This window comes from Acinetobacter populi (assembly GCF_002174125.1).
Lineage (GTDB): Bacteria > Pseudomonadota > Gammaproteobacteria > Pseudomonadales > Moraxellaceae > Acinetobacter > Acinetobacter populi.
Genome location: NZ_NEXX01000002.1, coordinates 57,672 through 288,357, shown reverse-complemented (window position 1 = coordinate 288,357; position 230,686 = coordinate 57,672). Strand labels below are relative to the sequence as shown.

Annotated in this window: 203 protein-coding genes, 2 tRNA genes and 12 pseudogenes (2 of these 217 only partly in view); 140 read left to right on the top strand and 77 right to left on the bottom strand. The window is 39.3% G+C overall.

The genetic code is table 11. The features are described from left to right. The 8 genes from prmB to rnhB form a co-directional block, all read left to right on the top strand. On the top strand, positions 1-908 hold the 3' portion of the coding sequence (prmB, locus tag CAP51_RS07525) for a 50S ribosomal protein L3 N(5)-glutamine methyltransferase (protein WP_087620136.1). It extends 100 nt beyond the left edge of the window; the window shows 908 of its 1,008 coding nt (coding positions 101-1,008); its start codon lies beyond the left edge, outside the window; it ends in the stop codon at positions 906-908. 51 nt (positions 909-959) lie between these two features. Further along, complete coding sequence (gene aroC / locus CAP51_RS07520; RefSeq protein WP_087620135.1) at positions 960-2,051, top strand: chorismate synthase; 1,092 nt, start codon at positions 960-962, stop codon at positions 2,049-2,051. A gap of 245 nt (positions 2,052-2,296) precedes the next feature. Beyond that, the gene (locus CAP51_RS07515) at positions 2,297-3,616 is read left to right on the top strand and encodes an NCS2 family permease (RefSeq protein ID WP_087620134.1); all 1,320 of its coding nucleotides are present in this window, start codon (positions 2,297-2,299) and stop codon (positions 3,614-3,616) included. Positions 3,617-3,765: 149 nt separating this feature from the next. Then, a complete protein-coding gene (locus tag CAP51_RS07510; protein ID WP_087620133.1) occupies positions 3,766-4,764 on the top strand; it encodes an adenosine deaminase in 999 nt (332 codons plus the stop codon). Between the two features lie 75 nt (positions 4,765-4,839). After that, on the top strand, positions 4,840-5,235 hold the full coding sequence (locus CAP51_RS07505) for a hypothetical protein (protein WP_087620132.1): 396 nt from the start codon (positions 4,840-4,842) through the stop codon (positions 5,233-5,235). Between the two features lie 129 nt (positions 5,236-5,364). Further along, positions 5,365-5,565 carry a type II toxin-antitoxin system VapB family antitoxin gene (locus tag CAP51_RS07500; protein ID WP_087620131.1) on the top strand — a complete coding sequence of 67 codons (201 nt, stop codon included), beginning with the start codon at positions 5,365-5,367 and terminating at the stop codon, positions 5,563-5,565. A 215-nt stretch (positions 5,566-5,780) separates the two neighbouring features. Beyond that, positions 5,781-5,969, top strand: a complete 189-nt coding sequence (locus CAP51_RS17415; protein ID WP_213062681.1) for a PIN domain-containing protein — start codon at positions 5,781-5,783, stop codon at positions 5,967-5,969. Positions 5,970-5,983: 14 nt separating this feature from the next. Beyond that, positions 5,984-6,574, top strand: a complete 591-nt coding sequence (gene rnhB, locus CAP51_RS07490) for a ribonuclease HII (RefSeq protein WP_087620130.1) — start codon at positions 5,984-5,986, stop codon at positions 6,572-6,574. Here rnhB and CAP51_RS07485 read toward each other — a convergent pair. The 3 genes from CAP51_RS07485 to CAP51_RS17690 form a co-directional block, all read right to left on the bottom strand. Further along, positions 6,555-8,390 (bottom strand): sensor histidine kinase, encoded by a 1,836-nt coding sequence (locus CAP51_RS07485; protein ID WP_245809099.1) that lies wholly within the window; start codon positions 8,388-8,390, stop codon positions 6,555-6,557. The genes rnhB and CAP51_RS07485 overlap by 20 nt on opposite strands. Before the next feature lie 20 nt (positions 8,391-8,410). Beyond that, the gene (locus tag CAP51_RS07480; RefSeq protein ID WP_087620129.1) at positions 8,411-9,097 is read right to left on the bottom strand and encodes a response regulator; all 687 of its coding nucleotides are present in this window, start codon (positions 9,095-9,097) and stop codon (positions 8,411-8,413) included. Positions 9,098-9,264: 167 nt separating this feature from the next. After that, the gene (locus CAP51_RS17690; protein WP_425426777.1) at positions 9,265-9,582 is read right to left on the bottom strand and encodes a nucleotidyl transferase AbiEii/AbiGii toxin family protein; all 318 of its coding nucleotides are present in this window, start codon (positions 9,580-9,582) and stop codon (positions 9,265-9,267) included. 424 nt (positions 9,583-10,006) lie between these two features. Here CAP51_RS17690 and CAP51_RS07470 point away from each other — a divergent pair, with 424 nt between their 5' ends. The 4 genes from CAP51_RS07470 to CAP51_RS07455 all read left to right on the top strand — a co-directional run bounded on the left by CAP51_RS07470 (position 10,007) and on the right by CAP51_RS07455 (position 18,227). Further along, a complete protein-coding gene (locus CAP51_RS07470) occupies positions 10,007-10,810 on the top strand; it encodes a hypothetical protein (protein WP_087620127.1) in 804 nt (267 codons plus the stop codon). Between the two features lie 34 nt (positions 10,811-10,844). Next, positions 10,845-11,870 (top strand): sensor histidine kinase, encoded by a 1,026-nt coding sequence (locus tag CAP51_RS07465; RefSeq protein WP_087620126.1) that lies wholly within the window; start codon positions 10,845-10,847, stop codon positions 11,868-11,870. 365 nt (positions 11,871-12,235) lie between these two features. Beyond that, the gene (locus CAP51_RS07460; RefSeq protein WP_087620125.1) at positions 12,236-12,586 is read left to right on the top strand and encodes a hypothetical protein; all 351 of its coding nucleotides are present in this window, start codon (positions 12,236-12,238) and stop codon (positions 12,584-12,586) included. Between the two features lie 607 nt (positions 12,587-13,193). Then, positions 13,194-18,227, top strand: a complete 5,034-nt coding sequence (locus CAP51_RS07455) for an ESPR-type extended signal peptide-containing protein (protein WP_087620124.1) — start codon at positions 13,194-13,196, stop codon at positions 18,225-18,227. A 70-nt stretch (positions 18,228-18,297) separates the two neighbouring features. On the opposite strand, the gene CAP51_RS07450 is transcribed toward CAP51_RS07455, so the two are convergent. Then, the gene (locus tag CAP51_RS07450) at positions 18,298-19,341 is read right to left on the bottom strand and encodes a type I glyceraldehyde-3-phosphate dehydrogenase (protein ID WP_087620123.1); all 1,044 of its coding nucleotides are present in this window, start codon (positions 19,339-19,341) and stop codon (positions 18,298-18,300) included. Positions 19,342-19,589: 248 nt separating this feature from the next. On the opposite strand from CAP51_RS07450, the gene alaS reads away from it, so the two are divergent. The 16 genes from alaS to CAP51_RS07370 all read left to right on the top strand — a co-directional run bounded on the left by alaS (position 19,590) and on the right by CAP51_RS07370 (position 32,969). Continuing rightward, positions 19,590-22,220, top strand: coding sequence for an alanine--tRNA ligase (gene alaS / locus CAP51_RS07445; protein WP_087620122.1), 2,631 nt, complete (start codon positions 19,590-19,592; stop codon positions 22,218-22,220). A gap of 63 nt (positions 22,221-22,283) precedes the next feature. Then, on the top strand, positions 22,284-23,564 hold the full coding sequence (locus CAP51_RS07440; protein ID WP_087620121.1) for an aspartate kinase: 1,281 nt from the start codon (positions 22,284-22,286) through the stop codon (positions 23,562-23,564). A 208-nt stretch (positions 23,565-23,772) separates the two neighbouring features. Beyond that, the gene (csrA, locus tag CAP51_RS07435) at positions 23,773-24,024 is read left to right on the top strand and encodes a carbon storage regulator CsrA (RefSeq protein ID WP_087620120.1); all 252 of its coding nucleotides are present in this window, start codon (positions 23,773-23,775) and stop codon (positions 24,022-24,024) included. Positions 24,025-24,307: 283 nt separating this feature from the next. Continuing rightward, the gene (locus CAP51_RS07430; protein WP_087620119.1) at positions 24,308-25,180 is read left to right on the top strand and encodes an urease accessory protein UreD; all 873 of its coding nucleotides are present in this window, start codon (positions 24,308-24,310) and stop codon (positions 25,178-25,180) included. 109 nt (positions 25,181-25,289) lie between these two features. After that, positions 25,290-25,592 (top strand): urease subunit gamma, encoded by a 303-nt coding sequence (ureA, locus tag CAP51_RS07425; RefSeq protein WP_087620118.1) that lies wholly within the window; start codon positions 25,290-25,292, stop codon positions 25,590-25,592. Between the two features lie 11 nt (positions 25,593-25,603). Beyond that, positions 25,604-25,912: an urease subunit beta gene (locus CAP51_RS07420; protein WP_087620117.1), complete on the top strand. Its 309-nt coding sequence runs from the start codon at positions 25,604-25,606 to the stop codon at positions 25,910-25,912. Positions 25,913-25,927: 15 nt separating this feature from the next. Further along, positions 25,928-26,344, top strand: coding sequence for a hypothetical protein (locus CAP51_RS07415; RefSeq protein ID WP_087620116.1), 417 nt, complete (start codon positions 25,928-25,930; stop codon positions 26,342-26,344). Positions 26,345-26,366: 22 nt separating this feature from the next. After that, positions 26,367-28,067 (top strand): urease subunit alpha, encoded by a 1,701-nt coding sequence (gene ureC / locus CAP51_RS07410; RefSeq protein WP_087620428.1) that lies wholly within the window; start codon positions 26,367-26,369, stop codon positions 28,065-28,067. Between the two features lie 14 nt (positions 28,068-28,081). After that, entirely contained in the window at positions 28,082-28,561 is a 480-nt protein-coding gene (gene ureE / locus CAP51_RS07405; protein WP_087620115.1) for an urease accessory protein UreE, read from the top strand. Further along, positions 28,551-29,213, top strand: a complete 663-nt coding sequence (locus tag CAP51_RS07400) for an urease accessory protein UreF (protein ID WP_087620114.1) — start codon at positions 28,551-28,553, stop codon at positions 29,211-29,213. Before ureE ends, CAP51_RS07400 begins: the two co-directional genes overlap by 11 nt. 14 nt (positions 29,214-29,227) lie before the next feature. Further along, a complete protein-coding gene (gene ureG / locus CAP51_RS07395) occupies positions 29,228-29,842 on the top strand; it encodes an urease accessory protein UreG (protein WP_087620113.1) in 615 nt (204 codons plus the stop codon). Between the two features lie 10 nt (positions 29,843-29,852). Next, a complete protein-coding gene (locus CAP51_RS07390; RefSeq protein WP_087620112.1) occupies positions 29,853-30,422 on the top strand; it encodes a HupE/UreJ family protein in 570 nt (189 codons plus the stop codon). Between the two features lie 127 nt (positions 30,423-30,549). Then, positions 30,550-31,008 carry a hypothetical protein gene (locus CAP51_RS07385; RefSeq protein WP_087620111.1) on the top strand — a complete coding sequence of 153 codons (459 nt, stop codon included), beginning with the start codon at positions 30,550-30,552 and terminating at the stop codon, positions 31,006-31,008. A gap of 155 nt (positions 31,009-31,163) precedes the next feature. Then, the gene (locus CAP51_RS07380) at positions 31,164-31,364 is read left to right on the top strand and encodes a hypothetical protein (protein WP_087620110.1); all 201 of its coding nucleotides are present in this window, start codon (positions 31,164-31,166) and stop codon (positions 31,362-31,364) included. Between the two features lie 348 nt (positions 31,365-31,712). Further along, complete coding sequence (locus tag CAP51_RS07375; RefSeq protein WP_087620109.1) at positions 31,713-32,150, top strand: BLUF domain-containing protein; 438 nt, start codon at positions 31,713-31,715, stop codon at positions 32,148-32,150. 294 nt (positions 32,151-32,444) lie between these two features. Further along, positions 32,445-32,969, top strand: a complete 525-nt coding sequence (locus tag CAP51_RS07370) for a hypothetical protein (RefSeq protein WP_425426776.1) — start codon at positions 32,445-32,447, stop codon at positions 32,967-32,969. Between the two features lie 31 nt (positions 32,970-33,000). On the opposite strand, the gene CAP51_RS07365 is transcribed toward CAP51_RS07370, so the two are convergent. The 8 genes from CAP51_RS07365 to tusD form a co-directional block, all read right to left on the bottom strand. Continuing rightward, a complete protein-coding gene (locus tag CAP51_RS07365) occupies positions 33,001-33,753 on the bottom strand; it encodes a DUF2071 domain-containing protein (protein WP_342744246.1) in 753 nt (250 codons plus the stop codon). Between the two features lie 235 nt (positions 33,754-33,988). Then, a complete protein-coding gene (gene accC, locus CAP51_RS07360) occupies positions 33,989-35,347 on the bottom strand; it encodes an acetyl-CoA carboxylase biotin carboxylase subunit (protein WP_087620106.1) in 1,359 nt (452 codons plus the stop codon). Positions 35,348-35,364: 17 nt separating this feature from the next. Continuing rightward, entirely contained in the window at positions 35,365-35,778 is a 414-nt protein-coding gene (locus CAP51_RS07355) for an acetyl-CoA carboxylase biotin carboxyl carrier protein (RefSeq protein WP_087620105.1), read from the bottom strand. A 24-nt stretch (positions 35,779-35,802) separates the two neighbouring features. Then, positions 35,803-36,252 carry a type II 3-dehydroquinate dehydratase gene (gene aroQ / locus CAP51_RS07350; protein WP_087620104.1) on the bottom strand — a complete coding sequence of 150 codons (450 nt, stop codon included), beginning with the start codon at positions 36,250-36,252 and terminating at the stop codon, positions 35,803-35,805. 271 nt (positions 36,253-36,523) lie between these two features. Continuing rightward, complete coding sequence (locus CAP51_RS07345) at positions 36,524-36,838, bottom strand: TusE/DsrC/DsvC family sulfur relay protein (protein ID WP_087620103.1); 315 nt, start codon at positions 36,836-36,838, stop codon at positions 36,524-36,526. Positions 36,839-36,858: 20 nt separating this feature from the next. Continuing rightward, positions 36,859-37,158 (bottom strand): DsrH/TusB family sulfur metabolism protein, encoded by a 300-nt coding sequence (locus tag CAP51_RS07340; protein ID WP_087620102.1) that lies wholly within the window; start codon positions 37,156-37,158, stop codon positions 36,859-36,861. An 8-nt stretch (positions 37,159-37,166) separates the two neighbouring features. Next, positions 37,167-37,520, bottom strand: a complete 354-nt coding sequence (locus tag CAP51_RS07335) for a hypothetical protein (RefSeq protein ID WP_087620427.1) — start codon at positions 37,518-37,520, stop codon at positions 37,167-37,169. Between the two features lie 45 nt (positions 37,521-37,565). Then, entirely contained in the window at positions 37,566-37,937 is a 372-nt protein-coding gene (gene tusD / locus CAP51_RS07330; protein ID WP_087620101.1) for a sulfurtransferase complex subunit TusD, read from the bottom strand. 69 nt (positions 37,938-38,006) lie between these two features. On the opposite strand from tusD, the gene CAP51_RS07325 reads away from it, so the two are divergent. Beyond that, on the top strand, positions 38,007-39,014 hold the full coding sequence (locus tag CAP51_RS07325) for an NAD-dependent epimerase/dehydratase family protein (protein ID WP_087620100.1): 1,008 nt from the start codon (positions 38,007-38,009) through the stop codon (positions 39,012-39,014). Positions 39,015-39,171: 157 nt separating this feature from the next. Next, positions 39,172-40,563, top strand: a complete 1,392-nt coding sequence (fumC, locus tag CAP51_RS07320; protein ID WP_087620099.1) for a class II fumarate hydratase — start codon at positions 39,172-39,174, stop codon at positions 40,561-40,563. Positions 40,564-40,671: 108 nt separating this feature from the next. Here fumC and ychF read toward each other — a convergent pair whose 3' ends face one another. Beyond that, positions 40,672-41,763: a redox-regulated ATPase YchF gene (gene ychF / locus CAP51_RS07315; protein ID WP_087620098.1), complete on the bottom strand. Its 1,092-nt coding sequence runs from the start codon at positions 41,761-41,763 to the stop codon at positions 40,672-40,674. A gap of 240 nt (positions 41,764-42,003) precedes the next feature. On the opposite strand from ychF, the gene CAP51_RS07310 reads away from it, so the two are divergent. Beyond that, positions 42,004-42,771 carry a glutathione S-transferase family protein gene (locus CAP51_RS07310; protein ID WP_087620097.1) on the top strand — a complete coding sequence of 256 codons (768 nt, stop codon included), beginning with the start codon at positions 42,004-42,006 and terminating at the stop codon, positions 42,769-42,771. Positions 42,772-43,054: 283 nt separating this feature from the next. On the opposite strand, the gene CAP51_RS07305 is transcribed toward CAP51_RS07310, so the two are convergent. The 3 genes from CAP51_RS07305 to CAP51_RS07295 all read right to left on the bottom strand — a co-directional run bounded on the left by CAP51_RS07305 (position 43,055) and on the right by CAP51_RS07295 (position 47,309). Then, positions 43,055-45,601 carry a TonB-dependent siderophore receptor gene (locus tag CAP51_RS07305; protein WP_087620096.1) on the bottom strand — a complete coding sequence of 849 codons (2,547 nt, stop codon included), beginning with the start codon at positions 45,599-45,601 and terminating at the stop codon, positions 43,055-43,057. A 229-nt stretch (positions 45,602-45,830) separates the two neighbouring features. Next, positions 45,831-46,793, bottom strand: coding sequence for a FecR family protein (locus CAP51_RS07300; protein WP_087620095.1), 963 nt, complete (start codon positions 46,791-46,793; stop codon positions 45,831-45,833). A 9-nt stretch (positions 46,794-46,802) separates the two neighbouring features. Next, positions 46,803-47,309, bottom strand: coding sequence for a sigma-70 family RNA polymerase sigma factor (locus CAP51_RS07295; RefSeq protein ID WP_087620094.1), 507 nt, complete (start codon positions 47,307-47,309; stop codon positions 46,803-46,805). 191 nt (positions 47,310-47,500) lie between these two features. Between CAP51_RS07295 and CAP51_RS07290 the strand changes: the two genes are divergently transcribed. From CAP51_RS07290 to CAP51_RS07250, 9 genes are all read left to right on the top strand, one after another. Further along, complete coding sequence (locus tag CAP51_RS07290) at positions 47,501-47,812, top strand: hypothetical protein (protein WP_087620093.1); 312 nt, start codon at positions 47,501-47,503, stop codon at positions 47,810-47,812. Further along, positions 47,809-49,494: a PepSY-associated TM helix domain-containing protein gene (locus CAP51_RS07285; RefSeq protein WP_087620092.1), complete on the top strand. Its 1,686-nt coding sequence runs from the start codon at positions 47,809-47,811 to the stop codon at positions 49,492-49,494. Before CAP51_RS07290 ends, CAP51_RS07285 begins: the two co-directional genes overlap by 4 nt. Next, on the top strand, positions 49,491-49,841 hold the full coding sequence (locus tag CAP51_RS07280) for a DUF3325 domain-containing protein (RefSeq protein ID WP_087620091.1): 351 nt from the start codon (positions 49,491-49,493) through the stop codon (positions 49,839-49,841). Before CAP51_RS07285 ends, CAP51_RS07280 begins: the two co-directional genes overlap by 4 nt. A 13-nt stretch (positions 49,842-49,854) precedes the next feature. After that, complete coding sequence (locus tag CAP51_RS07275; RefSeq protein WP_087620090.1) at positions 49,855-51,111, top strand: efflux RND transporter periplasmic adaptor subunit; 1,257 nt, start codon at positions 49,855-49,857, stop codon at positions 51,109-51,111. Next, positions 51,111-54,209 carry a multidrug efflux RND transporter permease subunit gene (locus CAP51_RS07270; protein ID WP_087620089.1) on the top strand — a complete coding sequence of 1,033 codons (3,099 nt, stop codon included), beginning with the start codon at positions 51,111-51,113 and terminating at the stop codon, positions 54,207-54,209. The genes CAP51_RS07275 and CAP51_RS07270 overlap by 1 nt, the downstream gene beginning before the upstream one ends. Next, positions 54,206-57,307, top strand: a complete 3,102-nt coding sequence (locus CAP51_RS07265) for an efflux RND transporter permease subunit (RefSeq protein ID WP_087620088.1) — start codon at positions 54,206-54,208, stop codon at positions 57,305-57,307. The genes CAP51_RS07270 and CAP51_RS07265 overlap by 4 nt, the downstream gene beginning before the upstream one ends. Positions 57,308-57,549: 242 nt before the next feature. Next, on the top strand, positions 57,550-58,071 hold the full coding sequence (locus CAP51_RS07260; RefSeq protein ID WP_087620087.1) for a sigma-70 family RNA polymerase sigma factor: 522 nt from the start codon (positions 57,550-57,552) through the stop codon (positions 58,069-58,071). A gap of 5 nt (positions 58,072-58,076) precedes the next feature. Next, the gene (locus tag CAP51_RS07255; RefSeq protein ID WP_087620086.1) at positions 58,077-59,030 is read left to right on the top strand and encodes a FecR family protein; all 954 of its coding nucleotides are present in this window, start codon (positions 58,077-58,079) and stop codon (positions 59,028-59,030) included. A gap of 247 nt (positions 59,031-59,277) precedes the next feature. After that, positions 59,278-61,704, top strand: coding sequence for a TonB-dependent siderophore receptor (locus tag CAP51_RS07250; RefSeq protein ID WP_087620085.1), 2,427 nt, complete (start codon positions 59,278-59,280; stop codon positions 61,702-61,704). A gap of 394 nt (positions 61,705-62,098) precedes the next feature. Here the strand turns inward: CAP51_RS07250 and CAP51_RS07245 are convergent, their stop codons facing one another. Further along, positions 62,099-62,407, bottom strand: coding sequence for a type II toxin-antitoxin system RelE/ParE family toxin (locus CAP51_RS07245; RefSeq protein WP_087620084.1), 309 nt, complete (start codon positions 62,405-62,407; stop codon positions 62,099-62,101). Further along, positions 62,404-62,679 carry a YlcI/YnfO family protein gene (locus tag CAP51_RS07240; protein WP_087620083.1) on the bottom strand — a complete coding sequence of 92 codons (276 nt, stop codon included), beginning with the start codon at positions 62,677-62,679 and terminating at the stop codon, positions 62,404-62,406. Before CAP51_RS07240 ends, CAP51_RS07245 begins: the two co-directional genes overlap by 4 nt. 257 nt (positions 62,680-62,936) lie before the next feature. Here CAP51_RS07240 and CAP51_RS07235 point away from each other — a divergent pair, with 257 nt between their 5' ends. Then, positions 62,937-63,389: a Fur family transcriptional regulator gene (locus tag CAP51_RS07235; protein WP_171294753.1), complete on the top strand. Its 453-nt coding sequence runs from the start codon at positions 62,937-62,939 to the stop codon at positions 63,387-63,389. Positions 63,390-63,451: 62 nt separating this feature from the next. Here CAP51_RS07235 and CAP51_RS07230 read toward each other — a convergent pair whose 3' ends face one another. The 4 genes and pseudogenes from CAP51_RS07230 to CAP51_RS07215 form a co-directional block, all read right to left on the bottom strand. After that, complete coding sequence (locus tag CAP51_RS07230; protein WP_087620081.1) at positions 63,452-64,201, bottom strand: YebC/PmpR family DNA-binding transcriptional regulator; 750 nt, start codon at positions 64,199-64,201, stop codon at positions 63,452-63,454. A gap of 134 nt (positions 64,202-64,335) precedes the next feature. After that, positions 64,336-64,731: pseudogene (locus tag CAP51_RS07225) on the bottom strand (A1S_2505 family phage non-structural protein); the annotation flags it as partial. A gap of 86 nt (positions 64,732-64,817) precedes the next feature. After that, a complete protein-coding gene (locus CAP51_RS07220; RefSeq protein WP_087620079.1) occupies positions 64,818-66,017 on the bottom strand; it encodes an acyltransferase family protein in 1,200 nt (399 codons plus the stop codon). A gap of 197 nt (positions 66,018-66,214) precedes the next feature. After that, a complete protein-coding gene (locus CAP51_RS07215; RefSeq protein WP_140404410.1) occupies positions 66,215-67,135 on the bottom strand; it encodes a hypothetical protein in 921 nt (306 codons plus the stop codon). A gap of 111 nt (positions 67,136-67,246) precedes the next feature. On the opposite strand from CAP51_RS07215, the gene uvrB reads away from it, so the two are divergent. The 3 genes from uvrB to CAP51_RS07200 all read left to right on the top strand — a co-directional run bounded on the left by uvrB (position 67,247) and on the right by CAP51_RS07200 (position 71,593). Beyond that, positions 67,247-69,268 (top strand): excinuclease ABC subunit UvrB, encoded by a 2,022-nt coding sequence (uvrB, locus tag CAP51_RS07210; protein WP_087620077.1) that lies wholly within the window; start codon positions 67,247-67,249, stop codon positions 69,266-69,268. A 118-nt stretch (positions 69,269-69,386) separates the two neighbouring features. Next, on the top strand, positions 69,387-69,968 hold the full coding sequence (locus tag CAP51_RS07205) for a lipocalin family protein (protein ID WP_087620076.1): 582 nt from the start codon (positions 69,387-69,389) through the stop codon (positions 69,966-69,968). Positions 69,969-70,138: 170 nt separating this feature from the next. After that, positions 70,139-71,593 (top strand): glyceraldehyde-3-phosphate dehydrogenase, encoded by a 1,455-nt coding sequence (locus CAP51_RS07200; RefSeq protein WP_087620075.1) that lies wholly within the window; start codon positions 70,139-70,141, stop codon positions 71,591-71,593. Positions 71,594-71,766: 173 nt separating this feature from the next. Here CAP51_RS07200 and crp read toward each other — a convergent pair whose 3' ends face one another. Next, positions 71,767-72,489: a cAMP-activated global transcriptional regulator CRP gene (gene crp / locus CAP51_RS07195; protein ID WP_087620074.1), complete on the bottom strand. Its 723-nt coding sequence runs from the start codon at positions 72,487-72,489 to the stop codon at positions 71,767-71,769. 126 nt (positions 72,490-72,615) lie between these two features. Between crp and CAP51_RS07190 the strand changes: the two genes are divergently transcribed. After that, a complete protein-coding gene (locus tag CAP51_RS07190; RefSeq protein WP_087620073.1) occupies positions 72,616-73,041 on the top strand; it encodes an OsmC family protein in 426 nt (141 codons plus the stop codon). Positions 73,042-73,653: 612 nt separating this feature from the next. Then, positions 73,654-75,891, top strand: coding sequence for an NADP-dependent isocitrate dehydrogenase (locus CAP51_RS07185; RefSeq protein WP_087620072.1), 2,238 nt, complete (start codon positions 73,654-73,656; stop codon positions 75,889-75,891). Between the two features lie 181 nt (positions 75,892-76,072). Here the strand turns inward: CAP51_RS07185 and CAP51_RS07180 are convergent, their stop codons facing one another. After that, positions 76,073-76,867, bottom strand: coding sequence for an rRNA large subunit pseudouridine synthase E (locus tag CAP51_RS07180; RefSeq protein ID WP_087620071.1), 795 nt, complete (start codon positions 76,865-76,867; stop codon positions 76,073-76,075). Between the two features lie 203 nt (positions 76,868-77,070). On the opposite strand from CAP51_RS07180, the gene icd reads away from it, so the two are divergent. Then, positions 77,071-78,327 (top strand): NADP-dependent isocitrate dehydrogenase, encoded by a 1,257-nt coding sequence (icd, locus tag CAP51_RS07175; RefSeq protein WP_087620426.1) that lies wholly within the window; start codon positions 77,071-77,073, stop codon positions 78,325-78,327. A gap of 132 nt (positions 78,328-78,459) precedes the next feature. Here icd and CAP51_RS07170 read toward each other — a convergent pair whose 3' ends face one another. Both CAP51_RS07170 and CAP51_RS07165 read right to left on the bottom strand, forming a co-directional pair. Continuing rightward, positions 78,460-78,846, bottom strand: coding sequence for a carboxymuconolactone decarboxylase family protein (locus CAP51_RS07170; protein WP_087620070.1), 387 nt, complete (start codon positions 78,844-78,846; stop codon positions 78,460-78,462). Further along, positions 78,833-80,056 carry an MFS transporter gene (locus CAP51_RS07165; RefSeq protein WP_213062680.1) on the bottom strand — a complete coding sequence of 408 codons (1,224 nt, stop codon included), beginning with the start codon at positions 80,054-80,056 and terminating at the stop codon, positions 78,833-78,835. Before CAP51_RS07165 ends, CAP51_RS07170 begins: the two co-directional genes overlap by 14 nt. A gap of 292 nt (positions 80,057-80,348) precedes the next feature. On the opposite strand from CAP51_RS07165, the gene CAP51_RS07160 reads away from it, so the two are divergent. Beyond that, positions 80,349-81,266, top strand: coding sequence for a LysR family transcriptional regulator (locus CAP51_RS07160; RefSeq protein WP_087620069.1), 918 nt, complete (start codon positions 80,349-80,351; stop codon positions 81,264-81,266). 284 nt (positions 81,267-81,550) lie between these two features. Continuing rightward, positions 81,551-82,204 carry an IS1595 family transposase gene (locus CAP51_RS07155; RefSeq protein ID WP_087620424.1) on the top strand — a complete coding sequence of 218 codons (654 nt, stop codon included), beginning with the start codon at positions 81,551-81,553 and terminating at the stop codon, positions 82,202-82,204. A 50-nt stretch (positions 82,205-82,254) separates the two neighbouring features. On the opposite strand, the gene CAP51_RS07150 is transcribed toward CAP51_RS07155, so the two are convergent. Beyond that, complete coding sequence (locus tag CAP51_RS07150) at positions 82,255-83,250, bottom strand: aldo/keto reductase (RefSeq protein ID WP_087620068.1); 996 nt, start codon at positions 83,248-83,250, stop codon at positions 82,255-82,257. Positions 83,251-83,443: 193 nt separating this feature from the next. On the opposite strand from CAP51_RS07150, the gene CAP51_RS07145 reads away from it, so the two are divergent. After that, positions 83,444-84,244 (top strand): TIGR01458 family HAD-type hydrolase, encoded by an 801-nt coding sequence (locus tag CAP51_RS07145; RefSeq protein WP_213062679.1) that lies wholly within the window; start codon positions 83,444-83,446, stop codon positions 84,242-84,244. A 26-nt stretch (positions 84,245-84,270) separates the two neighbouring features. Here CAP51_RS07145 and thiM read toward each other — a convergent pair whose 3' ends face one another. Next, a complete protein-coding gene (thiM, locus tag CAP51_RS07140; protein WP_087620067.1) occupies positions 84,271-85,113 on the bottom strand; it encodes a hydroxyethylthiazole kinase in 843 nt (280 codons plus the stop codon). A gap of 17 nt (positions 85,114-85,130) precedes the next feature. Next, positions 85,131-86,306: a hypothetical protein gene (locus CAP51_RS07135; protein WP_087620066.1), complete on the bottom strand. Its 1,176-nt coding sequence runs from the start codon at positions 86,304-86,306 to the stop codon at positions 85,131-85,133. A 200-nt stretch (positions 86,307-86,506) separates the two neighbouring features. Between CAP51_RS07135 and pepN the strand changes: the two genes are divergently transcribed. The 4 genes from pepN (at position 86,507) to CAP51_RS07110 (ending at position 91,101) form a co-directional block, all read left to right on the top strand. Beyond that, the gene (gene pepN, locus CAP51_RS07130) at positions 86,507-89,116 is read left to right on the top strand and encodes an aminopeptidase N (protein ID WP_087620065.1); all 2,610 of its coding nucleotides are present in this window, start codon (positions 86,507-86,509) and stop codon (positions 89,114-89,116) included. Between the two features lie 108 nt (positions 89,117-89,224). After that, the gene (locus CAP51_RS07125; RefSeq protein WP_087620064.1) at positions 89,225-89,605 is read left to right on the top strand and encodes a hypothetical protein; all 381 of its coding nucleotides are present in this window, start codon (positions 89,225-89,227) and stop codon (positions 89,603-89,605) included. Positions 89,606-90,258: 653 nt separating this feature from the next. Further along, positions 90,259-90,621: a hypothetical protein gene (locus tag CAP51_RS07115; protein WP_140404409.1), complete on the top strand. Its 363-nt coding sequence runs from the start codon at positions 90,259-90,261 to the stop codon at positions 90,619-90,621. Positions 90,622-90,744: 123 nt separating this feature from the next. Continuing rightward, complete coding sequence (locus CAP51_RS07110; protein WP_087620061.1) at positions 90,745-91,101, top strand: DUF1304 domain-containing protein; 357 nt, start codon at positions 90,745-90,747, stop codon at positions 91,099-91,101. Positions 91,102-91,326: 225 nt separating this feature from the next. On the opposite strand, the gene CAP51_RS07105 is transcribed toward CAP51_RS07110, so the two are convergent. From CAP51_RS07105 to CAP51_RS07095, 3 genes are all read right to left on the bottom strand, one after another. Further along, entirely contained in the window at positions 91,327-92,337 is a 1,011-nt protein-coding gene (locus CAP51_RS07105) for a formamidase (RefSeq protein ID WP_087620060.1), read from the bottom strand. A gap of 252 nt (positions 92,338-92,589) precedes the next feature. Next, positions 92,590-93,423: an EF-hand domain-containing protein gene (locus tag CAP51_RS07100; protein WP_245809098.1), complete on the bottom strand. Its 834-nt coding sequence runs from the start codon at positions 93,421-93,423 to the stop codon at positions 92,590-92,592. Positions 93,424-93,454: 31 nt separating this feature from the next. Further along, a complete protein-coding gene (locus tag CAP51_RS07095; RefSeq protein ID WP_087620059.1) occupies positions 93,455-95,728 on the bottom strand; it encodes a TonB-dependent hemoglobin/transferrin/lactoferrin family receptor in 2,274 nt (757 codons plus the stop codon). Between the two features lie 383 nt (positions 95,729-96,111). On the opposite strand from CAP51_RS07095, the gene CAP51_RS07090 reads away from it, so the two are divergent. From CAP51_RS07090 to CAP51_RS07075, 4 genes and pseudogenes are all read left to right on the top strand, one after another. Then, entirely contained in the window at positions 96,112-97,554 is a 1,443-nt protein-coding gene (locus CAP51_RS07090; protein WP_171294752.1) for a glycosyltransferase family 2 protein, read from the top strand. 83 nt (positions 97,555-97,637) lie between these two features. Continuing rightward, positions 97,638-98,168, top strand: a complete 531-nt coding sequence (locus tag CAP51_RS07085) for a YaeQ family protein (protein ID WP_087620057.1) — start codon at positions 97,638-97,640, stop codon at positions 98,166-98,168. 22 nt (positions 98,169-98,190) lie between these two features. Continuing rightward, positions 98,191-98,355, top strand: a pseudogene (locus CAP51_RS17650) (GTP pyrophosphokinase); the annotation flags it as partial. A gap of 111 nt (positions 98,356-98,466) precedes the next feature. Continuing rightward, positions 98,467-98,760, top strand: coding sequence for a cold shock domain-containing protein (locus CAP51_RS07075; RefSeq protein ID WP_087620421.1), 294 nt, complete (start codon positions 98,467-98,469; stop codon positions 98,758-98,760). Between the two features lie 157 nt (positions 98,761-98,917). Here CAP51_RS07075 and CAP51_RS07070 read toward each other — a convergent pair whose 3' ends face one another. After that, positions 98,918-99,991, bottom strand: coding sequence for a LacI family DNA-binding transcriptional regulator (locus tag CAP51_RS07070; RefSeq protein ID WP_245809097.1), 1,074 nt, complete (start codon positions 99,989-99,991; stop codon positions 98,918-98,920). Between the two features lie 157 nt (positions 99,992-100,148). On the opposite strand from CAP51_RS07070, the gene CAP51_RS07065 reads away from it, so the two are divergent. The 4 genes from CAP51_RS07065 to CAP51_RS07050 all read left to right on the top strand — a co-directional run bounded on the left by CAP51_RS07065 (position 100,149) and on the right by CAP51_RS07050 (position 104,752). Then, a complete protein-coding gene (locus tag CAP51_RS07065) occupies positions 100,149-101,036 on the top strand; it encodes a nitrilase family protein (RefSeq protein ID WP_087620055.1) in 888 nt (295 codons plus the stop codon). A 14-nt stretch (positions 101,037-101,050) separates the two neighbouring features. Next, on the top strand, positions 101,051-102,232 hold the full coding sequence (locus CAP51_RS07060) for a hypothetical protein (protein WP_245809096.1): 1,182 nt from the start codon (positions 101,051-101,053) through the stop codon (positions 102,230-102,232). A gap of 71 nt (positions 102,233-102,303) precedes the next feature. Next, entirely contained in the window at positions 102,304-103,674 is a 1,371-nt protein-coding gene (locus tag CAP51_RS07055) for an amidase (protein WP_087620054.1), read from the top strand. A 196-nt stretch (positions 103,675-103,870) separates the two neighbouring features. After that, positions 103,871-104,752 carry a hypothetical protein gene (locus CAP51_RS07050; protein ID WP_087620053.1) on the top strand — a complete coding sequence of 294 codons (882 nt, stop codon included), beginning with the start codon at positions 103,871-103,873 and terminating at the stop codon, positions 104,750-104,752. 2 nt (positions 104,753-104,754) lie between these two features. Here CAP51_RS07050 and CAP51_RS17335 read toward each other — a convergent pair whose 3' ends face one another. Next, entirely contained in the window at positions 104,755-104,913 is a 159-nt protein-coding gene (locus CAP51_RS17335; protein ID WP_171294751.1) for a hypothetical protein, read from the bottom strand. Positions 104,914-104,994: 81 nt separating this feature from the next. Continuing rightward, the gene (gene metH, locus CAP51_RS07045; RefSeq protein WP_087620052.1) at positions 104,995-108,693 is read right to left on the bottom strand and encodes a methionine synthase; all 3,699 of its coding nucleotides are present in this window, start codon (positions 108,691-108,693) and stop codon (positions 104,995-104,997) included. A gap of 364 nt (positions 108,694-109,057) precedes the next feature. On the opposite strand from metH, the gene CAP51_RS07040 reads away from it, so the two are divergent. The 3 genes from CAP51_RS07040 to CAP51_RS07030 are packed head-to-tail and all read left to right on the top strand — an operon-like array spanning position 109,058 to position 111,993. Then, on the top strand, positions 109,058-109,852 hold the full coding sequence (locus CAP51_RS07040) for a hypothetical protein (RefSeq protein ID WP_087620051.1): 795 nt from the start codon (positions 109,058-109,060) through the stop codon (positions 109,850-109,852). A gap of 25 nt (positions 109,853-109,877) precedes the next feature. After that, the gene (locus CAP51_RS07035; protein WP_087620050.1) at positions 109,878-111,017 is read left to right on the top strand and encodes a toxic anion resistance protein; all 1,140 of its coding nucleotides are present in this window, start codon (positions 109,878-109,880) and stop codon (positions 111,015-111,017) included. 37 nt (positions 111,018-111,054) lie between these two features. Continuing rightward, a complete protein-coding gene (locus tag CAP51_RS07030) occupies positions 111,055-111,993 on the top strand; it encodes a hypothetical protein (protein ID WP_087620049.1) in 939 nt (312 codons plus the stop codon). A 10-nt stretch (positions 111,994-112,003) separates the two neighbouring features. Here the strand turns inward: CAP51_RS07030 and CAP51_RS07025 are convergent, their stop codons facing one another. Both CAP51_RS07025 and lipA read right to left on the bottom strand, forming a co-directional pair. Then, positions 112,004-112,435 (bottom strand): hypothetical protein, encoded by a 432-nt coding sequence (locus CAP51_RS07025; protein WP_087620048.1) that lies wholly within the window; start codon positions 112,433-112,435, stop codon positions 112,004-112,006. Between the two features lie 180 nt (positions 112,436-112,615). Next, on the bottom strand, positions 112,616-113,632 hold the full coding sequence (lipA, locus tag CAP51_RS07020; RefSeq protein ID WP_087620047.1) for a lipoyl synthase: 1,017 nt from the start codon (positions 113,630-113,632) through the stop codon (positions 112,616-112,618). Between the two features lie 216 nt (positions 113,633-113,848). Here lipA and sthA point away from each other — a divergent pair, with 216 nt between their 5' ends. From sthA to pyrF, 11 genes are all read left to right on the top strand, one after another. Further along, complete coding sequence (sthA, locus tag CAP51_RS07015) at positions 113,849-115,267, top strand: Si-specific NAD(P)(+) transhydrogenase (RefSeq protein WP_087620046.1); 1,419 nt, start codon at positions 113,849-113,851, stop codon at positions 115,265-115,267. Between the two features lie 153 nt (positions 115,268-115,420). Beyond that, positions 115,421-116,017, top strand: a complete 597-nt coding sequence (locus tag CAP51_RS07010) for a 6-pyruvoyl trahydropterin synthase family protein (RefSeq protein ID WP_087620045.1) — start codon at positions 115,421-115,423, stop codon at positions 116,015-116,017. 24 nt (positions 116,018-116,041) lie between these two features. Further along, positions 116,042-116,752: a uracil-DNA glycosylase gene (gene ung, locus CAP51_RS07005; RefSeq protein WP_087620044.1), complete on the top strand. Its 711-nt coding sequence runs from the start codon at positions 116,042-116,044 to the stop codon at positions 116,750-116,752. Between the two features lie 6 nt (positions 116,753-116,758). After that, positions 116,759-117,880, top strand: a complete 1,122-nt coding sequence (locus tag CAP51_RS07000; protein ID WP_087620043.1) for an enoyl-CoA hydratase/isomerase family protein — start codon at positions 116,759-116,761, stop codon at positions 117,878-117,880. Further along, the gene (tadA, locus tag CAP51_RS06995; protein ID WP_087620042.1) at positions 117,880-118,413 is read left to right on the top strand and encodes a tRNA adenosine(34) deaminase TadA; all 534 of its coding nucleotides are present in this window, start codon (positions 117,880-117,882) and stop codon (positions 118,411-118,413) included. The genes CAP51_RS07000 and tadA overlap by 1 nt, the downstream gene beginning before the upstream one ends. 8 nt (positions 118,414-118,421) lie before the next feature. Further along, complete coding sequence (locus CAP51_RS06990; protein WP_087620041.1) at positions 118,422-118,859, top strand: SRPBCC family protein; 438 nt, start codon at positions 118,422-118,424, stop codon at positions 118,857-118,859. Positions 118,860-118,884: 25 nt separating this feature from the next. Next, the gene (cmk, locus tag CAP51_RS06985) at positions 118,885-119,568 is read left to right on the top strand and encodes a (d)CMP kinase (RefSeq protein ID WP_087620040.1); all 684 of its coding nucleotides are present in this window, start codon (positions 118,885-118,887) and stop codon (positions 119,566-119,568) included. A 117-nt stretch (positions 119,569-119,685) separates the two neighbouring features. Continuing rightward, positions 119,686-121,368: a 30S ribosomal protein S1 gene (gene rpsA, locus CAP51_RS06980; protein WP_087620039.1), complete on the top strand. Its 1,683-nt coding sequence runs from the start codon at positions 119,686-119,688 to the stop codon at positions 121,366-121,368. 148 nt (positions 121,369-121,516) lie between these two features. Continuing rightward, complete coding sequence (locus tag CAP51_RS06975; RefSeq protein ID WP_087620038.1) at positions 121,517-121,822, top strand: integration host factor subunit beta; 306 nt, start codon at positions 121,517-121,519, stop codon at positions 121,820-121,822. 27 nt (positions 121,823-121,849) lie between these two features. After that, the gene (locus tag CAP51_RS06970; protein WP_087620037.1) at positions 121,850-122,209 is read left to right on the top strand and encodes a lipopolysaccharide assembly protein LapA domain-containing protein; all 360 of its coding nucleotides are present in this window, start codon (positions 121,850-121,852) and stop codon (positions 122,207-122,209) included. Between the two features lie 30 nt (positions 122,210-122,239). Next, on the top strand, positions 122,240-122,923 hold the full coding sequence (gene pyrF / locus CAP51_RS06965; protein ID WP_087620036.1) for an orotidine-5'-phosphate decarboxylase: 684 nt from the start codon (positions 122,240-122,242) through the stop codon (positions 122,921-122,923). 106 nt (positions 122,924-123,029) lie between these two features. Here pyrF and CAP51_RS06960 read toward each other — a convergent pair whose 3' ends face one another. Both CAP51_RS06960 and CAP51_RS06955 read right to left on the bottom strand, forming a co-directional pair. Continuing rightward, on the bottom strand, positions 123,030-124,463 hold the full coding sequence (locus CAP51_RS06960) for an NAD-dependent succinate-semialdehyde dehydrogenase (protein ID WP_087620035.1): 1,434 nt from the start codon (positions 124,461-124,463) through the stop codon (positions 123,030-123,032). Between the two features lie 136 nt (positions 124,464-124,599). Continuing rightward, entirely contained in the window at positions 124,600-125,049 is a 450-nt protein-coding gene (locus tag CAP51_RS06955; RefSeq protein WP_087620034.1) for a hypothetical protein, read from the bottom strand. 455 nt (positions 125,050-125,504) lie between these two features. Here CAP51_RS06955 and def point away from each other — a divergent pair, with 455 nt between their 5' ends. Further along, on the top strand, positions 125,505-126,047 hold the full coding sequence (gene def / locus CAP51_RS06950) for a peptide deformylase (protein ID WP_087620419.1): 543 nt from the start codon (positions 125,505-125,507) through the stop codon (positions 126,045-126,047). 126 nt (positions 126,048-126,173) lie between these two features. After that, on the top strand, positions 126,174-128,429 hold the full coding sequence (dnaX, locus tag CAP51_RS06945) for a DNA polymerase III subunit gamma/tau (protein ID WP_087620033.1): 2,256 nt from the start codon (positions 126,174-126,176) through the stop codon (positions 128,427-128,429). Between the two features lie 3 nt (positions 128,430-128,432). Here the strand turns inward: dnaX and CAP51_RS06940 are convergent, their stop codons facing one another. Next, positions 128,433-128,870 (bottom strand): acyl-CoA thioesterase, encoded by a 438-nt coding sequence (locus tag CAP51_RS06940; RefSeq protein ID WP_087620032.1) that lies wholly within the window; start codon positions 128,868-128,870, stop codon positions 128,433-128,435. Beyond that, positions 128,867-130,021, bottom strand: coding sequence for an iron-containing alcohol dehydrogenase (locus CAP51_RS06935; protein WP_087620031.1), 1,155 nt, complete (start codon positions 130,019-130,021; stop codon positions 128,867-128,869). The genes CAP51_RS06940 and CAP51_RS06935 overlap by 4 nt, the downstream gene beginning before the upstream one ends. Before the next feature lie 122 nt (positions 130,022-130,143). Between CAP51_RS06935 and CAP51_RS06930 the strand changes: the two genes are divergently transcribed. The 7 genes from CAP51_RS06930 to rapA all read left to right on the top strand — a co-directional run bounded on the left by CAP51_RS06930 (position 130,144) and on the right by rapA (position 138,651). Then, complete coding sequence (locus tag CAP51_RS06930) at positions 130,144-130,659, top strand: low molecular weight protein-tyrosine-phosphatase (RefSeq protein ID WP_087620030.1); 516 nt, start codon at positions 130,144-130,146, stop codon at positions 130,657-130,659. A 100-nt stretch (positions 130,660-130,759) separates the two neighbouring features. Next, positions 130,760-131,800, top strand: coding sequence for a UDP-N-acetylmuramate dehydrogenase (gene murB, locus CAP51_RS06925; RefSeq protein ID WP_425426775.1), 1,041 nt, complete (start codon positions 130,760-130,762; stop codon positions 131,798-131,800). A 29-nt stretch (positions 131,801-131,829) separates the two neighbouring features. Beyond that, positions 131,830-132,933 carry a YdcF family protein gene (locus tag CAP51_RS06920; RefSeq protein WP_087620028.1) on the top strand — a complete coding sequence of 368 codons (1,104 nt, stop codon included), beginning with the start codon at positions 131,830-131,832 and terminating at the stop codon, positions 132,931-132,933. Positions 132,934-132,935: 2 nt separating this feature from the next. After that, positions 132,936-133,970: an alpha/beta hydrolase gene (locus CAP51_RS06915; protein WP_087620027.1), complete on the top strand. Its 1,035-nt coding sequence runs from the start codon at positions 132,936-132,938 to the stop codon at positions 133,968-133,970. Positions 133,971-134,059: 89 nt separating this feature from the next. After that, positions 134,060-134,833 carry a Rossmann-like and DUF2520 domain-containing protein gene (locus CAP51_RS06910; RefSeq protein ID WP_087620026.1) on the top strand — a complete coding sequence of 258 codons (774 nt, stop codon included), beginning with the start codon at positions 134,060-134,062 and terminating at the stop codon, positions 134,831-134,833. 200 nt (positions 134,834-135,033) lie between these two features. Then, a complete protein-coding gene (locus CAP51_RS06905) occupies positions 135,034-135,678 on the top strand; it encodes an RluA family pseudouridine synthase (RefSeq protein WP_087620418.1) in 645 nt (214 codons plus the stop codon). Between the two features lie 132 nt (positions 135,679-135,810). Beyond that, positions 135,811-138,651: an RNA polymerase-associated protein RapA gene (gene rapA, locus CAP51_RS06900; RefSeq protein WP_087620025.1), complete on the top strand. Its 2,841-nt coding sequence runs from the start codon at positions 135,811-135,813 to the stop codon at positions 138,649-138,651. A gap of 82 nt (positions 138,652-138,733) precedes the next feature. Here the strand turns inward: rapA and CAP51_RS06895 are convergent, their stop codons facing one another. The 4 genes from CAP51_RS06895 to CAP51_RS06880 all read right to left on the bottom strand — a co-directional run bounded on the left by CAP51_RS06895 (position 138,734) and on the right by CAP51_RS06880 (position 142,447). Then, positions 138,734-139,813, bottom strand: coding sequence for an OmpW/AlkL family protein (locus CAP51_RS06895; protein ID WP_087620024.1), 1,080 nt, complete (start codon positions 139,811-139,813; stop codon positions 138,734-138,736). A 256-nt stretch (positions 139,814-140,069) separates the two neighbouring features. Further along, a complete protein-coding gene (locus CAP51_RS06890) occupies positions 140,070-140,684 on the bottom strand; it encodes an HAD-IB family hydrolase (RefSeq protein ID WP_087620023.1) in 615 nt (204 codons plus the stop codon). 1 nt (position 140,685) lies between these two features. Then, a complete protein-coding gene (locus CAP51_RS06885; RefSeq protein WP_087620022.1) occupies positions 140,686-141,858 on the bottom strand; it encodes a DUF1615 family protein in 1,173 nt (390 codons plus the stop codon). Between the two features lie 409 nt (positions 141,859-142,267). Then, positions 142,268-142,447, bottom strand: a complete 180-nt coding sequence (locus CAP51_RS06880) for a hypothetical protein (RefSeq protein WP_087620021.1) — start codon at positions 142,445-142,447, stop codon at positions 142,268-142,270. Between the two features lie 498 nt (positions 142,448-142,945). Between CAP51_RS06880 and CAP51_RS17330 the strand changes: the two genes are divergently transcribed. The 3 genes from CAP51_RS17330 to ygiD all read left to right on the top strand — a co-directional run bounded on the left by CAP51_RS17330 (position 142,946) and on the right by ygiD (position 144,513). Continuing rightward, positions 142,946-143,107, top strand: coding sequence for a hypothetical protein (locus tag CAP51_RS17330; RefSeq protein ID WP_171294750.1), 162 nt, complete (start codon positions 142,946-142,948; stop codon positions 143,105-143,107). Positions 143,108-143,166: 59 nt separating this feature from the next. Beyond that, complete coding sequence (locus CAP51_RS06875; RefSeq protein WP_087620020.1) at positions 143,167-143,385, top strand: hypothetical protein; 219 nt, start codon at positions 143,167-143,169, stop codon at positions 143,383-143,385. A gap of 276 nt (positions 143,386-143,661) precedes the next feature. Further along, the gene (ygiD, locus tag CAP51_RS06870) at positions 143,662-144,513 is read left to right on the top strand and encodes a 4,5-DOPA-extradiol-dioxygenase (RefSeq protein ID WP_087620019.1); all 852 of its coding nucleotides are present in this window, start codon (positions 143,662-143,664) and stop codon (positions 144,511-144,513) included. A gap of 123 nt (positions 144,514-144,636) precedes the next feature. Here ygiD and CAP51_RS06865 read toward each other — a convergent pair whose 3' ends face one another. The 4 genes from CAP51_RS06865 to CAP51_RS06850 all read right to left on the bottom strand — a co-directional run bounded on the left by CAP51_RS06865 (position 144,637) and on the right by CAP51_RS06850 (position 147,419). Continuing rightward, a complete protein-coding gene (locus tag CAP51_RS06865) occupies positions 144,637-145,056 on the bottom strand; it encodes an HIT family protein (protein ID WP_087620018.1) in 420 nt (139 codons plus the stop codon). Positions 145,057-145,066: 10 nt separating this feature from the next. Beyond that, on the bottom strand, positions 145,067-145,339 hold the full coding sequence (locus CAP51_RS06860; protein WP_171294749.1) for a YARHG domain-containing protein: 273 nt from the start codon (positions 145,337-145,339) through the stop codon (positions 145,067-145,069). 81 nt (positions 145,340-145,420) lie between these two features. Continuing rightward, the gene (locus tag CAP51_RS06855) at positions 145,421-146,293 is read right to left on the bottom strand and encodes an NAD(P)-dependent oxidoreductase (protein ID WP_087620016.1); all 873 of its coding nucleotides are present in this window, start codon (positions 146,291-146,293) and stop codon (positions 145,421-145,423) included. 10 nt (positions 146,294-146,303) lie between these two features. After that, positions 146,304-147,419 carry an alpha/beta fold hydrolase gene (locus CAP51_RS06850; protein ID WP_245809094.1) on the bottom strand — a complete coding sequence of 372 codons (1,116 nt, stop codon included), beginning with the start codon at positions 147,417-147,419 and terminating at the stop codon, positions 146,304-146,306. A 135-nt stretch (positions 147,420-147,554) separates the two neighbouring features. Here CAP51_RS06850 and CAP51_RS06845 point away from each other — a divergent pair, with 135 nt between their 5' ends. The 9 genes from CAP51_RS06845 (at position 147,555) to trpB (ending at position 155,283) form a co-directional block, all read left to right on the top strand. Further along, positions 147,555-148,778, top strand: coding sequence for an O-succinylhomoserine sulfhydrylase (locus CAP51_RS06845; protein ID WP_087620015.1), 1,224 nt, complete (start codon positions 147,555-147,557; stop codon positions 148,776-148,778). Positions 148,779-148,837: 59 nt separating this feature from the next. Then, positions 148,838-149,167 (top strand): YbaB/EbfC family nucleoid-associated protein, encoded by a 330-nt coding sequence (locus CAP51_RS06840; RefSeq protein ID WP_087620014.1) that lies wholly within the window; start codon positions 148,838-148,840, stop codon positions 149,165-149,167. Positions 149,168-149,261: 94 nt separating this feature from the next. Continuing rightward, on the top strand, positions 149,262-149,864 hold the full coding sequence (gene recR / locus CAP51_RS06835) for a recombination mediator RecR (protein ID WP_087620013.1): 603 nt from the start codon (positions 149,262-149,264) through the stop codon (positions 149,862-149,864). Positions 149,865-149,903: 39 nt separating this feature from the next. After that, positions 149,904-151,022, top strand: coding sequence for a ribonuclease D (locus CAP51_RS06830; protein WP_087620012.1), 1,119 nt, complete (start codon positions 149,904-149,906; stop codon positions 151,020-151,022). Positions 151,023-151,204: 182 nt separating this feature from the next. Next, on the top strand, positions 151,205-151,507 hold the full coding sequence (locus CAP51_RS06825) for a YcgL domain-containing protein (protein ID WP_087620011.1): 303 nt from the start codon (positions 151,205-151,207) through the stop codon (positions 151,505-151,507). After that, positions 151,500-151,892 (top strand): hypothetical protein, encoded by a 393-nt coding sequence (locus tag CAP51_RS06820; protein WP_087620010.1) that lies wholly within the window; start codon positions 151,500-151,502, stop codon positions 151,890-151,892. Before CAP51_RS06825 ends, CAP51_RS06820 begins: the two co-directional genes overlap by 8 nt. A 66-nt stretch (positions 151,893-151,958) precedes the next feature. Beyond that, a complete protein-coding gene (locus CAP51_RS06815) occupies positions 151,959-152,810 on the top strand; it encodes an AAA family ATPase (RefSeq protein WP_087620009.1) in 852 nt (283 codons plus the stop codon). A gap of 13 nt (positions 152,811-152,823) precedes the next feature. Further along, positions 152,824-154,011, top strand: coding sequence for a vWA domain-containing protein (locus tag CAP51_RS06810; protein ID WP_087620008.1), 1,188 nt, complete (start codon positions 152,824-152,826; stop codon positions 154,009-154,011). 63 nt (positions 154,012-154,074) lie between these two features. Beyond that, positions 154,075-155,283 (top strand): tryptophan synthase subunit beta, encoded by a 1,209-nt coding sequence (gene trpB, locus CAP51_RS06805; RefSeq protein WP_087620007.1) that lies wholly within the window; start codon positions 154,075-154,077, stop codon positions 155,281-155,283. Between the two features lie 68 nt (positions 155,284-155,351). On the opposite strand, the gene CAP51_RS06800 is transcribed toward trpB, so the two are convergent. The 3 genes from CAP51_RS06800 to CAP51_RS06790 all read right to left on the bottom strand — a co-directional run bounded on the left by CAP51_RS06800 (position 155,352) and on the right by CAP51_RS06790 (position 157,251). Continuing rightward, positions 155,352-155,945: a nitroreductase family protein gene (locus CAP51_RS06800; protein WP_087620006.1), complete on the bottom strand. Its 594-nt coding sequence runs from the start codon at positions 155,943-155,945 to the stop codon at positions 155,352-155,354. 232 nt (positions 155,946-156,177) lie between these two features. Beyond that, positions 156,178-157,089 carry a LysR family transcriptional regulator gene (locus CAP51_RS06795; RefSeq protein WP_087620005.1) on the bottom strand — a complete coding sequence of 304 codons (912 nt, stop codon included), beginning with the start codon at positions 157,087-157,089 and terminating at the stop codon, positions 156,178-156,180. Positions 157,090-157,175: 86 nt separating this feature from the next. Then, positions 157,176-157,251 (bottom strand) — tRNA-Glu (locus CAP51_RS06790). Between the two features lie 372 nt (positions 157,252-157,623). Here CAP51_RS06790 and CAP51_RS06785 point away from each other — a divergent pair. Together CAP51_RS06785 and rhlB are read left to right on the top strand one after the other, a co-directional pair. Next, complete coding sequence (locus tag CAP51_RS06785; RefSeq protein WP_087620004.1) at positions 157,624-157,836, top strand: cold-shock protein; 213 nt, start codon at positions 157,624-157,626, stop codon at positions 157,834-157,836. Positions 157,837-157,965: 129 nt separating this feature from the next. Continuing rightward, positions 157,966-159,117 carry an ATP-dependent RNA helicase RhlB gene (rhlB, locus tag CAP51_RS06780; protein WP_087620003.1) on the top strand — a complete coding sequence of 384 codons (1,152 nt, stop codon included), beginning with the start codon at positions 157,966-157,968 and terminating at the stop codon, positions 159,115-159,117. Between the two features lie 20 nt (positions 159,118-159,137). On the opposite strand, the gene CAP51_RS06775 is transcribed toward rhlB, so the two are convergent. Continuing rightward, positions 159,138-159,509 carry a hypothetical protein gene (locus CAP51_RS06775; RefSeq protein ID WP_087620002.1) on the bottom strand — a complete coding sequence of 124 codons (372 nt, stop codon included), beginning with the start codon at positions 159,507-159,509 and terminating at the stop codon, positions 159,138-159,140. Positions 159,510-159,702: 193 nt separating this feature from the next. Here CAP51_RS06775 and CAP51_RS06770 point away from each other — a divergent pair, with 193 nt between their 5' ends. The 5 genes from CAP51_RS06770 to gspM all read left to right on the top strand — a co-directional run bounded on the left by CAP51_RS06770 (position 159,703) and on the right by gspM (position 163,648). After that, complete coding sequence (locus CAP51_RS06770; RefSeq protein WP_087620001.1) at positions 159,703-160,278, top strand: nitroreductase family protein; 576 nt, start codon at positions 159,703-159,705, stop codon at positions 160,276-160,278. A gap of 119 nt (positions 160,279-160,397) precedes the next feature. Next, positions 160,398-161,480 (top strand): NAD(P)H-dependent glycerol-3-phosphate dehydrogenase, encoded by a 1,083-nt coding sequence (locus CAP51_RS06765; RefSeq protein WP_087620000.1) that lies wholly within the window; start codon positions 160,398-160,400, stop codon positions 161,478-161,480. A 42-nt stretch (positions 161,481-161,522) separates the two neighbouring features. Continuing rightward, a complete protein-coding gene (sixA, locus tag CAP51_RS06760) occupies positions 161,523-161,984 on the top strand; it encodes a phosphohistidine phosphatase SixA (RefSeq protein ID WP_087619999.1) in 462 nt (153 codons plus the stop codon). Between the two features lie 15 nt (positions 161,985-161,999). Further along, a complete protein-coding gene (gspL, locus tag CAP51_RS06755) occupies positions 162,000-163,148 on the top strand; it encodes a type II secretion system protein GspL (protein WP_087619998.1) in 1,149 nt (382 codons plus the stop codon). A gap of 2 nt (positions 163,149-163,150) precedes the next feature. Beyond that, a complete protein-coding gene (gspM, locus tag CAP51_RS06750) occupies positions 163,151-163,648 on the top strand; it encodes a type II secretion system protein GspM (RefSeq protein WP_425426764.1) in 498 nt (165 codons plus the stop codon). 62 nt (positions 163,649-163,710) lie between these two features. Here the strand turns inward: gspM and CAP51_RS06745 are convergent, their stop codons facing one another. Together CAP51_RS06745 and CAP51_RS06740 are read right to left on the bottom strand one after the other, a co-directional pair. Beyond that, entirely contained in the window at positions 163,711-164,868 is a 1,158-nt protein-coding gene (locus CAP51_RS06745; protein ID WP_087619997.1) for an HlyD family secretion protein, read from the bottom strand. A gap of 19 nt (positions 164,869-164,887) precedes the next feature. Beyond that, entirely contained in the window at positions 164,888-166,546 is a 1,659-nt protein-coding gene (locus CAP51_RS06740; RefSeq protein WP_087619996.1) for an MFS transporter, read from the bottom strand. 215 nt (positions 166,547-166,761) lie between these two features. On the opposite strand from CAP51_RS06740, the gene CAP51_RS06735 reads away from it, so the two are divergent. The 5 genes from CAP51_RS06735 to CAP51_RS06715 all read left to right on the top strand — a co-directional run bounded on the left by CAP51_RS06735 (position 166,762) and on the right by CAP51_RS06715 (position 172,088). Beyond that, positions 166,762-167,772, top strand: a complete 1,011-nt coding sequence (locus CAP51_RS06735; RefSeq protein WP_087619995.1) for a quinone-dependent dihydroorotate dehydrogenase — start codon at positions 166,762-166,764, stop codon at positions 167,770-167,772. Between the two features lie 22 nt (positions 167,773-167,794). After that, entirely contained in the window at positions 167,795-168,379 is a 585-nt protein-coding gene (locus CAP51_RS06730) for a CvpA family protein (protein ID WP_087619994.1), read from the top strand. A 27-nt stretch (positions 168,380-168,406) separates the two neighbouring features. After that, a complete protein-coding gene (gene purF / locus CAP51_RS06725) occupies positions 168,407-169,951 on the top strand; it encodes an amidophosphoribosyltransferase (protein WP_087619993.1) in 1,545 nt (514 codons plus the stop codon). 93 nt (positions 169,952-170,044) lie between these two features. Continuing rightward, on the top strand, positions 170,045-171,925 hold the full coding sequence (locus CAP51_RS06720) for a M48 family metallopeptidase (RefSeq protein ID WP_087619992.1): 1,881 nt from the start codon (positions 170,045-170,047) through the stop codon (positions 171,923-171,925). Between the two features lie 89 nt (positions 171,926-172,014). After that, positions 172,015-172,088, top strand: a tRNA-Trp gene (locus CAP51_RS06715). A gap of 723 nt (positions 172,089-172,811) precedes the next feature. On the opposite strand, the pseudogene CAP51_RS17685 reads toward CAP51_RS06715, so the two are convergent. Beyond that, positions 172,812-173,118 (bottom strand): annotated as a pseudogene (locus tag CAP51_RS17685) (transposase); the annotation flags it as partial. A 250-nt stretch (positions 173,119-173,368) separates the two neighbouring features. On the opposite strand from CAP51_RS17685, the gene CAP51_RS06705 reads away from it, so the two are divergent. The 6 genes from CAP51_RS06705 to CAP51_RS06680 all read left to right on the top strand — a co-directional run bounded on the left by CAP51_RS06705 (position 173,369) and on the right by CAP51_RS06680 (position 179,674). Beyond that, positions 173,369-174,547 carry an inovirus-type Gp2 protein gene (locus CAP51_RS06705; RefSeq protein WP_087619991.1) on the top strand — a complete coding sequence of 393 codons (1,179 nt, stop codon included), beginning with the start codon at positions 173,369-173,371 and terminating at the stop codon, positions 174,545-174,547. 309 nt (positions 174,548-174,856) lie between these two features. Beyond that, positions 174,857-175,774: a YagK/YfjJ domain-containing protein gene (locus CAP51_RS06700; protein WP_171294747.1), complete on the top strand. Its 918-nt coding sequence runs from the start codon at positions 174,857-174,859 to the stop codon at positions 175,772-175,774. A 138-nt stretch (positions 175,775-175,912) separates the two neighbouring features. Beyond that, entirely contained in the window at positions 175,913-176,203 is a 291-nt protein-coding gene (locus CAP51_RS06695; protein WP_087619989.1) for a hypothetical protein, read from the top strand. A gap of 49 nt (positions 176,204-176,252) precedes the next feature. Beyond that, complete coding sequence (locus CAP51_RS06690; RefSeq protein WP_087619988.1) at positions 176,253-177,293, top strand: DUF932 domain-containing protein; 1,041 nt, start codon at positions 176,253-176,255, stop codon at positions 177,291-177,293. Between the two features lie 167 nt (positions 177,294-177,460). Next, positions 177,461-178,570, top strand: a complete 1,110-nt coding sequence (locus CAP51_RS06685; protein WP_087619987.1) for a YqaJ viral recombinase family nuclease — start codon at positions 177,461-177,463, stop codon at positions 178,568-178,570. Between the two features lie 189 nt (positions 178,571-178,759). After that, the gene (locus CAP51_RS06680; protein ID WP_087619986.1) at positions 178,760-179,674 is read left to right on the top strand and encodes a recombination directionality factor; all 915 of its coding nucleotides are present in this window, start codon (positions 178,760-178,762) and stop codon (positions 179,672-179,674) included. Positions 179,675-179,736: 62 nt separating this feature from the next. Here CAP51_RS06680 and CAP51_RS06675 read toward each other — a convergent pair whose 3' ends face one another. The 4 genes from CAP51_RS06675 to CAP51_RS06665 are packed head-to-tail and all read right to left on the bottom strand — an operon-like array spanning position 179,737 to position 181,046. Beyond that, positions 179,737-180,414: a hypothetical protein gene (locus CAP51_RS06675; RefSeq protein ID WP_087619985.1), complete on the bottom strand. Its 678-nt coding sequence runs from the start codon at positions 180,412-180,414 to the stop codon at positions 179,737-179,739. A 19-nt stretch (positions 180,415-180,433) separates the two neighbouring features. Then, the gene (locus CAP51_RS06670) at positions 180,434-180,661 is read right to left on the bottom strand and encodes a hypothetical protein (RefSeq protein ID WP_087619984.1); all 228 of its coding nucleotides are present in this window, start codon (positions 180,659-180,661) and stop codon (positions 180,434-180,436) included. Next, positions 180,662-180,793, bottom strand: coding sequence for a hypothetical protein (locus CAP51_RS17595; protein ID WP_281249254.1), 132 nt, complete (start codon positions 180,791-180,793; stop codon positions 180,662-180,664). A 4-nt stretch (positions 180,794-180,797) separates the two neighbouring features. Then, positions 180,798-181,046 carry a hypothetical protein gene (locus tag CAP51_RS06665; protein ID WP_087619983.1) on the bottom strand — a complete coding sequence of 83 codons (249 nt, stop codon included), beginning with the start codon at positions 181,044-181,046 and terminating at the stop codon, positions 180,798-180,800. 689 nt (positions 181,047-181,735) lie between these two features. Here CAP51_RS06665 and CAP51_RS06660 point away from each other — a divergent pair. The 7 genes and pseudogenes from CAP51_RS06660 to tnpC form a co-directional block, all read left to right on the top strand. After that, the gene (locus CAP51_RS06660) at positions 181,736-181,960 is read left to right on the top strand and encodes a helix-turn-helix transcriptional regulator (RefSeq protein WP_087619982.1); all 225 of its coding nucleotides are present in this window, start codon (positions 181,736-181,738) and stop codon (positions 181,958-181,960) included. A 126-nt stretch (positions 181,961-182,086) separates the two neighbouring features. Continuing rightward, positions 182,087-182,212 (top strand): annotated as a pseudogene (locus tag CAP51_RS06655) (type II toxin-antitoxin system HigB family toxin); the annotation flags it as partial. 2 nt (positions 182,213-182,214) lie between these two features. Further along, positions 182,215-182,447 (top strand): annotated as a pseudogene (locus CAP51_RS06650) (hypothetical protein). A gap of 585 nt (positions 182,448-183,032) precedes the next feature. Next, positions 183,033-186,323 (top strand): STY4851/ECs_5259 family protein, encoded by a 3,291-nt coding sequence (locus CAP51_RS06645; RefSeq protein ID WP_087619981.1) that lies wholly within the window; start codon positions 183,033-183,035, stop codon positions 186,321-186,323. A gap of 2 nt (positions 186,324-186,325) precedes the next feature. Beyond that, complete coding sequence (locus CAP51_RS06640; RefSeq protein ID WP_087619980.1) at positions 186,326-192,643, top strand: DEAD/DEAH box helicase; 6,318 nt, start codon at positions 186,326-186,328, stop codon at positions 192,641-192,643. Positions 192,644-192,761: 118 nt separating this feature from the next. After that, complete coding sequence (gene tnpB / locus CAP51_RS06635) at positions 192,762-193,097, top strand: IS66 family insertion sequence element accessory protein TnpB (protein ID WP_140404407.1); 336 nt, start codon at positions 192,762-192,764, stop codon at positions 193,095-193,097. A 162-nt stretch (positions 193,098-193,259) separates the two neighbouring features. Continuing rightward, positions 193,260-194,108: pseudogene (gene tnpC / locus CAP51_RS06630) on the top strand (IS66 family transposase); the annotation flags it as partial. Between the two features lie 55 nt (positions 194,109-194,163). On the opposite strand, the pseudogene CAP51_RS06625 reads toward tnpC, so the two are convergent. From CAP51_RS06625 to CAP51_RS06595, 7 genes and pseudogenes are all read right to left on the bottom strand, one after another. Beyond that, a pseudogene (locus CAP51_RS06625) lies at positions 194,164-194,900 on the bottom strand (transposase); the annotation flags it as partial. A 131-nt stretch (positions 194,901-195,031) separates the two neighbouring features. Next, positions 195,032-197,026, bottom strand: coding sequence for a UvrD-helicase domain-containing protein (locus CAP51_RS06620; protein WP_087619979.1), 1,995 nt, complete (start codon positions 197,024-197,026; stop codon positions 195,032-195,034). Next, positions 197,010-198,830, bottom strand: coding sequence for an ATP-dependent nuclease (locus CAP51_RS06615; protein ID WP_087619978.1), 1,821 nt, complete (start codon positions 198,828-198,830; stop codon positions 197,010-197,012). Before CAP51_RS06615 ends, CAP51_RS06620 begins: the two co-directional genes overlap by 17 nt. Before the next feature lie 280 nt (positions 198,831-199,110). Continuing rightward, positions 199,111-199,708: pseudogene (locus CAP51_RS06610) on the bottom strand (putative adenosine monophosphate-protein transferase Fic). 7 nt (positions 199,709-199,715) lie between these two features. Beyond that, the gene (locus CAP51_RS06605; RefSeq protein WP_087619977.1) at positions 199,716-199,877 is read right to left on the bottom strand and encodes a YhfG family protein; all 162 of its coding nucleotides are present in this window, start codon (positions 199,875-199,877) and stop codon (positions 199,716-199,718) included. Between the two features lie 60 nt (positions 199,878-199,937). Then, a pseudogene (locus tag CAP51_RS17450) lies at positions 199,938-200,275 on the bottom strand (tyrosine-type recombinase/integrase); the annotation flags it as partial. A gap of 73 nt (positions 200,276-200,348) precedes the next feature. Continuing rightward, positions 200,349-201,047, bottom strand: coding sequence for a DUF1826 domain-containing protein (locus CAP51_RS06595; RefSeq protein WP_087619976.1), 699 nt, complete (start codon positions 201,045-201,047; stop codon positions 200,349-200,351). A 271-nt stretch (positions 201,048-201,318) separates the two neighbouring features. Here CAP51_RS06595 and CAP51_RS06590 point away from each other — a divergent pair. After that, positions 201,319-201,498, top strand: a pseudogene (locus tag CAP51_RS06590) (hypothetical protein); the annotation flags it as partial. Between the two features lie 367 nt (positions 201,499-201,865). On the opposite strand, the pseudogene CAP51_RS06585 reads toward CAP51_RS06590, so the two are convergent. Then, positions 201,866-203,131, bottom strand: a pseudogene (locus CAP51_RS06585) (tyrosine-type recombinase/integrase). Positions 203,132-203,402: 271 nt separating this feature from the next. Continuing rightward, positions 203,403-203,819, bottom strand: coding sequence for a ferric iron uptake transcriptional regulator (gene fur / locus CAP51_RS06580; RefSeq protein ID WP_087619975.1), 417 nt, complete (start codon positions 203,817-203,819; stop codon positions 203,403-203,405). 305 nt (positions 203,820-204,124) lie between these two features. On the opposite strand from fur, the gene CAP51_RS06575 reads away from it, so the two are divergent. Both CAP51_RS06575 and zigA read left to right on the top strand, forming a co-directional pair. Next, on the top strand, positions 204,125-204,853 hold the full coding sequence (locus tag CAP51_RS06575; protein WP_087619974.1) for a D-Ala-D-Ala carboxypeptidase family metallohydrolase: 729 nt from the start codon (positions 204,125-204,127) through the stop codon (positions 204,851-204,853). 155 nt (positions 204,854-205,008) lie between these two features. After that, positions 205,009-206,220, top strand: coding sequence for a zinc metallochaperone GTPase ZigA (gene zigA, locus CAP51_RS06570; RefSeq protein ID WP_087619973.1), 1,212 nt, complete (start codon positions 205,009-205,011; stop codon positions 206,218-206,220). Between the two features lie 151 nt (positions 206,221-206,371). On the opposite strand, the gene CAP51_RS06565 is transcribed toward zigA, so the two are convergent. Next, positions 206,372-207,823 carry an NAD-dependent succinate-semialdehyde dehydrogenase gene (locus CAP51_RS06565; RefSeq protein ID WP_087619972.1) on the bottom strand — a complete coding sequence of 484 codons (1,452 nt, stop codon included), beginning with the start codon at positions 207,821-207,823 and terminating at the stop codon, positions 206,372-206,374. A gap of 191 nt (positions 207,824-208,014) precedes the next feature. Here CAP51_RS06565 and CAP51_RS06560 point away from each other — a divergent pair, with 191 nt between their 5' ends. The 5 genes from CAP51_RS06560 (at position 208,015) to CAP51_RS06540 (ending at position 213,292) form a co-directional block, all read left to right on the top strand. Next, positions 208,015-209,103 carry a glycerol dehydrogenase gene (locus CAP51_RS06560; RefSeq protein ID WP_087619971.1) on the top strand — a complete coding sequence of 363 codons (1,089 nt, stop codon included), beginning with the start codon at positions 208,015-208,017 and terminating at the stop codon, positions 209,101-209,103. Continuing rightward, positions 209,104-209,988, top strand: coding sequence for a transketolase (locus CAP51_RS06555; protein WP_213062678.1), 885 nt, complete (start codon positions 209,104-209,106; stop codon positions 209,986-209,988). Further along, a complete protein-coding gene (locus CAP51_RS06550; RefSeq protein WP_087619970.1) occupies positions 209,989-211,008 on the top strand; it encodes a transketolase family protein in 1,020 nt (339 codons plus the stop codon). Positions 211,009-211,047: 39 nt separating this feature from the next. Beyond that, the gene (locus tag CAP51_RS06545) at positions 211,048-212,472 is read left to right on the top strand and encodes an MFS transporter (RefSeq protein ID WP_213062677.1); all 1,425 of its coding nucleotides are present in this window, start codon (positions 211,048-211,050) and stop codon (positions 212,470-212,472) included. Positions 212,473-212,596: 124 nt separating this feature from the next. Then, positions 212,597-213,292: an SDR family NAD(P)-dependent oxidoreductase gene (locus CAP51_RS06540; RefSeq protein ID WP_087619968.1), complete on the top strand. Its 696-nt coding sequence runs from the start codon at positions 212,597-212,599 to the stop codon at positions 213,290-213,292. 90 nt (positions 213,293-213,382) lie between these two features. On the opposite strand, the gene CAP51_RS06535 is transcribed toward CAP51_RS06540, so the two are convergent. Continuing rightward, entirely contained in the window at positions 213,383-214,054 is a 672-nt protein-coding gene (locus tag CAP51_RS06535) for a GntR family transcriptional regulator (protein WP_087619967.1), read from the bottom strand. A gap of 253 nt (positions 214,055-214,307) precedes the next feature. Here CAP51_RS06535 and CAP51_RS06530 point away from each other — a divergent pair, with 253 nt between their 5' ends. The 7 genes from CAP51_RS06530 to dusB all read left to right on the top strand — a co-directional run bounded on the left by CAP51_RS06530 (position 214,308) and on the right by dusB (position 222,592). Then, a complete protein-coding gene (locus CAP51_RS06530) occupies positions 214,308-215,027 on the top strand; it encodes an IclR family transcriptional regulator (protein WP_087619966.1) in 720 nt (239 codons plus the stop codon). Between the two features lie 90 nt (positions 215,028-215,117). After that, positions 215,118-215,516 carry a GlcG/HbpS family heme-binding protein gene (locus tag CAP51_RS06525; RefSeq protein WP_087619965.1) on the top strand — a complete coding sequence of 133 codons (399 nt, stop codon included), beginning with the start codon at positions 215,118-215,120 and terminating at the stop codon, positions 215,514-215,516. Between the two features lie 104 nt (positions 215,517-215,620). After that, the gene (locus CAP51_RS06520) at positions 215,621-216,790 is read left to right on the top strand and encodes an MFS transporter (RefSeq protein WP_087619964.1); all 1,170 of its coding nucleotides are present in this window, start codon (positions 215,621-215,623) and stop codon (positions 216,788-216,790) included. Between the two features lie 158 nt (positions 216,791-216,948). After that, entirely contained in the window at positions 216,949-217,899 is a 951-nt protein-coding gene (locus CAP51_RS06515; RefSeq protein ID WP_087619963.1) for an isopenicillin N synthase family dioxygenase, read from the top strand. After that, positions 217,892-218,650, top strand: a complete 759-nt coding sequence (locus CAP51_RS06510; protein ID WP_087619962.1) for an alpha/beta fold hydrolase — start codon at positions 217,892-217,894, stop codon at positions 218,648-218,650. The genes CAP51_RS06515 and CAP51_RS06510 overlap by 8 nt, the downstream gene beginning before the upstream one ends. Before the next feature lie 317 nt (positions 218,651-218,967). Continuing rightward, the gene (locus CAP51_RS06505; protein WP_087619961.1) at positions 218,968-221,376 is read left to right on the top strand and encodes a glucose/quinate/shikimate family membrane-bound PQQ-dependent dehydrogenase; all 2,409 of its coding nucleotides are present in this window, start codon (positions 218,968-218,970) and stop codon (positions 221,374-221,376) included. A 190-nt stretch (positions 221,377-221,566) separates the two neighbouring features. Further along, positions 221,567-222,592: a tRNA dihydrouridine synthase DusB gene (dusB, locus tag CAP51_RS06500; protein WP_171294746.1), complete on the top strand. Its 1,026-nt coding sequence runs from the start codon at positions 221,567-221,569 to the stop codon at positions 222,590-222,592. A gap of 29 nt (positions 222,593-222,621) precedes the next feature. Here the strand turns inward: dusB and CAP51_RS06495 are convergent, their stop codons facing one another. Together CAP51_RS06495 and CAP51_RS06490 are read right to left on the bottom strand one after the other, a co-directional pair. Further along, positions 222,622-223,356, bottom strand: coding sequence for a hypothetical protein (locus CAP51_RS06495; RefSeq protein ID WP_087619960.1), 735 nt, complete (start codon positions 223,354-223,356; stop codon positions 222,622-222,624). A 110-nt stretch (positions 223,357-223,466) separates the two neighbouring features. Then, positions 223,467-223,907 carry a universal stress protein gene (locus CAP51_RS06490; protein ID WP_087619959.1) on the bottom strand — a complete coding sequence of 147 codons (441 nt, stop codon included), beginning with the start codon at positions 223,905-223,907 and terminating at the stop codon, positions 223,467-223,469. Between the two features lie 207 nt (positions 223,908-224,114). Between CAP51_RS06490 and lysS the strand changes: the two genes are divergently transcribed. Beyond that, positions 224,115-225,644 (top strand): lysine--tRNA ligase, encoded by a 1,530-nt coding sequence (gene lysS / locus CAP51_RS06485; RefSeq protein WP_087619958.1) that lies wholly within the window; start codon positions 224,115-224,117, stop codon positions 225,642-225,644. A gap of 95 nt (positions 225,645-225,739) precedes the next feature. Here the strand turns inward: lysS and CAP51_RS06480 are convergent, their stop codons facing one another. Then, positions 225,740-226,246: a DUF2059 domain-containing protein gene (locus CAP51_RS06480; RefSeq protein WP_245809092.1), complete on the bottom strand. Its 507-nt coding sequence runs from the start codon at positions 226,244-226,246 to the stop codon at positions 225,740-225,742. Between the two features lie 128 nt (positions 226,247-226,374). Between CAP51_RS06480 and CAP51_RS06475 the strand changes: the two genes are divergently transcribed. Further along, positions 226,375-227,091 (top strand): pseudouridine synthase, encoded by a 717-nt coding sequence (locus tag CAP51_RS06475; RefSeq protein ID WP_087619956.1) that lies wholly within the window; start codon positions 226,375-226,377, stop codon positions 227,089-227,091. On the opposite strand, the gene CAP51_RS06470 is transcribed toward CAP51_RS06475, so the two are convergent. From CAP51_RS06470 to CAP51_RS06460, 3 genes and pseudogenes are all read right to left on the bottom strand, one after another. After that, positions 227,092-227,532: a GNAT family N-acetyltransferase gene (locus tag CAP51_RS06470; protein ID WP_087619955.1), complete on the bottom strand. Its 441-nt coding sequence runs from the start codon at positions 227,530-227,532 to the stop codon at positions 227,092-227,094. 105 nt (positions 227,533-227,637) lie between these two features. Beyond that, a complete protein-coding gene (locus CAP51_RS06465; RefSeq protein ID WP_087619954.1) occupies positions 227,638-227,901 on the bottom strand; it encodes a type II toxin-antitoxin system RelB/DinJ family antitoxin in 264 nt (87 codons plus the stop codon). 223 nt (positions 227,902-228,124) lie between these two features. Next, positions 228,125-229,525 (bottom strand): annotated as a pseudogene (locus tag CAP51_RS06460) (acetyl-CoA C-acetyltransferase); the annotation flags it as partial. 691 nt (positions 229,526-230,216) lie between these two features. Here CAP51_RS06460 and CAP51_RS06455 point away from each other — a divergent pair. Continuing rightward, positions 230,217-230,686, top strand: partial view of a 3-oxoacyl-ACP reductase gene (locus CAP51_RS06455; RefSeq protein ID WP_087619952.1) — the start only. It continues 934 nt past the right edge of the window; the window shows 470 of its 1,404 coding nt (coding positions 1-470); it begins with the start codon at positions 230,217-230,219; its stop codon lies beyond the right edge, outside the window.

Sequence of the window (230,686 nt, the reverse complement as noted above, 5' to 3'; positions counted from 1 at the left end):
AATATGATGCACATTTGGGGCAGGGTACAGAAGATTTTTTTGCGGAGAGTTCGGCGCTAGTGATGCAAACACTTTCTCTGGACTGGTCAGCCGATCCTGAAATTCTAGATGCCAAATTACTGGCTTCAGAAAAACAAGAATTTCTACAGTTATTGGCGCGTCGAATTAATGAACGCATTCCAACCTCGTATTTATTAAATCTATCTTATTTTGATGGTAAGCCTTTTTATGTCGATGAGCGTGTATTGATTCCTCGTTCACCGATTGCAGAATTGATTCAGTCACGCTTTGCGCCCTATTTTCTCGATGAACTTGGGCAAATGCATCAAGATATTCATCAGTTACCACAGAATACCAGTCCGAAAATTCCGGAACGTATTTTAGACTTGTGTACAGGTTCGGGCTGTATTGCGATTGCGCTGGCATATGCCTATCCAGATGCCGCAGTAGATGCCACAGATATTTCCAAGGACGCATTGGAAGTGGCAGCCATAAATGTCGAACATCATAACAAACAATATCAGGTGGCTTTGCTAGAATCGGATTTGTTTGATCGTGTGCCAGCAGAACGTCAATATGATTTGATCGTATCCAATCCGCCTTATGTGGATGCCGAAGATATGGCAGATTTACCGGCAGAATTCCATCATGAGCCGGAACTGGCACTTGCCGCAGGACAGGACGGTCTGGATCTGGTGCGTAAAATGCTCGCGGTTGCCGCAGACTATCTCAGTGAAGATGGTTTACTGGTGATTGAAGTAGGCAATAGTGAATGGGCATTAAAACAGAATTTTAATAAAATTGATTTTCACTGGTTAACTTTCCAAAATGGCGGTTCGGGTATTTTTGCCTTAACTGCACAACAATGCCGTGAGTATCAGGCCATTTTTCAGCAAGCGATTGAATAGAAATCCCCCTAACCCCCTGTGAAAAAGTGGGAATATCAGGAGTAAAAATACATGGCAGGTAATAGTATTGGTCAATTATTCCGTGTCACTACCTGTGGTGAGTCACATGGCGCTGGCTTGATGGCAATTGTTGATGGTGTACCGCCAGATTTGGCACTGTCAGAAGCAGATTTACAGCATGATCTAGATCGCCGTAAACCCGGCACTTCAAAATTTGCCACACAACGCAAAGAACCAGATCAAGTCGAAATTATTTCAGGTGTATTTGAAGGCAAGACCACAGGAACACCGATTGGTTTGTTGATTCGTAATACCGACCAGAAATCCAAGGATTATGGCAATATTGCCCAGACTTTCCGTCCGGGCCATGCAGATTATACCTATACACAAAAATACGGTTTTCGTGATTACCGTGGTGGCGGACGTTCCAGTGCGCGTGAAACTGCCATGCGGGTCGCAGCAGGGGCGATTGCCAAAAAATATCTGGCAGAAAAATTTGGTATTCTGATTCGTGGTCATGTGACCCAAATCGGAACGGAATATGCCACCAAACTGGATTGGAGTGAAGTACCGAATAATCCGTTCTTTTGTGGTGATGTTGATGCAGTTGCACGGTTTGAGGCGTTGGTTACTGCACTGCGTGAACAGGGGACCAGTTGTGGTGCAAAATTAGAAATTTTGGCAGAAAATGTCCCTGTTGGTTGGGGTGAACCGGTTTTTGATCGTCTGGATGCCGATATTGCACATGCCATGATGAGCATTAATGCGGTCAAAGGTGTGGAAATTGGTGATGGTTTTGCCGTGGCAGGACAGTTTGGTCATCAATCCCGCGATGAATTAACACCTGAAGGTTTTAATGCCAATCATGCTGGTGGGATTCTTGGTGGAATTTCAAGTGGTCAGGATATTCGTGTGGCAATTGCACTCAAACCGACTGCAAGTATCACCACCGCAGGCAAAACCATTAATTTACAGGGTGAAGCAACCGATGTGATCACTAAAGGTCGGCATGATCCATGTGTGGGTGTTCGTGCAACGCCAATTGCCGAAGCAATGCTGGCAATTGTCTTAATGGATCACTTTTTACGGCACCGGGCACAAAATGCAGATGTTGTCGCACCATTTCAGGCAATTGCACCATAATTTAGCTGGATTTAAGTCCTGACAGTTGTCGGGACTTTTATTTTCCCAAGAATTCACGTTTTTCGTATCTATTATTGCATCAAACTTGAACATTTTTGCTCAGGATGGCATGCACATTGCTAACAAAATGCATGTCAGGATCAAATATTGGTTTAATTTGGTGCGATATTTGTCTATGCAACCTTAAAAAATCTGCGAGATATTGCTCTCATGTTGCAAGACAAGTGTCCATAAGAGGATTCATCATGCAAGACACACACTCATCACCGGGATTGCTGCAACGGGTATTTCATCTCGAACAAAATAATACCAATGTTCGTCGTGAAATTCTGGCAGGATTCACCACGTTTTTGGCGATGTGTTACATCATCATTGTTAACCCAAGTATTCTGTCTTTAACTGGCATGGATCAGGGTGCTGTATTCGTGGCAACCTGTATTGCCGCAGCGATTGGCTGTCTGGTGATGGGAATTGTTGCGAATTATCCGATTGCACTGGCACCGGGCATGGGATTAAATGCCTATTTTACCTTTTCTGTGTGTATGGGCATGGGCGTACCGTGGCAAACTGCCCTGGCGGCTGTGTTTGTTTCAGGACTGGTGTTTTTATTCGTAAGCCTGTTTAAATTCCGTGAGGCAATGATTAATGCCATTCCGATGTCATTAAAATTATCCATTGCAGGCGGGATCGGCTTTTTTCTGGCACTCATCGCCTTAAAATCGGCTGGTGTGGTGGTTGGAAATGAAGCAACGCTGGTGAAAATGGGCGTACTGTCTTCACCTTCGGTATTGTATGCTAGCCTCGGGTTTTTGTTGATTGTGGTGATGCATCATTATCAGATTCGTGGCGCAATTATCATCAGTATTTTGGCTGTCACCATTTTATCAACTGTACTGGGTCATAATGAATTTCAGGGTGTGGTGGGGAGTATTCCGTTAATTGCACCGACCTTGTTGCAGATGGATTTTCAGGGATTGTTTAATGCCTCAATGATTGGGGTGATTTTTGTTTTCTTTCTGGTTGATTTATTTGATAGCACTGGAACATTGGTCGGCGTGTCACAACGCGCAGGCTTGTTACAAGATGGCAAATTACCACGTTTAAAACGTGCACTGATGGCAGATTCAACAGCAATTATTGCCGGTGCAGCATTGGGTACCTCATCGACTACACCTTATATCGAATCGGCTTCCGGGGTTGCGGCAGGCGGTCGTACTGGTTTAACTGCGGTAGTGGTGGCAGTACTGTTTATTTTGGCACTATTTTTGTTTCCACTAGCACAAAGTGTTCCTGCTTTTGCCACTGCACCTGCCTTGTTGTATGTTGGTGTATTGATGATTCATGGCGTAACAGGCATTGACTGGGATGACATTACCGAAGCAGTTCCTGCCTTTTTAACCATGATTTTTATGCCATTTACCTATTCGATTGCCGATGGTATTGCAGTGGGATTTATTAGTTATGCGCTGATCAAGTTATTGACAGGTAAAGCAGCAACTGTACCGTATATGGTCTGGATCATTGCTGGGTTATGGGCATTTAAATTTGCAGTCTTTGGTGGTTAAGTTTGCTGGTTAAATTTTTGTACTGTGCTTTATTACAGCTTTTAACAGTTAACACTGATTTTATAAAATCAGTTTGGGGTAAATAACGCCCCACGGTGTAGTATGATGACATCACGTGCTACACCTTTTTTGTTTTGGAGGAGAGCATTATGCAACATCAGCAACTCATTGCCGCATTGCCGAAAACGGAATTGCATGTGCATATTGAGGGCACATTTGAACCCGAACTTATGTTCGCCATTGCCCAGCGTAATCAGGTGCAATTACCTTATGCATCGGTGGAAGAGCTAAAACAGGCATATAATTTTCACAATTTACAGTCCTTTCTGGATTTGTACTATGCCGGTGCCAATGTATTGCTCAAGGAACAGGATTTTTATGATTTGACCTGGGCCTATCTGGAAAAATGCCAGCAAGACCATGTAGTACATACCGAAATCTTTTTTGATCCACAAACCCATACCGATCGTGGTGTTGCCTTTGCTACCGTATTTAACGGCATTTATCGGGCATGTCAGGATGCAAAAGAAAAACTTGGCGTTAGTGCGTATTTAATCATGAGTTTTCTACGCCATTTAAGTGAAGAAGCGGCATTTGAAACGCTTGAACAAGCGCAGCCATTTAAAGATAAAATTATTGCTGTAGGGTTGGATTCCAGTGAAGTTGGTCATCCACCTAGTAAATTTGAACGGGTTTTTGCCGAAGCCAAAAAACAGGGTTATCTGATTGTGGCACATGCCGGAGAGGAAGGACCGCCTGATTATGTATGGCAAGCACTGGATTTATTGCATGTGAACCGTATCGATCATGGTGTGCGTTCGGAAGAAGATCCACAACTGGTACAACGATTGTTTGAAGAAAAAATGCCGCTCACGGTCTGTCCTTTAAGCAATCTAAAACTTTGTGTGGTCGATGATATGGCAAAGCATAATATCAAACGTTTATTGCACAAAGGGTTAAAGGTCACCGTCAATTCTGATGATCCGGCATATTTTGGCGGTTATATGAATGATAACTTTATTGCCATTACGCAGGCACTGGATTTATCTACACAGGATCTCAAGCAATTGGCGATCAATTCCTTCGAAGCCAGTTTTTTACCAGATGCACAAAAAATGGCTTGGATTAACAAAATTCAAGCGTTATAGCATATAAAAGCCTTGTATAGTGTCCAAGGTTTGCTTGATGCAACATTGTAAAATCGAAAATTAAATGGGTTGATTATGAAAAAATTTTTATTGGCCGCAGCATGTGCTGCGGTAGCATTAACCGGATGTGCTACACCGACGACTGGAACAACAACAGCAAATGGTAATGGTACCGTAGGTACAGCAGCAGCGATTGGTGGCAATGTCTTAAAAATGGCTGTGGATAATCAATGTCGTACCGAGTTGAATGCCAACAATGCGTTTCGTGCGATTGCGTTAACCATGACGGCTGAACAGCAAGATGCACTTGAAACTAAAGTTTGTGGTTGTGTCAGTGAAAAAGCATTACAAAACGTCTCTGCGGTAGAGTTAGCGCAGGCTGCTGTTGATGCTAACGCACGTACACAAATTGTTGCCAATACTGTGGCAAAAACTTTAACAGCTTGCTATTCAGAATTTGTTGGCAAATAACTTATCGTTCAATAATAGGCAATTGTGATCAAAGAAGCGGTCTATGGATCGCTTTTTTAAATTGATTTAATCTCTCTTCGAGAATTATGCTAATGTGTATATTACAAATATTTATACACAGGTGATCATATGCGAACCAATATTGTGATTGATGACAATTTGATGATGCAGGCTTTACAAGCGAGTGGTCTAAACACCAAGAAAGAAGTGGTTGAAGAAGGGTTAAAGTTAATTATTCAGCGACACAAACAACAAGCAATTCGTGAGTTACGTGGCAAATTGCAATGGGAAGGTCAGCTGGATGAAATGCGTGATGGTATACAGCAGTGATACTGGTGGATACAAGTGTATGGATCGATTACTTTAATGGAAAAAATCAGCACATACAGATTTGCTTGATCTGGCATTGACAGAAAGTAGTGTTGCGATTGCTGATTTGATTTTTCTTGAAATATTGTAGGGATTTAAAGCAGATAAAGATTATGAACAAGCAAAACAAGCCTTACAAATATTAGATCAATATCGTGTTTTTGAGGGTAATATGGTTGAGCGATGCACAGAAAATTATCGTTTTTTTGCGCAAGAAAGGCATAACGATTCGTAAAACAACCGATGTGATTATTGCGAGTTATTGTATTGAGCATCATTTACCATTGTTATTTGTAGATCGTGATTTTTTACCATTTGTGCAGCATTTGGGTTTAATTAATGTGATGAACTTTAAAAAGTTTTAACTTCGGGAAATAATATGAAGATTGCAGGTGTAGATGAAGCTGGACGTGGTCCATTAATTGGTTCGGTGGTGACTGCTGCGGTGATTTTAGACCCAAATAATCCGATTGAAGGATTAAATGATTCCAAGAAATTAAGCGCAAAAAAACGGGAAAAATTATTTCTGGAAATTCAGGAAAAAGCATTGGCATGGTCAATTGCCGAAGCTACCCATGAAGAAATTGATGCAATAAATATCCTGCAAGCTACAATGTTGGCTATGAAGCGGGCAGTGGAAGCTTTAAAGATTACACCCGATCTAGTGCGAATTGATGGTAATAAATGTCCAGATATTGCATTAAAGTGTGAAGCAGTAATTGGTGGTGATGCTCTACATGCCGAAATCAGTGCAGCCAGTATTCTGGCAAAAGTCACACGCGATCGTCAGATGCAGGCGCTGGATCAACTTTATCCAGATTATGGCTTTGCCAGACATAACGGTTATCCGACCAAAGCTCATCTGGACGCAATCCAGCGACATGGTGTCTTGATCCAGCATCGTCGCAGTTATAAACCGGTACGCTTAATACTGGAGCAGTTCGAAACGGTTAAGGTTGAATCGGCTTAAAATCTTTAATTACCTGAATGAAGGTTCGACCCGTTTGCGATTCGATGTGCATATTTGCCTGAATTTTTGCTAATCGAATCTGCATGCTTCGAATTCCAACACTGATTCCAGATTCAAGTACAGCGTCCACATCAAAACCAATGCCGTTATCTTCAATCTCTAAAACAAGCTGGGTGGGAAGCCTGTAATAGAGATGAACATTCACCTGTGTTGCCTGACTATGCTTAAGAATATTAGTTAATGCTTCTTCAATTACACGTAATAAAGTTAAACATTCCAATGCCGTAGGTTTACTTTGCCAGACTGTCGGAAATGACCATGAGGATTGAATATCCAATTCATCAAAAATCTGAGTAAAACGGTAACGTACTGGAGCGCCCCATATCATTGGTGTTTCGGGAACCTTGGCGCCCGCACTGGAACCGCTATCAATGATTTGTCTTAAATCATCACGTAATAGTTTTAACATGGATAAGAATTGTGGATTGGTGAGATTGTGCTTGCTTTGATCAACAATTGCCATGGAGCGTACCAACGAGCCGCCTAGTCCATCATGTAGATCATGGGAAAGGTCCATTCTTTCCTGCAATCTGGTATTTTCCAATGCCAATTTATGCTGAATATTTAACGAAGTGGTTAATTCTTCTTTGGCCTGTAAGACATTTTCTTTTAAAGTTTTATTGAAGCCTTCGATGCGTTTAACATTTTTGGACAGACGCATAGCCAGAATAATCGCAATAAGAAGTGTGGTTAACGGTGCTGTATAGGCAGCCAATGGAAAATCATGGATCACATGAAACATATATAAAATATCGTGAGTGAGCACTAGAAGATAGATAATAAATACGCTTGCTAGAAGATAGGCTTCCAATAGTGCGGATTTTTTGGCAATCCAGAGATAACTGATAAAATGAATAACCAATATCAATATTGCCACGATAAAGGTAATGAATAAAAAAGTATTGAGGATTGCAATATGATCAGGTAGAAAAATTGCTAACAAAGCAACACCCAATAATATTAAAATTAAACTTCGTTCCAGATATGGAAAACGTCGCTGTGCCAGTCGCCATGCATATAAACATGAAAATACTACATAGGCAAATATAGGGATAATACTGATTCGTGCCAGTTGTAAGGTGTCCAGTCCAAAAGGTGGTTCAAGAGCCAGAACATTGTAAATAATGAGAACCCATGCCAGTGAATTGAGGGCAAACCAGCCAAATACATATTCCTTAGGCTGAAATAACCAGACCAGAAAGGCAATTACGCCCAGTGTCAGGGAAAAAATCAGGTTAAAAAACATCAAGACGCGTTGTTCACGCCAGAAATTCTGATATCGTGGCATGACTTGACTCGCATCACCCAAAACGACCTGACCCAGACCTGAGGTCTGCGTAGCCACTGCCACAACCCGAATCCAGATGATATTTTCACCTTGTTTCAGTGCAGACGCAGGAATATTCCAGTAACGGGGCATATTCCAGCTACGTGATAAAGGTTCGACTAATGATTGATCCTGCCAGAGTAAATCATCATTAATATAAACTTGTCCTGCCATATTGATATAGCTAATCACCAGTGTTACCGGATTTTTCTGGGTGATCGGGCAATGATAATCCCATTGGATTTTATACCAGACACTCCCTGAATACAGTTTCCAGTGATCATCAATAAAATCGGGAAATTGTTTTATCGTATGCCAGCCCTGTAACGGGCGTTGTGTACCATCACCTATTGCTTGTGCAACAGCGATATGCTGAATATTTGTCGTACATGCGGATGGCTGGGCTGCGTAAGTTGTAGATGCGATCAAACATAAAATACACGATACAATTAAGGTAATATGCCTAAAGAGCGGGCAGTATTGATGGCTTTTGCGCGACTGGATACAGACAGCTTGCGATAAATATGTTTGATATGACATTCGACAGTATATCTTGAAAGGTGAATAAATTCGGCAATTTCCTTATTGCTCATACCCTTGGCGACCAGTTCTAAAATCTCATGTTCACGATGTGAAAGCAAACCTTTTTCCGCAATATTTTCAGTTGCAGGGGGGGCACTTGACGAGGGTAAAATTAGTCTGCTTAAGATTTGCTGGGCGATAAAGGGATCAATCGGTGCGCCACCACGTAAAATACTGCGGATAGACATGGACACTTCCAGATCATCACGTTCCTTGAGGACATATCCGGTTGCGCCTGCCTGAATCGCACCCAAAATGGCATCTTGTGTACTCCATGCCGAAATCACCAAAATTGGACAGGATGGATCCAAATGCCGTAATGCTTCAATCAATGTTTTACCATTGCCATCGGGCAAACCCAAATCCACCAGTGCAAAAGAAACTGGTTGCTGTTTTAATGTATCCAGCGCTGCTTGCAGGGTCTGGACAAAAATAAGCATATCCTGTTGATAACCCAGATTGAGTAACAAGTCCTTTAAGCGATGTTGTATAGCGGCATCATCTTCAACAATAAGTACCGGAATAGGTAAAGTAAGTTCCTGATTGGACACCATCTATTGCCTTGTGATCTGGGTGGTCTTTTATAGCATAGAAAATAGTGATTGATTATGCTATCCCTGAAACTGGGTATTTTGATCTAAATAAAATATTAGTTTTTATTGATATATTATGCGCTCTGCAAGTTGTTGGAAATATTGATTAGACCATACATCTAGCGATGTTATATCTTGAATAAATGGTCGCACATCCTATCCTGCTTTGCATGTTCAAAATCAACAGAGTCAATTTTTTTTTTGCGTAGCAATGTCAAAAAATCTTGCTGGCTTAAATCAGATTTAATCCAGTCACGACCTTTAATACGATTTTTCCATTGCCTAAATAGTAAGGTATGCATTTTACCCAGATATAAGTTTTCAATTGTAAAACATTTCACATAGAATGAAAAAGGTTGTAAGAGTAGCTTTTTCTCGGTGTTAAATAATAGTGGTGACTGAGTATCGACTTCAAATTTAATTTTTAGGGTTTTACGACCTGTAATTTTAATATCATAAATACTGGTATTCTTTTTTAGAAAAGCAGAAATGACAGCAGTTCGAGTTCTTTCATAAATTGTATGGATAATCGGGATAAATCCGAATGTCTATACATTATTGAATTGTGTTAAGATAAATTTGCTTAATTTTTCAGCTATTTTTAACATGCAGCTGTTCTAGTCGAATGAATTTATCATGCTAAATAGACCAAACAAGCTGGCGAAATGTTGAGATTGACATCCGCCCTAAAAGCTGGCGTTTACCCACAAGGGGTGTATTACATATGTCCTATTGGATGGCGAATATTTTATTCGATTTGTGAATAAAAATAAGCGTTATTCATTAGGAGCATTACCTTCATGGATATCCGAGAGTTTAAACTGTATGCTATTATCATTGAAAATAATAGACGATGTGATAGGGGCAAATATGTTTGAATATTTTGATGCGCCGCTTTTTATTGTAGATCATGATATAGCAAAAGTAGACATTCAAAAAACACCATTTTTTTATAATGATCAAGGTAAACCAGCTTATCTCAAAACTTTACCTGAATTTGCCATACCACTTCAACCAGCTATTCCTGATCCGCAAATCGCAATAGGTAAAGAATATGTGGTTGCTAAAGTGATAGAAACAGTAAGGAAAGAGTATGGGAAACAGACCCAACTTGATTTTGTAGGGGAACAGATAGAATATGATGCTTTCTGGGTAACTCGGGATATTGCCGCAGCATTTGGCATGACTTTAGTTAAACCGTATCAGGCGGTTAAAATACTGAGTCCGCAAACATCGACATTATATCAGATTCAATATGAATATGGGGTGTATGCAGGACATTGGTCACCTTATCAGGGTAAAGAAGGTAACCATGAATTATTGACGATGGTATGCACAGATTTAGAATGTCATGATTTTCCGCATATTTTTGCTTCTACTGATGCCGATATGCCTTTAGTCATCTCGGTCGCCAGATATTGGCCAAAGCAACATAAAATTCGTTTGGCAGATTTATGGTTAGCGCAAGGAAATGCTTTATATGTACCACCAAGTACAGTTTATGCTGGTTTAGACTGTGTGGATTTACATAATAATCGTAACTCTGCACGGGCATGCTGGGACAAACTATGCAAAAACAGTATACTTACCCATACCCTATTGGAACCTGATTCTAAAACATTTGACTGGTATTGGAATAAAAAACCAACTGTTCACCGCCGCCCTCATCTTTGATTTATCTATGCCTTTTTATAGCGGACTTTAATAAATGAACCAGAGTCTAAATACTGCATTTTATAAGACACTTTTGGAATCAACTAATGCTATTCCTTGGCAAATTGACTGGAAAACCTCACGTTATACATATGTCGGTCCACAAATTCAGGAGTTGCTTGGTTGGTCAGATGATACTTGGGCTACTGTAGATGATTGGGCAGAGCGTATGCATCCCGAAGATCGTGAACGAGTTGTGAAAAACTGTATTGAGCTATCAAAAAATGGAATTGACCACGAAGCAGATTATCGTGCTTTAAAAGCAGATGGTACTTATATTTGGGTGCGTGAAGTAGTACATGTTATTCGCTATAATGATGAAACACAATCGTTGATTGGTTTTATGTTTGACATTAGTGAGCGTAAAAAGAAAGAAGAGGAGTTGGCACTTTCACTTCAGGTTCGGCATCAACTTGAGTTGGAAAATACCAGACTTCAGCAAAGAATTGATCTGGCACATGAGTTACATGATGGTTTGGGTGGTTCTTTGGTACGTTCTATAGCATTGGTAGATCAAAGTAAGGAAAATCTAAGTAATTCGCAATTCTTATCTATGCTTAAATTGTTACGTGATGATTTAAGACAGATTATCGATACAGGTTCAAGTTCAGGGACAAAAATCCCTGAAACACCAATTATCTGGGGTGCAGCTATACGCTACCGATTCATGCAGATTTTTGATGAACTGGGTATTAAGTCTAGTTGGTGTTTTCCTCAGGAATGGCTTGTTCAGCCGACGACACTAGAATGTTTGACCTTATTACGGGTGATTGAAGAATCACTCACCAATATCATTAAACATAGTCATGCACAACAGGTTTCCATTAACTTATTTTTTAATGAGGAACGACAACTGATTTTAGAAATTGAAGACGATGGTATGGGGTTTGATGTCGATGCAGTCTTTCACTCAGGGATCAGTGTTGGTTTGCGTAGTATGAAAACCCGACTTGAAAGGATTAATGCAAAAATGTATATTTCATCACAAAATGGTAAGACGCTTATTAAAGTGGTAAAATGAGTCATAAAAATTCATATAATCTTAGCAATCTCAACTTTAATCTATAGCAAAATTCAAAATGTAAGCTACATTTGTGTCATGCTGGACTTGATCCAGCATCCAGAGTTAACGTATCCTAAATTAAACTCTAAAAGCTAAAGCCTAGACCTTAACAACTCTTGAACTTTACTCTGGATACGTTGAGAGATGTATCTCGCAAGGCAAGTATGACGAAGTGAATGTAGCCCAAAAATCAAATTTTGCTCTATAATTTAAATTTTGTCGTTATAGTGAAAAAATTATAAAAATACCCAATTTCAGGGATATTTTTAATAAAAATAATCATTTTATAATCAATTTCCATTAAATACTTTAAAGGAAATATTATGAGTGAAGATTTAACCCAAGGACCTAAAGGTTATTTTACCAGTGTTACCTTTGAGTCTCAACTTGCTCCATTAGATGGACAAAAGCATCGCTCTAGTCCAAACTATGATTTGACCCAGTTAGATCAAAATTACGACTGGATATTTTCTGCGCCTCCTGGCGTTATTTTCTCTATTAAAGAAGACGTAGTCGGTAAAGATCCTGTTGTGCAGGAACACATTGCCAATGGGACTAAAGCCACTGTAGAATTGAAAGGGAAAAAGAAAATCTATGTTGCAGATCCAATCAATGCAACAGAAAAATTTAAAATTAGCCTAAGTGTTATTCAAGGAGACAAGGAAGCTGATTGAAATTTCAACTAAATATAAGCCAATCACAACTTTATCAAAACCAAAGTTTACATATAAACTTTTAATAAATCTATTTTTTGTCCGCTACTGCAATAAAAAATGTAGCGGTGAAAGACCTACCTCACAAGGGCTTTGTCCATTTGTAAAGCGACACTTTTCACTTCGTTGCTTTCGGCAGCGAAGTGAGTTAATTAAAAAGGTTGAAATTTATACTTATTTTTTATGATGAAGCATTACTTGCGCAAAATTCAAAATACATTTATGTCATGCCGTGAGAGATGTATCTCGCAAGGCAGACATCCAGAGTTTACATATCTTACAATCAGATTCTAAAACCTAGGTATTAACAATTTCCGATTCCGAACTTTGCTTTAGATCATTATATGGCGCTTAATAATCGAATTTTGCTATAGATATTGTATGATTCCTTTAGGCTAATGCCCCTTAGGGATAAAAATCCTTGCATTGCACACTAGATAGATGAGTAACATCAACTATTAATCTAAAAAATTAAAAGTCAAAATACCCAATTTCAGTGATATGCAACGTACAAAAAAACACCTTTAATTAACCTATTTTCTATACAAAACATACATAGGTTAAACATATGAATCACATTTTTAAAAAAATCTGGAATAAATCGCTTGGATGCATGGTGGTGGTTTCAGAACATGCAAAAAGTGCAGGGAAAAAAGATAATACTACTGGTAAAGTTACAAGTACGGATCGCCAATCTATTCAGACAGTGTCGCTTAAAACATTAGGTTTGCAAACTCTGGTGCTCAGTATTGCCATTATCATGGGGGAAAATGTCAGGGCGGATAATATTGTTCAGGGTGTTAGTTGCAGTTCTTTTAATGTTAATAAAACCTTGGAAGAGGCGAATGGATCGTTTACTACAGCCGTTAATAGAAGTATCTCCGCTGAAGCTGGCTCACCTTTTCTTACTTTTGATGGTGCTGTGGCAATTGGGGGGGATTGTACAAATTTCACTTGGGCATTAGATCATGCTGTGGCAATTGGTGGTGCGGCAGCGGCGGTAAACGGGGTAGCGATGGGAACAGGTGCGTGGGCATATCGGATTGGTAATGTTGCGATTGGCAATCAAGCAGAGGCAATCGGAATCAATAGTATCGCCATTGGTGCAGGATCTATTGCAAATAGAGATAATAGTTTTTCAGTTGGAAATAGCACCACTCAGCGACAAATTACTAATGTAGCAGCAGCTACAAGTGGCACAGATGCTGTGAATTTAACGCAGGTACAAAGTCTGATTTTAGGCGGTGGTACAACAGGCGCTGTGTTATATGACGCTGTAAATAGTCAAAAAATTACTCTTGCAGGTACAGGTGGAACCACGATCAGCAATGTAAAAGCAGGCACAGCTGATACTGATGCAGTCAATAAACTGCAACTGGATACAGCGATTGCCAGTGTAGGTACCGTTGCCACAGATAATTATGCATACGATAACAATGATACAGCATTAGGTTCGGCATCAGGTTGGGAACACTCCACCGAAGATGATGGATTAACATTAACCAAAGTGGCAGGCATTACTGTAACTGCCACAGGTCTGGATATTGATGATATTACTTCATTTACTTTAACGGATGGGACAGAAATTACAGATGCTACGCAAGTTACAGACTTTATTAATGCTGCAAAGCAAGGCGGTAATATTGCGGTGGGTACATTAAGCAGTGCAGTAGGTGTTGCAAATGTGGCATTGGGTGAATCTAGCAGTGCTGTAGGTTATGAGAATACTGCATTAGATTTTGGTAGCAGTGCGCTGGGTTATAATAATATCGCATCGGGTGGTGATAGTAGTGCGGTGGGTTCTCTGAATACTGCTTCAGGTGATTATAGCAGTGCATTGGGTGCATGGAATACTGCATCAGGTTATGATAGCAGTGCTGTAGGTTCTGAGAATACCGCCTCGGGTTCTGAGAGCAGTGCGTTGGGTTCTGAAAATATCGCCTCGGGTGAGGCTAGCAGTGCTGTAGGTTATCAGAATACAGCATCAGGTGAATATAGCAGTGCGCTGGGTTTTTACAATACCGCATTGGGCGAGTATAGCAGTGCAAGTGGTACAAGCAACACCGCAAGTGGAAAAATGAGTAGTGCAAGTGGTGTAGGCGGCGCAGCATTAGGTAATGGCAGCTCAACCATGGGCGGTGCTTTAATAGATATGTCTACTTTTGATCCTACTCAGTCCATAACAACGATAAGTGGTCGAGAGATTGAAATTGATCAGCAAGCCGTGATGCTAACAAAAATAGATGGTTTGGATGTGGTTATAGATAATACAGATCCATCTAATCCTAGTATCACGATTGGTGGAAAACAACTGACGACAGAGGAATTACAGGCATTTATGCAAACTGTTCAGGTAGGCGGTGCAATTGCTGTCGGAGAACAGGCACTTGCCGCAGGGTCACGTTCAACTGCTTTTGGCGATAAGTCCACAGCAATCGGTGCAGAAAGTAAAGCCTATGCTGATAATAGTGTTGCTTTGGGTGCAGGTTCAATTGCTGATGAAGCCAATACCGTGTCCGTAGGTGCGACAGGTGTAGAAAAACGCATTACCAATGTGGCAACGCCTACCAAAGCAACTGATGCTGCCAATAAAGATTATGTAGATACAGGTTTGGCTGCCAAAGCTTCACAGTCGGATTTGGATTTACTGGATGGACGTGTCGATCAAGCCGAAACTGACATTAGTGCATTGGATACTCGGGTTAATCAAACCGAAACCGACATTAGTGCATTAGATGGACGTGTCGATCAAGCCGAAACCGACATTGGTGCATTAGATGGACGAGTTGGACAAACTGAAACTGACATTACTGCATTAGATGGACGAGTTGATCAAACTGAAACCGACATTACTGCATTAGATGGACGAGTTAATCAAACCGAAACCGACATTGGTGCATTAGATGGACGAGTTGGACAAACTGAAACTGACATTAGTGCATTAGATGGACGAGTTGATCAAACTGAAACCGACATTAGTGCATTAGATACTCGGGTTGGCACAGCAGAAAGCGACATCACGGCATTAGATGGACGAGTTGATCAAACTGAAACTGACATTACTGCATTAGATACTCGGGTTGATCAAACCGAAACTGACATTACTGCATTGGATACTCGGGTTGGCACAGCAGAAACCGACATTATTGCATTAGATGGACGAGTTGATCAAACCGAAACCGACATTGGTGCATTAGATACTCGGGTTGGCACAGCAGAAACCGACATTACTGCATTGGATGGACGAGTTAATCAAACTGAAAGTGATATTACAGCATTGGATACTCGGGTTGGCACAGCAGAAAGTGACATCACGGCATTAGATGGACGAGTTGATCAAACTGAAACTGACATTACTGCATTAGATGGACGAGTTGATCAAACCGAAACCGACGTTACTGCATTGGATGGACGAGTTAATCAAACTGAAAGCGATATTACAGCATTGGATACTCGGGTTGGCACAGCAGAAAGCGACATCACTGCATTGGATACTCGGGTTGGACAAACTGAAAGCGATATTACAGCATTAGATGGACGAGTTGATCAAACTGAAACTGACATTAGTGCATTAGATGGACGAGTCGATCAAACCGAAACTGACATTACTGCATTGGATACTCGGGTTAATCAAACCGAAACTGACATTACTGCATTAGATGGACGAGTTGATCAAACTGAAAGCGATATTACTGCATTGGATACTCGGGTTGGACAAACTGAAAGCGATATTACAGCATTGGATACTCGGGTTGGCACAGCAGAAAGCGATATCACCACATTGGATACTCGAGTTGGCACAGCAGAGACCAATATTGGCAATCTTCAAACCGATTTAACTTCTGCTCAGAATGATGTAACAGCCTTAGATAGCCGTATTGGTGTAGCAGAAACCACTATCACTTCAGCTGCAACGACATTTACCAGTGTATTGGGCGGAGGTGCTGCATTTAATAATGGGGTATTTACTGCCCCAACTTACACCATTCAAAGTTCAAACTATAGCGATGTTGGGAGTGCTTTTGCAGCGGTGGATAGCAAACTTACCGATCTGGACACCCGTTTAACCACAGTACAAAATAATGGCACAGGGGCAAATGGTAAAAGTGCCTATGAAGTTGCACAATCTAATGGCTATACTGGTTCGGAAACAGATTGGTTGGCTTCCCTAAAAGGTGATAAGGGTGATCAAGGCGAACAAGGTCTAACGGGTGCAACCGGAGAAAAAGGCGATCAGGGTATAGCAGGTGTTGATGGTAAAGATGGCTTAAACGGTCTGGATGGTAAAGACGGATTAGACGGTTTAAATGGCCTTGATGGTGCCAAAGGCGATAAAGGTGATATCGGATTAACAGGTGCAACCGGAGAAAAAGGCGATCAGGGCATAGCAGGTGTCGATGGTAAAGATGGTTTAAACGGTCTGGATGGCAAAGACGGATTAGACGGTTTAAATGGTCTTGATGGTGCCAAAGGCGATAAAGGTGATACCGGATTAACAGGTGCAACCGGAGAAAAAGGCGATCAGGGCATAGCAGGTGTTGATGGTAAAGATGGCTTAAACGGTCTGGATGGTAAAGATGGCTTAGATGGTTTAAATGGTCTTGATGGTGCCAAAGGTGATAAGGGAGATAAAGGTGATACCGGATTAACAGGTGCCACCGGATCGCAAGGGGAACAAGGTTTACAGGGAGAAAAAGGCGATCAGGGGGAACGTGGTTTAAGTGCTTTTGAAATTGCAGTTGAAAATGGCTTTAGCGGATCAGAACAGGATTGGTTATCTGCACAAACCAATCCATATATTGATATTAGTACATCAAGTGGTGATGCAGGTTCTTCTGCGCAAGCGACCGGAACAGGTTCTATTGCTATTGGTGAAGGTGCGCTAGCCAGTGGTGATCAATCTACTGCGATCGGTGAGGGTACACAGGTTTCAGGCGATCAATCCACTGCGGTCGGTAAAGGCAATCAAGTGTCAGGTGATCGTTCAGGGGCATTTGGTGATCCCAATACTGTAACTGGCAATGCTAGCTATGCAATCGGTAATGACAATACGGTTACTGGTGATGGAACTTTTGTGCTAGGGAATAATGTGGAGACCGAAGCAAAAAATGCAGTGGTACTCGGTAATAATTCCACCAATGATCGGGATAATACGGTTTCCGTTGGTTCGGCTAGCAACTTACGACAAATCACGCATGTTGCTGCGGGTACAGAAGATACCGATGCGGTGAATGTGGCCCAGCTTAATACTGCAAGTGCCACGACATTATCCAATGCCAATACTTATACAGACACCAAGTTTGCCAGTCTGGAAAGTAGTTTTAAAGATTATCGTCTGGAAACAGAGCAGCGCTTTAAACAGGTGGATGAGCGTTTTGACCGTCAGGGTGCGATGAGTGCTGCAATGATGAATATGGCAGTGAGTACGGCAGGTTTACGTGGTCAAAATCGTATAGGTGTTGGTGCCGGTTTTCAGGGGCAGGAACAGGCCGTAGCGGTGGGTTATCAACGTATGGTGAATGAAAATACCAGTTTAAGTTTAAGTGGCGCACTGACCAAAGAAGAAGGTTCGGCAGGTGTTGGTGTTGGCTTTAGCTGGTAAGCTGTGAAAATCTGTTTGAATCATTGGGCCGTTGCATATGCAGTGGCTTTTTAATGTAAGTATAAATCTGCTATAACCGATTTAAACAGCCGACTAGATCCAGCAAGCGATTGGCATAACCCCATTCGTTATCATACCAGGCAAAGACTTTAGCCTGTCTGCCAGCAGTCATGGTTTGCAGGCTATCAACAATAAGGGAATAAGGAGAATGATTAAAATCACTGGACACCAGGGGTTGATCTGTCATGGCCATAATGTTGGCATATTGTCCACGAATAGCCTCTGCAAAACTCTGGTTAATCTCTGCAATGTGATGTGCTTTGGGCATGACGATAGTCAAATCAATGGCAGCAACATTCAAGGTGGGCACACGAATGGAATATCCCTCAATTCTATCCTGCATATGTGGCATAACGCGTTTTAAGGCACCTAATGCGCTGGACGTGGTAGGAATAATATTATGTCCAGAAGCTCGGGCACGGCGTAAATCTCGATGAACATGGTCCAGCACAGCCTGATCGGTGGTGACAGCATGGATTTCGGTCATCATGGCACTTTCAATACCAAAGGCATCATCCAAAATTTTTACCATAGGGACCAGTGCCTGTGTGGTACAGGACACGCTGGAAATCACTTGATCGGTTAATTTTAAATCCTGATGATTAACGCCGTAAACAATTGCTGCATCCACGCTATCAAACGGTGCTGCACCGATAATAACCCGTTTTGCACCAGCAACGAGGTGTTGACTGGCGGCTTCACGCGAACGGAAGAATCCGCTACATTCTAGTGCAACATCTATATCCAGTTGTTGCCAAGGTAAATCCTGCGGCCTGGCCTGTTGAAATACTTGAATTTTAAGTTGTGAACCCAAAGCATTCACGACTAAAAAATTTTCCTGACCGTGCTGCGAATCCTGCTGCAAGATTTCAACCGTACCAGCAAAACGTCCGTGAGTGGTATCAAAGCGTAATAGATGAGCCAGTGTTTCAATATCGGCAATATCATTGATGGCAATAATCTGTTGTTGTAATTGTTGCCTAGGCGTTTCAAACCATGCACGTAATACGTTGCGTCCAATCCGACCAAATCCGTTAATCGCAACACGTTGCATGATTGACCTCAAAATTATTCAGCGATACATCAGTTGCGCATGTTAAAGCAAGTGTCATGAAAAGGAAAATATTTTGCCGAATAATTTAATTTGCTTAAATCTGTAAAAACATTGGTCTAAGGGTAAAACTTCGCTATAATTTGTCGCCTTAATCTTAAAGCCAATGATTCAAGCTGGTGCATTAGGTGTGCATTGAATCATACGCCACTAATATTTGTATGGAGTGACTTGTTGTGAGTACACGTTTTATGACGTCCGCTGAAATTCGTGAAGCCTTTTTGCATTTCTTTGAAACCAAAGGTCATACACGTGTCGCGTCGAGTTCACTCGTACCTGCCAATGATCCAACCTTATTGTTTACCAATGCCGGTATGAATCAGTTTAAAGACTGTTTTTTGGGGCTGGAAAAACGTGATTATACCCGTGCCACCACTTCACAAAAATGTGTGCGCGCAGGCGGTAAGCATAACGATCTGGATAATGTCGGTTATACCGCACGCCATCATACTTTCTTTGAAATGTTGGGTAACTTCTCATTTGGCGATTACTTCAAACGTGAAGCAATTACCTATGCCTGGGAATTTCTGACCTCTGAGCAATGGCTAGGTCTAGATAAAGATAAATTGTATGTCACGGTTTATCATACTGATGATGAAGCTTTTGATATCTGGAATAAGGAAGTCGGTCTGGCGGCAGAACGTATTATTCGTATTGGTGATAATAAAGGCGAAAAATACGCCTCAGATAATTTCTGGGCGATGGGTGATACCGGTCCTTGTGGTCCATGTTCGGAAATTTTTTATGATCACGGTGATCATATCTGGGGCGGTTTACCGGGCACGCCGGAAGAAGATGGCGACCGTTATATCGAAATCTGGAATAACGTCTTTATGCAGTTTAACCGTACTGCTGATGGTGTATTACACGCGTTGCCAGCACCTTCGGTTGATACCGGTATGGGACTTGAGCGTATTTCCGCGGTATTACAGCATGTCAATTCCAACTATGACATCGATTTGTTCCAATACTTGTTAAAAGCTGCTGCCGAGATTGTGGGTATCCAAGATGAAGGTCAGCCTTCGTTACGTGTTCTAGCCGATCATGCCCGTTCCTGTTGCTTCCTGATTGCCGATGGTGTTAATCCTTCTAATGAAGGTCGTGGCTATGTTTTGCGTCGTATTATTCGCCGTGCAGTACGCCATGGTAATAAACTCGGTGCAAGTGGTACATTCTTCTATAAAATGTTGCAACCATTGATTGAAGTCATGGGACAAGCTTATCCTGAACTTGCTGCCAATCAGGATCGTATTGAAGCGACATTAATTAAGGAAGAAGAACAATTTGCCAAAACCCTAGAGCAAGGTCTGAAACTGCTGGAAGGGGAATTGGCACAATTAAAAAGTAAAGTGATTCCGGGTGAAGTTGTCTTTAAACTCTATGATACTTACGGTTTCCCGACAGATTTAACCGCAGATATTGCCCGCGAACGTGATTTAAGTATTGATGAAGTCGGTTTTGAACGTGAAATGGCAGCCCAACGTCAACGTGCTCGTGATGCTGGCAAATTCAATGTAGATTATAACAGTATTGTTAAAGTTGAAGGTGCAACCCAGTTCGATGGCTATGATGCCACACAGGGTCAGGGACAAATTGTTGCCATTTACAAAGATGGCGAGCAAGTGGATGAAGTTTCAGAAGGTGATGAAGCCTTAATCATTTTAAGTCAGACGCCATTTTATGCCGAGAGTGGTGGTCAAATTGGTGATACCGGTCTATTCAAAAATGATACCGGGATTTTTGAGGTTCAGGATACCAAAAAATCAGGCAGTGCCTTTGTTCATCAAGGTGTTGTGACCATGGGTAATCTGAAAGTTACTCAACCGGTTAAAGCCATTGTCAAGGCTGATTTGCGTGCAGCAATTTCCCGCAACCATTCCGCCACACACTTACTGCATGCCGCATTGCGTCAAGTATTAGGTACGCATGTGCAGCAAAAAGGTTCACTGGTCGCTTCTGATCTATTACGTTTTGACTTTGCCAATGATCAGCCTGTGACATTTGAACAATTACAGGAAATCGAACGGCTGGTTAATCGTGAAGTGATTGCCAATAGTCCTGTACAAACTGAAATTCTGGATATTGAATCGGCTAAAGCCAAAGGTGCCATGATGCTGTTTGGTGAAAAATATGGCGAAACAGTACGTGTACTGACCATGGGCACAGTAAGCAATGAGATTCCATTCTCGATTGAGCTATGTGGTGGTATTCATGTCAAACGTACGGGTGATATCGGTTTATTTAAAATTATTTCCGAAGGTGGCGTTGCTGCTGGTATCCGTCGTATCGAAGCTGTGACCGGTACCAAAGCTGTTGATGTGATCCAGAAAGCAGATGCGACAATTAACAGTATTAATGCGATCTTAAAAGCACAAAAAGAACAAACGCTTGAAAAAGTTCAGGCAACAGCAGAACATGCAGCACAACTGCAAAAACAGCTTGAGCAACTGAATCAGAAATTGGCCAATTTCCAAGCCAGTGAATTACTTGGCCAAGTACAAGAGATTGCAGGTCGTCGTACCCTGATTGCACAAGTGCAGGCAGATGCAAAATCACTGCGTCATTTACATGACAGTGTCAAATCTAAACTGGATAATGCAGTGATTGTGCTGGCAGGTGTGGATGCCGATAAAGTGAGCTTAATTGCTTCGGTGGCGAAAGAGCATCAGGCTGTGGTGAAAGCAGGCGATATTATCAAACATTTGGCTGCTGAACTTGGTGGTAAAGGTGGTGGTAAACCTGATCTGGCACAAGGTGGTGCACCACTTAACGAGAAGTTAGACGCTGTAATGACAAGCCTGACACAATGGCTTGCAAAATAATCGACTTCATTTTTGTGTAACTGATGCAAAACAGATTTGCATGATGGCTAATATGGAACAACTATGGCATTAATCGTTCAGAAATACGGTGGAACTTCAATGGGTACACCCGAGCGCATTTTAAATGTGGCTCGTCGTGTCAAACGCTGGCATGATCACGGACATCAAGTGGTTGTGGTGGTGTCTGCAATGAGTGGTGAAACCAACCGCTTGCTTGCCCTTGCCAAGGCAATTACTGAAACCCCAGATCCACGCGAGCTTGATCAAATGGTTTCTACGGGCGAACAAGTAACGATTGCAATGCTGGCAATGGCGCTTAATTCGATTGGTGTTGAAGCAAAATCACTGACAGGCCGTCAGGTGGGTATTCATACCGATATGGCATTTACCAAGGCACGTATTGAAGCAATTGATACCGATGCCATGACGCAGGATTTAAATGCCGGTCGTGTGCTGGTTGTTGCAGGTTTCCAGGGTGTTGATGATCAGGGTAATACCACGACACTGGGCCGTGGTGGTTCTGATACCACTGGTGTTGCACTTGCTGCTGCGCTTAAAGCCGATGAATGCCAGATTTATACTGATGTCGATGGTGTTTATACCACAGACCCTCGTGTTGCACCAAAAGCCAAAAAAGTGGATCGTATTTCGTTTGAAGAAATGCTGGAAATGGCATCTCTGGGTTCAAAAGTACTTCAAATTCGTTCGGTTGAATTTGCAGGCAAATATCAGGTACCTTTACGGGTCTTATCCAGTTTTGATAATGACGATGATGGTGCATTTGACGAAACATTTAAACAAACAGTGGGTACACTGATCACGACTGAAGCGGAAGACACTATGGAACAACCAATTATCTCAGGTATTGCATTTAACCGTGACGAAGCCAAATTAACGATTCTGGGTGTACCTGATGAACCGGGTATTGCTTCAAAAATTTTGTCACCGATTGGTGCGGCAAATGTTGAAGTGGATATGATTATCCAGAATGTTGAAGAAGATGGTACTACCGATTTTACCTTCACTGTAAATCGTGGTGACATTGCCAAAGCCAAAAAAATTCTGGAAGAAACTGCAGCAAAAATCGGTGCCCGTGAAGTTGCAACCCGTGATGATATTGTCAAAGTATCTATCGTCGGTGTCGGTATGCGTTCACATGCAGGTGTGGCTAGCAAAATGTTTACTGCACTGGCAGATGAAGGCATTAATATCCTGATGATCTCAACTTCAGAAATCAAAATCTCTGTTTTGATCGAAGAAAATTATCTGGAACTTGCGGTTCGTTCATTACATACAGCCTTTGGTTTAGACCGTGAACATGGTGAAAGTAGCGCGCGTGCTTAAAAAATAGGCATTTGTGATACATAAATTTGCAATTTATTTGACCTTTGCCTGACAAGCAGCCACTATCTTTATATAGTGGCTCTGTTATATTTGTCAGACAGAACTGTTTACAAACACATTTAAGCGGTTGTGCAAAAGAAGTTTAATGATGTTTTGTAAATAATTTGCCGTTCAACAGCGAATGAAGCACATTTAGCAAGGAGGCAGTATGCTAATTTTGACTCGTCGTGTTGGTGAAACTCTTATGATCGGTGATCAGGTGAGCGTAACCGTATTAGGCGTTAAAGGTAATCAAGTCCGTATTGGTGTAAACGCACCAAAGGAAGTATCTGTTCATCGTGAAGAAATCTATCAACGGATTCAACACGAGCGTGCCATGCACGAACATTTACAACATCTTGATGATGATTATACGCCGAATTTTAATGACGACGATTACTCCCATTTTAACAATCGTTAAAATATGTTCATTCTTCCATCATAGACTTGGTTTATTTTGGATAAAAAACGAGCTATTTCTATAGCTCGTTTTTTATTGGTCAAAAATTACAGCATCATAAGATACGATGATCGTAATAAGCCTGTTATTTTTAAATTAATATATCTATTCTTAGATGACATACATTATCAAATCATACTCATTTGAACATTGATTGTGCGTTATATCTCTATCGCGATATTTTTAGGTGCAATAATTGCTTATCATGATGAATAGTGAAAAATGATCTAAAAATGAGAGTGGTATGAGCAATGGCTTGGCAATAAAGCAACAAGATGCACAACAATGGTTTGCACGGCTAGAGCTAGGTTTTATTTACCGTGATCAACGTACCATTATGGTGCATAGAAAACATCATGGTCCTATTCGGGTGCAAAAAATGTTATGGCCGGAGAAAACCGGCGTTTGTCATGCGATTTTGGTGCATCCACCTGCCGGAATTGCTGGCGGGGATCATCTAACTTTTGAGATACAAGCCAGTCAACATGCACATGCAGTGATTACTACGCCCGGTGCAGGGAAATGGTATCGCAGCAATGCCAAGGCAGCCCACCAGCATATTTATTTAACGGTAAAAGACGATGCCATTTTGGAATGGTTACCACAGGAAACCATGTTATTTGATGGTGCCAACGCGCATTCTGAAACTATCGTTCATCTGGAACAAAAAGCCAGTTTTATTGGCTGGGATATGCTGGTTATCGGGCGTCAGGCCAGAGCTGAAACCTTTGCACAAGGTGCTTATCATAATCATTTTAAATTGTTGAGAAATGATAAGTTGCTGGTTTCTGATGTATTAAATTTTACGGGTAATGACCGCTTTTTAAACTCGTGTCTGGGCATGAATGGCAACGCCGTGATGGGCAGTTTATGGGCTGTGGCACCGGAACAGTTTCGCGCCAGTATTGATCTAGAACAGCAGCTGGAGTTAGTTCGCGAATTGTTAATGCGTATGGATTTACCAGTACGCATCACCTTGCTGGATGATGTGTTATGTGCCAGATTTCTGGGTGATGATGCCAGACAATGCCATGATGCCTTTGCTGCAATTCGTGCCCGTTTAAGAAATTACTGGTATGGACTGGAGGAAGAGTTTCCCCGAATCTGGCGGACATAACGCAAAATCTTATATTTTCAAAACAGATAAAAAATATATGCTATGTTTGAGCATATATTTTGCTTAATCCTTTTTATAAACAAACGCTATTGCGATTTAGGAACGAGATATGGAACTCAATCCCACCGAAAAAGATAAAATGCTGATTTTTACTGCCGGACTGGTGGCAGAACGTCGTAAGGCACGGGGTTTAAAGTTGAATTATCCCGAAGCGATTGCTTTTATTTCGGCAGCCTTGCTGGAAGGTGCCCGAGATGGTATGACTGTGGCCGAATTAATGCACTACGGGACCACCTTATTGACCCGTGCAGATGTGATGGATGGTGTGGCAGAAATGATTGCCGAAGTGCAAGTCGAAGCAACTTTTCCGGATGGTTCAAAACTGGTGACTGTTCATCAGCCAATTGTTTAAAGGAGTAGATCATGATTCCTGGTGAAATTATCACGCCTGATACAGAGATTGAACTCAATGATGGTCGGGAAACCTTACGCTTAAGTGTTGCCAATACTGGCGATCGTCCGATTCAGGTCGGTTCACATTTTCATTTTTTTGAAGCCAATGATGCGTTAGCATTTGATCGTGATGCAGCCAAAGGTTTTCGGCTAAATATTGCCGCGGGTACTGCGGTACGGTTTGAACCGGGGCAGGTGAGAGATGTTGAACTGGTGGCCTTGGCAGGCAAACGAGAAGTCTACGGTTTTGCTGCACGAGTGATGGGTAAGCTGGATTAATTTTTTGGAATGAATATGCAGATTGTTTTAATCAACTATGATCAACAATATTTAGCATTTGATCCAATTACTTGCGATTCGGATTTATACACTCATTGTCGAGTTGAAAATAATCATACTTTTTCAATGGCGATAGATGTGTATTTATTTCCTGCAGAGATTGAACAGGTGATTACACAATTAAAACTGCTGAGACAATATTCTGATGATCAGATCAAGCTCAACGCATTAACTCAAGATGATTTAGAACTTGTATTTTATTCACGTATGGAGGCATTTATGATTGATGTTAAAATGAGGAAACAATCATTTATAAATAATCATATTGTTGTTACGGAATTTAAGACAACATTTTCTTTGCCGTTTGATCTTATTAGTTTAGTTATTGAAAAACTAAGAGAATTAGACTCATTCATTAGAAATTATAGTTAGGTGGTGTAATAAAGATATGACTATTAAAATATCACGTAAAGCTTATAGCGAAATGTTTGGTCCAACTGTTGGCGATCGGGTTCGTCTTGCCGATACCGAACTGTTTATTGAGGTGGAAAAAGACCTGACCACCTATGGCGAAGAAGTCAAATTTGGCGGTGGTAAGGTAATTCGTGATGGTATGGGACAATCACAACTCCTCGCAGATGAAGTGGCCGATACCGTGATTACCAATGCTTTAATTGTCGATTGGTGGGGCATTGTTAAAGCCGATGTAGGATTAAAAAATGGTCGAATCTGGAAAATTGGTAAAGCTGGTAACCCGGATATTCAACCTGATATTACCATTCCATTAGGTGCCGCGACGGAAGTAATCGCTGGAGAAGGGCAAATTCTGACTGCTGGCGGGATTGATACACATATACACTGGATTTGTCCACAGCAGGTTGAAACTGCTTTGATGTCGGGTGTAACCACCATGATTGGTGGTGGTACAGGACCGGCTGCTGGCACTTCTGCGACAACTGTAACACCGGGACCTTGGCATATTGGCACTATGTTACAAGCGATTGATGATTTACCGATGAATATTGGTTTACTTGGTAAAGGTAATTTAAGCTTGCCTGAACCAGTACGTGAACAAATCAAAGCTGGTGTGGTTGGTCTAAAATTGCATGAAGACTGGGGTTCAACGCCAGCAGCAATTGATAACTGTCTAAGTGTTGCCGAAGAGTTTGATGTACAGGTGGCGATTCATACTGATACTTTAAATGAAAGCGGCTTTTTGGAAGAAACACTGGCTGCTTTTAAAAATCGTACGATTCATACTTATCATACCGAAGGTGCAGGTGGTGGACATGCACCGGACATTTTAAAAGCCATTGGACAAGCCAATGTGTTGCCATCTTCAACCAATCCGACTCGTCCATATACCGTCAATACCATTGACGAGCATCTGGATATGCTGATGGTGTGTCACCATCTTGATCCAGCCATTGCCGAAGATGTGGCTTTTGCTGAAAGTCGTATCCGTCGGGAAACCATTGCTGCCGAAGATATTTTGCAGGATTTGGGTGCAATTGCCATGATGTCCTCGGACTCACAGGCAATGGGTCGAGTTGGTGAAGTGATTATTCGTACCTGGCAAACAGCACATAAAATGAAAATACAACGTGGTGCTTTAGAAGGTGATGCAGCACAACATGATAATCAGCGGGTGAAACGCTATATTGCCAAATATACCATCAATCCGGCGATTACCCATGGCTTAAGCCATGAAGTGGGTTCGGTTGAAGAAGGTAAACTTGCTGATCTGGTGCTATGGAAGCCAGCATTTTTTGGAGTGAAACCTTCAATGATCATTAAAGGCGGCATGATTGCAGCCGCACCGATGGGGGATATTAATGCCTCTATTCCAACACCACAGCCTGTCCATTATCGGCCAATGTTTGGCGCGTTCCCGCGCGGTGTACATCGCACCTGCTTTACCTTCTTATCACAATATGCCATTGATGATGGGGTGCCGGAGAAACTGGGGCTGAAAAAAATGATTAGTCCATGTAAAAATACCCGTAATATCAGCAAAAAAGATATGAAACATAATACCTATACGCCTGTGATGGATGTGCATCCGGAAACTTATGAAGTACGTGCTGATGGTCAGTTATTAACATGCGAGCCAGCGGAAGTGTTACCGATGGCACAACGATATTTCTTGTTTTAAACATGGTTAATCCTATGAAAATTTATACCCAACGACTTGAATCGGTGGAATCTGATCAGCAATTTAAAACGCTTGAATTAACTTTTGATACCCGGCAGAAATCCCGTTTTCGCGCGACATTAAATGATGGTACCGATATTGGTGCAGATTTACCCCGTACTGGTATTTTACGAGGTGGTTCTTTTATTGCAACGCAAGACGGGGAAGTATTACGTATTGATGCCAAAGCTGAAAAATTAATGCAAATCCGGGCCAAAACAGATTTTGAATTGTTAAAAGCTGCCTATCATCTAGGGAATCGTCATGTGCCGTTAATGCTGACGCCATTTGCTTTATATTTCGAACCAGACCATGTGCTGGCAGAAATGGTGAAGGGCTTGGGTCTGGAGGTTTATGAGGTTGAGCATCCGTTTGAACCGGAAAGCGGTGCTTATGCACAGCACAGCCATGATCATCGTTTAAGTCCGATTAAATCATTGCATCATGTCAATTAATGCAACACAGTTATTAAAACTGCTGGCTTTATCTTCAACAGCATTACCTGTGGGCGCCTATTGCTATTCACAAGGGGTTGAGACGGCTATCGAAATTGGTTTGCTACATGATGAAGCAAGCAGTATTGCCTATTTCGAGGAAGTATTGGAGATGTTGTTGCTGCGTTTTGAATTGCCGATTTTAAAACGTATGCTGCAAAGCCATGCTGATGATGCACAATTTTTATATTGGGCCAATATGTATAAGGCCAGCCGTGAAAGTAAAGAGTTATTAGCAGAGTCACAACAATTGGCATTTTCCTTGAATGCATGGATTAAAGATGTATTGAAAATGCCGGTCACGGTCAAAAAACAATTGGGGTTTGTACCTGTCTATGCCCAGTTATGTGGCCGTTTACAGCTCGATGTTGCAGATGTGTTGACTGCATATACCTTTACCGTACTGGAAAATCAGGTATTGGCTGCGGTAAAAACAGTTCCGCTTGGCCAAATGAGCGGACAAAGGATTCTATGGCATATGCATCAACGTGTCCCGGATGCCATTGAACGTGCGCTGCAACTTGAAGATCAACAGATGAGTAGTGCTTTACCACGTTATGCAATGCTGAGTATGCAGCATGAAACACAATATTCAAGATTATTTAGATCATAAAGAAGGAATGAGAGATGTCAGAACGTAGTCCGTTACGTGTAGGAATCGGTGGTCCGGTAGGGTCAGGTAAAACAGCCCTGACGCTAAATTTATGCCGTGCATTACGTGATAAATACAATATGGCAGTTGTGACCAATGATATTTATACCAAAGAAGATTCAAATTTTTTAACCCGTAATGAAGCGATGTCGCCTGAACGTATCGTGGGCGTGGAAACAGGTGGCTGTCCACACACAGCTATTCGTGAAGATGCATCTATCAATCTGGCAGCGATTGATGATTTATGTGAAAAATTTGATGGACTGGAATTAATTATCATTGAAAGCGGTGGTGATAATCTGGCAGCAACATTTAGTCCTGAGCTTTCTGATCTGACCTTATATGTGATTGATGTTGGTGGTGGCGAAAAAATTCCACGTAAGGGTGGCCCCGGCATTACCAAATCTGATTTGTTGATCATCAATAAAACTGATCTTGCGCCCATGGTCGGTGCGAATCTGGATGTGATGGATCAGGATGCAAAACGTATGCGTGGAGATAAACCTTTTATCTTCTCTAATATGAAAACTGAAGATGGTTTGCAGGACATTATTCAGTTTATTGAAAAACAAGGCTTACTCAAAGGTTAGGAGAAAGTATATGCATCATTTAAAAACAAAAATTTTGGCAGGTGTATTACTTACTCTGCCGACGCTGGCAATGGCACATCCCGGTCATGAAAGTGCGCATTCAGGTTTTATGGCTGGCTTTATTCACCCTTTTACCGGACTGGATCATTTAATGATGGCCATTGCATTGGGAGTATTGTTTTCAAAATTTGCCAAACAATGGAAAATTACTGGGGTGATTGCTTTTATCATGGCATTATCTTTTGGTTTTGTATTGGGCATGCAGGGGATTTTTGCTGCAACGTTTGAATATGGTATTGTGGCCTCTTTGATCGTACTTGCCGTGGCTTTATGTGTGCGTCATCAAGTCTTGTTGGCAATATCTGCCATCGGTTTAACCATGTTTCATGGTGCAGCGCATGGGTATGAGTTGGCGCATTCCGGCAATGCAGTTTATGTCGCCAGTGGTATGATTGTGGCAATGGCTTTGATTTATCTTGCTGGTCTGGGGTTGGGCGAAGTGATTCGTCGTTATGTACCTTATGGCGATAAAATGGTGGCAGCCTGTGCCGCGGCAGTTGCATTACTTGGATTGGCTTAGGGCTGAAACTTTAAAAAGTGCCAAGGCTTTGGCCATAAAAGTTAATTTTGTAAGGTAGTCTAGGCTACCTTTTTTATTTAAAGTACAATGTTTCTGAGAAATAAAAAAATATGGAATCAGTGATTTGATGCGTATCATCGTAGGATATGGTGTATTTTTATTTAGTGGTATGGTCTGGGCTGAAATGAGTCGCTTACCAGATTTTTTTGCGGTGTCTGAACAGCAGATGATTGCCGAAGAGAGCAATGGTTTTCCAGATGATCTAAGCCAACTTGAGTTGCAGAAAAAACAACGGTATGTGGGAGAGGATCAACCGCTTGAAGAACATAGCTTTCTACAAAATGATTTTTTCCAGAATGATCATTTTCGTATTTATAATAAAACCCAATATAATTTTGAACATGCCACGAGTAAATTTAGTCCAACACAAATGGAACAATTAACACTGTCTGATTTATCCATCTCGCTTGGTTATGGTATGGAGTTTCGTGTCAGTCATAATCAAAGTTGGGGTTATGAGTATTTATCTGCATTTCCCTATGATCGCGGGCAATCTATACGATTGTTTTGGCGCTATCGTTTTTAGCCATTGAATCATCGGGTATTGTAATGTTATGTAATCGAATAGATACGAGAATACAGCATTTTATCTAATATTGTTTATAGATATTAGCAAAGAAATGTTTTTTAATGGCGGCTGCGCAAAGAATTTTAAACTTTTGATGAGGACGTGGAGAATTTATGTCTGAAGAAAATGGCTTGGTATTGTTAAATCAACAATTGGTGCTGAGTAAGGCAGGATTTTCTGATCTGGTCTATGAAAAAGGGACTTTATTAAAAGTCATGATGATCTCGAATGATCATGTGGTGGTCAGAGATGATCAAGACCGTACCTTTATTTTAAATGATAAGGATCAAAATACACTATGGTCGTTCTTTTGAGTGCGTTTTGATTCTGTTTGAGATGACAATAAAAAAGCCCTTGCTAAAAGCAAAGGGCTTAGTCGTTCATTGATCTAGCAATAAACTATATAAGGCTCATCTCATACTGAGCTCAGTATATCCGAAAGCAATAAAAATACCTAGAAAGAAACTGATTAAAATGCTTGGGTAAGAAACGATAAGAGCTGCTACAATATTTTTTGATGGTTGAGGTGATTTTGTCTTAATACATCATTGTCGTTGCATACAGAATTACAACATGACGACAGATGCAATATGATTTTAGCTTTATTCTAATGCCTTAAATCATTAATTACTTGAAAGAAAATTTATATTAAGGGGGAGAAAATGAAACACCGATTACTCTATGTCAGTAAAGCACAGCAAGCTTGGCAAACACTGGATCCGGTGTTAATGGATATTATTAGTGAAGCCGTCGCATTCAATTCCGAGAATAATATTACAGGTGTGTTGTATTATGGCCATGGATTTTTTGTTCAATGTCTAGAAGGAGATAAACCCGTTGTAGAGCATTTATTTTATCAGAAGATCCTAAAAGATCCTCGTCATCATCATTGTGAGATATTGTATGCAGAGGATATTGATACTTTGTTATTTGATCAATGGAGTATGAAGTTTGCTCCGGTGAATAAAAATATTAAAGATTTTTTTGAAGATTATCATCTGGATGAATTTAATCCTTATCTTCTGACAGAAAACACCACATTGCCATTTATTCATGTGTTGGCACAAGAGCCACATTATGAAGTGGATTCTCGTCGTTAAATTTGATTTAGAAATTCTATTCATTTATTCCGTGTAGAGCGAGTAAAAACATAGCGCTATAAAAGTGATGCTGATTGGCTTGATACGAGCCTTTACCATGTGTTGTGTTGATTCCATGATAAAGTCAGTCCGACTGGATAGTTGCGTAATCATCTGAAATATAATCTATGCTGTACCGTACTTTATAGCTGCTCTAGGCTTGTCATTAAAAGGGATAATGAAGAGATTCGTCTGGATTGTTATATATCGTTAATGCATAGGTATTTTCTACGAAAGTGTGCTAATTTACTGGAAATACAGTTGTTATCTAAACGATCTATGAAAACATTTATTTTAACAATATCTTGCTTGCTCACCTCAACGATGCTTTTGGCACAAACATCCGCAGCACCGCAACAAGACAATGCAAATGCAGATGATTCGGCTGTTCTCACACCAAGTACAAATGAGAATACAATTCAGGTCATTACCCGTCCGGAAATTTTAGGGCAATGGGGCATGAAAATTCCGAATAATCGTCAATGTACCGAATATTATAATTTTCGGGGCAATAATGAAGTGGTGATTAAAAGTGATAAAGAGTGGTCAATTGGACAATATCAATATCAGGTTCCCAATAATCGCAGTGAACAATTGCCTGCTTTAATCATGCAAATTCAATATGATAATAATGAAAAAGATTGTTCAGGTTATCAGGAAGACCAAACCGGTGAAATTCAGCAATTTTTTGTGAAATGGATTAATCCGCAACAAATCGAATTTTGTGGTACCGATAAAGGTGAAAAGTGTTTTGCGACTTTAAATAAGCAATTGCCGTAATCTTGCTTGGTATTTAACGTATATGTTTAGATTAAAGTGGTTTTTCGGCTAAAACATTAAAATCAAGTTTTGAAATAACAAAAACTAAAGGCTGTTGATCCTCGGCAATATTCCACTGCTTTAATAGAGTAGGTGGAATCAATGTCTGGATTTTTGCAGGCTTGATATTTTTAGTATCAATGGGCATATGAATCTCGCCCTGAGAAAAATGATTGGCTTGATCAACCCATTCTGACCAAGCAAAGTTTTGCTCAACAAGAAAATTGATTGCACTGTCCCATGTTGGAAATAATGTCGTCCAATTGCTAGGTAGTTTTTTCTCATCCGTTATGTGTATTTCGCTTTCAAGATGATAGTTTTGATCCAGAAAAATTTTGGTGTGGATTTGAGTATTGGAATTTAAGTCTTCTTTGTTATGTTGAAAGATTTTGCAAAACTGTGCAGGCATGACATCACTAAACAAACGGCCAGCAATAATATAGAGCCATTGATCCATCAGCACCTGTTCAAAAATGACGGTTTGAGGATGTGTATTGCTATCTAAATAAAAACGCCAGTTACTTTGCTTTGGTGAGGGAAATAAACTTCTTAACCGATGAAAGAAAGCAAAGCCAAAATGTTGATGCTGATAGCTGAGAATGGTAAAAATTGTTTTTCCGTTTTTTTCCCATAATGGCACATGATCGGGGAAATGATTTTTAAGCTGATCAACATCTACCAGCCAAGATAAATATACAACATCATGTACTTCACTTTTGAGTTTTAAGAAAGGTAAAGATTTCATGATATAGCGACGAAGTGTCAATAATCGATGACAGGATAAAATTGCGGTGAGAATGCGAAAAAAATAATTTTGCAAAGATACTTTAAGGCGATGTTTATGCATTGTTTAGTTTTAATCAATAGATCATTATGGTTCTTATTATACTGCTATTCATTGTACATTCAGCACAAAATCAGCAAGAAAAAAAACACCCTCTAAGTCAAAAAACATCAACTTAAAGGGTGGATTAGAAGGATTATTTATCTTCTTTTACAAAAGGCTTGAGCAGATGTTTTTCCAGATAATGAATATCCATCGCCGTTTCACAGAATTTTTTATCCTGAAGAATGACATTTTTATGCAATGGGATATTGGTCTTGATACCTGTTAATACAAACTCATCCAATGCCTGACGTAATCGGGCAATGGCTGTTTCACGATTTTTGCCATGAACAATCAGTTTGGCAATCATGGAATCGTAAAACGGCGGAATGCTATAGCCTGCATAAAGATGGGAATCAACACGCACACCTGCACCGCCAGGTACAAAATATTGTTCGATTTTACCGGCAGATGGCATAAATGTTTGCGGATCTTCGGCATTGATACGACATTCAATCGCATGTCCACGAACTTCAATATCTTCCTGTTGCAGTTCTAGTCCCAGACCTGCGGCAACCCGGATTTGTTGTTCAATAATGTCAATGCCTGTCACCATTTCGGTTACTGGATGTTCGACCTGAACCCGGGTATTCATTTCGATAAAGAAAAATTCGCCATCTTCATACAAAAATTCAAATGTACCTGCACCGCGATATTGAATCAGTTTACAGGCATTGACACAGGCTTCCAGAATGTTGGCACGTGCTTCAGGCGGTAAATCAGGCGCAGGTGCTTCTTCCAGAACTTTCTGATGACGACGTTGTAATGAACAGTCACGGTCATACAAATGAATCGCATGGCCATTTCCATCACCCAAAACTTGTACTTCAACATGACGTGGCTTTTGTAAAAAGCGCTCCATATAAACGGTATCATCACCAAACCACATTTCTGCATCACGCTGAGCAGCCTGTACAGATTCCAGTAGGGTATCGACACGTTCAACAATACGCATACCACGACCGCCACCACCAGAGGCTGCCTTGACGATCAAGGGAAAACCGATTTCCTTTGCTTCTGCAAGTGCATTTTGTGGCGTTACTGCATGATCACAACCGGGTACAGTAGGGACACCTGCCTTTTTCATGGCGACAATGGCAGACACTTTATTTCCCATCAAGCGGATATGTTCTGGGCGTGGACCGATAAAGGTAAAGCCTGAATTCTCGACGATTTCTGCAAATTCTGCATTTTCTGACAAGAAGCCATAACCCGGATGAATGGCATCAGCTCCGGTGACTTCGGCTGCGGTAATAATCGCGGGAATATTCAGATAACTTTCGCTTGTGGTACTTGGACCAATACAGACTGCTTCATCAACAAAACGTAAATGCATCAGGTCTTTATCGGCATCGGAATAAACACCAACCGTTTGTATGCCCAAGGCTTTACATGCTCGGGTGATGCGCAGGGCAATCTCACCACGATTTGCAATTAAAATCTTTTTTAACATGGATGCATCCTCAGGGTTTAGGCACGGTAGCGGAATAAAGGCTGCCCAAACTGCACCACATCTCCATTTTTAACGAGTATTTCTTCGATTACACCACTTTGTGTTGCTTCAATCGGGTTCATGATTTTCATGGCTTCGATAATGCCTAGGCTTTCACCAGCAGAAATGGTTTGACCGACCTTAACAAATGGTGCTTCACCCGGACTTGGAGCAGCATAAAATACACCGACCATAGGGGCGGTTTCTATGGCACCACGGGAAGATTTAACCACAGGCGCTTCACTAGGTACGGTAGCAATCGGTGCAGCACCTGCAATTACCGGTGTACGCCGGGTAAGCGAGATGGACTGATCACCTTCTTTGACTTCTATTGCTTGTAGATCAGACTCAATCATAAGGTCAATGAGCTTTTTGATTTTACGGATATCCATAGTAGTCGAGTTCCTTAAGCAATATTAGGTTGACAGTTTTATGCGTTGCAAAGCGAAATCAAGAGCATATTCATAACCCGATGCGCCAAGTCCACAAATCACAGCTACGGCTTTATCTGATAGGTAGGAGTGATGACGAAATGCTTCACGTGCGTGAACATTGGACAAATGTACTTCAATAAAAGGAATATTAACGCCTAATAAGGCATCACGAATTCCAACAGAAGTATGCGTGAGGGCAGCAGGATTGATGATAATGAATTGAATGCCTTGCGTATAGGCTTGATGAATTTGGTCGATGATGGCACCTTCCCAATTGCTTTGGAAAGTTACAATCTCTACATTGGCAGCACTTGCTTTTGCTTTTAAAGTGTTATTGATATCTTCGAGTGTTGCATGTCCATAAACTTCGGGTTCACGTTGCCCCAGCAAATTTAAATTCGGTCCATGAACAACTAAAATGCTCGCTTGCATAACTGCGATTCCACACACAAGAGAAATGAAAAAATATCAAGATCACGACAAGTTTAAGCTAAAATGCCGAATGATCGTAGCAAGATACGCATTATTTTAACTTTAAACAATGCTTAAAACTATCAAAATTTATAAATTTTAATTTTGATTTTGTCATGAACTGGACAACTGAAATTATACTTTTTTAATCTTTTTTGCCATATTCATGACCTCAATTTTATTGATGATCATTTTCACCAAAATTGCTCAAATATTTTATTATCTCTATGTATTATAAGCAGTTTGGTGGCTTTGGTAGGCCGGCAAGACGGGTTAAATGACGTGCAACCAAACCAGTTTTAAATTTCTCCATGAGTAACTGATTGCTAATTTCTGCATTGACCGTTTTGATTAAATATTTGATCAAAGGGCGTGTTGCAGGTGCATAACCATATTCAGAATAAAAGTTTCGAAGAGCAAACAGGATCTCAAAATGCCATGGTTCCAGTTCCAGATCAAGGCCAAGGGCAATTTGTCTGGCAATGTCCGGTGTCCAGATTTGATAGTCGATCAAGTGACCATCTTGATCTAATTGTAACGCAACCATGAGAATAACCTTAAATGTTTCTATTTCCAGGTGATGACTTTTTCTGCATTTTGCACCATTTGGGCAAAATCAACATAATTGATGATATTAACAAGTGTTGATAGATGAGCAGGAATGAGATGAGCATCGGATTCCAATACATATAATACCTGTAATTTCTCCATAGGATGATTTTCTACAGGAAGACTTAATGCAAAAACACTATCCTCCATTAAAATTACTGCGTCCTGTGGTTGGATCAGATGTTCAAGTTCAACCAAACATTGTTCGATTCTGGCAAAGCTGGCTTGTACAATATAAAGTGTAGAAATGGACTGCATTGTTGACCTTACCAAGTAATCACATGATCAAATTGATGAATAAATGTTGCATCAAGCTGAACTGGCTGAACATGATGGTGGCTGGCTTGAACCAGTGGATGCTTTGTATCTTGATCAAGAATATAAAGGTTCTCGATGTCATAGAACTCAAAACTATCTACCATTTTGCTTGCAGGCTTTAAAAAATGCTTTAAAGACTCATCAATATAATGCGGAGTGAGTAGTAAACTGAGTGCGGCATCTTTAAATAAGATACTGATGGGAATGTTAAAACTGGCAAACAACATCAAAGCCGCAATGCTTTCATTGACATTGAGTTGGCTTTGATCACTCTGGGTTAAAATAATTAATACATTTTTCACACAAATTACCATTGAATTCGTCACATCTATATGTAGTTCATCATATTAAAATTGTAAAATATGACCTGAAGTCTGTATTGCCTCGGCAAGCGTTCCAAGGCCGATCAACTGAAAGCCTTGTGCAAGGTTGGCATGACTTAAATGATGTCTTGTTGCATTTTCTGTATCGCTAATACCGCGGTTAAGCGCTGCACTAACACATACGGGTAAGGGAATATTTAAACTTTGCCATTGACGGGTAAGATTGATTTCATCATCTGACCGCCAAAGATCCTGATTTGCAACATGAACAGCATCTTGATAAAAAAATACTGTAAATGATTGTGACGATTGTTGCATTGCTTGCGCCAGTTGAAAGGCATGAAATGCTAATCGTGATGTAGGCGGCGCAGTAATGATTAACAATGTTGGTAACATAAACAAACTCGATAAATAGGTCTTGTTAAGTTATACGATAATGGTTCATTTGAAGGTTGAGGAAAAAGCATGATTTTAGTGACAGGTGGTTTAGGTTATCTTGGTAGCCATATTGCACTTTATTTAATGTCTAAAGGGCATGAAGTGGTTTTGGTGGATAATTTGTCACAATCCTCAATGGAAACATTAGAACGGCTAGAGTATATCACGAAATTATATATTCCTTTTATTCGTTTGGATGTGCGTAATACGCCAGTTTTGCAAAAAGTCTTTGACCAATACCCAATTGAATATGTCATCCATACCGCCGGATTTAAAAATTTATCCGAATCAACCTTACGTCCCTTAGAATATTATAATAATAATCTAGGTTGTGTGATGAGTGTGCTGCGAACGCTACAACGTACCGGGGTAAAACGTCTGGTCAACCTATCCTCAATTGCAGTATATGGCGAGTCGGGTACTGCATGGCAGGAAGATTCGGCTTTTAATGTCGTGCATCAGAATCCTTATATTCGTGCCCAACAAAATATTGAACATATTCTACAGGATACTTATACGGCTGACTCTTTTTGGCAGATCATTAATCTTCGCCTAAGTAATGTGATTGGTGCATATACTGATGCACAACTAGGAGAATGGACACCGTTATTGCCAAAATCAGTATTGCCTAATTTGTTACAGGTTGCGGCACAGCAAAAAGACGTTTTTGATCTATTCCATGAAAATCTGGATACCCAAGATGGGAGCTCCGAACGCAGCTATATTCATATCATGGACGTGCTGGATGCTGTGTATAAATTGATGTTGTGGTCCAATACTCAGAAGAATTTTTTAAATTCTTATAATGTTGCCAGTGATCAATTGACCAGTTTAAAACAGTTGATTGAACAAGTTGAAGAAGTGACACAATCAACCATTACCACTGCCCCATATGAAGCACCAAGTGCGGAAATTGCCAGCTTGGGGGCAGATACTCAAAAGCTGAAAAAAGAAATTGACTGGTCGGCAAACTTAAGTGTTGAAGACGCAATACGGGATCAATGGAAATATTATCAAATGGTCTTAGCAAAATAATTCACACTCGCATTTTGTTTGCGTTTCTGCCAACATAGACAGGCAAATCAATGCTTCTTAATCCAAACAGAAACATTAATTTGCTTATAGCCAGCCAAACATGTTTTTTGCATGTTGCCAGCCAATCCAAATAACCCAAGACAATGGAGAGGACGAAATGTCAACACGTATTGAACATGACACTATGGGTGATGTCGAAGTACCAAGTGAAGCACTATGGGGGGCACAAACTCAACGTAGTTTACAAAACTTTAGAATTGGTCAAGAACGCTTGCCTCGTGCCATGATTCGAGCAATGGGTTTAGTGAAAAAATCTGCTGCCATTACCAATGCATCTTTAAATCAAATTCCACAGGAGATTGCCGATTCAATTGTAACTGCGGCGGATGAAGTGATTGCAGGACGATGGGATAGTCAATTCCCACTTGTCGTTTGGCAAACCGGTTCTGGTACGCAAAGTAACATGAATTGTAATGAAGTGATTGCCAATGTTGCCAATCAAAAATTAGGGCAACCCCTTGGTGCACAAAAACCGGTGCATCCAAATGATCATGTCAATCGCGCACAATCTACCAATGACTCCTTTCCAACAGCAATTCATGTTGCTGCCGCACTTCAAATCAATGAATTATTGATTCCGGCGATTACCCGACTTAAAAATACATTGGCAGAGAAATCCGAAGCGTTCAAGGATATTGTCAAAATTGGTCGTACCCATTTACAGGATGCCACACCACTGACTTTAGGTCAGGAGTTTAGTGGCTATGTCAGCCAGCTTGAGCATGGTTTAAAACGTCTGGATTATGCGCTTCGTGGTTTGTACGAATTGCCTTTAGGCGGTACAGCGGTTGGTACGGGGTTAAATGCACATCCCGAATATGCAGAGAAAGCCGCAGAAAAACTGGCTGAATTAACCGGTTTACCATTTATTACGGCGCCAAATAAATTTGAAGCTTTGGCAGGGCGTGATGCTGCGGTATTTGCTTCCGGTGCATTAAAAACTATTGCAGCAAGTTTAAACAAAATTGCCAATGATGTGCGTTGGTTGGCGAGTGGTCCACGTTGTGGTTTGGGTGAATTGCGTATTCCGGAAAATGAACCAGGTTCAAGCATCATGCCGGGTAAAGTTAATCCAACCCAAAGTGAAGCCATGACCATGGTAGTTGCACAAGTGTTGGGTAACGATACGACCATTAATATTGCCGGCGCATCGGGTAATTTTGAACTGAATGTGTTTATGCCAGTGATTGCATTTAACTTGTTGCAATCGATCCAGTTGTTGGGTGATGCGGCCAATAGCTTTAACGATCACTGTGCTGTGGGTATCGAGCCAAATCGTGAAAAAATTGATCATTTCTTGCATAATTCACTTATGCTAGTGACAGCTTTAAATCCTGTGATTGGCTATGAAAATGCAGCCAAAGTTGCAAAAACAGCATACAAGGAAAATAAATCCTTAAAGCAAGTTGCTGTTGAACTGGGGCTGGTAACTGCCGAGCAATTTGATGAAGTGGTACAACCGGCAAAAATGGTTTTTCCGAATCAATAAATGTTTTTATTTGCAGTAATAAAGAAAGCCATGCAATGAGTGCATGGCTTTCTTTTGATTAAGATCATGAATATGTAGTAGCTAAATGCAATGCAACATATCCAGCCTTTATACATTAAAACGGAAATGCATGACATCACCGTCCTGAACGATATAGGTTTTGCCTTCTAGTCGCCATTTACCCGCTTCTTTGGCACCATTTTCGCCATTGAACTGGATAAAGTCCTCATAGGCAATCACTTCGGCACGGATAAAGCCTTTTTCAAAATCGGTATGAATCACACCCGCAGCCTGTGGTGCAGTGGCGCCAACTTTGACTGTCCATGCACGAACTTCTTGTACACCCGCAGTAAAGTAAGTCTGTAAACCAAGTAATGCATAACCAGCACGAATCACCAGATTCAGTCCCGGTTCCTGCATACCCATAGCTTCCAGAAATTCAGCACGTTCATCTTCTTCCAGCAAAGAAATTTCTGCTTCAATCTGATTGCATAATGGTACAACCACAGCATTTTCACTGACTGCAAGCTGTTTTACCGCGTCCAGATGAGGATTGTTTTCAAAGCCATCTTCTGCCACATTGGCGATATACATGGTCGGTTTTAAAGTAAGTAAACCAAAACCACGAATCAGTTTTCTTTCATCATCAGAAAGATCGACAGCGCGGGCAGGGCGACCTTCATCTAGAAAAGGTAGTAATTTTTCCAGTACTGCTTTGGTGGCTACAGCTTCTTTATCACCACCTTTAGCCACTTTAGTCAGACGTGTGACCGCTTTGCTGACGGTTTCCAAATCTGCAAGGGCAAGTTCGGTGTTAATGGTTGCGATGTCATCCAGAGGATCAATTTTTCCGTTCACATGAATAACATTTTCATCTTCGAAACAACGCACAACATGGGCAATTGCATCGGTTTCACGAATATTCGCCAGAAACTGGTTTCCTAATCCTTCACCTTTTGATGCACCAGCAACCAGACCTGCAATATCTACAAATTCCATGGTGGTTGGTAAAATACGCTGCGGTTTGACAATTTCTGCTAATTTATCAAGGCGTGAATCTGGAACAGGGACAATCCCGGTATTCGGTTCAATTGTACAAAAAGGAAAGTTTTCTGCGGCAATGGCAGCTTTTGTTAATGCATTAAATAAAGTAGATTTACCCACGTTTGGTAAACCAACAATTCCACAGTTAAAACCCATGAAAAAACCTATAATAAGCGTTGTGTTGAAATGCTGCCAATCTTACCTTAAAAGTTGGCTAAAGTCAGGTTTAAATCTAAAGCAATCCAGATCGGTTGTGATTGGTTTTTCTGCGCTTTCTTACAAGAGTATAAACAATTAAGCGCAAATGCATAAAAAAAGTCATTACGATGACATGAAAAAACCATTAATATATTCAATCAATTGATCCAATATAAAATAATTCCACATGGAGAAACAATGCGCATTTTATATCAGTTTCCACTTTCTCTTTTTTGTGAAAAGGCACGCTGGCTACTTGATCATAAGGAACTTGATTATATTGCGCAAAATCTGGCACCGGGATTACACCGTATTATGATTCATTATCGTACAGGGCAATATCAATTACCTGTACTGAAAGATGGAAATAACTGGATTGCCGATTCAAGCCAGATTGCATTGTATCTAGATAGCAAATATCCTGAACTCACATTAATTCGTAAAGAACCGGATTTACGTGAAAGTATTCTAAGCATCGACAGCCTCACACAGGAATTAGGCATACATGTGCGTCGCTGGCTATTTCACTATATTCTACAAAATAATAATAAAGCAGCTTTGGATATTATCATTGGTGAAAAAGGGATGATGCGGGATTTTGAAAAAGTTTCTATCCCTGCGATGAAAATGGCAATTAAAAAATTTCACAATATCAATGATACCTCTGTGCAAGAGTCTAAATCGCGTTTGGATCAATTGACTGCCGATCTCAATCAGACACTCATTGAAAATGGTGGACGTTATCTGGTGGGGGAAAGACTGACCCTTGCCGATATTGCAGTGTGTAGCATGTTGGCACCTGTATTGATGATTGTAGGGACACCTTGGGAAATGACAAATCCGGATAACATTTCTGAGGAGGTATTATCTTTGCAACAAGCATTACTGGCTTTGCCTTTGGGACAATATGTCCAACGTATCTATGAAACCGAACGTAATGCAAGAGTGGATTGGCGCGGCGTATAATTCAAATTAAAAAGCCACTGGAGCGTGGCATGAAGATACGATCAGTAAGATCATATGATACAGCTTTATTGTTATAATGCGATTTAAAGCTTTTAGGCACTCTAAAATACTGCAAGAAAACTTATCGTTTCTATATACTAAGACGATTGAGATTGGGAAAAAGCTCATTATTTTGTGTAAATTTATGTAATTATTTTTAGACTGTTGAATTATATAATTTTTTTATTTTTTAAAATTTAGTGCATAAATAAAGCTAGACGAAATTGTCTAGCTTCATATTATATTACCAGTTATATGAAAAACCTATACGGACATTTCTCGGCTGTCCATAATAGCTATTGCCCGCAGTTGCATAATATTTTTCATCTAAAAGATTGCTAATATTAATATTGGTTGATAAATTTTCGCTAAATTTATAACGTGCCATTAAATCTATAAGTGTTACAGGTGATTGTGATAGTTTGACCTTGTTGGGTCCAGAGTTAAGTGTATACATTTCACTTTGCCAACGTATCCCACCACCAATCTGTAATGCTCCATTATTAAAATATGGTAGTACATAAGTCGTAAATAATCGTGCTGTATTTTGCGGTACAGTTGTGTTTAGTTTATTGTCGTCACGATCAACAGTGATATTACGTGAGAAACTTGTAGAAATTTGCCAGCCTTCTGCAAGTTTGCCTGTTATTTCTAATTCAATTCCTTTACTTTGTGTACCATCAAGTGCTTCATAAGCTTGTTGTCCATTAACCATCAAATTCGTACCATCGGCAGCTTTGACTGCAATAGCTTTATTATCTTGCTTAGTTTTATAAACAGCAGCACCGATATTTAGCATATTATTAAAAAATGCACCTTTGACGCCTGTTTCAAAACTATTCCCTGTCTCAGGATCAAGATAATCACCATTTATATCAATAGTGGTTTGAGGGGTGAAGATTGTTGTATAGCTACCATAAATTGACCAATAATCATTTAAATCAAAAACTAGGCCAGCATAAGGTGTAACTTCACCTGTTTCTTGGCGATGTGTTTTTGTTGTAACATCAGTTGCTGAGCTATATGATGTAGTATCTCGTTTCCAATCTTCTACACGTGCACCTGTAAGTAATGCTAATTGATCTGATAACTTAAATCTAAATGCTGCAAAAATAGAATTATTAATATTTTCCTCCTCACCCCAACCCAAGACTGCTAAGTCAGGTTGGGAGGGATTAGAGCCATCCCATTCAAAAATATTTGAAATCGTATTATCCCAAGTGCTATTGCTTAATGATGGCCAGTTTTGTAAAGATGGTTTTTTACCATTTTTACTTTTTGCGAGTGTTGTACCAACTACAAGTTGATGGTCTTGTCCAAATAATGAAAACTCACCATTTAATTGTGTTGAGAACATATCTTGAACGGGTCTATATGTCCAACGTGTTGCCCAAAGAACAGCACCTTTACCTGTTAAACGATCAGGTGTACCACCTAAATAACCAATGACTTCATCGGAATCTGTAATTATGCGTGATAGACTACTTTTTATTGACCATTGATCATTAAATTGATGTGTAATATCTGCAAAAAAACTAGTGTTATGACGTTCCGAAGATGCCCATTCTGCTGCTGCTGAATCTGAACGTGCCCAATTCGTGCGTGTACCATCACTATACCATGCAGGTAGACCACCACGAGAGCTACCATCTTGATTTATTTCCTGATGACTGACGGCAAAACTTGTTGTTGTTTGAGGTGAAACATCACCTTCAACTACAGCATAAAATACCTTTCGGTCTTCTTTTAAACGATCAATAAAGGAATTATTTTGCTGTGCAGACATGACTACACGTCCACGAATACTTCCATCCTCATTTAATGGAGATGATGCATCTGTATCCACGCGAAAATAATCCCAACTACCACCTGTAATATTGATATTTGCTTGCACATCTTGTGCAGGTTTTTTTCTGACCAAATTAATACTGGCACTAGGTGTGCCTGAACCTGTCATCAAACCAGAAGCCCCGCGCACAATTTCGACACGATCGAACATCGCAGTATCTTGGCTTTGGTAAATACTCGAATAACCATTGAGTAATTTTGTACCATCTAAGAGATAATTATTCACACTAAAGCCGCGAGAATAAACAGGTGATGAGTCAGAGCCAATATTACCTGATGCGCTGACACTTAAACCAGCTGCAATTGCTGCAACATCCATTAATTGTGTCAAACCTTGGTCTTTCATTTGTTGTTGTGTATAAACACTGACTAATTGCGGCGTTTCTTTTAAAGTTAGATTTAGACCTGTTGCAGCAGTAGTCGCACGTGTTGTATAAGAACCTGTACCATCTGTTGTTGGATTTTTTTCATCAGCTTTAATAATAATCACAGGTAATTGTTGTACATCACTATTATTTTGTTGCATACGATTCGAGGGCGTTGCAGTGAGAATAATCGGTTTTAATTGAAAGATTTCTGTTGTATTTGAGCTAGTTTGGTTATTTTTTATTTTCTGGATGCTAAATCCACCATTATCAAGTTTAATTGCTTGTAAGCCATGTGGTGCCAATAAACTTTGTAATCCTTGTTCAACAGTATAATTGCCATTTAAGCCTGTACTTTGTTGTTCCGTTAAATTATGAGGTTCATAGGCTAGGGTGAGTTTTGACTGGATTGCAAATTGTTGTAGTACATTGACCAATGTACCGCCAGCGATATTGTATTGCTGTATTGGGCTGGCATACACAGCAGGGCTAATGCCGATTGCTGAAATCAGTGGCGCACCAAGCAAAATTGCCTGTATGGCAAGCTGTAGATGTGTTTTAACAATACGCTGTTTCATAAATAAAACCTAAATAAGAATTGCTTCATTTATTAAGTCGTTTTAGTTGAAAAAAAGTGTCATGTTTTCTCAAAATATTTTATATATTTATTGATCATTTTTATATGGTATTGTTTTTAAATTAAATTTTTTTAAAAAGAGATAGAAATATCAAGTCAGTACCAGCACAAAGATATTGAGAAAAATAATAAATTAAAAAAAAATAATGATCAAAACATATTTTAAGTTTCTATTTGCTCACATAAAGCACATAATCACTATAATAATTTAATTTTAAATCATAGGTTTGAGCCAGTGTTTCAATACTTTGTTGAGTATTTCTTAGGGAAAATACACCTGAAACCTTGATACTTTTTGCAGCTTCATCAATAAAATATTGACCGTGTCGATAACGGTAAATTTCTGTCAAAACCTGATCCAAAGGCTTATTTTCAACGACCAGTATATGTTGTGTCCAATATGGTTGTGTTTGCTGTAATTTTTCCACTTTCTGAATATGATCTTGATCAAATTGTGCCATTTCTCCTTGTTGAAGAATTGTTCTATGTGTTTGTTGATCAGGTGCAATGGCAACGGCATGTTGAAAGACGTGGACCAGTGTAGAGCTACTTGGCTTATTCTGTTGCACGCTGAATCGGGTACCTAATGCTTGTATAGCACCTGATTGAGTTTCTACTATAAATGGTCGTTTATGCTTTGGCGGTTGTTTTGCCGTTTCGATATAGATTTCACCCTGAATGAGTTCAATTTCACGAACGGTGTCATTAAAATGAAGATTGACATAACTATTGCTGCCTAAGGTTAGGCTAGAACCATCTTCTAGAGTAATCGATTTCACTTCTCCAGTTTTGCTGGATAAATCGGCTTGCCAGAGTTGCCATGGTAAATATTGATAAGCAAGCCATGTTGCCACGACAGGTGATAAGATCCAGATAAATTTTTTCAGAATAGTGTGTTGTAGCGTTGTTTTTGAGTTTAATAGCTGATTTATATTCAAGGTATTAGGTAGGTTGGCAAAATTTTTATTAAATCGGGTCGCACGTTCAATTGCAATCCGATGGTCAGGATGTTGTTGTTGCCATTGTTGAAACTCTAACTGTTGTTGCTCAGTCATTTCTCCGGAATGCAATAAAACCAGCCAGTCGGCAGCTTTTTCAAGGATAGTGGGATCAATCGATTGTTTTGTTGTCATTGGGCTGGATTAGTCATATGGGTCAATTTGCATGCAGGCCAAAAAAGCCAGTTTCATATCTCTTTTCACGGTGGTTTCAGAGATATTGAGTCGCTCGGCAATTTGAGCGTAGTTTAAACCATCAAGTTGTGCGAGTAAAAAAGTTTGTGCAACCCGAATAGGCAGTTGTTCCAGAATGCAATGCACCTGATAAATACTTTCCCTGATACAGGCTTCATGTTCGGCAGAAGGGTAATAATCTTGCGGAAGATGATGTAACGTATCTAAATATAAACGTTCAATCTGTTGTTTACGCCAGTGATCAATAACGATATGTTTGGCGATGCCGAGTAACCAGGCTTTGGGTTCTTGGATTTGCTGATGCTGCTCACTTTTTAAAATACGATAAAACACCTCATGGCTTAAATCCTCGGCTTGTTGGTGATGATTTAGTTTGCGATTAAACCACCTGAGCAAAGTAGCATGATGTGCTTGATAAATCTGCTGAAACCAAACATGTTTTGATTGGATATTCATCATCCGTGCCTCTTGTTTTGATTTATTAAACAAGTAAATATGTAATAATGATAATCATTACTATATACTGTTTCGGATTATACAATACTTTACAATTCTTTATGAGCTTTTTTTCAATCTCATTCGTCTATGTAAATAGTAGTAGAACTGATGTTCTTAAATCCCACTGAGCAGATGATGAAGTTTTTGCTATGAAATTCAGATTATCACAGTTAAGTGAATTGCAGATTTATCGCTGTACGGTATTGGCACGATGTTTACTGGCAATTTTTGCAGGCTTTGCAATTGCCAATTTGACCGTTCCGCTCGTTGCGTTTTTCTCCTTCGGGCAGTTGGCTATGGCGACGTATAGCGGTTTATTACTCAGCTTCGTAATTTGGTTGCTGTATATCCTGTATGTATTTAGTGCCCGATCTTTATCCCGCATAGTCTGTTTTACGCTGCTTGTACTGATTGTACAAATATCGCTTGTGGCACTATTTAAATATTGGGGGAATGTATGAAGGAAGGCTTTCGCCAGAGTATGGCATGGTTACATACATGGACCGGGCTGGTGGTTGGCTGGGTATTATTTTTTGTGTTTTTAACCGGTACCGCAGGCTATGTCCAGTCCGAACTTACACGCTGGATGCAGCCGGAACGTCCTTTACAGGGACAAAATATTCCGAATATCGATGATCAGTTTCAAAAGGCTTTTCACTGGCTACAAAATAATCCGGAGGCACAGCAGGCAGAGCGCTGGGGGATTAGTTTTATTACAGCACAACGTGGGCGAGATCAGTTAAATGTCAATTGGTCGATGCCAGCGGCAGAAGGTGAAAGTTATGGCAAATACCAGCGTGAAAATCTGAACCCGATGAGTGGCGAGAAGTTTGAGCAGGAAGCAAAACCACGGGAAACTGGCGGCGGCGGGGCATTGTATGCTATGCATTATGCCTTGCATTATATTCCATACGACTGGGCAATCCGCATTGTGGGCATTTGTACCATGTTTATGTTTGTTGCCATTATTACTGGAATCATTACACACAAGAAAATTTTTAAAGACTTCTTTACTTTCCGGCGTGCAAAAGGTCAGCGTTCATGGTTAGATGGACATAATGTGTTAAGTGTAATTGCATTGCCATTTCATATTGTCATTACATATAGTGGTCTGATCTTTTTTATCAATGCTTATATGCCACTTGGTGTACCACTGGTCTATGGTTTTGGCGAGGACAATCAGAAACGTTATTATGCCGAGTTGTATCCACAATATTATTCTACAGATACAGCGACAAAAAGTCTGCTAATGAAAGATGCTGCCCCCAACTGGCAACAGGTCAATACGACTTTTAATCAGGTAAAAGAGCAATGGGGGCCAAACAACATTGGCAGTGTTAATTTTTATCCAGCAAAAGCCAGCGATCCGGCCAAAATAGAATTCTATAAATCGGATTATGATTTTATTGGTCGTAGCCGAGGGACACCATTACAGTTTGATTTGGCAAGTGGTCAGCAAATTGGCGATAAGGATAGTACAGCCGAAAAAGGTGCATTGAAATTTGGCAATGTCTTGTTGGGCTTGCATGTGGGCTGGTTTGCAACACCTTTTCTACGCTGGATGTATGTGATTACAGGATTGGTTGGTACAGCGATGATTGCAACAGGTCTGGTGCTGTGGACTGTTAAACGTCGTCCAAAACAAATTAAAAACGGTAAAATGTCATTTGGCCATGCTTTGGTTGAACGTTTAAATATTGCTTTAATTGCAGGTTTGCCTCTAGGGATTGCCATTTATTTCTGGGCCAATCGTTTATTACCCGTGGCAATGGAAAATCGTGCTGCATGGGAAATGCACAGCTTATTTCTATGTATTTTATTTGCATTGATTTATGCCATTGTCCGTGCGATTCCCAAAGCCTGGTTCGAGTTGTTGCTGTTAACCGCACTGGCTTATTTATTATTACCCGTTGTGAATGGCCTAACCACGGATCGTGGATTATGGGTGACATGGCAGTATCGGGACTGGACTTTGTTCAGTATTGATCTGGGTTTTATTTTACTTGGATTACTATTTGTCTGGATAAGTTATGCGGTCTGGCGTAAACGTAATGCCATTCTCAAAGCACCTGTGAAAAAAGCATCTAAAGCTGCCATACCGACAGATAAAACACCTGTGATCGATACGGGAGATAAATCATGACTTTACATGTGATTTATCTTCTAAGTACGTTGTCATGTATTTACGTTGGCATGATGAGTCTTAATCTTTCCACAGATAAAGTCTTTAAAGAAATATTCAGGCAAAAAATTACTTCTAAGCAAATCTATGTACTACGTATATTAGGCTGGTTATTTCTGATTTTGGCCATGATCAGCAGTATTGCAGCATGGGGAATGGCAATTGGGATTGCAGCATGGTTTGGGATTGCAACATTTATCGTGGGTTTATTAATTTATATCTATGCTTATCAACCGCAATGGGCATGGTATATCACCATAGCTTTAATCGTATTGGTGATTGGCTTACAAATTTTCCGTTTATTCTGATCTTGAGATTATTATGTCTGAACAAAATATGAATGCGAACAGTGAAACAAAACCTCGACCGAGAAATAAATGGATGATTTTCTTTTTTATTTTAATTTTATTTATCCTTTGTGCTGGGCTGATCTGGAAATTTGTGTTGGCACCTAGCCAGAAAAAAGAAAAAGAGTTTAGTCAATGGTCACAGCCTGTACCTGTTCGTGTTGTGCCTTTATCGCGTGGGGATTTGCAGCTTGAATTGAAAGCGGTGGGTACAGCAGTGCCAACACAGGCAGTAACGGTACAAAGTCGTGTTTCAGGGGTATTAGAGGCACTCTATTTTAAGGATGGTGATTCGGTACAAAAAGGGCAGCTTCTGGCACAAATTGATCCGGTACCATTACAGGTGGCATTGGATCAGGCATTGGGTAATCAGCAGCAACATCTGGCCCAACTACAACATGCACAGGCCGAATTGTTGCGGAACCAGACCATGCTGAAACAAGATGCGATTTCCAGACAGGAAGTGGATCAGCAGCAATCGTTGGTGAGTCAACTCAAAGGGCAATCCAAAGCTTATCAGGCACAAGTGGATTCTGCCCGATTACAATTGTCTTATAGCAAGATTTATGCGCCGATCTCTGGTCAGGTTGGGTTTAGACAAAAAGATATTGGCAATTTAATTCAGGCCAATGATGAAACTGGCTTGGTCACCATTACCCAGGCTACACCGATTTATGTGGAATTTGCGCTGGCTGAAAATTATCTGGATTTAATTCGTGACAGTGTACAAGCTCAACAAAAGTTACAGGTTGAAGCATGGGATCGTCAGGAACAAAAACAACTGGCACAAGGCACATTATTTGCGCTGGATAATCAAATTGATGCCAGTACTGGCACTTTAAAACTTAAAGCAATCTTTCCCAATCAGAATAAACAACTTTTTGCCAATCAGTTTGTCAATGTACGGATTCAGGCACAAACTATTGCCAATGCAGTGACTGTTCCGAGTGATGCAATTCAGCATGGTGCCAAAGGTAGCTATGTTTATATTGTTGATAAAGATAAAGAAGATGGGAAAGATAAGGCCTATATTAAAATGTTGCAACTGGGCATGAGTACAGGCGGTAAGACACAAGTCTTATCCGGGCTAAGTGGCAATGAAAAAGTCGTTTTAGAAGGCATAGACCGACTTTCTGAAGATCGGGAAGTCAGGATTTTAAATGAGCAAGCTGAACAAGCCGGACAAAATATTCTTCCTGTAGAACCTGTATCGCAAGGGCAGACAGGCTGATGAATATTTCCAGAATCTTTATTCTTCGGCCGATTGCCACCACATTATGTATGCTGGCATTGCTTTTTAGCGGTTTGTTATTGTGGCGATTATTACCCGTATCAGCATTGCCACAGGTCGATTATCCGATTATTCAGGTCTTTACTTTTCAGTCCGGTTCAAATCCCGACACAGTACAGCGTACCATTACTGCACCACTTGAAAAAGAAATGGGAAAAATTGCAGGGCTGAAACAAATGTCCTCTACCAGTTCTTTGGGCGCGTCGGTACTGACCTTACAGTTTGATCTGGCATCTGAACTTGGCGTGGTTGAACAGGAAGTGCAGGCGGCATTAAATACCGCAAGTAGTAATCTACCTGATGATTTACCGACTCCACCAATTTATCGCAAGGTTAATCCTGCCGATGTTCCGGTGATTACGTTGTCGGTGACATCACCAACATTGCCATTGTCTACCGTATATGACATGGTCGATACCCGAGTTGCACAAAAATTGTCGCAATTATCCGGTGTGGGTATGGTTAGTCTTGCCGGTGGACAACGACCAGCAATTCGGGTTCAGGTCAATCCCAATGCTTTAACTGCATTAAAACTGACCGCCGATGATGTGCGGCAGGCGATTGTAGCCGCTAATGTCAATCAGCCTAAAGGCAGCTTTGATGGTGAGTTTCGTACCACGATGCTGGATGCCAATGATCAGATTCGTTCTATCGCCGATTATCAAAATCTAATCGTGGCATGGCGAGATGGCGCTGCGATACGACTTCAAGATGTAGCAAAAATTAGTGAAGCCAGTGAAGATCGTTATATGGCAGCATGGGCCAATGCCCAAAATGCGATTTTGATTAATGTACAGCGTCAACCCAATGCCAATGTGATTGAGGTTGCTGATCAGATTAAAAGCATTTTGCCGGAACTGGCCAAAACCTTACCGGAAAATGTTCAGATCAATATTTTAACTGACCGTACTGAGAGTATTCGCAGTTCAATCAAGCATGTACAAAAAGAACTGGTGTTTGCAGTGAGTCTGGTGGTGTTGGTCACTTTCCTGTTTTTACGTAATTTATCGGCCACCTTGATTCCGAGTATTGCAGTCCCTTTATCTATTATCGGTACCTTTGTTGCCATGTACTTTCTGGGTTTTTCGGTGAATAACCTGACCTTGATGGCACTGACCATTGCCACGGGATTTGTCGTCGATGATGCCATTGTGATGCTGGAAAATATTGCGCGGCATTATGAAGGACATGATGGAAAAGCAGGGGAAACACGCTTAAATGCGGCTTTAAAAGGTGCCAAGGAAATTGGTTTTACCCTGATTTCCCTCACCATCTCCTTGATCGCAGTCCTTATTCCATTATTATTTATGGGTGATGTGGTGGGGCGTTTATTTCATGAATTTGCAATTACGCTGGCGGTGGCGATTGCGATTTCCTTGGTGGTGTCATTAACCCTGACCCCGATGATGTGTGCCTATATTTTAAAAAAGCCACGTGAAAAACAAGACGTGGCACAGACAAAAAATAAGTTTCTGGATAAAACCATCGAAGGCTATGCTCGGGCATTAAAATGGGTTTTAAAACATCAGCCCCTGACATTAATGGTCATGTTATCTACGATAATTTTGGCAGGGGCATTGTATTGGTGGATTCCCAAAGGATTCTTCCCGGTGCAGGACAGTGGCGTGATTCAGGTGGTGACAGAAGCACCGGATTCGATTTCTTTTCAGGCCATGAGTGATCGCCAACAGGCTTTGGCGGCACAGATTTTAAAAGATCGAGATGTGGCAAGTTTGTCCTCATTTATTGGTGTGGATGCCAATAATCCCAAGCTCAGTAATGGGCGAATATTGATTAACCTCAAAGTGCATGGCGAGCGTGATAATGTTCATCAAATCATTGATCGTTTAAGACAAGATCTGGCACAGGTACAGGGAATCAAGGCATGGATGCAACCCGTACAAGAATTGAGCATCGAGGATAAAATTAGCCGAACACAATATCAGGTAAGTTTATCGGCACCGGATATTGATACCTTGCAGCAATGGCAGAATAAGGTAGTTGATGGTTTGCGTATGCAACCTGAATTTGCCGATGTTACCAGTGATACTGCCGGACAGGGTTTACAGGCTTATATTGAAGTTAATCGTGATGCTGCGGCACGTTTGGGGGTAAATCTTCAGGACATCAGCGAAGCATTACAAAGTGCTTATGCTCAGCGGCAGATTGCTACCCTCTATACTCAGTCCAATCAATATCGGATCGTTCTGGAAGTCGATTCACAATATGCCACTGGCATTGAAAGTCTGGCACAAACCTATATCAAGAATGACCAAAATCAGCCGATTCTGTTATCTGCGATTGCTAGCATTGAACAAAAAACTGCCCCGACAATTATCCAGCAACAGGGGCAATTCCCGGCAACCACCATTTCATTTAATGTGAAAGATGGTGTGGCTTTGGGTAAGGCTATCGACGCCATCGAGCGAGTTCAACAACAACTAAATTTACCGCCGGAAGTTGCACTGGATTTACAGGGTGCTGCGGCAGCATTTGAAAGTTCACTGGATCATACTTTCTGGCTGGTGGTGGCTGCCATTGTGACCATGTATATTGTACTGGGCATGTTATATGAAAGCTTTATTCATCCGGTCACTATTCTTTCTACCTTGCCATCTGCTGCAATTGGGGCACTTCTGGCATTATTTCTGATGAATCAGCCACTCGACATGATTGCATTGATCGGGATTATTTTGTTAATTGGTCTGGTTAAAAAGAACGGCATCATGATGGTGGATTTTGCGTTGGCAGCACAGCGTGAACAGGGTCTACCTGCCGAACAGGCAATTTATCAGGCGGCATTGTTACGTTTTAGACCGATTCTCATGACCACCATGGCCGCATTAGTCGGGGCGATTCCATTGATGCTGGCATCGGGTTCTGGAGCCGAGTTACGGCAACCCCTTGGGCTGGTGATGGTCGGAGGGTTGATTGTCAGTCAATTTCTAACTTTATTTACCACGCCAGTGGTGTATTTATTCTTTGATCGTTTTGCCAGTCAAGCCAGACAGGAAGATGTACCGGAGGTGGTGCCTTGAATCTCAGTGCCACATTTATTCATCGTCCTGTTGCCAGTTTTTTATTTGCGATTGCCATTATTTTACTGGGTGTACTGGCTTATTTTAAAATGCCAGTTGCATCTTTGCCACAGGCAGATATTCCGACCATTGTGGTACGCGCAAATTTGCCGGGTGCCAGTCCGGAAAGTATGGCGGCAACGGTGGCGACGCCACTGGAACGTGCCATGGTTGGGGTAGCTGGAGTTAAAGCAATTGATTCATCAAGTAATCAGGGTGCAACACAGGTCATTTTACATTTTGCCCTTGATACCGACATTAATGAAGCTGCACGGGAAGTACAAGCAGCGATTAATACTGCAATCCCACAATTGCCCTCGGGTATGCCCAGTCCACCGCAATATTATAAAGTTAATCCCAGTCAGCAGCCGATATTTTATCTGGCGTTTAGCTCGGAGAATCTCTCTCCAAGTCGCTTATATGAGATCGCTACCAATAAAATCCTACCGCATCTGGCACAAATACAGGGTGTAGGCGAAGTTGAAATCAATGGTGCTTCCATGCCTGCGGTGCGTGTGGTGGTCAACTCCAAAGCATTAATGAATCAGGGTGTTTCATTAGAGCAAGTTCGTTTGGCGATTGCCAATAGTAACCGCATTCAACCTGTCGGGATTTTAGAACATGATGCGCTACGCTGGCAGGTGCAACTGGCTGCAAATTCACTTAATGCAGCGCAGTTTGCCAATATCATTGTGCATCGTAATGGCAATCAATTGGTGCGATTGAAGGATGTTGCCGAGGTCTCAGATTCGGTAGAAAACCGCTATGTCAGTGGTTTTCATAATGGCAAAACTGCGGTGATTATGATGATTAGTCGCCAACCGAATGCCAATACCGTAGCGACTATTGACCATATCAAGGCAAAACTGCCTTTTTTACAGGCCTTGATTCCGGCAGACAGCAAACTCACCATTGTAATGGACAGTTCTGATGTGATTCGTAGTGGTTTAAACGAAGCACGGGATACCTTACTTTTTTCAATTGTACTGGTTGTACTAATTATTTGTTTACTCTTGGGGCGTTTACGCAGTGCCATTATGCCGACAGTTGCCATGATCGTGACCTTAATTGGTGTATTCAGTGTGATTTATCTGGCAGGATTTTCGCTGAACAATCTTTCCATTATGGCTTTGATTGTGGCGATTGGTCTGGTAATCGATGATGCCATTGTGGTACTGGAAAATATTGAGCGTCATATAGAAGCAGGTGTAAATCCACTACAAGCGACTTTAAAAGGCACACAGGAAGTTGGTCTGACCCTGATTGCGATGAATCTGACCTTAATTGTGATTTTTGTTGCGATTTTATTTACTGGTGGTGTGATTGAACGGTTATTTAGAGAATTTTCTTTGACGTTGGTTTTTACCATTATTTTATCGGTAATTGTCGCATTAACGCTGATTCCCGGGTTATCGGTAAAAATCTTTAAGCCGCTGCATAGTGAAAAACCTTCGAAACTGTACCGGTTTAGCCAAAGTCTGGTTCAACAGTTATTACGTATCTATCACCAATCTCTTATTTGGTCGTTAAAACATGGTTATGTCATTATTGCATTGTGGCTAGGTGCAATTGGCACATCCTATTATTTATATACATCTTTACCGCAAATCATGATCCCCGAGCAGGATACCGGGCGATTATCGGCATTTATCCGTGGCGATGATGGTTTCTCTTATCAAGTGATGCAACCCAAAATCAAAGTATTTTCCGATCATATTCTTGCCGATCCAGCAGTAGAAAATGTGATAGGTACGTCCGGCACCATGGGAACTACCAATGCTGGTTTATTGATTAACCTTAAACCTAAAAATGAACGTGGAGGTCTGTCGTCGAAGCAGATATCAGAACGTTTAAAACGAGAAGCTCCGTGGCAATCAGGTGCAGTATTTTCTGCACGGGTTGATCAGGACTTACAGTTGGATAATCCTTTTTCCAGTGATAATGCCAATGAATATATGCTGTTATTACAGGCTGATAATGTATCGGATTTACGCAAATGGGCGCCGATTGTTGCCGCAGAAATGGAAAAACTGCCGGAACTGGAAGAGGTTGAAACCATCGGTGATGAAGGCGCACAGCATGTCACACTGGATATTGATCGGGAAGCAGCCAAGCGCTTGGGTGTAGAAATGCGGGATATTGCCAGTGTTCTCAATAATTCATTTTCACAGCGTCAGGTGAGTACCATTTTTCAGGAGCAGAATCAGTTTCATGTGGTGATGGAAGTGGACAAACGCTTTACCGAACATCCTGAATCTTTGGCGCAGGTACAGGTGTTGAACCAGCAGGGACAGCATGTGCCATTGACCAATTTTGCGACATGGCATTATGGTATTGCCAATGACCGTGTACAGCGTCGTAATCAATTTGCTGCAATGGGGATTGGTTATGTGGTTAAAACCGGATACAGCTATGAACAGGCTGATCAAGCAATTCGTGGCGTACTGGCACAGGTCATGTTGCCTCAGGATATTTTTGTCATGACCGATCGTGATGTGGAAGAAGAAAACCTACAATCTGGACTTTCTATGCCATGGATCGTATTTACCGTCGTAGTGTTGATGTATATTGTACTGGGAATCAGCTATGAAAATCTGGCGCATCCTTTGACCATATTGTCGACCATTCCCGCAGTTGCTGTTGGGGCATTGATGACTTTATGGCTGATTGGTATGCCATTTAGCTTAATTGCTATGCTGGGTATGTTCCTGCTCATTGGTATTGTGGTGAAAAATGCGATTTTATTAATTGATTTTGCCTTAAAGCAGCAAAAGTTGGGTGCAACACCATTTGATGCCATCGTTACCGCAGCTCAATTACGTTTTCGTCCGATTCTGATGACCAATTTTGCCGCACTGATTGGTGCAATTCCATTGGCAATGGGCATTGGGGAGGGCTCGGAAATCCGTCAACCCTTGGGTATTGCAATTGTTGGCGGATTGGCTTTAGGGCAATTTTTGACTTTGTTTACCACACCAGTGATTTTTCTCTATATTGAATTGCTGTCACGATGGATAAAAAGCAAGCTCAACAGATCACACGTGGTAAAACCGCTATAATTAAAATTCTTTACTTGATCCTCATGTATCTTGCATCTAGATACATGAGGATTTGTTAAATCAATAACATCATAAAAACAGTACAAAAACCGTAAAAGAGCTAAAGTTTGCACTGAAGACATTGCTGATATAGCGATGTATAGCGACAAGGTAAAAAGATTTATTCCAGGAAAACATCTATTAATTGATAATCATATTCATTACGTTTAAAATATTGATTCAAATATTATCTGCTTGAGATTATGTATCAGAATCTTGTCATACAAAAATATATTGCTGGCCTGTATCAGGAACATCGCCGCTGGTTATATGTATGGCTTTATCAAAAACTAGGATCGGCAGAACGTGCAGAAGATGTGCTACAGGATACTTTTACCAAATTACTTAGTCAGAAAAATATCTTACAACTTGAACAACCCAAAGCATTTTTAACCACAGTTGCCAAACGTATTCTAATTGATTATTCACGACATAATAAAATTGAACAGGCATATTTAGCTCATCTGGAACAGCAACAGTTTTGTAATGAAATTTCGCCGGAAAAAATCTTGATTGCGATACAGTTACTGGAGCAACTGGCAGCATTGTTAGAAAAATTGCCGGAGCGGACACAAAAGATTTTTATCTGGCATTATCTGGACGGCGAAAAATTAAATTATATTGCCGAAAAATTGGAGGTGCATCCAAAAACCGTTCATAATGAACTGGTAAAAGCCTTATTGCATTTTCAACAACGTATGCCTGCTTTAAATGATGAAACATAATTTTGATGAAATCAGAACAGGAAATAATTGCTGAGCAAGCCGCCGAATGGGTGGTGAAACTGAGCACCGACCAATGTGGTGCAGAAGATCTAGCTGCACTGGAACAATGGAAACAACAAAGTCCTGAACATCTGCACGCTTTTGAAAAACTTGATCGTCTTATTCGGGGTGTACAGTCATTACAACAGCATAATATTGATAGTCAGCATCCCATTATTCAAGATAAGGTATTGGGTAAAAAAAGCAAATTACCACCACATTTCTCAGCATTTATCCTGTTATTACTATTTTGTGGACTACTTTATGCCTTGCCATGGCAGTTTTGGACGGCAGATGTAAAAAATCAGGCCCAGGCATGGCAACAACAGATGTTGGACGATTCAAGTACAATTCAGGCCTCAGGTAAAACTGTTTATAATATTGAATATACAGCGCAGCAAAGAACCATTGCGCTACTACAGGGAAATATTTTGATTGATGTAGCAAAAGATGCCAATCGCCCTTTTGTGGTGAAAGTGGGACACAGCACCATTCAGGCATTGGGTACACGCTTTATCGTACAACATCGTGATAATTTAACCATTGTCAGTATGCTGGAATCGAAGACCAGAATTAATGCCAGTGAAGAAAGTCAAAGCTTTATTTTAAAAACAGGACAAACCCTGAATCTGAATCATGGGAAAATTATTGTAGAAGAAAATTCGCCCGACGTCTTATCACAGGCTTGGGAAAGTAAAAAACTGGTGGTCAATAATATGCCGCTGGATCAGGTTTTACAGATTCTGGCGAGTTATCAGAATAGTTATTATGTTTATTCCAAAGAAAATTTACAGCAGTTTAAGGTTACAGCAGTATTGCCGCTCGACCAACCCGAAGTGGCTTTGCAGTTATTAAGTGAGCATATTGGGCTGGAAATCTCAAAGTATTCGCAATATATAACAAGCATTAAGAAAAACTGACGATGATTTTTGTCAAAAACCGTGTATATATTTTAAGGCAGAAATAGGTGTTAAAATTATTCGATATCATTTTCACTGGCTAATTCAGCTTTTTCAATAACCATGCCCTTAATATTACTTTTCATAAAAATATAATATATAACAAATAGATAAAGTTTAATTTAAAAAATAATCTAAAAAACTTTTCCGTTTTTTGAATGTGGATCGTCTAAGTGTGTAGAGCAAATATAATGATGAGGAATTGAACATGCGCTCAATATTACTTACACGTTTTAAGCCCTTGGTTTTATCAATCCATTTTGCTGCTATAACGATGGGGGCAGGCATGACAACGATTGCTCATGCACAGATTACAGTCAATATTGCGGCAGGGGATTTAAATCGGGCATTAAGTCAATTTGCTTTACAACATAATGTCAATCTAATTCTGGATGGACACGCGTTGGCAGCTTATCAAACAGCAGGTTTACAAGGCAGTTATTCGATAGAAGACGGTTTTAATCAGTTATTGGCACAAACACCATTTCAGATCCAAAAAGTGACAAATGGTTATACCTTGGTTGCAAAAACTGTGGCAGCAAAACAACAAGTTCGGGATATGGGGCAGTTAAAGCCAATTGATGTGAATGCAAGTGGACAAGCAAATAGTAGGGCAGGTCTTAATGCTGTAAATCAGTTACCAGTGATTGCCGTGGTTGCAGAATCCGAACAGCACGGTTTGAAGAAAATTACACAATCAGGAGCATTAGGTAGTAAATCCATTCTGGATACACCATTTTCTGTCACTGTCGTAGAGAGTGATGATATTAGTAAGCGTGGGGCTAAAACATTAGGACAAATTTTTATTAATGATCCTGCTGTATATAGCCAGAGTGCTGCGATGGCAACAGACTGGTGGGGAACCGCAGTTCGTGGGCTTGGCGTCAGTAATTACTATATTGATGGTTTTCCGATGTCTTTACATTGGGGTGGGGATTTCCCGGCAGAAGCTGCGGAAAGTGTAACGGTCTTAAAAGGTTTAACCGGCTTTATGTATGGTTTTGGCTCACCGGGTGGTGCGATTAGTTACCAGCTTAAACGACCTAAAGCAACTCCGGAAACTAGCCTTGAGGTGAGTTATCGTAATCCAGCTATGGTGACGGCTTTAATTGATACCAGTGACTACATTGATGCAGTTGATTTAGGTTACCGTTTTGTAATTGGTGGTGATAAAGGTGAGGCTTATAATACTGCTGATCAGAACCGTTTGATCACCTCATTGGCATTAGATAAAAAGCTTACCGACAATATCAACTGGACAGCTAATTTTATCTATGAAAATAATAAAACAGAACATGAACCACCGATATTTAGCTTTGGATCACTCACTAATGGTTTTCCTAAAGTGACTTATGATTATGATCATCTAACCATTAATAACTCTTTTTATAAAACCAATACATTCAATGCTTTTACTGGGCTAGATTGGAAAATCAATGAAAATTGGGCACTCAAGTATCAACTAGGTTATACACGAAAAGAGCACCATTCTAATTTGGTATTTGATTATCTGCTTAATAATGCAGGCGACTATCGGGGAAACTTATATCAATTTGCAGGCCTGGATAAAAGTACTCTGAATCAATTAATGCTTATGGGACATTTGAATACAGGCGTGATTCAGCATGATCTTGTTGCAGGAATTGGATATACAGTAAGTACTTATCAAAGTGGAAAAGATAGTTATTGGGGAAATGTTTTTAATGGCAATCTTTATCAAGACCAAAGTTATATTATCACACGAAAACCTGATTATAGCTTTAAACCCAAAAGTTCAGAAACAGCTCAAACCTATGGCTATATCAGCGATACCATTAAATTTAATGAGCAATGGCAAACTATTTTAGGGTTACGCCATACCTATTATGACAGTGAAGCCTTAAATAGTGCTGTGGGCTACAATACCAAAGCCACCACACCTACCGTTGCACTACTCTATAAACCATTACCTGAAGCAACATTATATGCAAGTTATGTTGAAAGTCTGGAATCAGGTTCAGTTGTGGGTGCAACCTATGCCAATGCTGGTGAAGTTCTAGATGCTACGGTCAGTAAACAGTATGAGATTGGGGTGAAATATGATGCTCAACCATTTGGTTTAACTGCGGCTTTATTTAAAATGGAACGTGCCGCTACAATGGATAGTATTCGGAATGGTTTAACTTATTTAACTCAGGACGGTTTAACTAACTATACAGGTCTTGAGCTAAATGGTAATTACAAGCCAATTGATACATTAAAACTTGGTATGGGAATGATGTATCTGGATGCTAGTATTGATCAGGTATCAGAAGCGAATAAAGCAACAAAAGGTCATCAGCCGGCAGGTGTTGCCAAATGGTCGGGGGTTGCCAATGCCGAATATACGGTAGATAGCGTTGAAGGATTAAGCCTGCATGGTAATATCCGTTATAATGGTGAGTCATATACTAGTACTGCCAATATAGTCGAAGTTCCTGCTTATACATTGGTGAATGTGGGGGCTTCATATAAATTCAAATTGGGTGGTCATGATGCAATAGTGAATGGCAATATTAATAATCTTTTGAATAAAAAATATTGGGCATCAAGTGGTTCATGGGCAAGTATAGGTGAGGTAAGGAATGGCGTACTGGCTTTAAAAGTTACATGGTAATTTATATCAAGCAATAACTCACAGATATATAGTGATGGCGGCGTGCTTTTTGGCGAGCCAATCAATGTAATGGTCACTTTAAGAATGAATGGGTAAGCTTTAAAAGCAAGTCCCTTAATATAATCCTCCCTAACCCTCCTTTTAAAAAAGGAGGGAGGAGAAGTGTACTTCGCAAGGTATCTAATGCAGTTTTGGATTCGTAACGCTCTCTCTTTTACAAAGAGTAGTTAAGGGAGATTTAAAAATATATGATTAAACTCTTATTCGGTACAATCCATAATCTAAAAAGATGTCGGTGAAAGTTAGCTTTGAGAAAAGGATATTTAGTGGGATTCAGAAAAGTGAACAAATTAAAATAGGGAATTTATAGATTGAAAGCACATTTTTAAATCGACTAATGATAATCAGATTCTCGTTGATGGCGTACTGCCAAAATAGTCACGATCAGGTTTGCTTCAATTTCAAATAAAGCGACATAGCCAGATTCACCAAAAGGAATTAACAATTCCCGAAGATATGGATTATTTGATTCTGCTTTGCGGCAAGAAAAAGGGAATTTTTCCAGTAATTGAATGGCTTGCTGAATATTAGTTAAAGCTTGTTTAGCCAAATGAACATCAATGCTTTGTTGCAATAGAAAATCATATAAACGTAATAAATCATTTTCGGCATCGATAGTAAAGCGGACTTGATAAAGGTTCATTTTGTTGTGTGCTTTGCTTTATGTTGGTCAAGACGATTTTGTAGCTTTTCGAGTACATCAACAGCCTCGACATATTGACCTGTTTGTCGGGCATTATCACGAGAGGCTAGACCACGAGCTAAAAACTCGGTATTTGCTTTACGTAGTTCAACCTGTTGCCGTACTGCACTTTCAATAAATTGCGACAAGCTTTCATTGTCATATAATACACTTTCTGTGTCTTGGCGTAATTTGGGTTCTACTCTTAATGAAGGAAAAGATGCTGTTTTCATTGTTAAATATCCTTGTTAGGCTAGAAATGTATTGCATTTGCATCGCATTTTAACATGCCGATGAAAAAATATCCAATAGGAAAAATTTCTCTAATATTTTAATCAGTGCTGAGATATAGATTAAAAATTATAATATTTACAAAAAATAACACGAAAACATGAGCTTATTCTCAATCTCATTCGTCATATATAGTAGAGACACTACATTGTTTCTATCTAACTGAATTTAAGATTTAATTATGGGGTTAATGAGGATAATGCAAGATCGCCAGGAATTTAATGAAATTCGAGATACATTAAGACAAGCTAATATTAAAGTAACACATGCAAGGTTGGTGATTTATCGGATTCTTAAACATGCAAAACGTGAGCTGACAGCTTATGATATAGAGAATATTTCATTACAAATGAATGATCGCATTAATATCGGCACCATCTATTCTAGTCTGAAATTATTTCAAACAGCAGGTTTATTACAGCGCTATAAAGTGGATATGGAGCAATCTCTTTTTTCTTTAAAACAGTTTGATCATTATGCTCGTTTTATCTGTAATCACTGTGGTGCAATTGAAGCATTACAGGATCATGAAATAGATCAACATATCAAAACATTATGTCATAACAAGCAAGCAACTTATGTCTCTTTTTCTCTTATTATTCAGATAGAAAGCTGTGATAAATGTAATGATAAAAGCGATAAAAATACATAACAGTTGTTTGTCTTGCAGGATCAGGAAGATCATGCAAGACAAAGCAATTTATTGACAGGTACTTATTGGTCTAATTGTTCAAGCACTTCGTCACTGAATTCAACATTGGTATAGACATTTTGCACGTCATCCAGATCTTCAAGCATATCAATCATTTTCATAATTTGCTTGGCCTGATCAATGTCGGTAATTTCAGCTTTTGTGGATGGATTCATCACAACTTCGGCATTATCAGATTTTAATCCGGCTGCGCTCAATGCATCCTGAACCGCACCAAAGTTTTCTGGAGAGGTAATGACAATAATACCGTCTTCATCCACTTCAATATCATCTGCACCTGCTTCAAGGGCAATATCCATCACTTGATCTTCCAACGATAAATCTTCAAATGAAATTTCACCGCGTTTGGTAAAGAGATAGGCCACAGAACCAGAAGTACCCAGATTACCATTGGTTTTGCTAAAACAATGACGTACATCAGGGACAGTACGATTCAAGTTATCGGTCATGGTTTCAACCAATACAGCAACACCACCAACGCCATAACCTTCATAGGTTACTTCATTCAAATCGTCATTGTCTTCACCGCCGGCACCACGCTGAATGGCACGATTGATGGCATCACGTGTCATATTGACAGAAAGTGCTTTTTCGACAACTGCACGTAAACGTGGATTACTGCCGACATCACCGCCACCTAGTCTGGCTGCTGTTACGATTTCACGAATGTATTTGGTAAAGACTTTTGCACGACTGGCATCTTGTTTTGCTTTCCGATGCTTGGTGTTTGCCCATTTGGAATGACCTGCCATTTAAGAAATGCTCCAATAACTTTATATTGAAAAAAATAAGTAAAAATGTGGCGGAATCTTAGCACAGCAACACTTTTGTTGAAAATATTTGTGCTTAAAGAATTATATCTTTTTAGTGCTGTAATCCTTTAAGCCTCTATATAGGGTTTAAAACGTAGTGGCAAGATCACATTTTGAGAGATACCTTTAAATAATGGTGCAATATCTCCGACAGGAAAACCGGTACTGCCGCAACCGATTGCCGTAATAAAATAGGTAAGTTTAGGATGATTTTGGGTATAAACTTTAAAATCATCAATATAATGGGCAATTTGATGAATCGGCATGGCTTGTAAATGTTCATTTTGTGTAGGAATAGCAAAACTTTGGCCCGACCAGCCACGACCGACACCTTGCATTGCACCAAATTTTTCTTTGGCTGTTTTTGCCGCACCTTTCCAGTGATTGCCCGCCAGATTACTGCCAAAAACGAAGATCTGGTGTTCAGGTAATTGCTCGGTGATGGTTTCGTTGTGGAAGAGATAAGTCATAATATAGTGAGACATAGTGATATATTGTTGTTACTTTTGCATTAAATGTATGATGGGTCAAGTCAAAAGATTTAACCCATAAATATTTATTGTGTAATTTTATTTTTTAGATGAATAAGTTTATTGGAAAGTTTATATTGTAAAGGGGTAAAAACTTTCTCTTGCATCCATAGACTGATAAAAATTAAAATAATCACAAAAAATATTGCTGAAATTATATCTATATTTTTAATAGACTTTGCCATAATAAGAATATCTGATAAAGAGTTTGAATATATAAAACCTATAATTAATTTATATATTATAAGATAAATTTCAAGTAATGGTATATGTAACATATAAATTGAAAGAGATGCTTTACCTAAACGTGAGAATAAGGAATTAAGATTTTTATTTTTAAAAGAAAAAAAACAAAAACTGCTGATTAATGCCAATTGGAAAAATAGAAATAAACCATTATGTGAAATATAAAACCACTTTTCTGGAGAAAATTTAACTAAATAATATGTAATAAAGAAACCTATAAATCCTAATGAAATATAATTTTTCTCAAAAAAATATGTATATTTATTAATTAAAAAATATAAAACAATACCAGCGATAAATTCTGGAAGTCGAAGTAGCGGATTGCGGTGGATTAATCCGATTATATCTGAAGAATAATTCTGTGTAATAGTAAAGTACACTGGAACCATTAAATATATGAACCAAATTATAATAAGAAAGAAAAATAAATTTTTCATTTTAGATATTTTTTTAACTAAAAAAGAAAAAGTAAAGTAAAAGAAAAATAATGTGGAAACTGACCAAGAAGTTCCATTTAAAAAAATATATCGATAATCCCATGCTTGAACTAAAAATAAGCTTTCTCCAATATAAAATAGTAAGTTTTTAAAGTATAAATTTATTTTTTCATTAGAAACAACAGACGGAAGTGTTTGAATAGGTATTTCTATAGGGAATTCTTTTTTTGAAATTATTATAATCAAAAATAATGTAATCAATGCCATAAGTAATGTGAAAATATGAATAGGATAAAGAGCGCTAAATCTTTTAATCAAAAATATTGTATTAGAGAATCGATTAGATAAAATTTTTTCTGCATATACATAACTTAAAATATAACCAGAAATAATGAAAAACACACTGGTCGCATAGAAACCATTAAAAGTTAAATTATTTAGTAAGGAATTGGTAATTTGTGGTTGTATATGATATAGAACCATAAAAACAGCCATGGAAAAACGTAAGGCATCCAAGCCAATTATCTTTTGTTGAGCAACCATATCAGAAAATTAAAATATAAAAAGTGAATTATATCTTTATGTAATATTTTTGAAATATATTTCAGGTAAATATTATTTTATATTTGTGTATAATTTTAATAATAAATTTGTATTTAGCAATAAATAAAAATGATTATCATTTTTATTTATTGCTCTTAATGGAATAGGTTTATAGTTTTCCATTGTTTATATTTGTGTTATTTAAACTGCGCTAAGCTATCAAGTAGCTTTTTGCTCAATGCTATATTTATTGTTTCATTAACATGTAAGGCATCTTTTGCTAAACTAGAAGGTAATATGTGATTTTTTTGATTACTTAGATCATTGTTAGTTGGTTTTATTTTAGTATCGCTCCAGACTTGGTCACTTTCAATATATTTTTCTATATCATAAAAAGCGTTTTTGTATGTGTCAGACAGAGAAGAATTTACAGTATTTACTTTATTGATCAAGCTATCATTTGCTTGTGTTGTACTAAAGAATCCGACTACTAAGATTTTATTGGTGAGATTTTCACTAATCCAATTAATACATTTTTTCGATTCACTTATGATATATTCTGATGTGTTTATTTCAGGATTAGATTGGTAGAAGTTGTTCTTACCTAAATTTACAATGAAGATAGCATTATTTGATGTCGTTGGTATGCTGCTATGAACCGGATAATTTATATTTGTATCCACTAATATTGATGAAGGGGTATTAAATTGGAAATAATATCCATTCTTATCAGCTCCAACTTGACCTTTTATATTATTTACCTCGGCATCAAAGGTTTTTAGAGAGTAATCGAGAGGCCAGTCAGCTATGAAATAGTTTTTTGTGCTGGAGGATAAATTATTATTGCTAAATTTTACAGTGCCTGGAAAAGCACCTATTCTTAGGCACATAGTATATAATTGCTCTCCACCTTTAGCATAATTATGTATGTTGTAATTATAGGTTTTTGCAGTGCTTTCGAGTGCTGGGATCATGTTTTCAAGTGTACTACTCCCTAAAATGTATACATCTATATTATTATTGAGCACAATTGGCGAAGATTGTATCTCCCCACCTCCACCACACGCTTGTAGCATTAACAATGATGAATACAGGAGAAAATTTTTTAAATGTATCATTTTGTAGCCGTGTGTTTTTTAAATGTTAATTTTTATCATTTTAAGTTATTTGAGAAATGTAATGCAATACCTATTTAAATGTAAGAAGAATTATTGTGTGTAGAGAGTGTTATGAGTGAAGATAATCAACCATTTGTTTTAGTTACTGATTTTGCTCCGGCAGGTGATCAACCTCAAGCGATTGAAAAATTAGTTGCAGGCTTGGAACACGGACAAAAAAATCAGCTTTTACTTGGTGTAACGGGGTCGGGTAAAACCTATACCATGGCCAATGTGATTGCACAAACCCAGCGTCCAACGATTATCATGGCGCATAATAAAACGCTGGCTGCACAATTGTATGGCGAATTTAAAGCATTTTTCCCAAATAATGCTGTCGAATATTTTGTCAGTTATTATGATTATTATCAGCCAGAAGCTTATGTGCCTTCATCTGATACCTTTATTGAGAAAGATGCGGCGATCAATGATCATATTGATCAGATGCGTTTATCGGCAACACGGACATTACTGGAACGACGTGATGCCATTATCGTTGCTTCAGTATCTGCCATTTATGGTTTGGGTGATCCGGAAGCCTATATGCAAATGCTCTTGCATGTGGTGGAAGGTGATCGGATCAATCGCGATGAACTGATTCGTCGTTTGGTTGCGATGCAATATAGTCGCAATGAAATCGAGTTTACTCGAGGGACTTATCGTATTCGTGGCGAGATTCTTGATGTTTTTCCTGCCGAATCCGAACAAAATGCCATCCGTATTGAATTATTTGATGATGAAGTGGATTCGATTCGCTGGTTTGACCCATTGACAGGCAAGCTGGTACGCAAAGTGCCTCGTGTGACGATTTATCCGAAAAGCCATTATGTGACACCCCGGGAAAGTCTAGAAAAAGCAGTTGGTACGATTAAAACCGAATTAAAGCAACAATTGGCTTTTTTTAAAGAACATGACAAATTGGTTGAAGCACAACGTCTAGAGCAGCGTACTCGGTATGATCTGGAAATGATCCAGCAGCTTGGCTATTGTAATGGAATCGAAAACTATTCCCGCCATTTATCTGGTCGTCAGGCAGGTGAAGCGCCACCGACATTATTTGATTATGTGCCAGAAGATGGTTTGCTCATCATTGACGAATCACATGTGACCATTCCGCAAATTGGTGCCATGTACAAAGGAGACCGTTCTCGTAAGGAAAATCTGGTGAATTATGGTTTCCGTTTACCTAGTGCGCTAGATAATCGCCCCATGAAATTTGAAGAATGGGAACGGATTACGCCAGATACGATTTATGTGAGTGCGACCCCTGCACATTATGAACTGGAACATGCCGAGCAAATTGTAGAGCAGGTGGTACGGCCAACGGGCTTGATTGATCCCGAAATTGAAGTACGTCCGGTGTTGACACAAGTCGATGATGTCTTATCGGAAATTAACATTCGCAAGGATATTAATGAGCGGGTTTTGGTTACCACACTGACCAAGCGTATGGCAGAAGACTTAACCAGTTACTTAAAAGAATATGGGATTAAAGTCGCTTATTTACACTCCGATATTGATACTGTGGAGCGGGTCAAAATTATTCATGAATTGCGTACCGGTGTACATGATGTACTGGTCGGGATCAATCTGTTACGGGAAGGTTTGGATATGCCAGAAGTATCGTTGGTTGCTATTTTGGATGCTGATAAAGAAGGCTTTTTAAGATCAGAGCGATCATTGATTCAAACTATTGGGCGGGCAGCTCGAAATGTAAAAGGTAAAGCGATTCTTTATGCAGATCGAATTACTGATTCCATGCAAAAGGCGATTGATGAAACGGATCGTCGTCGGGCCAAGCAGATTGAGTTTAACGAAGCGCATGGTATTACCCCACGGAGTACCGTGCGTCAGATTAGCAAGGATATTGATACTGGAGAGGTCTATGAGGAAGATGAGGAAATCTCATTATCGGCAAAATCGCGTGTATTGAGTGACGATGAGCAGCATTTGATTGCCGATCCAAAATTATTCTCCCGACATATTAATAAACTGGAAAAAGAAATGTTAAAGGCATCTAAGGATCTACAATTTGAACAAGCCGCAAGATTACGTGATGAAATTCTTCGTTTAAAAGCGCAGCTTTTGGGATAAAAGAAAGTGTTTTGTCTGACAATTTAGATGATTTGTCTGCGCTATTTGTTGAACAGCATCACGATTTTACCTATAGTTGAAATATAGTAAAATAAAATACTCTGGAGCGCATGCAACAATGGAAATAATTCCTCATTCTTCCAATAAAAGACTACGCGTATTAAAAATTGTGGTAGGCGGTGCCGCATTGATTGGGTTAGGTGCAGGGAAATTGTTATGGGATCTTCGGCCAAGAAGTATGGCTGTCGCCAAGAAGGTTGATTTGGATCAATTTTTAGGTCACTGGTATGAAATTGCCAGAAAACCTGTTGTGACCGAACGATCTTCATTTAAAAATATCCGTTTGGAATATACCTTACAGTCAGAAAATCATCTCAATCTGGAATTACGCTATCAAACCAAAGAAGGTAGAATTGGCCAGTTTCATGCCGATATTAAAATTGTCAATGCACCCGATAATAGTAAGTTTCTTATTAAATATTTGCCCTCCATCTTTAGATATTTAAGAAAAGGCCACCACTGGATCATGCAGATTGATCCTGAAGGGCAGGTTGTGTTGATTGGTAATTCAAACCGTAAATCTTTATGGTTGCTTGCCCGGTCTCCACAACTTGATTCGAGTATTGTGGAAGAATATTTGAATATTGCCAAAACAGCCGGCTTTAAATTGAATGATTTGATTACGGTTAAACATGAGTAAGGTGCAATTTATGCATTGCTTTGTATACTTTTCTTTGTAATCTCAATACATACTAGACTTTTATTGCAAAATATTTGCATTTAGATTTCAAAAATGTTCATTTTCAATTAAAATATGCTCATTTTAAAACGAGCGTTTCACGCTAAACAAATCACTAGAGGATGTATTCCGTGAGTAAAGATACTATCATCGCCCTACACCAAGAACATCAAGGTCGTTGGAAAAACCGCGAAGAAATTGCAGAGCGAATGATCGCATTAATTGGTCAGTTATATCGTGAAAAAAATATTGTGACCACCATTTATGGACGTTCTTTAGTTAATCGTTCCGTGATTCAAATTTTAAAAGCACATCGTATTACCCGTATGATGGATGTCGAATTGTCTGTCGTAAATACCATACCTTTACTAGAAGCGTTGGCAAAAATCGACAATATTGGTTCTGCCGAAATTGATCTGGGTAAACTTGCTACAGAATATAAAGAACAGGGCGGTGATATTGACGCTTTTGTTGCTAAAGCAGTACAGCCGATTGAAGGAAACTCTCCAACATGTGAACCTAAAGACGTGGTGCTTTACGGTTTTGGTCGTATCGGCCGTATTCTGGCACGTTTGATTATTGGTCAGTCTGGTCTTGGTCGTGGTTTAAGCTTAAAAGCGATTGTTGTGCGTAGAACTGCTGATGGTGATTTGGCAAAACGTGCATCTTTATTGCGTCGTGATTCAATTCATGGTTCATTCTCGGGTACAATTTCTATTGATGAAGAAAATGAAGCCATTATTGCCAATGGTAATTTCATTAAAGTGATTTATGCATCAAATCCGAGTGAAATTGATTATACCGAATATGGTATTGAAAACGCTTTACTTATCGACAATACCGGTAAATGGCGTGATGCAGAAGGTTTAAGCCAGCATTTAAAATGTCCTGGAATTGCTCGTGTTGTATTAACTGCACCAGGTAAAGGCGAAATGAAGAATGTCGTGTATGGTGTTAACCAAGCAGACATTTTAGATGAAGATAAAATTATCTCTGCTGCAAGTTGTACGACCAATGCGATTACGCCTGTCTTAAAAGTATTGGACGAAAAATATCATGTCTTGAATGGTCATGTTGAAACTGTTCACTCTTTCACCAATGATCAAAACCTGATTGATAACTATCATAAGGCAGATCGTCGTGGTCGTGCAGCAACATTGAATATGGTCATTACCGAAACAGGTGCAGCTAAAGCAGTTGCCAAAGCTTTACCACAGCTTAAAGGTAAATTGACTGGTAACTCTGTGCGTGTACCAACACCAAACGTATCATTGGCAATCCTGAATTTAACATTGGAAAAAGAAGTTGATCGTGACGAAGTTAACGAATACATCCGTCAGATTTCCATTTTCTCAAGTTTACAGGGTCAAATCGGCTATACCAATTCAACTGAAGTGGTATCAAGCGACTTTATTGGTTCCCGTACCGCAGGTGTCTTTGATGCACAGGCAACGATTGCTTCAGGTACACATTTAACTGCCTATGTCTGGTATGACAATGAAGTCGGCTATAGCTGTCAAGTATTGCGTATTGCAGAGCAAATGTGCGGTGTAAGCTATCCAAAAATTCCTGGTGATAAAAAATAAGATTTAAAACAAGTCGGATGTCATTTTTATGATGTCCGATGAATTTAATCTTATAATTGATTCACAAGAATTTAAATCGATGAAAAAAAACCGATCATTTAGATGATCGGGGTTTTTTAGTGTAGATGTTTACTGATCTGGGATACGCATAGAGACTAAAGAGTTAATGGGGGTTATTCCTCATCTTCATCAAAATCGTCAGCAACAGGTTCATTGGATTCGGTCGGCTTTAATGAGCTATCATAAATCAGGATTGCTTTACCATCGGTCTCAATCATGCCTTGTTCTTCAAGGGTTTTTAAAACACGTCCTACCATCTCGCGGGAACATCCCACCAATCGACCAATTTCCTGACGGGTAATGCGGATTTGACGACCATTTGGCAACATCATGGCTTCGGGTTGTTCTGCCAGCTCAATCAGGCAACGGGCAATACGACCTGATACATCAATAAAGGCAAGATCAGTCACTTTACGCGTGGTATTTTTTAAACGGCGCGCCAGTTGTGCAAATACAGCATAACTTAAGTCCGGATACTGACGGCATAATTCGTGGAAGGTATCGTAATCAATTTCGGCAATTTCACATACTTCACGAGTACGTACTTCGGCAGTACGTTGCGGTTTGGCTTCAAACAAGCCCATTTCACCAAAAAAATCGCCTGCATTTAAATAGGCGACAATAATTTCACGTGTATCATCTTCTTCAATAATGATGGATACAGAACCTTTTAAAATCAAATAAAGTGAATGGGATTCCGTCCCCGCATGCACAATAGTTGTTTTTTTAGGGAAACGATTGATTTTTGCACGCTTAAGTAAGGCTTTTACAGAATCAGGTAATTGTCCTGGTGACAAAGCATCAGTACTTAATTTAGAAAAATCAGAAGAGAACATGACTAACCCCAAGTTTTTAAACAGAATAACCACTTACGATATACATATAAAGTCATATGTATACAGTGGTGATATGCTACTATACAATCCGATATAGAAATGTATATTTTTTTAGTAGGAGTTGCAATGCAAGCAAGTGTTCAATGGTTAGATAATGTCTCATTTAAAGCCACTTCCGAGAGTGGACATGAGGTAATTATGGACGGTTCGGCAGAGTATGGTGGACAAAACCGCGGTGCTCGCCCAATGGAATTGATACTTCTGGGGCTAGGTGGTTGCGCATCATTCGATATTGTAACAATTCTTAAAAAATCGCGCCAAGATATTACTGATGTAAAATGCGAACTCCAAGCCGAGCGTGCGGACACGATTCCAGCGGTCTTTACCAAAATTCATTTACATTTTATTGTCAGTGGACGAGCTGTTAAAGAAAAACAAGTTGCCAAAGCTGTTGAGCTATCTGCGGAAAAATATTGTTCAGCCAGTAAGATGCTACATGATGGTGGCGTGGAAATTACCCACGATTTTGAAATTATTGAAGTCGCAGAATAAAAAATACTCGTGTGATCGTCGATGCTTTGAAATTTATATAACACAAAGCATCTGTTTTCTTTCCATAAGGCTTGAATTGTATCTCCTTCTGATTTTGAGGAAGAGCGTAATTAAAAAAATAATGAAGATTAAATAACAATTTTATTTTAAGCTTCTATTATTAAGTTTATATTGTTTGACTTTTTGTAATTGATTTTATGTTTGTTTAATGAATATGTAATATCCTTCTTCCTCATCAAATATTGACCATCAATAGAGGTTTTGTCCTGTTGAGCATAGATTTTTAAGTTTCAATTGGGTTCGGTCAATCAAAGCAATCTATAGTAATAATATTATAAAGTTGAAGAGTTATAATAATAGCGATGATTGACATAGCAGATAATGCCATAGCATACAAATTCAAATTTCTAAGCAATTAGTCTAGATGTAGACAAAAGCCAAGCAGAATAGGCTATGGTATTTCCTGGCGAAATGTCACTATCACAAGATATATCGTTGACTGTAAGCCCATGAGAGTCGATACTCTCGGGGTTATGTTTTTAAGCAAATCGGTACACAGGATTGAGTACTTTGCTCGGTTCTAAAAATTTAATTTAAAGCAAGGGGCTATATATGGCTGGTGGAAAGTCAACAATCATTTACACACTGACTGATGAGGCGCCACTATTGGCGACCTATTCGCTACTGCCGATCATAGAGACCTTTACTAAGCCAGCTGACATTGATATCGTTAAAAAAGATATCTCCGTTGCCGCACGCGTGCTCTCAGAATTCACGGATTACCTAAGCGATGAGCAAAAGGTTCCGAATACTCTGGCAGAGCTAGGTCATCTTACGCAGGATCCAGACACAAACATTATCAAACTGCCAAATATCAGTGCATCTGTTGGGCAGTTGACATCATGTATCAAAGAACTCCAGTCTAAAGGTTACGCTATTCCGGACTATCCGGAAAACCCGACCACTGAGGAAGAAAAAGCAATTAAAGCCCGTTATGGCAAATGCCTGGGTTCTGCTGTAAACCCTGTACTGCGTGAAGGGAACTCTGACCGTCGTGCGCCTGCTGCGGTAAAAAATTACGCTAGAAAGCATCCACATTCGATGAGTGAATGGAAGCAATGGTCACAAACGCATGTTTCACATATGGAACATGGTGATTTTTATCACGGTGAAAAGTCAATGACACTTGACCGTGCACGCAATGTCAAGATGGAACTGATCACAACCGATGGTAAGAGCATTGTTCTTAAGCCAAAAGTTGCGCTTTTAGATGGCGAAATCATTGATTCGATGTTTATGAGTAAGAAAGCACTTTGCGAATTCTACGAGAAACAACTCGAAGATTGCCGTGAAGCAGGTATTTTATTTTCGTTGCACGTTAAAGCGACAATGATGAAAGTATCACACCCGATTGTATTCGGTCATTGTGTGAAGATCTATTATAAAGACGCATTTGAAAAACATGGCAAACTCTTTGAAGAGTTAGGCATCAATGTCAATAATGGTATGTCGGCACTGTATGAGAAAATCGAAACATTGCCAACATCGCTGCGTGAAGAAATTATCGAAGATTTACATGCTTGCCAGGAACACCGTCCTGCATTGGCGATGGTGGATTCTGCCAAAGGCATTACCAACTTCCATTCCCCAAATGACATTATTGTAGATGCATCAATGCCTGCAATGATTCGTGCTGGTGGTAAAATGTGGGGTGCAGATGGCAAACAGTATGACGCTAAAGCCGTAATGCCTGAATCAACTTTTGCACGTATCTATCAGGAAATGATCAATTTCTGTAAATGGAATGGCAACTTCGATCCGAAAACGATGGGTACTGTGCCAAACGTTGGTCTGATGGCACAAAAAGCTGAAGAATACGGCTCACACGACAAGACCTTTGAAATTCCTGAGGCTGGTGTTGCCAATATCACAGATATTGATACGGGTGAAGTATTGATGTCTCAAAATGTTGAGGCTGGTGATATCTGGCGTATGTGTCAGGTGAAAGATGCACCAATCCGTGACTGGGTAAAACTTGCCGTAACGCGTGCCCGTAATTCTGGTATGCCGGCTATTTTCTGGTTGGATCCGTATCGTCCACACGAAAACGAACTGATTAAAAAAGTACAAACTTACCTGAAAGATCACGATACCACTGGTCTGGATATTCAAATCATGTCACAGGTACGTGCAATGCGTTATACGCTTGAACGTGTGGCACGCGGTCTTGATACTATCTCTGTAACCGGTAACATCCTGCGTGACTACCTGACAGACTTGTTCCCGATTATGGAATTGGGTACTTCTGCAAAAATGCTGTCGATTGTGCCATTAATGGCTGGTGGCGGTATGTACGAAACAGGTGCGGGTGGTTCGGCACCGAAACATGTACAGCAATTGGTTGAAGAAAACCATCTGCGTTGGGATTCGCTGGGTGAGTTCCTTGCATTGGCTGTTTCTCTGGAAGAGCTGGGGATCAAGGAAAACAATGCGCGTGCGAAGCTGTTAGCCAAGACACTGGATCAGGCAACTGGTAAGTTGCTCGATAATGGTAAGTCTCCATCTCGTCGTACTGGTGAGATTGATAACCGTGGCAGTCATTTCTATCTGTCATTGTACTGGGCTGAAGCACTTGCTGCACAGGACGAAGATGCTGAGTTGAAAGCCAAGTTTGCACCGCTTGCTAAGGCACTGGCTGAAAATGAACAGAAAATTGTTGCTGAACTTGCCGATGTACAGGGTAAACCTGCTGATATTGGTGGTTACTATGCTGTTGATCAAAGCAAAGTAAACGCTGTGATGCGTCCAAGTGCGACTTTCAATACTGTTTTGGCAACTGTTGATGCGTAATCTAAGTTGAGTTCATATTTTTGTGATATGACTTAGAGCCGGTGCAAATGCACCGGTTTTTTTACTTGTAGATTTTGTCGTCAATTTACAATTTATACGGATAAATTAGGTCATAGAAAGATAAAAGAGATGGGGAAGAAAGCCCACTGTGATGAGCTTTCCTGTGTTTAATCTTCAGAAATTAACGTGCTCTACGGCCACGGCTTTTGGTATTGGGGCGAGTTGTGCCATTGGTTTTACGACGTGGCTTTTCACCTTCTTCCATTTGCCAGATACGTTTTGTACCAGACTTTTTCTTTTCGCTATCTTTTTTCTCGACGTTGTTCTTTTTCTGTGGCATGGGTTTGCCACCTGAACCACCCGGTTTTTTTACATATGAACGCGCTCGATAGGGCTGCTCGGCAGGAATATCTTTAAAGTCAGGATAGAGCAAGGGCTCAATTTCTACATGTTCACCCGGTTGTAAAGCCAATGAGACCAGATCAATGGAACCAATTTGGGTGCGGATAAGGCGTAAAGTTGGAAAACCGACAGCAGAGGTCATCCGACGAACTTGACGATTGCGACCTTCACAAATTGAAATTTCAACCCAAGAGGTTGGAATATTGGCACGATAGCGGACAGGTGGATTACGTTCCCATAACCATTCAGGTTCTGAAACTTTTTCTGCTTTGGCCGGCAATGTTATGCCATCTTTTAATTCAACCCCTTTGCGCAATTGCTCGAGTGCTTCTTCGGTAACATCGCCATCCACCTGAACTAAATAGGTTTTGTACTTTTTATTTGCAGGATTGGTAATAAACTGGTTTAGACCACCATGGTCGGTTAAAAACACCAGACCTTCAGAGTCTAGATCAAGACGACCCGCCAAACGTAAATCTGGATCTTGCACAAAGTCAGATATGGTCATGTGTGCTTCGTCTGGACGAAACTGGGAGAGGACTCCATAGGGTTTATTAAGGATGACAATTTTCATAAAACATGACTTCTTCTTTCAGCTAACCATAGAAAATATTGAGTTTTATTTATATGAGAAATGTTGTTATTCCTCATATAAATCTCAAAAAATGATTTAATTCAATTAAGCTATTATGCGTGATGAAAAGTCGAATGTATTGTTTATCGACAATTATTTTTTCATTTATGAGCTACATAATAGGGATAAGGAGAACTAGCATAATGAGTTATCAGAAAATCGTCGTGCCTGAGGATGGCAGCAAAATTACTGTGAATGCAGATTTATCATTGAATGTTCCAAATCATCCAATCATTCCTTTCATTGAGGGTGATGGTATTGGTGTGGATATTACGCCTGCAATGAAAACAGTTGTTGATGCTGCTGTGCAAAAAGCATACGGTGGTAAACGCTCAATCGAATGGATGGAAGTGTATTGTGGCGAAAAAGCAGACAAAATTTATGGCACCTATATGCCAGAAGAAACTTTTGAAGCATTGCGTGAATTTATTGTCTCAATTAAAGGGCCATTAACTACCCCTGTCGGCGGTGGGATTCGTTCTTTAAATGTCGCTTTACGTCAGGAATTAGATTTATATGTATGCGTGCGACCTGTACGCTGGTTTGAAGGTGTGCCATCTCCGGTACAACATCCGGAATTAACAGACATGGTGATTTTCCGTGAAAATTCGGAAGATATCTATGCAGGGATTGAATGGAAAGCAGATTCTCCCGAAGCGAAAAAAGTCATTAAGTTTCTAAAAGAAGAAATGGGTGTGACAAAAATCCGTTTCCCCGAAGATTGTGGAATCGGTATTAAACCTGTTTCTAAAGAGGGGACACAACGTCTGGTACGCAAGGCCATTCAGTTTGCGATTGATAATGATAAACCTTCTGTGACCTTGGTACATAAAGGAAATATCATGAAATATACCGAAGGTGCGTTCAAAGAGTGGGGCTATGAACTCGCTGTTGAGCGTTTCGGTGGTGAGCTGATTGATGGTGGTCCATGGGTAAAAATTAAAAACCCGAAAAATGGTAAAGACATTATTATTAAAGATGTCATCGCAGATGCATTCCTGCAACAAATTTTAATGCGTCCGGCAGATTACTCTGTAATTGCAACATTAAACCTAAACGGTGACTATATTTCTGATGCGCTGGCCGCAGAAGTTGGTGGTATCGGAATTGCACCAGGTGCAAATATTGGCGGTGCAATTGCAGTGTATGAAGCTACACATGGTACAGCTCCGAAATATGCTGGTCAGGACAAAGTCAACCCGGGTTCGATTATTCTTTCTGCGGAAATGATGCTGCGTGATATGGGCTGGATTGAAGCTGCCGATTTAATCATCAAGGGTGTTTCAGGTGCAATTGAAGCAAAAACCGTGACCTATGACTTTGAACGTTTGATGCCCGGGGCAACATTGCTGCGTTGTTCTGAATTCGGTGATGCGATTGTGAAGCATATGGATGATTAATTCATCGATTTACATGTTTTGATTCAAAAATTACAGTTTAAATTATTTAATTTATAACGCCCAAGATCCCGATATTATTATATTGGGATCTATTGAATTAAACGGGGATCAACTTCATACAGCAAAGCTAAACTAGCTAAGTTTTGTTTGCTGTAAAGCAGCTTTATAAGCTGTAATGCCATTCATACATGCTGGAACGCCAGCATAAATTGCCATTTGTATTACAATTTCTAGTAATTCCTTTGGCGTAACGCCTACATTTAATGCAGCTCTCATATGTAATTCAAGCTGGGGTTTTGTATTCCCAAGAGAAATTAAAGATGCAACTGTTAACATTTCTCTGGTTTTTAGATCCAGACCAGGACGTCCTATTACAGCACCAAAAGCATAATCAGTAATCAGTTTTGCAAGCCCCTCATCTAATTCACCTAAGCTTTTTGTAACTCTTTCTGCAAGTCCATCTTCTAACTTATCCATAATGTCTTGACCATGTTGTGTTAATTCATCAATTTGTTTCATAAGTTTTGTCCATACGAATATTTGGGTTATTTGCCGAGGCAGGAATAAGGTTTACCAATAAGATAGATAGCCCAATGATGATACTTGCACTAATATATAAAGTAGAAAGTGTATAATTTGAAACGATCCATGCCCCTAACGTTGCGCCTAGTCCAATTGCAATATTAAAAAAAGATACGTATAGAGAAGATGCGGGAAATACATCGTCTCCCGATAACTTTAAAACCCATGTTTGAAAACCTACAAATATCCCTGAAATAGCTAATCCCCAAATGGTTACCAAAGAGAAAATAGCAATTTGTGTAAAACTATTTTGATTCAGGCCAATAAAAATAAATACAACGCAAATTAATATTATGGAAAGTGAAACGGTTAATTTAAGATGTTTATCAATAACCACACCTGTAATAAAATTACCAAATAGTCCAGCTAAACCGAAAGCAAATAATATGAATGGTATGAGTTCTATATGAAGATTTGACTGTGTTTGTAGCCAAGGCTCTATGTAAGTAAATGCAGCAAAATGGGCTGTGATGGTCAAGAGAGTTGCAGCATAAATTTTCCATAATGTCCCAGATTTAAGAACTTTCTTTAAAGCATCAAATCCTATAGTACTGTTAGACGTAATTTGAGGAATTAAAATCAAAATACCAGTGAATGAAATGATGCTTAAACCAGACATAAACCAAAAAGCATCCCTCCATCCTAAAGTAATTCCTATATAATTTGAAAGAGGAACACCAAATACACTCGCCGCAGATACGCCCCCAAAGACTATTGATGTTGCTATTCCTATATATTTAGTTGGTACAATTGCCACAGCTGTAGCACCGATCATTGCCCAAAATGATCCATGTGCCAAAGCACCAATAACTCTGGCGATTAATAAAATAGTATAAGAATCAACCAAAGCAGTCATCATATTGGAGCAAAATAAAATTATGGTTAGAATGAGCAAAAGTCGTTTCTTTGCAACATTACCTAAGAATATTGATGCTAACAATGCACTGAATGCTCCAACCCAGGCATAAAGTGAGACTGTCATTCCAATTTCAGATTCTGAAACAAGTAGACCCTTCGCCATAGGTGTTAACAGTCCTACAGGAGCTAATTCTGTTGTTACGATAGTAAATGTCGATATGGCAAGAATAATTAAAGCCAGCCATGATTTAATCGTCATTACGGTTTGAGATATATTGGGGGATTTCATATAGATGACCTGTTATTTAAAAAGCGCTGCTAAAATCAATTAATTTAATTTCAGAGATATTTACTTTTAGATAGACACTGGAAATTAAAATATACTTAGATGACATAAAAAGCTCCGGTGGTTATTGATTATTTAAAAATAAATTTAACAGTAATTTTCAGAAGTGGAATTTTTAAATGTGTAATTCAATATTAGTATCACCAACTGTGCTATAGGAAGTTTTACAGAACATCATTTCTAATATATAGTTTTAGAGTAGATCAAATTTAAGTAAAATTGGTGAGAAAAAATAATGTTGTTTCCTCAAAAGAAAATAAGCAGAAATTTGCCAACAATCAAACAATTACAATGTTTTTTGGTCGTGTCGGAAGAACTCAATTTCAGGAAAGCGGCTGAACGATTAAATATGACTCAACCACCTTTGACAAGGCAGATAAAAGGTCTAGAAGATCTTCTAGGACAGGAATTATTCATCCGGAATACCCATGAGGTTTATTTAACAAATGCTGGGCACATATTAGTGCGGAAAGTTAAATATATTCTTAAAAAAATTGATCTATTAGTAGAAGATGTTTTTATTGATAAAAAACAAATACGTATTGGATATACTCGGACTTTGAATTTTGAAAATATTCCTGAAATATATGATAAAATAAAAGAACTTGATATTTCAGAGGATTTATTAAGCCAGAATTTTACATCGAATCAACTATTAGATAGTTTAATAAAAAATAATCTAGATATCGTTTTAATAGGGGAAAGAAATTTTTTAAAAGAGAGAGATATATTATTTAAATGGCTTTATCAAGAACCATTGTTAGTTGTATTACCAGCACATCATCCTGCAAGTATAAATGAAAAGATTTGTTTAGAAGATATTTCAGATTTACCTCTTTATTGGTTTTCTAGGAATGCTAATGCAGCCTTTTATGATAAATGTGAAGAATATTTTTATAAATTAACATTTGATTTAAAGAGGATAAAGGAACCAGATGATTCATTAGTCATGTTGGGAAGAATTTCAAGAGGAAAAGGTTTTGCATTGATGCCTCAATCTCTTTGTAATTTCTTCCAGGAAGGTCTTTGCTATCGAAGTTTAACCGATGATGCTTCTAAAATTCTAAATATTGATGTTTATGCAGCAATTAAAATTGATGAAAATAGAGAAAATATTCTTTCTACATTAGATTTTTTGATCAATAAAAAATAGTTTTATTTAAAATAATGGAATATACTTTATTTGGCTTTAATGTGATGAAAGATAATAAATTTATCTAAGTAAAAGTTCAGATATAATATAGCTAATTAAGACTGATGTATATAGTATAAATATTATTTAAAAATTATTCATAAGTAGTCATTTGTTTAACTAAAGTTTATTAATTTTACTTTAAAATAATTTGATTTAATGGTGCATTAGTTAAATCAAATTATAGTTTTGATGTAAAAAAAATTAGGGGCTGTACTAGATTAGCATTATGTTAATCTATGGAAATGAAACTAACTAATTGTAAATTAAGTAAGAAAGTACAGCTTAAATTACTTGAATTTTTTGTGCTAGAAGTAACAGCACGTGCAGCAGCAGATTTGCTGGAAATACATCCTAATTCTGCTGCTCTCTTTTATACCAAAATTCGTAAAATCATCTCTTATTATTTAGAGCAAGAGACTCTTGAAATACTTGATGGTGAGATTGAACTGGACGAAAGCTATTTTGGTGGTACACGCAAAGGGAAGCGAGGTAGAGGTGCAGCAGGTAAGGTTATCGTATTTGGACTACTAAAGCGAAATGGCAAGGTCTATACCGTTATTGTTCCAGATACCAAATCAAGCACCTTACTGCCTGTAATTTCAAAGAAAATTACGCCTGACAGTATTGTTTATACAGACCATTGGCATAGTTATAACGCCTTGGATGTTGCAGGTTTTTGTCATTACAGAATTAACCATTCAAATCAGTTTGCCAATGGGCATAATCACATCAATGGCATTGAGAACTTCTGGAATCAGGCGAAGAGAACACTTAGAAAATACAATGGAATTCCTAAAGATTCTTTTTACTTGTTTATTAAGGAATGTGAGTTTAGATTTAACTATGGGAGCCCAAAGCAGCAACTCAAAATTTTACGTCTTTGGACTGGAATTTAAATCTTATCTAGTACAGCCCCAAAAATTAATAATAGGTTTGTAATATCTAATTAAACATTAATTCCTTTCATTCCTTCAGAGTTATAACGATGACCTCTAACATTAAAATTAAATTTGCTATCATTTAAAATATTTAAATCATGTTTATCAAGTCGTAAGTCTGCTGCTTTACTATTTTCTATAAGATATTCTATGTTTTTAGTTCCCGGTATAGGAATGATTTTATGATATTTCGCCAAAAGCCAGGCAAGTGAAATTTGCCCAATTGTAGCCTCGTACTTTGTTGCTATAGGCGTTAAAATATTTAATATTTCGCGATTATGTTCCAAATTTTCTTGTAAAAATCTTTCATTATTTTTTCTAAAATCAGAAGGACTAAAATCACTATTATTAATATACTTTCCTGTTAAAAAACCACGACCTAAAGGTGAATAAGGGATAAAACTTATGTCAAGTTCCTCAACTGTGGGTAGGATTTCATCCTCAACATCTCTAGTCCATAATGAATACTCAGTTTGTAATGCTGTTACTGGAAAAATAGAATGTGCTTTACGCAATGTAGGAGCAGATACTTCACATAGTCCTACATAATGAATTTTTCCCTGTTTAACAAGGTTTGCTAAACAATCCATGCTTTCTTCAATTATATTATTATCAACTCTATGTAAATAAAATAAATCTATACGTTCAACTCCTAATCTTTGTAAAGATTCATTACAGCATTGGGTTATATATTCTGGATGATTATTTATTGAACGAGAGTAGTTTCCTTTTTGAATACGATCAATTCCACATTTAGTCGCTATGGTAAATTTTTGACGATCAGATTTATTTAAATTTGCTAAAAAATATCCTATAAGGCGCTCATTATGTCCATCTCCATATATATTAGCTGTATCAATGAATGTAATATCTAGATCAAGTAATTTATTTAATACTTCCAAAGATTTATTATCATCTACTTCTCCATAAAACTCACTAAGCCCCATTGCGCCAAAACCCATAGAACTCACTTGTAAGTTGTTTGATAATTGTCGTATATGCATGTTCTGCTCCTTTAGCTATTACATTATTTTTTCATAGATAATTTTTTTTGGAATTCTAACTTTTGTAATGCATAAAAAGTATCATTAATAATAGATTTGTAAAAATAATCACACATTTCGTTATAAATAAATACTTGTAAAAAAATCATTAAAATTACTAAGATAGGGTTTGTTGATCAATCGGGGTAAGACAATGATGCATTTACCTGTCCAATTAAAACTTTTTATCTTTGATATCGATGGCACCTTACATGTAGATGGTCAGGAAATTGCCGGTGCAAGGGCATTGATACAGACCTTACGTGATCAAAATTATGCCATTCGTTTTATGACCAATACCACGACCAAGAGTCAGGCTATGTTGGTTGAACAGCTTGAAAACGTGGGGATTCAGGTTGAGCAAAACGAGATTTTGAGTGCATCTGAAGCCAGCCGTACATATTTGCGTGATGAACAAACCAATCTAGGACGAAAAATTAAAATCTGGACCGTGGTTTCCGAAAATATTCAGGCAGATTTTTCCGAGTTTGAACAAGATCAACAACACCCTGATTTTGTTGTGATTGGTGATATTGGTAATGGCTGGAATATTGATTTACTTAACCGGATTTTTAATTGTTTAAATCAAGGGGCAAAGTTAATTGCGTTGCATAAAAATAAATTCTGGCAAACACGAGAAGGTTTGAAAGTCGATATTGGACTATTTGTGGCCGGTCTTGAATATGTATCAAATCAAACTGCTTTGATTATGGGTAAGCCAACAATCGCTTTTTTCCAGCAAGTATTGGCCTCGGCAGAGTGTTCCGCACATCAGGCAATTTTGATTGGTGATGATATCGATAGTGATGTGGGTGGTGCACAGCGACTGGAGATTTTTGCCGCTTTGGTAAAAACAGGGAAATATCGTGCAAGTTATCATGCCGAATCCAAAATTCAGCCTGATCTGGTATTGGAAAGTGTGGCCGAATTAGCGCAATATTTACCTGAGAAATAACGCATCTTACAAGTTATTGATCACAATCAGAATGAATTTAACTGGTTATGCTTTAGATCAATGTGCTTTAGATCAATATGGTTAAAATCTTCAGGTCTAAGTTGATCTAAGGCATCTAAAAAAGCCACCTGAAAAGAACCAATCCCGTGTGTTTGTTCAGCAGCATTTTGGGCCGCCAGCGCAAAATGACAATGTGCAGCGATGGCAGCCAAGGCACTGGATTGACTCACCGCATGATAGGCTGCACATACCGCACCCAGAGCGCAGCCCATGGCAGTCACTTTGGGCTGTAACACACTCCCGCCTGTAATGGCAATGATGCCAAATTCTTGGCTTAGGATATAATCCGTCGCTCCCGAAATCGCAATACAAGGACTGCTATTTAATAAGGATTGTGCATGTTGCAGTACCTGATCGGATTGTAATGTGCTGTCAACACCTTTGGCTGAACTTTGATTTCCTGCCAATGCTGCAATTTCCGAAGCATTACCACGAATAATATGTGGCTGAAAGGTGAGTAAATCATCAACTGTTTCACTACGCCAGTTTAAAATAGCGCCATATCCCACAGGATCAAGTATCCAAGGAGTGCCTGCGGTATTTGCACCTTTGACTGCTTTAAACATGGCTTGAGTTTGTTCAGTAGTTGGTGTGCCGGTATTAATGCTTAATGCACCTGCAATCTGTGCAAATTGTTCTGCTTCAAAGGGATTATCAATCATGGCAGGTGAGGCACCAATCGCAAGCAGCACATTGGCAGCAAAGTTACTGGCCACACTATTGGTAATACAATGTACCAGTGGCTGTTGATCTTGTAGTTTTTGCCATAAATCCTGTATCTGTTGAATGATATCGGTCTTGTTATACATTTATTTTGCCTCTTGCGTTATTTAATAAAATAATGATCCTGTTGTTTGCATCTTAAACAACTAAACGATACATATTCCTGTGTACTATATTCAATGACCAGTTCTTTACTGCCACAGTGAATACAATGTCGTTCGGTAAAGAAACGTAATCTTGGCAAAATATCCTGCCAGCATTTCCAGATCGGTTGTTTAAAAGCTTTATCTTCAAATTTTAATAAACGATCAATAAAAATATAACTCATTTGGCTGTACGGCATATCATGAGGGCGTGCCAGATTTGAGGTTTCCCAGTGCTCCTGTTCGCCACGTTCACGATATTGCATCAGGGTTTTGCGCAAGCGGTTGGTATTGACAAAATTTTGATTGGAAGCTTCCAGTAATTGTTTATCGTGTAAATAGTTAAGCGCTTTATCTGCTAGGAAGAAAATCTGTGTGACTGCCAGATCGTTTAATAATTGTTTGCAATAATCAATAAACTGCTGATTACCATAAAACTGGATTTGCCATTTCTGGCAACGATGCTGGCAAAAATTTAAAATCTCATGAGAGAGCAGAATCAATAGTGTTTCCTTAACTTCTTCACTGTCCTTATAAGGCACACCTTGAGTAAAATCCTGATAAAACCATGCACGTAATTGCTGGGTGATGCTGAGTAAACTTGGTTCGCGATAGCCATGTAGCCTGAGATTGGTAAAATATTTTTCACTGCCTTGTTGCTGTGAAAGCAAATAATAATGTTTGATAAAATGTTGCTTTAAGAATTTAAATAATTGATAACTCGGTGCAATCTGTAGCGGATAATAATGCTCAAAATTAATAAATTCATCATGTGGATGTTGTTCATCGACAATACCGTCAAGCAGACTAAGCAGAAATAACTTGTCGATCAGGCTTAAACTGTCTAGCAAAAATTCGACATTATCCTGTTGTTCACGTTTTTTTTGCCATTCTTCCTTGCGTTCACTAAAACGGGTTTGCTGAATCTGTTTTTTTCGGCTTTTTAAGCAGGCATCACAATGGCATTGCTGCGCTTGTTCACCATAAAAAATACAGTGTTCACAATGGCTGCATTGATGAAAATTAAGCGCCTGCTGATAAAATTCGCCTTCCACCCAATACATTGCTGCTTTACAGACCGGACAAAGCTGGCTAGCATCCAATTGTTTCTGATAAATTTGGGTTAGTTCGGGCATGGGGTTGATTTCATCCTTTTTCTCCCACTAGTGTAACTTAAAAGCGAAGATTTTGGATATTGTTGTCGTGAGATTGGCATAAGCCTTGTATGTTATTGCAAAGTATGTAAAAGCTTTCACAGCTTTTAATGCACATTCACCTTTAAAAGCTGTATCCTTGACCCTATCTTAATAGGGTTATCAAATAATAAGGAATGATGATGAATATTGCTGTCAATGCGCCAAGTGTACCCGAAACTGTATACTTAAAAGATTACACACCGCCTGCTTTTGCAGTGGACAGTATTGCACTGGATATTCGTGTGTTTGATGATCACACGATCGTCAGTAGTAAACTTGAAGTACAACGGCAGCATGCAGGTGATTTGATCCTGTTGGGGCGAGATCTGGAATTAAAATCGATTCGTGTCAATGGACAGCCTTTAAGTGAAGAGCAATACCAATTAGACAGTGAACAACTGCTCGTCAAAAATGCACCTGATCATGCGGTTATAGAAATAGAAGTCATCATTCATCCAGAAAGTAATACCCAGTTAGAAGGTTTATATCTGGCGGGCAAGGATTTATTTGTTACACAGAATGAGCCGGAAGGTTTCCGAAAAATCACTTTTTATCCTGATCGTCCAGATGTGTTATCGGTGTTTACAACACGGGTTGAAGCCGATAAAAAATTTCCGGTGCTACTAGCCAATGGTAACTTACTGGAAACTGGTGAAGCAGGTGAGGGACGTCATTATGCGTTGTGGCAGGATCCGACCAAAAAACCAAGTTATTTATTTGCCTGTGTGATTGGTGATCTGGAAGTTTTAAGAGATCGCTATACCACCATTGAAGGGCGAGAAGTGGCACTTGAGATTTATGCTGAAGCCAAAGATATTGAAAAATGTCAGATTGCCATGCAGGCCTTAAAAGATTCCATGAAATGGGACGAAGAGCATTATGGCCGTCCTTATGATCTTGATAATTATATGATCGTGGCCACCAGTGCCTTTAATATGGGGGCGATGGAAAATAAAGGTTTAAATATTTTTAATACCTCTTGTGTGCTTGCCGATCCGGAAGTGACCACAGATGCAGCCATCATGCGGGTACAGTCGGTAATTGCCCATGAATATTTCCATAACTGGACTGGAAACCGCATCACTTGTCGTGACTGGTTTCAACTTTGTTTGAAAGAAGGTTTAACCGTATTCCGTGATCAATCATTTTCAGAAGATTTACAATCGGCTGCGGTACAGCGTATTGACGATGTTGCGGTATTAAAATCACATCAATTCCCAGAAGATGCAGGTCCACTTTCGCATCCGGCACGACCAGATCATTTTGTGGAAATTAATAACTTTTATACTGCAACTGTCTATGAAAAAGGGGCAGAAATTTCCCGCATGATGGCAACTTTACTGGGTAAAGAAAAATTCCGTCAAGGGACTGATGAATATTTCCGTCGTCATGATGGGCAAGCGGTGACTGTAGAAGATTGGGTCGCGGCTTTAAGTGCGGGTTCAGGCGTGGATTTATCTGCATTTTTAACATGGTATAACCAGCCGGGTACACCTGTGCTGGATGTTCAGGCGGATTATGATGTTGCTGCACAAACCTATACCTTACAGTTAAAACAAAGTGTAAAGCCACATGCCAAATATCCTGATTTAAAAGCCGTGCCGATCCCTGTGGCATTGGCATTGTTTGATGCAGAGACTGGCGAACAATTGACATTAGAGTGTGAGGATCTGTTCCAGAATCAGGTTAAAGATGGTGTTTATCTGTTTGAACAGGACAGTGCAAGCATCACCTTTAAGCATGTGAGTCGTAAACCAGTATTGTCACTGCTACGTAATTTCTCTGCACCAGTTAATTTAAACTTTGCCTATAGTGATGAAGAACTTGCCTTTTTGTTACAACATGAAAGTAATGGTTTTAACCAGTGGCAGGCAACACAAACTTTGCTGGAACGGGTGTTATTGCAAGATCACCCGGTTGATATCTATCTTCACGCAATTCAAAAAACTGTAGTGGAATTGGTCAATACTGATCCTTTGCTGGCATCACGATTACTGGATGTTCCTAGTGAAAGCTATTTAGCCAGTCGTATTGATGTGGACTATCGTCCGGTAGCAATTGAAGAAAAACGTGAAGCTGTACTGAATGCTGTGGCAAAACATTTGGGCGATTTCTGGAAAAATAGTTATCAAACCCTTGATCCAGATGCCCAATCTGATTTTAGTCAGGCGATGGGTGTGCGTTCACTACGTAATATCGCCCTAAGCATGCTTGCACGGGTTGGGGATACACAGGTATTTGATCTGGCTGATGCACAATATCACAATACCCTGAATATGACTGAGCGTTTGGGTGCATTACGTGTATTGGTCTGGAATGATGCACCACAAGCACAACAGGTTTTACAGGATTTTTATGATCGCTTTAAAGATGAAGCCTTGGCCATTGACCAATGGTTTATGATTCAGGCAGCGCATCCCCATGCAGATCAAGCCTTGATTGAAGGTCTGACCTCTCATCCAGATTATGATTTGGGTACGCCAAACCGTATTCGTGCGGTGACAGGTGGCTTATCCTCTCGTCCTGTAAATTTATGGGGTGAAGTTGGGGTTAATCATTTTGTACATTTAACCAAACTGATGGATGGCAAAAATCCGATTGTGGGTTCCCGTATGATTCAGGCTTTGTCACGTTGGTACACCTTGGCAGAACCACAACGTACCGAAGTAAAAGCACGTCTTTTGGATTTACAGGCACAAGTGACATCTAAAAATGTTGTGGAAACCATTAACAGAATGCTAAGCGTATAATTGCAAAAAATTTTAAAGCCTGCATGAAAATGTGGGCTTTTTATTTGTTTTAGATTCCATATTTGAGTATTATTCTGATTTAATTGAAATTTTATAAGAAGTTCAAAAGTGAATTTGAATTACTACATCAAGAATACAATAACCTCATTTCTTGGCCTTTGCATTTTAGCAACGATTGTTAACTATGTTATTTTTGACCCTACACAACAGCAATTGGAGCATATTGGAACGATTATCGGTGTTATTGTAATATTTTTAGGAATAATGGGCATTGGTTATATAAATGCTAAAAGTGCGCCAGAGAATAAGGTTAAACAACATCTCTTTTTACATTTAGCCTTAATCATTTTTTTGTTTTCTACAGATTTAATTTTTGGACAGTCTGGTTTTATTGTCGATATTTTAAGAAATATGAGTTATTTTATCGCATTAGAATTAGGTTCATATCTTTATTTCAAAAGAAATCGCCAAAAATTATTGCTGAATTAATAGGGCAGTCTATTAAAGACATTAGAATATGAACTCTAAATAACAGAGCACAAATTCAGTTCTTTAATTTATATCACTTAAAATCTAGGTAATTACACCTATAATTGAAATGTTTTTTAAGTTTTTAGGATCGTATTTGATTTTAACCTTTTGACCTACACAATATCGATGAATTTCATTTTTGCTTAGAAAAATTTTAATATTATCCGTATTTACTTCCTGTGTAGCCGTGTGAAATTTCAGCTTTACATAGAACATTGCGCGATATTGAACTTTGATCAGTGAATCCAGGAAATAGGTAATTTCTGCTGTGGTAACGATACCTCTTCTATACAGGAAAAATTTATAAACCCATCCTTTTAGTGCCACTTTCCACCAAAAATAGGCAAGAAACAATGTAAACCATAGCGCAAATATGATGAATAAGAGTTTGGAAATTGTCATGGGATGCAGTTGTTATATATAACCAGTGATGAGTATATGATAATGATTTAAATCAACCCGTTAATATTTGCAATTGCGATTGGAAAAAGGTGAAGTGGTTTTTAACAGAACTTACTATTATAATTTTATCGGGCAAGAGTGATGACTCGGCTGCTTAAAAAACTCATATATAAATTCTCATGATTGTGTTCAATTGACAAGGAATGATGATGACTTATATTGTTTGTATAATGATTGTCCTCGCCATTATATATTTTGGCTGGTTGAAATCTTCTCGCAGACAGCAGAGAAAAGCCAGATTGCAAAGATTGCGACAACAATCTGTTCGGGATCGTGAGCATCAATCCGTGCAGGATGCCAAACGTCAATCTTTTCAGGATATTGTATCTTCAAGTCCCTATATCAATACATTTGAGCAAAGTGATTCTAATACTCGTCATTCAGGTGAGGGTGGCGCATTTGGTGGCAGTGGTGCTTCTAGTTCATGGGATAGTACATCATTTTCCGATTCTTCCGGTTCCGATGGTGGTGGAGATAGCGGAGGTGGTGATGGTGGTGGTTCAAGCGATTAAAATGCGGTCTATACTATGGCCACTTGCGTTATTATTGCATCTTGTTAAAGTAGTGACTTGTACAGAATAATGTTGCAAAAAATATATCTATTAATTTGAATGCACACATCAAAAGGACATAAAATGTTTGCAAAAATACTGATATTGATCATTGCCTTACTTCATATTTATATTCTGATTCTGGAAATGTTCCTATGGGATAAACCCGCTGGCCGAAAAGCTTTTGGTCATAGTGCTGAACAGGCGAAAGCAAGCAAAACATTGGCTCAAAATATGGGTTTATACAATGGCTTTTTGGCTGCTGGATTGTTCTGGTCATTAGTTGCTGGACCGATTCTTTCTTTTTCGGTGGCGAACTTCTTTTTAGCATGTGTATTTATCGCCGGTGTATATGGCGGTGTAACAGCAAATCGGAAAATTATTTTTATTCAGGCTGTACCTGCGTTGCTTGCATTAATTTTATTGAATGTTGGGTTTTAACTGCGAAGTTGAGGTCATGATTAGATTGTGATGAATAAACCTAGATTATTGGATGTATTTGGTTTTAGGAAATCTTAGATCAGCTTATGTATTATTAATTGAACAAAATAACATGGCGAGTCGTTAATCCATTAATATTGATTTTAAAACAAAAACCTCTCATCCAACATCATTTCTGATGCGATACAGAGAGGGATTTGTTTTGTCGTAGCGCTATGCTAAAAATTATTTTTTCGGCATAGGTCCAAGTTTTACGCCATCCGGATAATATTTCCAGCCATCACGAATTTTGATTTTGTCATCCCAAGGCAATTTATACTGTCCTTTGGCCAAATCTTCCACCCAAGTCAGGTAGTTGGCTGTTTCACCGCCAGGTTTTCCGACATAAGCACGGCAACCCAGATTGAAAATATTATTTTCAAGTGCCCAGTTCTCACGCGCCTGATCCACCAAACGTGGGAAAAGTTCTGCGGTCACAATTTCCCAAGGGTTACGATGACCTTGCTGAATGACATTACCATCATAATTGCAAATGGTACCTTCACCGAAGTAATAGAATACATTGTCATAACCTGCGAGATTGACAGAGACAGTGTACATTAGGTTTTGCCAAGCATTGGTTCTATTGGTCCAGATCCATTGATCGTTGACTTGTGTAGAATAGCCGGAAATCCGAATATAGACATTACATCCTTTATATGCTGCTTCACGGGCCAATTCCGGGAACATGCCGTCATGACAGATACATACCGCTAGTTTTGAACCTTTTGGTCCATCACATACCGGCATGCCGTAATTGCCAGGAGACCACGGTTCAATCGGTACCCATGGCTGTAATTTGCGGTAATGTAATGCAATTTCCCCCAGATTATTGACAATAATGGCTGTGTTATAAGGGGCTTTGCTCGGATCTTCATTTTTTTCCATCAAGGAAAATACTGCCCATACATCATTTTTCTTACAGGCATCTTTGAATTGCTGAATTTCCGGGCTTTCGATGGTTAATAGCATTTCATCATAGGTCCAGATTGCCGTATTTAGGCCCTGAGTTGAATATTCTGGAAATACAATTAAGTCGAGATCTGGATAGCCTGCCTTGGTATTGGCCAGTGCTGTACAAATCCTGTCAACTTGCACTTGTATATCTTCAGGTCCCTTGATCACAGGTACTGGATATTGGATTGCTGCAACAAGTAGGGCTTCTTCTGAAGCACTTACACTTCCGGTACTCGCCATGAGAATTCTCCTGTTTTTGGTCTACACTTTTGAAATAAGGTGCGTTATTTACCTATGCAGTTAAACTCTCATTTTTCTATTATTTTGATAATACGTAATATGACTTATATGGGTGAAAATTTAGTCTTATTATTTTTTAGTTATTTCAAAGTATTGAGTGATGATATCGTCTAAAAAATGCAAAAAACTACCCCAAAATGATTTCAGGGCAGTATGTTCGTGGGAAAAATTTAAAATTGACCAGAACTAGATTTACAGCTCATTTGCCTCAAGACGACCATTTTTATTGGCATCAAAATGCTTGAACAATAGTTTTGCATAGGCATCTACATCTTTATTGCTGATGGTTGCTTTATTATTTGCAATGGCCTTGAATTGTTCGGCGAAAATAGTTTGATATTCTGCTTTTGCTTTTTGCAGATTTTCATCATAGCGTTGCATGAACTCTGTGACATATTCCTGTTCAGATAAAGTCAGATCGTGGTTTGCATCGGTATGGAAATATTGCTGATCGCGTTCTTTTAGATAATCACCCAAAGTCACAAAACCTTTATCACCACCATACATTTGAATAAATTCGACAATACTATTTGCCATTGGCATAGCCAAAGGTGTAGTAATGCGTAAACCATCATGCGTTCCTTGGGCAACAGGTGCAAGTTTCTGGTCTTCGGCATTGATAATCCCATCCTGATTTTTATCAAATCCATTGAAAGTTTTTAAACCAGTTTCCTGAAACTCCTTCAGTGTGATTTTGTCATCTTTATCCTGATTAATCACACCAAAACGTACATGCGCCTGCTTTAAAGACATTTCACGACGTTTCTCAATAATCGATTGTAACCGGGCATTTTCAAATGCTAGATACTGTTGTAAATCAACTTTGCTATGTTGTTGAAATAATGGCTGATAATCTGTAACGAAGCTTTTAACAAAAGTGGCTTGGGTGCTGTCTTTGAGGTCGCTATGATTTAAGCTATAGATGCCCAGACTTTGTTTATAAAGATCAGGCTGTGGTGCGGCTGCAAAACTTACAGTACTCGATAAAAACAAAGCCATAAGTACTGAGAGAGGACGTTTTTTCATATCAAATGTTCCAGAAATTCAATAAGGAGGTTTAAAATTTAAATTCAAGACTTGCAACAACATTACGGCCTGGCTCAGCAGCTCGATCAATTAATGTTGCTTGATCAGTACCCGATCCTATCAGTGTACCGACACTTGCATAGTTCCAATAGGTTTTATCAAACATATTGTTAAATGCCACATTCAGCTTGGTATATTTATTAATATTCCAATAGCCCGATAAATCAAAAATTGTATAATCTGCTACAGGCTGATAATTTGCAACATCATTACTACCCTGATAGCTTGTTGCGTCGTTTGAAGCGGTTTTACTTGCCACTGACGTTGCGGTAAGGCCCAATCCAAAAACTTTGTTTGGATCATCATAAGCAAAAGTTAAACTGGCTTTGGCAGGCTGAATAGAATTGATGCCTGTTTTTGTGCCGTCTGAACTTTTTGCAGAGCCGTTTGTTGCGCCTGCCACCAATCCAAGACTAAATCCATCTGAATGGGCAATAAATTTGCCGAGATCAATTCGTGTGGATATTTCACCGCCCCAAATAGAAGCATCTGCAATATTTTCAGCAATATAGCATTGGGAGTAAGTCGAAATATTGGTTAGAGCAGTACATTTTTCGAGGGTTGTATATTGTTGATAATCTATAAAATCATTGTATTTGGTATAGAACGCTGAAATATCAAACTTGATACCATCAATTGAGGTATTTTTTAACCCAATTTCAAATGCATTACTGCTTTCTTTTTTAAGATTAGTATTTCCGGATAAATAATAAGATGCGGAAGGTGTGGTTTGAAAATAACCGCCAATTTCCGTTGCAGTTGGAATTCGGGTGCCACGCGTGTATTTTGCATAAGTATAATTATCAGGTGTTAATTGATAACTCAGCGATAAAGCGGGCGACAGGTAACTGAAATCCTTTTTGGCAACATCCAGTGAATCGGAATTAGAAGGTTTATATTCTTGACGTTCTGCACGAAGGGCAGGCGTGACAACCAGTTCTCTATTAAATAGATCAAAGCTCATGGCATCTGAAAGATAAAGAGCATAGCGATTGACTTTGGCGTCAGACATATAGGCGCCTTGATACAAGCTGGAACTCAGTGATCCATCTCTTAAATCAGCTCGGGTACTTGAATATTTTTTCTGGTCGGCAGTTAAACCATATTTAATATGATGTTGAGCTAAGATTTTGCTTGCATCCAGTTTGAGGCCGGTATTTTTTTCCTGATATGTATTGGTAAAATCACGAACTACTGCGGTATTACGGCTGACCATGGTATATATAGTTTGAGCATCATTGTTGGATACTTGATACCAGAGTTTAGTGTTTAATTGATCAAATAGCGCAAAATGATCAGGTTTGAAAATATAATCCAATGCAAATTGCTTTCGTTCGATATCTTGATGTTGGGTGCCATCTTCATAGGTGGCTAATGCACTATTAACTGTACCATCCAACCCGGATACATCAGATTGTTTTTGGTAATAATCAAAGGTAAACCCCAATTGATTCTGCGCGTTGATATTCCATAACAGGCGAGTGAGAACAGCATCGGAATCCCAGTCCATAGGAAAAGCTTTGGTTTTGGAATTCGGTTCTGTTTCATGTCCATCACGATGCGCATAGGCGACCAAACCTTTTACAGTGTCATTGCCAACCGCTCCAGTGACAGAGCCAAACCATGAATTATTGGCAGAGCTATAACCGGATTTCACTGTGCCGGCTACGGTTTTGCCATCAATCAGATAATCATCAGGAGATTTGGTTTTAAAGGAAACTCGACCCCCGATCCCATCCGCAGAAACATTGGTAGTGCCTGATTCAATATTCACTGAATTGAACATTTCAGGTTCAATATAATCTCGTCCTGCAGCAGTTTGACGCATACTTGCACCCGTTGTCACGGCAATGGTTGCATCTGCAATGTCTACACCATCGACATCCAGACCAACCCGATTCCCTTCGATACCGCGGATATTATAACTACTGGTACCTGATCCAGCATAAAAAGTACTGCTTCCGTTTGTGGAGAAGGGTGCATTGACTAACGGTAGATATTTGACAATGCTCGCCATATCAGTCGCACCAGTTTTATCCAGATTTTCTCTATTGATTGTGGCAATGGAAGCAGGCGTATTGTCCTCTTTTTCTGCATAAACGGTAATAACAGGCAAACTCGTATAGGATTTTTCCTCTTCAGCATTAGCTAAGCTGGGGAAAGCACATAATGCAGTGATACATAAACTAAGGTAGTTAAGCTGCGCAGTTTTTAAGGGCTGGCGTTGAGGGTGAAATTCACGCATAGAAAAACTCAGAATAAAAATAAATAAAGCAGATCTACCAACTTCTCTATCATGACAATGTAATATAAACTTACAAAAATAGAGACAAAATGATATTAATTGATAATGATAATCAACATGTCTATTATTTTCTATAACTTTGTGGAGAAATACATGTATTTCCACTAAAAATGTTGTTAATAAATTTCAATATGTATTTTTATGTAACTATTAGTTAACTTATGTAATTATTTTAGCTGGTGAAGCCTATATTTTATCCAAAAAAGTACTCATTCAGGTAGGTTGATCAATTCGTTGATGAGTCAAAAACATATCTTTCATTGATGGCATTTTCCGATTTTGCAACAATGTAATTCATTTAATCATCTGCGGCGATGAATGTTATGTCATCTCTTTCGTCATCTCCCAATCGTTCTACTGGTGCTGAATTACTCTCAAAATTTGTCATGCTGACATGTCTCGTGGTATTTATTGCCAGTGTGATTTCGGGGTTTTTATTTGAAAATGTCTGGGCATGGACAGCAGGGTTGATTTATCTGGCATATGATACTTGGTTGCTATTGTTCATGTTGTTTCAGACCTTTAATTTACGTTCAAAAATCTTGTTGCCATTACCTAATTTACTGGTCAATCAGGGCAGTCAACATCGAGGAATCGATGTTGATAAAAATTTAAGCATCAGTGTGATTATTCCCTCTCGTAATGAAAGTCTGATTTTACCTAACTGTTTAGACGCATTATTTTTACAGACCTATCCGCCAGCACAGATTTTAATTGTGGATGATGGCTCAACCGACAATAGTCCACAACTTTTACAGCAAAATTATGGCATTGCCAATCAGTCGGGTTTGGTTTGTTCAGCTCGATATAGCAATTTAACGGTGCTAAGACTCGGACATCAGGGCAAAGCCCGTGCTTTAAATTCGGCACTGGATTATATCGACTCGGATATTGTGGTGACTTTAGATGCTGATACTGTCATTTCACCCGATGCTTTACAGGCTTTTGTCAGTGAATTTAAGCAGAATCCAGATTTGGTCGCAGCGGGCGGCGTACTTCAACCAGTTTGTCGGCAGAATAAATCAGGTCGTTTATTTGATCTGTTTTTTCAGTTTTTCCAGAAATTTGAATATATCTTTTCTTTTTTATCCCGTGCGGCTTGGCAAAAGTCCAATGCCTTGTTATTGGTCTCCGGTGCATTTGCCGCTTACCGCTGTGACATGTTAAAAACTTTAAATGGTTTTGATCCACAGAGTATGGTGGAAGATTATGAGCTTAACCATCGGATTTATCGCTATGCCTATCAACATCAGCTGAATTGGACTGTAGGCGTGGTCGGTCAAGCCTATGGTATTACCGATGCGCCGAACGGATTCAAATCTTTTTTTCATCAGCGACGTCGCTGGTTCGCGGGTTTTCTGGAAACCCAATATAATAATCTGGACATGATGGCAAATAATAAATTTGGCAGGGTTGGTCGCTTAATGCTGCCGATTAAAATGCTGGATACAGTACAACCTTTTTTTGCTGTTGCTGCGATTTGTATTCTACTCATGCTTGTGATCCAGCAAAGCCCTGCGGTCTATACGGTTTTAATGATTATTGCGGCGAAAATTGCGCTGGATTTGTGTTTTCATTTATGGGGCATTTACGTTTATCAGCGCTGGACCAATATTAAAATGACTTGGCATGTCATTCCTCAAATGATCTTTGCCACCATAGCAGCACCTTTTAGCTTTCAGATTGTCAAAGTATTGGGTGCATGTCTGGGCTGGTGGATTTTTATCAGAAAACAGAAAAACTGGTTGCCGCAACGGGAAATTTGAAATCATCTTAAAAATTTTCTGTACAGCCGTATAGAATCCGCTATGCTAGGCGCAAATTTCAGGATCGACTGTGTGTTAAACGTATGGCATTAAAAGCAACAATCTATAAAGCAGAACTTAATATTGCCAATATGGATACCCATCAATATGGTGATTATCAACTGACTATGGCATTGCATCCCTCAGAAACCATTGAACGTCTAATGGTACGGATTTTGGCATTTGCCCGTTATGCCGATGATGCGCTGGAATTTACCAAAGATTTATTTGAAACAGATGAGCCCGCTTTATGGCAAAAAGACTTAACCGGGCAGTTGGAAAAATGGATTGAAGTTGGTTGCCCTGACGAAGATAAAGTCAAAAAAGCCAGCGCGCGTTGCTCGCAGGTTGCTGTAATTGCATATGGCGCTGCTGTGGCAGAATGGTATAAACGGAGTAGTAAACTCAAAACCTTAAAAAATGTTGAAGTGTGGCAATTGTCCGAAGCTACGACCACTGCGATACAAGCCCTTTGCGAACGTACCATGCAATTACAGCTTAATGTCATGGACGGGGAATGGACCTTGATTGGTGAACATGGACAAGCTGAAATTGAGTGGGTGAAATTGCAATAACAGAGCGTAAGGAAAGTATGGCTTAAAGAACTGGTATTATCATGATCAAGATGGTTATTGTGGTTTACATGTTTATTTTAAAAATAAATCAAATTTTTACTTTCCTTGGGAATTGCAAATTTGGGATGAAAAGGATGAGTTAAGCAATATCGAAAACCATGAAAAATATAAACGTACGTTTGTTTAAAAATTCTCTACGATAACCATCTATACGGATAGGATTTAGGTTGAGATATTTTCTTTATGGATAGCGATCAAGGTATAATAAACAAATTGTGTAATGTTTTGGGGAATAGTGATGAAGTCTGAAGTGTATCAAGGGAAAATTAAACAATACGATGCCAAAAAAGGCTTTGGCTTTATTGGTGGACTTGAGCAAGATATTTTCTTTCATATTTCAGATTTCCCACTTGCCGATGGCGAACCAAAGCGCAATGAAAGAGTGAAATTTATCATTGCTGAAAATAATGGCAAGTTAAAGGCGATTAAAATTGAACGAGTTATTGATCAGTCAGCAAAGGCAAAAAAATCGAGAGTTGCCGAGCATAATAAATCGATTACATCAGCGTTGTTGTCAAATTTTAAGAAGTAGGGAGTATATAAGCTATATAATTGAAAAATTAACCAATTTTATGATTTTAAATTTCCTTGAAAATTATAAAATTCAGGGCAGAGTAAGAGTTAATCAATATTGAAAATCATGAGAAGTATAAAACGTCCGTTTGTGTATGAATAGGGAAAATATATTTTTAATTTGTAAATTTATCAAAGTTTAACGTACTTTCACGAATAAAAAGTTTTGGTTCCATTGCTATAGATTCTATTTTTTCACCCTTTATGCGCTTTATTAGCAATTCCATTGCAATATAACCCATGTCATACATAGGAGAGGCGATTGTAGTAAGTGGGATCGGTAATTGTTCTGCCAAAGTAATATTATTAAATCCTATCACTGCAATATCTTTTCCTGGTGTCATACCCAATTTTTTTATCGCCCCCATTAATCCTATTGCAATAAAATCATTCACAGCAAAAATAGCTGTAGGTTTATCGGTTGTTGATAAAAGTTTCAAACCTGCTTGATGGCCTGAATTTACGTCAAAACCACTATGTATGATCTGTTTATTGGAAATAGTGACTCCGTGTTTATCACAGTAATCACAAAAGCCTTGGGTACGATCAATCCCTGTACTGGCAAAAGGTTCACCAGCAATTACACCGATATTACGATGTCCTTGGGAAATTAAATGTTGTGCAGCCAATTCTCCGCCTAAATAATCATTACACGTGACGGAAATAAAATTCTCAGTTTTACGGCTAACTAGAATAAAGGGAATTTCTTTGCTTGAAAGCTCTTGTAGGAAACTATTACTGGATTGCTCATTGATATGGGTATCAGCAATAATTAATCCATCTACTTTTCGGGATAATGCCATTTCCCCTAATTTTTTTTGATTTTCTGGGTGGTCATTGGTGTTTGATACAAATGTAAAGTAATTATATTGTGTCGCAGCTGCATCAATCCCTTCATAAATTGTAGCAAGTACCAGATCCGATAGTTTTGGAACTAACACACTGATTACTTGAGTTTTTTGAGTTTTAAGACTCTTTGCTAAGGTGTTGGGTTGATAGTTTAATTCAGTAGCTAGATTTCTAATTTTTTCTATGGTTTCAGGCGAAGCGGCAGTATGTGCTTCATCCAGTGTTCCATTTAATACTCTGGAAACAGTAGAAACATGTAATCCTAGTTGTTTTGAAAGAGATTTTAATGTCACATTTTTTGAGCGATTCATGTTTTTAAGATTGTGATGGCTTTGATTCATTCTAACTTTTTTAGTAAGAGAAAAAATACTTGACTTTATTTGTAGATCGGTTTTTAATCAACCCAAACGTTTGGGTAGTATTTATATTTTTTTGATTTTTTACCCAAACGTTTGGGTTTGTGGCGTGAGTAATGATTAATTAAGTGAGGACGTATAAATGGACAAAACCAAAATTAGCCCTGTAAAGGTTGCTGTCATTCAATTTGACCCGCAAGTTGGTATGGAAAACAGAGATAGAAATCTTAGACATGGATTAAATTTGGCACAACAGGCTGTGGAGAATGGGGCAAACCTTATTGTTATGCCAGAATTGGCAAATACAGGATATTTATTTACCCATAGAAAAGAAGCATTTGAACATGCAGAAGAGGTACCTAATGGTCCTAGTGTACAAATCTGGAAGGATTTTGCACGTAAGCACTCAATTTATTTAGTTGCAGGTGTTGCTGAAAAAGATGGGGTTAGATTATACGACTCATCTGTTTTGGTCGGGCCAGAAGGTTTTATTGGAAAGTATCGTAAAGCACATTTATGGAATTTAGAAAAGTTATGGTTTACACCTGGAGATACTGGATTTCCTGTTTTTGAAACACCGATTGGACGAATCGGCATGTTAATTTGTTGGGATATTTGGTTTCCTGAAGTGTCGAGAATTTTAGCACAACAGGGTGCAGACATTATTTGTAGCGTCAATAACTGGGTATGGACGCCACCTCCATTATTTGACGAAAGTGGAAAATGTATGGCGTCTTATCTGACTATGACAGCTTCTCATGTTAATAATGTCTATATAGCTGCGGCAAATCGAATCGGGACAGATCGTGGTGAACGTTTTCTGGGATGCTCTTTAATTACAGGAATAAATGGCTGGCCTATAACGAGTGCTGGTGCCGAAGAGGAAACAATCTTATATGCGGAGATCGATCTGGTTGCTGCACGTGGTGCACCGATTTGGAATAAGCATAATGACTTGTTACGTGATCGTAGAGTTGATATTTATGATGAAATGCTAGGATATACAACACATTGTTCATTTCCCCGTTAATCAGGGGAAACGCAATGAAAATATTTTATCATTATAGACTATTAAATATAGTTGCTGCTTTTAGCATAGTATTGAGTATTTCTATTCTTGCGCATTTAGCTGAAAAGTATTCTTTGGCTATTGGAGCGGATTATGCATCAATGCAAGCGCTGAATACACCATTGCAATGGTTACGTTGGGTATTGGGGGATATTAGTGAAGCACAGTTTTATAAATCTGAATTTGCTTCATTAGGTTTATTATTAGGTGCGACATTTGCTTATTTTGTCGGTTTAAAGAAGAAACCATGGCAAGGATTTGAAATCAGCTATGGTTCAGGTCTTTTCCCATGGATTCTATTAAGTTCGGGCCTAGGGTTATTATTAAGTAATATTTTTTGGGATTGGTTGGTAATTTATAGTGGAAATTGGCAACCGACATTTGTTGCTTTTGTATCCTTACCTGCGGCGACGGTACTAATGTTTGGTAGGGGTATTAGAGTGGCACTTACTGGTGCAATTGCAGGAGCGATTCTGGTTACGCCTTGTTCCATTTTTATAATTAATTATGTCTGTAGGCCATTGGAATTACCTTATATTATTGGCAATGTGTTGGGCATGGCATTTGGTAGTTTGCTTGCTTTTTTCTTATTTTATAAATTTCCATGTTTAATCAATGGACAATTAAAATCTTCTACTTCAATCGAGAAGGAAATAGAAGAGGAAGTAACTATCGTGTCCGAAACTAAAGTTTTTGGTCCGAAGTGGGTAGTAAGACGAATGTTTTCGGATTTTTCTGAATCACAATTCTTTGCAAATGAATGGGCTGGTCTTGGTTTTCTCACTGGTGTATTGCTAGCTATTTATTTAAATCCATTGGGCATTGCTTATGGAAGCGGATTAATTACAAAAATTGTGATTGCACAAATGTTGTCATCAGCGATCGCTGTCGTTTTATGGCAAAAACAATGGCAGAAATATGGCTGGTATCCGACTTATATACCGATATCTTCTGTTGCTCCTGTTGCTGTACTTGTATTTGGTGGTAGTTTTATTTCAATTCTGTTTGGTGCTTTATTAGGTGCAATAATTGCGCCGCCATTAGCGGCATATATTTCAAAAAAACTGGCAACTTATCAGCATCCTTATATCGGTAACGTAGTATCAATGGCGGTTACATCCCTTTTAACAATAGGGGTGATTCATCTGATTTCTTAGCATCATGTTTATTTTTAGTGAAGTTTGAACAGCAATTTTATTATATTCGATATTGATAGAGAGTTTATATAATGCAGTTTTGTCCTATACAAGGTTTTTTTTCTCATCTTGATATTACAGAAATCGCAAAACTTTTGAGGTCAGGAGATTTTTCTGTAAAAGAGTTAGTGCAACATAGTCTTGAGTCAATTGATAAGTGGGATCAGCAACTTAATGCTTTTTGTCACATTGATCGGCGTTATGCTTTACAACAGGCTGAATATGCAGACCAACTTTTTGCTCAGGGTATAGATTTGGGACTATTGCATGGAATTCCAGTTGCAATAAAAGATAATATTCAAACATTAAACCTTAAGACATCGATGGGGTCACAATTTTTTAAAGATTTTGTACCATCTGAAGATGCCGATTGTGTAAAAAAATTGAAAGCTTTGGGTGCAATAATTATTGGTAAAACCAATACCAATGAATTTGCTTATGGTCCTACAGGAGATTGTTCTTTTAATGGTGCAACAAAAAATCCATGGGATCTCACTAAAATATCAGGTGGATCGAGTTGCGGTAGTGCTGTTGCTGTGGCAGCGGGTATGGTACCTATTGCAATTGGAACAGACACAGGCGGTTCAATTAGAATTCCTGCATCTTTAACAGGCGTGATTGGTTTTAAACCTAGTTATTCTACTCTATCTATGACAGGCGTATATCCATTAGCTAAAACTTTAGACCATTTGGGAATATTAGTTAAAACAGCGGAAGATATAGATATAGTGTTAAATGCTTTAAACAATAGTTTAGAGCGTAAAAATTTAAATTTTCTGGACAAAATGTCGGTAAAATTAGGCTGGATTCCAGTTGAAAGTATTACAGATGGCTATGAAACTAGTTTATATCAAAAAATACAAGCATCTATATTTCAGGGTTTTTCTGATCAAATACATGTCTTAGAAAATCTATCTACAGATTTTATCCAGATACATCAATGTTTTTGCACGATTCAAAATAGTGAAGCATATGCAATACATGCCGAGCGAGTAAAAAATGATCCATCTTTATTTCAACCTGAAGTATTACAAAGATTGTTAAGATCAAAAGATACAAAAGGATGGGAATATATCAATGCATTACAACTGAGAGAAGAATACATTCAGAAATTTTCAGCACTATTTCAATCTTATGATTTCTTATTGATGCCAACATTACCTATCTATGCAACTGATTTATATCAACGTGAAATTACAGTAAGCAGCCGAAATATCATGGTAAAAGATGCCTTATTAAGTTTGACTAGCCCTTGGAATCTCTTGGGTTTACCAGCATGTAGTATTCCTTTGATGACTGACCAAGGGTTACCTATTGGATTGCAGATTATTTGTGCTAATAATAATGAAAATCAATTAATTCATTTTATTAGTAGTGTTCAGTCTATAATTAAGAAGATATAAACGGATATTAGGCCATCTATGCCAATGATACAAATGATTGGGCGATTGAAACAATGGGTAATGCTGCTTATCCATTGGAATTATTTTTGCGTGTCATTACTGTAAGCCTCGAGATCATGAACTTGTGAAGGTGGGTGTAGTTGGGGATTTAGGTTTTATGTAATTTAAATTAGGAATGTGAATAGGTAGTTTTCGTATGAATGAAAAAAGTAATAAACCAGATTATACAGGAAAGATTTATTATTTACTCAAATCTAAATTTGATGAAAATTATGAGGATTTAAATAAGCTATCTTCTTTTTTTGTTGTATTTGGTGTTATTGCTTTGTTTTTTTCAGGAGGAGATAGTAGCTATCAATATATTTGGTATTTGATAGCTATGGTGGTAATGTTTATTATGATTGTTTTTAATGCAGTTAAAGCAATTTATCCATTAGAGCAATTTTTAAAAATACCAATGACAAAATTTTTACTATCGATATTTTTTACAACTACAGTGGTTTATTCAGCTGCACAAGTAAATATAAAGTTAAATGAAATATTTTATATTTCGGGTAGTAATTTTAAATATGGCGTGTTTTTTGGTTCAATTATTTATTTTGTAAATCATATTGTATCTATATTGTTGTACATAGTTGCTTTAATTATATTTTATATTTTTTTTGATTATATCGTAGATGCTTATAAGACTGAAAAATTAGAATATGGGGGTGAAAAGTCTTATTGGAAATTTGAATTTAATAAAAAGTTATGGTACTTGATTGTTTTTTTGCTATATATGTTGGGTTTATGGCATTTAAATAATGTTGCTTTAGATAATAAATCCATAAATTATAAACTATTTATTCTTGCAGTAAAGTTTGATTTTGATAGCAAACATAGATGCAGTAATGTAGAAGATTATTACTCTGTAATTTATATTGATCCAAGTAAGGAAAGGGTATTAGTTAATACGTCATTTACTATTGATAAATCTATATTTGGAAATAATAAAGAAAATATTAACGCATTTAATCAAAGAATAAATTCATATAGAGAAAGGTTTGTAGTGAAGGAATGTCAATATGAAAAAAATTGAATCTACCTTAAATATATCCATATATTTCTATCTTCACAAAGCTGCTTTATTGTTAAATCAGCGTCTTCTTCATCTACAAGGACTTGACCACTACCAGCGAATTTTCTAATCTCATCTGGAATAGTAATTTTGCAGTTTTCACGCACAAGGACTGTTGTCATAAAAAGTATCCATAGAGAGAAATAAGCATTAGCGTAAAAAAGTATAGTGCTAATGCTATTTTTTGCAAACTATAGTGATACCTAACCCACTGAATCATCCAAATTCGGAGCTAACCATCGTTTCGCTTCGTCCAATGTCCAGCCTTTACGTTTTGCATAGTCCTCAAGTTGATCCAATGCGATTTTCCCGACATTAAAGTATTCACTTTGCGGCAGGCTATAATAAAAACCGCTTACACTTGAAGGTGGCCACATGGCAAAGCTACTGGTGAGATAAGTGCCGATTTTATCGGTTGAACCGAGCCAGTCGAATAACACCGCTTTTTCCGAATGTTCAGGGCAGGCAGGATATCCAGGTGCAGGGCGGATGCCGACATATTTTTCCTTGATCAGTGCTTCATTATCCAGTTGTTCATTCGGTTGATAACCCCAGTATTCTTTACGGATCCGTTCATGCAAATGCTCGGCAAATGCTTCGGCAAAACGATCACCCAGAGATTGCACCAAAATTGCAGAATAATCATCGCCTTTGGCTTTATATTCATTGGCAAGTTCTTCCGCACCAAAAATCGATACGGTAAATCCGCCTAAATAATCCTGTTGGCAGTCGCTTGAACTCACAAAATCCGCCAATGATAAATTCGGTTTTCCAGTGACTTTATCCGATTGTTGGCGGATATGTTCAAAGGTATGGGTCACATTGCCATTTTCATCATAAGCGTTGACAGTATCTGCACCTGTGCGTTTAGCCGGGAAAATCCCAAATACGGCACGGGCATCAAAACGGTCATTTTCGATGATGTCTTTTAGCATGTCTTGCGCTTGATTATACAAATCAGTTGCGGCTTCACCGACAATTTCATCTTTAAGAATTTTCGGGAATTTGCCTGCCAATGACCATGAAATAAAGAATGGGGTCCAGTCAAAATATGGCACCAAGGTTTTTAGGGGATAATGGGTAATTGTTTGCGTCCCAATAAAATTCGGTTTGGGTGGAACATACGCTTCCCAGTCGATTTTAAAGCCGTTTTCAATTGCTTCGCTGTAACTCAGCTTGGCTGCTTTGGGTTGTTTATTGGCGATACGTTCACGGACTTTGGCGTATTCGGCACGATGTTCGGCAATAAATGCCCCACGCATTTCTTTAGACAATAGGGTAGTGGCTACACCCACCGCGCGGGATGCATCGGCAACATAAATCACAGCATCATTTTGATATTGCGGTTCAATTTTGACTGCCGTATGCGCTTTTGAGGTGGTTGCACCGCCAATCAATAATGGAATGTTAAAGCCTTTACGCTGCATTTCCTTGGCAACAAATACCATTTCATCAAGGGAAGGCGTGATCAAGCCAGATAGCCCGATGATGTCACATTTTTCATCAATGGCAGTTTGCAGGATTTTTTCCGCTGGCACCATCACACCTAGATCGACAATATCATACCCATTACAGCCCAATACCACACCGACAATATTTTTACCGATATCATGTACATCGCCTTTTACGGTTGCCATCAGTACTTTACCTTTGGCTTCACCTGCCGATTTTTCTGCTTCGATGTAGGGATTCAGCCATGCCACTGCTTGTTTCATGACACGGGCCGATTTCACCACTTGCGGCAGGAACATTTTACCCGAACCAAACAAGTCACCCACCACGTTCATACCGTCCATTAATGGTCCTTCAATCACATCAATTGGACGACTGGATTTTAAACGGGCTTCTTCAGTATCTTGATCAATAAATGTGGTTATGCCTTTGACCAGTGCATATTCCAAGCGTTTTTCAACAGGCTGTTCGCGCCATTCCAGATTTTCGGCTTCTTTGACTGCACCGGCTTGACCACGATATTTCTCTGCAACTTCCAGCAGTTTTTCTGTGGCATCGTTGCCGCTTTCACCCTGATTGCGATTTAAGATGACATCTTCAACCGCATCTTTAAGTTCTTTATCAATATCATCATAGATCGCCATTTGTCCGGCATTAACAATCCCCATGGTCATGCCTTGCTTGATGGCATAGTATAGGAATACCGAGTGAATTGCTTCACGCACGGGTTCGTTACCACGGAAAGAGAACGATACGTTTGATACACCGCCAGAAATCATGGCATTCGGCAGGTTCTGCTTAATCCAGCCAGTGGCTTCAATAAAGTCCACTGCATAATTATTGTGTTCTTCAATCCCTGTTGCCACAGCAAACACGTTTGGATCAAAAATAATATCTTCTGACGGATAGCCGACTTCATTGACTAGAATGTCATAAGAGCGTTTACAGATTTCACGTTTACGGGCTGCGGTATCGGCCTGTCCAGCTTCATCAAATGCCATGACAATAATTGCTGCACCATATTGGCGGCATAGTCGGGCTTTATGGACAAACTCGTCATAACCTTCTTTGAGAGAAATCGAATTGACAATCGGTTTACCCTGTACGCATTTTAAACCCGCTTCGATAATCTCCCATTTGGAGGAGTCAATCATGATGGGTACACGGGAAATATCGGGTTCGGATGCAACAAGATTTAAAAAATGCACCATGGCATTTTGTGAATCCAGCATGCCTTCGTCCATATTGATGTCGATGACTTGTGCACCTGCTTCAACTTGTTGTTGTGCGACATCTAGTGCCTCGGCAAAGTTTTCTTCACGGATCAGGCGCAGGAATTTTTTTGAGCCTGTGACGTTGGTTCGTTCCCCGACATTAACAAATAGGGAATCATCATAAATGTTAAATGGTTCTAAACCACTTAAACGGCAAGCAGGTACAGTTTCAGGCACTTGACGTGGTTTAATGTCTTTAACGGCTTGATAGATTGCACGGATATGATCAGGTGTAGTACCACAGCACCCACCGGTAATATTAATCAAACCACTTTCGGCAAATTCCTTGATGAAGGCGGCAGTTTGTTCAGGGGTTTCATCATATTCACCAAAGGCATTGGGTAGACCGGCATTCGGATGTGCGGAAACAAAGGTATCCGCAATATCAGCGATGGTTTTGACATGCGGACGCATCGCATCTGCACCAAGTGCACAGTTAAATCCGATGGATAATAAATCACCATGCCGTACAGAGTTCCAGAAAGCTTCGGCAGTTTGTCCTGTTAAAGTACGCCCAGAAGCATCAGTAATCGTCCCCGAAATCATCAAGGGTAGCTCATATCCAAGCTGCTTAAATACTTCTTTAACTGCAAAAATTGCCGCTTTACAATTTAGTGTATCGAACACGGTTTCGATCAGAATGATGTCTGCACCGCCTTCAATCAGTGCATGGGTGGCTTCGATATAATTTTCTTTTAGCGCATCAAAGCTAATGTTACGAAAGGCAGGATTATTGACATCAGGTGAAATTGAGCAGGTACGGGAGGTTGGTCCAAGCACACCTGCGACAAAACGTGGTTTGTCCGGGGTAGAATATTTTTCACAGGCAGCTTTTGCCAGTCGTGCAGCTTCACGGTTAATCTCGGGGACCAGATCTTCCATGTGGTAATCTGACATTGAGACCCGAGTACCATTAAAACTGTTGGTTTCAATGATGTCTGCGCCAGCTTCCAGATAGGCTTCGTGAATGCCTTGAATAATTTGCGGTTGTGTTAGTACCAGCAGGTCATTATTGCCTTTTAAATCTGATGCCCAATCGGCAAAACGTTCGCCACGATAATCTTGTTCTTCTAGCTTGTGGCGTTGAATCATGGTTCCCATTGCACCATCAATGATCAAAATCCGTTGGGCTAAAAGTTGTTTTAGAGTGGCTAACAATGGTGCAGGGGTGGACATGCAGAACGCTCGCTAAAATTCAGTTGTATTACAGATGGCGAAGTTTAGCAGAAAATTACAATTTTGCGGTGATGTGCAAGGATATATCATGATGAAGTTTTAAGATTTTGATATAGATCATGTTGCCTTTTAATATATTTTAATTTTCATGAGAATACTCTTGGATCATGCGATAGATCGTTTTGATTATGAATGTTCAGAAGTTTATTGCTGAATAATCACCATTCCTTTGCTGTCAAAGATAAGTTTTAGAAAACATAAATAATTGCAAAACTACAGCATACAACTTTGAAATTTCAGTTTAAATTCATATATAAAGATTAAACTTAATTCATTGGCTGACTCAGGATCGTTTGAAGCGCAGATGACACAATATTCCCAAAACTTTATTGCTTTACATGACATCAATTTAGACCAAGAGATGTTATTGAAAATTAAGCGTAATGTACTGGTTCCTTTTATGCGCAATCCAACTTTGTTGACGCATTATGCCGACCATATTGTGCAAGAACAGAACCAATTATTGTTATCTCAATCTATACAAAGTTCGCAGCAGTTAAGTCAGGTGATCAGACAGTTGATTAATCAACTGAATCAGTCAAAAAAATATTTCGGGCAAAAAAAATACAACTTTATCCAGCGCTGGTTTGGTATTGATCTTGAACAACAAGCTGGTTCGGTTAATTTTTTAAATGATCTTAATCAGTTGGTCGAGGTGGCAACCCGACTGAGCCATCAGGTGGCGACGGAAATTTATCAATCGCAAAAGCAAATGCAGCAACTCGAGCAATTGCGTGTCGATATGGCGCATTATGTGGTTGCAGCCGAGCAGTTTGTACAGGAATGTCATGCCTTTGCCGATAACAAAATGTCACTGGATCCGTTTAAGGACCGTCTGCATAAAAAAATTAATACCTTAATGACTTCGCAAAGTGCGACAGATATGGCAATGTTACAGCAGAACTTAAGCCGTAATACGGCGATGACCATTCTGGATCGCTTTAATGAGGCCAAAAATATTTTGATTCCTGCGTGGCAACAACATGTATTGCAGTTACAAACTGTACAAAATCCACAGGAACTTCAGCAACTCAATGCTGCAAGAGAGCGATTAATTCAGACTTTAGACCATGCAGTAAAAACTGCACCAAGTAAATGATTATAGGTAATAAAGAGAGAAATAAATGACAAATGACGCACAAAAAACACAAGTAATTGTGGCAACGGATCAAACATTAACATCATCTCAATTTGAGCAACTGGATTTAAAACATCTCGGTTTGCAGGCTGATGATTTTTCACAAGTGGTGGAAGCGAGTAAAGAACTGGCAGAAATCAATCCGAATACTGTGGCAGAATATGGTAAAAATATTGCGGGAAAAACATCTGCTTATACCGATGATTTATTAAGCTTGGTGCAAAATAAAGATCTGGATGAAACTGGACAGAAACTTAATCAGGTGGTGACTGTTGCACAGCAACTAAATAGTAATAATTTATTGGCTGAAAATCGTAAAACCGGTATTTTAGGCGCGATTTTTTCCAAGTTTAAAAATGCCAAACAAAATTTTCAGTTGCAATTTAATACCACCAAAGAACAGATTGATACACTGGTCAAGGAAATTGAAACTTCTCAATCCGGTTTAAAACAACGGGTAGAAATGCTGGATAAAATGTATGAGGCCGTTCAGGAAGAGCATCATACACTGGGTATTTATGTAGCAGCCGGGCAACTAAAGCAACAACAAATTGCTCAGCAGATTTCGGCATTAACTGCACAGGAACAGGATCAGACAACGGTCCAGCAGGTTTATGATCTTAATCATGCTGCCAATAATCTGGAAAAGCGGGTGCATGATTTACAAATGCTGCAACAATCGGCATTACAAACCCTGCCAATGATTCGGATTATCCAGTCCAATAACCTGATGCTGGTTGATAAGTTTTATGCGATTAAGAACATTACTTTACCGGCATGGAAAAATCAGATTAGTCTGGCATTATCGTTAAATGAACAAAAAAACAGTGTAGAACTTGCCAATACCATTGATGATGCCACCAATGAATTGTTACGTCGCAATGCCGAACTGTTACACAGTAATTCGGTGAATACCGCAAAAGCCAACCAACGTTCGGTGATCGATGTAGAAACACTTGAGCATGTTCAGAATACTCTGATTAAAACGGTTAATGATGTGATTCAAATTCAGAAAGACGGCATGGCACAGCGTGAACAGGCAACACAAAAGTTAAAAACGCTACAGAGTAATCTGAATACGTTGGTCATTGATTCATCGCAAAATACACAACAGCGATTAAATTAAGGCAGCTGTATTTGTTGCAGAATGGTTGGAAGCATTGATGAAGAATGTACAGAATGTTGCAGCAGTGAATCAGACCGAACTGCTATCGGGTCTATCACAATTAAAAAGCCGTAGAAACCGTATGCGGACGTATATGGTGTTGTCTGTAACCATTGTGACCATGAGTCTGGTGGCATTATTTTTTAATCAGCAATTGATCTATTCTTTTTATGATATTTCACCCACCATTCAACAGTTACACGTGCCTGTGACTGCTTATGACGTGCAACGTCGTATTGGGGATAACCCAGACGTTTTTGGCAATTTATTGTCTTGGGTATTATGGCTTGGGCTTAAATTTAGTTGTGCGCTGATTGGCGCAAGTTTATTCGTTCATTATGACAAGAAAATCAATTGGCTGAGACAAAAAATTAAGGGTTTTGTTAAACACATTCTGGCATGGTTGATTAGCTTTATATTGATCTGGATGGGGTTATCATGGATACAAGCAGAAATCATTCCTAAAGATCGTCAAGCTGCGTTATATCAGGAAGTGGTTGAATATGATAATAATATTCAGCAAAGCCGGATTTATCGTTATATTCAGGCCAGTCAATTATCCGAACCTGTACAGGATTATTTACTGGTACAAACGGCTTTGTTACATCGCCCGATTGATAAAAATGTCGCTATTGCATACAGCACCAGACTGATACAGGAAGAAAATCGTCATCAGAACTTTGAGCAATATGGTTTTAAACCTGAGCAGCTTTGGATAATCCAACAGCAGCTCTATGGAAAACCCATAACGCCGCTGGCGCAAAGCATACAAGCTAAAGTTAATCAGGCCAATAAGTTGACACATTATTCCCAGATTATATTAAGCACTTTTTTAGTTAGCTTTGCGGTGTTGGCACTGTTGTTTTATATCTTAAATCGGCAGTTTAATCAGCGTATTCATCGCATAGATCAACAATTGCTTAAAACTCCTGAATAAGTGATATATCTTAATTTTCTGCCTGATTACTCAAATAGGCTTTTGCCAATGCCTGAGCATCGGAAAGTGCATAATGCGGTGTCTCAGAAAAAATCGCGACCTGATCTTGTTGCAGCCAAAGCTCCATGATTAAGGGTGGGGTGACCATACATTTTCCGGCAGATAAAATTAAGGCACGGCTAAATAGCGATAAATCTTCCGGCCAGTCTGCAATAATATGCAAGTGAGTATATTGATTTAAAAACTGACCTAATTTTTTTTGAAAATCCTGCTTTGCGATTGGGGCTTTGTTAAGTTTTGGCAAAACGTGTTGGGAGACCCAATCCTTTGGTGTTGCACAAGGAAGTACTTCATAAAAAAATTGCCCTTGCTCATCAACCAGTGCCAAAGAAATAAGTTCGCCACCAAAACCATTAAATTCACAATCTAAAAATAATTTCATCTGTGTAAGTCTTCCTGATCTATTGGTTCTTAATCTGGCATAAAAGTTTGGATATGAAAAGATTTTTATTAAAGGTTTACATTTGATATTTTAGAAAAGGAATTTATGACTGAATGAATAATTAAAAAAGGCACAAATTGTGCCTTTAATATGAATGTGAGATTTTAAGAAGTTCGCAATTTAAGCTTCAACAGCAAGAATGGAAATTTTCTTTTCAGGTGCAATTTTGCGACGTACACCCGGTACAGGTTCACCATAATACTGGCGATCGGCAAAGTAGCTAGAACGAACCATTGGCGCAGACCAGATATTTCTAAAGCCCAGTTTGCGACCATGCTCTGCGTAACGTTCAAATTCTTCCGGTGTAACAAAGCGATCAATTGGTGCGTGTTGTTTTGATGGCTGTAAATACTGACCGATCGTGACATAGTCAACATCGTGGGCTTTTAAGTCGTCCAGTAAAGAAATCACTTCTTCTTCTATTTCGCCTATACCCACCATCAGGCCACATTTGGTTGGAATATCTGGGCAATATTCTTTAAACATTTTTAATAAAGTTAAAGAATGTTGATAATCCGAACCCGGACGCATTGCTTTATAGAGGCGTGGCACAGTTTCGATATTATGATTAAAGACATCCGGTGGACATTCGGTCATGATGCGTAATGCAATATCCATACGCCCACGGAAATCGGGAACCAGAATTTCCAGTAAAGTTTTAGGACTTAATTTGCGTGCTTCAACAATACAATCAACAAAATGCTGAGCACCGCCATCTAATAGGTCATCGCGGTCTACCGATGTGATAACTGCATATTTTAAGCCCAGATTGGCAATTGTTTCTGCCATATGACGCGGTTCATCTGGATCAAGTGCATTGGGACGGCCATGTGCAACATCACAAAATGGACAACGACGGGTACAGATATCACCCATGATCATAAAGGTTGCAGTACCACCACCAAAACATTCTGGTAAGTTGGGGCAGGCGGCTTCTTCACATACAGTATGTAATTTTTGTGCCCGAAGGGTAGTTTTTATGCGTTGAACTTCATCGGGTGCTGTCATTTTGACCCGAATCCAGTCTGGTTTACGAGGCGTTTCAACCGTAGGGACAACTTTTACAGGTATCCTAGCAACTTTTTCTGCGCCACGAAGTTTAATACCCTGTTCAGGTTTACGGTTTACTACAGACATAAATTTTCCATCCTAGCGATATGTTTGCATGAAACATTTGGCAAAACATTATATCGTAAATTAAAAATGAATACTTTGGCTTGATTATTCATTTTCGAAATGTGGTTATCACGAAAAGTATAACAGTTCATTGACCCGTTTTAACATAAAGTCAGGCATAATATTATTATCAATAAGTTAAAGAAAGTAATGCACATGCTAAAGAAGGAGCGCCGAATGCCTGCACGTAAACAAGAAGTGGCCAGCATCAACTTTGCAAAATATGATGCAGTGGTTTTAGGATCAGGGCCTGCCGGGGAAGGCGCAGCAATGAAGCTGTCAAAAGCTGGCAAACGTGTAGCGATTGTTGATATTCGTGAGCAACTAGGTGGAAACTGTACGCATGTGGGTACGATTCCCAGTAAAGCATTGCGTCAGACAGTCTCTAGTATCATACATTATCAACGCGATCCGTTATTCCGAAAAGTAGGAGAATGGAAGCAATTTACCATGAAGCAGATTCTTGGTAATGCACATAAAGTCATTCAGCAACAGGTTGAAACGCATAGCCGTTTTTATGATCGTAATAAAATTGATATTTATCATGGTCGTGCCTATATTCAGGATAAAAACACAATCTTTGTGTTTACTCAGGAAGGTATTAAGGAAACCTTGATTTGTACGCAAATTGTGATTGCTACAGGTAGTCGTCCATATCGTCCGGCAGGTCTGGATTTTAATCATCCGCGTGTATTTGATTCGGATAAAATTCTGGATCTGGATTATTCGATTCAAAAAATTATCATTTATGGTGCTGGTGTAATTGGTTGTGAATATGCTTCTATCTTTACTGGCCTATCCAATAAAGTTGATTTGATTAATACCCAAGCCAAATTGCTCAGCTATCTGGATGATGAGATTGCCGATGCTTTATCCTATTATTTACGTGAACTGGGTGTATTGATCCGTCATAATGAACAAATTGATCATCTGGAAACTTTTGATGATCATGTGGTATTGCATTTGCTCAGTGGTAAGAAAATCAAGGCAGATGCAATCCTTTGGTGTAATGGCCGTTCTGGTAATACCGATGGTTTGGGACTTGAGAATGTCGGGTTGAAGCCAAACAGTCGTGGTCAACTTGCAGTCAATGAGCGTTATCAGACTGACGTTGAAACAATTTATGCTGCGGGTGATGTAATTGGCTGGCCATCGCTTGCTTCGGCTGCGTATGATCAGGGGCGTTGTGCCGGGGCCAATATGGTCGGTGAGGAAAATGTTAAACCTGTCACCGATATTCCAACCGGGATTTATACCATTCCGGAGATTTCTTCAGTTGGTAAAACCGAACAGCAGCTGACTGAAGAAAAAATTCCTTATGAGGTTGGTCAATCGTTCTTCCGTCATTTGGCACGTGCGCAGATCACTGGTGATACCGTGGGTATGCTGAAAATTCTTTTCCATCGCGAGACTTTGGAAATCTTAGGGATTCATTGCTTTGGTAATAATGCTTCGGAAATTATCCATATTGGGCAGGCCGTGATGCAAAACCCGAACAATTCCTTAAAATACTTTGCAGAAACCACGTTTAACTATCCGACCATGGCAGAAGCGTATCGTGTGGCAGCATTAAATGGTATGAATCGTCTATTTTAAAATTGTCTGTGCAAAAAATAAGGTGCAACTTGCGCCTTATTTTTTTGTCTGGGCAGTTATGTTGAATTTTTTTCAAGATCACATAAAGATTTTTCACATTGGTGATTCTTGTTTTATACTTGAGTCGAATACTAGGTATATTTAGATGCAATTATGATTATTCGAAAATTATTTAAATTTGAAAATGCGCACATCGTGCGTAACTGTACCTCGGATCGATGTAAACGCTCGATTCACGGGCATAGTTATAAAGTGGAAATCTTGCTTGAAGCTCATCGACTGGATCATGGTCAGATGGTCTATGATTTTGGACTTTTAAAAGGTGTGATTAAGGATTTGATCGACAGTTTTGATCATGCCATTACTTTCTGGAATAAAGATGATGCTAGTTATATAGAGGCATGTAAAACATTTAGCGCACGCTGGATTTCTTTACCTGTGTCGCCTTCGGCAGAACAATTTTCACGAATTTTCTTTTTCTTGGCTTCTGAAGTGTTAAAACATACGCAGACGCAAAATGGCGAAGGAGATGTCAAGATCAATTCAGTGATTGTCCATGAAACGGATACGGGTTATGCGCAATGCTTTTTGGAAGATATTGAAAATCCGCAAATGGGCATATTGTCATTAGATCAAATTGAATTTTCCGAGCAAGTTCAGGCAGAATGGAGTTCTGTGGATTTATACGATCGGTTAAAGAATGGCCAGATTTTTGAAAATCCTATGGTAGAATTGCAAGTTAAACTTTAAGAAGATCAGGGTAGATTTCAGCGGATGCAGGATCAGGCAGCAATAGAACAATTAGCACGTGTAAAACTGGATGAAAGCTGGAAAACGGCACTGGCACCCGTACTGCTGAGTGATCGGATGGCGAATTTGCGGGAGTTTCTGGCCAATACAAAAAGACAGCAAAAAGTTGTTTATCCGCCTAATTCACAAATTTTCCGAGCATTAAATGATACCCCCCTAGATAAGGTTAAGGCTGTTATTCTTGGACAAGATCCCTATCATGGGGTGGGACAGGCCAATGGACTAAGCTTTTCTGTGAATAAAGGCATTGCATTACCGCCATCTTTACGTAATATTTATCATGAATTAAAAACTGATCTGGGTATTCAACCCCCACAGCATGGGGATTTGTCAGCCTGGGCAAAACAAGGTGTGTTATTGTTAAACAGTGTGCTGACTGTAGAGCAGGCGCAGCCAACATCACACCAAAAACAAGGTTGGGAAGAATTTACCGATGCAGTAATTGATGTGATTAATGAACAGCGTCAATCTGTTGTATTTATATTGTGGGGAGCGTATGCGCAACGTAAAGGACAGCGTATCGATACCCGTAAGCATCTGGTTTTAAAGGCGGCACATCCATCACCACTGTCTGCAAATCGTGGTGGTTTTTTTGGATGTAAAGTGTTTTCTAAAACCAATCAATATCTTATACAGCATGGCATCGAACCGATTAATTGGCAATTGGACGCATAAATAACGATGAATACAGATTATATTTCCCATCCCGATGTTATGGTGGAAGAAGTCAAAAATGGCTGGTGGGCGGTCCGACTTAATCGCCCAAAGTCATTGCATGCGCTGGATGAGCAGATTGTGGTGGCCTTATATTCCATCTTTGAATATTTGCATCAAAATAATAATGTCAAAGCCATCTGGTTTGACTCAACTACACCAAAAGCTTTTTGTGCGGGCGGGGATGTCCGAAAATTACGGCAGTTAGTCATTAATGATGAAGTTGAACAGGCCAAACAATTTTTTAAGCATGAATATGCGCTGGATCGCTTATTGCATCATTATGCCAAGCCAGTGGTGGTTTGGGGTGAGGGCTATGTAATGGGTGGTGGTCTGGGCTTATTTATGGCTGCACCTTTCAGGCTGGTCACGCCGCATTCCCGTCTGGCAATGCCGGAAATTAATATTGGTTTATATCCAGATGTTGGTGCCACACGTTTTCTGGCCGATCGTGGGCCCATTGGATTATTTATCGGTTTAACCGGATCAATTATGACGGCGGCAGGTGCTTATGGAATTGGCTGGGCGACGCATATTTGTGAGCAAGGTCGTGATGTAGTGCTTAATCGTTTAAGCAATATTCACTGGCAGGATTATCCGGCAGGGGATTTTCGCGCCATTGACGATACGCTAAATAGCCTGCATCGTCCGCTTGCTGCGGGTCCTTTGCAAAATTCTCTAGATGTCATTCATAGTGTTTGTCGTGGACAGGATTTTGTGCAGGATTATCAGGCCATTTGTGGTTTGGCCAGTGCCAGAAGTGACTGGTTACGTCAGGCCAGTGAAAACCTGACCAATGGTTCGCCAACGACTGCCGGATTAACATGGTTATTGTGGCAATGGGCAAGACAACATCGCTCATGGGATGATGTGTTTGCACTGGAAGAAGATATTTCGGCATGGAAAATCCAGCATGCAGATTTTATTGAGGGTGTGCGTGCCCGTTTGGTTGATAAAGATTTACAGCCAGACTGGCAGGTAAAAACTGTGAAAAATTTGCAGGATTTATTTGGTGAGCATGCCCCTGTAAGTGATAAGGTCGATAGCTGGAATGCATTGCTACGTCAATATGGTGTTTTGCAACATTAATGTCAGAGAGCGTTATAGAGGATTTTAGCGATTTCTCTCCAGAAGATATGGACTGGATGCATCAGGCTCTAGCGCAAGCGGCTTTGGCCTTGACGCATCATGAGGTGCCAGTGGGTGCGGTAATTGTACATGACGGTCAAATTATTGGTCGTGGCTATAATTGCCCAATCCTGCTATCCGACCCCACGGCACATGCCGAAGTTCAAGCGATTCGTGACGCATGTAAAAATATCAATAATTATCGCTTGCCTGAAGATTCTACTTTATATGTCACACTGGAACCCTGTACTCAATGTGTTGGGGCGTTAATACATGCCCGGATTTCCCGGGTTGTTTTTGCTGCATTTGAGCCTCGGGCCGGATCATTGGTCAGTGCCAGACAGCTGTTGCAACAAGGGTTTTATAATCATTATTTTGCCTATCAGGGTGGTTGTCTGGCACAGGAAAGCGGGGCAATGTTAAAACAGTTTTTTAAAAATCGACGAGCACAAGCAAAGTCTGCTAAACTTGACAATCCAAATAGTCAGATTTGAGATAAATCATGAATAAAAAGATCACCATGCAACAAAAATTCAATCGACCTATTGATCAAGTATTTGAATTATTTGCCAAACATGCCACTTATAATAAAATGTTCTGGCCGGTTCAAGTGGTTCGAGTCAAGGATGCTGCCGATCCACAACGTCCAGATGGCGTGGGTTCTGTGCGTAAACTGGGCTTTGGCAGGATTAAGCCACTTCAGGAACAAATTACCCGTCTGGAAGAAAATCAGTCTATCGAATATAAAATCATTGATAACCCGCTGGTTAAGCATCATGTCGGATATATAACTTTTAAAGCATTGACTGAGAATACAACACTAGTGACGTATGATATTGAATTTGATGCTAAACTACCATTTGTAAGTGCAATTGTGTTGTCACAGCTTAAATTTGCCATTAGTACGGGGATGGCGAAATTTGCCAAATCCCTGAAATAATTTCGTATAAAATTTCGGTACAGATATGACTGTAAATATTATTACCATTGATGGTCCCAGCGGTTCCGGCAAAGGTACGCTGGCTGCAAAAATCGCACAACATTATGGTTATCATTTGTTGGATTCCGGTGCAATTTATCGTTTATTAGGATTAAGTCTATTCCATCGGCAATTGCTGGATCAGCTTGAGCACAATATTGATGCCTGTGTGCAAGTTGCAACCGATCTGGATATCCAGTTTCAGGGCAGCGAACAAGGGCTTGAAGTGCGATTGGAAGGACGAAACGTTAGTCAGGAAATTCGTACCGAAATCGTGGGGGAATATGCATCACGTGTTGCAGCGGTTCCTGCATTACGTGCTGCATTATTACAAAGACAGCGTGATTTTGCCCAGTTGCCAGGTCTGGTTGCAGATGGAAGAGATATGGCAACGACGGTTTTCCCTCAAGCAAAAGTCAAAATATTTCTGACCGCCTCGGCCGAGTCCCGTGCAGCCAGACGAGTAAAACAGTTGCAGACGATGGGTGTTGATGCTAATATAAGCACCATTTTAGCTAATATAGAAGCACGTGATAAACGCGATATGGAGCGTTCAGTTGCGCCGCTTAAGCCTGCGATCAATGCAAAAATTATTGATAGCTCAGATTTGAGTATTGCGCAAGTGTTTGAACAAATGACGATTTATATCGATCAGTGCTTGTCTCATTAGTTTACAAATTTTTTATATAGCATATGCTGGGTTGGTCAGAATTATGATCCAGCGTATTGTGTAACTAAGCCGGACTTGTTCTGATCCAAGCCCTATATTGATATTACTAGGTATCACATGACCGAATCTTTTGCAGCCCTCTTTGAAGAAAGTGAATTAAATCTTAACGTAGAAAAGGGTGCAGTCATCCAAGGTACAGTTGTTAGCATTGATGACGACTGGGTAACAGTTGACACTGGCCTTAAATCTGAAGGTGTTGTTGACCGTGCAGAATTCTTAAACGATCAACGCGAACTTGAAGTCGCTGTTGGCGATACTGTAGATGTTGTTGTTGAAGCGCTTGACAACGGTATGGGTCAAACTGTTTTATCCCGTGAAAAAGCTAAACGTGCTGAAACATGGACTAAACTTGAAAAAATCTTCGATGATGGCGAAATCGTTACCGGTGTTATTTCTGGTAAAGTGAAAGGTGGTTTCACTGTGGACATCGGTCCAGTTCGTGCGTTCTTGCCAGGTTCATTGGTAGACACTCGTCCAATCCGTGACACAACTCACCTTGAAGGCAAAGAGTTAGAATTTAAAGTGATCAAACTTGATGCAAAACGTAATAACGTTGTTGTATCTCGTCGTGCTGTAATGGAAGCAGAATCTTCTGCGGATCGTGAAGCGCTTCTTTCTCAACTGGAAGAAGGCCAAACTGTTACAGGTACAATTAAAAATCTTACAGATTACGGTGCATTCGTTGATCTTGGCGGTATCGATGGTTTATTACACATCACAGATATGGCTTGGAAACGTATCAAACATCCATCTGAAGTAGTTGAAGTTGGACAGGAAGTGACTGTTAAAGTCCTTAAGTTTGACAAAGAACGTAACCGTGTATCTTTGGGTCTGAAACAATTAGGTCAAGATCCTTGGATGGAAATCATGAGCCGTTATCCAAAAGGCTCAATTGTTAAAGCACGTGTAACCAACTTAACTGATTATGGTTGCTTTGCAGAAATCGCTGAAGGCGTTGAAGGTCTTGTTCACGTTTCAGAAATGGATCATACCAACAAAAACATCCACCCGTCTAAAGTTGTTCAGATCGGTGACGAAGTTGATGTGATGGTGCTTGAAGTTGATGAAGAACGTCGTCGTATTTCTCTGGGTATCAAACAAACTCGTGCTAACCCATGGGAAGAGTTTGCGAAAAACCATGAGAAAGGTGAAAAAGTTTCTGGTTCAATCAAATCAATCACTGACTTTGGTATCTTCATTGGTTTACCAGGCGGTATTGATGGTCTTGTTCACTTGTCTGACATTTCTTGGAATGAAGTGGGTGAAGATGCAATCCGTCGTTACAAGAAAGGTGACACTGTTGAAGCTGTGATTCTGTCTGTTGATGCTGAAGGTAACCGTATTAGCTTGGGTATCAAACAGTTAAATAGCGATCCATTCAACGATTTCCTTGCTGCGAACGAACGTGGTGCTTTGGTTAAAGGTACTGTGACTGCTGTTGATGCCAAAGGTGCAACTGTGAAGTTGGCTGATGAAGTTGAAGCACAGTTAAAAGCATCTGAAATCAACCGTGATCGCGTTGAAGATGCAACGAAGTTCCTTGAAGTTGGTCAGGAAGTTGAAGCGAAGATCATTAATGTAGATCGTAAATCTCGCACAATTAACTTGTCAATCAAAGCGAAAGACGAAGCGGAAGAGAAAGAAGCCTTGAGCAATGCGCGTCAAGCAGCAGCTCAACCAGCTGAAACCAATGGTCCGAAGACACTTGGTGATTTGATTAAAGCTGCACAAAATAAATAATTGCATTTTGTGATGCTTTTTGTAGTAATTTTTGCAAAAAAATTATTATAAATATGTAAAAGGTGGCATTAGATACCAATCTAATGCTACCTTTTTGTATTTAAACAGGTTATTATCTAATAAGAATAAGCGACGAGGATCAATTCTCATGACCACAGAAGCACTGAATAAATCAGACTTAATTTTAAAGATTTCTGAAAAAAATCCACATTTAGCAGAGCCTATTGTAGAAGAAGCTGTTAAAATCATGATCGATCATATGATTTCTGCTTTATCAACCAATCAGCGCATTGAAATTCGCGGATTTGGTAGTTTTGCACTGCATCACCGTCAACCTCGTTTGGGTCGTAATCCTAAAACAGGCGAAAAGGTTAGTGTTTCAGCAAAGGCTGTACCTCATTTTAAACCGGGTAAAGCACTACGCGATGCGGTGAATGAGCAAGCAGGAAAATAATACTTTAAATAAAAAGGTTATATTCAAATGCGTATATTTTTAATTGCACTACTCATCGCAATATTTGCTTATGCTCTCGCTTTAGTTTTACAAAATCCGGCAGAATTGCAGGTAGATTTACTTTTCACCCAAGTACCAGAAATGCGTTTGGGTTTATTGTTGTTATTAACCATTGTACTGGGTGTAATCATTGGCCTGTTACTTGGTGTTCTGGTGTTTAAAGTCATTCAAAAAAGTTGGGAAATTAAACGTTTACGTAAAGACATTGAACATCTACGTAAAGAGCAAATTCAAAATGCCCAAGTGGCCGCCGCAGAAGCCGCTGCTGCTGCAAGGCATGAAAAAACTGTATTAGATATTCACCAAGATGATAAAAGCCCATTATAATGGGCTTTTTTTTGAGACGGGAAATTTGCGTTGAGTATTATCGTTGCGCTAGATGTACACAGTCAAGATCAGGCATTGGCTTTGGCTGATCAACTTGATCCCAAATTATGTCGTGTTAAAGTGGGTAAAGAGCTGTTTACTTTGGCTGGACCACAAGTATTAAAAGCATTGCATGATCGTGGTTTTGAAGTATTTCTCGACTTAAAATTTCATGATATTCCCAATACCACCGCACAAGCTGTATTGGCAGCTGCCGATCTTGGGGTCTGGATGGTGAATGTACATGCGATGGGTGGTCGTAAAATGATGGCCACCTGTGCCGAGCGTTTACAGCAGCATGATCATCAGACCATTTTGATTGCTGTAACTGTGTTAACCTCAATTGGCAAAGAAGATTTATTTGAACTGGGATTGGATGTTGAACCACAGGATCATGTGCTAAGACTGGCAAAGTTGACGCAGGATTGTGGGCTTGATGGCGTGGTATGTTCTGCTCAGGAAGCGCCATTACTACGTAAAGAACTTGGTTCTGAGTTTCAGCTTGTTACACCGGGTATTCGACCTCTGGGCAGTAATGCTGATGATCAAAAGCGTATTGTCACGCCGCAACAGGCTATACAGGATGGGGCAACACATCTGGTGATTGGTCGTCCGATTACTCAGGCACAAAATCCACAGCAGACATTACAGCAGATTTATCAAAGTATCCATTAAGTATTAAAGATATGTTTTTCTGATTAAAAATATCATTAATCAACAAAAGCCATGATTTACATGGCTTTTGTGTTTTTAGTGGCTTACATCTTTAGTTCAATTCTGGTTAGCGTCCTGCAATCGTGACGAGGTGCGTATTAAGATAGGCTTCAATGGCTTCGCTGCCACCTTCTGAACCATAGCCGGAATCATTTACACCACCAAAAGGCAATTCTGGAACACTTAAACCAATATAGTTGATGGTCAACATTCCTGCTTGAATATCACGCCCAAGCGCCATACAGGTTTTATTACTTTCCGAATAAGCATAGGCAGCCAGACCATAGGGCAGACGATTCGCTTCTTGAATGGCTTCTTCATAGTGATCGAATGGAATACATAAAATCAATGGCCCAAACGGTTCATTACTCATGCAGTCTGCTTCCAATGGTACATCTTTTAAAATAGTTGGCTGCATAAAGAAGCCTTTGCCATCTAATGCCTTGCCGCCAAAGCAAAGTTTTGCACCTTTTGTAATAGCATCTTCAATCAGGCGCTGAATATTTTTAAATCCACGCGCATGAATCATCGGACCAATGTCTGTACCTTCTTCCAATCCATTGGCAACTTTTAATTGTTTGACTTGATCAACCAGGTTTTGAGTAAATTGCTCATACACTTCCCGTGCAATAATAAAACGCGTTGGTGCAATACAAACTTGACCCGCATTACGAAACTTGGCAGCAACGATTTCTTTGGCTGCTGTATCCAGATCAGCATCTTTAAAAATAAGTACTGGCGCATGACCACCGAGCTCCATGGTGACTTTTTTCATGTGTAATCCTGCCAAACTGGCCAGTTGTTTTCCCACTGGTGTAGAGCCAGTAAAGGAAATCTTTTTGACGGTTGGATGAGGGATTAGATATTCGGAGATTTCAGAAGGAACGCCATACACCAGATTAATCACACCTTTGGGTACACCTGCATCATGAAAAGCCTGAATCAGTTGCGCTGGTGAAGCTGGCGTGTCTTCCGGTCCCTTGATGATGATTGAACAACCCGCAGCCAACGCCGCAGATAATTTACGTACCACTTGATTAAGTGGGAAATTCCACGGGGTAAAGGCTGCAACCACACCAACTGGAGATTTCACCACTAGCGATTGCACATCAATGGCACGAGGCGGCACAATACGACCATAAGCCCGTAAAGCTTCACCTGCAAACCAGTCTATGGTATCAGCTGCGCCTAACGTTTCTGCTTTGGCTTGAGCCAGCGGTTTGCCTTGCTCTAGTGTCATGATTTTTGCAATAGCATCAGCACGTTCTCTTAAATTTTGTGCTGCTTTTTGCATGATTTTACTACGTTTACTGGCAGGGGTGTTTTTCCAAACATCAAAGCCTTGTGCCGCGGCTTCCAGTGCTAGATCGAGATCGGCTACACTGGCTTTGGCAACCGTTCCAATGGTGGTTTCATCAGCAGGATTGATCACATCCAAGGTTGTGTGATCCAGTGCATCTTTCCATTGTCCATTGATGTAAAGCTGTGTGTTTGGATACATTCTTTTCCGTCCTGTAATAAGCATGAGTAATTTATCTTAATAGATTGTAAGATTTGATGAAAAGAAGGGAATTGTTAATGTTATATCATCTCGTGATACGATTGCTCTAATCTGGTAATGAATATCCTTTTTCTCATCACACTGCTTGCTTGATATCATTAAAGTGGGCAGGTTGAGGTCTGGTTAAAAGTTTATAGGTGCTGAGATATTGAAGTATCTGACCTAAATGCAGGGCAATATTTTGTTGCTGACTTTGTATTGAGTAAGTTTTTGCAAAATTGTTGCTTAATTTTCTACAATCAATCTGGTAAAGATAATATAGATTGCGATCTGTATTGATCTTAAATGGAATGTCTTGCGGATTAAATAAATAGGCATCTATAGCATGATCAACCCATTGCTGGCTGAACCATAACTGTAATAAATCACCTAGAAATAAGGGAATTTTCACAGAAAAAGGTAATTGGAGATAGGCATCCTCTACAGCAATATAGTATTGTGTTGAGTCAAGTAAAATAACTTGATAATTTTTTTGATAAAAATCAAAGTGATTAAAAATTTCATACACTGATAATGTGTTCATCATTATGATGCTCCGGTTTAGCCATTTTGTGCTGGCAAGTTGGTTAAATCCACACTGTCTAATTGCTTAGACATTTTTCTTATAATGAAAATAGCAAGAAAAATATCATCCTGCAAGACATGATGAAAACAAAGAGCAAGATTTATTGCATTGAAATATAGGCTAAAAGCTGGAAAGAATTAAATTAATGAGCATAAACCCTAATATTTGCAGCTGCATGAAGTGATAGTGATTCCTGCCTGAATTGGTGTTATGTTAGAAAAATCTGCTTAAGCTGATATTGAATGAAGACGATATAAATTTATGCAACCACATGAGGCTGGCAAGTGATGATAATTGCTAAAAGCTGTGAGTAATTTAGCAAATTCTGCTCGTTTAGCCTCAGTTATTGGAAGTGTTGTAACTTAAGTATTGATCTTTAAATGCTCATCAAAAATATGAAATTCATTGGGAAGGTTATGCACGTTATTTTACCGGTTGCACAACGTGGCGAACAGATTTTAACGCTACAAGCAGCGCCTGTGGCTCAGGTTGAATTAAATAGCCAATGGCTTAAACAACTGGCAAGTGCAATGCTGGATACCATGCTTGAGCGTAATGGTGTAGGGATTGCCGCACCGCAGGTCTATGTATCCAAACGTGTGATTATCGTTGCCTCAAGGCCGAATCCCCGTTATCCGGAAGCGCCGGAAATGGCCGCGATTGTGATGATTAATCCGGAAATTATCGAGCATTCCACAGAAACCTGTTTGGGAGAAGAAGGTTGTTTGAGTGTTGCAGATTTACGTCGGCAAGTTGAACGGGCACAGGCTGTAACTGTGCGTTATTTGACGCTAGAAGGTGAAGTGATACAACGCAAATTTGAAGGTTTTCCGGCAAGAATTGTGCAACATGAGGTGGATCATCTGAATGGAATTTTATTTGTAGAACGTACAACAACTTTGCAAGATCAATCGATCCCTATTGATCCGTCAAAATTCGCCCTTAATCATCAAAGATGACTCATAGGATGTGAACAAAGATGCGACTGACAAGCCATAATTTGTCGCTTTGTTTTATTTTTAGCGGACATTTCATTCACTAAGATGGAAAAAAACAGTATGCTAGCAGTGGGAAAAGGAGCATACATGTATCAGGTACTTGCGAGAAAATATCGTCCACGTAATTTTAGTCAGTTAGTGGGTCAAACCCATGTCGCCAAAGCCTTAAGCAGTGCGCTGGCGAATGGACGTTTACACCATGCCTATTTGTTTACAGGGACGCGTGGTGTTGGTAAAACCACGATCGCACGTATTCTCGCCAAATGTTTAAACTGTGAAACAGGGGTAACTGCAACGCCATGCGAGCAGTGTTCTGTCTGTAAAGCGGTGAATGAAGGGCGTTTTATCGATTTAATCGAGATTGATGCAGCCTCCCGTACTCGTGTCGAAGATACACGAGAACTATTGGATAATGTACCCTATGCACCGACGCAAGGGCGTTACAAAGTCTATTTGATTGATGAAGTGCATATGCTATCGACGCATAGTTTTAATGCATTATTAAAAACGCTGGAAGAACCACCTGAACATGTAAAATTCTTATTTGCAACGACTGACCCACAAAAATTACCGATTACCGTGATTTCCCGTTGTTTGCAATTTACCCTGCGTCCTTTGGCAAAAGATGAAATTTTTCATCATCTTGATCAAATTCTGGAAACCGAACAGATTGTGCATCAACCGGAGGCTTTATGGCAACTGGCGGAATCTGCACAAGGCTCATTGCGTGATGCGCTGTCTTTGACTGATCAGGCGATTGCCTATGGTCAGGGGCAAGTACTTAAAAATGATGTCAAGGAAATGCTGGGGCTGATTGATAAGAGCCTGATTTTTGATTTGTTGATTGCAATTCATCAGGACAATCGGGCACTTGTGGCTAGTCTGATTCAAGATATGCGGCAGCAAGCGATTGATGTCATGCATGTCTTAGAACAACTGATTAGTACTTTGCATGAAGTGGCGATTATTCAGTGTCTGGGACAATCTGGCGAGCAAACGCAAATTGAAGAAGAGCAGCGTAAAGCACAACTTGCCCAAGTGATGAATTCGCAAGATGTACAACTTTATTACCAGATTGCGATTCAGGGACGTGCCGATCTGGCTTTGGCCTTGACACCGGAACAAGGTTTTGAGATGTGTATGATGCGCTTACTGGCATTTCGACCAGTGGCGATTGGTGAGGTGATTGATCAGCCCGTCGCAATTCCGCAGTCTACTGGGACATTGACCAATACTACAGCGGAAACTCAGCCAGATCACGATATAGCATCGAATATCACATCACGACCATCTATTGAACAAGATTTTTCTGTCGAATCTGAATCCTTATCGCCACAACAAGCTGTATTGGAAAATAAATCTGTGACAGTGGCGCAATCTGATTTGGTTGCACAGCTTCAGTCATCTGAAGCATTGACTCCGCAGGATGAGGTGGATCATTTAAAATCTGAACCAAAACAACAGATTGATCAACCTGATATCTTGTCGGAACGGAGTGTTCTAGACCAACACAATGATTTTTCAGACATCTCATCAGAACATCAACAAACTGAACAAGATGAAAATTTTGCACTAGATTCTGGCAAAACTGATCAGGTTGACACAAATATTCCTGTATCACAGGACGATGCAGTACAGCTTCAGCAATTATCAGATGATTCTCAGCATTCTTTGTTAGAGCAAAATGTTTTATCACCATCTTCTGAATCGGTTGCTATAGCTACGACAGAACAGAAGGTCGTGCAACCAGCAGCGCAGATATTGGCTGTTGATGATGGCTTAGAGGCCAACGCTTTAGATGTTGAGCAAAACCTATCTGATCAGCCACGCATGGATGATGCTGCCACAGCACATCTTGGGCCGTCTATAATCGCATCGTCAGTTGAAAGTTCTACTGATCTAGATCAACCGCTTGAGCGTATTGACCCTAGAGATTTATTGCAACCACAAGCACAAGACTTAACAGGCGAATGGACTGTAGAAAAATGGGATTACTGGTTACGACAATCGGCATTGTCCCCCGCAGTAAAGGAACTGGCACAACATGCAGCCATGCAAGGGAATATCGAAGGTGAGTGTCAGCTTAAGATTGATCCAAGTTATCAGCGTATTTTTGATGCCTTTGTTGAAAACATCAAAGTTCAGCTAAAATCCCTGAATGAAAACCTCAATTTAGAAGTGGTGTATCAGGCTGTTGAGCAGAATACGCCTTTGCATTTACAGCAATTACGCAAGCAAAGCGCATATGCCTTGGCAGAAAAGCAGATTTTAGCGCATCCGGTTGTTGGCGATCTGATCAATGCTTTTTCTGCCGATGTGGTGGATTTAAAATTTAAAAGCTAAGCTTTAGATGTTTATAGATAATGTCTGTAATGCTTGTCGCATATGATCGGTAATGGGTGTTGGTTTTCTTGTGTCACGGTCAACATAGACATGAACAAAATGCCCTTGTGCCGAGGCGTGCTGTTCATCTTGCTTGAATAGGGCAATTTGATATTTCACCGAACGATTACCAATGTGTAGCACCCGAACGCCTGCTGTAATTTGTTCAGGATAGGCAAGTGGCGCAAAATAGCGACAACTAGAATCCACCACTAGACCAATGATTTTTCCATGATGAATGTCCAGATCGGCTTGTTGAATCAGGAAAGTATTGACGGCAGTATCAAAAAAACTGTAATACATGACATTATTGACATGTCCATAGATATCATTGTCTGCCCAGCGTGTGGTGATGAGATTGAAATAATTAAACGCACTTCGGCTTAGAATCGGTTCATTCATGAATAGATTGCCTCATAGATTGCCAGCGCATCTGCCTCGGTAACTTCGCGTGTATTATTCATCAATAATCGGGTTTGTTGCATGGCATCACTGGCAAGCACAGGTAGTAGTGAAGAAGAAATATTAAGTTCAGCAAGTTTCAAGGTTAAGCCACTGGATTGACAGACGTGTTCGATATGCGCAATAAATTGTTGTGCCAGCATGGAATCCGTACCTTTGAGCTGAGGATTTAAATGTTGCATAAGCTCAGCATAATGTGCTGTGGCATGTGATAAATTAAATTTGAGTACCTCAGCCAATAATATGGCATTGGCATGACCATGAGAAAGATGGCAATGTCCACCTAAAGGATATGCCAACGCGTGCACAGCAGCTACAGGTGCATTGGCAAACGCCTGACCTGCAAGCATGGAACCAAACAACATCTCCTGACGCGCAGCAAGATTCTGTGGCTCGCTGAGTACAATGGGTAAAGCCTGATTAAGTGTGTACAGGGCTTGCTTTGCCAGCATGTCGGAATAAGGATTCTTTTTCTGTTTTGAGCTAAATGCTTCAATGGCATGTACCATGGCATCTATTCCTGTTGCGGCTGTGATATGCGCGGGCAAATTGACCGTAAGTCTGGCATCGAGGATGGCACTATCTGCATACAGAACAGGTGAAACAACACCAGATTTGGTGGTGTCCCCAGTGGTGACAATGGCGATGGGGGTAACTTCGGAACCAGTTCCCGCAGTGGTTGGAATCTGGATCAGTGGTAGGCGCGGTGGTTGAGCCTGACCAATACCATAGATATCCTGAATCGATTGTTGCTGCTGTGGATGAGCAAGAAGTGCGATTAATTTTGCCACATCCAGTGAACTGCCACCACCAAGCCCGATCACTCCATCAATCTTGAGTTGTTTGGCAAACATGATGGCTTGTTCAACCACATGCTGTGGTGGATCTGCTTGGACATCTTGATAAATAGCAAAAGAAATATGATGCTTTTTCAGCTGGGTAGTGATGGCATGATGCAGTTGCTGTTGTATGATGCCTTGATCGGTAACCAGTAAAACATGTTGTATCTTCAGACGTTTACATTCATTTCCGAGTTGCTGTAGGCTATCAATGCCGGCTATAAGATTGGTGATAGTTTGAAACTGAAACATTTGCTATTCATCCTGAATCTTTTGTAATGGTCCTGAATTTGTTAATGTAGCATATTGCTTGTATAGGCTACATTGACTACGCCTCCAAATTTTTTAACTGCATTCGGAAAGTTTTTTACTTCATGTCACGATCATCTGTACCTTATAAAGTTTTATGTGTTTGTCTGGGAAATATCTGTCGATCCCCGACAGCAGAAGTTGTTTTGCAGCAGCATATTGATAAGGCAGGGCTGAATATTATTGTCGATTCTGCTGGCACAAGTAATTATCATCCCAATCAGCCACCGGATGTGAGAAGTCAAAAATATGCCAAACAGCAAGGTTATGATTTAAGTCATTTACGTGCCAGACAGATTAAAGCGGAAGATTTTGAACGGTTTGATTTAATTCTGGCCATGGATCATGACAATCTTGCCAATATAGAATTATTGATGCGACAATCGGGCAAGACATTACACTCGGGTTCGCTTCGGGCGCGTTTGGCATTGATGAGTCAACATGATACAGACTTTCCGCAACAAGCCATACCCGATCCTTATTATGGTGATGCCAAAGACTTTGAACGTGTCATTCGTCAGTGCGAATCTAGCAGTCAGGCATGGATTCGCTACTGGCAACAACATGATTTAAATGCATAATGATTTTAAAACATGACTTTGGTGTAGGTGTCATGTCGGATAAAGCTTATCCGATTGATGCTGTGCCCTCGAATAAAATTTTATAGTTGGAATATCCGTGATTTCAGTACAGCATGATTTTGATTTAACAGTATTTAATACACTTGCGCTAAAAAGCCAATGTAGTGATTATGTCGCATTGACTGATCATAATGATATTGAACCAGCCATTCGCTATGCCAAGGCGCATGGGCTAAACGTTTTTGTATTGTCTGGTGGTAGTAATTTATTATTGCCTGAGAAATTTCGGGCATTGACCATACATATGTTGATGCAGGGTAAAGAAATTCTGTCTGAAAACGCTGATGAAGTCGTGATCAAGGTACAAGCAGGTGAAATCTGGCATGATTTTGTCTGTGAATGTTGTGCCAAAGGCTATCATGGATTAGAAAATCTAGCCTTGATTCCCGGACGTGTTGGCGCAGCTCCAGTTCAGAATATTGGTGCTTACGGTGTGGAAGCAGGCGAATTTATTGAAACGGTTTGGGCTTACGATTTAAAGCAAGAACAGCATATTCAACTTACGGCGGAACAATGTCATTTTGGTTATCGCGATAGTATTTTTAAACAGCAAGCTGGACGCTATATTATTTATGCCTTAAGTTTTAAGCTATTAAAACATGCCCAGTTAAGATTGAATTATGCCGATGTGGCACAGCGGGTGGGGGAAGATGCAACAGCGGAGAAATTACTGCAAACCATTATCAGTATTCGTCAGCAAAAATTACCTCAACCGGAACAATTTCCCAATGCCGGCAGTTTCTTTAAAAATCCAGTGATTACAGCCCAACAATTTTCTGATTTGGCGGAGCATTACCCCAATGCCCCCCATTATCAGCAACATAATGGTATGCAAAAAGTTGCCGCAGGCTGGTTGATTGATCAGGCTGGATGGAAAGGTAAACGCTTGGGCGATGTTGGGATGTTTGAGCGCCAAGCCTTGGTACTGGTCAATTATGGTCAGGCCAGTTTGCAGGATGTGCAGCGTACTTATGAACAAATTCAAACAGATATATATCAAAAATTTGCTATTCGTTTAGAACCTGAGCCTGTATTATTAAATCAATTCGGAGAAATTTCTCCGCATATTTCCGCATGTTAATCTTTATTTAAGGATCATAGGTCGCAATTATGGCAAAAAAGGCTCACGCAATAGTTCGTTTATTACGTTGGCTCATTGCGCTTATTTTTCTTGCGGCTGTGTTGACGGTTTTTGTCTATTCACCATTTTATGCCAAGAGTATCCTTTGGTTGCTCAATCATGCAGTTGATGTTCAGGTCGATCCGATTGCTGCGCAAAGTCAGAAAACAGGCCGGTTAAGTCTGGAAAGTAATCTGGAACCCGGTTCGCCTGAATGGGTGGCTAGACGGGCATATCTATATGAAGTCAATCAATCCTTACAGGATGGCCATGCACAAAACTTTGTGGAATTACAACAACGCTATGAATTACTACAACAAATCATTGCCGAACAAAAGCTCGAAGAAGCGGCACAGGAATTAAAACTGGATGTACAAGTACCGGATGTTGATCAGGACGAAAACGATGAAACATCTTCTTCGATAGATTTTATGCAGCAGTTTCAGCAGGATGAAAATGAACCATTATTCCAGCAATATCGTGAATTTTTAACCAAAAATGAAAATCTAGCGCATATTAGCAATTTACATAATCAAAATTTAAATGAAAAGTTGGAGTCGCCATATGTGATGCAGCGACCTGCTTATCAGCCACATGCCATTGTTATTTTAGGTGGGGGCTTGACTACGGGTAAAGATAAGCATGATATTGTACCTAATATTTATACGGTAAAACGTTTGGAACAGGCGGTACAGATTTATAATTCGCATCATTTACCGATTTTATTAAGCGGTGTAGAAGCACCCTATATGCAAAAATGGCTGGATCAGCATCATATTCAGGCACAATTTCTGGAAAATCGCAGTATGAATACCTGTGAAAATACGCGATTCAGTTCTTTATTATTACAAAAGCAAGGTGGTGCACCGACTGTGTTCTTAATTACCGATGCTTACCATATGCCGCGTTCACGCGAGTTGTTTGCAAAAAATGGCATTCGCACTATTCCGATTATTTCACCTTTACCGAATGCATTAACCCCTTGGCAGCCAAGCCGACAAAACTGGATGCATAGTCGTCGGGCAAATTATGAGCTTTTGGCTTTGATTTATAATAAATTACTTGGCGAGCGTAATTGTCGGGAGATTCCTTAAATATGGCAAATATCCCTTTTATGAACCCTGTGGTTTTACAGGCACAGGATTTACCGGTACCCAACCGTGAAGATACGCCACAAGCGCTCAATCCACTAGACTTATCCGAACCGACTTTGTTAAATCCGGTACTGGAAGGTTATCAGCTTTTGTATGGCTTAAATCTTCTGGATTGCCATCATTGGCAGGGCTTTGTTGATGTAGCGCAATTTCGCATCCATGTACAAGTGTTTGAACCGAAACAGGCGGAAACAGTCAAAGGATCGGTCTGGTTGTTACATGGTTATCTGGAGCATAGTGGAATTTATCAGCCGATTATTCAGGAAATACTGGAACAGGGCTTTAGTGTCCTGACCTTTGATTTGCCCGGACATGGTTTAAGTAATGGTACGGTCGCTGGCATTGAGGATTTTGATGATTATCAAGCGGTGCTTTTGGGGATTAAAGCTGCGGTAGAGGATGCTGCACAGCTACCCAAACCTTGGCTAGGTGTTGGGCAAAGTACTGGTGGTGCAATCTGGATGCATCATATTCTTGAATATGCAGAGCAGCGTCAGGAACCGATGGTCGATCGAGTTTTATTACTCTCACCGTTGATTCGTCCGGCAAAATCTGCTTGGTGGCATAATTCAATTGGTTTAGGTATTGTGCGCCGAATCAAACGTCAGGTACCACGCCATTTTAAACGCAATAATCATAATCCGGAATTTTTACGTTTTGTCCGTTTACAGGACCCCTTACAACCCAAAACCATGAGTATGGACTGGATTTTGGCAATGGCACGCTGGATGGTAAAAATGGAAGAACGTCCGGCCTGTCGGATTCCGGTCTGGCTGGCGCAGGGTGCACTGGATCAGACGGTAGACTGGCGTTATAACATTGAATATATCCGTCGTAAGTTTCGTTTACAAACATCATTGATTTTAGAAGAGGGTTCACACCAGTTGATTAATGAGCGTGCAGATATTCGTGCTGCTTTAACTGGCCTGATTCCGGCTTTTTTAAATGCAAAATATAAACGCCAATATTATCAATAAGATGATTTTTTGTTAAAGAATAAACTGTGGTAAAAATAGTGATTGGCAATCGCAAAGTTTAGTAGGACAGATTTTTTAATAGGATAGACATGAAAGTTTCACTGATTGGCGCAGGTCGAGTCGCAACCCATCTGGCAACAGCATTTTATGCTAGAAATATCCAGATTCAGCAGATTGTCAGTCGAAATATTACGCATGCAGAGCATCTGGCACAACAAGTAGAAGCGATTGCACTAGATGATATTGAGCAGTTGACACAAGTGGATATTGTATTGATTGCAGTCAGTGATGCACAAATTGCAACTGTCGCCAGGCAACTGGCAGCGATCAATTATTCCGGTTTGGTGGTGCATACTTCAGGCAGTACGCATCTTCAGGTTTTGCAAGATGAAAACTTACAGGCAGGGGTATTTTATCCTTTACAGAGTTTTAGTTTTGATCAGTCGCTTGATTGGGAAAGTACTCCCTTGTTTCTGGAAGCAACGCAGCAGTCTGATTTACAAAAACTGGATAGGCTGGCGGGCGTATTATCGAAAAAAATCTATCATTATGATTCTAATCAACGTCTATCATTGCATCTTGCCGCAGTTTTTGCCTCGAATTTTAGTAATTATTGCTATGATATTGCCGAGCAAATTTTACAGCAGCATCAGGTCGATCAGCATCTGATTTTGCCTTTGGTATTACAGACCGCACAAAAATTGCAATATGCGTCGGCAGCGCAAAACCAGACTGGACCAGCACGGCGACATGATCAAAATATCATGGATTTGCATTTGGATATGTTAAATCCCCATCCGGAATGGCAGGAAATTTATGCCATGTTAAGTACAGCAATTAAACATCGTCATCCGATAGCTTGAATGTGAAAATCTGCTCTTTAGGTGATGTGATTATAAGGACTATCTGATATTTATGCGATTGTCACTGTACTTTTATGAGGTAGAGAGAAGAATAAAAGCAAAAGATTATATTTTTTGCTTACTTTTGCAAAAAATAATTGCGGGGGCGCGCTGAAATCACTATTATTTGCCACTTGCAAAATTATAATGTGGTTGTCGCGTTGAGTAATTTCTTGGAAGAATGTCTGGTCTATCGTGATGATGATCTTTTGGTCATCAACAAGCCAGCAGGTTTGCTCAGCGTTCCAGGCAAGGGTGATGCACTGTTTGATAGTGTCCTTAGCCGTTTACAAGCCATTGAAGCAAAAACATTATTGGTACATCGTCTGGATCGTGATACTTCGGGATTACTTGTCTTTGCATTGAATCGTCCGGCACAAAGTCATATTTCCCGTCAATTTCAAGATCGACAAACCAAAAAATTATATCAGGCCATTGTTGAAGGGCAGCCAGTTGATCAGGGACAGGTTGATGTTCCGGTCTGTTATGATCCGAAAAATCCGCCTTTACATATTGCCGATCCCGATTATCCAAAATCTGCATTAACCTATTTTAAGGTATTGGATCAATTCCAGCTCAAAGGTCAGCCTGTTTCTAGAGTGGCATTGACACCGATTACCGGTCGCTCGCATCAGTTACGTGTACATATGCAATATATTGATCACCCGATTATTGGTGATACCTTATATGCCACAACTGTAGGGCAGAGTTTGTCTGATCGTTTGTGTTTACATGCGACAGAATTAAGTTTTATACATCCAGTAACAGGGCAGACATTGAACTTTGTCTGTCCACCACCATTTTAGTTTTAGAATTGATGATTTATTCATCAGGTTGTGTTCGGTATAATGGTTATTATGACGTATGTTGTATAATGACGAAATATGGATACGATTTTATAAAACGACATTTGGGTATTTTTAAATTCAATTGGTAAGGTGAAAAAATTGCAACAGTTTGCTATTGGACAGCGTTGGCTATCAGATACGGAATCCGAACTTGGTTTGGGTGTACTTATCGATGTAGATGAGAGATCAGTCAGCATATTATTTCCAAAAAGTGACGAAACCCGTGTTTATGCACGCAATAATGCACCTTTATCCCGTATCGTTTTTAATGTCGGTGATACCATTTTGGACCAGGAAGGGGTGGAATGGACTGTCGAAGCTGTTGAAGAACGCCATGATGTCTTGCGTTATCGTGCCAAACGGATTGATGCCAATGGACAAGACGTTGTTAAAGATTTAAATGAAACCCGTCTGGGTGCACATATCCAGTTATCCAAACCACTGGAACGGTTGCTTGCCAGTCAGATTGATTATAAAGAATGGTACGACTTGCGTATTCAGGCTTTGCTGATGCAGGCACAAATGAAACGTAGTCCATTACGTGGTTTGCTAGGTGCCCGAGTTGGCTTGATTCCCCACCAACTTTATATTGCCAATGAAGTGGGTACACGTTTGGCACCCCGTGTTTTGTTGGCGGATGAAGTTGGTCTGGGTAAAACCATTGAAGCCGGGCTGATTATTCATCAGCAACTGAAAACTGGTCGCAGTGAACGTGTTTTGATTCTGGTACCGGATTCCTTGCAATATCAATGGATGATTGAAATGCGTCGTCGTTTCAATCTGCATTTTTCCCTGTTTGATTTAACCCGGACTGCTTCGATTAAAGAACATGATCCAGAGTTGAACCCATTTTTAACCGAACAATTGATTATTGCCAGTATTGATCTGATGCTCGATCATCCGGATTTGCATGAGCAGGCCATCGAAGCAGGCTTTGATTTATTGGTTGTAGATGAAGCACATCATTTGATGTGGAATGAGGAAGAAGGCGGCAATGACCGCTATAATCTGGTTGAAGACTTTGCCAATAAAACTCCCGGTGTCTTGTTACTGACAGCAACACCTGAGCAATTGGGTGTAGAAAGTCATTTCGCTCGCTTACGTTTACTGGATCAGCAGCGCTTTAATGATCTGGATCAGTTCCTGGCAGAAGAAGAACAGTATCAGCAAACTGCAAAAATCGCAGAAGTTCTAATGTCTGATTTGCCGCTTGAAGCAGAACAAATACAGGCGCTGGAAAAATTGCTGGGGCATGCTATTGAGGATGAACCTGAGCAGCGTTATCGTGCTATTCACGAGTTGCTGGATCGTCACGGCACAGGACGTATTCTGTTCCGTAACACCCGTGAAGCGATTCAGGGTTTTCCTGGCAGGGATTGTTTGCCTGTGGCGTTACCGCGTCCGGAAGGCTGGAATATCAGCGGCAAATTACGTGAGCAAATGTGGCCGGAAGAAGCACAGCTTGATGGTGCATGGATGGAGCATGATCCGCGCGTAAAATGGTTGATGGAAATTCTACGCAAGGAATTAAAGCATAAAAAAGTATTGCTGATTGCACGTAGTGGTCCTGTGGTCGAAGCACTGGAAAATGCTTTGCGTATTCATGCCGGTATTCGTACTGCCATGTTCCATGAAGGCATGAGCTTGCTCGAACGTGATCAGGCCGCAGCTTATTTTGCCGAAGAAGGCTATGGCGCACAAATATTACTTTGTTCTGAAATTGGTTCCGAAGGTCGTAACTTTCAGTTTGCCAGTGATCTGATTTTATTTGATTTACCTGCCAATCCCGATGTACTTGAGCAACGAATTGGGCGGTTGGACCGGATTGGCCAACAAAATCGTATTCAAATCCATGTGCCATATGTGGAAGGTACAGCGCAAGAGCGTATGTTCCGCTGGTACAATGAAGCGTTAAATATTTTCAGTAATATTTCACCAGCAGCACAAACCTTACAAGAAAACTTTATTGTTGAATTAAAAGACTGTTTGCTGGCAGATTTACCGGAAAAATTTGAACCTTTGCTGGAACAGGTCAATGAACAGCGTTTACAACTTGAAGCAGATTTGCAACAAGGTCGGGATCGTTTGCTCGAATATAACTCTTGTCGTCCGCAAGTGGCCAAACGTATTATTCATGCACTTGAAGAGTATGAAGACAATTCTTTGTTACCTGATTTTATCAAACGCTTTATGGCATCGACCAATATTGATTTTGATGAACAAAGCAATGGTACGGTGATTATTCGTCCGACTGATCATACACAGGTACAAGGTTTACAGCTTGATGAAGACGGCATTACTGCCACCTTCTATCGTGATCAGGCACAAATCCGTGAAGATTCACAGTTTTTAACGCTGGAACATCCATTTGTAGAAAGTGTGATGGAACTGATCAACACCCAGTCTTTTGGTAGTGCCAATGTTGCTTTACTAAAAAGCAATGCCATCAAACAGGGTTCTATTCTGCTTGAATTATGGTTTAAGGTTGAAGTGATTGCACCAAAAGTGTTGAATGTACAGGCCAGTCTGCCAAAACAGTTGATTCGTGTACTCTTGACAGAAAACGGTCAGGATTTAACAGAAAAAGTGGCTGCACATATATTGCAACCCTATATCCACCATCTTGATGGTAATAATTCCCGTCAGGTGATTAAGGCTCGTCGGGAAATTATAGAAGAACGTTATCAACAGGCATTTGATTTGGCAAAAGCAAAACTGCCGGAAATCAGCCAAGAAGCTCAAAAGCAATATCAACAGCGCTGGCAGCGGGAAATTGACCGTTTAAATTATCTTAAACAGCATAATCCGAGTATTCGTCAAGATGAAATTGACCGACTGGAAAAATTAAAGCAAGAAGGTCTAGCAGCGTTAGATCAAGTGGCAATTACACCAGAAGCAATACGTGTACTGGTGGTCGTGAAAGCCAATTAATCATTATCTTTCTCTTGATCTCAATTAAAAAAACGCATGTTGTATGACACAGCATGCGTTTTTTATATTTTGAAAATCAAATTTAAAAGCGATAACCAATCCCTGCATAAGTGATAAGAGGATCAATATCAATGGTCGTATGTGCTTTGATTAAGCTTTCACCGGTATTTTCATTATTGACAGTAATGGTTGCATCATTGCTGAGTTTGGCATAAGACACGGAACCTACTGCAAACCACTTGTCATTAAAGTCATAGGTTGCACCCAGTGTAACGATCGGGGCAAAAGCATCATCAGCTTTGACCTTGACTTTCATATTTCCACTCGACTCACGACCCTCCAGTGCAGCACCAGCCTGACCATCTTTAATGTTCTGAATCTTATGGCCAGCATTTTCCAGATCTTTTCGAATACCTGAATCGAGTTCAATACCATTAAAATAGGCATACAATACACCAGCACCAACATAAGGACGGAATTTATTAATCCCGGATTGACCAAACTGATAATGAATTTCTGCTGCGGGTAGCCATGCCCGTACAGTTGCAGCTTTATCACTTTGTTCCAGATCGGTAATAGGAATATCTTTTTTTAACATCACATCACCAAGAACAACGCCAATCCCATCTGGTTTGGAAATCCCGCTAAATGGTGCATAGACTTGTCCCTTACCAGCAATATCAACTTTTGGCGGTACACCAGCTTTTAATTCCAGCGACCAGTGATCGTTAAAGTGATAATTCATCATGATGCCAAGTGTATCTACATCTTTGGCTTCCAGTCCAGTATTGGCACTTTCCCAGTTTTGCAAACCATTGATTGTTGTTGTACCTGATACACTACTTAAGTCAGAATCATCATTAGGGAATAAAAGGTTAATTGCTGCAAGTTTCCAGTCTTCTAGTGGATAATCGGGATCAACTGCATCAAGAAACGTTTTTTTACTGATACTGCCACTTTCTGCTGTTGTACCATCAGCAATGACAGTACTGTTTTTCATATTATTGGCTTTTCCCTGTGGCATGGCATGTAACCAACCTGCGGATACCGAAAAACGTTTAAAATTACCATCACTTTTAAAAAAATCATATCCTGCATAGGTGATTTGACTCATTAAAAAAGGGCTAGATATTGTGCAGGCGAGCACTATTATTTTTCTCATCCATTTACTCCATGTCCATTGGATTTTCCTTCGGTGCTAGTGTTATGGATATGCCTTGCTTTATGAAAGCTAATTTTTATTAAATAAGTATAAAATGCATATGTTTTTTGCAAAAAAGATGTAAAAATTTAGATAAAAATGTATTTTTAAGTGAATATGGTCTTTATTGTGTGATGATATTTTTGGCAGTATTGTGGGCTAGAAAGATTCAATAGAACAAATTTTTTGTTATATGACGGTTTTTAAAAAGAGCAATTTATTTAGAAAAGGGTTGTAGCTGGTGTTTTTGATTAATCCAGTAAGCATGCGTGGCAAGTTTCAACATGTGAATATCTTCATGGCTATTGCCATAAGCATAGATTTTTGTAAATGCCTGAAGATCATAATGTTGTTTTAAACGGCTGACTTTTTCCTCACAGCTGCAATCTGCACTACGATATGCACCTGTTAAGACTTGATGGTAATCATCGACCTGTGTGCAGATCAATTCGACATTTAATAATTTGGCCACAGGCTGCAAATATAAATTGAGCGAAGCAGATACAATCACCACTTGATGCTGTTGATGCTGATGCCATTTTAAGCGTGCTAAAACTTCCTGATTTAAGCAGTGTTCGACCAGATACTGGGCATAGTGTTGACCGACTATATGGGCTTGATCTGCATTTTCATCTTTTAATACGGTCTTAAATAGTAATGGCCGCATTCGATTTGCAGGATATAACTTAAGATAATATGCTGCGATTTGTGGGCTAATTTTGAGACATTTTCGATAAAAATAATGTTTAGGCACTGCACTTTGCATGAAGCCAGTAAAGCTATCTTGTTTACATAATGTGCCATCAAAATCAAACAGGGCAAGTGCAGTCATGTTATGTTAGCTTTAAATGTTTGGCACGAGACATACATTGTGTATAACGACCATTGACACGCTCGGCAAACCAGTTGGTATTATAGTCCCGACTTAGTTTTGGCCCGGAAATTACCACTTTTGGCATGACTGCATAAGGTGCTGTTTGACCAGTTTTTGCTTCATATTGTTTGACGATATATTTATAGGTTGCACTGTTTTCAAATGCTTGTGTTTTTTCATCTTTTAGATCACTACGAATACTACCTGCCGAAGGCGCTGTAGGATCGGTAGAGAAGTATTGAATCAATGCTATTTCGGTACTGCTTTTTTGTAATTTGGCATCGCCATCTTTGTTATAAAGCAATAGATCGCCATCCAGATCTAAATCTGTATTGGCCAGTTTATTCAACATCTTTTGGAATGCCGCATTACGGCTAGAATACATACCGGAATTATAATCGGCAAAACGATAGAGTGGCTTGTCATATTGTGCCGGATACATCATTAAGCGATGAATACCATAATATAAACCGCCATTTTGCGTATAGAGGTCATCACGCAGTTGATTAATGGTCATAAAACTACGTTTATGGGCTTTGGCATAATGGATATGGACTTGCATCGACCCTAACGTGGTAATCGGATTAAAATTCTCTGCTACATCTTGTCCGACCAGTTTTGCCGCACCAGTCAACAAACTGACATGATATTGTTTGCTGTAATAATCAAACATTTCCCGATAAAGCTGGTCCAACTCACGTTCAGTTTTGACTTTACGAACTTGGTTTAAATAATTGTCCTCAGGCGTGGGTTTGGTTTTGAGCATGGTCTCAAAATATCCAGCCATCTTGCTGCCAAGTTTTTCTTCTAGTCGCTGGTTAATTTCGCGCGCAGCTTTATCGCCTAATCCCGGTACAACAGGGTCGGCGACAAAGTTGGATTCCTGATCAACCACAGCAATAATCGTACAGATATTTTGTGAATCCTGAGGAATTTTTAATTCGTCTGTGATCTGAATAATATCATTTGCCCATGAATCGCGATCCTTGACCCGAGCGGGAATGAGTTTACTGACTTGTTCGGCACTGAGTTTTGAATCTTTTTCTGTGCTAAAAAATTTGCCATCACAGGCTGCGATAGACAAAGACAAGGCACAAATCAAGGAAATATGAATTTGGCGATAGCGATTCATAGGCACATCTATACAAAATACGCAAAAGCGCAGCTGAGGGATTTGACTTCAAATTGCTATGTTAGGGTATCTTGAAAAAATTTGCTATGTATATTGATATTTATCTTATAGAAAATACACGGAATATTACATGCTGTATTCGTGTGTGCTGAGAGCTCATTACATATATCATTTACTTTTAAATTAAAAAATTGTCTTTTATTTTTGCATTAAAAAATTTCATGCTTGTAACCCTTAAGTATCTCATGCAATTGATATGGAAATAGATCAAAGGTTTTTGTTTTTATCGGCAATAAATAAAACCCTATAACATCCGAAAATGTGATAGGGCTGATTGGATCATGATGCAGATTATTTCTTATCACTTAGAAATAGAGTGAATTGAATACACTCTATCTATGTCCAAAGTTTATTGCGGTTTTGCAGTATTATGATCTGGTTGCACAGCTTTATCTGATTGGTCGCTAGCCACTGGTTTTTCAGGAAATTCAACGGGTTTGACTTCACTATGTTCCTCAGTTTTACTGGTATTGTTCAGATGACTGGTCTGGTTGGCGAAAGCCTTAAAGCCTTTATTTGCAGTTGTCATATTGATGTCCTTTGATTTCATTATTGAGTTGCTATCATAGGTGTTTAATCAACTTATACTACGGGTGTTGTGAGCGTAATATGTACCGATATGTATATAAAGGCGTCAATATTTTCTATTTTTTAAAAAAAGAATTTAAAATAACTTCTACGTCATTGTAAGTTATCATTTAATTAAAATGGATGAATGATATTTAATCTACATAAAAGCAACATTAAAATTATAAATTGGTTTAATTAATTTAAATTGTACTTTGTAAAATAAATTATTCAATATCTGTAAAATAGATTAGCTTATTTATTTTTTAGTTTAAGTTAAATATGTAATGGTTGTTTTTTATTTAAATATTAAATAACAGCAGATTACTTAAATAAATAATTTTTGACTTACATTACTTACCGCAGGCACACATCTACATGCTATCTATTTTATTTTTAAAAGCCTATGCTGATTTAGTGGTAGAGAATGATCTCCACATCATTATACAGGAAGACTCTCATGTCTCAGAATCAAGGTAATACCAATACATCTCAGGATAAATCGAAACAGCAACAACAACAGCAAAATGATGGTAAAGAGTTTCGCCCATCTCCGGGTCAAAATGAACCAAAACAACCGAACCAAAACCAACCGCAACAAAATGATGAACAACCTAAATAATTAGGTTATAAATTGAATCTGGAAGGCGCGAAAGCACCTTCCTTTTTTGGATTTTTAATATGAGCATACATGTTGTACAAGCCCATCAAATGTATCATGAATATCAAAGCAACGAAAAAATTATATTTGTTGGTATATATTCGGATCATCAACTGATGGAGTTGTTTAATAACTATAATCAGCAATTGTTTAGAATATTAGATACTTATCAATGGTTTTTACCGAATACTGAAGAGGTTTATTTTGTTCAGGATGAATTTGAACAGAACAAACCATAATCTAATATATGATTGATTGTTGAATATTTTATTGAATGAATATGTAAATAGAAAAATTTTTAAAATTTAGTAGTATGGCAATTAATATTATTGTTAAAGCTTGGAAGTTGAAATTTTTATAAAAATCTAGCGCATTGCATAATAAGATTTATATTTTATCTTCAATTTTTTATCTAAAATTATTTTTATATTTAAAAATGCAACGATGTGTTGATTTATTCAGGCTTTAAATCTGCAAGAGAAGGCCCCATAATTCTGATTAGAGAAGGGGGCAATATGAATAATTTAAATCATTTACAAGACTTATCGGCATGGGCAAAATCTTTGCCGAATAGTGCCACGATGCCAGTGATTTTTGCCGGACATGGCACACCCATGAATGCTATTGAAGATAATGAGTTTGCACAAAAATGGCAGAGTATTGGAAAAAATTTACAGCCACAACCTGCTGCAATTTTATGTATTTCGGCACATTGGTTGACACAGGGCGGCACAGCCATTACTGCCATGCCAGCACCCAAAACCATTCATGATTTTGGTAGATTCCCGCAGGCGTTATTTGATGTGCAATATCCGGCATCAGGTAATCAGGATTTGGTCAAAGAAACAATAACTGCCATACAAAGTACCGAAGTACAGCCCGATTTAAGTTGGGGCCTAGATCATGGTACTTGGGGTGTGCTTATTCATATGTTTCCCGATGCTAATATTCCGGTGGTGCAGTTGAGTGTGGATTATAGTCAGCATGCTCCCTATCATTATGCACTGGCAAAAGAGCTGTCAGCCTTGCGACAAAAAGGTGTATTGATCATTGCCAGTGGTAATTTAATTCATAATTTGCGTATGGTCGCATGGCATGAAACTGATGATTTGCATTATGGCTATGACTGGGCACTCGAAGCAGATGCAACAATGCAGAAAATGTTATTAGCGCATCAACATGATGCCTTGATTGATTGGGATAAGCAGGGACAGGCATTTAAACTGGCAATTCCAACGCCCGATCATTATTATCCTATGCTATATGCGCTGGGTTTGCAGACCGATCAGGATCAGTTGTCGCTCTTTAATGCGCATACCACGATGGGCTCTTTAAGTATGACTTCATTTATTTTAAATGCCGCTTAAAGATTATGTGAAAAAGATATACAAAGATAAGCGTTCAATAAAAATGCCTCACTTGAATCAATCGAGTGAGGCATTTTCGTATGTCGTAGTGTTTATAAGTGAATCATCTAAAGACCTAAAGCTTTAAGCGTCAAGCACCGCTTTAATTTGTTCAGCAAAGGCTTTGATTTTGTCTTGATCACCCATTTGTGCAGCATGCTTACCTAATTGATGCACATTGCTAGGAATCAGGTGGAAATGTACATGCGGAACCGTTTGACCTGCTGCTTCACCAGACAGTTGCATCAGAATGATGCCTTGTTTATCCAGTGCTTTCTCAATGGCTCGGGCAACTTTTTGCACGATCTGAATCGTATAGGCGGCATCATCACCTGGCAAATCCAGTAAAGTAACCGCTGATGTTTTGGGAATCACCAGTGCATGACCATCTGCCTGTGGCATGATGTCCATAAACGCCAGTGTTTTATCATCTTCATAAATTTTAATGACAGGCAGTTCACCACGAATAATTTTGGCAAAAATATTCTGATCGTTATACGTCATAAAACTTTCCTTAATCCTTTTTAGGGCAGTTCAACGATTTTTGACTGTCTTCAATCTGTGCCAGACGTTTGCTTTCTGCATCGCTGAATTTAGGTTTTTTGGTATGGCAATCTGCACCATACTGTTTTTGCGCATCTGGATCTTTAAAACAGTAACCATGTGCTGCATAGATCAGATTTTTTTGATCTTGTAGCTGTTTGCATTTTGCATCATCTGCATAGGCGGATGTTAAACCTGCCAGTAACAGACCGAAGACAGAGCATTTTACAAGTAATTTCATCATTGGGTTTCCTTTTTCAGGCATGAACCTAGTGTGATTATATGATATACATGGGGATAACCACTATTAAAAACAATCAAATTGTTATTTTATGGTAATTTTAGTCCAGTCTTCATAGAGTTTCACTGCTGCCGAAAAGTCACTATCCGGTGCTGCGGTTAAATTTGCTGCCTGAATTAAATTCTGGGTTAGGCTAAGTAGTGGCGTTGGCAGTTTGGCGTGTTGTGCCAGATTTAAGGCGATGCCTGTATCTTTGGCCAGTAAAGGCAGCGCAAAGGTTAAGGGAAAACTACGATTTAAAATCCGTTGGGGTAATGCAGTTTCGGTTACACCACTTTTCCCACTGGACGCATTGATACACTCCAGCGCACTGTTTAAATCGACGCCATTGGCTTTAAGGGTGGTGAAGCCTTCTGCGGCAGCCCATAGATGCACAGCAAGTAACATATTATTGACAGCTTTTACTGCAAAACCTGCACCTGAGTCACCGACATGTTTAATTAATCCGCCAAAGGTTTCAATGGCAGGATAAGCACGTTCAAAGGCTGCTTGATCACCACCAATCATTACGGTGAGCGTGCCTTTTTCTGCACCAATGGTTTGTCCGGAAACTGGCGCATCAAGAAAGTCTGCCTGATATGTTTTTAAAAACTCTACCATATGCTTGGCAGATTCTGGTTCGCCACTGGTACAATCTACCCAGATCGCGCCTGCTTTGGGTGGATGGGCTTGAATGATGTCTTCAACCTGCCGACTGGTTGGTAGACATGAAAAAATAATGTCTGCCTGTGTTGCCTGTTCTATGGATACAGCTTGTGTGCCGTAGGTTTTGGCATGTTGTTCGGCTTTTTCAAAGCTGCGATTCCAGACCCATACCGATTGAAATGCTTTAGGCAAATGTGCTGCCATACGATAACCCATTGCACCCAGACCGATAAAAGCAACAGACATAGACATGTTAAAATCCTTAAACTTGATGGTGTTGGCTGATCATAGAACGCTGTTCTAGCCAATTTGTCAAGAATGGCCAGAATTGTATGCTACTGGCCTGACTGCACATCAAACCCATATGGCCACCGGGAATCAGTTTAAAGCATACATCTTGACTTGATGTTAAATGGGTTAATGGGCGCACGGATGCGGGTGTGACCATACCATCGCTGTCACCAGCACCGATTAATAATGAACATTTGATGTTGTTAAGATCCAATGCACGGTCCTTATATGAAAATTTACCCTGATTTAGCGGATTTTTTAGCCAGATCCACAGCAACATATCCCGATTGATGGCACCGGGATAATCAATCATGTCATTTAAAAAATCACCAAGCGTAGCATGCGATTTGACATCTTCAAGATTGGATAGCCGTTTAAGGAGTTGTAAATGTCCTTGCAGGATTCCCAGCGGATTCAGCAGTTTAAAGCCGAGTGCGTTCAGTTTACCGGGAGAATGAATGATGCGGTTGGGAAGATGCTTAAGCAGCAGGATTTGTTGTAACGGTAACGGACTTTGCTCGATCAACCGATTGGCAAGTTGATATCCCAAACCAATACGACCTGATGCATAGGCATCAACTGGACTGGCGAAAATTAACAAATTACGGATACCCTGATCTAGACCCGATGCTGCATAAAGCAGGCAGAAAACACCTGCCATACTCCAACCTTGTAAAGAAATCTCATCATAATTGGCATATCGTTTAATATCCTTGATCAGAGCGGGCAATGCTTGAAAGACAAAATAATTAAAATCCAGATCGGCATCGTTTCGATTCAATTGTCCCCAGTCGATTAGATAGACGTCAAAACCACTATCTGTTAGGTGGCGCACCAGCGAGCGATAGGGGAATAAATCATAAATCGCCATTTTTACAGCCAGTGGTGCAACCAGTACCAAAGGAATACGTTGCTGCTGATGGTGTTTGGCCGGATAATGGCGCACTGTGGCTTTATCAAAATGTGCAATCACCTGATAAGGCAATTGTTCGGAAAGAATCAGGCTTTTACGATCAAAAAGACGACGTTTAAGATGCTGATAACTTTGTTTTACCAAAGGTTGAGGTTTCAAATATTTTGCTTTCACAGCCTTTGCTCAGAAAATAACAAACTAATTGATAATTTTAGGGGATAAAACCTGATTTTGCCTTGACCAAAAAACCCATGACTAGCAAAATGTGGTCAGGTTTTTAGATAGGGCAGTTTTCGGACTGAAAATAGTATGAGTCAGCACACTGACCAGCAAGATGATTTGCAATACAATGATTCTCAGCATGAGTACCAATTAGCAACTTTGGCGATTCGTACCGGACACGATCGAACCCATGAAGGTGAGCATAGTGAGCCCATTTTTCTGACGTCATCGTTTGTCTATGAAAATGCAGCAGAAGCTGCGGCCAAGTTTTCTGGTGCAGCGCCGGGTAATATTTATTCGCGCTTTACCAATCCTACAGTGGCCATGTTTGAAAAACGTTTGGCAGCACTTGATGGTGCAGAACGTGCAGTGGCGACCAGTTCTGGTATGGCGGCAATTATCTCAATCGTGCTGGCATTTCTTAAAACTGGTGATCATGTGGTATGTTCTCGTGCCATGTTTGGTTCTAGTGTGTCCCTGTTTGATAAATATGTGCGTAAGTTTGGCGTAGATATCGATTTTGTTGATCTGGAAGATTTAAATGCTTGGCAGCAGGCGATTCAACCCGGACGGACCAAATTACTGTTCCTCGAATCACCGTCCAATCCATTGTCTGAAATTGCTGATATTCGTGCATTAGCAGAATTAGCACATCAGCATGATGCTTTACTTGCGGTAGACAACAGTTTTTGTACACCGATTTTACAGCGTCCAATTGCATTGGGTGCCGATCTGGCGATTTACTCTGCGACCAAATATATTGATGGTCAGGGTCGTGCACTTGGTGGTGCAGTGGTCGGTTCACATCAATTGCTGGAAGAAGTGTTTGGTGTGGTGCGTACCTTGGGTCCAAGTATGAGTCCATTTAATGCATGGATTTTCCTTAAAGGTCTAGAAACACTGAAACTGCGTATGTACGCTCACTGTGATAATGCACAGAAACTGGCTGAATGGCTGGATCAGCATCCGAACGTCAATAAAGTATTTTATGCAGGCTTGCCAGCACATAAAGGACATGAACTGGCAAAATCACAACAGGCTGGCTTTGGTGGTATTGTTACCTTTGAAGTTAAAGGCGAACGAGATGGCGCATGGAAAGTGATTGATTCGACCCGTTTTATTTCCATTACCGGAAATCTGGGCGATGTAAAATCAACCATTACCCATCCGGCAACCACCACACATGGTAAGTTGTCACCTGAAGCCAAAGCTGCGGCAGGGATCAGCGAAGGTTTAATACGTGTTTCTGTTGGACTTGAAGATATTGATGATATTATTGCCGATCTGAAACGTGGTTTAGATCAAATTTGATTGGCTTAAGGGCAGTTGTACGATGACGACTGCCACAGATTGTTTAGAAGGATAGCCTTATGAATATTAATATGTTGATGCAACAAGCACAGCGTATGCAAAAAGATATGGAAGAAAACGTCAAAAAAACCAAGGCGCAGTTAGGACAAACAGAAGTCCAAGCAGAAGCGGGTGGTGGTTTGGTCAAAGTGACCATGACCTGTCGTTTTGTGGTCAAACGCATCGAAATCAGTCCTGAATTATTGCAGGATGAACCAGATATGATCGAAGACCTGATTGCTGCTGCGGTTAATGATGCTGTACGCCAGGCCGAAGCGATTGCCGATGAGCGTTTAAAAGGCGCCAATAGCGGCATGGGATTACCACCAGGTCTGTCTGGCTTATTCTAATTTTGTTTTTATGAAAACGGTTCAGTTTTTCTTTCACTCACTCATTGTTAGGTGTAGAAGAATTGAATCGGATTAAAATTTGAGGTTGTAACGCGTGTATAGTGACCGCTTCAATATATTGGTACAAAAGTTGCGCTTACTACCGAGTGTGGGTTCAAAATCTGCTCAACGTATGGCATTACATTTATTGATGCGACAACGTACCGGAGCGCTTGAACTTGCTCAAGCCATACAGGATGCAGTTGAGCATATTCATGAATGTTCGGTTTGCCATGCTTTAACCGAGCTTGAGGTCTGTGAAATTTGTCAGGACAGCGAGCGTGATGATGCACTTTTGTGTGTGGTGGAATCACCAGCCGATGTATTTGCCATAGAACATAGTGGCAGCTTTAAAGGCAAGTATCATGTATTACATGGTCATTTGTCACCACTTGATGGTATTGGACCGGAAGAAGTCGGCATTCCACATCTATTGCAGCGCTTATCCCAAGGTCAGATTAAAGAAGTCATTCTGGCAACCAATGCTACCGTTGAAGGGCAGGCAACCGCACATTATCTGGTTGAAGCTTGTAAACATTTGCCGATTCGGATTACTCGTATAGCACAGGGCGTACCACAAGGCGGCGAATTGGAATATGTCGATAGCCATACTTTACATCAGGCTTTAACACACCGATTATTGTTAAATCAGGACTAATGACCAGACAGAACTGCTGGTCAGTTCTTAGGAAATCTTATGCATTATCAATGGATCGCCCAACAAGCACAATTACAGCCCATTGTTGAACAATTACAGCACAGTCCGGCGAATGCACTAGATACCGAATTTATCAAGGTAGATACGCTTTATCCAAAACTGGGTGTGTTGCAGGTCAATGTGAATCAGCAGGTCTATCTGATTGATGGGGGACTGGAACTATCGGCAGTATGGAATAGTCTGTTTCAAGCCAAACTGAATATATTTCACGCTTGCGGTGAGGATATTGATTTAATTTATCATTATTCCAAACAACATGCCTTGAATAATGTGCTAGATACACAAGTTGCCATGGCTTTTTTAGGTCATGGTATGCAGATTAGTTATCAATCTGCGGTTGAGAAGATTTTGGGAATCCATGTTGATAAAGACCAAACCCGTTCCGATTGGCTGGCACGACCACTCAGTGAAGAACAGGTCCGTTATGCAGCCTCGGATGTTTATTATCTTCAGGATTTGGCTGATCATTTAATTGGGCAGCTTAAAGATAAAAACTTATATCCTTATGTTTTAGAGGATTGCCGTAATTATTGTGCTTCTTTGGCCGAGCAATTACCTCTTCATGATGTTTACTTGGATATTGCCAATTATCGGCATTCTTCCCGGCAATTAATGCAGTTAAAACAAATCGCCACGTGGCGGGAACAGCTTGCCATTGCACAGAACAAACCACGCAGTTATATCATTAAAAACAATAGCATTAATAAACTGATTGAGCGTACACCCAAAACCATGCAGCAATTGGCAAATAGCCATGAATTAAAACCAGCTGTGTTACGCGAGCATGGTAAGGAAATTCTAAGATTATTAAATGAACTGCCTGAGCAAACTTTGTGGCCGCAGCGTTTGGAACGACCTTATCGTTATCTCGATGGTACCAAGGAACGGATTGAGCAAAAAATTGCTGATCTCAGCCAGGCCTGGCAGATTCCAGCTGAGGTATTGATGCGTAAAAAATGGTTAACCCAATTAAATACCTTTGTATTTCATGATATGCAGGATATCAATCAATTAAATCCTTATTTGCGTGGCTGGCGTTATCAGGATGTCACTTTGCCATTGATTGATATTTTGCAACAGGACAAAGCTCGACGTTAGAAAATGCCAGATCATGGACTGTATAGGGCTAACGTCAATATGTCCGGAATTTATATTGCAGCAGCAATTTTTTATTGTTTTTTTGCAATAAAATAAGCTGCAAGTTTCGCATCAGCAGATAAAATTGTGTATGCTAAACGCAAATCGCCAAGCAAGTGTAAGCCTAAAAAAGGTGTAAGAATATGCATTGTGACATTTATAGATCGAGTAAAAAGGATGAAATGTACCTTTATGTTGCTCGCCCAGATTACCCAAATGATGAAGGTAAAGAACCTTTTGCCGATGTACCGGATTTATTACAGGTTGCATTTGGTCGCCCGACATTTGTCATGCATCTTGAGTTACATGAAGCACGCAAACTTGCTCGTGTATCGGTATTGCATGTGCTGGATGCATTAAGAACCAAAGGCTATTTTATGCAAATGCCGCCGGAAGGATTAATCAATCCCAATGCGACTGCACCAGAGGGTTTAAGAGGTGCTTGATCAACTAACACTGTGGTGGAATAGTTTTCTTAGCCTGTTTGATGCAATTCCCGAAGATTCAATCGCTGTTACGGTATATATTGGTGGCACATTGATTGCTTTATGGGCATGGTATGGCATAGCCCGGCGTTTGCCTAGTCCACTCGGTGGAATCACCTGGATTATCCTGTTTGCGATTTTGGCGACACCCACAGTTTCTGAGGGTGACAATGCAGGAATTGCACCTGCAATCATTGGCCTAATCTTCGGTGTATTGACAAAGGAAGAGCCATTGATTTTATCTAATCTTCTGTACATCTTGGTGGTTGCTGGGCTTGGTTTCTTTATTGGTTATTGCTGGTCAAAGTATCAGGCCAATAAAGAAGACCAGACGGTTTCTTCATAAACATAAAAGCATCCAGAAATGATCGTATAGTTAAGAATGATTTTTGGAAGCACATTAGGATGATGTATGTCTACTCAAGAAAACAAGTTTGAAAGTACCGCGCAATATATTGCAACAGATGATCTAAAACTTGCAGTCAATGCTGCAAGAATTCTGCAAAAGCCATTGTTGGTCAAAGGTGAACCCGGAACAGGTAAAACCTTATTGGCCGAGCAAGTTGCACAAAGTCTGGGACTCAAGCTCATTACCTGGCATATAAAATCAACCACCAAAGCCCAGCAGGGTTTGTATGAATACGATGCAGTATCCCGCTTACGTGATAGTCAGTTGGGTGATGATCGTGTCTATGAAATCGCCAACTATATTAAGCCGGGCAAGCTCTGGGAAGCATTTACCAGTGAAGAGCGCTGTGTATTATTGATTGATGAAATTGATAAGGCAGATATCGAGTTCCCGAATGACTTATTACATGAACTCGATAAAATGGCATTTTATGTCTATGAAACAGGCGAAACAATTGCCGCAACCCAGCGACCCATTGTGATTATTACCTCCAATAATGAAAAAGAATTGCCTGATGCATTTTTACGTCGCTGCTTCTTTCACTACATCGAATTTCCTGATGAAGCGACGATGCGACAAATTATCGATGTGCATTTTCCCAATATCAATCACACGCTGGTTTCGGAAGCCTTACAGATATTCTTTAAATTACGCGATATTCCTGGATTAAAAAAACCACCTTCTACCAGTGAATTGATTGACTGGTTACGTTTACTGATGGCGGATGAAGTACCGGAAGATATTTTGCGTAATCGTGACCGGACTGCTGCCATTCCACCGATGTATGGTGCGCTGATCAAGAATGAACAAGATGTACAGTTATTGGAGCGTTTAGCCTTTATGTCCCGTCGATAGGGAGAGTAGCTAAATGTTTATCCGTTTATTTTACAAACTGCGAAAATATGGCGTTCCTGTGACGACCAGAGAACTAATAGATCTCAATCAGGCAGTGGCTTCAGGTGTGGTTTTTGCCGATCAGGAACAGTTTTATCAGCTGGCACGTACGGTCATGGTCAAAAATGAACGATACTTTGATAAATTTGATCGTGCGTTCAAGGACTATTTTGAAGGGATAGAAAGCTTCGATATTGATGATTTACTTAATCAGGTCAAGCATTTACCTAAAGACTGGTTCGATCTGGAATTGCTGGAAAAGCATCTTAGCCCAGAACAGCGTGAAGCATTGCAAAAAGCAGGTTCACTGGAAGAACTGATGAAAATGCTGGAAGAACGTTTACGTGAACAGCATAAAAAGCATCAGGGTGGTAATCGCATGGTCGGTACTGGTGGGACTTCGCCGTTTGGTGCTTTTGGTGATCATCCGGAAGGTGTGCGTATTGGTGGTCCCGGCCGTAAAAAATCTGCGGTCAAAGTATGGGAACAGCGTAAGTATCAAAATCTCGATGATGATCAGATGCTGGGCACCCGTCAAATGCAAATGGCTCTACGTCGGCTGAGAAAATTTGCCAGACAAGGTGCTGCCGAAGAGCTGGACATTGGTACAACCATTCAAAAAACTGCACAAAAAGGCATATTGGATGTACAAATGGTGCCAGAGCGACGTAACCGTATCAAAGTATTAATGCTGTTTGATGTGGGTGGCTCAATGGATGCCTATATTGCTCAATGTCAAAAATTATTTACCGCAGCAAAGTTTGAGTTTAAAACACTGGAATATTTTTATTTCCATAATTGCCTGTACGATTATGTCTGGAAAGATAATCATCGTCGTCAAAACACCCGTATGGAAACCTTCGATCTTTTTCATAAATATGGCAAGGATTATCGGGTGATCATTGTTGGTGATGCCAGTATGGCACCATATGAGCTGACATCGGTCGGTGGTTCGGTAGAATATATGAATGACGAAGCGGGTATCGTCTGGCTGCAACGTCTAAGACAGCATTTTGATAAAGTGGCATGGCTAAATCCTGAAGAACAAGGATATTGGCAATACACCCAAACGATTCAAGTGATCAAACAAGTTTTTGAAGATCACATGTATCCAATGAGTTTAAAGGGCATCGAGGATTTGACGCGTTATTTATCCCGGTAAGGTGTCAATCGGCCTTATATTTACTGTTGTTTTTATTCAGTCTTTTATCATCAGGGCATTGCCATGACAGAACATCATTTAAATGGGGTTGCACTCCCAAACGAACAGGGCTTTTTTGGTGAATATGGTGGTCAGTTTATCCCACCACATTTAAAGAAAGCCATGGATGACATTAATGTAGCTTATGAAGAAATTCGCCAACAACCGGAATTTCAGCAGGAACTACAAGATTTATTCACTTATTATGTGGGTCGTCCGAGCCCTTTATTTCATGCCAGACGGTTATCCGAGCAACTGAGCGGGGCACAGATCTATTTAAAACGTGAAGATTTAAACCATACCGGTGCACATAAAATTAATCACTGTTTAGGTGAAGCTTTACTGGCCAAATATATGGGCAAAACCAAAGTGATTGCCGAAACAGGTGCAGGACAGCACGGTGTTGCGCTGGCAACAGCCTGTGCATTGGTTGGTATTCCCTGTGAAATTCATATGGGACAAGTCGATATCGAAAAAGAGCATCCCAATGTCGTCAAAATGAAAATTCTGGGTGCCACTCTGATTTCGGTAACACGTGGGACTGCAACTTTAAAAGATGCGGTTGACAGTGCGTTTGAGGAATACCTCAAAGATCCGGAAAATTATATTTATGCCATTGGTTCGGTGGTTGGTCCGCATCCATTTCCAAAAATGGTCCGTGATTTTCAGGCCATTATTGGCAAGGAAATTAAACAACAAGCGCAAACACAATTTAAGCAGTTGCCGGATTATATCGTGGCCTGTGTTGGTGGTGGTTCCAATGCCATGGGAGCATTCACTGAATTTCTGGCGGATGATCAGGTGAAGCTGATTGGTGTCGAACCGGCAGGTCATGGTCTACAAACCACACAACATTCTGCAACTTTAACCTTGGGCAAACCGGGTCAGATTCATGGTATGGCATGTTATGTGCTGGAAGATGAAAAAGGCCAACCTCTGCCTGTACATTCGATTGCCTCAGGTCTGGATTATCCGGGAGTTGGTCCACAACATAGCTATTTAAAGGATATTGGTCGGGTGCAATATGAAACTGCAACCGATCAGGAATGTCTGGATGCTTTTATGACATTATCCCGTGTAGAAGGGATTATTCCAGCATTGGAAAGTTCACATGCTGTGGCATGGGCGATTCGTGAAGCAGGAAAATTACCTAAAAATGTCAATATTGTGGTAAATGTATCGGGTCGTGGTGATAAAGATGCGGATTATGTGGCTGAAAAATTAGGTTTATAATCCATTGCAATATAGAAAGAGAAAAGCGCATCAATTTTGATGCGCTTTTTCGATAAAGAAACTGAAAATTAGTTAAATGTTTTAAAACGTTCACTGTCGGCAATAAAGGTTTTTTCACCAGCCGGAGCTTCAATTGAACCAATCACAAGTTGTGCACGTAATTTCCATGTTGCTGGAATATCAAAGGTTTGTGCCACTTCTTCATCAATAATCGGATTGTAGTGTTGTAATGAAGCACCTACGCCAATTTCAGACAGTGCAGTCCAAACTGCAAATTGTGCAATCGCTGTGGAATGTTCAGACCAGATTGGGAAGTTTTCTGCATAAGCTGGGAATTGATTTTGTAAGCCTTCAATTACTGCTTGATCTTCATAGAACAAAACTGTGGCATAGCCCGCGGAGAAACTATCAATTTTTGCATTGGTTGCAGCAAAAGCTTCGGCGGGTACGATTTTTCTTAAGGTTTCACGTACAATTTCCCAGAATTTATGGTGGGAGTCAGCAAATAATGAAACCACACGAGAAGATTGGGAATTAAATGAAGAAGGCGCATATTTAACAGCCGTCTGAATAACTTCATTTAATTGATCCGGAGTTTGTTGAATATTTTTACCAATTGCATAGATTGTACGACGTTTTTTAATATGATCAATAAATGACATGGTGATTTCCTCTTTTCGAAATTTTTGTAAAGTTAAATAAGGGCTTATGAATATACCATCATACGATGACAGCACCAGTAGATAATGATACAAACATAAGTTTTCAATCTTGTGGCTCAGTATAATTAAAACTTAAAAACAGTGTTAGCCTTAGATTTAAGATGGATTGTTCTAAAATTGAAACGAAAATTGATGGACTAAAATTGAGCCACATTCTAAATCATATAGAGGTCTAAATGATGTGATCGGTTTCGGTTAATTGCTCAACCAGATAGTCGATAAAAACTTTGACAGCAGGCAATATACCTTGCCGACTTGGGTAAACCATGTGGAAAATACCGTGTGGGGCATGCCATTCTGGTAATACATAAACCAGTTCGCCTGATTGAATTGCATCGGCACTGATGGAATCGGGTAGTAATACGATACCACAGTCCTCTTTGGCCAGTTGATTCAGCATCACAAAATCCAGACCTAACACATGCGGTTCGATTTTAATTTTAAAGGATTCGCCATGATTTGAATTAAGTTCCAGATCATGTCGGATTACATGTTCCATCATACTTAATAAACGATGTTGTGCTAATTCATCTGGATGACGAGGCGTACCGAATTGATTGAGGTAGGCCTGACTGGCACAGAGATGCTGTTGAATTTTGGCAAACCGTCGCACAATGAGCCCGGTATCGTTGTCAAGTTGACTACGTACCCGCAATGCGATGTCGATTCCTTCATTGATGACATCATAACGACGATTGCTGACCAATAACTGGATTTGAATTTCTGGATATTGTTTTAAGAAATTGGGTAGTATTTTGGCCAGTTCATTTTGTGCAATTGAGGTTGGTGTACTGATTTTCACCGTTCCGCGAGGTGTTTCACTGAGTTTATGTACAATGTCCTGTGCAGCTTGTGCCGCATTCAACATGATTTTTGCTTGTTCGTAGATTTTCATGCCCATATCTGTGACAGAAAACTGGCGGGAATTACGATGAATTAAACGAACGCCTAGGTATTGCTCTAGATTTAGTATTCGACGGCTTAATTTGGATTTTGGAATATCTGTTGCACGTTCTGCTGCACTAAAGCCACCATGTTCAACCACGACAGCAAAGCAATAAAAATCATCAAAATGTGAAATCATTTAAGAAAAATAGATCAGGATAGGAAATTAATTGTAACTGAAATTTAAAAAAAATAAAGGAAGAAGCGTTGATGCAAAGCAGATAATGGCGTCCCTACGGGGATTCGAACCCCGGTTACCGCCGTGAAAGGGCGATGTCCTAGGCCTCTAGACGATAGGGACGTTGCGAGGTGTGCGTATAGTATAGAGGCTTAAGTTTATTGTCAAATAAATTTTTTAAATAGGGCAAAAATAGAGAAGTCATATCAAGATAAACCGATAAGGATATGAAGAATTCCTTAAAAAAATAAGTATCAATCTTTGAATTAGCGTGTTAAGCTTGGATTGTAATGTACGGATTCATACAATTGTTGCTTTAATTCAAATGCACATTGTATAAATCAAAATTACTAATGGATGTGGATAGGTTGATGTTGAAAGTTTTTCAGAATGACAACGATAGATAAGAAAACAACACTGTTTTTGTTTCGTGTTTCTCTGCTGTTAGCAACACCTGTGCCTCCTTATTTATTAAAAAATCGATGAGGAATTGTTATGTCAGCACGTGAACAAGGTGTTGTAAAGTGGTTTAACGATACTAAAGGCTTTGGTTTTATCCAACGCAGCAACGGTGAAGATGTATTCGTACATTTCCGTGCGATTCAATCTGATGGTCATCGTTCTTTACGTGACGGTCAACGTGTAGAATTTACAGTTGCACAAGGTCAAAAAGGTTTACAAGCAGAAGAAGTTCGCGCTGTAGACTAATTTTTGAAATTGAGTAATGAAAAAACGCCTTGATAGCTCTTATTGAGGCGTTTTTTTTGGATGTACGATTTACATGTATCGTTTATATGTATAATCTAATTTTCGTATTTTGGATAGACAATCAACATTATGGTTTGTGACTTTGATGCTTTACATTTGCACCCCGAGCTTAAACAGGCAATTGATGCTTTAGGTTACACGCAAATGACCCCTATACAGCAAAAGGTGTTAACTTTTACTTTGGCTGGGCATGATGCAATAGGAAGGGCGCAAACAGGAACAGGTAAAACCGCTGCTTTCCTTATTAGTGTGATTAATGATTTATTGAATAATCCTATTCAGACACAACGCTACCGGGGTGAACCCAGAGCATTGATTCTTGCGCCAACACGTGAGCTTGCCTTACAAATTGAAGCAGATGCAAAATCTTTGACAAAATTTTCAAATCTGCATCTGGTGACCTTGTTGGGTGGTGTGGATTTTGACAAACAAAAACAGCAACTGGCCAAAGATTATGTTGATATCGTGGTTGCAACACCAGGACGTTTAATCGATTTTGTTGAACAAAAAGAAATCTGGCTGGATCAGCTTGAATTTCTGGTGATTGATGAAGCAGATCGACTATTAGATATGGGCTTTATTCCTGCAATCAAACGGATTATCCGTTATGCACCAGCCAAAGAATGTCGTCAGACCTTATTCTTTTCGGCAACATTTAATGTTGATGTGTTGAATCTGGCATATCAATGGCTATATCAGCCGATTACTGTGGAAATTGAACCTGAAAAGAAAACCAATGCCGATGTGGAACAGCGGATTTATATGGTGTCCAATCAGGATAAATATCGCTTGCTCGAAGATGTGCTGAAAAATGAACCGATCGAAAAAGTCATGATTTTTGCCAATCGTCGTGATCAGGTACGAAAACTATATGATCGTTTAAAAGCAGATGGTTATCAGGTCGGTATGCTATCAGGTGAGATTACGCAGGATAAGCGGCTAAAAATGCTGGATAACTTCAAAAAAGGTAAAGTAACCATCATGATTGCAACTGATGTTGCAGGTCGAGGCATTCATGTCGATGGTGTATCACATGTGATTAATTTTACTTTACCTGAACAATCTGATGATTATGTACATCGTATTGGTCGTACTGGTCGTGCCGGTGCACAAGGCATTAGTATCAGTTTTCTATCCGAAGATGATGGATTTAATTTGCCGAATATTGAAAAGGCAATCGGACAGAAACTACCCCTTACTCGAATTGAAGGCTATTGCTAGCCTTCAATTTCTGCTTTTAATTATTTACAGTAAAAATCCAGGGTAACATTATAGTCGGTATCCTGGCTCAGATTGACATCTTTACCTAAAAATACCCCGGCGATTGAGCCTGCCTGATTAATAATTTTGCCAGTGCTCTCATCGACCACACCATTATATTGTGTGGATTCATTGCTGACCACAGGTGTGGTTCCACGTTTACAGGTGTTTTGCGCGGCTTTAACGGCGTTGTTTTGTGCCGTAATTTTATTTTTGCCGATACCTGTGACCTGATATTGATTATTCTCTCTTTGAATGGCAAGACTTGAGGTTGGCTGTGTGGCACAGGCAGTCAATCCAATTACTGCACATACCGACATGACTGTAATTAATGGTTTAAAGGTGTTTTTCATTTTTTCATCTCGACAATATTATATTCCTGATCTTTTTATCATATCGTGACCATAAGAATAAAATATGGAAATACTGTAACTTATCAATTTTGAGATTTTTCTGTTTAGACAAAATCAGACACACTTATCTTATGTTCTTCATATTTTTGCTATGATACATTGCACAGGGGATCATTCATGAAAGATATATAAGATGCAGGATTTAACCACAGAACAGGTTCTACAATTAATTAATAGTCGCCAATCAATTGGCCATCTTGTCGAACCCGCACCAACCCAAGCACAATTAGAACTTGCGATTGAGGCTGCTTTAACTGCGCCAGATCATCATCGTTTACATCCATGGCGGTTTATTGTGGTTCAGGGTGAGCAACGCGCTGCTTTTGGAGAATTGCTTGCACATAGTTTGCGTGAAGATGGCGAAACTGATGAAAACCAGCTTGAGCGTATTAAGCATCATCCGTTAAGGGCACCGTTATTACTGGTGTGTATTATGCAATATCATCCACATCCGAAAGTGCCGCAATATGAGCAGGTATTAAGTTGTGGTGCAGCCATTCAAAATCTGCTTTTGGTACTTGAATCACAAGGCTTTGCAAGTATGTGGCGTTCTGGTGCAGTGGCTGAGTCTGCGCATTTTAAAAGAATTTTAGGCTGTAATGTCACAGATGAAATTGCCGGTTTGGTGTATATTGGCACCTCACCCAAAGCAATCGCTCCCCGTCAAAAACTTGCTGTATCGGAATTTTTAACACAATGGCAGGCCTGACACCTGTTCAAAGCTCTATTTTTCACTCAGCTATTTATCAGTTTGTGGATTTTTAAGCATTGTGTTGTTGGCGAGATAGTGCAAGTTTTATTATTTAATGATTTTGGAAAGGTTAACTCGTGTCTCAAGCAAATTTTACAGAAATTGTTCAGGAACAAGGATTGGAGCCAGAGGCCAAACCGCATTTGCGTGTGACTGTACTCGGTGGTGGCAGTTTTGGTACTGCAATGGCAAATTTAGCTGCTCGCAATGGTTGCGATACCATGATGTGGATTCGTGATGCTGCATCAGCAACAGAAATTCAGAACAGCCGGGTCAATAAACGCTATTTACCCGATTTTACGCTTGAGCAAAGTTTAAAAGTGGTTTCTGATCTTGAGTTGGCCGTTCGGGATCGTGACATTATCCTGATTGCAATTCCTAGCCATGCCTTTCGACATGTGGTTCAGCAAATTGCACCAATGATTACAGCACAGGTTGTGGTGTCACTCACCAAAGGGATTGAGAAAGATACCTTTTATTTCATGAGTGATATTATTCGTCAAGAATTGCCAGAAGTGCCTTACGGTGTATTGTCAGGACCAAATCTTGCCAAGGAAATCATGCAGGGTATGCCGGCAGGAACAGTCATTGCCAGTCACTCCGAACAATTGCGTGTTGCTGTGCAACATGCTTTGCACAGTGCATTATTTCGGGTTTTTGCTAGTGATGATGTGCATGGTGTTGAGCTGGGCGGGGCATTAAAAAATATTTATGCGGTTGCCATGGGTATGGGTGCTGCATATAACGTCGGTGAAAACAGTAAAAGTATGCTGATTACCCGTGCTTTAGCGGAAATGAGTCGTTTTGCGGTAAAACTGGGTGCCAATCCTTTAACATTCCTTGGCTTATCTGGTGTTGGTGACTTATTTGCAACCTGTAATAGCCCCTTAAGTCGTAATTATCAGGTTGGTTATGCATTGGGACAGGGTAAATCACTACAGCAGGCAGTTGAGGAATTGGGACAAACAGCGGAAGGAATTAATACTATTGTTCAAGTCCGCGCCCGTGCCGAGGAACTGGATGTGTATATGCCGATTACCTGTGCATTATATGAAGTGATTTTTGAACATGCGCCGCCGCTTAATGTCGCTTTATCGTTGATGAAAAATGGTAATCGCAGTGATGTGGAATTTGTTTTACCACATCAACAATTGTCATAATTATTTGTTAAAATAAAGTATTATTGGAGAGTTTGATCATTTATGCGCTTGATATTGGTACGTCATGGGGAAGCAGATCCAAACCGAAGTGGTTTGGATTCAGCTCGGCAATTAACGGTTAAAGGCCATCAACAGGCAGAGTTGACCGCACAGTATATTGCCGAGAATTTTCAGCCAGATTTGTTTGTGGTCAGTCCCTATATTCGGGCGCAACAAACGCTGTCACATATTCAACAAAAATTCCCAAATGTGCCAACGCAAGTATATAAGGATATTACGCCCGATGATCCTGCTGCCCCTGCATTACAATGGTTATCAAATTTAACTCAGGAAACAGTGGTTGTGGTTTGCCACATGAATATTGTGGCTTATATTGCCGCATTATTAACCGAAGATGCTCCAGAAGGATTTGCATTGGCAGAAGCTAGAGTCTTTGAACATCCTGTGATTATGGTTGGACTTTCTCAGGAAAAAGCACGTTTTGTACCGCATATTGAAAATTAAAACAAAGGAATAAAGATGTTATATCTATGTATGCCTGAAGGACAAGGACAGTGGTTATGGCAACTGGATGATGGTGCATGGCAAATTGCGGATTCTCTTGAGCAACTGATTCAAACAATACAGGCGGTATATAAGGCTTCAGATTGTGTAGTGTTTTTTCCCAGTCAAAGCGCACAATTTTTTACCCAGTTGCTTCCTCGCACGCAATATAAACAGTTGGGGCAGCAGGGTGTTGCTTATTTAATTGAGGAATACACTATAGATCCGATTGATCATCTGGCGATTTTTCATGATTTCCATGATGATCAAGTTAATTTTATGGCTATGTCCCAAGTGACACGGGAAACCTATCAAAAAAGTCTGGCACTATTGCCATGGCATGTATTGGCATTATTACCAGATTTTTTGCTGGTACCAGCACCAGAGAAAGAAAGTTGTAATATTGCACAGATTTTTGATCGAAAATTAGTGCGCTGGTCAAGCTATCGTGGCTGGTGTTTGGATGATGTCACTTTACTTGCACAGTTGCCTATGACAGTAAAGATTGCCAATTTATACCAGTTAGATGATGACTTGACTGCTTCAGTCAAAGCCATCATGGGTGATGATCTGGATTATCGTGTGCTTGCACTGGATAAAATCAATATTTCACGTTTTAAACAACATCCTTTTAACGCATTGTTAAAAACCAAACGTAAACAAAATTCCGGGGTGAATTATTGGAAGGCTTGTGCCGCGATATTGTGTCTGGCTGTGATCGCGCAAGTGACCTATGATGCTTTACAGTGGTGGAAATATCAAACGATTGCCAATCAGACTGCGCAATTGGCTGTTGATCAATATAAACAATGGTTTCCGAACGAAAGTCGTATTAATGAGCAGAATTTAAGTAGCAGTTTTAAGTCCAAATTACGTATGAATGCTGCGGCTGATCGCCAAGTATTACAGTTGATTAGTCGGGTAGGACCAATTTTGCAACAGGCAAATATTCCGGCAGAACGGGTTACTTATCAGGATAATGCCTTGAATTTAAGTTTACTGGCCCGTAATAGTGATGCGTTGACACAACTCACCGAGCAATTTAAACAACAGGGTTTTGCAGTGGAATTGGGTGCAATACGTAATCAAGGCAGTAATGTCATCGGTTTGATGAAGGTGCAATAACAATGGCAAATCGCATGACAAATATGTTTAATGGCATCGGCGAGCGTCTAGATGCGATGACTGTTTTGGTTCAGGATTATCTGGATCGATTACAGCCGCGTGAGCGAATTGCAGTTATTATTCTGGCAATTTTTCTGAGTGTTACGGTGCTTGTTTCTTTGTTATGGTTTCCACATCAGGCTGCCCTAAAACAACAGCAAAGGGTAACCGAGCTAAAAGATACCATTCACTGGATGCAAACCAATGCAGTACAGCTTTCAACAGAAAGTGCAGATGCACTGACGGCAGCTGAAAAAGTCCAACGTGTTGCCCAGCAACAGGGCTTAAGTGTACAAAGTCAAGAGAATCAGGATCAGATTAAACTTAGCACATCTCATCAAAATTATGCTGTTTTGGCAAATTTTTTGACCCAGCTTGCCCAACAAGGTGTGAGTATTATTACGCTGGATATGCAGAAGCAGCCTTCAGGTGAAATTCAATTGACCGCTACATTACAATAGTCATTGCAGGAATTAAAATAGTTCCTGCACAGTATCCTTATCATTTAATTATTTGCAGATGATCAATGACTTGCTGTGTCTACAGCGCTTTCAACCGACATGCCGGGGCTAAGCCGTTGTAAATCTTTTTGATCGGGATCAATTTTAATTCTGACCGAGATGCGTTGTACCACTTTGGTGAAGTTACCGGTGGCATTATCGGTTTTTATGACACTGAACTCAGAACCGGCAGCAGGTGAAATGCGTTCTACCGTACCTGTAAATTTTTGGTGGTCAAGTGCATCTACTGTAAACCAAGCTTTTTGGCCAACTCGTATATTGTTCAGCTGGGTTTCCTTAAAGTTGGCAATGACCCAGGTATGCTGCGGGATAAGAAACAGCAGTTGTGAACCTGCGGCAACATATTGTCCGTGTCGGATATTGACCTGTCCAAGTTGTCCATCTAAAGGGGCGGTAATTAGACTATAATCCTGAATAGTTTTTGCCTGAGCAAGCTGAGCATTGGCACTTTCGACCTGTGCTTCAAGCCCCACTTTTGCAACCTGTGCAGTTTTTAAGGCTTGTTGAGTGACTTCTAAATTGGCTTTTGCCTGTTGTAATAACGCAAGATTATTTTTAGCAGTAGCACGAGCACTATCCTGTTCGGATTTTGAGGCTGCTCCGCTATTTCCAAGTTGTTGATAACGGTGAAGCTGCTGGAGGGCGAGTTCATATTGTGCCTGTGCCTGATCGACTTGGGCGGTTGCGGCATCAATATCAGCCTGTCGCTGAAGAATGGTCTGTTTTTGATTGGCTAAATTATTTTCAGCCTGAACGACACCGGATTGAGCCTGAACCACTTGCTGATCATAATTTGCTGCACTAATACGGATTAGTGCTTGTCCTTTTTTTACGCTATCAAAATCATTGATATAAACTTCATCAATATATCCGTTAATTTGTGAAGATAAAATCGTGGTTTGGCCTTTAATATAGCTATTATCTGTTTGTTCTACTGTGCTATGAAAAGGGCCAATTCGCCATGCCCAGAGAATAATTGCTACACCTGCAAGAAAAACAAAGAACATGAGCAATAGTGTCGACTTTTTCGCCGGAATGGTTTTTCCGATCCGTGGGACATTTTGCATTTGGATATTGCTTTGAGCATCATTATTCGCATTACTGGCAGGGGCTGAGTCAGCATTCTGCTTGGCATTTTCGGTATTGTTTGGATCACTCATAAACCTTGCTCATGTCCTGTTACGATGGATTGGAATGAAGATGTCTTTGGCGATATTCATTATATTTATCCCAAAGAATATTAAAAATGCCCCAGATAAAAAGAATAATGGCCATAATACTATTAAATGAAATAACATCATTATAAGCACGAACCTGTGCTTCACGATTAACGATTTGTGCTAAAGCCTGTTGTGCCTGAACCTGATCCTGTACAGGATCCGTCAGTGTACTTTTATAAGTGGCCTGATATTGTTGTAAGCGCATGGTAACGTTGGCATCGGTACTGTCTAGATTGCGCTGAATATCCTGTTGATAAAGTTGTACCCGTTGCTGTTGAAAGGTGGAGTAAAATGAAGAACCAATCAATCCACCAAAATTTTGTGTGGCTGCGAACAATACAATAAAAGTCACAGCATGATTGGGACCACCTGAGCGTAATGCACGACCAAATCCAATTAATAATAAGGGACCAATGAATAAACCGCTGGCGAAAGAAATTAAAAATTGGCTATAAAAAAAGTCTTGTGGACGAACATCACTGGTGAGATGGGCATCGAGTCGGCTGGCAATTAAAATCAGGAAAATAGCGAATAATAGCTGCCAGATGGTTCTCTCACGTGAGAAGGTGATTGCACTGCCTACACAACCAAGTAATATGCCTGAAAATATAACGATATACAGACCTGTAAATTGATCCTGTCCCATTCCCATGGTTTTTAAAAAATTGACCACAGCATAACTTTGTTCAGAGAGTAAAAAGCGTAAACCCAGCGCACCAATAATAAACCGTATGGTTGGCCAAGTTCCTAACCATCGTGTCATGATCAAAGGATTGCGACGATGATGTTCATAACCAAAACCAAGCAATAACAGGGTAAACCCGGCAATCAGACAATAGGCCAATTGGGGATCATTAAACCACCAGACAATCGGACCCTGTACCAAAACAGCACATAAAAATGCAAATCCCGGCGCCAACAGGAAAAAAGTATAAAAGTCCTCTTTTTCGAATACGGCAACCCGTAAGCCACGCGGAAGTTTGAGTGAAACGACCATGGCATAACAACAAATCGCTAGGCCAAGCTCAAAAGTATAGAGTGTTGTCCAGTCATTGACATTAATCAAATAGGGTGAGAGGATCCAGGCCAAAGGTAAACCCAGTTGGCTAAAGCCAAAACCGATATATAATCCTCGAATACGGTGTGTAGCACCAAAAGCCTGCATCACATAATACATTCCCAGCGAGCTGAGCGGTGCAGCAAGAAGACCGCTCATTGCCCGTACAAAGAGTGCCATCTCGTAATTTTGTACAAAAATATGTAGCAAGATCAAGGCCATATAGCCAAGCAGGGCGATTTCGGTAAACAGTCTTAAACCATATTGTTGACGGGCTTTAAATAAAATTAAATTAGCACTGATGTTGGCCATGACATAAGCCGCAGGCAACCATGCCGTTTCAAGCGGAGTAAGACTATATTCACCCTGAATCTGGGGGAGGTTGGCGGTGATAAAACCGGTTCCCAAACCACCAGTAATGGAAATAAAAATACCAATGACGAGATAAAAAAAATGTGTGGTTTTAGAATGTGTAATAGAAGGCGGTGAACCTGGTAACGTTGGACGTTCTTCTGCGGTCCAGTCTGGGGGTGTTTCCAGAAGTCGGGGCGTATCCGTCATCTTTTTCTCGTCAGGTAAATGCCATATCCGTTATGGGCATTAAGATCAATTTTAGTATATTAAAGATATTTTGATGTAAAGGAGAAATAATTTATATTTTTTCTGTTATTAAAGCGTTTCAATGCACTAAAGAAATGACTTTATTAGTATATTTAATCTACATTCATTGTTATAATAATTCGCTATTTTGCCTGATAAAATATTGATTGCCCGGTATGTTATATTCTTTAGCTCGCCCAATATTATTTAAACTTGAAGCAGAACGTGCCCATGAGGTAACGTTATCCTCATTAAAAACTGCCTATAAACTGGGCATAATTCAAAGCACCTATAAACAATATCTCAAACCTGTGATCTGTATGGGGATTACTTTCCCAAATCCTGTGGGTCTGGCAGCTGGACTGGATAAAAACGGGGATTATATTGATGCTCTAGCAGCGCTGGGTTTTGGTTTTATCGAGATTGGTACCATTACACCGCGTCCACAATCAGGTAATCCTCATCCACGACTTTTTCGTTTGCCTGAAGCCAAGGCGATTATTAATCGCATGGGGTTTAATAATGATGGTGTCGATAAACTGGTTGAAAATGTCAAGGCTGCCCAATATAAAGGCGTATTGGGGATTAATATTGGTAAAAATGCTGATACACCGGTTGAAAAAGCAACGCAGGATTATCTGATTTGCCTTGATAAAGTCTATCAATATGCTTCTTATGTTACGGTAAATATTTCCTCGCCAAATACCAAAGGGCTACGCAGTTTGCAAAGTGGTCATGCATTAACAGAATTGCTTGGTACTTTAAAAAGTAGACAGCTTGAACTGGCTGAGAAATATGGCTTTTATGTGCCGCTGGTATTAAAAGTTGCACCTGATCTGGAAAATGAAGACATTGAATTTATTGCAGGCGAGTTATTAAAGTTCCAGATTGATGGATTGATTGTGACCAATACCACCTTAAGTCGTGAAGGGGTGGAAGGTTTAAAACATGCCGAAGAACAGGGTGGTTTATCCGGTGAACCGGTATTTAAGAAAAGTACTCATTGCTTGACACAATTCTCCAAAATTTTACAGGATCAGATTCCCCTGATTGGCGTGGGCGGGATTTTATCCGGCGATCAGGCGGCATTAAAACAGGCTGCTGGTGCAACTCTGGTACAATTATATAGTGGATTGATTTATGCTGGTCCAGATTTAATTGCAGACTGCGTCAAGACCATGCATTAAGCCTAATGCACTTATTTAAACGATGAATAACATTGATCTCGTCATCTTGGTATTGTTACTGTTGAGCAGTATAAACGGTTTGAGACAGGGCTTAATTCATGCACTGGCGAATTTGATCGGCTGGGTTTTGGCCCTGATTCTGGCGATTCGCTATAATGAGCAGGTTCAGCCTTGGATGGCATTATTAACTGATGATGTCACTCTACAAAAAATTGCCGCTTTCGCCGCGATTGTCATGCTGGTAATTTTATTAACATGGATTGCCGGATACTTTCTACATCAAGTGTTTAAAAAGTTAAAATTGTCGTGGTTGAATCGTTTGGCCGGTGGTACTTTTGGGTTGGCAAAAAGTCTGGTGGTATTTCTGGTGTTAATTCATACCTTAAATCCGTGGTTTGCCGAAAGTAAAACCTGGAAAAACTCAAAAATGATTGCTTTATTGCTGCCTTATGCGGCTCCTGCAACCGCATATTCAAAAGAAATTGTACAAATAACGACTGACAAACTAGAAAACCAACAATCTGATAAGAATAATCATGGTCAAGGTGGTATAATGCGGAACTCAACGACTGACAACAGAAGTCAGGTTGATAATCCATTTCAGTAAACTCCCTAGCTGGTCTGCGAGGTCATTATGTGTGGTGTGGTTGGTATCGCTGGTAAATCACCTGTAAACCAATTGTTGTACGATGCTCTGACGATGTTACAACATCGTGGGCAAGATGCGGCAGGGATTATTACTTGTCACAATGGTCGCCTGTATTTGCGTAAGGACAATGGTATGGTACGTGATGTATTCCATACGCGTCATATGCGTGCCTTACTTGGTAACTACGGGATTGGTCATGTGCGTTATCCTACAGCAGGATCTTCAAGTAGTGCAGAAGCACAACCTTTTTATGTTAATTCTCCCTATGGGATTTCTCTTGCACATAATGGTAATTTAACCAATGCAGATGAAATCCATAAGGATTTATTTAATACGGATTTCCGTCATATCAATACAGATTCTGATTCTGAAGTCTTGCTAAATGTCTTTGCTCACGAAATGCAAAAATGTGGCAAGGTTGATCCAAGTGAACATGATGTATTTAGTGCGGTGACCCGTGTCCATGAGCGTTGTAAAGGTGCTTATGGTGTAGTGTCATTAATCACCGGACATGGCTTGGTGGGCTTTCGCGATCCAAATGGTATTCGTCCATTAATTTATGGTTCACGTACCACGGAAGCCGGCGAAAAAGAATATATTATCGCTTCTGAATCGGTTGCCATTACCGCGCTTGGCTTTAAAGTTGAACGTGATATCGAACCTGGTGAAGCCATTTTTATTAATGCCAATGGCAAACTATTTACCAAGCAATGTGCAGAACATCCGAAATATCGTCCATGTATTTTTGAATATGTGTATTTTGCGCGTCCGGATGCAACACTTGATGGGATTTCGGTGTATAAAGCTCGTTTAAAAATGGGTGAAAAACTTGCACATAAAATTTTACGTGACTGGGGTAAACAGCACGATATTGATGTGGTGATTCCTATTCCGGATACCAGTCGTACATCTGCTCTGGAACTAGCGAATACGCTGGGTGTGAAATTCCGTGAAGGATTTATGAAAAACCGTTATATTGGTCGTACCTTCATTATGCCGGGACAGCAGCAACGTAAAAAATCCGTACGCCAGAAATTAAACCCGGTTGAGCTGGAGTTTAAAGGTAAAAATGTCTTGCTGGTGGATGATTCGATTGTCCGTGGAACCACCTGTGAAGAAATTATCCAGATGGCACGTGATTCCGGCGCAAAACAGGTTTATTTTGCTTCGGCAGCACCAATGGTCAAATATCCAAATGTCTATGGTATTGATATGCCGGCCAAATCTGAATTGATCGCTTCAGGTAGAACTGTAGAAGAGGTCCGTCAGATAATTGGGGCAGATCGTCTGATTTTTCAGGATCTCGAAGATCTAAAAGAAGCTGTTCGTACTGTTAAAGTTCCTGATGTTACCGAGTTTGATTGTGCAGTATTCGATGGTGTCTATGTGACTGAAGGGATTGATGCCAATTATCTGGCACGTCTTGAGAAAAATCGAAATGATATTGCGAAAAAGTCTAAAGATAACTATATTGATGTCAATGTCGATGCAGCTTCTGTAGATTTAACCGGTATTCGTGAAGATGCATAATGTCGTTAAGATGAAGTGACTGGTTCACTTCATCTTATTGGCAAAAATTAAAGTACATGGAGTAAAAGACTTTAAAAGAACATTAGGACAGTAATGCCAAAAAAAAATATCACAATATTACTTATTTCCTTCCTTGTTGTTACTCTGGCAGTAACAGGTATTCTTAATTTAATTTTTGGTTTAATTGTTCATTTCTTCGATCAGACAACATCAATTTGGTGGCATATATTAAGTCCGATTGTGGTGATTTTTATGTTGATTCTGATTTTGGGGTCCGCCTTATTTAAAACCTGGGCTTATCAAAAAAATGGACAACGTATTGCAAAATATCATCAAGCAAAAAGAATCGAACCCTTTAATTGTGTGCCAGAAGAAGCTCTTGCATTTAAAATTAATCTGGAACTTGCTGAAAGTTGTGGTGTCTATCCCGCACATCTTTATGTCTTTGATGAAGAATTGGGGATTAATGCATTAACTGTTGGATATACAGAAAAAGATGTCAGCATTATTTTGACATGGGGTGCTTTGCAATCCATGAATCAAGATGAATTAAAAGGTATGCTGGCACATGAGTATAGCCATATTTTGGCAAATGACTATGTCGAACATACACAGCTCGAAGTATTGTTATCGGGATTTTTGCTGATTGGTCAATTGGGTAGTTATTTTATTGTGCGAGGCACAAAACATAAAACCTTATTAATTGACAGTATGTTTGCAGCAGTCTATGTGGCATTAGGTGGTTTTATCTGGTTGCTTGGTTGCTTGGGGGTAATTGCCAGCCGGATACTAAAATTTATCATTTTTTATCATCGTGAACTTAAAACCGATCTGGCTGCCTGTGAGCTGGTTGATCAGCAATATTTGCTACATGCCCTGACACGGATTTATGTTCATGATCGAGGTTCCCATATCTATCGTACTGATGGTGAATCCATTGCACATTATTGCTTTGCCAATGCCTTGAGTGAACAAAGCTGGTTTAAGATTCATCCGTCCTTAAGTCGACGGATCAATTATTTACATCCTGATTTTGGCCGGGTAGCGGTAATCGAAAACAAAGCATCAGAAATCAACTGGCAAAATTTGATCTCAAAATTATTATTGCCAACGAATGAAGAAGTCTTACTGGATGCACTAAATGCACAACATTGGCAATTGCCCCAGCAACTTCCATATTTAAGATTATCGCCGATTAGTTTTACCGTAAAAGATGCGGTAAGAGCATTAAGTCCGGAAATTCGTCAATCCATGGAGCGTCCGGAACTTTTATTAAGAGCCATGCAGACTGCCACAGGTTGCCGTGAAGTCATTGTGGCAATTTTTATGATTCGGCAATATCGAGATTTCATTCCCGAAGATGCACAGGTTAGTCAGGCCATCATTGAAGCATTGTTAAAGCTAGATGGACGGATTCATATACAGATTTTCTATGAAGCACTTAGACATATCGACAATATGCCCACCATTGCCAGCCGACAATTTCTAAATCGTATCTCACAAATTATTCAGGCAGATGGTGAGATCGGTCTATTGGATTGTTTGTTACTGGAACGTGTGAAGGCAACACAAAGTATGCTAGATGATGCCTTGATTGTTTCCAAAAAGCACTGTACTCAGGCAATTGTACATCTGGTTGATGCGATTTTGCATGTCCAGCAAATCAATAGTCATAATCAGTTAAGAGTTCATCATAATATCCTTAAACACATACTGATGCATGATGAATTACAGCATTACGCTACAATTACCGATCAACCGCTGGATCTTGCTAATAGCTTGCGTCTGGTTTCCGGTTTATTGGTTCGGGAAAAACTGTATTTATTAAGCGTAATTGAACATGAGTTGTGGTCTGAGCGGGTGATTACTCAAGATGAATTAGATGTACTGGAATTACTATATTGGCGTTTAGGCTTTGAAACAGAGGAAATGGTCAACCGTATGTTAAAACAGAGTAGTTTATTGATTTTATGATGATTAATTAAGCATTTGATTTATGAGTACTTGCCAGACTAAAGTTTTGATGGTATCTTTCGCATCAGCTTAACAAGCAACATAGAAATAGAGGATTGGTGTAATGGTAGCATGACGGTCTCCAAAACCGTTCGTCAAGGTTCGAGTCCTTGATCCTCTGCCAAGATTCAAAAAAACCTGTTGAAATATAACAGGTTTTTTTTATGTCTAAAATTTTAACCCACATAATAGCCCACATAAAACTGTTGATTGGATAGGTTAAAATAGTAATATATAGGACAGGTAAAGCATATAAAAAAATAACTTCTGTTATAGCTCTAGGATTTATTAAATACAATGATACTTTCTATACCTAATTTTTATTTATTTTTTAATCATTAGGCCTTTTGCGAAAGTTAAGATTTTACATTCATTCTATTTCCCAATGATGCGATTACATTCATTCCTAATCTGCCATTACATATTGACAGTATACTAGGGTGTGTTACCAATTAAGCCAGATTAAAGTAGAAGCAAGATAGATTGCTGACAAAAAATTCTAATCCAATTTATCATAATGTGTAGCAATAGCATAAAACTGCTTAAGCTTGGTAAAAAAGTTTTCAATTAGATGTCTTGCCTTATAAAGATGCTTATCATAATCACGTTGATGAATAAGATTGTTTTTGGCTGACATAATAACTTGAGCATTTACTCCAAGGATCGGATCAATCACTCGATCCATAGAGTTGTAAGCTTTAATGATAAGTCTACCAATACATCGGCACAATTTAAATCGTGAACCTTCTAGCAGTTAGATAAAATCCTGAGGGTTATAAGGCATCAGTACGTGCATGATTTTTTGTACTCAAGCTGCCTTTACTGCATTCTATATCTGATTTTTTTCTGCACTGTGTTTATGAGTACGTAATATTCTTGAGTCCAGCATTACATATTCATTCGCTGTGCTGTGACAGCACTTCAAAAATCCTCTGCTATACGCCTGCTTTAGCCCAGCAGCTAAAGCGTGTATGTACCACTCTAAAATTACAAAATCGATCTGGTAAGCCTCGTCATGGAATACCCGAGCGATAACGATAGGGTCCCGCCTCAACAAATAATCGGTTATCTTTAGCCATTACTCTAACCGTATCAGCCAGTCTAGGTAATAAATCTTTAATTTTTCCTCTTAATCGTATTTTAATGTATAGCATTTAGTCATAAGATCATGATATAGGTTTACTAAATATTTTAAAGATAATTAATAACATTTCATAGGTTGAATATTGGTTAAATATTATTAATTTTTTAATTTTATTATTCTTAAATTAATTAAATAGTATAATTTAAAATTATTTTATAAAATTAATTTAAATAAAAGTATAATTTAATCCTTAAAAAGGATAAACTATACATGTTTTAAGTTGAAAAAATATATATAAGATATTGATATGGAATGATTATATGAGAATTAAACTTGATGTCATGATTGATGAAATAGAAATGCTTTTTGACGAATTAAATTTACATATCAATTTTTTTGATACTAAAACCACTTTAATATCATTTCCTGTACTGTGTGACGGGAAATTTGAATTTTATAAAAAAATTGAAAAATTTATTGCAATTATTAATAAATATAATTCTAATATTTTTAGGTGTTTAGGTTTGAATAATACTGGTAATTTTACGTATTCGGCGACTCCTTTATCACAAATGATTAATCCTTTTGATTTTTTGTATATACGCCCACCTTCTGCTCCAAGTGATGAATATCCACTTCAATTTCCTACGATTAGTAAAAATGTTCAACTCTTTATGCAACTACTTTGGGAGTATAACAGTAATAATCAGGCTACCTTGAGTCCTGATTCTATGATAAATAATACTAATGTAAATCCTGTTTATCCACAACCCATTCAGGATATTCAATTATCAGATAGACAAAAACATCAAATTAACAATTTTGCATTTGCTTTGAAGAGCCAACTACATAGTGAAGAAAATCAATATTATTTTAATGAAACTCAACGAAAAACCAATCAGAAATACAAAGATTTTTGTATTTATTTTGATCATCTCATACAAAAATTTGATGATTTGACATTTATATCTTTTGATTTTTGTTTGGGGACAGATGGAAGTTTAATAGAGGTTAACACGGCTAATGGAGAAAAAAAGAACATATTGACGTTCAAGGCGCAGTTTTTAAATAATGCTAGAAATATTGATCCATTGAGCCGTATGGTAGGGTATATGGGTAAGTGGGAGTACAACAATGTACAAGGGCTTTATTTCCGGATGATTCTCATTTTTCCAACAAATAAAGTCGGTGATATTAAAACTCTTCAATATCAGATAGATAATTATTGGTGTGATACCCTTACCTTAGGGGTTGGATTATCTCACCATTCACATATAGCATCTTATCCGAAAAAATATAGAAAAAGTTTTTGTAAAATAAAAGCAGGGCAATCAAAGGATATAGAGCTTTTCAAACAGCGAACAATTGGTTATTTGACTAAATCAGAAAAATATTACAATCCACCTGAAATACGTCAAAGATTGAATGATCTCTCGCAGAGTAAAGAGTCTAGTAGAGAAACCAGTATTGTTTTTAAATCAAAAATAAGGAAAAATTGATTTATGCACATAGCCAATTTGAAAAAACATGCATAGGAATAACTTTAGCCTAGCATTTTTTCATAAATCTCCCACATTATCCCAAAGGATCAATGTACCTAAGTCTAGTACAAGGATGTATTCTATACAGAATACCTAACAGGTTTTTAATCTTATTCACTATCCATCTATTACTAATATATTATATGTAAAACATATGCTTAGTTTACTTAAACTATCAATAAAAGCTTATGTTACAGACATCATCCTAATCCAGTAAAAAATAACACATTTACCCTTTGTATGTATAAATAGCAAAGGGTAATGGAAATGGTGTCTTGCAACTTAACGCATGAATCAAATGTCTTGATTGAAATTGAACTGTTTATGACAGAAATAAATCAATGTTGGGACTTGTTTACAATTGAAGCATTAAAAAGCTATCTACTTGAATTAGTGTCAGTATTTAAAATCTTCTATCATGATTACCATTATTCATATCCGATACAATCTTTTGTTTATGTTGTAGAGATGATTGAACAAATGTTATCTGGTCAAGGCTATGAGCAAATCATGAGATTCAGTAATGAAAAAATGATGCACCTCATTGGAATCGCTCAATACTGGATGCAATTTTATACAACAGGATGTTATGAGCGATATCGTCAGGAACAACGTAATCAGCAGAATCTAAACCACTATCTACAACAACTGATCAATCATTATGCCAGATTGTTATTTGTTCGTGTGGATTTGGCTTATCAACCTGAAAACCATCAATATATAAATGTTGAAAGATTTATTCATGATATAAAAACTTTATGTAATCGCATCAGTAATCAGGATACCTGTTTTCGTGATTTACAGGGTTATGCCTGGGCATTGGAGCAGGGGATAAGCAAAGGCTACCATTGCCATCTTTTACTGATATACGATGGTAATCGCCATCAGAACGATTTTGGGATTGGTCTACAGGTCAGTCAATGCTGGAATGAAATAACGTATAGTTTGGGAACTGCATTTGTCTGTAATAGTCCTGAATATAAGGCAGGGTTTCGTCAAATGGGAACATTGGGGATTGGTATGATTCATCGGGATAATCCTATACAAGTCACTAATGCGTTAAACACAGCCCAATATCTGGTTAATCCAGAGAAACAATCACAACATCTTCGCGCTAAACCCACTGTAAATACACGAACGTTTAGTACAGGGCAATTTGATGTGGCGTGGCGTAGAGGTATATAAATCATCTCATCCCAAATAATTTCAGAACCATAACATCCTAATGAGAATCATGAAACTCTTTATCGAGTTTGCTTGAGTCACTGTAATGACCTGCCTTTCACGCAGGTTTTTTTATGTCTGGAATTTAAGGAAATAATAATGAGTTTGAAATGTCCATTCTGTCAGTCAGAACAGGTTGTATTGATTGAAAATAATCCTTCACCAACCAATGCCATGGCAAGTATGGCTTCTCCAGCAACACTGGCTGCATTAGGTGCAACCGTTGCCAAATCATTTAACTTGCCGCCACTGGTTGGCGGTGTTGCCGGTACGGTATTAGGTGGACTGGTCAATATACTGACGGAACCTGAGCCTTTACAACCGATTAGTCTGTGTTTTTGCCAGCACTGTTATCAACGCTTTCCATCGACTTTATTACAGCAGTCTTAAATCAGTTTGAACTGAAACCCATACCACTATTTAAAAAGGAATCTATCTTATGGCACATCAACTTGAACAAATGGCCTATGTCGGTGAAACGCCATGGCATGGTCTGGGGAATCAACTCAGCCCTAACCAGCCGATTGAAGTCTGGGCAAAAGAAGCCGGTATGGACTGGCGGATTGAATCCTCAGATGTCAGTTATATGGCAAAAAATGAACGGGGGCAAAGTATTATCCTGCCTTATCAGGAACAACGGGTACTATATCGCTCTGACAGCCATGCACCGCTATCGGTGGTTAGTCAGCGTTATCAGGAAGTGCAGCCTCATGCCATTCTGGAATTTTATCGGGACTTAACTGAGCAATCTGGTTTTGAACTGGAAACCGCAGGCGTACTCAAAGGTGGCAAGAAATTCTGGGCTTTAGCCAGAACAGGGCAATCACATGCTTTACGTGGGGGTGACGTCAGTCATGGTTATATTTTATTGGCAACGGCTTGTGATGGCACATTGGCAACCACGGCACAATTTACCGATATTCGGGTGGTGTGTAATAACACGCTGGCGATTGCATTAAAAGGTAAACATGCCAATGCTGGCGTAGTTAAAGTACCTCACAGTACTACCTTTGATGCCGAAGCTGTAAAAACCCAGCTCGGGATCTCTGTACGTGTCTGGCAGGATCATATGTATGAAATGAAACAACTGACCGAACGTAAAGTCAGTCAGAGCGAAGCCGCAGCCTACTTTGATGCTGTGTTTAACAATAGTAGTCTGAGTATTGCCGAACAGGACGACAACCTAATCCAGTTTTATCGCAATGTTTCTGATCAGGCCAAAATCCAGTCAGGCAATAAAACTGAACCCAATGGTCGAGCCATGTCTAAAGTGATGGAAATGTTTAATGGTCAGGGACGTGGTGCGGAATTATCCTCAGCCAAAGGTACAGCCTATGGTCTGCTGTGTGCCATGACCGAGTTTGTTGATCACGAACGTCGTGCCATGAGTACTGACCACCGACTTGATTCAGCATGGTTTGGTGCTGGTGCCAATCTTAAACAACGCAGTCTGGAACAAGCCTTAAGACTGGTGGCTTAAGCTTGTACGGTGCAGACCGTACAAGCTACCGATCAAGCTAGCGTACAAGCTGAGTCAATTGCACTAAAAAAATAGAAGATCGATCTTGCCATGTCCTTTCGGGGGCATGGTTTTTTTATGCCCAAAATCCGTATTCATTTAATTGCTCTTTTATCAGGAATACTCTTATGAATCTCATCGCTTCTTCAACCACTACACCTCCTGCATTGCCTGTCGTACACAGTCTGGCCAGTAATGATGCAACGTATCCACCTCATCTAAAAGATCAGGCAGTCAAACAACCACTTCATGCCAGACGTTTGGCTGAAACCAAAGGCATGAGCCGTGAACAATGGCTACAGGTCAGAAAGCAAGGCATTGGCAGTAGTGATGCTGCCGCAGCCTGTGGACTTAATCCGCATCAGTCCATGCTGGAACTGTGGATGATAAAAACAGGTCGTATGCAACCCTCGATTGAACAATTAGAGGATCATCACTATTCACCTCTGTATTGGGGGCATCAGCTTGAACCACTGATTGCACAATATTACCAACAACGTACAGGTCATAAAGTCAGACGAGTCAATGCCGTATTGCAACATGCCGATCCTGACTTGTTCTTTATGCTTGCCAATCTGGATTATCGTGTGGTCGGTAGTGATGAAATCCAGATCTTGGAATGTAAGTCCATTGGAGAATGGGGTGCCAAACGCTGGAAAGAGGGTGTGCCACTCTATGTATTGATTCAGGTACAGCATCAACTGGCAGTGACTGGTAAACAGGCAGCGCATGTTTGTGTTCTCATCTGTGGACATGAGGCAAAAATCTTTCGTGTTGAGCGTAATGAAACAGTGATTAAACGATTGATTGCCAGTGAACGGATTTTCTGGGATTGTGTGGAGAAGGATATTCCACCCTCAGTCGATGCCAGTGAATCAGCAGCTAAAGCATTGCAATTGTTATATCCGCAACATCAACCGTTACACACTGTAGATTTTCGCAATGTGGTAGGGATTGACCAGCTTTTCCCTGATTTACTCAAAGAGAGTCAATCTCTGGCTGATCATCAGACCAAGTACGATTACCTGAAACACCGCATTCAGGCGTTGATGAAAGATGCAGAAAAAGCCATTTTTAGTCAAGGTAGTGTGACGTGGAAACGATCCAAAGACAGTCTGGTACTGGATCAAAAGGCTGCGTTACAGGAAAAGCCGGAATTACTGCAACAGTATCCACAAACCCGTCCGGGCAACAGACGCTTTAATGTTTATCCTGCCAGTGCTCATTCATCGGATTAATCCCAGTCAAATTTCACCGCTGCCACAAAACGCAAAAAAAAGCAAAAAACCGTCCCCAACCTGCCCACCCCGATTCGGGTGAGCAGGTCATAACTGACGGCTTTGCTTTATTTTCTATCGATTTTTTAATGTTCTGTTTACTTACATAGTAAACACTCATCTGTAAAATTTTACTAAAAGGACATTCTCATGATTAAAGGTCTTGCCATTACACCACCCGTATTGGGTCGCATCAGTATCGGTAAAATAGTCGAAAAGAACGGCAAACGATTACCTGAAAAAGATGATCAATTTACCATTACCAGTCAGATCCAGAACAAGGACGGCTGGGTCAAACATCCACTGGATGAACAGCTTCGAGCTAAAGCCCCTAACCAAAAACTCAGAAGTATTCCGGTACGCATGATTTTTAATGATCCGGAACTCAATCTACGGGCAGAATATACCTTGTTTGATCGTCAGACTGGCCGACCGGTCTGTGTTGGCAATGGGGAAACCTGCCAGCGACTCACCCAACAAGGTGTAGAACAATTACCTTGTCCATCACCGGATTTATGTCCTTTGGCACAAGGTGGACAATGTAAACCTTATGGTCGTTTGCATGTTAATCTGGATGACAGTGATGAACTGGGTACATTTATATTTAGAACCACAGGTTACAACAGTATCCGTACCCTTGCAGCAAGGCTTAGTTATTACCATGCCGCATCAAGCTGTTTATTGTCTTGTTTACCACTGCAATTGACTTTAAGAGGAAAATCTACCACCCAGAGTTATCGTACCCCGGTGTATTACGTGGATTTAACCTTGCGTGACGGGATAAATTTAAAAGATGCCATTCAGATGGCACAGGAGCTGGATCAGCAGAGCAAGGCGGCAGGGTTTGAACAGGATGCACTGGATTATATTGCCAGAGCTGGGTTTAACAATGCGGTATTTGAACTACAAGAGGACGAAGGTATGCAGATTGCCGAAGAGTTTTATCCGGAACAGATTGAGCAAATTGAACCATCACAACAGCGATCATCGCAACCACAATCCAACATTCATGAGGCTTTAACGCTACAACAGGGATTAAGGCAAAGTGTACGCTCTGTCACCTGAATAAAAAGAGAACGGCTGGACTGTTCTCTTTTTTTGGGTTTGTATATCATTGGAAAGATAAGCTAATTGCTTGAAATATCTAGACTAAAATCACCTTGATCTGTGATGAGTTCAATATCAATCACCTGATCCCCACGACATCTCAGTAGATAGGAAACGGTTGCACTATATCTCATGGTGACAGGTAATTTGCTTTTAAAATCGCCTGTATAAAACCCACAATGCCCTCGATTGATTTTTAAGTCTTGTAATACAAAATCCCGATCATCTGTAGATTGAATTTCCAGCATATATTCGATAGCCCCCGGTACATTAAATGCAGATTGGGATTCCCGACCATATATTCTGGCACGAACATTAAAACTTTGTGGTTCTGGTTCCACAGCATCATCATTATTAAATTCAGAATTATCTGGATCAAGGTCAGCCTCCATCATGGCTTGAAGAGATGCACTATCCAACTCCCAAATCTCTAGATAAAACTGCGCTTCCTTGACAACCGCAGGATGAAACTCTGCTTCATGCTCGACAATATACTGCAATCTATTGACCTTGCTGTACACTTCGTCTGTAGTGTATGGTGCATATTTGGATGGTTGACTATTCGTAGATGTACTAGCAGGAACTGTTATAGCCTGATCAGTTTTACGTTGCTGAGCTGGTTGATTATTCTGATTACATGCCATCAACAGTACCGATGAAAATACAAGGTATGTAGTGGATTGAACGGTTGACTTCATTGCATTTACTCCCTCATCGCTAGTTTCTAGGGCGCAAAACAATAAAGCCAATCACAGCCAGTATTAATAATCCACCAATGAACTTACCAACACCCGGGAACATCATGGCGGGCCAAAATATTCCTTGTCCCAGATTAAAACCAAAAGGTTTATAGTTATACTGTCCCCAGAAGTGTTGATAGATGGCATATAGCACACCAATACCAAAGTAAGTACTAATCAGCCAGACTTTAAAATTTTTGTCCATTTATTTTTCCCCCGCAGCATATTTCGCTAAAGCATTAAAAAGCAACATTAAAATAATAAAACCCAAAAAGGGCAATCCAAACAAAGAGATGAATGCGATAAAGCAGATCAGTCCAGCAAGGATACGTAACATGGCCTTACTCCTTCATGCATTGATAGCCAGCCTGAATCATGTCGTTCTGGAAACTTTGACTTTGTTCCATTGTATAAAGTTGATTGACCAAATCATCTTTGCCATATTTTTTTTCGAGTTTTTTATAAATACATTTACAGGTTGAACCTTCAACCCCACCCATTTTACAACCACTGACGAATTGACGTTGCTCTTTACTGGAGCAACCTGAAAGTGTTACAGCTAAAAGTGCAATAGATAAATAAGTTTTCATTGTGATCCCATGATTTGATAGTTGTGATAAATCGTCTTTATTCAGCGTGCATGGCTTATCAATAAACAGGCATAAGCGGTCTTTGATATGTTTTAGATATCTTTGAATTGGTCAGGCTGAATAGATCAATAAATTGATTAGGCCAAAGGAAATGGCTGTCTCGAAAACATGGAATCAGGGGGGAATAATGAGAATAAGAAAATTTGAGTCATGGCGACTACTCCTTAGCTAAGAAAGAAGCTCTACCAGATCACTGCTAAATGATGGTGGCAGAACGAAAGCGGGTTAGCAGACTGATAGCTAAGAATCAGCACGCACGAAGCGTCCCCCTCCCGTTCCACCGCAGAGGGGCACGAGAAAGCACGTACGAGAAACACAAAAAACGTGTAACGCTATACGCTTAGCTAAAACGGTCTGCTAAAACCGGCTGACGATGTAGGTCAGCAGAGAAATGATAAGTTTATGGGGGGAGTTAGTCAATTGAAATGCTACGATTTATTGTGAAAAAACAGGCTAAAGTTTTATGTTTTATATGGAATCTAGGCAACTAGGTGATAGATATAAATCTAAATCAAATGATTTCAAGGCTGTTAAGGGTTTTATCCGTATGGGCTTTTAGTTAAAAAAATACAGCAACCCGTATGGTATAGAGAGAAATACCTCTCAATCACCAACTGGGAGTTTTAACCATGCAATCTACTGAATATCAATACAAAATTTTTAACATTAAAACTGTGATTGAAGTAACGGCATTAAGTCGTTCAACTATTTATGAAATGATTAATCCCAAGTCCAGATATTACGATGAAACTTTTCCTAAACCTGTTCGTTTAACAGAGGTTCGAGTGGGTTGGGTATCACAGGAAATTTATGATTGGCTTGAGGTGAAGATTGCTAAGCGAGAAGAAGCTTAAATAAGGTGAAAAGTTTCCTTTATTTTTTAGATTGAGAAATGTTCATATCAAAACATAGCCAATTCAGTCTAACTGGCTGAATTGGTTATATTAATGTATTGATAATCAGAGTTATCAGTTGTACGAGTGGATATTATTGGTGGCAATAAAATTAGATTGATTGCTGTGGTTATTTACCAAGTCAAAAGAGTATATATCCGTCATGTACTTTCCCATAAAGAATATGACAAAGGTTATTGGAAAGAGGACTAAGTATGAATGCAATGATTAAACAAACAGTTGAACATTGGCACTATGTCTCTCCGCTGCTAAGCAAACCTGATAATCAGGAAGACTTCAATACTTTGGTTGAAGCACTTGATGATTTACCCGAAGTCGCAACTCAATCTGTGATTTCAGAAATTTTAAACGGCAAACGCCAGCTTAATATTCGCCATATCAAGGCATTAACTGAAGATTTGATGTTTCAGCAGATACGTTTTTTTAATTGGAACTTAATACATTCAAACTAAACCAAAGCCTATAAAGTTAAAACTTCTTTAACGATATAGGCTTTATCAATGTCTCAAAACACTGAAAATCAAATTCCAGATACCAGCTATGCCGTAATTGATATTATTGGAGAACCTTCAAATTTATCTGTATAGCATTTTGTTGCAATTTCAGATAATGAACCCACCACAGAACGAGAAGATAAATTAAGAAATGACCAGTCCGTTGATAATGTTTTCAGCTATGCTACTTATGATGAACATAACAATTACGGTCATCTTTAAAGGATTACAGGGAGTTTTAATATAATCTAGCCAAAAATTCTACTTAATATTCAAAAAATGAAGCACAAAAATGCTTTGATTTGAATAACTAGCAGATATGGGATGAAAATTATTAATAATGCTTTGTCAGACAATCTTCCAGTGAATTTATTCGGTTGTTTTTTATGCTGGTGTACAAAAATTTTTCTTAATAAAAACAATATAAAATGGTATACTTATTTTGGATAAAGCTTGTTATAAAAGCATAATAAAATATAGATAGTTGCACGTAATATTTAAAATTCGAGTGTTTAATGATGAGTAGTTTAACTTTTAGCCCTAGACAATATTTAGAGCAGATATTAATAACTAGAGGATTAGCTTCTACTGATGCACGTGTGCTATATCAGTATCAACTGTCTTTTGTTGAATTTAAACAAATAGAAGACACACTTAAAAAGAGTTTTCCACTTCAAAACATAAACCGAATAGGCGATGAATGGGCTAAGTTATTTACACTATATGCTGCCGAGTGGTTTAGACGTGAATATACTGCAAAATGGACATGGGATCCGATTTTAACTTCCTTAGATATTAGAGATTTACCGGTAAACACCAGAAATGAAGTTGTAATCAAGGGACTGAGATTTTGGAAACGCCCGATTATTAAATATAGTAAGGCCAATAATTACTTAGGCTCGATTTTCAAAGAGGGTGGATTCCCCTCACGTTTGTTAAAAGAAGATGGAAATCGTTATATTTCAATTTTCCAAAAAGTGACCTCTTTATATTTAGATAATAAATCTCATATTGATGAGTTAAGAGCTGAGGTACAACAAGAATTAAAGACCTTACCACAAGCATTTGAGCATGATGAAACACTATCTTTAGTGCTTGATATTGTAAGATTAATTATCGAAAAAGTGGAAAGCTGTCAATTAACTGCACAGCAAGACCCAATTGTCACTTTAGATCAGCAATCTAGGCATTGGCGTAATGAATTTCCGTTGCCTATTGATGAAGATCGAACGATCGTAGATGTTTTTTTAAGAAATTTATTTAAGTCGGCCTCAGAAGAAATATCTAAGCATCATCAATTACGCCAAGCGTTAAAATGTACTCATAGCTTATCTGAAGATTTTAAATATTTATCTAGTACAATTTACTTGCCAGAAGAACTTTCATTTACATTAAGTGAAGATGTCGAGTTGCGACGCACACGTGGTAATTTGGTCATTAAAGAAGGGTTGAATCATAAAAGCCAATTTTTATGTACGACTTATCTTTCGCAGCAAAATAATAAAGTAATTGCAGAAATTAATAGAGGTTTTTTAAAAGACATATATCGTCAATTCCACAATGAAGCTTTATATCTATGTTTAGAGGTGGATGGAGTAGCACTCAGTCATATTGAATTAGAAGATACGGTTCTCGATTTTGACACCTTACCTATAGCTTTTGAAATACAAGAAAAACCAAAATATATTGCCCAAGGTGCTCTAAAAACCAAAGCACCTGAAATATTCATTAGTCTGCCAACTGGTGCAAGGTTTACCAGTGTAGAATCAGCAGAACTTTTTGAATCTGTAGGTCAGTTTTTAACATTTAAACTGTATAAAATTAGGGGGCAGCAACAGATATTGACACAAGATAATGATCAAATAATAATCAAATGTGGACATTCTGATATTGAATTTGAGCAGTTATTGTTTAGAAAAAATAATATCAGCCAATTAGAGACTTCCCCAAGTTTAGCATTTATGGGTAAGCCAGCATTAAAAACTTATGGCACACATACCTTATTTCGTGGGAATGATCAGATCGAGACTACCCCTTTGCATTTACTTTTAGGGCAGCAAATGCTGACTTTAAAAAATAGAAAAGGTGAAAGTTTATTAAAAAAGAAAGTGGTTATTTTGCCAAAACATTTTAAGGTTATGGTACAAGCAGGTGTGACACTAGATCAGGCTATACTTGATATTGAATCGGATGCAGAAATTCACATTGAAGTATCGAATTCTCACTCAAGCTTAGTGTATGAAAAGATAGGAATATCCTATAAGTGCCAAGTGAAATGTGCGGTAGTACCTTTAGCATTAAACTTAAAAATAACCTTTAAATTTGGTGGAGAGTGTATTGTTACTGTTCCGTTCCCTGCAAGAGGTTTTAAACTAATTAATGAGCAAAAAGAAGTAACATCAAAAGATTTAGTAATTCACGACTTATTGAATACTGAACTGCAAGTGTACTCCTATGACCGCGCGGCTAAGTTGAATTTTGATATTGTATTAAAAACAAAAATAAATCAGGGACATGCTGTACCTTTTTATCGTAAGAAAATAAAGGTTAAACAAGGCATTTCTTCTATTAATTTATATGAGCTAGTAGAAGATGTAAAAGGAGTTTTAGCCTTAGATGATGATTTGGATAGTTTTGTTGAATGCGCCATTAGCTATCATCACAGCGAAAAAAAATGGAACATTCGGCATTATGCACACCAACTTAATTGGGGTAAAAGTATTAAGGCTTATTATAACAACGAAGCTTTATTATCTTTTAAGCCTCAGGCTATGTCATTAGTGCAACCACAAGTTACACCTCTCGTTTTACTTGAAAAAAATGAATGGATAGGTAAGGTTTTTCAAGTTCCAGAATTGGATATGAGTCTTGCACCTTATTTATTAATACCTACAAAAAATTCTACATTGTTTAGAGCCAAGCTTATTCCAGAATTTGATTATCCTCAAGATAGTGAAATAGAAGCATTAACCGAGGCAACACGTAGTTTTGGTCAGAATAAACAATCGATTAAGCAGTTTATACGGACGTTGAATTATGACAATAATGAGGTATTTTGGAATTATGTGAAAACCTTATTACATGATTATGATCATTTGCCTTTAAATACTTTTGAAGTCCTAAAGGGTCTAGCGACAAATTATGATCAATTGGCTATTACTGTATTTAAACTTGATCTGTCTCTCGACATTTTACATCGTTTTGAAACTGAATTATCTGTACTATGGTTTTTAATACCTGTTTCATCTTGGCAGAATGCAACCTTACAAGTCATTCAATACTGGCAGAAAATGCTTGGTGATGATGGTACTTATGGTTGTTTAAAGGCAGAACATATTTTAAAAAAATTAAAAAATTTTACTCCTTTATTGGCTGAGTCATTCCATCCATTTTATTTATACAATCAACGTTCATTTGGACCAGGATACAATTTTCAGTTTTTAAATGACTGGATATTTGAAGGTAACTTTATAGGCGGTTTAGAAAAATCTGAGTATCAACGTATGTTGCAACGAAATCATAGTGCAACAGAAGATCAAGCATGGCCAACGGCACTTTCGCAGAATAAATGGGTTTACTTTGACTGTATGCAGAAGCTCCCTTTTAGTTGTCAATTGGCAAGTCAGTGGAATAAAGATGCGGTCTATTTACCATTTTGTTTAGCATATATGAACGTTAAGCATCATTCTAAACTGCAATTGAGTGCCTACGATATATTGCAACTTAAGCAAATCATTGCATTTGATGAGCAATGGTTTAATCAAATTTTTAGTTCAATTGTTAAATATTTAATTTTAGAAGCGAAGTAACAATGTATAAGTATTTTAGTTCTTTAACACAAGAAAGTATCCAAAAAAATAAAGAAGCGACTCTGAGTATATTGGGGATTTCGCATCCTGGACTACGTGATGTTCTAGGACAGCAAATGTCTCAAGCTATGGGCGAAGATCAATCATTTTTATCTTCGCCTGTGATTGAACAAATGTTTGCTTGGAAAAAAGGACAGCCGACTTTAGATGATTTAAGTAGTGAATTACTTCATGCAAATGTGATTGATGCTCTGGATCACAAAGAAAATGGAGCTTATCGTTTTAATCGTAACTACCAGCCTTATGTACATCAATTACAGAGCTGGAATGCTTTGTTAGAAGATAAAAAATCGATTGTTGTGACTTCAGGAACGGGTTCAGGTAAGACGGAATGTTTTATGGTACCCATTCTAAATGACTTGTATGAAGAATTTATTCAAGCAGGGCAATCCTTAACTGGTGTACATGCATTGTTTTTATATCCACTCAATGCACTGATTAACTCACAACAAGAACGTTTAGATGCTTGGACGCGGCATTTCCTACCATCGAATGCTATTCGTTATTGTTTATATAATGGTAATACACCAGAGCATAAATCACAGAAAACTGGAGAACAAAATCTTCATCCGAATCAAGTATTCACACGTGAAGAGTTAAGATCAAATCCGGCTCCTATTTTGGTGACAAATGGCACCATGTTGGAATATATGATGGTGCGCCAAATCGATGCGCCTATTTTGCAAAAATCTCAAGGAAAATTGCGTTGGATCGTATTGGATGAAGCTCATAGTTATATGGGCTCACAAGCAGCTGAACTTGCGATGCAACTACGTCGTGTTCTACATGCATTTGGTGTAGAAGCAAAAGACGTTCGCTTTGTCGCAACATCTGCAACGATTGCAGGTGCAGATGCAGAAGAAAAACTGAAACAATTTTTATCAGAGATTTCAGGTCAAAGTATTGAGAATATTTTGGTGATTGGTGGTCAACGTGAAGTACCTTCATTAGCTTCGGTTGAGAGTAATCTTCTGTCTTTTGATAAATTAGTGTCTATTGATGAAGGACAAGAGATTTCCTCTGAGCGTTATCATAAACTGTCTGGACACCCAATCGCACTGACTTTACGTGAATGTATCTGCTCAGAACGTGCTTTAACACTAGAAGATTTATTCAAAAAAACACTAGAAAAAGATTTTCAGCTATCTCAACAAGAGATTTTAAAATGGTTAGATCTATTAACCTTTACAAAACCTTCTAGTACGGAACAAGCTTTTCTCAAGATTCGAGTTAACTATTATCAACGTGTAACTCATGGATTATGGAGTTGTATAAATGATAAGTGTGATCAAAAATCTGAAGATCTAAAAAACTGGAGCTTTGGCCAGGTCTGTGCGACACATCAAGAAAACTGTGCCTGTGGAGCACCTGTATTGGAACTAACGTTCTGTAAGAGTTGTAAGGAACCACATTTATTAGGTTTATTGGGTAGGGAAGATGTTCTGAAACAATGGACAGTTGAAGTTGAAGATGAATTTGCATTACTTATTGATAATGAAACAGAAGAGCAAGAAGAACGTGAGTTTAAAAATGCGATAAAGAATCGTTTAGTTATATTTTCTTCGAATGAAAATAAAGACAAAAACTATCGTCGAGATCAACTGAACTTAGATAATTTAAAACTTGGGGAAATTTCTAAAAATGCCTTAAATGTACATTATCTTGAGCCTCATAATAGCAGTGATCCAGTTTTATGTAGTAACCCTGAGTGCGGCTCAGAGGGGTCCAAGTATGATTTACCGTTCAAGCGTGCGATTTTAGGTGCACCTTACTATATTACGCAGACTGTTCCACAACTTTTACAATATTGTCCAGATATTGATCAGAATGATATTGATGAAGCAAGCAAAAATTTTAGTGATCCAGAATTTATTGACGGTGAATTTAAAGATCTGAAAGATTGTTCACCATGGGATATGCCAGCGAAGGGCAAGCGCTTAATTACCTTTACAGATAGCCGTCAAGGTACTGCACGTTTATCTGTCAAGATGCAACAAGAAGCAGAACGCTCACGCTTACGTGGTGCTGTACTTAAAGCTTTAATACAACATACAAAAGCACAAGCAAAAAACGTAGATCCGATGGAGATGCGATTACGTCATAGACTAAGTGAAGCAGAGAAAGAAGGAAATGTTGCCAGAATAGAGTTTTTACAAGATGAGTTAAGCGATTTAACAGCCAATAAGCAGCCAATGAATGCTCCTGAAATTAAATGGCACGACTTATGTCTAGAGTTAGCGAAAGATTCTGATTTCAAAAATGGAATTTTACTAGCAAATCGTCATATTGCAGGTGAAATTTTTGAGGAAGCAGGACCACTTAAACTAGCACAAATGTTACTAACACGTGAGTTTTCACGTCGACCTAAAAATGCTAATAGCTTAGAAACTTTGGGGTTAGTAAAAGTTAATTACCAAGGATTAAAAGACTTAAGTGATCTACCTAACTATTGGAAAGAGCAAAAATTAAGTATTCAAGATTGGCAGGATTTTATTAAAGTTATTCTAGATTACTATATTCGTGAGAATACAGTGATTGATCTTGCTGAAGAATGGAAACAATGGATGGGTGGACCTGTACGCCCTAAGCATGTAGTTAGCTTTGAATTAAGTGATCAATTTAAGAAAAGAGAGGATGGCTCAAAAGACAATAGTATTTTGGCGTGGCCAATGGCATCGGTGTCTAAAAATCACCGTCTAGTCAAACTTTTAGTGTTAGGTGCAAAATTAGATCTAAGCTTGCAAGCACATCGAAATATAGCTGATGATTGGTTAAAAAAAGCATGGCAAGTATTAGAAGCTGAATTCTTAGTTGAAGATGGAAATTCAAAATATCATCTTAGAAAGGAAAAACTAACCTTTAGTTTACTGGATAAAGTCTTTTTATGCCCAATTACGCATCGTTTAATAGACACTACCTTCAAAGGGTTTACACCTTATTTACCGATAAGTTTGCCACAAAATACTGATAAATATAAAACCGAAGAAATGGCTTTTCCAAAGCTATGGCAGTTTGATCATGAAAATCTAACTGCACTTCACCAAGATTTAGCAGTGAGCAAGCTAAGATCACTAAATTTATGGACAGACTTGTCGGATAGCGCAGTATTGGGAGGATTCTTCTACCGTACAGCGGAGCATTCGGCACAGCAGTCGGCAAATTTACTCAAGCAGTATGAAACTTACTTTAAGGCAGGTAAGGTTAATGTCTTAAATTGTTCGACGACCATGGAAATGGGTGTTGATATTGGTGGGATATCAACAGTGGTTATGAACAATGTTCCTCCACATCCTGCCAATTATTTACAACGTACAGGGCGAGCAGGACGTGGTAGTCAATCACGTGCTATTTCTTATACTATTTGTAAAAATAATCCACACGATCAGCAAGTGTTTAAGCAACCATTATGGGCTTATAACACAGCAATTCAGGCACCTCATGTGAGCTTTAATTCACAACGGTTGATTCAGAGACATATCAACGCACAATTACTTGCCATATTTTTAATCAAAGAAATAGGGGAGACTGATATTGATCGACCTAAACTAGATTTGAAATGGTTTTATCTTAAACAAGATGGTCAATCTGATTCAATTTGCGACACCTTTGAAAAATGGTTAGTGGGCAAAGCAGTAAAAGATTATCAACAAGTATTAGAATTTTTGAAAAAAGGCACAGCATTAAAAGATATTGATAATGCAGAAATCATAGATGCTTGTGTGACAAAAATCCGAGAACTCAAGATAGAATGGTTGGAAGAATATGTCATCGTTGAAAGAGAGTATCAACAAGAACTAGCTACGAATCCTAATAGCAGTTATCTTTATCGATTAACATGCGAAAAATACCGTTTAACCCAAGCATACTTATTATCTGAGCTAGCGATGCGTAACTTTTTACCAAGTTATGGTTTCCCAACAGATGTGATTACCTTTGATAATACGAATAAGCTAGAGAAAGATCGTTGGGATAAGCTTTCAAAGAGCAGAAAAACAAAGGATTTGGAAAGTCACCTTGATCGCGAGGATAATTTATCGCGAGTAAAAGGCTTACCAAGCCGCAATATTGCTATTGCTATACGTGAATATGCACCAGGTGCAGAAGTCATCGTTGATGGTCGTGTCTATACATCGAGAGGAATATCACTTGCATGGCAAAATATTCATAATGAACATGAGAAGAAACCACAGAAATTTGATTATGCTTGGATGTGTCATCACTGTGGTCAAACAGGGCTAACATCGGGTGTTTTGTCGAATGAAGAGCAGTTGATATGTACAAATATTGAATGTGGCGAAATTATTAAAGATGTTAAAAAGGTATTACGTCCGAATGGGTTTAGTGTCGATTTTTATGATAAACCTAATAATGATGTTACTACGCAAAAATATATTCCTGTTCAGATACCTTGGGTAGGTCTTTCAGAAACGGCTTTAAGTTGGTCATTGCCACATGCTAATTTGGGATATTTAAATTTAGATCCAAATGGGCATGTATTTCAATATAGTTCAGGTTTAAACGGCACAGGGTTTGCCATTTGTATGCAGTGTGGTCGAGCCGATTCAATGGAAGAAAGTTATGATGGTGAAGCGAAGTTCCCAAGTACCTTAACTCCAGATCGTCCACATAAGGCACTTAAAGCTCAAAAAGATGGTGATAAATTTAAGCGACCAGATTGCGGTGGTTCAAGCGTCGTTAAATCTAATATTCATTTAGGCTGTCAAATTAAAACCGATGTATTGGAAATTGTTTTAAAACATCCGACTCGTAATGAATACATTTTAAAATCTGAAGAAGGTACAATCATTGCGACCACATTGGTTGTGGCTTTACGTCAAGCAATAGCGACTAAATTGGGTATTGCTGCTGATGAATTGGGTTATGGAATAAAAGTTAAGAAAATTGATGATAAAGCAGTTTTAGTTTTACAAATTTTTGATGACCTAAGCGGTGGGGCGGGTTTTGCGACTACAGCTGCTAATTATATTACTGAGGTTTTAAGATTACTTGTAGAAAAACTGAACTGTATAGATGATAGTTGTAATTCAATTTGTGGCAAATGCTTGCTAGATACTCAAACAAGACATGATATTGAAAACTTAGATCGTACTTTGGCTTTAGAATGGTTGGGAGATGATTTTTTAACTTATTTAGAGTCTCCAATTCCTGAAACAGAATTTATTGCTGGAACCCCATTTTCGATTATTGAACAGTATTTAAACTATGGAGCAACTCAGGTCACATTCAGCTTAACAGGTGAGAGCGAAGACTGGGATGTTTTATGTACTGCAATTAGAAAAAAACTATTTAAGTTTTTGAACAGTAATATTAAATTAACTATTGTGGTTTCGCCCACTTTGCAAGTGACAACTCAATTACAACAAGAAATGTTGGCTTTGGAAAAAATTGGTCTTTCATTTGCAGTAAATACCAATCTAAACTCTGAATATTTGTACGCTCAGATTGTAAATCAGGATCAAATAACGACCTTATATAATCAGTCAGCAGAGGTGAGTTGCTTTAATGAATGCTGGTTGGAGAGTCAAAGTCCAAGTTATAAATCAATATCTTCTCCAGAATTGCAGTTGCAAAAATTTAGTTTTGATTTTAAGACGATTGAATCTTATGAAAATGAGTTTCATCAGTTAAAAATTGGTGAAGATTTTAATGACCAATCTGTAGATGAGTTTGCTAAAAAATTCTGGAATAAAATTTTTCCACTCACAAAATTAAATGATCTCACAAATGATGAGGTTGTAGAGTTGGAGTATTCTGATCGATATCTCCAGTCTCCAGCAAATATGATTTTGATTACTGGGTTATTTAAAGAAATTAAAAAGTTATTGGGTAGCCGTCCAAAAATTAAAATTATAACTTTTTTCAAAAGAAAAAATGTACAGGAAGATAAATTGTATTCGGATTTTAGCCAATCAGATGTATGTAAAGATTTTTTTGTACAATACTTTGAAGATCAATTATCTCAAAAACTAAATTTTCATTTATCAAACTCAAAAATAGATCATGCCCGTTACTTCATTTTTACATTGCAATCAGGTAAAAAAATTGAAATCCGAATGGATCAAGGTGTTGGGTATTGGCAGATAAAATATATTAACTGGTTAGAAGTTAAAGAAGCAGGAAATTTTCCTTTTAATGAAAGCTTTCAAAAACAAATTTTGTGGGTAAAACGGCAAGATAAAAATATATGTGTTAGGAGTGAAGAACACTTTAAAACAGATATATATGTAACTAAATCTTGAAGTAACCATCATCATGGGTAAGAATCAGATTTGAAAAAAGATGTTTGAAACTAGTAGTATGTAACCACATAATGACAGATATAACATCACTTGCTCAACTCATTCGAGAGTTGACATCATGATCCGTATCGATGAAATTTGGCTCGCTACCCAGCCGATGGATATGCGTGCAGGTACAGATACTGTACTTGCTCAAGTCTTGAAAGCCTTTGGCTGTGTCAAACTTCATTGTGCTTATCTGTTCTGCAATAAATGTGGTCATCGTATGAAAGTGCTGGTACATGATGGATTGGGTATCTGGCTGTGTGCCTGGCGGCTGGAACAGGGTAAATTTCACTGGGCGCACATCCATCAGGGTGACACGATGGGCATCAGCTCAGAACAATTACAAGCACTGATTCAGGGTTTACCTTGGCAGCGGATCGGACGACAGCAGGTGATCGACACCCTCTAAACGAAGCAACTGAATTCCACCATCCTCCAAACAGCCTATTCCATCTATAACCTGATCTCAGGCATACTGTGGTCATGAATACACTGCCTAATTTAAGCTAACTGACCCATGAACAATTGTTGGAATTCACCAGACAATTGGCAATGCAGCATCAGCAACTCACAGAAGATAGCTCAGGCACTGAAACAGATTGTATTACAGCAACACGTCATGCATGCAGATGAAACGCCAGTGACAGTGATGCAAATTGGTGAGAAGAAACCCAGAAAAGGTTATGTCTGGGTATATACCACCACACAGTACAATTCGGTTCAGGCAGTTGTGTATGACTTTCAACCAAGTCGATCAGGACAACATCCTCAAGATTTCCTTAAAGGCTGGCAAGGTCAATTGGTCTGTGATGATTACAGTGGTTATAAGGCATAGTTCAAAAATAACGCAATTATCGAAGTCGGCTGTATGGCACATGCCCGTCGTAAATTCCATGAGCTGCATGTGACTGGTAAAAGTCTGATTGCCGAGCAAGTCCTATCATTGATTCAACAATTCTACCAAATTGAAGCAGAATTAAGAGAAATTCCAGACTGTACAGCAGAACAACGACGACAGCGAAGGCAACAGGACGGTGAACCGATCATGCAGCAACTGTATGAGTGGATGAAGGAACATCAGTTCAAAGTACCATCGAGTTCGCCTACAGCAAAAGCGATCAATTACAGTCTAAAACGTTGGCAAGCCTTAAGCCGTTATTTGGATGATGGTAACTTACCAATCGACAATAACTGGATTGAAAATCAGATGCGCCCTTGGGCATTAGGACGTAAAAACTGGCTGTTTGCAGGTTCACTGCGAAGTGGGCAACGGGCAGCCAATATTATGACTTTAATTCAGTCGGCTAAACTCAATGGGCTTGATCCTTATGCTTATTTAACTGATGTCCTTACAAGGTTACCTACCCATAAAATGAAAGACATCGAAGAATTACTACCACATAAATGGAACCCTACTTGAGTTTAAGTGGGGTTCAGCGGATGCTTACGTTTAAGGGGGGGGCAGCGGATGCTTACAATGAAAATCCTACTTCAATAGCTAAACCTTCTCGACGGTAATCATCAAACATTTAATAATCGGAATTTGCGACCATCGGAAAGCTGATCGTGCATAAAATTCAGTGACCAGACCTGATTTTCTCGGATCGGTTCTTTCAGTGGTTCAGGCGCATGTCGTTTTAGTCTTTTTCTCGGTTTAATACGCAGATTCAGTGCCAATTCACAGTAAATGCGATAAACCCGCTTGTGATTCCAGCAGTGACTCTCAACATGCCGTAAATATGAGAAGCATAGACCAAAGCCCCAATCGGAATTTTCCTCAGTGAGTTCAATGAGCTGTTCTGCAATGAGTACATTGTCATCACTGAGTTTAGCCTGATAGAGGTAGCAGGTTTCACTTATGCCAAATGCAGTACAAGCCAAACGGATACTAACTGAATGGTGGGCAACCGCCTGTTGTGCCATCTGACGTCGACAAGATGGCTTCACCACTTTTTTGCCATCACTTCCTGAATAATCTCTGCCTTTAATCGCTCTTCAGCATACATTTTTTTTAGTCTGGTATTTTCTGTTTCCAACTCTTTCAGCAGTGCCATCAAAGATGTATCCATGCCGCCATATTTAGCACGCCATTTATAGAAGGTCGCATTACTCATACCGTGTTCACGACAAAGGGCAGAGCAACAGGTGTGCCAGACTCCGCTTGCTTCAAGATGGACATGATCTGGCTATCAGTAAATTTAGATGTTTTCATGCAGAATCTCCTGCTTGTATCTTAAGAGAAAATTCTACTTGTAGATCCTTTTATTTTTTAAGGGGGATTACCAGTACACTTTACACCCTTTATAAGTCTCTTTGTATGTGCCAATACTGGGCAGATACAGTCTATTCAACTTCTTGAATTTCCCATATATTCCGATCTATTGTGTTTAGATGTTGTTCAAATCTATCTTTGTGTATTGCTATACAAAGTAGCTGAGTTGCTCTTGAAAATCCTACATACGCCATTTTTGTTGATTGGATAATTTTATCATGGCTTGTTTTCAGTGTTTCAAGAGTTTGAGGAATTGTTTGGATACCTAAAAATTGATTTCTAAGACGTTCTGATTCATAGTTTCCATACCCCTGATTATAGAATGATTCTAAATATAGTGTTGCATCATGTGTTTGCCCTTTGACTGAATGCACACTGGTAATTTCCATTTTTAGATTATTTTCTTCAATCATATTTGAAACATAGGAATGATTTTGATTAGATTGGTTCAGACCAGTTTTATCATTATTGATAAAATCAATACAGTGTGAAGAAAGCCTATGATTTTCTTTAAAATAAGAAATGAATACAGGAATATAAGTTTGTAAGTCAGATAAGGCCTGATCTCTGTCATTTTTAATTACTTTTAAACAACATTGATATACTTTTAAATTTAGACCTGCATAATTTAGTTCTGAGTTTACCTTTAAGTGTTTAATTAAATTTGAAATTGTATAAAGACGATTTTCATTTGTTGCAATATTTTCAATTCTTAAAACCTTAAGTAGAGCATGAAAAATATTTTTTCTAATCATAGATAGAGTGGTATATTTTTTATCATAGAAATGGAGGTAGCTTTTTAAGCAATCATAATCTTCTTTTGGTCTTTGCTCATTTTTTTTAAAAAATTGATGATAATCTTCCAATCTGACTTTAGCTATATTGGAGCGACTAGCTTCATCATCCTTCCAATCAGTATTCCAACATATGACTTTTATTTGTAGAGGTTTGTCTTGACGAGTGCTAAGTTCACCAGAGTTTTTGTATTGTTGTACAAGTTGAGAAAAATAAGGGATGACTGCTTTAATATTTTCATTTGAAAACAATAGAATATGAGGTTTAAGTTGGCATTCATTCATTCCCTGTATATCTGAGCAGTGTTCTGGATAAAGTGCAAAATTTTTAACAATACTTGCGATAGGTCTACTTAAACGTTGGCTATTTGAAAGGTGAAGAACATTGTCTCTATCTTGCCAAATTGAAGCTACTTTTACTGAATTATAAATAGATTGATTTTTGTCTCCGATTCTTTGAATTACAGTACTTGAATCATTATTTTCTGTAAATATTTTTTCAATAAGCTCATATTGATGAATATCCATATCTTGCATTTCATCAATATACACATATTTAAATTTTTTATTAATAATTTTGTGGATAATAGGATAATTAGTTATATATTTGTGTGCTAAAGCATAACAATCGCTAAAGCTAAGAATACCAGTTTTTAGTAAATTAATTTTTATGGTTGCTAATTCTTTATATGTCTTTGTATGGCTACCAATTTTTGGAATATTTATTTCGTTATTGCTCCAAAAGTGCTGAAAGATTCCTGTATTACTTATAAATGAATTACTTAATATATCAATATAATTTATGCCCCGTTTTGAAAGAGCTGCTTTTGTATTGTATGAAAGAGAAAACTCTATTTGTTCTGCATAAATTTCATTATCAATACGTAGCGGTTTTTTCTTAAGTTTAAAAAGATAAAAAGGGATAGCTAAAAACTCATTTATGAAACTTTGTATAGTCCCCACAAAATTAGGGTAGCGGAACAATTTTGGACAGTATTGATGAATTCTTTCTTTAATTTCATCCACTGCCGCATTGGTATGAGATAGAACTAAAATTCCTGAACCATCAGATAAAGGAAGCTTGGTTTCTAAAATTAATAGTTTTGCCAAAAGAGCTGTTGTTTTTCCACTACCCGGAACAGCCTGTAAATCTATCGTAGATAAATTACGGATAAATTTACGTCGCTCGTCATCAAAAGTTTTACCTTGAGGTAATAAGATACTTTCAGCGTATTGTATATCTTCATCTGTGATTTCAACTGTTTGTGACATATCTAATCGCCTCAATTAAATAATAAATACTATCTGTAGTTTCTGCTTCATTTAGATGTAATGTTTGATGCGAGAGGTCTTTAGCTATCTCATCTAAATCATGAGCAATTTTATAGGCAATTTCTGTCTTTTGGAGTCCTTGTTTGAATAATTGTGTTGCTAGTTCTAATTCAAAATCTTTATCATCAGCAAAAATTTGGGGATGAATAGCCTTAGCATTTGTTTGAAATATTTCTGTTAACTTTGGTGACTTGAATAAACAATATTCGAGTGTCCATTGAGGAGCGGGGAAATATTTTAGATTACTAGTGGATTTAGCATTAATTTCAGCTATTTTTTTTGTGATTTCTATTGAATTATCTTTTTTTACATATTTAGTTACCTCCTTTTCTCCGACTTTTTCAGTTATTTTTTCATAAGTTCGAATATCGGTGTCAGTAATGATTACCACAGGAATGGTCATGTGTGGTGGATTTTGTCTAAGGAAAATATTTGCATAGTGTTGAAAACCAACTCCACCAATATTGACAACTGAAATGCCTTTGGCTGTTAAATCTTTTCCTATTGCTTTTGCAATACTTGGAATTAAGATTTCTTCTGCCCATCCTTCGACAAGAATTACGCCTTTAGCAAAGAAAAGGTTAGCTTTTGTAGTATCGAGAAATTTTTCAAGATATATATAATTTTTTTCATCTAATTTTGTGTAGGATTTCCCTAAAGGAAAAGCATTACCTTTATTACATAGGATTAAATTTTCCAGTTTGACTTTTGATGCTAAATTGGGGCTATGTGTTGAAAGAATGAGTTGAATTTGTTCTTGTCTTTGTAAGGCTTCAATGACTTGCATTTGAGCTTGAGGGTGTAGGTGAGCTTCTAACTCTTCAATCAATCCTAAACGTAAACCATGCCAATCTTTTTTATTTAGGTGAAGTAACTCTGCTGCCATAAAAAGTCGATTTAAAGTTCCTAAACCTACATTTCTTTGTGATTCTAAAAAAAGAGAAAACTTTTCTAAAATACTTTTTAATTCTGTTGATGAAACATTAAATTCAGTAAAAATACCTTCATTGTAGAAATCTTTAATATAACCATCAATTTTGTCTTTAATTATCCTCCCATCGTCATAAGCTTTTTTTACAGGATTACCATCTTTATCGATAAAATTTATTTCTTCACCTTTAAAATATTTTTTTAAATTTGTATTCAGACCTTCAAACATATGAACGAGTTCATGATTTTGATCTTTATTTTTAAAAGTAGGATCACCTAATAAAATTTGGGAAAGGCGCGAGTTTCGTTTTGAGATTAACTCATTCTCAGCATCTCTTAAAGGTCTTAAATATGTTGTTTTAAGATACTCTTTAGCTTCTGCTGTTAATAAATAACCCTCTGAGTCAGAACCTGCCTTTATATCAGACGGATTAATTTTTTTATCATTACGAGTTACATCATAATTTAATTTTAAAAATGTTCTAGCATCAGCTCCAGTACCTTTCCAACCTAACCATTCTATAAAATTTTTGGCTTCTTCATCTGTTAAATCACTAAATTCAAGCTCAATTCTAAATCGTGTAGAACCATCAAAAAAGTCTTTATCTTCTACCTTGATGTAATCGTAGCTATGAGTTTTTAAAACCAATTTAATGGCCTCTATAATTGCTGTTTTTCCCGAATCATTTTCACCAATTAGCACATTAAGACCTTTGGTAAAATTAAGGTCTAAACTAGGTTTAGTTAGATCAAAAGTACTTCCAACTTCACCGTATTTTCTAAAATTCCAAAGTTTTATGTTTGATAAGTACATAAGTTACGCTATTTGAAGTAAGTAAATTCTTGTATAAATCATTTATATCATAAGTTTGTGATATACATAATAAATCCATTATAAACTTTAGTCCCTTTAGCCTTAATTTTTTGCTCTACTAGAATTGTCTTAATAAGTAAGAGGTTTGATTCATTTAGATATTGTTTGCCACGATTTATAAATAATTTATTAACTAACTATTTTATAAAAAGATTCCATCTTAAATAGTGGCGCAAATTCAGTCTAGCTGTTGGGAGTACAGATTAAGATAAGGAAAAGTTTACTCGTGAGTAATAATGCAAACTTCAAATATTTTAACTAAATTATTTAAATCGCAGAAATAGCCAGCAATGTTGGCTTCAATCCAAACCTCTTGATTGGGTACTTTTGACCAGTCAATACCATAACCACAGAAGGCAAGGAGGTGTTCAAAAAATATACGTTGAGTGCGTCCATTGCCTTCTCTAAAGGGATGGATAATATTAAGTTCACAATATAGATCAGAAATTTTTTGAGTAAATTCTTGTTGATCTAACTGTTGAAAATAGTTTTGTTGCTCAAGATTTTTAAAAATTTTATTGGCTTCAATTTCAATCCGGGAAAAAGTACAGAAGCGAGTATCACCCTTTGAAATATCTACTTGTCTAAGCTCACCAGCCCAGACATATACATCTGAAAATAGTTGATAATGAATAGATTTTAGATAATTCAAATCATAAGGTGGGTCGGTATACTCAATTTGGGAAATAGCAAGTTCCGAAAAGTCTTTTTCAGCTTGGGATAGTAACTCTTGGTTCTTAATATTTAACTTATTTTTTGAGGATATTAGAGTTAGGATAACAGTATAGTTGGTCGCCAGAAGCACTATATTTATCCACGATTTTTTTAGCCTTTATTGGTTTGTTGATATTTTTTTAGCAATTGTGCTTTGGTGAGTGGTTGATTAACAGAGGATACCTGAAAGCCTTCAAGTACCAAACTTGCTTGATAGTTTTTTAAACGGGTTTGTTGAATGTATTGTTTCTTTTTTTCAAAAGTATTTAACATTGTGTCTACTCAAATAAAGGCTATTTTGTATAGGGAAATTTTAGCATAGAAATCTAGAAACTATAAATAAAGTGTAATTTCGCCAGTACAGAATTTTGCCCAATCAGCCATCAATGCTTTCCTTCTTTCAAGATAAGCCCCACATAAATAAGCAGCCTCGACATCGTCAGGAAGTTTATGGGCAAGTACATGCTCACAGACTTCTCTAGAATATTCGGTCTTATCGGCTGACCAGTCACGGAATGTTGATCGGAATCCATGTGAGGTGATGATACGATTTTGTTTAGGGTCTATAATCCTGCATTATTTTTTTCAAGTTGCTCTGCGTGCATATGTCTGATGAGTGAGGTAATTGACATATCAGATAACATATCACCATGAGGAGCTATGAAAATATAAGAACCCAAACTTATTCCTAAAATATAAATTACATTGATTATGAGCTTTAACCGCTATAAATCGAATAAATATTTAACAAATCAATAGCAGTCTATATTCACTATTCTTTTCAGCAGGTGCTCTGTGAACACAGGGTAAGACTTGTTGTGTTGGATGATCCACCGCCAAGCGCCAAAGATTTCCTAAACCTAAATTTACAGGTTTTGCATTAGGTTTAGGCTGATAATGTAAATCAAAAAAATAGTCTTCTAGAAAATTTTCAAATTCAGCTTCTGGGCCGTCATGTAATTTTTTGAGTTTTTCCCTAATTTCTGGAATTAAAATTTTTTGCTCAACCTGAGCATTAGGCAGGATATCACTCGCAGCGCCATAATAAGTACATAAAAAAGTATCTGTTTCTATGGGTGAGCGATCAATATGATATGAATATACATCTGTTGAAATAAAATCTAGTTCTTTATCACGTTCATAACTTTTAATTAAATTAAGAGAGGGAGTGGCTCCGACATCAGTTAATAGCTGTAGATCCTCTAGGATAATTTTCCTTGCTAGGTTACCTTTTTCTGAAAGTTGCAGGGCTAAAAGATCCTCAACGGAAACTTCTGTAATATTCTCATTTAACTTAAGTTTAGCCACAATCTCTTTAAAATCGCCAACCAAGTTTCTGTACCAGCAAATAGCATTCTTATCTCCTTGAAAATTGAAATTTACAAGTTCCGAAAAAGTAGAAACCATTTCAATTTGATTGTTGGCCGATAGTATATTTTTCATATTCGAGATCGATATCCTCATCTGAGAAGTTTAAAATAAAAAAATTCAGAGCAAAATAATCAATAAACTGACATAACTAAAATAATCAAAGGTAATCCTCCGGTGAACACACATTACTAAGCTATCAAATTTTGTAAAAATTCATGATTTTAGTTTTATTCTAGGTAAAAACGTCTGTATATGACAGCAATACCTCTATGTATTCTGATGATGTAAAGAATAAAGCAGAAGATTTTACTTGTAGATCCTTTTATTTTTAGGGGGGATTACCGATGATTCACAGCGCAACATTGTGGGTGTGGCCTGGGACTACAAGAATGTTTCGTTTTATACCGAATATGTGATGAGTAAGAATGATCCTTTTGTTGGTGGGACAAGTAGCTCACTTGCCGAAGGTGATGATGGTAAATGGAATAAGTTATTAAATCTCATGCTGGTTTATAACTTCTAAATTGACAGAGTTAAAGAAGGATTCTGGAGTTTTTCAAATCCTTCTCTTTAGCTTAAAAGTATAAAAGGATTGTAATCGTGCAGATAAGGTTTGAGCTAGTACACATCACTATAGGTGCGACGTTTCCTTTTTTAGATTTCAGCATCAACAGCCGCTAATTCTTGATTCATAACTTTCGTACCCATTTAATAAATAAGTAGGTACGAAAATACACAGTTTTATTTACAGTCTTGATATCAATGGTGGGTAATTTTAAGATTACCATTCAAAAGTTTCCTCTTTATTTTCAAATTTTGATGAGAAAATTTCCCAATTCTGTTTGATCATCTGACGTTCTCTTTGTTGTACTTATACTTAAAATTTCAACTTAGCTAAAACAGAATTTTGCCCAATCAGCCATTAAACTTTTCCTTTTTTCAAGATAAGCACCTCGTAAATAAGCAGCCTCGACATCGTCAGGAAGTTTATGGGCTAGTACATGTTCACAGACTTCTCTAGGGTAATCAGTCTTATCGGCTGACCAGTCACGGAAGGTTGAACGAAAACCATGTGTCGTGATAACACGGTGTTGTTTAGGGTCAATATAACCAGTACCATCTTTTTCAAGTTGTTCAGCGTGCATGCGTCTAATCAATGAGGTAATTGCCATATCAGATAACATACCACCTCGAGGAGCAATAAAAATATGTTCACCAAGGCCTTTATTGATTTCTACAGATTTTAAGAGCTTTAAGGCTTGATCAGATAAAGGTACTTGATGCTCTTTCCCAGCTTTCATACGTTCCTTTGGAATTGTCCAGACTTTTGATTCAAAATTGATCTCATCCCATGTTGCTCCGAAGATTTCACCAGAACGGCAAGCGGTCAGAATTGCAAATTCTAGTGCTTTTGCAGCAATACCGCCTTTAGTTTGTAGATGCTGCATGAATTTTGAGATATCAGTATAGGGGAGGGAGGGAAGTGATTTCACTTCACGTTTGAGTTTGCCAAGGATAGGTTCAAGATTTCCTTTCCATGCAGCAGGATTATCTCCAGAGACATATTCCATCGCTTTTGCATAATCAAAAATGTTTTCCAAACGTCCTCGAATACGTTTAGCCGTTTCATTTTTTTCAATCCATATTGGTTCTAGTACAGAGGCAATATCAGCTTTGGTGATGGTTCCAATAATACGATTGCCTAATGTTGGAAACACGTAAGTTTCAATTGTTGAGGCCCACTGGGTTGCATGTTTTGCATTGCTGAGTTCACGAGCTTTATTTGCAAAGACAATTTGAGCACATTCCTGAAAGGTTTTTTCTCGTTGTTTTTGAATGCGCAGTTGATTTAATCGTTGTTGTTTTTCATGTAATGGATCAATGCCATCACGAATTTATTTTTTTAGTTCACGGGCTTTTTCTCGCGCTTCTGCAAGTGAAACTTCCGGATAAGAACCTAGACCAATATCACGACGATGATTTTTTAATTCACCATAATCGTTTGCTCGTTGTCCGACTACAACACGTAATACCCATGCACGGGAATTATTAACAATACGTAAATGTAAGCCATCAACACCGCCAACCGCATGTCTACCATTTTCCTTAAGTTTTGCTACACTCATTGCAGAGAGTTCTTTTGCTTTCTTAGGCATAAGAGGTGATTTTTGTCCCACATAATAACCCACTTAAAGTAGCAGTTTTAGTTAAATAATACAAGATGCTATCGGAAAACTATTCATATTAACTATATGATATTAAATGGTTTGTAATATATTTCTGGACTATATCGGATGTTACTTTTGCGGATTGATCCTCTGCCAAGATTCAAGAAAACCTGTTGAAATATAACAGGTTTTTTTTATGTCTAAAAATTGAATAAAGATCGTATTTTGAGTCTTAATTCTATTTGATCAGTAAGGTTATTTAGTTTGGAATATTCTCACAATAACCATATAGGATCAGAGAATGACCCTTTAAAACAAAATTATGCTGTTTTGCAATTTCTTGGATTCTATCTTCAATTTCTTTATCTTTAAATTCTATCACTTGATGGCTATGTTGACAGATTAAATGATCATGGGAGCTGTCCTGCATTATTTCAAATACAGCATGGTGACTATCAAAATTATGTCGTTGGACAATTCCGGCCAGCTCAAATTGTGTGAGAACACGATAAACTGTAGCTAATCCAACATCTTCTCCCTGTTCTAACAAAATTTTATAGATATCTTCGGCGCTTAAATGACGTTTTTCCGAATGTTCCAGTATTTCTAAAATTTTGATGCGTGGTAATGTGACTTTCAGTCCAGCTCTGCGCAAATCTTGATGGGTAACTGCCATTTTGCTCTCTTTTACTTGCCAAAATATTGATATGAATTTAGGTTGAAATGTTTGTGTCAAATTTACTGTATATAAAGCTTAGAAAAACAATAAATTTCTATAGTTCAGCATAATATTTCCCTGAATAATTTAAAAAGCACTTGTTCAAATAAAACTTTTACTCAACAAAACAGGGATATTTCTTTGAAATAGGCTTTTCAACAGTATTGTTATGTTATAACATAACAATACTGTTTTTCAAATCTTTCTATGAGGATTCTGGTTTAGTCCAACTCGAATCTTATAAAGGCTAAAGTGATATAGAAATGGAATTATTTCCTTATTTATCTGTGTTGATCCTGCTTTCTGCATGTAGCAATTCAGTAACACGGCAGAATCAAATAGTAAACTTTTCACGGACAAAAGTGATACAGCAGAAAATTAGCGATACACTAGAGAAAATAATACCCGCATTAGTAATTCAACCCATTCCTGATGATTATCAGACATGGCTCAATCAATTAGATCATAAACAACAGGTAAATGATTATAAAAATTTTCTAAAAAAATATGATCTGAATGAAATAGTCCCCGATCATGACTTGTTGCGTAGTGCGCGGGATTGGCAAAAATGTTATGCCCCAGCGTTTGAAGTTCCGCCACAGGAAGTCTGGTTAAATATTATTCCAACCTTACAAATTCTAAAAAGACTGGTCGATGACAAGATTCTGGATGATTTTACTGTCACATCAGTGTATCGGAATTTTAATTTAAATCGGTGTGCAGGCGGAGCAGATTCTTCCCGTCATGTGTTTAATGCTGCGCTAGATTTCCGTATTGGACCAGAAAATCCACAACCAGAAGACTTCATCAAGATTGATCAAAGCAAAATCAAGTTATGTAAATTCTGGGAAGAATATGGTCAAGCCTTGAATATGGGGCTAGGGGTTTATGCTTCAGGACAGATTCATATTGATAGCTTGGGGTTTCGTACATGGGGACCGGATCATCACAGTGCATCTTCTCCATGTATCACATCTCTGGTTTCAAATTAAAAGAAGGCGTATGAATCATGGTAATGCAACTTCTTCCAGAAAAATATATTCATCAATGGGATAGCACCTACAGGTCACGGTGTTTTCCCCATCAAACAGCTTAAAGCTGCGAGATAAAATTTCTATCAATGCCTTAACTTAGTGAGATCAAGCCAATGGATACTAATTCCTTAGCCATGCCATCCAAACTTCCCGTGACTGTATTATCAGGATTTTTAGGTGCAGGAAAAACCACTTTACTTAATCATATCCTGAATAACCGGGAAGGGCGTCGTATTGCCGTGATTGTCAATGACATGTCAGAAGTCAATATTGATGCAGCTTTGGTACGTGAGGGTGGTGCAGAACTTTCGCGGACAGATGAAAAACTGGTAGAAATGAGTAATGGTTGTATTTGCTGTACTTTACGTGAGGATTTACTGGTTGAGGTGCGTCGTTTAGCGCAGGAACATCGTTTTGACCAACTGGTGATTGAATCAACCGGGATTTCGGAACCATTGCCTGTTGCCGAAACCTTTACTTTTGAAGATGAACAGGGACTTTCTCTGAATGAGTTTGCTCGTCTGGATACTATGGTAACTGTGGTAGATGCCTATAACTTTTTAAGGGATTACAGCTCTTATGATTCCTTACAGCAACGAGGTGAATCTTTAGGCGAACAAGATGAGCGTACAGTGGTCGATTTGCTGATTGATCAGATTGAGTTTTGTGATGTGATTATACTTAATAAAGTGGATTTAATTAATGCAGATGAAAAAGAACGTTTATTTGCCATTCTTCATTCTTTAAATCTACGGGCAAAAATTGAAATTGCTGAATTTGGTAAAGTCGATTTGGATAAAGTCCTAAATACCCAGTTATTTGATTTTAATGCAGCAGCACAGGCACCGGGTTGGTTGAAAGAATTAAGAGGAGAACATATTCCAGAAACTGAAGAATATGGAATCAGTAGTTTTGTTTATCGTGCCAGACGGCCTTTTCATCCCCAGCGTTTCTATGATTTTGTAAATTCCGAATGGCAAGGTGTAGTCCGTTCCAAAGGTTTCTTTTGGCTAGCATCTGATCCTACGCTTGCAGGTTCTTGGTCACAGGCTGGTGCAATGGCACGTCATGGTGTTGCAGGACATTGGTGGGCTGCTGTTCCACAGGAGCATTGGCCACAGGATTCCCAAAGTGTTGCAGCCATCGAAAAAAATTGGGATCCACGAACAGGTGATGCACGCCAAGAAATCGTGATGATTGGCATGGACATGGATCAATTGGGATTAACAGCCCAGTTTGATGCATGTTTATTAACCGATACTGAAATGGCAATGGGTCCCGAGGCATGGCAAGAATTTTATAATCCATTCCCAAACTGGGTATAAGACTGTTTTTTTAGGGACTTTTATACTGATTGTGCTGATTTTATCAAAGAGGGTATTTTGTATACCCTCTGCCTAATTAACTTAAACAGAGGCTTTAATTTTTAAAAGTAATTACTTTAGTACCTAAAATAAAAATATTTATTTCATGCAGTTAAAGATTTCCAACACATAGATATTTGATTTCTGTATATTCTTCCAGTCCATATCTAGAGCCTTCACGCCCCAATCCGGAGGCCTTTACACCACCAAAGGGTGCTTCGGTGGTCGAAATTAAACCAGTATTGATACCGACCATACCGTATTGCAGCGCTTCTGAGACTTTAAACAATCGATTGACGTTCTTGGTAAAAATATATGCCGCCAGACCAAATTCGGTATTGTTGGCTCGTTCAATCACATCATCTTCATCCTCAAATTTGAAAATTGGGGCAAGTGGAGCAAAGGTTTCTTCATTAAAGCATAGCATGGCATCATTGGCATGTTTAAGAATGGTGGGCTGGAAAAAACGCTCGCCTAAAGGTGAAACCTCACCGCCAAGAACTAGTTCGCCACCTTGTGAAATTGCATCCTGAACATGCTTTTGCACTTTAAGAACAGCTTTTTGATTAATCAGCGGACCAATATCGGTATCCGGTTCCAGTCCATTTCCGACTTTTAATGCGGCCACTTTTATTTTAAGTTTTTCGATAAATTGATCATACAGGCTGCTATGTACAAAAATTCGGTTACTACAGACACAGGTTTGTCCTGCATTTCTAAATTTACTATCAATAGTGCCCTGAACTGCTACATCAAGGTCAGCATCATCAAATACGATTAAGGGAGCATTACCTCCTAATTCTAAGGAAAGTTTCTTAATTGTCGGTGCACATTTTTGCATTAACAACGCCCCAACAGGAGTTGAACCAGTAAAACTTAATTTTTGTACAATGGGACTTTGGGTTAATGGTGGCACAATATCCTGTGCATATCCGGTAATGATATTTAATACGCCGGGTGGAATACCAGCCTGATGTGCAAGTTCTGCAAAGGCTAGTGCAGTAAATGGTGTTTCCTGTGCAGGTTTAACAATAATGCTGCAACCCGCAGCAAGTGCTGGTGCCACTTTTCGGGTAATCATGGCTGCCGGAAAATTCCAGGGTGTAATTGCCACACAAACACCGACAGGTTGCCGAATCGTCAGCAAGCGTTTATCGGTGCTCGGTGATGGAATGGTATCACCATACATGCGGCGACCTTCTTCGGCAAACCATTCAATAAAACTTGCAGCATAAGTGATTTCGCCTTCTGCTTCTTTTAATGGTTTTCCTTGTTCCAGTGTCATGATCGTGGCCAGTTCCTGTTTATGTTCAAGGATCAGGGCAAACCATTTTTTGAGTAGTTCGACACGATATTTGACGGCACTTTGTTTCCATGTTTGGTAAGCCTGATGGGCGACATCAATGCTCTCTTCAATTTGTGAGACAGTTAATGCAGGGATATGACCTAGTACTTCAGATGTGGCCGGATTAATGACTTCAATGGTTTGTTGTGAAGCTGAATCAATCCATTTTCCGTTGATATAGGCCGCTTGTTTGAATAAGGCGAAAGAATTTATGTCCATATTTATCTATTCCTGTGATGATGACTGATAGTATCTGATCCGTGCTGATCATTGAATTAAAATTACTGATAAATCATATTCTTAAATGTTAATTGCATGAAATTTTCAAACAATCTATTTGCAAAATGAATTTATCATGTAATATATGATATATCTTATATTAAATATCATTGTTAGGGAAGATAAACGATATGGAGAGATTGGTCTTTGGTTCGCCGATGCGTTATATACAAGGATGGGGCGTATTAAATGAAGCGCTGAACTGGCTTAATCCCAATCACCAAAACATTTGTGTGGTGACAGACGCCTTTGTTTTAGATCTGATTCAGCCGACGCTACAGGCACAAGCCAAACAAAAAAATTTAGCCATTGATTTTGTGGTTTTTGATCAAGCGATTACTAGCACGCATTTGCAGCATATGTTTGATCAGGTCAGACCGAATATTCCTGATATAGTGCTGGCTGCTGGTGGGGGACTGTCGATTGATGCAGGTAAGGCACTCGCACACCAGTTCAATCTACCTTTTATTACCATCCCGACTGTGGCATCAAATGATGCACCCACCTCGAAGAACTATGTGGTGTATACCGACCATCATCAAATGGATTATGTCGGGCATCTGGACTTTAGTCCCTGGGCAGTGATTGTTGATAGCCAAATTATTTCCAAAGCACCGAAAAAGTTTTTACTTGCCGGAATTGGCGATGCAATTTCCAAAAAATTTGAGGCGCGAGCCTGTTTGCAAAGTCAAGGCAAGAATATGTTTGCCACCCGTTCGTCAATAACCGCTGTTGCAATAGGTGATGCCTGCTTTGAGCAGATTCAGCAACATGCACAGGCCGCGTTAGCAATTGCCGGAACAGGAAAATCCAGTGATGCGCTGGAAATGATTCTGGAAGCCAGTATTTTGATGAGTGGACTGGCTTTTGAAAGTGGTGGTTTATCCATTGCCCATGCCATGACCCGTGGATTAACTGCCATACCGGAAACATCACGGCAAATGCATGGCTTACAGGTTGCCTATGGTTTACTGGTACAGCTATATCTTGATCAGCAACACGAAGAACTTGATCAACTTATTATTTTCTATAAAAAAATTGGATTACCGGTTGCTTTAAAACAATTGGGATTAACCCAGATTGATACAGCTACATTGCACACCATTGCAGATTTAACACTGGCTGCACCACATTGTAAAAATTTTTCCAGTGTACTGACACAACAGGATTTGGTTGCTGCCATGCAGCACATTGAAAATTTGGATAGACAGGAGAGATAAATGATCTCGCAAGCACAAGTAAGGAACACTGAGCAGATGCAATATCAACCCACAGCACAAGAAATTGCATTTTTAAAAGAGAAGGCGAAATTTATTCGCAAGGAAACCATTCGTTTAATTGAAATTGCCAAGACTGGACATTACTCCTCGGTCTTTTCATGTGCCGAAATTTTTGCCGCTTTATATTATGACGTGATGAATATTAAGGTCGGGGAGCCTAAATGGCCTGAAAGAGATCGTTTTCTCATGGGTAAAGGGCATGCGGCAGTAGGGCAATTCCCGATTCTGGCAGAGCTGGATTTCTTTCCAAAAGCATGGTTGGAGGATTATACCCGCTTAGGTAGTCCGTTGGGCGACCACCCTGATATGAAGAAAGTCCCAGGAATTGATTTTTCTTCTGGCTCAATTGGTCATGCTTTATCCGCAGGTGTTGGTATGACACTGGCACAACGCTATACCGGTATTGCGCATGAGGTATTTGTATTAATGGGCGATGGTGAAATGCAGGAAGGGCAGGTTTGGGAAGCAGCATTAAGTGCTTCACATCACCAGTTAAATCGTTTGATTGCTATTGTGGATCGCAATGGTTATCAGCTGGATGGCAAAGTTAATGATGTGATCAATATTGAACCTCTGGCAGACAAGTGGCAGGCTTTTGGCTGGGAAACACATGTGGTGGATGGACATAATATTCAACAATTGACCACATTACTCAGACAAGTAAAAGCAGACCAAAACCGAAAAACGCCAGTATGTATTATTGCCAATACCTTAAAAGGGAAAGGTGTTTCTTACATGGAAATCGAACCGGGCTGGCATTTGGGCTATTTGTCGCCGGAAGATGCAGAAAAGGCATTACAGGAAATAGAGAATAAGGAGATTTAAATGAGTAGCCAATCAACATCACAATTGTCGCCTCAACAGCCACATCAGTTATCACCCCAGTCTTGGCAGTATCGTGAACTCAATGCCAAAAATCCAGGTCTGGATTATTTATCTGATGCTCTGATTGAACTGGTTGAACAGGGGTATCCGGTAGTTGCCGGTTCGGCAGATTTACAATATTCCAATGGCTTGAACCGTTTTTCGGCTGCTTATCCGGAGCGTTATATTGCTTTTGGTATTTCCGAACAGAATATGGTTTCTGCCGCGGCAGGTATGGCAACTTCTGGCGTGATGCCTTTTGTCGCAACTTTTGCATCGTTTCTTGGATTACTGTGTTGTGAACAGATTCGTATGGATATTGCTTATTCAGCTTTGCCAGTTCGTTTGATTGGTCATCATACGGGTATCTCTCTGGGATTCTATGGTACATCACATCATGCAACCGAAGATATTGGAACCATGCGTTCGATTGCCGATCTGGCCGTAATTTCACCTGCTGATGGCAATGAGTTAAAAGCTGCGATTAAAGCATCAGCACACTATGACAAGCCGATTTATTTCCGGATTGGTCGTGGGCGTGATCCTGTCGTTTATGAATCTGAACCTGAATTTGAGTTTGGTAAGGCCAAAATTCATCAACTAGGCAGTGATCTAAATATTATTGCCTGCGGCATGACAGTCTATGAATCTTTGGCAGCAGCAAAATTGTTACAACAGCAGGGACTTTCTGTTGGTGTGATCAATATGGCCTCGATTAAGCCGATTGATGCCGAGGCAATTTTACAGGCAGCCGCTGCGTCTAGTCGCATGATGACGGTAGAGGAACATAATGTTTTAGGTGGACTGGGTGCTGCGGTTGCCGAAGTCATTAGTGAACATGGCTATGCAGGAAAATTAAAACGCCATGGAATTTATGATGAATATAGCCTGATTGCACCACCGACTCATCTTTACCATCACTATCGTCTGGATAGTGAGGGGATCAAGGACGTCGCTTTGGAATTTCTCAATCAATCATGACATAGATCTGGTTATGACCGATCAGATGCGGAGAATATTATGGATAGGATATCCACGAACAATCCTCAACAGCAGCATCCTGAGGATGAAAATACAGTTCAAATTACTGACCATGACCGCAAAGTTGCGGCATGGGGCGGTGCTGTCGGTACAGCATTGGAACAATACGATTTTATTATTTATGGTACAGCAGCAGCTTTGGTGTTTAACCATATTTTTTTCCCAAATGTTTCTCCAGCAGTCGGTTATCTGGCGAGTTTTTCCACCTTCGCTGTGGGTTTTTTGGCACGGCCATTAGGCGGAATTTTCTTTTCCAAATATGGTGAAAAACTGGGACGAAAATGGGTATTGGTTGCAACTTTATATTTGATGGGCTTTGCTACCTTTGCCATGGGATTGATACCATCTTATGATCAAATCGGCTTGTTCGCGCCGTTATTACTGGTGATTTGCCGTTTTATGCAAGGGTTTGGTGCTGGTGCAGAAATGGCAGGTGCAACGGTACTATTAACAGAAACAGCCTTACCTAACAAGCGAGGGAAAATGGCTTCGCTGGTCTGGGTTGGTGCATCGGTTGGTACGGCACTGGGTGCCTTGGCATGGATTCTGGTTCAGCTTTTGCCCGAACCGGATTTTTATGCTTGGGGCTGGCGGTTGGTATTCTTTAGTTCGATATTTGTGACTTTTGTAGCTTGGCTGATACGACGCGGATTAAAAGAATCGCCTGTTTTTGTCGAGAAAAAACGTCATGCCAAACAGGAGAAAGCTATTCCCTTACGTGAAGTATTTCGTGATGGTAAACGTACCATATTCCGTGTATTTCTGATGAATGTAGGTGCAAATGGTCATTCATATATTTATCAGGCATTTATTGGTTCTTTTTTGGTATCAGTGGTCAAAGTCAATGCGTCATTTATTCCCAAGACACTTTTGGTCGGCGCCACGATCGCTGCATTTACCTCGGTATTGATTGGTCGGGCATCGGATATTTATGGCCGCAAGAAAATCATGTATTTCATTCATACCACATTATTTTTTGCCACCATTCCAATGTTTATGTTACTGGAAACAGGAAATACACTGTATATCATGCTGGTGATTATCTTCGGCTTTATCTTTGCCGCAGAAGGTACAGTAAGTGCACAAGCAGCCTATTTCCCTGAGTTGTTTGGTTCTAAATATCGCTATGCTGGCGTTACACTGGGACGTGAAATGTCGGCTGTGTTTGGTGGTGGGATTGGCCCAATGGTATGCTCTGCATTATTAACAGCTTTTTCCAATAGTTGGTTGCCTGTGGCGATTTATATGATGTTTATCATGAGTCTCAGTTTAATTGGTATTTATATTTCACCGGAAACCAGAGGCCGTTCTTTATATACGCCAGAAAATGCAATTGATGAAAAGAACGCATTGAATGCAATAGAACAGGGGAGTTCTTCTACCCTTAAAGCAGAAAAGTCTTAATTGCATGAAATAAAAGGGTACTGCAAAAGATGATTTGAAGGAACAATCTGAATGAAGTGCTTTCAGTCATCTTTTCAGTGATTTGCTGGATAAAGCAACCCATATAAACACAGGATATTGAATCATGGAGATAAAAACAGCTGTGATTACCGGTGGCGGTACAGGTATTGGATTAGCCACCGCTTCATTATTACTTGAGCATGGTTGGCGTGTAGTTGCTCTGGGTTTGCAATCTGAGCAGGTAATTTCCGATCAATTTCATTTTTATGAGGTTGATATTTGTGATCTGGATCAGGTCAAAAAGATTTTTGATCATGAGCCAAAGGTCGATGCGCTGATTCATTGTGCCGGTATGATCAAACAAAAACAGGAATGGGAAATACCGATCTTTGAAAAAGTGATGGAGGTTAATCTTAATACAGCCTTTGCGATTACCACCTTATTACAGGATAAACTAATTCAGGCAAAAGGATCGATTATTCATATTGCCTCAATGTGGAGTTTTTTTGGTTCGGCACAGTCACCAGCTTATGCGGCATCAAAAGCTGGTGTTGCGGCATTGACCCGATCGCTAGCTGTCGCATTGGGTGCAAAAGGTGTACGTGTAAATGCAGTTGCGCCCGGCTGGATTGATACTGCAATGGGTGCAACCGCCAAAAATGATCCGGAGCGTTATCAGAAAATTATTGATCGGATTCCGCTTGGACGCTGGGCACAGCCGACAGAAATTGCACAGGTCATTATTTTTTTATTATCGGCACATGCCAGTTATATTCATGGTGCTGTTTTACCAGTAGACGGTGGTTACAGTATCGCTTAAGCCATAGTCTGATATCCATTACATTTACAGTCTATTGTTTTGATTAAAAAGACTGTAAATGTTTTAACTTGTACAATCCCACATTACTTTTTAAATTGCGGCAGTCCAGTTCAGCATGGTTTTGCCCCATTCAATATCGTCTTGTATGGCTTTTCTTGCTGCATCTGCATCGTGATTACGCAGTGCATCCAGCACATAAAAATGATAATGCTGATCACTTTCCAGTTCTTTACGTGGCGTATTGACATGAAAACTGCGTAAAATTGGTCCCATCATAATCCACATATTTTCCAGCGTTTTGGAAATCAGCGGACTATGTGCAGCGTTAATCACACCAAAATGAAACAGTTTATTCAGCTCAGCCGCTTTTTTTGAATCTACCGGTACAATTTTCTGAAATTCATCCTGAATGTTTTCCAGTGCCTGAAGTTCTTCTGGGGTAATTTTTATTGCTGCCATCGCAGCAGCTTCACCCTCAAGTAAAAAACGAATACGCTGAATTTCCTGTAACTGTTCATGGGTCAATACGGGAACATAAATTGAGGTAGCAGCCTTAATCTGTAGGGCCTGGTCACTGACCAAACGAAAAATTGCTTCCCTAACGGGTGTAATGGACACCCCCATGGCTTTGGCAATCTGGGTCGGACGCAAACGGTCACCCGGTTCATACTGTCCATCGATAAGTGCCAGACGTAGGGCTTCATAAACACTATCGCTTAAATTACCTTTATTAATGACTTCAAAGTTTTTTTCAGATGACATATCAGAAAAGATGAGAAAGGAACATGGCCTAAGTATACGCACAAATCTTCAATATCTCTAGAATAGAATATATTATATATCGGATAAATAGGTTGCTTCTCTTGTTTAAATTTATTTATGTGATTGATAAATAATTTTTTTAATTCATCTTGCTATTTATCAATTTGATCTTTAATGACTTCAAGTATTTGCTGTTGCATGATGTACAGTATCCAAAATGGCAAAATGTATTGCCAAATGAGTAAATCAATATATGGTCAATGAAAATCGAAAGATTCAGTCTGTAGAACGGGCAATGATTCTCCTTGAAATCATTTCTGCGGCAGGCGGAAAAATGCGGCTGGTTGATCTGGTGAAACAGACCGGTTTACATAAAAGTACCTTGCATGGTTTGCTCAATACCCTTGCAACGCTAGGTTATATCATTAAGAAAGACAATAGCTATGCGCTGGGATTAAGGTTACGTGAAATTGCCCAGCCATTGGCAGATGCAGATCAACAGTTGCGTTGCTTATTTACACCTGTTTTACATGCCTTGCAACAGATTAGTCAGGAAACCTGTTATCTGGCCGTGCCATGTGGGACAAGGGAATATCTATATATTGATGCCATAGAAGGGCAGAATAATTTACGCTTTGCCAGTCCACGGGGATTGCGTGAAAGTCTGACGACCTCAGCAATTGGTAAAGTCCTATTGGCCAATGATGTACAGTTATTACGCAGTTTACGCAAGGCTAGTCTGGTTTCTCCTGCGCTGGAACAGGAATTGATCTTGATTGCTCAAAATAATTATGCACTGGATCTGGGCGAGGCGGAACCGGACTTATGCTGTCTGGCTTTACCACTGCGTTATCAGGGCAAGGTGGTGGCCGCCCTGGGAACCGCAGGCCCGAGTTTTCGTCTGGATAAAATCAAACTTGAACAGATGGCAAAGCAATTAATTAGTGAAAAGTTTGATCATCTCAAACTTTAACAGGAATCAATCGCATACTGTTTCTTTTGATGCCTAAACATTTAAAGATAGTGACTTCTTGATTTTTAATGTTGTTAAGGAGTTTTTATCATGTCTTTATCGCAATCGGTTACACAGGAAATCATTGCTAAAGCCCAGCATATTGCCACTGAACACGGTTTTGCGGTCTGTATTAGTGTGGTTGATGATTCAGGATTATTACGGGGTTTTTTACGCATGGATGGTGCTGCTGCCGGCCCGATTGATGTGTCCATTAAAAAAGCCCGTACCGCTGCTTTATTTCGTACCGATAGTATTGATCTGGGGGCGCAAGCCAGACCGGATGGTGCTATTTATACACTCGAAGCAACCAATGGTGGTTTGATCAGTTTTGGTGGCGGCGTGGTTTTACATGATGCACAGGGCAATGCCATTGGTGCGCTTGGTATTGCTGGTGCCACAGTCGATGCGGATCAGCAGATTGCATTACAGGTTGTCGATCGACATTAAATTTTAAAAGGATACGGCAACGAAAATTATAAATCCCTCATTATATGATTTTTGTTGCAGGAGTATTTGAGTAAAAATTTAAAATCTATGGAGTTTTGTAGAAAATGCAAAAAAGTCGCTCGGATCTGGGCGTATGGGCTTTATCAGTCACAGCCTTTGCGATCGGAATTGCAGAATTTATTGTGGTCGGAATTTTACCGACCATTTCCTCGGCATTGAATGTTCCATTGGCGCAAACCGGTAGTCTGGTGGGACTGTATGCGCTGGCACTGGCAATCGGCACACCGATCATGGTATTGCTTTTGTCACGCTTTGCCAAAAAGACCGTATTACTGGCATTGATTATGATGTTTATCAGCGGCAATGTTTTGGCAGCGATTTCACCAAATTACGATATTCTCTTGCTGGGGCGAGTGATCACAGCGGTTGCTCATGGAAGTTTTTTTGCTATCGGGGCAACTGTTGCTGTGTCCATGGTAGCAAAGGAGCGGGCAGGACAGGCAATTGCCCTGATGTTTTCCGGTTTAACGCTGGCGATGGTCATTGGTGTGCCTTTGGGCAGTCTGATTGGTAATTCACTCAATTGGCGTTATCCGTTTTATGCGGTTGTCCTGCTTGGCATATTATCGTTACTGGCTATTTATCTTTGGGTGCCGACTTTAAAAACAGGTTCGGCCATAGCCGTGGCAGAACAATTAAAAACTCTGAAATCTGTACCAATTCTGACCATGATGATTATTACCATTTTAGGTTTTGGTGCAAGTTTTGCTGCATTTACCTATATTACTCCGATTCTTACAGAAATTACCCGATTCTCCTTGTCTATGGCCAATTTATTGTTGGTGCTGTTTGGTATTGCGACCTTACTGGGAAATATCTTTGGAGGTCGTCTTGTTTCTCGTTTGGGCTGGGCTTCTTCTACACGATGGATGCTATTTGCTTTAACGCTTGTTTTGCTGTTGATGGGATTTTTGATGCAACAACAAGGATTTATGCTAATTCTGTTGTTTGTCTGGGGATTTCTGGCCTTTGGTGTTTCTCCGGGCTTTCAGTCCGGCATGTTAACCACAGCAGAAAAATGGACACCTAAAGCGATAGATTTTGCTTCTGGACTGAATATTTCTGCCTTTAATCTGGGTATTACACTCGGCGAAATCTTTGGTAGTGTGTTTGTGGGGAAAGGTTATCTGGCCTATACCCCGTGGATTGGTGTACTGTTGTTGATACTGGCACAATTTCCCTTGAAATGGTTACAGCATAAAAACCAAAATTGATGATGCTAGTCGGTCAAACATACCGGTACAGGTGTGTTTGATATTTATACGGGAACAATTCAGTACGATTTAAGCATAAGAGATGAAATCAAAAGTTGTAAAAAATGGCATAACAATTGCTTTTTTAACAATGCAACGAATTTCCGGAATCTGCTGTAATGACTTTAACACTTCCTCTTATTGATGTGGCGGCTTTATCCAGTACAAATTTTGAAGACCGCCTTGCCGTGGCAAAACAAATACGTCAGGCTTGTCTGGATAAGGGTTTTTTCTATATTATCAATCATGGCATCAGTGCAGATTTACAGCAGCAAGTATTCCAATATAGCCAGCAATTTTTTAATTTACCGCTGCCAGCCAAAGAACAGATCAATAAAAATAAATCGATTGCCAATCGTGGCTATGAACCTTTAAAGAATCAAACACTGGAGGCAGATGCACCACCAGATCTTAAGGAAGGTTTTTATGTAGGACGGGAATATGCGCTGGACAGTGAAGAAGTCAAAAATAAACGCTTTAATTATGGTCCTAATCAGTGGCCGGAAGATTTACCAGAATTTAAACAGGTCATGATGCAATATCAGCAAGAGGTTGAGGCATTATCGATCCGCTTGATGCGTGCATTGGCATTATCACTGGATCTAAATGAAGATTATTTTAATCAATACAATCAGCAAGCCATGATTACTTTACGTTTGTTACATTATCCACCGCAGCCTGCAAATCCCTTACCAAATGAAAAAGGTTGTGGTGCGCATACCGACTTTGGTGGTTTGACTTTATTATTACAGGATATGAATGGCGGCTTGCAAGTCTGGGATCATCAGCAACACATTTGGCTTGATGCACAACCGATTGCAGGCAGTTATGTGGTGAATCTGGGCGATCTGATTGCGCGCTGGACCAATGATTTGTATCAATCTACCCGACATCGTGTAATCAATCGGTCTGGTGTAGAACGTTATTCGGTGCCGTTTTTCTTCGGTGGTAATCCTGAGCATGAGATACGTTGTATTGAAACCTGTTTAAATGAAGGTGATATTGCCAAATATCCGGTAACCACTGTCGAAAAACATCATCAGGAAATGTACCGGAGAACCTATGGCTAAGCACATTGTATTAATACATGGCGCATGGCAGGGAAGCTGGTCATTTGATTTAATTAAACCTTTGCTTATTGAACGGGGCTGGCAGGTGCATGCACTGGATTTACCCGGTAATGGTCATCATCCTGATCCTACTATAGAAGTTTCTTTGCGCTCTTATAGTCAGTATGTGTTTGATTATATTCATGCTTTGGGCGAAAAAGTATTTTTACTGGGCCATAGTGGTGGAGGTATTACGATTTCGCAGGTGGCAGAAATGATTCCCGATCGAATTCATGCGCTGATTTATCTGGTTGGTATGATGCTGCCCAGTGGCATGACATTTTTAGAATTAAAACAGCTTTGCGAGGCTAGATTTCCGGGACAAAGTTTTGAAGGGATTTCGCCTTATTTAAAATTTTCTGAAGCGGGTAAAATCAGTGAAGTGACCGAAGAGGGTGTAATCAAAATATTTTTGCAGGATTATCCGATGCTAGAGGCTGCAGGATTAGCAAGAAATTTTACTGCTCAAACTGAAACTGGACGTGATTTACGACTTAGTCTGAGTCCAGAACACTATGGGCGTGTGCAGCGGATTTATATTGAAGCGCTACAAGACCAATCTTTAAATATCAAAATGCAGCGTTTGATGCAGCAACTTAGTCCAGGTGCTGAAATTTATACGGTTGATACTGGACATGTACCACAAGTGATTGTGCCCGAGCAAGTTGTAGAGATGATTGAGCGTACACAGCAAAAATATAATGTAATTTAAACGGGTTCGATTTGAGTGATTTAAGGAGAAGGGATAGAGTTTTATGTACGCATGAATAAAATATCATCTTTAATTTTTTGCATAAAAATAATCCATAATGTGTAAAGCTTTATAATCATCATGTATGAAGTACATATGTTTATTTTAATTTTTTTATAGAAAATACAAATTCTGTGGTTGATTGATAGCATATTGGTTTAAGCTATTCAGGACTTTTGTATAATTGACAAAGCTGAGATAGCATTTGAACTTTTTATATGATGAATAGGTCAGAAAATCTAAGCTGGTTGTAGAAAAATTATAGATCGAGGTGATATATGGATCAACCTGTTGAAAAATCTGGAATACGTTTATTTACCGTATTCATTCTAGCAGTATTTGGTGTGGTTTTGCTCGGTGGAGGTATTTATTTAGCAACATTAGGTGGTTCTTGGTATTACATTATTACTGGGTTGATTTTATTACTGAGTGCTTATTTCTTGATGCGTCGTTCCATTACAGCTCTATGGCTGTATGCTGCATTGATGATTGGTACGGTAATTTGGGCAGTCTGGGAAGTGGGTACCGACTTCTGGGCATTGGCTCCCCGACTGGATATTTTGGGCTTACTGGGATTATGGTTGCTGGTTCCCGGTGTGACCCGTGATATAGGGCAACCCAAGACCTCAGGTAAGGCGGTATTATCCAGTACATTAGGAATTGCAATTGTGGTAATGATTTATGCGATTTTTAATGATCCGCAGGAAATCCACGGCACAATTACAAACGAACAACCACAAACTGCACAGGCAATAGACGGTGTTGATTCCGCTGACTGGCCAGCTTATGGTCGTACACAGGCTGGTGTACGCTATTCACCTTTAACTCAGATTAATGATCAAAATGTAAAAGGGCTGAAAGTCGCATGGACTTTTCGCACTGGCGATTTAAAAACAGATCATGATTCCGGCGAAACCACCAATCAGGTGACACCAATCAAGATCGGCAATAATATGTATATGTGTACGACACATCAGTATCTAATTGCGCTCGATCCTGCAACAGGTAAGGAAAAGTGGCGTTTTGATCCAAAATTAAAAGCGGACAAAACCTATCAGCATCTGACTTGTCGTGGGGTATCTTATTATGATGAAAATAATACCGCCGAATTTGCAACGAGCTTGGCACATAAACAATCTTCATCGACACAATGTCCACGTAAAATTATTTTACCGGTGAATGATGGTCGCTTGGTGGCAATCAATGCCGATAATGGTCAGCGTTGTGAGGATTTTGGTAAAAATGGCGAAGTAGATTTGCAAAAAGATATGCCATTTGCTTATCCAGGTGGTTATAACCCGACTTCACCACCGATTGTAACCGGAACCACGATTATTATTGCAGGTTCTGTAACCGATAACTTTTCCACCAAAGAACCTTCTGGTGTGATCCGTGGTTACGATGTCAATAATGGTCAATTATTATGGGTATTTGATACCGGTGCAGAAGATCCGAATGCCATTCCGGCACCAGGCCAGACTTTTGTCCATAACTCGCCGAATGCTTGGGCACCGTTGGCTTATGATGCCAAAGCCGACGTGGTATTTGTACCTACCGGTGTCGGTACACCCGATATCTGGGGCGGTGATCGTACCGAGTTAAAAGAGCGTTATGCCAATTCTGTGCTTGCTTTGAATGCGACCACAGGTAAATTGATCTGGCATTTCCAGACCACGCATCATGATTTGTGGGATATGGATGTACCTTCTCAGCCTACACTGGCCGAGATCAAGGACCAAAGTGGACAAATGGTGCCAGCAGTCTATGTAACCACCAAAACCGGAAATGTCTTTGTACTAGATCGTCGTGATGGCCGTGCCATTGTTCCGATTACCGAGCGTGCGGTACCACAAACAGTCAAACGTGGTCCACAAACTAAAGGTGAACATTATTCAGCAACGCAGCCATTTTCCGATCTTGACCTTGCACCACAACAGAAGTTGACGGATAAAGACATGTGGGGTGCCACCATGTTTGACCAGTTGATGTGCCGAGTATCATTTAAGAAACTCAATTATGATGGTATTTATACACCACCTTCTGAAAATGGTACGCTGGTATTCCCGGGTAATTTGGGCGTATTTGAATGGGGTGGTATTTCAGTCAATCCAGACCGTCAGGTTGCTGTGATGAATCCTATTGGCTTACCTTTTGTTTCACGCCTGATTCCAGAAAATCCAGATCGTCAGGAAACAGCTCGAGGTGCGGGTACTGAACAAGGCGTACAACCCATGTATGGTGTATCGTATGGCGTCGAAATCAGTGCCTTTTTATCGCCATTTGGTTTGCCATGTAAACAACCATCTTGGGGATTTGTGGCTGGTGTGGATTTAAATACGCATCAAGTAGTATGGAAAAAACGTATTGGTACAATTCGTGACAGTTTGCCAAATTTAATGCAGTTACCGCCATTGAAAATTGGTGTGCCTGGTTTGGGTGGTTCAATCTCGACAGCAGGTAATGTGATGTTCGTTGCGGCAACACAGGACAATTATATCCGGGCCTATAATGTATCAAATGGCGATAAACTCTGGGAAGCTCGCTTACCAGCAGGTGGACAAGCCACACCGATGACCTATGAAATCAATGGTAAACAATATGTGGTGATCATGGCAGGTGGTCATGGCTCATTTGGTACCAAAATGGGTGATTATCTGGTTGCCTATGCTTTACCTGATACAAAATAGCGTACGACTTTATTCTGCTTAATAAAACATTGGGCGGTATCTACAACAGGCATCAGAATTGATGCCTGTTTTTATTTCTGGCTTTTGACGTCTAAATAAAATCTCTTTTGAGTTCAATGTAACTTAACAAGTACTTGCAAATGACGAAAAAACATTGAAAATGGTCGAAGATTTGGGCATAGATGATGTGATGAAAAATAAGGTAATTGACGAGTTATTTGATAAGACCAAGCGTAATCAGATTTGGGTTGCGCCGATGGCCGGGGTAACGGATCGTCCATTTAGAACATTATGTAAACACTTTGGTGCGGGTCATGCAGTCAGTGAGATGATGACCGCAGACAAGACCTTACGCATGAGTAAAAAAAGTCTATATCGGGCTAATTTTGATGGTGAAATTGCGCCAATTTCGGCACAAATCGCTGGTTCCGATCCTGTAGAGCTAGCAGAAGCAGCTCGATATCAGGTGGCCAATGGTGCCCAGATTGTTGATATTAATATGGGGTGTCCGGCAAAAAAAGTCTGTAATAAACTGGCAGGATCAGCATTATTACAGGATGAAGATTTGGTCGCACGTATTCTGGATGCGGTAGTTGAAGCAGTAGATGTACCAGTGACACTTAAAACCAGACTTGGCTTTAAAAATGGTGAAGAAAATATTTTAAGAATTGCCAAACAGGCGGAGCAATCCGGGATTGCAGCCTTGGCATTGCATGGTCGTACCCGTGAAGACATGTATTTAAATACAGCACGTTATGATTTAATCAAGGAAGTCAAAAATTTAATCTCCATTCCATTGATTGCCAATGGTGATATTGATACGCCTGAAAAAGCTCGTTTTGTACTGGATTATACGGGTGCCGATGCGATTATGATTGGTCGCGCTGCACAAGGTCGCCCGTGGATTTTTCGTGAGATTCAGCATTATCTGGCTACAGGGGAATATCTTGCTGCACCAGACATTACAGAAATCAAAGACGTTCTGATTGGACATCTGGCCGAATTGTATCAGTTCTATGGTGAGTATTCCGGCTGTCGAATTGCCCGTAAGCATATTGCCTGGTATACCAAAGGGCTACGCAATAGCAATGAATTTCGCCAGTCCATGTATCAGGTTGAGTCGACATCCGAACAGGCAAAAGTCGTTGCCGCATATTTTGATGCACTACTGGCATTTGGTCAGAATATGGCGGATGTACAAGTCGCCTCAGCATGACAATTAATTGAAGACAATCAGGATGTTTATCAATTCTGACAACTGGTAGATAAGGGTTGTGTCACATTAAATGTGGTAGGTACACCGTTCTCATTATATGTTAAAAAAGGTGGTCGCTTGTTGATCTCCTGACTTAAGATTGCTTCAAAATTTTTATCCCGTTGTTGTTGATGTTCTGCTTCTAGAGAAGTCACTTTACCTGATGTATCTACAACAAGATGGAGCAAGATTTCAATCTGCTGTGGACTCTCATCAGGCGTAGACTTGGCAGTATTTTGCAAGGTACTTTTACACAAACGGGTCAGATAGGCATTAGATTGATATAAATTCCGAGGGAAATACTTTTGTCGCTGTATCCCTTGAGGAAATTTAACATCAAGTTGATAGCTTGTATAAAGTTCACGCTGCTTTGAAGATTTTTGTTCTGTATATTGTTCCGGTAATGAATTCAATGCTGTTGCTTGAGCAATTGCAATCGCACGTTGATTTAATACGGTCAATTCTGGATGTGGGTTTAATAAGGTAACGGCAATGGTTTTTGTCTTGATATCAGGACGAAGTTGCAGATGCCAGATATAATCTGCGGTATTTAAATTGGTGCCCTCAATGATTGTACTTAAGTGATGAGCTTGTTGTTCTGCTGGATTTGCCAAAAGCCATTGACTATTAACAGCAACACAAATAGAGAATATCCACCGTTTCCAGTTAAATTGCTTTAATGCTTGAGCATGGGTCGATTTAAATCGATTGATTTTGATAGCCATAATTTATTGTGTATAAAATTAAAATAAACAAAACCTAATGTCAGAAATGTATCAAAATGCACGAGTTTAAACGTCTAACATGCTAGCCATTCGTGCATTTTGTTCAGAATTTACTGTTTTACAATCAATACAGGAATATGTGATTGTGCCAAAACAGCTTGTGCCACACTGCCGATCATTAACTTTTTGACGCCGGTACGACCATGTGACCCCATTACGATAAGATCCGCGTTCACTTCATCAGCTACATAGAGAATACCTTCTGCGGGCGCACCATGATAGATTTTTGTTTGTACGTCAATACCGTCATTGACAAAGGATTGTTGTAATTCTTCCAGTCGTGATTTTGCCCCGGATTCAGCTTGCATAAAATAGTCAGTAATGGCTGGTGCAATTTTATAAAAATCGACGCCAACAAAGGGATCAACAGCCACAACACTAAGCAAAGTAACTTGACTACCACTTAATTTGGCAAGCGATAATGCATCTTCAGCTGCTGCATAAGAAATGGGAGAATCATCAACCGGTACCAAAATATGCTGATAAGACATATATTTACTCCATATTTATCGTTGTATATCTACTTTTATAAATAGCATATCCGGCCTGTTCGGGCAATTTATATCTTGATAAATTGGGTAAGTGATGCATCAATTGGAAATATTTATCGCCTTGTTGCAGGTAACAGTGCGAAAATACATAGTTTTCTGATAAAATATTGCACTTCATTTTAATTTTATAGTTAACCGAGGCAAAGAATGACGCAAGATAACGCTCAATCGACTTCTGAACAGCAAATTTCTGAAAACGATTTAATCGCACAGCGTCATGCCAAGTTAAAGCAGATTCAGCAACATGCGAAAGAAACTGGCACTAGTCCATGGCCAAATACATTTAAACGTGAAAATTATGCAGCGGATTTGCAACAGCAGTTTCAGGATAAATCCAAAGAAGAGATTGAAGCCGCAGAACATGTATATGTAAAAGTTGCAGGCCGTGTCATGTTGAATCGTGGTTCATTTATCGTGATTCAGGACATGACGGGTCGTATTCAGCTGTATGTACCGCGTAAAGAGCTGGATAAAGATGTACTGGATGTGATCAAGGGTCTGGATTTGGGCGATATTATCGCAATTCAGGGCTATATTGGTCGTTCTGGCAAAGGTGATCTCTATGTGCATATCGAACACTTTGAACTCTTGACTAAATCACTGCGTCCACTGCCAGATAAATTTCATGGTTTAACTGATACAGAAGTCAAATATCGTAAGCGTTATCTTGATCTGATTGTGAATGAGGAAACACGCAAAACATTTGAAATTCGTGCCAAAGTGGTGTCCGGGATTCGGACATATTTAAGCAATGAGCGTTTTATGGAAGTTGAAACCCCAATGATGCATGTTATTCCTGGTGGTGCTTCTGCTCGTCCGTTTGAGACGCATCATAATGCGCTGGATATGCCATTGTTTTTGCGTATTGCACCTGAACTTTATTTAAAACGTCTGGTGGTTGGTGGATTTGAACGCGTATTTGAAATCAACCGTAACTTCCGTAATGAAGGTGTTTCAACCCGTCATAATCCAGAATTTACCATGATTGAATTCTATCAGGCTTATGCAGATTATAAAGATTTGATGAACCTGACCGAGAACATGCTGGAAAAACTTGCACTGGATATTCTGGGAACAACAGATGTACCGTATCAGGGCGAAGTTTATAGTTTTAAAGGTCCATTCAAGAAAATTTCCATGTTTGATGCAATTCTTGAACATAATCCAGAATTTACTGCGGAAAATGTGAATGATCGTGAGTTTCTGGCCAAGTTTGTTAGTGAACAACTCAAGGAACAGGTAAAACCCGGATTTGGTTTAGGTAAGTTACAAACCATCGTATTTGAAGAAACCGTAGAAACCAAATTACGTCAACCGACATTTATTGCCGAATATCCTGCGGAAACTTCACCACTTGCACGTCGTAATGACGAAAATCCACATATTACAGACCGTTTCGAATTCTTTATTGGTGGTCGTGAACTTGCCAATGGATTTAGCGAATTAAATGACCCAATTGATCAGGCAGAGCGTTTTCAGGCACAAGTGGCCGAAAAAGATGCAGGTGATGATGAAGCCATGCACTATGATGCAGACTTTATCGAAGCACTGGAATATGGTTTACCACCAACTGCCGGTGAAGGCATTGGGATTGACCGTTTGGTGATGTTATTTGCAGATGCCCCAAGTATTCGTGATGTGATTTTATTCCCACATATGCGTCGTAAAGACATCTAAAAAATACTGTAAGTTAAAAAAGCAACCTATTACGGTTGCTTTTTTTATGGTATTGCTTTTTATGATTGTACAGATGTATTCGTTTAGAGATTCAGTTATTCAGCAGCTTTCATCTCTTTTTGTAGCTCTTGGGCTGCTTGCTGAATTTGTGGCATGGCACGCTGCGATAAGTTTTGTCCCATTTCTATACTTTGTTGCATGACCACAGGCATCTTCTCAATGGTGGCTTGACCTACCGGGGTTTTATAAAAGTTAATCATGCCATTAATTTCTTCCTGATTAAAACTATTGGCATAAATTCTTATCATGTCTGCTTCGATTTCCGACCATTGCATGGTATTGCCCATAATTTTTGCCACTTTCGCTGCAAAATCTTTTAATGCTTTTTGTTGTTTGTCATTTAAAGGCTTGTCCTGATCCTGTTCTATATTTTTCATGGAGGCAGCAATAATACTTTCCATTTGTGCATTCACCGCATCAATCATTTGTTCAGATTTGGTGATTTTAAGTAATTCACGAACGGATTGTTCACTTGCAGGTTGTGCAAAAGCCATACAGGGAAGGGCAAAAGTAAGAAGCAGTGCATATCGTATTTTATTCATCGTATAGATTTCAGCTATGTTTATCGAAAATACATGCTAAAAATTATCATCCATCATTGTCAAGTCCTAAACTGCGTTGCGGTGTTATTATATAATGACCGCCAAAATGAAAATGTATTAGGGTCATTGTGCAACTTGATAAAATCTTACAATCTCAAGGGATTGGTTCACGTAAACATTGTCAGCAGTTAATTCGTCAAGGTCATGTCCGTATTGATGGACAGGTCATTATGGATGTTAAGGCAAAATTTGAAACCACAGATTTAACTTTTTCGGTATTTGCACAAGATTATTTATATCGTGAACAGGTGTATATTGCCTTAAATAAACCACAAAATTACGAATGTTCACACCGACCACAACAGCATTTGAGTGTTTTTGATTTTTTTCCAGATGAGCTATTGGCCAGAAATATTCAAACTGTAGGGCGGTTGGATCAGGACACTACAGGCTTATTATTATTCACCGATGATGGTCAGTTTTTGCATCAGCTTACGCATCCAAGAAAGCATGTATCCAAATACTATGTCATTGAAACAGAAAATGAAATTACCCAAACACAGATTGAAAAACTTGCGCAGGGTATTAGCCTGAAAAATGAAAAAGGTGTCTTTGCCGCGCATTCAATCACTCAACTTGAGGCTTATAAACTACGTTTTGCCATTGATCAGGGTGTTTATCATCAGGTCAAGCGCATGCTACATGCTGTAGATAATGAGGTGATACATTTACACCGTGATCAAATTGGTCAATTGACGCTTGAGCAACTGGATCTGGCAATGGGCGAATGGTGTTATCTTTTGCCAGAAGACGTCCAGTTGCTAAAACAAGTTGAATCTACGTAATTAAAGAAAGCAGTGATAGGTGTCAAACTCTTCATCTAGGACAAAGCCGAGTTTTTCATACAGTATTTTGGCAGCAATATTATCACCTGAGGTTTGTAAGCTGATTCGCAAAGCCTTTTGCTGTCTTGCATATAAAATTGCTGTGTCGATCAACTGATGTGCTGCCCCTTGTCGGCGATAACTTGGGGTAACATAGGTGTCATCGAGAATATAATATTCGGCACATTCGGCGGTGGAAAAGCCAAGATAAAGTACGATAAAGCCAACAATGACATCATCTTTTAGACTAATAAAGATCACACTTTGTTTGTTTTTGAAGCGTTTATATAAAAATTGTTGTGTTTGTTCTAAATTACTCGAACTGCCATAAAATTGTCGATATTCATCAAACAGCACGGTCAATAAAGGGATATCCGTTTCCGTAGCCTGTCGTACAATCATCAATTCATTCCTTATTCTTGCATTGTTTTATCCGAGCATATACAAAAAGAATTTAATAGGAAAACAACATATTGTGAAAAAATGCAACGAAATAAATAGTTACGATTATTGTTGCTTGGAATTCAGGATTTGATCTAACTCCAGAAATAGATCCTGATGGTTTTCTTCGGGTACATTTTCCCGCTCAGGAATAGGCGTAAATGTTGCCTTATTCTCAATGTTAAAGGGAATAGACTGTGTTAAAACAACCTGACGGAAAAACATACGGATTGCTTGCGCAGGCGTTAGTCCGAGTTGCTTAAATACTGCAAATGCTTGCTTCTTTTCTTCGCTATCTAGGCGAATTTGATAGACTTCTGTCTTAGCCATCGCAATAGACCCCATCAATACTTGACTATGATTATACGTTGTCATTACATTGTGTCGTGATACATATTACTAAAAAAAAATATAAAATTCTAAACTTTTTTAGCATTATTTAGCTTTTTTAGTACTTATGAAATAAATAAGCAATTTTTATACCGCATTATCATAGACAAATAAAAAAGCTGTCTCTTGAGAGACAGCTCTAAAAAGTCAAACGATGCTGTGGTTATTTTTCAATGATGGCAACCACACCTTGTCCACCAGCAGCACAAATTGATACCAGCACTCGGCCAGATCCTTTTTGATTTAACAGTTTTGCTGCGGTTGCAATAATACGACCACCTGTTGCAGCAAATGGATGTCCAGCAGCAAGTGAAGAACCTTTTACATTCAATTTCGTACGATCAATGGCGCCAAGTGGGGCATCAAGACCCAAACGTTCTTTACAGAATGCTGGATCTTCCCATGCTTTTAATGTTGCCAATACCTGTGAGGCAAAAGCTTCATGAATTTCATAATAATCAAAATCCTGAAGTTTAAGTCCAGCACGCTCTAGCATACGGGGTACAGCATAGGCCGGTGCCATGAGCAGACCTTCTTTTTTATTCACAAAATCTACCGCAGCAGTTTCGGAGAAGGTTAAATAAGCCAACACTTCATGTCCATTTGCTTTGGCCCATTCCTCTGATGCAAGCAGGACACAGGAAGCACCATCGGTCAATGGTGTAGAGTTACCAGCAGTCATGGTTGCATGTTCACCCTTACCAAAAACAGGCTTTAACTTTGCCAATTTTTCAGCAGTTGAATCCGGACGTAAGTTATTATCACGATCCAGTCCTAAAAATGGTGTAATCAGATCATCAAAGAAACCTTCTTCATAGGCTTTTGCCATTTTTTGATGGGAAGCCGCAGCCAGCTCATCCTGATCTTCACGACGAATATCCCATTCCAGTGCAGTAATGGCAGCATGATCACCCATAGCAAGTCCGGTACGTGGTTCGCCATTTTTAGGCGCATCCAGTAAATCTTTGACATTGATTTTGGTCAGTGCTTTTAAACGGTCTTTTGCGGTTTTGGCAATATTTAATTCAAGCAATGCTTTACGTAAACCATCACCAAAGGCAATCGGTGCATCAGAAGTAGTGTCCACACCACCTGCGATTCCGACTTCGATTTGTCCAAGCGCAATTTTGTTGGCCACCAGAAAAGCAGCTTGTAAGCCTGTGCCACATGCCTGTTGAATATCATATGCAGGGGTTTCTGGTGCAAGCGCTGTACTTAATACGCATTCCCGTGTCATATTGAAATCACGGCTATGTTTCAATACTGCGCCAGCCACAACTTCACCTAGACGTTGACCTTGCAGGTTGTAGCGTTCAATTAAACCATTCAAAGCCGCCGTCAACATATCCATATTTGATGCAGTAAAATATTTTCCATTTGAACGGGCAAACGGAATACGATTACCACCGATAATGGCGACACGACGAATAGAATTTTGACTCATGGCTTGTTCCTGTTGTTTAGGAGAAGTGGTGGAAGTTGAAGCGTGGCTGCGACGTGTGGTCGCGGCTTTTGTTGCTGCAACTTTGGTAGAACTTTTTTGTGGCGTAGCTGTTTGATCAGATGCTGACGCTGGTTTTGCCGCAACTTTACGACGATTTGGGCTACGACTGGCTATTTTCGCTTCAGACGATTTTTGCACGGCTTTAGATGTGCTGGTTGATGTTTCTGACACCTCTTTGCCGACCGTGTCTGACTGTGCTGAATGTTCTTGAGTGGGTTTGCTCATAAGGCTTTTCCAAGCATTTTAATGTGTCTTATGGGCATAACATTAGCATAAACTGGACATGCTCGTATTGACTGGAATGACACAGAATAAGGCAATCAGGTCAAGTCTTAAGATTTTAGACTCAAGTATCATACAAGAGTAGGGTCTGTTAACATTTCGTCTATGTTTGCGACAGTGGCCGTTTTTAAGGCGATACTAGGCATGAATAGTGAGATTTAGTTATTCTAAATGAACTATTCATAACGACGTAGCGGCAAAAAACGACCCTGTCCCGAAGGGTTGTGGCTAAAATTCCCCCATACGTCGTTACAAAGCTCGACAAGGGAATAGCCATTGCCTTCGCTTTGTGCCTAGTCTGAAGAAATTTTAGCCGACAACGCAATCCATTTATGAAATATTAACAGACCCTTATAAAATTCTTCTATGTCCAGATTGTATGGATTGAATATTTTTCAATGCCTCGGCTGAAAGGTATTGTATCGAAGAGAATTGTTTTGTTTCTGGCTTCAAAAAAAGAGAAATTGTCATGACTGATCAGTATCAAACATTTGCAAAATCACCTATCGGTAAGTTTGTCATTAAAAATTTAGGCTTACCATCTCCAATTGAGCTGAACCGTTTTCAGGCAGGTCAACCCGTAATTCAAGGGGCAGTATTATTCGGTGCTGCGCCAAATAGCCATTTGACTGCGTCCATTAGTCAGGTGCTAAGCAATATTCATGCAGATGTTTATGCCGGTAATCATGCGGGCGACAACAATGAACTTCAACAGGCCGCAGCGTCTGTGGGTTTAAATCTTCGTGCTTTGAATCAGGGTGATAAAGAGTCTAGATTTAAAGCATTGGTGTTCGATGCTTCAGGTATTGAAAATGCCGAGCAATTAAAAGCACTATATGATTTTTTTCATCCAGTTGCTCGTCAGATTCAGACATCAGGTCGGGTCATAGTGATTGGGATTTCACCGGAAACTGCCAAGAGTGTGGCTGCTGCGACTGC

Excerpts from the sequence above, each read along its gene's own strand:
- CAP51_RS07505 (WP_087620132.1), top strand. The coding sequence starts at position 4,840 with ATGAAAAAATTTTTATTGGCCGCAGCATGTGCTGCGGTAGCATTAACC.
- CAP51_RS07390 (WP_087620112.1), top strand. The coding sequence starts at position 29,853 with ATGCATCATTTAAAAACAAAAATTTTGGCAGGTGTATTACTTACTCTG.
- CAP51_RS07465 (WP_087620126.1), top strand. The coding sequence starts at position 10,845 with ATGAACCAGAGTCTAAATACTGCATTTTATAAGACACTTTTGGAATCA.
- CAP51_RS06490 (WP_087619959.1), bottom strand. The coding sequence starts at position 223,907 with ATGTCTTATCAGCATATTTTGGTACCGGTTGATGATTCTCCCATTTCT.
- CAP51_RS07050 (WP_087620053.1), top strand. The coding sequence starts at position 103,871 with ATGAATGAAAAAAGTAATAAACCAGATTATACAGGAAAGATTTATTAT.
- CAP51_RS06815 (WP_087620009.1), top strand. The coding sequence starts at position 151,959 with ATGTCTACTCAAGAAAACAAGTTTGAAAGTACCGCGCAATATATTGCA.
- CAP51_RS06830 (WP_087620012.1), top strand. The coding sequence starts at position 149,904 with ATGCATTATCAATGGATCGCCCAACAAGCACAATTACAGCCCATTGTT.
- CAP51_RS07065 (WP_087620055.1), top strand. The coding sequence starts at position 100,149 with ATGGACAAAACCAAAATTAGCCCTGTAAAGGTTGCTGTCATTCAATTT.
- gspM (WP_425426764.1), top strand. The coding sequence starts at position 163,151 with ATGGCAAATCGCATGACAAATATGTTTAATGGCATCGGCGAGCGTCTA.
- CAP51_RS07470 (WP_087620127.1), top strand. The coding sequence starts at position 10,007 with ATGTTTGAATATTTTGATGCGCCGCTTTTTATTGTAGATCATGATATA.
- CAP51_RS07375 (WP_087620109.1), top strand. The coding sequence starts at position 31,713 with ATGAAACACCGATTACTCTATGTCAGTAAAGCACAGCAAGCTTGGCAA.
- ygiD (WP_087620019.1), top strand. The coding sequence starts at position 143,662 with ATGAATAATTTAAATCATTTACAAGACTTATCGGCATGGGCAAAATCT.
- CAP51_RS06935 (WP_087620031.1), bottom strand. The coding sequence starts at position 130,021 with ATGTTTCAGTTTCAAACTATCACCAATCTTATAGCCGGCATTGATAGC.
- CAP51_RS06885 (WP_087620022.1), bottom strand. The coding sequence starts at position 141,858 with ATGAATCGCTATCGCCAAATTCATATTTCCTTGATTTGTGCCTTGTCT.
- ureG (WP_087620113.1), top strand. The coding sequence starts at position 29,228 with ATGTCAGAACGTAGTCCGTTACGTGTAGGAATCGGTGGTCCGGTAGGG.
- CAP51_RS06890 (WP_087620023.1), bottom strand. The coding sequence starts at position 140,684 with ATGACTGCACTTGCCCTGTTTGATTTTGATGGCACATTATGTAAACAA.
- CAP51_RS07190 (WP_087620073.1), top strand. The coding sequence starts at position 72,616 with ATGCAAGCAAGTGTTCAATGGTTAGATAATGTCTCATTTAAAGCCACT.
- ychF (WP_087620098.1), bottom strand. The coding sequence starts at position 41,763 with ATGGGTTTTAACTGTGGAATTGTTGGTTTACCAAACGTGGGTAAATCT.
- CAP51_RS07180 (WP_087620071.1), bottom strand. The coding sequence starts at position 76,867 with ATGAAAATTGTCATCCTTAATAAACCCTATGGAGTCCTCTCCCAGTTT.
- CAP51_RS06810 (WP_087620008.1), top strand. The coding sequence starts at position 152,824 with ATGTTTATCCGTTTATTTTACAAACTGCGAAAATATGGCGTTCCTGTG.
- aroQ (WP_087620104.1), bottom strand. The coding sequence starts at position 36,252 with ATGCAAGCGAGCATTTTAGTTGTTCATGGACCGAATTTAAATTTGCTG.
- thiM (WP_087620067.1), bottom strand. The coding sequence starts at position 85,113 with ATGTATAACAAGACCGATATCATTCAACAGATACAGGATTTATGGCAA.
- CAP51_RS07295 (WP_087620094.1), bottom strand. The coding sequence starts at position 47,309 with ATGAATATCCAATCAAAACATGTTTGGTTTCAGCAGATTTATCAAGCA.
- CAP51_RS07040 (WP_087620051.1), top strand. The coding sequence starts at position 109,058 with ATGACACAATATTCCCAAAACTTTATTGCTTTACATGACATCAATTTA.
- lysS (WP_087619958.1), top strand. The coding sequence starts at position 224,115 with ATGACGCAAGATAACGCTCAATCGACTTCTGAACAGCAAATTTCTGAA.
- CAP51_RS07450 (WP_087620123.1), bottom strand. The coding sequence starts at position 19,341 with ATGCAACGTGTTGCGATTAACGGATTTGGTCGGATTGGACGCAACGTA.
- CAP51_RS07275 (WP_087620090.1), top strand. The coding sequence starts at position 49,855 with ATGTCTGAACAAAATATGAATGCGAACAGTGAAACAAAACCTCGACCG.
- CAP51_RS07030 (WP_087620049.1), top strand. The coding sequence starts at position 111,055 with ATGAAGAATGTACAGAATGTTGCAGCAGTGAATCAGACCGAACTGCTA.
- CAP51_RS07010 (WP_087620045.1), top strand. The coding sequence starts at position 115,421 with ATGATTATTCGAAAATTATTTAAATTTGAAAATGCGCACATCGTGCGT.
- CAP51_RS06825 (WP_087620011.1), top strand. The coding sequence starts at position 151,205 with ATGCATTGTGACATTTATAGATCGAGTAAAAAGGATGAAATGTACCTT.
- CAP51_RS07090 (WP_171294752.1), top strand. The coding sequence starts at position 96,112 with ATGTCATCTCTTTCGTCATCTCCCAATCGTTCTACTGGTGCTGAATTA.
- CAP51_RS07510 (WP_087620133.1), top strand. The coding sequence starts at position 3,766 with ATGCAACATCAGCAACTCATTGCCGCATTGCCGAAAACGGAATTGCAT.
- CAP51_RS06855 (WP_087620016.1), bottom strand. The coding sequence starts at position 146,293 with ATGTCTATGTCTGTTGCTTTTATCGGTCTGGGTGCAATGGGTTATCGT.
- CAP51_RS06705 (WP_087619991.1), top strand. The coding sequence starts at position 173,369 with ATGAGAATTAAACTTGATGTCATGATTGATGAAATAGAAATGCTTTTT.
- CAP51_RS07075 (WP_087620421.1), top strand. The coding sequence starts at position 98,467 with ATGAAGTCTGAAGTGTATCAAGGGAAAATTAAACAATACGATGCCAAA.
- CAP51_RS07035 (WP_087620050.1), top strand. The coding sequence starts at position 109,878 with ATGACAAATGACGCACAAAAAACACAAGTAATTGTGGCAACGGATCAA.
- CAP51_RS07155 (WP_087620424.1), top strand. The coding sequence starts at position 81,551 with ATGAAACTAACTAATTGTAAATTAAGTAAGAAAGTACAGCTTAAATTA.
- CAP51_RS07385 (WP_087620111.1), top strand. The coding sequence starts at position 30,550 with ATGCGTATCATCGTAGGATATGGTGTATTTTTATTTAGTGGTATGGTC.
- CAP51_RS06545 (WP_213062677.1), top strand. The coding sequence starts at position 211,048 with ATGGATAGGATATCCACGAACAATCCTCAACAGCAGCATCCTGAGGAT.
- CAP51_RS07250 (WP_087620085.1), top strand. The coding sequence starts at position 59,278 with ATGCGCTCAATATTACTTACACGTTTTAAGCCCTTGGTTTTATCAATC.
- CAP51_RS06505 (WP_087619961.1), top strand. The coding sequence starts at position 218,968 with ATGGATCAACCTGTTGAAAAATCTGGAATACGTTTATTTACCGTATTC.
- CAP51_RS07480 (WP_087620129.1), bottom strand. The coding sequence starts at position 9,097 with ATGGTGTCCAATCAGGAACTTACTTTACCTATTCCGGTACTTATTGTT.
- icd (WP_087620426.1), top strand. The coding sequence starts at position 77,071 with ATGAGTTATCAGAAAATCGTCGTGCCTGAGGATGGCAGCAAAATTACT.
- CAP51_RS07095 (WP_087620059.1), bottom strand. The coding sequence starts at position 95,728 with ATGCGTGAATTTCACCCTCAACGCCAGCCCTTAAAAACTGCGCAGCTT.
- CAP51_RS07165 (WP_213062680.1), bottom strand. The coding sequence starts at position 80,056 with ATGAAATCCCCCAATATATCTCAAACCGTAATGACGATTAAATCATGG.
- CAP51_RS07400 (WP_087620114.1), top strand. The coding sequence starts at position 28,551 with ATGTCAATTAATGCAACACAGTTATTAAAACTGCTGGCTTTATCTTCA.
- CAP51_RS06615 (WP_087619978.1), bottom strand. The coding sequence starts at position 198,830 with ATGTACTTATCAAACATAAAACTTTGGAATTTTAGAAAATACGGTGAA.
- CAP51_RS07260 (WP_087620087.1), top strand. The coding sequence starts at position 57,550 with ATGTATCAGAATCTTGTCATACAAAAATATATTGCTGGCCTGTATCAG.
- CAP51_RS07055 (WP_087620054.1), top strand. The coding sequence starts at position 102,304 with ATGCAGTTTTGTCCTATACAAGGTTTTTTTTCTCATCTTGATATTACA.
- CAP51_RS06865 (WP_087620018.1), bottom strand. The coding sequence starts at position 145,056 with ATGACGTATAACGATCAGAATATTTTTGCCAAAATTATTCGTGGTGAA.
- CAP51_RS17335 (WP_171294751.1), bottom strand. The coding sequence starts at position 104,913 with ATGACAACAGTCCTTGTGCGTGAAAACTGCAAAATTACTATTCCAGAT.
- CAP51_RS06525 (WP_087619965.1), top strand. The coding sequence starts at position 215,118 with ATGTCTTTATCGCAATCGGTTACACAGGAAATCATTGCTAAAGCCCAG.
- rnhB (WP_087620130.1), top strand. The coding sequence starts at position 5,984 with ATGAAGATTGCAGGTGTAGATGAAGCTGGACGTGGTCCATTAATTGGT.
- CAP51_RS07440 (WP_087620121.1), top strand. The coding sequence starts at position 22,284 with ATGGCATTAATCGTTCAGAAATACGGTGGAACTTCAATGGGTACACCC.
- CAP51_RS07290 (WP_087620093.1), top strand. The coding sequence starts at position 47,501 with ATGAAATTCAGATTATCACAGTTAAGTGAATTGCAGATTTATCGCTGT.
- CAP51_RS07105 (WP_087620060.1), bottom strand. The coding sequence starts at position 92,337 with ATGGCGAGTACCGGAAGTGTAAGTGCTTCAGAAGAAGCCCTACTTGTT.
- CAP51_RS06700 (WP_171294747.1), top strand. The coding sequence starts at position 174,857 with ATGGTGTCTTGCAACTTAACGCATGAATCAAATGTCTTGATTGAAATT.
- fumC (WP_087620099.1), top strand. The coding sequence starts at position 39,172 with ATGTCAACACGTATTGAACATGACACTATGGGTGATGTCGAAGTACCA.
- CAP51_RS06470 (WP_087619955.1), bottom strand. The coding sequence starts at position 227,532 with ATGATTGTACGACAGGCTACGGAAACGGATATCCCTTTATTGACCGTG.
- purF (WP_087619993.1), top strand. The coding sequence starts at position 168,407 with ATGTGTGGTGTGGTTGGTATCGCTGGTAAATCACCTGTAAACCAATTG.
- CAP51_RS07215 (WP_140404410.1), bottom strand. The coding sequence starts at position 67,135 with ATGATACATTTAAAAAATTTTCTCCTGTATTCATCATTGTTAATGCTA.
- CAP51_RS07380 (WP_087620110.1), top strand. The coding sequence starts at position 31,164 with ATGTCTGAAGAAAATGGCTTGGTATTGTTAAATCAACAATTGGTGCTG.
- CAP51_RS06515 (WP_087619963.1), top strand. The coding sequence starts at position 216,949 with ATGACTTTAACACTTCCTCTTATTGATGTGGCGGCTTTATCCAGTACA.
- tusD (WP_087620101.1), bottom strand. The coding sequence starts at position 37,937 with ATGTTACCAACATTGTTAATCATTACTGCGCCGCCTACATCACGATTA.
- CAP51_RS06720 (WP_087619992.1), top strand. The coding sequence starts at position 170,045 with ATGCCAAAAAAAAATATCACAATATTACTTATTTCCTTCCTTGTTGTT.
- CAP51_RS06800 (WP_087620006.1), bottom strand. The coding sequence starts at position 155,945 with ATGTCATTTATTGATCATATTAAAAAACGTCGTACAATCTATGCAATT.
- CAP51_RS07280 (WP_087620091.1), top strand. The coding sequence starts at position 49,491 with ATGACTTTACATGTGATTTATCTTCTAAGTACGTTGTCATGTATTTAC.
- CAP51_RS07460 (WP_087620125.1), top strand. The coding sequence starts at position 12,236 with ATGAGTGAAGATTTAACCCAAGGACCTAAAGGTTATTTTACCAGTGTT.
- CAP51_RS07455 (WP_087620124.1), top strand. The coding sequence starts at position 13,194 with ATGAATCACATTTTTAAAAAAATCTGGAATAAATCGCTTGGATGCATG.
- CAP51_RS06685 (WP_087619987.1), top strand. The coding sequence starts at position 177,461 with ATGAATCTCATCGCTTCTTCAACCACTACACCTCCTGCATTGCCTGTC.
- accC (WP_087620106.1), bottom strand. The coding sequence starts at position 35,347 with ATGTTAAAAAAGATTTTAATTGCAAATCGTGGTGAGATTGCCCTGCGC.
- tadA (WP_087620042.1), top strand. The coding sequence starts at position 117,880 with ATGTCAGAGAGCGTTATAGAGGATTTTAGCGATTTCTCTCCAGAAGAT.
- CAP51_RS06640 (WP_087619980.1), top strand. The coding sequence starts at position 186,326 with ATGTATAAGTATTTTAGTTCTTTAACACAAGAAAGTATCCAAAAAAAT.
- CAP51_RS07415 (WP_087620116.1), top strand. The coding sequence starts at position 25,928 with ATGCAGATTGTTTTAATCAACTATGATCAACAATATTTAGCATTTGAT.
- CAP51_RS06735 (WP_087619995.1), top strand. The coding sequence starts at position 166,762 with ATGTTATATTCTTTAGCTCGCCCAATATTATTTAAACTTGAAGCAGAA.
- CAP51_RS06510 (WP_087619962.1), top strand. The coding sequence starts at position 217,892 with ATGGCTAAGCACATTGTATTAATACATGGCGCATGGCAGGGAAGCTGG.
- CAP51_RS07230 (WP_087620081.1), bottom strand. The coding sequence starts at position 64,201 with ATGGCAGGTCATTCCAAATGGGCAAACACCAAGCATCGGAAAGCAAAA.
- CAP51_RS06960 (WP_087620035.1), bottom strand. The coding sequence starts at position 124,463 with ATGTATCCAAACACACAGCTTTACATCAATGGACAATGGAAAGATGCA.
- CAP51_RS07500 (WP_087620131.1), top strand. The coding sequence starts at position 5,365 with ATGCGAACCAATATTGTGATTGATGACAATTTGATGATGCAGGCTTTA.
- CAP51_RS06660 (WP_087619982.1), top strand. The coding sequence starts at position 181,736 with ATGCAATCTACTGAATATCAATACAAAATTTTTAACATTAAAACTGTG.
- CAP51_RS07300 (WP_087620095.1), bottom strand. The coding sequence starts at position 46,793 with ATGACAACAAAACAATCGATTGATCCCACTATCCTTGAAAAAGCTGCC.
- ureE (WP_087620115.1), top strand. The coding sequence starts at position 28,082 with ATGAAAATTTATACCCAACGACTTGAATCGGTGGAATCTGATCAGCAA.
- CAP51_RS07185 (WP_087620072.1), top strand. The coding sequence starts at position 73,654 with ATGGCTGGTGGAAAGTCAACAATCATTTACACACTGACTGATGAGGCG.
- CAP51_RS06555 (WP_213062678.1), top strand. The coding sequence starts at position 209,104 with ATGATCTCGCAAGCACAAGTAAGGAACACTGAGCAGATGCAATATCAA.
- CAP51_RS06975 (WP_087620038.1), top strand. The coding sequence starts at position 121,517 with ATGACCACAGAAGCACTGAATAAATCAGACTTAATTTTAAAGATTTCT.
- CAP51_RS07085 (WP_087620057.1), top strand. The coding sequence starts at position 97,638 with ATGGCATTAAAAGCAACAATCTATAAAGCAGAACTTAATATTGCCAAT.
- CAP51_RS07355 (WP_087620105.1), bottom strand. The coding sequence starts at position 35,778 with ATGGATATCCGTAAAATCAAAAAGCTCATTGACCTTATGATTGAGTCT.
- CAP51_RS07345 (WP_087620103.1), bottom strand. The coding sequence starts at position 36,838 with ATGGTTGCGTTACAATTAGATCAAGATGGTCACTTGATCGACTATCAA.
- CAP51_RS07145 (WP_213062679.1), top strand. The coding sequence starts at position 83,444 with ATGATGCATTTACCTGTCCAATTAAAACTTTTTATCTTTGATATCGAT.
- dnaX (WP_087620033.1), top strand. The coding sequence starts at position 126,174 with ATGTATCAGGTACTTGCGAGAAAATATCGTCCACGTAATTTTAGTCAG.
- CAP51_RS07305 (WP_087620096.1), bottom strand. The coding sequence starts at position 45,601 with ATGAAACAGCGTATTGTTAAAACACATCTACAGCTTGCCATACAGGCA.
- pepN (WP_087620065.1), top strand. The coding sequence starts at position 86,507 with ATGAATATTGCTGTCAATGCGCCAAGTGTACCCGAAACTGTATACTTA.
- sthA (WP_087620046.1), top strand. The coding sequence starts at position 113,849 with ATGCCTGCACGTAAACAAGAAGTGGCCAGCATCAACTTTGCAAAATAT.
- CAP51_RS06535 (WP_087619967.1), bottom strand. The coding sequence starts at position 214,054 with ATGTCATCTGAAAAAAACTTTGAAGTCATTAATAAAGGTAATTTAAGC.
- CAP51_RS06575 (WP_087619974.1), top strand. The coding sequence starts at position 204,125 with ATGGAATTATTTCCTTATTTATCTGTGTTGATCCTGCTTTCTGCATGT.
- CAP51_RS06560 (WP_087619971.1), top strand. The coding sequence starts at position 208,015 with ATGGAGAGATTGGTCTTTGGTTCGCCGATGCGTTATATACAAGGATGG.
- CAP51_RS07310 (WP_087620097.1), top strand. The coding sequence starts at position 42,004 with ATGCGCATTTTATATCAGTTTCCACTTTCTCTTTTTTGTGAAAAGGCA.
- CAP51_RS07325 (WP_087620100.1), top strand. The coding sequence starts at position 38,007 with ATGATTTTAGTGACAGGTGGTTTAGGTTATCTTGGTAGCCATATTGCA.
- gspL (WP_087619998.1), top strand. The coding sequence starts at position 162,000 with ATGTTATATCTATGTATGCCTGAAGGACAAGGACAGTGGTTATGGCAA.
- CAP51_RS06595 (WP_087619976.1), bottom strand. The coding sequence starts at position 201,047 with ATGAAAAATATACTATCGGCCAACAATCAAATTGAAATGGTTTCTACT.
- CAP51_RS06845 (WP_087620015.1), top strand. The coding sequence starts at position 147,555 with ATGAGTCAGCACACTGACCAGCAAGATGATTTGCAATACAATGATTCT.
- CAP51_RS06730 (WP_087619994.1), top strand. The coding sequence starts at position 167,795 with ATGAATAACATTGATCTCGTCATCTTGGTATTGTTACTGTTGAGCAGT.
- tnpB (WP_140404407.1), top strand. The coding sequence starts at position 192,762 with ATGATCCGTATCGATGAAATTTGGCTCGCTACCCAGCCGATGGATATG.
- CAP51_RS07240 (WP_087620083.1), bottom strand. The coding sequence starts at position 62,679 with ATGAAAACAGCATCTTTTCCTTCATTAAGAGTAGAACCCAAATTACGC.
- CAP51_RS06840 (WP_087620014.1), top strand. The coding sequence starts at position 148,838 with ATGAATATTAATATGTTGATGCAACAAGCACAGCGTATGCAAAAAGAT.
- CAP51_RS06920 (WP_087620028.1), top strand. The coding sequence starts at position 131,830 with ATGGCAAAAAAGGCTCACGCAATAGTTCGTTTATTACGTTGGCTCATT.
- CAP51_RS07070 (WP_245809097.1), bottom strand. The coding sequence starts at position 99,991 with ATGAATCAAAGCCATCACAATCTTAAAAACATGAATCGCTCAAAAAAT.
- CAP51_RS06740 (WP_087619996.1), bottom strand. The coding sequence starts at position 166,546 with ATGACGGATACGCCCCGACTTCTGGAAACACCCCCAGACTGGACCGCA.
- CAP51_RS06530 (WP_087619966.1), top strand. The coding sequence starts at position 214,308 with ATGGTCAATGAAAATCGAAAGATTCAGTCTGTAGAACGGGCAATGATT.
- CAP51_RS07060 (WP_245809096.1), top strand. The coding sequence starts at position 101,051 with ATGAAAATATTTTATCATTATAGACTATTAAATATAGTTGCTGCTTTT.
- ung (WP_087620044.1), top strand. The coding sequence starts at position 116,042 with ATGCAGGATCAGGCAGCAATAGAACAATTAGCACGTGTAAAACTGGAT.
- alaS (WP_087620122.1), top strand. The coding sequence starts at position 19,590 with ATGACGTCCGCTGAAATTCGTGAAGCCTTTTTGCATTTCTTTGAAACC.
- CAP51_RS06480 (WP_245809092.1), bottom strand. The coding sequence starts at position 226,246 with ATGAATAAAATACGATATGCACTGCTTCTTACTTTTGCCCTTCCCTGT.
- CAP51_RS07150 (WP_087620068.1), bottom strand. The coding sequence starts at position 83,250 with ATGCATATACGACAATTATCAAACAACTTACAAGTGAGTTCTATGGGT.
- CAP51_RS07430 (WP_087620119.1), top strand. The coding sequence starts at position 24,308 with ATGAGCAATGGCTTGGCAATAAAGCAACAAGATGCACAACAATGGTTT.
- CAP51_RS06880 (WP_087620021.1), bottom strand. The coding sequence starts at position 142,447 with ATGACAACTGCAAATAAAGGCTTTAAGGCTTTCGCCAACCAGACCAGT.
- CAP51_RS06910 (WP_087620026.1), top strand. The coding sequence starts at position 134,060 with ATGAAAGTTTCACTGATTGGCGCAGGTCGAGTCGCAACCCATCTGGCA.
- CAP51_RS06955 (WP_087620034.1), bottom strand. The coding sequence starts at position 125,049 with ATGATGAACACATTATCAGTGTATGAAATTTTTAATCACTTTGATTTT.
- sixA (WP_087619999.1), top strand. The coding sequence starts at position 161,523 with ATGCGCTTGATATTGGTACGTCATGGGGAAGCAGATCCAAACCGAAGT.
- trpB (WP_087620007.1), top strand. The coding sequence starts at position 154,075 with ATGACAGAACATCATTTAAATGGGGTTGCACTCCCAAACGAACAGGGC.
- CAP51_RS06565 (WP_087619972.1), bottom strand. The coding sequence starts at position 207,823 with ATGGACATAAATTCTTTCGCCTTATTCAAACAAGCGGCCTATATCAAC.
- CAP51_RS07515 (WP_087620134.1), top strand. The coding sequence starts at position 2,297 with ATGCAAGACACACACTCATCACCGGGATTGCTGCAACGGGTATTTCAT.
- CAP51_RS06520 (WP_087619964.1), top strand. The coding sequence starts at position 215,621 with ATGCAAAAAAGTCGCTCGGATCTGGGCGTATGGGCTTTATCAGTCACA.
- cmk (WP_087620040.1), top strand. The coding sequence starts at position 118,885 with ATGACTGTAAATATTATTACCATTGATGGTCCCAGCGGTTCCGGCAAA.
- CAP51_RS07365 (WP_342744246.1), bottom strand. The coding sequence starts at position 33,753 with ATGAAATCTTTACCTTTCTTAAAACTCAAAAGTGAAGTACATGATGTT.
- metH (WP_087620052.1), bottom strand. The coding sequence starts at position 108,693 with ATGTCCACCCCTGCACCATTGTTAGCCACTCTAAAACAACTTTTAGCC.
- CAP51_RS06895 (WP_087620024.1), bottom strand. The coding sequence starts at position 139,813 with ATGAGAAAAATAATAGTGCTCGCCTGCACAATATCTAGCCCTTTTTTA.
- rhlB (WP_087620003.1), top strand. The coding sequence starts at position 157,966 with ATGGTTTGTGACTTTGATGCTTTACATTTGCACCCCGAGCTTAAACAG.
- CAP51_RS06690 (WP_087619988.1), top strand. The coding sequence starts at position 176,253 with ATGGCACATCAACTTGAACAAATGGCCTATGTCGGTGAAACGCCATGG.
- crp (WP_087620074.1), bottom strand. The coding sequence starts at position 72,489 with ATGTTCTCTTCTGATTTTTCTAAATTAAGTACTGATGCTTTGTCACCA.
- CAP51_RS06670 (WP_087619984.1), bottom strand. The coding sequence starts at position 180,661 with ATGGACAAAAATTTTAAAGTCTGGCTGATTAGTACTTACTTTGGTATT.
- CAP51_RS07100 (WP_245809098.1), bottom strand. The coding sequence starts at position 93,423 with ATGAAAAAACGTCCTCTCTCAGTACTTATGGCTTTGTTTTTATCGAGT.
- CAP51_RS07115 (WP_140404409.1), top strand. The coding sequence starts at position 90,259 with ATGACTTATATTGTTTGTATAATGATTGTCCTCGCCATTATATATTTT.
- CAP51_RS06465 (WP_087619954.1), bottom strand. The coding sequence starts at position 227,901 with ATGGCTAAGACAGAAGTCTATCAAATTCGCCTAGATAGCGAAGAAAAG.
- lipA (WP_087620047.1), bottom strand. The coding sequence starts at position 113,632 with ATGTCTGTAGTAAACCGTAAACCTGAACAGGGTATTAAACTTCGTGGC.
- CAP51_RS07205 (WP_087620076.1), top strand. The coding sequence starts at position 69,387 with ATGGAAATAATTCCTCATTCTTCCAATAAAAGACTACGCGTATTAAAA.
- CAP51_RS17330 (WP_171294750.1), top strand. The coding sequence starts at position 142,946 with ATGTCTCAGAATCAAGGTAATACCAATACATCTCAGGATAAATCGAAA.
- CAP51_RS07170 (WP_087620070.1), bottom strand. The coding sequence starts at position 78,846 with ATGAAACAAATTGATGAATTAACACAACATGGTCAAGACATTATGGAT.
- CAP51_RS06875 (WP_087620020.1), top strand. The coding sequence starts at position 143,167 with ATGAGCATACATGTTGTACAAGCCCATCAAATGTATCATGAATATCAA.
- CAP51_RS07420 (WP_087620117.1), top strand. The coding sequence starts at position 25,604 with ATGATTCCTGGTGAAATTATCACGCCTGATACAGAGATTGAACTCAAT.
- CAP51_RS06785 (WP_087620004.1), top strand. The coding sequence starts at position 157,624 with ATGTCAGCACGTGAACAAGGTGTTGTAAAGTGGTTTAACGATACTAAA.
- CAP51_RS07270 (WP_087620089.1), top strand. The coding sequence starts at position 51,111 with ATGAATATTTCCAGAATCTTTATTCTTCGGCCGATTGCCACCACATTA.
- zigA (WP_087619973.1), top strand. The coding sequence starts at position 205,009 with ATGGATACTAATTCCTTAGCCATGCCATCCAAACTTCCCGTGACTGTA.
- CAP51_RS07000 (WP_087620043.1), top strand. The coding sequence starts at position 116,759 with ATGAATACAGATTATATTTCCCATCCCGATGTTATGGTGGAAGAAGTC.
- CAP51_RS06990 (WP_087620041.1), top strand. The coding sequence starts at position 118,422 with ATGAATAAAAAGATCACCATGCAACAAAAATTCAATCGACCTATTGAT.
- CAP51_RS07220 (WP_087620079.1), bottom strand. The coding sequence starts at position 66,017 with ATGGTTGCTCAACAAAAGATAATTGGCTTGGATGCCTTACGTTTTTCC.
- CAP51_RS06540 (WP_087619968.1), top strand. The coding sequence starts at position 212,597 with ATGGAGATAAAAACAGCTGTGATTACCGGTGGCGGTACAGGTATTGGA.
- CAP51_RS06680 (WP_087619986.1), top strand. The coding sequence starts at position 178,760 with ATGATTAAAGGTCTTGCCATTACACCACCCGTATTGGGTCGCATCAGT.
- CAP51_RS06665 (WP_087619983.1), bottom strand. The coding sequence starts at position 181,046 with ATGAAAACTTATTTATCTATTGCACTTTTAGCTGTAACACTTTCAGGT.
- csrA (WP_087620120.1), top strand. The coding sequence starts at position 23,773 with ATGCTAATTTTGACTCGTCGTGTTGGTGAAACTCTTATGATCGGTGAT.
- def (WP_087620419.1), top strand. The coding sequence starts at position 125,505 with ATGCACGTTATTTTACCGGTTGCACAACGTGGCGAACAGATTTTAACG.
- CAP51_RS07340 (WP_087620102.1), bottom strand. The coding sequence starts at position 37,158 with ATGCAGTCCATTTCTACACTTTATATTGTACAAGCCAGCTTTGCCAGA.
- CAP51_RS06970 (WP_087620037.1), top strand. The coding sequence starts at position 121,850 with ATGCGTATATTTTTAATTGCACTACTCATCGCAATATTTGCTTATGCT.
- CAP51_RS07160 (WP_087620069.1), top strand. The coding sequence starts at position 80,349 with ATGTTGTTTCCTCAAAAGAAAATAAGCAGAAATTTGCCAACAATCAAA.
- fur (WP_087619975.1), bottom strand. The coding sequence starts at position 203,819 with ATGGCAGTTACCCATCAAGATTTGCGCAGAGCTGGACTGAAAGTCACA.
- CAP51_RS06860 (WP_171294749.1), bottom strand. The coding sequence starts at position 145,339 with ATGATGAAATTACTTGTAAAATGCTCTGTCTTCGGTCTGTTACTGGCA.
- rpsA (WP_087620039.1), top strand. The coding sequence starts at position 119,686 with ATGACCGAATCTTTTGCAGCCCTCTTTGAAGAAAGTGAATTAAATCTT.
- CAP51_RS07025 (WP_087620048.1), bottom strand. The coding sequence starts at position 112,435 with ATGAAATTATTTTTAGATTGTGAATTTAATGGTTTTGGTGGCGAACTT.
- uvrB (WP_087620077.1), top strand. The coding sequence starts at position 67,247 with ATGAGTGAAGATAATCAACCATTTGTTTTAGTTACTGATTTTGCTCCG.
- CAP51_RS06745 (WP_087619997.1), bottom strand. The coding sequence starts at position 164,868 with ATGAGTGATCCAAACAATACCGAAAATGCCAAGCAGAATGCTGACTCA.
- CAP51_RS06550 (WP_087619970.1), top strand. The coding sequence starts at position 209,989 with ATGAGTAGCCAATCAACATCACAATTGTCGCCTCAACAGCCACATCAG.
- CAP51_RS07235 (WP_171294753.1), top strand. The coding sequence starts at position 62,937 with ATGCAAGATCGCCAGGAATTTAATGAAATTCGAGATACATTAAGACAA.
- CAP51_RS07110 (WP_087620061.1), top strand. The coding sequence starts at position 90,745 with ATGTTTGCAAAAATACTGATATTGATCATTGCCTTACTTCATATTTAT.
- CAP51_RS07285 (WP_087620092.1), top strand. The coding sequence starts at position 47,809 with ATGAAGGAAGGCTTTCGCCAGAGTATGGCATGGTTACATACATGGACC.
- CAP51_RS06695 (WP_087619989.1), top strand. The coding sequence starts at position 175,913 with ATGAGTTTGAAATGTCCATTCTGTCAGTCAGAACAGGTTGTATTGATT.
- CAP51_RS06495 (WP_087619960.1), bottom strand. The coding sequence starts at position 223,356 with ATGGCTATCAAAATCAATCGATTTAAATCGACCCATGCTCAAGCATTA.
- CAP51_RS17595 (WP_281249254.1), bottom strand. The coding sequence starts at position 180,793 with ATGTTACGTATCCTTGCTGGACTGATCTGCTTTATCGCATTCATCTCT.
- CAP51_RS06930 (WP_087620030.1), top strand. The coding sequence starts at position 130,144 with ATGTCACGATCATCTGTACCTTATAAAGTTTTATGTGTTTGTCTGGGA.
- CAP51_RS07245 (WP_087620084.1), bottom strand. The coding sequence starts at position 62,407 with ATGAACCTTTATCAAGTCCGCTTTACTATCGATGCCGAAAATGATTTA.
- CAP51_RS06645 (WP_087619981.1), top strand. The coding sequence starts at position 183,033 with ATGAGTAGTTTAACTTTTAGCCCTAGACAATATTTAGAGCAGATATTA.
- CAP51_RS06795 (WP_087620005.1), bottom strand. The coding sequence starts at position 157,089 with ATGATTTCACATTTTGATGATTTTTATTGCTTTGCTGTCGTGGTTGAA.
- CAP51_RS06775 (WP_087620002.1), bottom strand. The coding sequence starts at position 159,509 with ATGAAAAACACCTTTAAACCATTAATTACAGTCATGTCGGTATGTGCA.
- CAP51_RS07135 (WP_087620066.1), bottom strand. The coding sequence starts at position 86,306 with ATGCCCGAACTAACCCAAATTTATCAGAAACAATTGGATGCTAGCCAG.
- CAP51_RS07255 (WP_087620086.1), top strand. The coding sequence starts at position 58,077 with ATGAAATCAGAACAGGAAATAATTGCTGAGCAAGCCGCCGAATGGGTG.
- CAP51_RS06770 (WP_087620001.1), top strand. The coding sequence starts at position 159,703 with ATGCAGGATTTAACCACAGAACAGGTTCTACAATTAATTAATAGTCGC.
- aroC (WP_087620135.1), top strand. The coding sequence starts at position 960 with ATGGCAGGTAATAGTATTGGTCAATTATTCCGTGTCACTACCTGTGGT.
- CAP51_RS06915 (WP_087620027.1), top strand. The coding sequence starts at position 132,936 with ATGGCAAATATCCCTTTTATGAACCCTGTGGTTTTACAGGCACAGGAT.
- CAP51_RS06605 (WP_087619977.1), bottom strand. The coding sequence starts at position 199,877 with ATGTTAAATACTTTTGAAAAAAAGAAACAATACATTCAACAAACCCGT.
- dusB (WP_171294746.1), top strand. The coding sequence starts at position 221,567 with ATGAAAAATAAGGTAATTGACGAGTTATTTGATAAGACCAAGCGTAAT.
- CAP51_RS06675 (WP_087619985.1), bottom strand. The coding sequence starts at position 180,414 with ATGAAGTCAACCGTTCAATCCACTACATACCTTGTATTTTCATCGGTA.
- CAP51_RS06940 (WP_087620032.1), bottom strand. The coding sequence starts at position 128,870 with ATGAATGAACCGATTCTAAGCCGAAGTGCGTTTAATTATTTCAATCTC.
- ureA (WP_087620118.1), top strand. The coding sequence starts at position 25,290 with ATGGAACTCAATCCCACCGAAAAAGATAAAATGCTGATTTTTACTGCC.
- CAP51_RS06620 (WP_087619979.1), bottom strand. The coding sequence starts at position 197,026 with ATGTCACAAACAGTTGAAATCACAGATGAAGATATACAATACGCTGAA.